Source organism: Galenea microaerophila (genome assembly GCF_054657255.1).
This window is the reverse complement of sequence record NZ_BAAHWZ010000002.1, coordinates 62,174-290,267: the sequence shown is the minus strand read 5'-3', so window position 1 is coordinate 290,267 and position 228,094 is coordinate 62,174. Positions and strand designations below refer to the sequence as shown.

Annotated in this window: 225 protein-coding genes, 4 tRNA genes and 1 pseudogene (2 of these 230 cut by a window edge); 148 read left to right on the top strand and 82 right to left on the bottom strand. The window is 45.8% G+C overall.

Features of this window, described 5'->3' with window-relative positions; genetic code table 11:
- Positions 1 to 1,262: the 3' portion of a sodium:proton antiporter NhaD gene (gene nhaD / locus ACYQ05_RS06715; protein WP_459820082.1), read on the top strand. 172 nt of this gene lie to the left of the window's left edge; the window shows 1,262 of its 1,434 coding nt (coding positions 173-1,434); its start codon lies beyond the left edge, outside the window; it ends in the stop codon at positions 1,260 to 1,262.
- Positions 1,263 to 1,265: 3 nt separating this feature from the next.
- The gene (locus ACYQ05_RS06710; protein ID WP_459819546.1) at positions 1,266 to 2,942 is read left to right on the top strand and encodes a Na/Pi cotransporter family protein; all 1,677 of its coding nucleotides are present in this window, start codon (positions 1,266 to 1,268) and stop codon (positions 2,940 to 2,942) included.
- On the opposite strand, the gene ACYQ05_RS06705 is transcribed toward ACYQ05_RS06710, so the two are convergent.
- Positions 2,943 to 3,362, bottom strand: coding sequence for a secondary thiamine-phosphate synthase enzyme YjbQ (locus ACYQ05_RS06705; protein WP_459819544.1), 420 nt, complete (start codon positions 3,360 to 3,362; stop codon positions 2,943 to 2,945).
- A 131-nt stretch (positions 3,363 to 3,493) separates the two neighbouring features.
- Between ACYQ05_RS06705 and ACYQ05_RS06700 the strand changes: the two genes are divergently transcribed.
- Both ACYQ05_RS06700 and ACYQ05_RS06695 read left to right on the top strand, forming a co-directional pair.
- A complete protein-coding gene (locus ACYQ05_RS06700; RefSeq protein ID WP_459819542.1) occupies positions 3,494 to 4,915 on the top strand; it encodes a cryptochrome/photolyase family protein in 1,422 nt (473 codons plus the stop codon).
- Positions 4,916 to 5,224: 309 nt separating this feature from the next.
- On the top strand, positions 5,225 to 7,267 hold the full coding sequence (locus ACYQ05_RS06695; RefSeq protein WP_459819540.1) for a M3 family metallopeptidase: 2,043 nt from the start codon (positions 5,225 to 5,227) through the stop codon (positions 7,265 to 7,267).
- Between the two features lie 55 nt (positions 7,268 to 7,322).
- On the opposite strand, the gene ACYQ05_RS06690 is transcribed toward ACYQ05_RS06695, so the two are convergent.
- The gene (locus tag ACYQ05_RS06690; RefSeq protein ID WP_459819538.1) at positions 7,323 to 8,354 is read right to left on the bottom strand and encodes a lipid A-modifier LpxR family protein; all 1,032 of its coding nucleotides are present in this window, start codon (positions 8,352 to 8,354) and stop codon (positions 7,323 to 7,325) included.
- A gap of 4 nt (positions 8,355 to 8,358) precedes the next feature.
- On the opposite strand from ACYQ05_RS06690, the gene ACYQ05_RS06685 reads away from it, so the two are divergent.
- Both ACYQ05_RS06685 and ACYQ05_RS06680 read left to right on the top strand, forming a co-directional pair.
- Positions 8,359 to 9,639 carry an MFS transporter gene (locus ACYQ05_RS06685; protein ID WP_459819536.1) on the top strand — a complete coding sequence of 427 codons (1,281 nt, stop codon included), beginning with the start codon at positions 8,359 to 8,361 and terminating at the stop codon, positions 9,637 to 9,639.
- 14 nt (positions 9,640 to 9,653) lie between these two features.
- Positions 9,654 to 11,810: an AMP-binding protein gene (locus tag ACYQ05_RS06680; protein WP_459819534.1), complete on the top strand. Its 2,157-nt coding sequence runs from the start codon at positions 9,654 to 9,656 to the stop codon at positions 11,808 to 11,810.
- On the opposite strand, the gene ACYQ05_RS06675 is transcribed toward ACYQ05_RS06680, so the two are convergent.
- The 8 genes from ACYQ05_RS06675 to ACYQ05_RS06640 all read right to left on the bottom strand — a co-directional run bounded on the left by ACYQ05_RS06675 (position 11,807) and on the right by ACYQ05_RS06640 (position 19,995).
- The gene (locus ACYQ05_RS06675) at positions 11,807 to 12,742 is read right to left on the bottom strand and encodes a chemotaxis protein (RefSeq protein ID WP_459819532.1); all 936 of its coding nucleotides are present in this window, start codon (positions 12,740 to 12,742) and stop codon (positions 11,807 to 11,809) included. The genes ACYQ05_RS06680 and ACYQ05_RS06675 overlap by 4 nt on opposite strands.
- 111 nt (positions 12,743 to 12,853) lie before the next feature.
- The gene (locus ACYQ05_RS06670) at positions 12,854 to 14,494 is read right to left on the bottom strand and encodes a BatD family protein (RefSeq protein WP_459819530.1); all 1,641 of its coding nucleotides are present in this window, start codon (positions 14,492 to 14,494) and stop codon (positions 12,854 to 12,856) included.
- An 87-nt stretch (positions 14,495 to 14,581) separates the two neighbouring features.
- The gene (locus ACYQ05_RS06665) at positions 14,582 to 15,529 is read right to left on the bottom strand and encodes a tetratricopeptide repeat protein (protein ID WP_459819528.1); all 948 of its coding nucleotides are present in this window, start codon (positions 15,527 to 15,529) and stop codon (positions 14,582 to 14,584) included.
- Positions 15,526 to 16,527 carry a VWA domain-containing protein gene (locus ACYQ05_RS06660; protein ID WP_459819526.1) on the bottom strand — a complete coding sequence of 334 codons (1,002 nt, stop codon included), beginning with the start codon at positions 16,525 to 16,527 and terminating at the stop codon, positions 15,526 to 15,528. The genes ACYQ05_RS06665 and ACYQ05_RS06660 overlap by 4 nt, the downstream gene beginning before the upstream one ends.
- A complete protein-coding gene (locus ACYQ05_RS06655; RefSeq protein ID WP_459819524.1) occupies positions 16,524 to 17,594 on the bottom strand; it encodes a VWA domain-containing protein in 1,071 nt (356 codons plus the stop codon). Before ACYQ05_RS06655 ends, ACYQ05_RS06660 begins: the two co-directional genes overlap by 4 nt.
- The gene (locus tag ACYQ05_RS06650; RefSeq protein ID WP_459819522.1) at positions 17,594 to 18,070 is read right to left on the bottom strand and encodes a DUF4381 domain-containing protein; all 477 of its coding nucleotides are present in this window, start codon (positions 18,068 to 18,070) and stop codon (positions 17,594 to 17,596) included. Before ACYQ05_RS06650 ends, ACYQ05_RS06655 begins: the two co-directional genes overlap by 1 nt.
- Positions 18,067 to 18,984, bottom strand: a complete 918-nt coding sequence (locus ACYQ05_RS06645) for a DUF58 domain-containing protein (RefSeq protein ID WP_459819520.1) — start codon at positions 18,982 to 18,984, stop codon at positions 18,067 to 18,069. The genes ACYQ05_RS06650 and ACYQ05_RS06645 overlap by 4 nt, the downstream gene beginning before the upstream one ends.
- 15 nt (positions 18,985 to 18,999) lie before the next feature.
- Entirely contained in the window at positions 19,000 to 19,995 is a 996-nt protein-coding gene (locus ACYQ05_RS06640; RefSeq protein ID WP_459819518.1) for an AAA family ATPase, read from the bottom strand.
- Positions 19,996 to 20,183: 188 nt separating this feature from the next.
- Here ACYQ05_RS06640 and ACYQ05_RS06635 point away from each other — a divergent pair, with 188 nt between their 5' ends.
- Entirely contained in the window at positions 20,184 to 21,944 is a 1,761-nt protein-coding gene (locus tag ACYQ05_RS06635; RefSeq protein ID WP_459819517.1) for a sensor domain-containing diguanylate cyclase, read from the top strand.
- Here ACYQ05_RS06635 and cmoB read toward each other — a convergent pair.
- The 4 genes from cmoB to ACYQ05_RS06615 are packed head-to-tail and all read right to left on the bottom strand — an operon-like array spanning position 21,941 to position 25,317.
- Positions 21,941 to 22,930 (bottom strand): tRNA 5-methoxyuridine(34)/uridine 5-oxyacetic acid(34) synthase CmoB, encoded by a 990-nt coding sequence (cmoB, locus tag ACYQ05_RS06630; protein WP_459819515.1) that lies wholly within the window; start codon positions 22,928 to 22,930, stop codon positions 21,941 to 21,943. The genes ACYQ05_RS06635 and cmoB overlap by 4 nt on opposite strands.
- Before the next feature lie 9 nt (positions 22,931 to 22,939).
- The gene (gene cmoA, locus ACYQ05_RS06625) at positions 22,940 to 23,674 is read right to left on the bottom strand and encodes a carboxy-S-adenosyl-L-methionine synthase CmoA (protein WP_459819513.1); all 735 of its coding nucleotides are present in this window, start codon (positions 23,672 to 23,674) and stop codon (positions 22,940 to 22,942) included.
- A 10-nt stretch (positions 23,675 to 23,684) separates the two neighbouring features.
- The gene (locus tag ACYQ05_RS06620; protein ID WP_459819511.1) at positions 23,685 to 24,530 is read right to left on the bottom strand and encodes a DNA/RNA non-specific endonuclease; all 846 of its coding nucleotides are present in this window, start codon (positions 24,528 to 24,530) and stop codon (positions 23,685 to 23,687) included.
- A complete protein-coding gene (locus ACYQ05_RS06615) occupies positions 24,523 to 25,317 on the bottom strand; it encodes a methyltransferase domain-containing protein (protein ID WP_459819509.1) in 795 nt (264 codons plus the stop codon). Before ACYQ05_RS06615 ends, ACYQ05_RS06620 begins: the two co-directional genes overlap by 8 nt.
- A gap of 93 nt (positions 25,318 to 25,410) precedes the next feature.
- On the opposite strand from ACYQ05_RS06615, the gene ACYQ05_RS06610 reads away from it, so the two are divergent.
- Positions 25,411 to 26,127 carry a metallophosphoesterase gene (locus ACYQ05_RS06610; protein ID WP_459819507.1) on the top strand — a complete coding sequence of 239 codons (717 nt, stop codon included), beginning with the start codon at positions 25,411 to 25,413 and terminating at the stop codon, positions 26,125 to 26,127.
- Here ACYQ05_RS06610 and ACYQ05_RS06605 read toward each other — a convergent pair whose 3' ends face one another.
- Positions 26,128 to 27,549, bottom strand: a complete 1,422-nt coding sequence (locus tag ACYQ05_RS06605) for a sensor domain-containing diguanylate cyclase (RefSeq protein WP_459819505.1) — start codon at positions 27,547 to 27,549, stop codon at positions 26,128 to 26,130.
- Between the two features lie 353 nt (positions 27,550 to 27,902).
- Here ACYQ05_RS06605 and ACYQ05_RS06600 point away from each other — a divergent pair, with 353 nt between their 5' ends.
- The 6 genes from ACYQ05_RS06600 to ACYQ05_RS06575 are packed head-to-tail and all read left to right on the top strand — an operon-like array spanning position 27,903 to position 34,962.
- A complete protein-coding gene (locus ACYQ05_RS06600; protein WP_459819503.1) occupies positions 27,903 to 28,871 on the top strand; it encodes an AAA family ATPase in 969 nt (322 codons plus the stop codon).
- A gap of 7 nt (positions 28,872 to 28,878) precedes the next feature.
- Entirely contained in the window at positions 28,879 to 29,853 is a 975-nt protein-coding gene (locus ACYQ05_RS06595) for a DUF58 domain-containing protein (RefSeq protein WP_459819501.1), read from the top strand.
- Positions 29,846 to 30,262 (top strand): hypothetical protein, encoded by a 417-nt coding sequence (locus ACYQ05_RS06590; RefSeq protein WP_459819499.1) that lies wholly within the window; start codon positions 29,846 to 29,848, stop codon positions 30,260 to 30,262. The genes ACYQ05_RS06595 and ACYQ05_RS06590 overlap by 8 nt, the downstream gene beginning before the upstream one ends.
- Positions 30,255 to 31,367: a vWA domain-containing protein gene (locus tag ACYQ05_RS06585; RefSeq protein ID WP_459819497.1), complete on the top strand. Its 1,113-nt coding sequence runs from the start codon at positions 30,255 to 30,257 to the stop codon at positions 31,365 to 31,367. Before ACYQ05_RS06590 ends, ACYQ05_RS06585 begins: the two co-directional genes overlap by 8 nt.
- Complete coding sequence (locus tag ACYQ05_RS06580) at positions 31,364 to 33,322, top strand: vWA domain-containing protein (protein WP_459819496.1); 1,959 nt, start codon at positions 31,364 to 31,366, stop codon at positions 33,320 to 33,322. The genes ACYQ05_RS06585 and ACYQ05_RS06580 overlap by 4 nt, the downstream gene beginning before the upstream one ends.
- 26 nt (positions 33,323 to 33,348) lie before the next feature.
- Positions 33,349 to 34,962, top strand: a complete 1,614-nt coding sequence (locus ACYQ05_RS06575; protein ID WP_459819494.1) for a hypothetical protein — start codon at positions 33,349 to 33,351, stop codon at positions 34,960 to 34,962.
- 7 nt (positions 34,963 to 34,969) lie between these two features.
- On the opposite strand, the gene ACYQ05_RS06570 is transcribed toward ACYQ05_RS06575, so the two are convergent.
- From ACYQ05_RS06570 to ACYQ05_RS06550, 5 genes are all read right to left on the bottom strand, one after another.
- A complete protein-coding gene (locus ACYQ05_RS06570; protein WP_459819492.1) occupies positions 34,970 to 35,209 on the bottom strand; it encodes a hypothetical protein in 240 nt (79 codons plus the stop codon).
- 164 nt (positions 35,210 to 35,373) lie between these two features.
- Entirely contained in the window at positions 35,374 to 35,796 is a 423-nt protein-coding gene (gene trxC, locus ACYQ05_RS06565) for a thioredoxin TrxC (protein ID WP_459819490.1), read from the bottom strand.
- A gap of 62 nt (positions 35,797 to 35,858) precedes the next feature.
- Entirely contained in the window at positions 35,859 to 36,311 is a 453-nt protein-coding gene (locus tag ACYQ05_RS06560) for a hypothetical protein (RefSeq protein ID WP_459819488.1), read from the bottom strand.
- Between the two features lie 148 nt (positions 36,312 to 36,459).
- Positions 36,460 to 36,750: a hypothetical protein gene (locus tag ACYQ05_RS06555; protein WP_459819486.1), complete on the bottom strand. Its 291-nt coding sequence runs from the start codon at positions 36,748 to 36,750 to the stop codon at positions 36,460 to 36,462.
- Positions 36,751 to 36,857: 107 nt separating this feature from the next.
- Positions 36,858 to 37,262 carry a hypothetical protein gene (locus tag ACYQ05_RS06550; protein ID WP_459819484.1) on the bottom strand — a complete coding sequence of 135 codons (405 nt, stop codon included), beginning with the start codon at positions 37,260 to 37,262 and terminating at the stop codon, positions 36,858 to 36,860.
- A 162-nt stretch (positions 37,263 to 37,424) separates the two neighbouring features.
- On the opposite strand from ACYQ05_RS06550, the gene ACYQ05_RS06545 reads away from it, so the two are divergent.
- Both ACYQ05_RS06545 and ACYQ05_RS06540 read left to right on the top strand, forming a co-directional pair.
- A complete protein-coding gene (locus ACYQ05_RS06545; RefSeq protein ID WP_459819482.1) occupies positions 37,425 to 37,952 on the top strand; it encodes an adenine phosphoribosyltransferase in 528 nt (175 codons plus the stop codon).
- Between the two features lie 4 nt (positions 37,953 to 37,956).
- Positions 37,957 to 39,351 carry a GGDEF domain-containing protein gene (locus tag ACYQ05_RS06540; RefSeq protein WP_459819480.1) on the top strand — a complete coding sequence of 465 codons (1,395 nt, stop codon included), beginning with the start codon at positions 37,957 to 37,959 and terminating at the stop codon, positions 39,349 to 39,351.
- A gap of 42 nt (positions 39,352 to 39,393) precedes the next feature.
- Here the strand turns inward: ACYQ05_RS06540 and argH are convergent, their stop codons facing one another.
- Complete coding sequence (gene argH / locus ACYQ05_RS06535) at positions 39,394 to 40,794, bottom strand: argininosuccinate lyase (protein ID WP_459819478.1); 1,401 nt, start codon at positions 40,792 to 40,794, stop codon at positions 39,394 to 39,396.
- 275 nt (positions 40,795 to 41,069) lie between these two features.
- On the opposite strand from argH, the gene hemC reads away from it, so the two are divergent.
- From hemC to ACYQ05_RS06500, 7 genes are read left to right on the top strand one after another with little or no spacing between them, the layout of a single operon-like run.
- Entirely contained in the window at positions 41,070 to 42,002 is a 933-nt protein-coding gene (hemC, locus tag ACYQ05_RS06530; RefSeq protein WP_459819476.1) for a hydroxymethylbilane synthase, read from the top strand.
- A 15-nt stretch (positions 42,003 to 42,017) separates the two neighbouring features.
- Positions 42,018 to 42,842, top strand: coding sequence for a uroporphyrinogen-III synthase (locus tag ACYQ05_RS06525; protein WP_459819474.1), 825 nt, complete (start codon positions 42,018 to 42,020; stop codon positions 42,840 to 42,842).
- Complete coding sequence (locus ACYQ05_RS06520) at positions 42,835 to 44,148, top strand: hypothetical protein (protein ID WP_459819472.1); 1,314 nt, start codon at positions 42,835 to 42,837, stop codon at positions 44,146 to 44,148. The genes ACYQ05_RS06525 and ACYQ05_RS06520 overlap by 8 nt, the downstream gene beginning before the upstream one ends.
- Entirely contained in the window at positions 44,145 to 45,335 is a 1,191-nt protein-coding gene (locus ACYQ05_RS06515; protein ID WP_459819471.1) for a heme biosynthesis HemY N-terminal domain-containing protein, read from the top strand. Before ACYQ05_RS06520 ends, ACYQ05_RS06515 begins: the two co-directional genes overlap by 4 nt.
- Positions 45,328 to 45,882, top strand: coding sequence for an L-threonylcarbamoyladenylate synthase type 1 TsaC (gene tsaC, locus ACYQ05_RS06510; protein WP_459819468.1), 555 nt, complete (start codon positions 45,328 to 45,330; stop codon positions 45,880 to 45,882). The genes ACYQ05_RS06515 and tsaC overlap by 8 nt, the downstream gene beginning before the upstream one ends.
- Positions 45,883 to 45,894: 12 nt before the next feature.
- Complete coding sequence (hemF, locus tag ACYQ05_RS06505) at positions 45,895 to 46,845, top strand: oxygen-dependent coproporphyrinogen oxidase (RefSeq protein WP_459819466.1); 951 nt, start codon at positions 45,895 to 45,897, stop codon at positions 46,843 to 46,845.
- A gap of 7 nt (positions 46,846 to 46,852) precedes the next feature.
- Complete coding sequence (locus ACYQ05_RS06500) at positions 46,853 to 47,224, top strand: RNA-binding S4 domain-containing protein (protein ID WP_459819464.1); 372 nt, start codon at positions 46,853 to 46,855, stop codon at positions 47,222 to 47,224.
- An 83-nt stretch (positions 47,225 to 47,307) separates the two neighbouring features.
- On the opposite strand, the gene ACYQ05_RS06495 is transcribed toward ACYQ05_RS06500, so the two are convergent.
- Entirely contained in the window at positions 47,308 to 48,255 is a 948-nt protein-coding gene (locus tag ACYQ05_RS06495; RefSeq protein ID WP_459819462.1) for a phosphoribulokinase, read from the bottom strand.
- Between the two features lie 155 nt (positions 48,256 to 48,410).
- Positions 48,411 to 50,861: a DNA topoisomerase (ATP-hydrolyzing) subunit B gene (gene gyrB / locus ACYQ05_RS06490; protein ID WP_459819460.1), complete on the bottom strand. Its 2,451-nt coding sequence runs from the start codon at positions 50,859 to 50,861 to the stop codon at positions 48,411 to 48,413.
- Positions 50,862 to 51,062: 201 nt separating this feature from the next.
- On the opposite strand from gyrB, the gene ACYQ05_RS06485 reads away from it, so the two are divergent.
- From ACYQ05_RS06485 to argB, 5 genes are all read left to right on the top strand, one after another.
- Entirely contained in the window at positions 51,063 to 52,052 is a 990-nt protein-coding gene (locus ACYQ05_RS06485; protein WP_459819459.1) for a YbgA family protein, read from the top strand.
- 80 nt (positions 52,053 to 52,132) lie between these two features.
- Positions 52,133 to 52,594 (top strand): dUTP diphosphatase, encoded by a 462-nt coding sequence (gene dut, locus ACYQ05_RS06480; RefSeq protein WP_459820080.1) that lies wholly within the window; start codon positions 52,133 to 52,135, stop codon positions 52,592 to 52,594.
- Positions 52,595 to 52,629: 35 nt separating this feature from the next.
- Positions 52,630 to 54,012, top strand: coding sequence for a phosphomannomutase/phosphoglucomutase (locus ACYQ05_RS06475; RefSeq protein ID WP_459819456.1), 1,383 nt, complete (start codon positions 52,630 to 52,632; stop codon positions 54,010 to 54,012).
- A 15-nt stretch (positions 54,013 to 54,027) separates the two neighbouring features.
- Positions 54,028 to 54,516 carry a YajQ family cyclic di-GMP-binding protein gene (locus tag ACYQ05_RS06470; protein WP_459819455.1) on the top strand — a complete coding sequence of 163 codons (489 nt, stop codon included), beginning with the start codon at positions 54,028 to 54,030 and terminating at the stop codon, positions 54,514 to 54,516.
- A 20-nt stretch (positions 54,517 to 54,536) separates the two neighbouring features.
- Positions 54,537 to 55,433, top strand: a complete 897-nt coding sequence (argB, locus tag ACYQ05_RS06465) for an acetylglutamate kinase (RefSeq protein ID WP_459819453.1) — start codon at positions 54,537 to 54,539, stop codon at positions 55,431 to 55,433.
- Between the two features lie 198 nt (positions 55,434 to 55,631).
- On the opposite strand, the gene mtnN is transcribed toward argB, so the two are convergent.
- Both mtnN and luxS read right to left on the bottom strand, forming a co-directional pair.
- Positions 55,632 to 56,333: a 5'-methylthioadenosine/S-adenosylhomocysteine nucleosidase gene (mtnN, locus tag ACYQ05_RS06460; protein ID WP_459819451.1), complete on the bottom strand. Its 702-nt coding sequence runs from the start codon at positions 56,331 to 56,333 to the stop codon at positions 55,632 to 55,634.
- A complete protein-coding gene (luxS, locus tag ACYQ05_RS06455) occupies positions 56,334 to 56,858 on the bottom strand; it encodes an S-ribosylhomocysteine lyase (protein ID WP_459819450.1) in 525 nt (174 codons plus the stop codon).
- A 74-nt stretch (positions 56,859 to 56,932) separates the two neighbouring features.
- Between luxS and ACYQ05_RS06450 the strand changes: the two genes are divergently transcribed.
- A complete protein-coding gene (locus ACYQ05_RS06450) occupies positions 56,933 to 57,388 on the top strand; it encodes a YaiI/YqxD family protein (RefSeq protein ID WP_459819448.1) in 456 nt (151 codons plus the stop codon).
- 58 nt (positions 57,389 to 57,446) lie between these two features.
- On the opposite strand, the gene aroE is transcribed toward ACYQ05_RS06450, so the two are convergent.
- Positions 57,447 to 58,292 carry a shikimate dehydrogenase gene (gene aroE / locus ACYQ05_RS06445; protein WP_459819446.1) on the bottom strand — a complete coding sequence of 282 codons (846 nt, stop codon included), beginning with the start codon at positions 58,290 to 58,292 and terminating at the stop codon, positions 57,447 to 57,449.
- A complete protein-coding gene (hemB, locus tag ACYQ05_RS06440; protein WP_459819444.1) occupies positions 58,292 to 59,302 on the bottom strand; it encodes a porphobilinogen synthase in 1,011 nt (336 codons plus the stop codon). The genes aroE and hemB overlap by 1 nt, the downstream gene beginning before the upstream one ends.
- Before the next feature lie 78 nt (positions 59,303 to 59,380).
- Here hemB and ACYQ05_RS06435 point away from each other — a divergent pair, with 78 nt between their 5' ends.
- The 10 genes from ACYQ05_RS06435 (at position 59,381) to ACYQ05_RS06390 (ending at position 67,599) form a co-directional block, all read left to right on the top strand.
- Positions 59,381 to 59,830, top strand: coding sequence for a hypothetical protein (locus tag ACYQ05_RS06435; protein WP_459819442.1), 450 nt, complete (start codon positions 59,381 to 59,383; stop codon positions 59,828 to 59,830).
- Between the two features lie 231 nt (positions 59,831 to 60,061).
- Complete coding sequence (gene soxC / locus ACYQ05_RS06430) at positions 60,062 to 61,423, top strand: sulfite dehydrogenase (RefSeq protein WP_459819440.1); 1,362 nt, start codon at positions 60,062 to 60,064, stop codon at positions 61,421 to 61,423.
- Positions 61,410 to 62,486, top strand: a complete 1,077-nt coding sequence (locus ACYQ05_RS06425; protein ID WP_459819438.1) for a c-type cytochrome — start codon at positions 61,410 to 61,412, stop codon at positions 62,484 to 62,486. Before soxC ends, ACYQ05_RS06425 begins: the two co-directional genes overlap by 14 nt.
- Positions 62,487 to 62,613: 127 nt before the next feature.
- Positions 62,614 to 63,612 (top strand): GTP 3',8-cyclase MoaA, encoded by a 999-nt coding sequence (moaA, locus tag ACYQ05_RS06420; RefSeq protein ID WP_459819436.1) that lies wholly within the window; start codon positions 62,614 to 62,616, stop codon positions 63,610 to 63,612.
- 11 nt (positions 63,613 to 63,623) lie between these two features.
- Complete coding sequence (gene moaD, locus ACYQ05_RS06415; RefSeq protein WP_459819434.1) at positions 63,624 to 63,872, top strand: molybdopterin converting factor subunit 1; 249 nt, start codon at positions 63,624 to 63,626, stop codon at positions 63,870 to 63,872.
- A 3-nt stretch (positions 63,873 to 63,875) separates the two neighbouring features.
- Positions 63,876 to 64,343 (top strand): molybdopterin synthase catalytic subunit MoaE, encoded by a 468-nt coding sequence (gene moaE, locus ACYQ05_RS06410; protein ID WP_459819432.1) that lies wholly within the window; start codon positions 63,876 to 63,878, stop codon positions 64,341 to 64,343.
- A gap of 16 nt (positions 64,344 to 64,359) precedes the next feature.
- A complete protein-coding gene (locus ACYQ05_RS06405) occupies positions 64,360 to 65,556 on the top strand; it encodes a molybdopterin molybdotransferase MoeA (RefSeq protein WP_459819430.1) in 1,197 nt (398 codons plus the stop codon).
- Positions 65,557 to 65,567: 11 nt separating this feature from the next.
- Positions 65,568 to 66,080, top strand: a complete 513-nt coding sequence (moaC, locus tag ACYQ05_RS06400) for a cyclic pyranopterin monophosphate synthase MoaC (protein ID WP_459819429.1) — start codon at positions 65,568 to 65,570, stop codon at positions 66,078 to 66,080.
- 42 nt (positions 66,081 to 66,122) lie between these two features.
- Positions 66,123 to 67,091: an SLAC1 anion channel family protein gene (locus ACYQ05_RS06395; protein WP_459819427.1), complete on the top strand. Its 969-nt coding sequence runs from the start codon at positions 66,123 to 66,125 to the stop codon at positions 67,089 to 67,091.
- A gap of 1 nt (position 67,092) precedes the next feature.
- Positions 67,093 to 67,599, top strand: a complete 507-nt coding sequence (locus ACYQ05_RS06390; protein ID WP_459819426.1) for a DUF302 domain-containing protein — start codon at positions 67,093 to 67,095, stop codon at positions 67,597 to 67,599.
- Between the two features lie 165 nt (positions 67,600 to 67,764).
- On the opposite strand, the gene ACYQ05_RS06385 is transcribed toward ACYQ05_RS06390, so the two are convergent.
- From ACYQ05_RS06385 to ACYQ05_RS06355, 7 genes are all read right to left on the bottom strand, one after another.
- Positions 67,765 to 68,352: a hypothetical protein gene (locus ACYQ05_RS06385; protein WP_459819424.1), complete on the bottom strand. Its 588-nt coding sequence runs from the start codon at positions 68,350 to 68,352 to the stop codon at positions 67,765 to 67,767.
- 53 nt (positions 68,353 to 68,405) lie between these two features.
- Positions 68,406 to 70,112, bottom strand: a complete 1,707-nt coding sequence (locus ACYQ05_RS06380; RefSeq protein WP_459819422.1) for a DEAD/DEAH box helicase — start codon at positions 70,110 to 70,112, stop codon at positions 68,406 to 68,408.
- A gap of 399 nt (positions 70,113 to 70,511) precedes the next feature.
- Positions 70,512 to 71,882: a TRAP transporter large permease gene (locus ACYQ05_RS06375; protein WP_459819420.1), complete on the bottom strand. Its 1,371-nt coding sequence runs from the start codon at positions 71,880 to 71,882 to the stop codon at positions 70,512 to 70,514.
- Positions 71,882 to 72,457, bottom strand: coding sequence for a TRAP transporter small permease subunit (locus ACYQ05_RS06370; RefSeq protein WP_459819419.1), 576 nt, complete (start codon positions 72,455 to 72,457; stop codon positions 71,882 to 71,884). The genes ACYQ05_RS06375 and ACYQ05_RS06370 overlap by 1 nt, the downstream gene beginning before the upstream one ends.
- Before the next feature lie 35 nt (positions 72,458 to 72,492).
- A complete protein-coding gene (locus tag ACYQ05_RS06365) occupies positions 72,493 to 72,702 on the bottom strand; it encodes a DUF2905 domain-containing protein (protein ID WP_459819418.1) in 210 nt (69 codons plus the stop codon).
- A gap of 23 nt (positions 72,703 to 72,725) precedes the next feature.
- Positions 72,726 to 72,971 (bottom strand): DUF2789 domain-containing protein, encoded by a 246-nt coding sequence (locus tag ACYQ05_RS06360; protein ID WP_459819417.1) that lies wholly within the window; start codon positions 72,969 to 72,971, stop codon positions 72,726 to 72,728.
- 144 nt (positions 72,972 to 73,115) lie between these two features.
- Positions 73,116 to 73,418, bottom strand: coding sequence for an H-NS histone family protein (locus ACYQ05_RS06355; RefSeq protein ID WP_459819415.1), 303 nt, complete (start codon positions 73,416 to 73,418; stop codon positions 73,116 to 73,118).
- Between the two features lie 261 nt (positions 73,419 to 73,679).
- Between ACYQ05_RS06355 and ACYQ05_RS06350 the strand changes: the two genes are divergently transcribed.
- Genes ACYQ05_RS06350 through ACYQ05_RS06340 form a run of 3 tightly spaced genes read left to right on the top strand, consistent with a single transcriptional unit; the run spans position 73,680 to position 78,372 of the window.
- Positions 73,680 to 75,917, top strand: a complete 2,238-nt coding sequence (locus ACYQ05_RS06350) for a primosomal protein N' (RefSeq protein WP_459819413.1) — start codon at positions 73,680 to 73,682, stop codon at positions 75,915 to 75,917.
- A gap of 8 nt (positions 75,918 to 75,925) precedes the next feature.
- Positions 75,926 to 76,432, top strand: a complete 507-nt coding sequence (locus tag ACYQ05_RS06345; RefSeq protein WP_459819411.1) for a TIGR03546 family protein — start codon at positions 75,926 to 75,928, stop codon at positions 76,430 to 76,432.
- A complete protein-coding gene (locus ACYQ05_RS06340) occupies positions 76,429 to 78,372 on the top strand; it encodes a TIGR03545 family protein (protein ID WP_459819409.1) in 1,944 nt (647 codons plus the stop codon). The genes ACYQ05_RS06345 and ACYQ05_RS06340 overlap by 4 nt, the downstream gene beginning before the upstream one ends.
- A gap of 43 nt (positions 78,373 to 78,415) precedes the next feature.
- Here ACYQ05_RS06340 and bioC read toward each other — a convergent pair whose 3' ends face one another.
- The 9 genes from bioC to ACYQ05_RS06295 form a co-directional block, all read right to left on the bottom strand.
- Positions 78,416 to 79,360 (bottom strand): malonyl-ACP O-methyltransferase BioC, encoded by a 945-nt coding sequence (gene bioC, locus ACYQ05_RS06335; RefSeq protein WP_459819407.1) that lies wholly within the window; start codon positions 79,358 to 79,360, stop codon positions 78,416 to 78,418.
- A 17-nt stretch (positions 79,361 to 79,377) separates the two neighbouring features.
- Complete coding sequence (locus tag ACYQ05_RS06330; protein ID WP_459819405.1) at positions 79,378 to 80,211, bottom strand: alpha/beta fold hydrolase; 834 nt, start codon at positions 80,209 to 80,211, stop codon at positions 79,378 to 79,380.
- A 98-nt stretch (positions 80,212 to 80,309) separates the two neighbouring features.
- The gene (bioF, locus tag ACYQ05_RS06325) at positions 80,310 to 81,497 is read right to left on the bottom strand and encodes an 8-amino-7-oxononanoate synthase (RefSeq protein WP_459819404.1); all 1,188 of its coding nucleotides are present in this window, start codon (positions 81,495 to 81,497) and stop codon (positions 80,310 to 80,312) included.
- Between the two features lie 6 nt (positions 81,498 to 81,503).
- A complete protein-coding gene (gene bioB / locus ACYQ05_RS06320) occupies positions 81,504 to 82,526 on the bottom strand; it encodes a biotin synthase BioB (RefSeq protein WP_459819402.1) in 1,023 nt (340 codons plus the stop codon).
- Between the two features lie 51 nt (positions 82,527 to 82,577).
- Positions 82,578 to 83,669 (bottom strand): DNA replication/repair protein RecF, encoded by a 1,092-nt coding sequence (gene recF / locus ACYQ05_RS06315; protein ID WP_459819400.1) that lies wholly within the window; start codon positions 83,667 to 83,669, stop codon positions 82,578 to 82,580.
- Positions 83,670 to 83,687: 18 nt separating this feature from the next.
- The gene (dnaN, locus tag ACYQ05_RS06310; protein WP_459819398.1) at positions 83,688 to 84,794 is read right to left on the bottom strand and encodes a DNA polymerase III subunit beta; all 1,107 of its coding nucleotides are present in this window, start codon (positions 84,792 to 84,794) and stop codon (positions 83,688 to 83,690) included.
- A 29-nt stretch (positions 84,795 to 84,823) separates the two neighbouring features.
- Entirely contained in the window at positions 84,824 to 86,182 is a 1,359-nt protein-coding gene (dnaA, locus tag ACYQ05_RS06305) for a chromosomal replication initiator protein DnaA (protein WP_459819396.1), read from the bottom strand.
- A 256-nt stretch (positions 86,183 to 86,438) separates the two neighbouring features.
- Positions 86,439 to 87,248: a sulfite exporter TauE/SafE family protein gene (locus tag ACYQ05_RS06300; RefSeq protein ID WP_459819394.1), complete on the bottom strand. Its 810-nt coding sequence runs from the start codon at positions 87,246 to 87,248 to the stop codon at positions 86,439 to 86,441.
- A 77-nt stretch (positions 87,249 to 87,325) separates the two neighbouring features.
- On the bottom strand, positions 87,326 to 88,714 hold the full coding sequence (locus ACYQ05_RS06295) for an APC family permease (protein ID WP_459819392.1): 1,389 nt from the start codon (positions 88,712 to 88,714) through the stop codon (positions 87,326 to 87,328).
- A gap of 106 nt (positions 88,715 to 88,820) precedes the next feature.
- Here ACYQ05_RS06295 and rpmH point away from each other — a divergent pair, with 106 nt between their 5' ends.
- The 22 genes from rpmH (at position 88,821) to glmU (ending at position 108,288) form a co-directional block, all read left to right on the top strand.
- Complete coding sequence (gene rpmH / locus ACYQ05_RS06290; protein WP_459819390.1) at positions 88,821 to 88,955, top strand: 50S ribosomal protein L34; 135 nt, start codon at positions 88,821 to 88,823, stop codon at positions 88,953 to 88,955.
- 23 nt (positions 88,956 to 88,978) lie between these two features.
- Positions 88,979 to 89,380, top strand: coding sequence for a ribonuclease P protein component (rnpA, locus tag ACYQ05_RS06285; protein ID WP_459819389.1), 402 nt, complete (start codon positions 88,979 to 88,981; stop codon positions 89,378 to 89,380).
- Position 89,381: 1 nt separating this feature from the next.
- Entirely contained in the window at positions 89,382 to 91,058 is a 1,677-nt protein-coding gene (gene yidC / locus ACYQ05_RS06280) for a membrane protein insertase YidC (RefSeq protein ID WP_459819387.1), read from the top strand.
- A gap of 14 nt (positions 91,059 to 91,072) precedes the next feature.
- Positions 91,073 to 91,396, top strand: coding sequence for a hypothetical protein (locus ACYQ05_RS06275; RefSeq protein ID WP_459819385.1), 324 nt, complete (start codon positions 91,073 to 91,075; stop codon positions 91,394 to 91,396).
- Between the two features lie 14 nt (positions 91,397 to 91,410).
- Entirely contained in the window at positions 91,411 to 92,760 is a 1,350-nt protein-coding gene (mnmE, locus tag ACYQ05_RS06270) for a tRNA uridine-5-carboxymethylaminomethyl(34) synthesis GTPase MnmE (protein ID WP_459819383.1), read from the top strand.
- Between the two features lie 97 nt (positions 92,761 to 92,857).
- Positions 92,858 to 94,105 (top strand): 23S rRNA (uracil(1939)-C(5))-methyltransferase RlmD, encoded by a 1,248-nt coding sequence (gene rlmD / locus ACYQ05_RS06265; protein ID WP_459819381.1) that lies wholly within the window; start codon positions 92,858 to 92,860, stop codon positions 94,103 to 94,105.
- Positions 94,106 to 94,190: 85 nt separating this feature from the next.
- On the top strand, positions 94,191 to 95,021 hold the full coding sequence (queF, locus tag ACYQ05_RS06260) for an NADPH-dependent 7-cyano-7-deazaguanine reductase QueF (RefSeq protein ID WP_459819379.1): 831 nt from the start codon (positions 94,191 to 94,193) through the stop codon (positions 95,019 to 95,021).
- Positions 95,022 to 95,066: 45 nt separating this feature from the next.
- A complete protein-coding gene (gene mnmG, locus ACYQ05_RS06255; RefSeq protein WP_459819377.1) occupies positions 95,067 to 96,971 on the top strand; it encodes a tRNA uridine-5-carboxymethylaminomethyl(34) synthesis enzyme MnmG in 1,905 nt (634 codons plus the stop codon).
- Between the two features lie 4 nt (positions 96,972 to 96,975).
- A complete protein-coding gene (rsmG, locus tag ACYQ05_RS06250; RefSeq protein ID WP_459819375.1) occupies positions 96,976 to 97,611 on the top strand; it encodes a 16S rRNA (guanine(527)-N(7))-methyltransferase RsmG in 636 nt (211 codons plus the stop codon).
- Positions 97,604 to 98,371: a ParA family protein gene (locus ACYQ05_RS06245; RefSeq protein ID WP_459819373.1), complete on the top strand. Its 768-nt coding sequence runs from the start codon at positions 97,604 to 97,606 to the stop codon at positions 98,369 to 98,371. Before rsmG ends, ACYQ05_RS06245 begins: the two co-directional genes overlap by 8 nt.
- Positions 98,372 to 98,381: 10 nt before the next feature.
- Positions 98,382 to 99,257 carry a ParB/RepB/Spo0J family partition protein gene (locus tag ACYQ05_RS06240; RefSeq protein ID WP_459819371.1) on the top strand — a complete coding sequence of 292 codons (876 nt, stop codon included), beginning with the start codon at positions 98,382 to 98,384 and terminating at the stop codon, positions 99,255 to 99,257.
- A gap of 197 nt (positions 99,258 to 99,454) precedes the next feature.
- A complete protein-coding gene (locus tag ACYQ05_RS06235) occupies positions 99,455 to 99,811 on the top strand; it encodes an AtpZ/AtpI family protein (RefSeq protein WP_459819369.1) in 357 nt (118 codons plus the stop codon).
- Positions 99,801 to 100,166, top strand: coding sequence for an ATP synthase subunit I (locus tag ACYQ05_RS06230; RefSeq protein WP_459819367.1), 366 nt, complete (start codon positions 99,801 to 99,803; stop codon positions 100,164 to 100,166). The genes ACYQ05_RS06235 and ACYQ05_RS06230 overlap by 11 nt, the downstream gene beginning before the upstream one ends.
- An 11-nt stretch (positions 100,167 to 100,177) precedes the next feature.
- A complete protein-coding gene (gene atpB, locus ACYQ05_RS06225; protein WP_459819365.1) occupies positions 100,178 to 101,005 on the top strand; it encodes a F0F1 ATP synthase subunit A in 828 nt (275 codons plus the stop codon).
- Positions 101,006 to 101,120: 115 nt separating this feature from the next.
- Positions 101,121 to 101,405: a F0F1 ATP synthase subunit C gene (atpE, locus tag ACYQ05_RS06220; RefSeq protein WP_038138456.1), complete on the top strand. Its 285-nt coding sequence runs from the start codon at positions 101,121 to 101,123 to the stop codon at positions 101,403 to 101,405.
- Between the two features lie 58 nt (positions 101,406 to 101,463).
- Positions 101,464 to 101,934 (top strand): F0F1 ATP synthase subunit B, encoded by a 471-nt coding sequence (locus tag ACYQ05_RS06215; RefSeq protein WP_459819363.1) that lies wholly within the window; start codon positions 101,464 to 101,466, stop codon positions 101,932 to 101,934.
- 9 nt (positions 101,935 to 101,943) lie between these two features.
- Positions 101,944 to 102,480, top strand: coding sequence for a F0F1 ATP synthase subunit delta (locus tag ACYQ05_RS06210; RefSeq protein ID WP_459819361.1), 537 nt, complete (start codon positions 101,944 to 101,946; stop codon positions 102,478 to 102,480).
- A gap of 17 nt (positions 102,481 to 102,497) precedes the next feature.
- A complete protein-coding gene (gene atpA, locus ACYQ05_RS06205; protein WP_459819359.1) occupies positions 102,498 to 104,039 on the top strand; it encodes a F0F1 ATP synthase subunit alpha in 1,542 nt (513 codons plus the stop codon).
- A gap of 12 nt (positions 104,040 to 104,051) precedes the next feature.
- Positions 104,052 to 104,921, top strand: a complete 870-nt coding sequence (gene atpG / locus ACYQ05_RS06200; RefSeq protein WP_459819357.1) for a F0F1 ATP synthase subunit gamma — start codon at positions 104,052 to 104,054, stop codon at positions 104,919 to 104,921.
- Between the two features lie 30 nt (positions 104,922 to 104,951).
- Positions 104,952 to 106,331, top strand: a complete 1,380-nt coding sequence (gene atpD / locus ACYQ05_RS06195) for a F0F1 ATP synthase subunit beta (RefSeq protein ID WP_459819355.1) — start codon at positions 104,952 to 104,954, stop codon at positions 106,329 to 106,331.
- A 6-nt stretch (positions 106,332 to 106,337) separates the two neighbouring features.
- Positions 106,338 to 106,775 (top strand): F0F1 ATP synthase subunit epsilon, encoded by a 438-nt coding sequence (locus tag ACYQ05_RS06190; RefSeq protein WP_459819353.1) that lies wholly within the window; start codon positions 106,338 to 106,340, stop codon positions 106,773 to 106,775.
- Between the two features lie 139 nt (positions 106,776 to 106,914).
- Positions 106,915 to 108,288: a bifunctional UDP-N-acetylglucosamine diphosphorylase/glucosamine-1-phosphate N-acetyltransferase GlmU gene (gene glmU, locus ACYQ05_RS06185; RefSeq protein ID WP_459819351.1), complete on the top strand. Its 1,374-nt coding sequence runs from the start codon at positions 106,915 to 106,917 to the stop codon at positions 108,286 to 108,288.
- A 50-nt stretch (positions 108,289 to 108,338) separates the two neighbouring features.
- Here glmU and ACYQ05_RS06180 read toward each other — a convergent pair whose 3' ends face one another.
- Positions 108,339 to 109,634 carry an Nramp family divalent metal transporter gene (locus tag ACYQ05_RS06180; RefSeq protein ID WP_459819350.1) on the bottom strand — a complete coding sequence of 432 codons (1,296 nt, stop codon included), beginning with the start codon at positions 109,632 to 109,634 and terminating at the stop codon, positions 108,339 to 108,341.
- 169 nt (positions 109,635 to 109,803) lie between these two features.
- Here ACYQ05_RS06180 and ubiA point away from each other — a divergent pair, with 169 nt between their 5' ends.
- Together ubiA and ACYQ05_RS06170 are read left to right on the top strand one after the other, a co-directional pair.
- Entirely contained in the window at positions 109,804 to 110,664 is an 861-nt protein-coding gene (ubiA, locus tag ACYQ05_RS06175) for a 4-hydroxybenzoate octaprenyltransferase (protein ID WP_459819348.1), read from the top strand.
- Positions 110,664 to 111,632, top strand: coding sequence for a hypothetical protein (locus ACYQ05_RS06170; RefSeq protein ID WP_459819346.1), 969 nt, complete (start codon positions 110,664 to 110,666; stop codon positions 111,630 to 111,632). The genes ubiA and ACYQ05_RS06170 overlap by 1 nt, the downstream gene beginning before the upstream one ends.
- Before the next feature lie 5 nt (positions 111,633 to 111,637).
- On the opposite strand, the gene polA is transcribed toward ACYQ05_RS06170, so the two are convergent.
- Positions 111,638 to 114,430 carry a DNA polymerase I gene (gene polA / locus ACYQ05_RS06165; protein WP_459819344.1) on the bottom strand — a complete coding sequence of 931 codons (2,793 nt, stop codon included), beginning with the start codon at positions 114,428 to 114,430 and terminating at the stop codon, positions 111,638 to 111,640.
- Positions 114,431 to 114,483: 53 nt separating this feature from the next.
- Between polA and ACYQ05_RS06160 the strand changes: the two genes are divergently transcribed.
- On the top strand, positions 114,484 to 115,425 hold the full coding sequence (locus tag ACYQ05_RS06160) for a homoserine kinase (protein WP_459819342.1): 942 nt from the start codon (positions 114,484 to 114,486) through the stop codon (positions 115,423 to 115,425).
- Here ACYQ05_RS06160 and ACYQ05_RS06155 read toward each other — a convergent pair.
- The 3 genes from ACYQ05_RS06155 to xthA form a co-directional block, all read right to left on the bottom strand.
- Positions 115,403 to 116,572: a 3-deoxy-D-manno-octulosonic acid transferase gene (locus ACYQ05_RS06155; RefSeq protein ID WP_459820078.1), complete on the bottom strand. Its 1,170-nt coding sequence runs from the start codon at positions 116,570 to 116,572 to the stop codon at positions 115,403 to 115,405. The genes ACYQ05_RS06160 and ACYQ05_RS06155 overlap by 23 nt on opposite strands.
- Before the next feature lie 130 nt (positions 116,573 to 116,702).
- Complete coding sequence (locus ACYQ05_RS06150) at positions 116,703 to 117,416, bottom strand: ferredoxin reductase domain-containing protein (RefSeq protein ID WP_459819340.1); 714 nt, start codon at positions 117,414 to 117,416, stop codon at positions 116,703 to 116,705.
- An 84-nt stretch (positions 117,417 to 117,500) separates the two neighbouring features.
- Positions 117,501 to 118,337 carry an exodeoxyribonuclease III gene (gene xthA / locus ACYQ05_RS06145; protein ID WP_459819338.1) on the bottom strand — a complete coding sequence of 279 codons (837 nt, stop codon included), beginning with the start codon at positions 118,335 to 118,337 and terminating at the stop codon, positions 117,501 to 117,503.
- A 228-nt stretch (positions 118,338 to 118,565) separates the two neighbouring features.
- Here xthA and ACYQ05_RS06140 point away from each other — a divergent pair, with 228 nt between their 5' ends.
- The 6 genes from ACYQ05_RS06140 to ACYQ05_RS06115 are packed head-to-tail and all read left to right on the top strand — an operon-like array spanning position 118,566 to position 125,255.
- A complete protein-coding gene (locus tag ACYQ05_RS06140) occupies positions 118,566 to 120,449 on the top strand; it encodes a proton-conducting transporter transmembrane domain-containing protein (protein WP_459819337.1) in 1,884 nt (627 codons plus the stop codon).
- A complete protein-coding gene (locus tag ACYQ05_RS06135) occupies positions 120,446 to 121,366 on the top strand; it encodes a respiratory chain complex I subunit 1 family protein (protein WP_459819335.1) in 921 nt (306 codons plus the stop codon). The genes ACYQ05_RS06140 and ACYQ05_RS06135 overlap by 4 nt, the downstream gene beginning before the upstream one ends.
- The gene (locus ACYQ05_RS06130) at positions 121,350 to 121,961 is read left to right on the top strand and encodes a hypothetical protein (RefSeq protein ID WP_459819333.1); all 612 of its coding nucleotides are present in this window, start codon (positions 121,350 to 121,352) and stop codon (positions 121,959 to 121,961) included. The genes ACYQ05_RS06135 and ACYQ05_RS06130 overlap by 17 nt, the downstream gene beginning before the upstream one ends.
- Positions 121,962 to 121,963: 2 nt before the next feature.
- Positions 121,964 to 123,379: a proton-conducting transporter transmembrane domain-containing protein gene (locus ACYQ05_RS06125; protein WP_459819331.1), complete on the top strand. Its 1,416-nt coding sequence runs from the start codon at positions 121,964 to 121,966 to the stop codon at positions 123,377 to 123,379.
- Positions 123,376 to 124,752: a hydrogenase large subunit gene (locus ACYQ05_RS06120; protein ID WP_459819329.1), complete on the top strand. Its 1,377-nt coding sequence runs from the start codon at positions 123,376 to 123,378 to the stop codon at positions 124,750 to 124,752. The genes ACYQ05_RS06125 and ACYQ05_RS06120 overlap by 4 nt, the downstream gene beginning before the upstream one ends.
- Positions 124,749 to 125,255 carry an NADH-quinone oxidoreductase subunit B family protein gene (locus ACYQ05_RS06115; RefSeq protein ID WP_459819327.1) on the top strand — a complete coding sequence of 169 codons (507 nt, stop codon included), beginning with the start codon at positions 124,749 to 124,751 and terminating at the stop codon, positions 125,253 to 125,255. The genes ACYQ05_RS06120 and ACYQ05_RS06115 overlap by 4 nt, the downstream gene beginning before the upstream one ends.
- Here the strand turns inward: ACYQ05_RS06115 and ACYQ05_RS06110 are convergent.
- A complete protein-coding gene (locus ACYQ05_RS06110) occupies positions 125,252 to 126,667 on the bottom strand; it encodes a Wzz/FepE/Etk N-terminal domain-containing protein (RefSeq protein WP_459819325.1) in 1,416 nt (471 codons plus the stop codon). The two genes, ACYQ05_RS06115 and ACYQ05_RS06110, sit on opposite strands and share 4 nt — an antisense overlap.
- Here ACYQ05_RS06110 and glmS point away from each other — a divergent pair.
- From glmS to ACYQ05_RS06095, 3 genes are all read left to right on the top strand, one after another.
- Positions 126,621 to 128,492 (top strand): glutamine--fructose-6-phosphate transaminase (isomerizing), encoded by a 1,872-nt coding sequence (glmS, locus tag ACYQ05_RS06105; protein WP_459819324.1) that lies wholly within the window; start codon positions 126,621 to 126,623, stop codon positions 128,490 to 128,492. The two genes, ACYQ05_RS06110 and glmS, sit on opposite strands and share 47 nt — an antisense overlap.
- Positions 128,493 to 128,529: 37 nt before the next feature.
- A complete protein-coding gene (locus ACYQ05_RS06100) occupies positions 128,530 to 128,796 on the top strand; it encodes a ComEA family DNA-binding protein (RefSeq protein WP_459819322.1) in 267 nt (88 codons plus the stop codon).
- Positions 128,797 to 129,150: 354 nt separating this feature from the next.
- Positions 129,151 to 129,273, top strand: coding sequence for a hypothetical protein (locus tag ACYQ05_RS06095; protein WP_459819321.1), 123 nt, complete (start codon positions 129,151 to 129,153; stop codon positions 129,271 to 129,273).
- A gap of 2 nt (positions 129,274 to 129,275) precedes the next feature.
- On the opposite strand, the gene ACYQ05_RS06090 is transcribed toward ACYQ05_RS06095, so the two are convergent.
- A complete protein-coding gene (locus tag ACYQ05_RS06090; protein WP_459819319.1) occupies positions 129,276 to 130,112 on the bottom strand; it encodes a UDP-2,3-diacylglucosamine diphosphatase in 837 nt (278 codons plus the stop codon).
- Between the two features lie 185 nt (positions 130,113 to 130,297).
- On the opposite strand from ACYQ05_RS06090, the gene ACYQ05_RS06085 reads away from it, so the two are divergent.
- Positions 130,298 to 131,320 (top strand): glycosyltransferase family 4 protein, encoded by a 1,023-nt coding sequence (locus ACYQ05_RS06085; RefSeq protein ID WP_459819317.1) that lies wholly within the window; start codon positions 130,298 to 130,300, stop codon positions 131,318 to 131,320.
- A gap of 8 nt (positions 131,321 to 131,328) precedes the next feature.
- Here the strand turns inward: ACYQ05_RS06085 and ACYQ05_RS06080 are convergent, their stop codons facing one another.
- The 13 genes from ACYQ05_RS06080 to metH form a co-directional block, all read right to left on the bottom strand.
- Entirely contained in the window at positions 131,329 to 131,898 is a 570-nt protein-coding gene (locus tag ACYQ05_RS06080) for a chorismate--pyruvate lyase family protein (RefSeq protein ID WP_459819315.1), read from the bottom strand.
- Entirely contained in the window at positions 131,891 to 133,978 is a 2,088-nt protein-coding gene (gene recG / locus ACYQ05_RS06075; RefSeq protein ID WP_459819314.1) for an ATP-dependent DNA helicase RecG, read from the bottom strand. The genes ACYQ05_RS06080 and recG overlap by 8 nt, the downstream gene beginning before the upstream one ends.
- A gap of 12 nt (positions 133,979 to 133,990) precedes the next feature.
- On the bottom strand, positions 133,991 to 134,377 hold the full coding sequence (locus ACYQ05_RS06070) for a RidA family protein (protein WP_459819312.1): 387 nt from the start codon (positions 134,375 to 134,377) through the stop codon (positions 133,991 to 133,993).
- Positions 134,378 to 134,385: 8 nt separating this feature from the next.
- Positions 134,386 to 136,524, bottom strand: a complete 2,139-nt coding sequence (locus tag ACYQ05_RS06065) for a RelA/SpoT family protein (RefSeq protein ID WP_459819310.1) — start codon at positions 136,522 to 136,524, stop codon at positions 134,386 to 134,388.
- A gap of 13 nt (positions 136,525 to 136,537) precedes the next feature.
- Positions 136,538 to 136,762 (bottom strand): DNA-directed RNA polymerase subunit omega, encoded by a 225-nt coding sequence (gene rpoZ, locus ACYQ05_RS06060; protein ID WP_459819308.1) that lies wholly within the window; start codon positions 136,760 to 136,762, stop codon positions 136,538 to 136,540.
- A 66-nt stretch (positions 136,763 to 136,828) separates the two neighbouring features.
- Positions 136,829 to 137,479, bottom strand: a complete 651-nt coding sequence (gene adk, locus ACYQ05_RS06055) for an adenylate kinase (protein WP_459819306.1) — start codon at positions 137,477 to 137,479, stop codon at positions 136,829 to 136,831.
- 111 nt (positions 137,480 to 137,590) lie between these two features.
- The gene (locus ACYQ05_RS06050; RefSeq protein ID WP_459819304.1) at positions 137,591 to 138,478 is read right to left on the bottom strand and encodes a fructosamine kinase family protein; all 888 of its coding nucleotides are present in this window, start codon (positions 138,476 to 138,478) and stop codon (positions 137,591 to 137,593) included.
- 5 nt (positions 138,479 to 138,483) lie between these two features.
- The gene (locus ACYQ05_RS06045; protein WP_459819302.1) at positions 138,484 to 141,507 is read right to left on the bottom strand and encodes an EAL domain-containing protein; all 3,024 of its coding nucleotides are present in this window, start codon (positions 141,505 to 141,507) and stop codon (positions 138,484 to 138,486) included.
- Positions 141,504 to 142,574, bottom strand: coding sequence for a cytochrome-c peroxidase (locus tag ACYQ05_RS06040; RefSeq protein ID WP_459819300.1), 1,071 nt, complete (start codon positions 142,572 to 142,574; stop codon positions 141,504 to 141,506). The genes ACYQ05_RS06045 and ACYQ05_RS06040 overlap by 4 nt, the downstream gene beginning before the upstream one ends.
- A 29-nt stretch (positions 142,575 to 142,603) precedes the next feature.
- The gene (locus ACYQ05_RS06035) at positions 142,604 to 143,683 is read right to left on the bottom strand and encodes a GGDEF domain-containing protein (RefSeq protein ID WP_459819298.1); all 1,080 of its coding nucleotides are present in this window, start codon (positions 143,681 to 143,683) and stop codon (positions 142,604 to 142,606) included.
- Positions 143,684 to 143,851: 168 nt separating this feature from the next.
- Positions 143,852 to 144,355, bottom strand: coding sequence for a YeeE/YedE thiosulfate transporter family protein (locus ACYQ05_RS06030; RefSeq protein WP_459819296.1), 504 nt, complete (start codon positions 144,353 to 144,355; stop codon positions 143,852 to 143,854).
- A gap of 11 nt (positions 144,356 to 144,366) precedes the next feature.
- The gene (locus ACYQ05_RS06025) at positions 144,367 to 144,855 is read right to left on the bottom strand and encodes a YeeE/YedE family protein (RefSeq protein ID WP_459819294.1); all 489 of its coding nucleotides are present in this window, start codon (positions 144,853 to 144,855) and stop codon (positions 144,367 to 144,369) included.
- Positions 144,856 to 145,071: 216 nt separating this feature from the next.
- Positions 145,072 to 148,821 carry a methionine synthase gene (gene metH / locus ACYQ05_RS06020; protein ID WP_459819292.1) on the bottom strand — a complete coding sequence of 1,250 codons (3,750 nt, stop codon included), beginning with the start codon at positions 148,819 to 148,821 and terminating at the stop codon, positions 145,072 to 145,074.
- Positions 148,822 to 149,085: 264 nt separating this feature from the next.
- On the opposite strand from metH, the gene trmA reads away from it, so the two are divergent.
- The 5 genes from trmA (at position 149,086) to ACYQ05_RS05995 (ending at position 153,303) form a co-directional block, all read left to right on the top strand.
- Positions 149,086 to 150,180, top strand: a complete 1,095-nt coding sequence (trmA, locus tag ACYQ05_RS06015; protein ID WP_459819290.1) for a tRNA (uridine(54)-C5)-methyltransferase TrmA — start codon at positions 149,086 to 149,088, stop codon at positions 150,178 to 150,180.
- 66 nt (positions 150,181 to 150,246) lie between these two features.
- Entirely contained in the window at positions 150,247 to 151,053 is an 807-nt protein-coding gene (locus tag ACYQ05_RS06010; protein ID WP_459819288.1) for a tRNA 2-thiocytidine biosynthesis TtcA family protein, read from the top strand.
- Complete coding sequence (locus tag ACYQ05_RS06005) at positions 151,050 to 151,961, top strand: lysophospholipid acyltransferase family protein (RefSeq protein WP_459819286.1); 912 nt, start codon at positions 151,050 to 151,052, stop codon at positions 151,959 to 151,961. The genes ACYQ05_RS06010 and ACYQ05_RS06005 overlap by 4 nt, the downstream gene beginning before the upstream one ends.
- A complete protein-coding gene (locus ACYQ05_RS06000; RefSeq protein ID WP_459819284.1) occupies positions 151,958 to 152,899 on the top strand; it encodes a PilZ domain-containing protein in 942 nt (313 codons plus the stop codon). Before ACYQ05_RS06005 ends, ACYQ05_RS06000 begins: the two co-directional genes overlap by 4 nt.
- Complete coding sequence (locus ACYQ05_RS05995; protein ID WP_459819282.1) at positions 152,896 to 153,303, top strand: hypothetical protein; 408 nt, start codon at positions 152,896 to 152,898, stop codon at positions 153,301 to 153,303. Before ACYQ05_RS06000 ends, ACYQ05_RS05995 begins: the two co-directional genes overlap by 4 nt.
- Before the next feature lie 3 nt (positions 153,304 to 153,306).
- Here ACYQ05_RS05995 and ACYQ05_RS05990 read toward each other — a convergent pair whose 3' ends face one another.
- The 9 genes from ACYQ05_RS05990 to def form a co-directional block, all read right to left on the bottom strand.
- Positions 153,307 to 153,888 (bottom strand): class I SAM-dependent methyltransferase, encoded by a 582-nt coding sequence (locus ACYQ05_RS05990; RefSeq protein WP_459819280.1) that lies wholly within the window; start codon positions 153,886 to 153,888, stop codon positions 153,307 to 153,309.
- Positions 153,889 to 155,340 carry a TrkH family potassium uptake protein gene (locus tag ACYQ05_RS05985; RefSeq protein WP_459820076.1) on the bottom strand — a complete coding sequence of 484 codons (1,452 nt, stop codon included), beginning with the start codon at positions 155,338 to 155,340 and terminating at the stop codon, positions 153,889 to 153,891.
- A 1-nt stretch (position 155,341) separates the two neighbouring features.
- Positions 155,342 to 156,754 carry a Trk system potassium transporter TrkA gene (gene trkA, locus ACYQ05_RS05980; protein WP_459819278.1) on the bottom strand — a complete coding sequence of 471 codons (1,413 nt, stop codon included), beginning with the start codon at positions 156,752 to 156,754 and terminating at the stop codon, positions 155,342 to 155,344.
- Between the two features lie 76 nt (positions 156,755 to 156,830).
- Entirely contained in the window at positions 156,831 to 158,141 is a 1,311-nt protein-coding gene (locus ACYQ05_RS05975) for a sigma-54-dependent transcriptional regulator (RefSeq protein ID WP_459819277.1), read from the bottom strand.
- A gap of 16 nt (positions 158,142 to 158,157) precedes the next feature.
- Positions 158,158 to 160,335 carry a sensor histidine kinase gene (locus tag ACYQ05_RS05970; protein ID WP_459819275.1) on the bottom strand — a complete coding sequence of 726 codons (2,178 nt, stop codon included), beginning with the start codon at positions 160,333 to 160,335 and terminating at the stop codon, positions 158,158 to 158,160.
- Entirely contained in the window at positions 160,332 to 160,985 is a 654-nt protein-coding gene (locus ACYQ05_RS05965) for a DUF4390 domain-containing protein (protein ID WP_459819274.1), read from the bottom strand. The genes ACYQ05_RS05970 and ACYQ05_RS05965 overlap by 4 nt, the downstream gene beginning before the upstream one ends.
- Complete coding sequence (rsmB, locus tag ACYQ05_RS05960) at positions 160,982 to 162,313, bottom strand: 16S rRNA (cytosine(967)-C(5))-methyltransferase RsmB (protein ID WP_459819273.1); 1,332 nt, start codon at positions 162,311 to 162,313, stop codon at positions 160,982 to 160,984. The genes ACYQ05_RS05965 and rsmB overlap by 4 nt, the downstream gene beginning before the upstream one ends.
- Positions 162,310 to 163,293: a methionyl-tRNA formyltransferase gene (fmt, locus tag ACYQ05_RS05955; protein WP_459819271.1), complete on the bottom strand. Its 984-nt coding sequence runs from the start codon at positions 163,291 to 163,293 to the stop codon at positions 162,310 to 162,312. The genes rsmB and fmt overlap by 4 nt, the downstream gene beginning before the upstream one ends.
- Positions 163,290 to 163,808, bottom strand: coding sequence for a peptide deformylase (gene def, locus ACYQ05_RS05950; protein ID WP_459819269.1), 519 nt, complete (start codon positions 163,806 to 163,808; stop codon positions 163,290 to 163,292). The genes fmt and def overlap by 4 nt, the downstream gene beginning before the upstream one ends.
- Positions 163,809 to 163,858: 50 nt before the next feature.
- Here def and dprA point away from each other — a divergent pair, with 50 nt between their 5' ends.
- From dprA to ACYQ05_RS05930, 4 genes are all read left to right on the top strand, one after another.
- Positions 163,859 to 165,004, top strand: a complete 1,146-nt coding sequence (gene dprA, locus ACYQ05_RS05945; RefSeq protein WP_459819267.1) for a DNA-processing protein DprA — start codon at positions 163,859 to 163,861, stop codon at positions 165,002 to 165,004.
- 76 nt (positions 165,005 to 165,080) lie between these two features.
- Positions 165,081 to 167,534, top strand: a complete 2,454-nt coding sequence (gene topA, locus ACYQ05_RS05940) for a type I DNA topoisomerase (RefSeq protein WP_459819265.1) — start codon at positions 165,081 to 165,083, stop codon at positions 167,532 to 167,534.
- Between the two features lie 75 nt (positions 167,535 to 167,609).
- A complete protein-coding gene (argS, locus tag ACYQ05_RS05935; protein ID WP_459819263.1) occupies positions 167,610 to 169,367 on the top strand; it encodes an arginine--tRNA ligase in 1,758 nt (585 codons plus the stop codon).
- Positions 169,368 to 170,060 (top strand): SPOR domain-containing protein, encoded by a 693-nt coding sequence (locus ACYQ05_RS05930; RefSeq protein ID WP_459819261.1) that lies wholly within the window; start codon positions 169,368 to 169,370, stop codon positions 170,058 to 170,060.
- A 55-nt stretch (positions 170,061 to 170,115) separates the two neighbouring features.
- Here ACYQ05_RS05930 and rep read toward each other — a convergent pair whose 3' ends face one another.
- Positions 170,116 to 172,152: a DNA helicase Rep gene (gene rep / locus ACYQ05_RS05925; RefSeq protein WP_459819259.1), complete on the bottom strand. Its 2,037-nt coding sequence runs from the start codon at positions 172,150 to 172,152 to the stop codon at positions 170,116 to 170,118.
- 307 nt (positions 172,153 to 172,459) lie between these two features.
- On the opposite strand from rep, the gene ACYQ05_RS05920 reads away from it, so the two are divergent.
- From ACYQ05_RS05920 to ACYQ05_RS05895, 6 genes and pseudogenes are all read left to right on the top strand, one after another.
- Entirely contained in the window at positions 172,460 to 173,047 is a 588-nt protein-coding gene (locus ACYQ05_RS05920) for a class I SAM-dependent methyltransferase (protein ID WP_459819256.1), read from the top strand.
- A gap of 177 nt (positions 173,048 to 173,224) precedes the next feature.
- Positions 173,225 to 173,317, top strand: a pseudogene (locus ACYQ05_RS05915) (IS3 family transposase); the annotation flags it as partial.
- 124 nt (positions 173,318 to 173,441) lie between these two features.
- Positions 173,442 to 174,452: a 5'-nucleotidase gene (locus ACYQ05_RS05910; protein WP_459819254.1), complete on the top strand. Its 1,011-nt coding sequence runs from the start codon at positions 173,442 to 173,444 to the stop codon at positions 174,450 to 174,452.
- Positions 174,453 to 174,620: 168 nt separating this feature from the next.
- On the top strand, positions 174,621 to 175,529 hold the full coding sequence (locus tag ACYQ05_RS05905) for a Tim44 domain-containing protein (protein WP_459819252.1): 909 nt from the start codon (positions 174,621 to 174,623) through the stop codon (positions 175,527 to 175,529).
- A 27-nt stretch (positions 175,530 to 175,556) separates the two neighbouring features.
- Positions 175,557 to 176,000 (top strand): hypothetical protein, encoded by a 444-nt coding sequence (locus ACYQ05_RS05900; protein WP_459819251.1) that lies wholly within the window; start codon positions 175,557 to 175,559, stop codon positions 175,998 to 176,000.
- Positions 176,001 to 176,014: 14 nt separating this feature from the next.
- Positions 176,015 to 177,340, top strand: coding sequence for an iron-containing alcohol dehydrogenase (locus tag ACYQ05_RS05895; RefSeq protein WP_459819249.1), 1,326 nt, complete (start codon positions 176,015 to 176,017; stop codon positions 177,338 to 177,340).
- A gap of 69 nt (positions 177,341 to 177,409) precedes the next feature.
- Here the strand turns inward: ACYQ05_RS05895 and ACYQ05_RS05890 are convergent, their stop codons facing one another.
- The 3 genes from ACYQ05_RS05890 to ACYQ05_RS05880 are packed head-to-tail and all read right to left on the bottom strand — an operon-like array spanning position 177,410 to position 179,974.
- Positions 177,410 to 178,126: a sulfite exporter TauE/SafE family protein gene (locus tag ACYQ05_RS05890; RefSeq protein WP_459819247.1), complete on the bottom strand. Its 717-nt coding sequence runs from the start codon at positions 178,124 to 178,126 to the stop codon at positions 177,410 to 177,412.
- Between the two features lie 25 nt (positions 178,127 to 178,151).
- Entirely contained in the window at positions 178,152 to 179,678 is a 1,527-nt protein-coding gene (locus ACYQ05_RS05885; RefSeq protein WP_459819245.1) for a YifB family Mg chelatase-like AAA ATPase, read from the bottom strand.
- 11 nt (positions 179,679 to 179,689) lie between these two features.
- Complete coding sequence (locus tag ACYQ05_RS05880) at positions 179,690 to 179,974, bottom strand: accessory factor UbiK family protein (RefSeq protein WP_459819243.1); 285 nt, start codon at positions 179,972 to 179,974, stop codon at positions 179,690 to 179,692.
- A gap of 116 nt (positions 179,975 to 180,090) precedes the next feature.
- Here ACYQ05_RS05880 and ACYQ05_RS05875 point away from each other — a divergent pair, with 116 nt between their 5' ends.
- The 4 genes from ACYQ05_RS05875 (at position 180,091) to ACYQ05_RS05860 (ending at position 186,409) form a co-directional block, all read left to right on the top strand.
- The gene (locus tag ACYQ05_RS05875; RefSeq protein WP_459819241.1) at positions 180,091 to 181,146 is read left to right on the top strand and encodes a GGDEF domain-containing protein; all 1,056 of its coding nucleotides are present in this window, start codon (positions 180,091 to 180,093) and stop codon (positions 181,144 to 181,146) included.
- On the top strand, positions 181,146 to 182,186 hold the full coding sequence (gene truD, locus ACYQ05_RS05870) for a tRNA pseudouridine(13) synthase TruD (RefSeq protein WP_459819239.1): 1,041 nt from the start codon (positions 181,146 to 181,148) through the stop codon (positions 182,184 to 182,186). The genes ACYQ05_RS05875 and truD overlap by 1 nt, the downstream gene beginning before the upstream one ends.
- Positions 182,187 to 182,247: 61 nt before the next feature.
- A complete protein-coding gene (locus ACYQ05_RS05865; protein ID WP_459819237.1) occupies positions 182,248 to 183,354 on the top strand; it encodes an efflux RND transporter periplasmic adaptor subunit in 1,107 nt (368 codons plus the stop codon).
- Positions 183,347 to 186,409 carry an efflux RND transporter permease subunit gene (locus ACYQ05_RS05860; protein WP_459819235.1) on the top strand — a complete coding sequence of 1,021 codons (3,063 nt, stop codon included), beginning with the start codon at positions 183,347 to 183,349 and terminating at the stop codon, positions 186,407 to 186,409. The genes ACYQ05_RS05865 and ACYQ05_RS05860 overlap by 8 nt, the downstream gene beginning before the upstream one ends.
- A gap of 117 nt (positions 186,410 to 186,526) precedes the next feature.
- On the opposite strand, the gene ACYQ05_RS05855 is transcribed toward ACYQ05_RS05860, so the two are convergent.
- Both ACYQ05_RS05855 and mutM read right to left on the bottom strand, forming a co-directional pair.
- On the bottom strand, positions 186,527 to 187,012 hold the full coding sequence (locus tag ACYQ05_RS05855) for a hypothetical protein (RefSeq protein ID WP_459819233.1): 486 nt from the start codon (positions 187,010 to 187,012) through the stop codon (positions 186,527 to 186,529).
- A 72-nt stretch (positions 187,013 to 187,084) separates the two neighbouring features.
- On the bottom strand, positions 187,085 to 187,924 hold the full coding sequence (gene mutM / locus ACYQ05_RS05850) for a bifunctional DNA-formamidopyrimidine glycosylase/DNA-(apurinic or apyrimidinic site) lyase (RefSeq protein ID WP_459819231.1): 840 nt from the start codon (positions 187,922 to 187,924) through the stop codon (positions 187,085 to 187,087).
- A gap of 89 nt (positions 187,925 to 188,013) precedes the next feature.
- Between mutM and ACYQ05_RS05845 the strand changes: the two genes are divergently transcribed.
- Entirely contained in the window at positions 188,014 to 188,211 is a 198-nt protein-coding gene (locus ACYQ05_RS05845) for a hypothetical protein (RefSeq protein ID WP_459819230.1), read from the top strand.
- A 52-nt stretch (positions 188,212 to 188,263) separates the two neighbouring features.
- Here the strand turns inward: ACYQ05_RS05845 and rpmG are convergent, their stop codons facing one another.
- The 3 genes from rpmG to radC form a co-directional block, all read right to left on the bottom strand.
- Positions 188,264 to 188,416: a 50S ribosomal protein L33 gene (rpmG, locus tag ACYQ05_RS05840; protein WP_459819228.1), complete on the bottom strand. Its 153-nt coding sequence runs from the start codon at positions 188,414 to 188,416 to the stop codon at positions 188,264 to 188,266.
- Positions 188,417 to 188,427: 11 nt separating this feature from the next.
- Positions 188,428 to 188,664 (bottom strand): 50S ribosomal protein L28, encoded by a 237-nt coding sequence (gene rpmB, locus ACYQ05_RS05835; protein ID WP_459819226.1) that lies wholly within the window; start codon positions 188,662 to 188,664, stop codon positions 188,428 to 188,430.
- Positions 188,665 to 189,042: 378 nt separating this feature from the next.
- Entirely contained in the window at positions 189,043 to 189,723 is a 681-nt protein-coding gene (gene radC, locus ACYQ05_RS05830) for a RadC family protein (protein WP_459819225.1), read from the bottom strand.
- Positions 189,724 to 189,790: 67 nt separating this feature from the next.
- Here radC and ACYQ05_RS05825 point away from each other — a divergent pair, with 67 nt between their 5' ends.
- Positions 189,791 to 190,201 carry an acyl-CoA thioesterase gene (locus ACYQ05_RS05825; protein WP_459819223.1) on the top strand — a complete coding sequence of 137 codons (411 nt, stop codon included), beginning with the start codon at positions 189,791 to 189,793 and terminating at the stop codon, positions 190,199 to 190,201.
- Positions 190,198 to 191,427 carry a bifunctional phosphopantothenoylcysteine decarboxylase/phosphopantothenate--cysteine ligase CoaBC gene (gene coaBC, locus ACYQ05_RS05820; RefSeq protein WP_459819222.1) on the top strand — a complete coding sequence of 410 codons (1,230 nt, stop codon included), beginning with the start codon at positions 190,198 to 190,200 and terminating at the stop codon, positions 191,425 to 191,427. The genes ACYQ05_RS05825 and coaBC overlap by 4 nt, the downstream gene beginning before the upstream one ends.
- Here the strand turns inward: coaBC and ACYQ05_RS05815 are convergent.
- The gene (locus tag ACYQ05_RS05815) at positions 191,405 to 192,727 is read right to left on the bottom strand and encodes an adenosylmethionine--8-amino-7-oxononanoate transaminase (RefSeq protein ID WP_459819220.1); all 1,323 of its coding nucleotides are present in this window, start codon (positions 192,725 to 192,727) and stop codon (positions 191,405 to 191,407) included. The genes coaBC and ACYQ05_RS05815 overlap by 23 nt on opposite strands.
- Positions 192,728 to 192,884: 157 nt before the next feature.
- On the opposite strand from ACYQ05_RS05815, the gene ACYQ05_RS05810 reads away from it, so the two are divergent.
- From ACYQ05_RS05810 to ACYQ05_RS05570, 49 genes are all read left to right on the top strand, one after another.
- Positions 192,885 to 192,969 (top strand) — tRNA-Tyr (locus tag ACYQ05_RS05810).
- A gap of 1 nt (position 192,970) precedes the next feature.
- Positions 192,971 to 193,045, top strand: a tRNA-Gly gene (locus ACYQ05_RS05805).
- Positions 193,046 to 193,100: 55 nt separating this feature from the next.
- Positions 193,101 to 193,176: transfer RNA gene (locus ACYQ05_RS05800), tRNA-Thr, on the top strand.
- 53 nt (positions 193,177 to 193,229) lie between these two features.
- Complete coding sequence (gene tuf / locus ACYQ05_RS05795) at positions 193,230 to 194,420, top strand: elongation factor Tu (protein ID WP_459819200.1); 1,191 nt, start codon at positions 193,230 to 193,232, stop codon at positions 194,418 to 194,420.
- Positions 194,421 to 194,501: 81 nt separating this feature from the next.
- Positions 194,502 to 194,578: transfer RNA gene (locus tag ACYQ05_RS05790), tRNA-Trp, on the top strand.
- Positions 194,579 to 194,634: 56 nt separating this feature from the next.
- Entirely contained in the window at positions 194,635 to 195,021 is a 387-nt protein-coding gene (gene secE / locus ACYQ05_RS05785) for a preprotein translocase subunit SecE (protein ID WP_459819218.1), read from the top strand.
- A 1-nt stretch (position 195,022) separates the two neighbouring features.
- Positions 195,023 to 195,556 (top strand): transcription termination/antitermination protein NusG, encoded by a 534-nt coding sequence (gene nusG / locus ACYQ05_RS05780; RefSeq protein WP_459819216.1) that lies wholly within the window; start codon positions 195,023 to 195,025, stop codon positions 195,554 to 195,556.
- A gap of 76 nt (positions 195,557 to 195,632) precedes the next feature.
- Complete coding sequence (gene rplK / locus ACYQ05_RS05775) at positions 195,633 to 196,061, top strand: 50S ribosomal protein L11 (protein ID WP_459819215.1); 429 nt, start codon at positions 195,633 to 195,635, stop codon at positions 196,059 to 196,061.
- Between the two features lie 3 nt (positions 196,062 to 196,064).
- On the top strand, positions 196,065 to 196,754 hold the full coding sequence (gene rplA / locus ACYQ05_RS05770) for a 50S ribosomal protein L1 (RefSeq protein ID WP_459819213.1): 690 nt from the start codon (positions 196,065 to 196,067) through the stop codon (positions 196,752 to 196,754).
- Between the two features lie 179 nt (positions 196,755 to 196,933).
- A complete protein-coding gene (gene rplJ / locus ACYQ05_RS05765; RefSeq protein ID WP_459819211.1) occupies positions 196,934 to 197,461 on the top strand; it encodes a 50S ribosomal protein L10 in 528 nt (175 codons plus the stop codon).
- 39 nt (positions 197,462 to 197,500) lie between these two features.
- Positions 197,501 to 197,878, top strand: a complete 378-nt coding sequence (gene rplL / locus ACYQ05_RS05760) for a 50S ribosomal protein L7/L12 (RefSeq protein WP_459819209.1) — start codon at positions 197,501 to 197,503, stop codon at positions 197,876 to 197,878.
- Positions 197,879 to 198,083: 205 nt separating this feature from the next.
- The gene (gene rpoB / locus ACYQ05_RS05755) at positions 198,084 to 202,142 is read left to right on the top strand and encodes a DNA-directed RNA polymerase subunit beta (protein ID WP_459819208.1); all 4,059 of its coding nucleotides are present in this window, start codon (positions 198,084 to 198,086) and stop codon (positions 202,140 to 202,142) included.
- The gene (gene rpoC, locus ACYQ05_RS05750; RefSeq protein WP_459819206.1) at positions 202,142 to 206,383 is read left to right on the top strand and encodes a DNA-directed RNA polymerase subunit beta'; all 4,242 of its coding nucleotides are present in this window, start codon (positions 202,142 to 202,144) and stop codon (positions 206,381 to 206,383) included. The genes rpoB and rpoC overlap by 1 nt, the downstream gene beginning before the upstream one ends.
- Before the next feature lie 216 nt (positions 206,384 to 206,599).
- Complete coding sequence (gene rpsL / locus ACYQ05_RS05745; protein WP_459819204.1) at positions 206,600 to 206,974, top strand: 30S ribosomal protein S12; 375 nt, start codon at positions 206,600 to 206,602, stop codon at positions 206,972 to 206,974.
- A gap of 68 nt (positions 206,975 to 207,042) precedes the next feature.
- Positions 207,043 to 207,516 carry a 30S ribosomal protein S7 gene (gene rpsG / locus ACYQ05_RS05740; protein ID WP_459819203.1) on the top strand — a complete coding sequence of 158 codons (474 nt, stop codon included), beginning with the start codon at positions 207,043 to 207,045 and terminating at the stop codon, positions 207,514 to 207,516.
- A 63-nt stretch (positions 207,517 to 207,579) separates the two neighbouring features.
- A complete protein-coding gene (gene fusA / locus ACYQ05_RS05735) occupies positions 207,580 to 209,682 on the top strand; it encodes an elongation factor G (protein WP_459819201.1) in 2,103 nt (700 codons plus the stop codon).
- 99 nt (positions 209,683 to 209,781) lie between these two features.
- Positions 209,782 to 210,972, top strand: coding sequence for an elongation factor Tu (tuf, locus tag ACYQ05_RS05730; protein ID WP_459819200.1), 1,191 nt, complete (start codon positions 209,782 to 209,784; stop codon positions 210,970 to 210,972).
- Positions 210,973 to 211,112: 140 nt separating this feature from the next.
- On the top strand, positions 211,113 to 211,424 hold the full coding sequence (rpsJ, locus tag ACYQ05_RS05725; RefSeq protein ID WP_459820074.1) for a 30S ribosomal protein S10: 312 nt from the start codon (positions 211,113 to 211,115) through the stop codon (positions 211,422 to 211,424).
- A 63-nt stretch (positions 211,425 to 211,487) separates the two neighbouring features.
- Positions 211,488 to 212,123 (top strand): 50S ribosomal protein L3, encoded by a 636-nt coding sequence (gene rplC, locus ACYQ05_RS05720; RefSeq protein ID WP_459819198.1) that lies wholly within the window; start codon positions 211,488 to 211,490, stop codon positions 212,121 to 212,123.
- A 10-nt stretch (positions 212,124 to 212,133) separates the two neighbouring features.
- On the top strand, positions 212,134 to 212,754 hold the full coding sequence (gene rplD / locus ACYQ05_RS05715) for a 50S ribosomal protein L4 (protein ID WP_459819196.1): 621 nt from the start codon (positions 212,134 to 212,136) through the stop codon (positions 212,752 to 212,754).
- Positions 212,751 to 213,044, top strand: coding sequence for a 50S ribosomal protein L23 (gene rplW, locus ACYQ05_RS05710; RefSeq protein ID WP_459819194.1), 294 nt, complete (start codon positions 212,751 to 212,753; stop codon positions 213,042 to 213,044). Before rplD ends, rplW begins: the two co-directional genes overlap by 4 nt.
- Positions 213,045 to 213,054: 10 nt before the next feature.
- Entirely contained in the window at positions 213,055 to 213,885 is an 831-nt protein-coding gene (gene rplB, locus ACYQ05_RS05705; protein ID WP_459819192.1) for a 50S ribosomal protein L2, read from the top strand.
- Positions 213,886 to 213,897: 12 nt separating this feature from the next.
- Entirely contained in the window at positions 213,898 to 214,173 is a 276-nt protein-coding gene (gene rpsS / locus ACYQ05_RS05700) for a 30S ribosomal protein S19 (RefSeq protein ID WP_459819190.1), read from the top strand.
- 12 nt (positions 214,174 to 214,185) lie between these two features.
- Complete coding sequence (gene rplV, locus ACYQ05_RS05695; RefSeq protein WP_459819188.1) at positions 214,186 to 214,518, top strand: 50S ribosomal protein L22; 333 nt, start codon at positions 214,186 to 214,188, stop codon at positions 214,516 to 214,518.
- A gap of 11 nt (positions 214,519 to 214,529) precedes the next feature.
- Entirely contained in the window at positions 214,530 to 215,216 is a 687-nt protein-coding gene (gene rpsC / locus ACYQ05_RS05690) for a 30S ribosomal protein S3 (RefSeq protein ID WP_459819186.1), read from the top strand.
- A gap of 14 nt (positions 215,217 to 215,230) precedes the next feature.
- Positions 215,231 to 215,644, top strand: a complete 414-nt coding sequence (gene rplP, locus ACYQ05_RS05685) for a 50S ribosomal protein L16 (protein ID WP_459819185.1) — start codon at positions 215,231 to 215,233, stop codon at positions 215,642 to 215,644.
- Position 215,645: 1 nt separating this feature from the next.
- On the top strand, positions 215,646 to 215,837 hold the full coding sequence (gene rpmC / locus ACYQ05_RS05680; RefSeq protein WP_459819183.1) for a 50S ribosomal protein L29: 192 nt from the start codon (positions 215,646 to 215,648) through the stop codon (positions 215,835 to 215,837).
- Positions 215,838 to 215,839: 2 nt separating this feature from the next.
- Complete coding sequence (gene rpsQ / locus ACYQ05_RS05675; protein WP_459819181.1) at positions 215,840 to 216,103, top strand: 30S ribosomal protein S17; 264 nt, start codon at positions 215,840 to 215,842, stop codon at positions 216,101 to 216,103.
- A gap of 142 nt (positions 216,104 to 216,245) precedes the next feature.
- On the top strand, positions 216,246 to 216,614 hold the full coding sequence (gene rplN / locus ACYQ05_RS05670) for a 50S ribosomal protein L14 (protein ID WP_459819179.1): 369 nt from the start codon (positions 216,246 to 216,248) through the stop codon (positions 216,612 to 216,614).
- Between the two features lie 9 nt (positions 216,615 to 216,623).
- Positions 216,624 to 216,938, top strand: coding sequence for a 50S ribosomal protein L24 (gene rplX, locus ACYQ05_RS05665; RefSeq protein WP_459819178.1), 315 nt, complete (start codon positions 216,624 to 216,626; stop codon positions 216,936 to 216,938).
- A 12-nt stretch (positions 216,939 to 216,950) separates the two neighbouring features.
- The gene (rplE, locus tag ACYQ05_RS05660; RefSeq protein ID WP_459819176.1) at positions 216,951 to 217,490 is read left to right on the top strand and encodes a 50S ribosomal protein L5; all 540 of its coding nucleotides are present in this window, start codon (positions 216,951 to 216,953) and stop codon (positions 217,488 to 217,490) included.
- 10 nt (positions 217,491 to 217,500) lie between these two features.
- On the top strand, positions 217,501 to 217,806 hold the full coding sequence (rpsN, locus tag ACYQ05_RS05655) for a 30S ribosomal protein S14 (protein ID WP_459819174.1): 306 nt from the start codon (positions 217,501 to 217,503) through the stop codon (positions 217,804 to 217,806).
- Positions 217,807 to 217,817: 11 nt separating this feature from the next.
- Positions 217,818 to 218,213 (top strand): 30S ribosomal protein S8, encoded by a 396-nt coding sequence (gene rpsH / locus ACYQ05_RS05650; RefSeq protein WP_459819171.1) that lies wholly within the window; start codon positions 217,818 to 217,820, stop codon positions 218,211 to 218,213.
- A 12-nt stretch (positions 218,214 to 218,225) separates the two neighbouring features.
- Complete coding sequence (gene rplF, locus ACYQ05_RS05645; protein ID WP_459819170.1) at positions 218,226 to 218,765, top strand: 50S ribosomal protein L6; 540 nt, start codon at positions 218,226 to 218,228, stop codon at positions 218,763 to 218,765.
- A gap of 15 nt (positions 218,766 to 218,780) precedes the next feature.
- Positions 218,781 to 219,134 (top strand): 50S ribosomal protein L18, encoded by a 354-nt coding sequence (rplR, locus tag ACYQ05_RS05640; RefSeq protein WP_459819168.1) that lies wholly within the window; start codon positions 218,781 to 218,783, stop codon positions 219,132 to 219,134.
- A gap of 16 nt (positions 219,135 to 219,150) precedes the next feature.
- Positions 219,151 to 219,660: a 30S ribosomal protein S5 gene (gene rpsE, locus ACYQ05_RS05635; protein ID WP_459819166.1), complete on the top strand. Its 510-nt coding sequence runs from the start codon at positions 219,151 to 219,153 to the stop codon at positions 219,658 to 219,660.
- 1 nt (position 219,661) lies between these two features.
- A complete protein-coding gene (gene rpmD / locus ACYQ05_RS05630) occupies positions 219,662 to 219,850 on the top strand; it encodes a 50S ribosomal protein L30 (protein WP_459819164.1) in 189 nt (62 codons plus the stop codon).
- 1 nt (position 219,851) lies between these two features.
- A complete protein-coding gene (rplO, locus tag ACYQ05_RS05625; protein ID WP_459819162.1) occupies positions 219,852 to 220,283 on the top strand; it encodes a 50S ribosomal protein L15 in 432 nt (143 codons plus the stop codon).
- A 2-nt stretch (positions 220,284 to 220,285) separates the two neighbouring features.
- Positions 220,286 to 221,596 carry a preprotein translocase subunit SecY gene (secY, locus tag ACYQ05_RS05620; protein WP_459819161.1) on the top strand — a complete coding sequence of 437 codons (1,311 nt, stop codon included), beginning with the start codon at positions 220,286 to 220,288 and terminating at the stop codon, positions 221,594 to 221,596.
- A gap of 87 nt (positions 221,597 to 221,683) precedes the next feature.
- Positions 221,684 to 222,040, top strand: a complete 357-nt coding sequence (rpsM, locus tag ACYQ05_RS05615) for a 30S ribosomal protein S13 (protein WP_459819159.1) — start codon at positions 221,684 to 221,686, stop codon at positions 222,038 to 222,040.
- A 21-nt stretch (positions 222,041 to 222,061) separates the two neighbouring features.
- A complete protein-coding gene (gene rpsK, locus ACYQ05_RS05610; protein ID WP_459819157.1) occupies positions 222,062 to 222,451 on the top strand; it encodes a 30S ribosomal protein S11 in 390 nt (129 codons plus the stop codon).
- A gap of 11 nt (positions 222,452 to 222,462) precedes the next feature.
- Positions 222,463 to 223,083 carry a 30S ribosomal protein S4 gene (rpsD, locus tag ACYQ05_RS05605; RefSeq protein WP_459819156.1) on the top strand — a complete coding sequence of 207 codons (621 nt, stop codon included), beginning with the start codon at positions 222,463 to 222,465 and terminating at the stop codon, positions 223,081 to 223,083.
- A gap of 32 nt (positions 223,084 to 223,115) precedes the next feature.
- Positions 223,116 to 224,096, top strand: coding sequence for a DNA-directed RNA polymerase subunit alpha (locus tag ACYQ05_RS05600; RefSeq protein WP_459819154.1), 981 nt, complete (start codon positions 223,116 to 223,118; stop codon positions 224,094 to 224,096).
- Positions 224,097 to 224,111: 15 nt separating this feature from the next.
- Positions 224,112 to 224,504, top strand: a complete 393-nt coding sequence (rplQ, locus tag ACYQ05_RS05595; RefSeq protein ID WP_459819152.1) for a 50S ribosomal protein L17 — start codon at positions 224,112 to 224,114, stop codon at positions 224,502 to 224,504.
- Between the two features lie 65 nt (positions 224,505 to 224,569).
- Positions 224,570 to 225,316: a TatD family hydrolase gene (locus ACYQ05_RS05590; RefSeq protein ID WP_459819150.1), complete on the top strand. Its 747-nt coding sequence runs from the start codon at positions 224,570 to 224,572 to the stop codon at positions 225,314 to 225,316.
- Complete coding sequence (locus ACYQ05_RS05585; protein WP_459819148.1) at positions 225,313 to 226,056, top strand: tRNA threonylcarbamoyladenosine dehydratase; 744 nt, start codon at positions 225,313 to 225,315, stop codon at positions 226,054 to 226,056. The genes ACYQ05_RS05590 and ACYQ05_RS05585 overlap by 4 nt, the downstream gene beginning before the upstream one ends.
- Before the next feature lie 93 nt (positions 226,057 to 226,149).
- The gene (locus ACYQ05_RS05580; protein ID WP_459819146.1) at positions 226,150 to 226,566 is read left to right on the top strand and encodes a hypothetical protein; all 417 of its coding nucleotides are present in this window, start codon (positions 226,150 to 226,152) and stop codon (positions 226,564 to 226,566) included.
- A gap of 153 nt (positions 226,567 to 226,719) precedes the next feature.
- Entirely contained in the window at positions 226,720 to 227,982 is a 1,263-nt protein-coding gene (locus ACYQ05_RS05575) for an efflux RND transporter periplasmic adaptor subunit (protein ID WP_459819144.1), read from the top strand.
- A 9-nt stretch (positions 227,983 to 227,991) separates the two neighbouring features.
- A protein-coding gene (locus ACYQ05_RS05570; protein ID WP_459819142.1) for an efflux RND transporter permease subunit crosses the window boundary here: on the top strand, positions 227,992 to 228,094 show its beginning. Its footprint extends 3,044 nt past the window's final position; the window shows 103 of its 3,147 coding nt (coding positions 1-103); its start codon is at positions 227,992 to 227,994; the stop codon falls past the right edge of the window.

The window sequence follows — 228,094 nt, the reverse complement described above, 5'->3', positions numbered from 1 at the left end:
GAAAATCAAAACCGGTGGTTTTAGCGGCTGGTTTGATTTGGATATTGATCGCCTACGCCTATCAACAAATGGGGCTTTCGCATGAAGCTGAAGCGGCGGTTAAACATAATATTTTAGAGTTTTCAGAGCTGTTTCTTTTCTTATTAGCAGCCATGACTTATATCAATGCTATGGAAGAACGGCAAGTATTTGCGACCTTGCGAGGCTGGTTGGTGCGTAAAGGGTTTACTTATCGCCAACTCTTTTGGATTACCGGATTTTTAGCCTTTTTTATCTCGCCTGTAGCTGATAACCTCACCACGGCTTTATTGATGGGGGCGGTGATTTTAGCGGTGGGCGTTGATCAACCCAAATTTGTGACCTTAGGTTTTATCAATGTGGTGGTGGCAGCCAATGCAGGGGGCGCTTTCAGTCCTTTTGGGGATATCACCACCTTAATGGTTTGGCAAAAAGGAGTGGTGTCATTTCAAGAGTTTTTTGATCTCTTTATTCCTTCTTTGGTCAATTTTTTGGTACCAGCAACAATAATGTTTTTTGCTTTGCCAAAAGGACAACCGACCCCTTTAGATGAACATATTCAGTTGAGAAGAGGGGCGATAGTCATTGTTGGGCTTTTCTTTATAACCATTGCCACAGCGGTTTTACTTCACTCTTATCTGAATCTTCCTCCAGTATTAGGCATGATGATGGGATTAGCCTATTTACAATTTTTTGCCTATTATTTAAAAATCACTGGAGAGGTCACAATTAAAAAAGTGGCTTGTTCAACCGAAGATGGCGCGATTAATACCATCTCAAAACCGATCGCCTTTGATATTTTTAATAAAATTGCCCGTGCTGAGTGGGATACGCTTCTGTTTTTCTTTGGGGTGATTGTTGCCGTAGGCGGTTTAGGGCAATTAGGCTATCTTGCTTATGTTTCCCAATTTATGTATCACGATCTAGGCCCGACCACCGCTAATATTCTGGTCGGTTTTCTCTCCTCCATTGTCGATAATATTCCTGTGATGTTTGCGGTTTTAACAATGAATCCACCTATGTCTCATGGGGAATGGTTATTGGTCACCATGACAGCTGGCGTAGGGGGATCACTGCTTTCAATTGGTTCAGCTGCTGGCGTCGCGCTGATGGGTCAATCTAAAGGGCTCTATACATTTGGCAGTCATTTGAAATGGATGCCTGCTATTTTATTAGGTTACTTTGCCAGTATTGGTGTGCATTTACTGATTAACGCCGATCTATTTCATCAAATGCCGAATTAAAAAATGCCTGAAAATAGCGTGATCTCCATTGATTGGTTCAACTTAATAGTTGGATTCAGTGGTGGCTTGGCGCTTTTTTTATATGGTATGCAGCAGTTGGTTAAAGCTTTAGTTTCTGTTGCAGGCAATCAGCTGAAATATTTTTTAGCGAAATTAACCACCAACCGCTTTACTGGAGCGATCTCAGGAGCGGTGGCCACAGCGATTATTCAATCCTCTTCCATTACGACGGTTTTAACGGTCAGCTTTGTCTCAGCAGGTTTAATGACGCTCTCCCAAGCGGCAGGGGTCATTATGGGGGCGAACTTAGGGACAACGGTAACCGCACAAATCCTCTCTTTTGAACTTGATCATTTAGCCTTTTTAATGATTGTATTCGGTGTTCTGTTTCAGTTTTTAGCCGAACGCAAACGATTGCAAGATATTGGCCTTATGTTACTCGGTTTGGGGTTAATTTTTTACGGGATGCAGGTGATGAGTGATGCCATGAGTCCCTTGCGCAACTATGCCCCCTTTATCGAAGCAATGAAGACCATTAGCCATCCGTTTTATGGAATTGTATTAGGGTTTATTTTTACCGCACTTGTTCAGTCCTCTTCAGCAGCGGTGGGGCTGGTTATCGTCTTAGCCAGTGATGGCTTTATCTCTTTACCAGCAGGGATTGCGCTTATTTTAGGAGCTAATTTAGGAACTACAGTGACGGCGCTTTTAGCCAGCATTGGCGCCAATCGTGATGCGGTTCGAGCCGCCTTGATCCATTTTGAATTCAATTTGTTTGGGGTTTTGATTTGGCTACCCTTTATTCCAGAGCTGGCACACTGGGCGCAATGGATGACTTTTGAAAACTTACAATCAATGACTCAGAGTACACCAAGAGAAATCGCGAATGCGCATACCCTTTTTAATTTTATTAATTTATTGGTTTTTCTACCATTGATTCCCATTTTTGTTAAATCTGTTTATCAAATGGTGCCTTTAAAACCTGAAGAAAAACGGCGAGAACCGATAAAACCCAAATATTTAGACGATTCTCTTCTCACTTCACCCACTTTGGCTTTAGAGGCAGTCCATCAGGAACTTGGACATTTTCAAGGGAAATTTTTGCTATTAATGCAGCATATCAATGATTTAATTTATGAAAATAGCATTCAAAAACTTTCAGAGCAAACCCTTTTATTGAACCAATTAGAAAATTATCAAACGGACATCGTAAGATTTTTGGGCAAAATCAGTCAAAGTGATCTCAAAGAAAGTGAACAGCAAACATTTATGCAGTTGATGCAAGCCTTAACCTATATTGATGCGATGCTGGAAACCCTCGATTCAGAGTTACTTAATGTGCTGAAAAACATGAGTGAATTAGAGATTCAACCCAGTGATACCATGAAAAAATGGCTGTCAGAGTTGGCCAATGAAACGCAAAAAGCATTAGATAAAGCTTTCTCGGCTGTGGTGGAAGGGGGCGAATCTGGAGAAGGAAAAGCGATGCAAGTACTGGCAGCCAAAGCAAATATTGATCATTTAATTCAAGAGGTCTTTAAGCATCAAGCTAAAAATCTTAAATCCAATGATGAGCGAATCACTATTTTTCGTCATGAAATGCAATTGATTAATGGGTTTAAACGGCTCTATACTTTGGCTAAAAGACTTGCGCGTTTGGCTTTAACAGAAAATCAATAACTATTCCCCTTGCAGGGTAATGACCAACTTTCTGTTAAAACGACCGGTTCGATGCTCATAAACAAAAAGCCCTTGCCAGGTGCCTAAATTTAATTGGCCTTGCGTGATGGGTAGGGTTTGGAAGTTTTGAGTGATCAAAGTACGGATATGTCCGGACATATCATCATCTCCCTCATCGTTATGGCGATAAGCGGGGTCTCCATCTTGAATGGTCTTTTGCATCCAATATTCGATATCTTCTCGCACCCTAGGATCCGCATTTTCGGTGATAATAAGACTGGCTGAAGTGTGTTGAATAAAAATATGACAGAGCCCAATTTGAATGCCACTTTGTTGGACAAGACGATTAATATCAGCCGTTACATTAAAAGTTCCACGATGCGCTGTCTCAATGCTTAAGGTGTATTGCTGGATTTGCATAGTTTTCCCCTTATCTGTTGTAAAACAGTTATAGGATATCAAGATGTACAACCCTTTTCATATGAAGGGTTACTCTATTATGCCCATAGTTGATAAAAAACAAAAAATCATACTCAAAGAGAATTACCCATATGACAAAAAAGATTGCAATCGTTTGGTTTCGTCAAGACCTAAGATTATCAGATAATCTAGCCTTAACAAAAGCAGCAACGCATGAGGCTGTTCTCCCTATCTATATTTTGGATGATGATCATGCAGGAAACCATGCCATGGGTGGAGCAAGTCGCTTTTGGCTTCATCATTCATTGCAGGCGTTAAATGCATCCATGGGCAAAAAATTGTCAGTTTACCGTGGGAACCCGCAAACAATTCTCGATGCTATTCTAAAGCGTTTTGATGTTGAAGCGGTGTATTGGAACAGATGTTATGAACCATGGCGCATATACCGTGATGCTATTATTAAGGATAATCTTAAGAAACGTGGGATAGAAGTTCATACATACAACGGCTCATTATTGTGGGAGCCTTGGAATATTAAAAAAGACGATGGCACACCCTATAAAGTTTTTACCCAATTTTACCGCAGAGGTTGCCTTAATGCTAAAGCGCCTAGAGCTCCGTTGCCAAAACCAGAGAATATTAACTATGTTAATGACTCTGGCCATGCTGGGATTGATGCGTTGAATCTTTTGCCCAAAATACCCTGGGATAAACAACTTGAACCCCATTGGGATATTGGCGAAGAAGGTGCCCGCAAGCGATTTGAGACTTTTGTTGAGGAAGGACTTTCTTTTTATAAAGATGGCCGAAATTTTCCTTCAAAGCCTTACGTATCGCGCTTGTCCCCCTATCTTCATTACGGGGAAATATCACCTAACCAGTTATGGTATGGGGTTAGGAGCATTGGTGACGATAAACACATTGAACATTTTTGTAGCGAGCTCGGCTGGCGTGAGTTTTCGTACAGTCAGCTTTATTACAACCCTGAATTACCGCATAAAAATCTGCAATCAAAGTTTGATGCTTTTCCATGGGTAGAAAATATGGATCACTTACATGCATGGCAAACAGGAAACACAGGAATACCGATGGTGGACGCTGGCATGCGTGAATTATGGCAGACAGGTTATATGCATAACCGGGTTCGGATGATTGTAGGCTCATTCCTGGTGAAAAATCTACGCTTACACTGGCATCATGGGGAGCACTGGTTCTGGGATACCCTTATGGATGCTGACCTTGCGAATAACAGCGCCAATTGGCAATGGATTGCCGGATGTGGCGCTGATGCTGCACCTTACTTTCGTATTTTTAATCCGGTAATACAAGGGCAGAAATTCGATCCCGATGGTGAATATATTCGTCAATATATTCCTGAAATTGCTCGCCTACCAAATAAGTATCTTTTTAATCCATGGGAAGCTCCAGAGCTTATTTTAAAAGAAGCGGGTATTGAGCTGGGATCAACCTATCCAAACCCTGTTGTTGACCTCAAACAATCACGTCAATTAGCGCTTCAGGCATTTCAATCCTTAAAGCAAGGAGAGCCATGAGTAGTATAAGAAATTAGTCGACCCTGAATAACCATAAAACCCTTATATAACAATGATTTAATATAAAACTTATCCATTAAAAATTTCAACTTTTGCTAAAATATACGTTCAATTTCCTGTAAATTCTAACACCAATTTATTGCTAAAAAATTATCTGTGTAGACAAAGGTTACAAAGGTCATCAAACTGAAAACAGAAGGGAGAGTGGATCGCCATGCCCTAAAATTCAGGATTTTTTGGCTTTCCCGATTTGTATAGTTTTCCCCTTATCTGTTGTAAAATAGCTTTAGTTTTTTATAGGACATCACGATGTACAACCCTTTTCATAATGTTCAAACCTTGCCTCAATTTTCAAAGTTCCATGTGGAACAGATTAAACCGGCTGTCGAAACCCTCATTGCGGAAAACTTGGAACAAATTAATCAGATCGTTTCCAATCCAGAGCCGGCCAGTTGGGAAAATTTAGTGGAACCTCTGGAGGTGTTGGACAATCGGTTTGAGCGCATTTGGGGGCCGATTAAGCATTTAGATGCAGTGAAATCCAGTGATGAGTGGCATCAAGCCTATACAGAGTGTCTGCCACTGGTTTCTGAATATAATACCTTAGTGGGTCAAAATCAGAAGCTGTTTCAAAAATTCAAACAATTGGCTGAATCTGAAACCTTTAACACCCTCAATTTTGCCCAGCAAAAAGTGATTGAAAATGCCTTAAGAAACTTTAGATTGTCTGGAATTGATTTGCCTGAAGCAAAACAACAGAGATTTAAGGCCATTTCCAAACAGCTTTCAGAGTTAAGCAGTCAGTTTGCCAACCATGTGCTTAAATCGACCCAAGCTTGGAGCAAGTTGATTAAAGATAAAAACGATTTAGCGGGTCTACCCGAGAGTGCTTTAGCGCTTTTGGCACACTATGCACAGCAAAAAGGGAAGCAAGGGTGGCTGATCACTTTAGATTTTCCGTCTTACCATGCAGTCATGACCTATGCGGAAGACAGAAGCTTACGTGAAGCGGTCTATCGAGCCTATAGTACACGTGCGTCCGATCAGTTTTTTGATCCACAATATGATAATTCAGAAATTATTGAACAAATTCTCGCCTTACGTCATGAAAAAGCGCAATTATTGGGCTTTGATAATTATGCCGAACTCTCGATTGAAACCAAAATGGTGGAGTCCACCGAGCAGGTAATGAATTTTTTGCAGGATTTGGCAGAAAAATCAAAGCCACAAGGTGAGCAAGAACGGCAAACTTTAGCCGAATATGCCAAACACCGTTTAGGGATTGAAGATTTACAAGCGTGGGATGTGACTTTTGCGGCTGAGAAATTAAAAGATGAAACGCTATCCATTTCTCAGGAAGCCTTGCGTCCCTATTTTCCCTTACAACAGGTGCTATCTGGTCTGTTTAAGCTGACGCAAACCCTTTTTGATGTGGAAATTGTCGAAAAGCAAGGTGTGGAGGTTTGGCATCCAGATGTGCGCTTTTTTGAGATAAAAACTCCTAAAGGTGAGGTGGTGGCCGCTTTTTACCTGGATCTATATGCACGAGAAAATAAGCGCGGTGGGGCGTGGATGGATTCTGCCATTAGCCGTTGGAAACATCCTGAAGGGCGCATTCAGTTGCCAGTGGCCTATTTGGTTTGCAATTTTGCCCCACCTGTTGAAGGTAAGCCGACCTGTTTAACCCATAATGAAGTGACTACGCTTTTCCATGAATTTGGGCATGGTTTACATCATATGCTTACAGAAATGGATATTTTTGATGTATCAGGCATTAATAGTGTGCCTTGGGATGCGGTTGAATTGCCTTCACAATTTATGGAAAACTTCTGCTGGCAAGCAGAGAGCTTGGCACTGATTTCCGCGCATGTAGAAACGGGCGATCCTTTGCCAGAGGAAATGTTAAGTGCTCTGCGGAAAAGTCGTACTTTTCAAAGCGCAATGATGATGCTTAGACAGCTAGAATTTGGCCTATTTGATTTTAAATTGCATCTGCAATATAACCCAGAATCCCCCCAGCCAGTCAATGAAGTGATTGAAGCTGTGCGTCAACAAGTTGCAGTGATTTATCCGCCAAAATATAACCGTTTTGCGCACAGTTTTACCCATATTTTCGCAGGTGGTTATGCCGCAGGCTATTTCAGCTATAAATGGGCTGAAGTGTTATCCGCGGATGCTTTTAGTCTGTTTGAAGAGCAAGGCATTTTAAATTCAGAAGTGGGGATGAAATTCCGCAATACCATTTTGGCTGCAGGGGGTTCAATTCATCCTATGAAACTGTTTGAACAGTTTAGAGGCCGTAAACCATCGATTCAACCGCTGTTAAAACAGTCGGGGATACAAGTCTCTTAAAGTATTTTCAACCGTTGGAAATGGCTGAAAGCAAGCAAGTTGTTTCACATGAAACTTAAAAAGCAAAATTATAGACCAAACTGGCGAAGTGAAAAGCCGTTTCAGGTTGTTTGGCATAAAATTGTTGCCAACGAGTAACGGTGAAACTGAGACTGTGGATACGATGCTGAATCCCCAACCCTACATGGCTTTCAAGTCGCCAAGGACTGAGTTCGGGAATAAGTGGAGGATCCTTGGTAAAAGGGCGTCCATCTCGCATGAGATTATAAAAATCATAAGATAAACTTATATTGGTAAACAGGAAGTAGCCCCAGCCAGAATCGTGTTCAATGAGACGGTTGGGGTAATTATGATAAAAAATGGGGTGCGCATTTTTTTGTAGATAGCCGCCTATACCAAGATAGAGATCTGTACGCGGAGAGCCGACTTCCCCCCAGCTGGTCCAGTAGGCATTTAAGGTTTTGTGAGGACTTTGGTAAAAAAGGCTTTGGCGTTCAAAACCGAGCTGAAAAGTGGGTTGGTCAAAGGGTTGTTTATCCCATCCTTTTTCGGATTTATTGCCAATCAAGTGATGAAATCCATTTTGAATCTGTTCCCCACCATTACTCGGTCCAATCCATCCTAGACGCATCCCCAAATGATAAAAGACGGGTAATGTATTTGCAGTATTGAATTGATAAAACCGTTTGAGACTGAGAGAAGACCAAGCGGTATTGGTGAGGGATTGAAGTGTTTTTCCATTCGATTTTTGACGAATGGTATAGATTTCCATACTGAATTCAAATTGATCTTGGCGTTGGGTAGAGGTGGCTAAAGATTTTGAAAAGTAGCTGCCTAGGAGAGACTTTATCGGGGTAATCAATTGATCATTGAGCTTAAGGTGCTCATCATTGTAATAGAGCTTTAGGCCACCGGTATATTCTCGATCTGTTCCGAATAGAATGTCATTGTCTATTTGAATGGTGAAATTTTTTTGCGTGTTTTTCTGATCAGCGCTCTGCGCGACAGTGGACAGCAGGAAACCGAGTATCAGAATGACCTGTTTTAGAATAAGGCGTGGATTCTTTTTTAGAAGCGAAAATGGCATATAGATGACCGTAAAGCAAAAAAATCATTTTATCTTTTCTAGAGCCTTTTTCCCATTTTTCTGGGTGCAGTTTTTGGGCGCATTAAATGACAATGTGTTTAAAAATGCCTTAGTGATGATGGTGATGTTTCAGTTGGGATTGACAGTTTCAGAGGCGACGCAATGGGTGACGGCCGCAGCTGGGATTTTTATTTTGCCATTTTTTCTGTTTTCTAATCAAGCAGGATATTGGGCGGACCACTGGGATAAAGTCAAAATGGTTCGTTGGATTAAATTGGCGGAAATAGGCATTATGCTGCTGGGAGCGGGTGCACTGTGGTCACAAAGTGTGCCATTAATGATGATTGTGTTGTTTTTAATGGGCACTCAATCGGCCTTTTTTGGGCCAATTAAATATGCGTTGCTCCCAGAATATTTGCCAGAGAAAGATTTGGATGCGGCCAATGCGATGTTTAGCGGTTCCACTTTTGTGGCTATTTTATTGGGTACAATCGCTGCCGGCATTTTGGTTGCTCAATCATCAAGCTTTCAACAGAGTCTTATTTGGGTTTCCACAACGACCCTTGGCTTAGCAGGACTGGGGTTTTTGGCGACTTTTTGGTTGCCAAAAGAACCTTTACACCCTTGCTTGCATAAAAAGGCGCAAAAACGCTCTTTGATCCAGTTAATACAACAAGCGCGTCAATTTAAGGCGGCTTTTAGAGCGGTCTGGGCCATCTCTTGGTTTTGGGTGATTGGTGCGGTTTTTTTAAGCCAAGTGCCGGTATTAGCCAAACAGTTACACGCCCAAACGCACCCACTTTGGTTGCAGGTTTCACCTGAGACCTTAACGACAGTCATGTTGAGCTGTTTTACTTTAGGAATTGGTTTGGGAGCTGCAGGGATCGTGAGACATCTTCAGAAACAGAATGGGCGTGTCTCTGTAGGCTGGATGGGGATCGGTTTGGCTTTGAGTATGGCACTTTTTGCAATCTGTTTGTATGGCTTATTACGCCCTTTAGAAGGTTTTTTACTGCTATTAATGATGATCGCAGGGTTTGGCGGCGCTTTTGTGGTGCCTTTTTATCGCATTATGCAGTGTGAGACGCCCGCACATTTCCGTGCGTCAATGGTTGCGACCAACAATATTGTGAATGCTGGTTTAATGGTCACCTCAGCGATTTTGGTGATGATCGCTTATACTATAGGGTTACAACTTACAGAAATCCTTTTGCTCCTTTCAGGAATGACTTTGCTGGTGGTTTGGCAGTTATTGAAAGGTGTGAATAAAATTAAAAATAAATAAAGAAAGGTCTTTTTATGCTAAGAGTTTTGCTCAAAATTTTAATTAAATGGTTCTACCGTGTTGAAGTCAAGGGGTTAGAAAATTATCAACTTGCGCTGGATTCAGGGCGGCCGATTTTATTGATTGCTAACCATGTTTCTTTATTGGATGGACTGTTAATTGGGCTATTTGTTCCTGGTGATACCTATTTTATGGTGCATAAATCTCATACCAAAAAATGGTATGAGCGTTTCTTTCTCAGCCATGTGAAATATTTTCCAGTGGACTTTTTCAGCCCCATGGCGACCAAACATTTGATCGAAGCGTTGAAAGCGGGTCATCAAAGTATGATTTTTCCCGAGGGACGCATTACCACCACCGGTTCCTTAATGAAGGTCTACGAAGGGACAGCTTTGGTGGCGGATAAGACCGATGCTCAAATCGTCCCCATTTTTATTAGAGGGGCAGAGTTGAGCAAATTTTCTTATTTAGATGGCAGTCGCTTTGCTTGGATTAAGCAGCAATGGTTTCCCAAAATTACGCTGAGCATTTTGAAGCCGACAGAAATTAAGGTGCCACAGGCGCTAAAAGGGCATGCACGCCACAAATACCTTAAAGAAAGCCTATTCCAAATTATGCGTGATAGCCGGTTTTATGGCGCTTATCAGCCTAAGACGCTGACACGGGCTTTGGTGGAGGCGCAGCAAACCTATGATGCCAAGATGGCCGTCTTAGAAGACATTAATGAGCAGACCTTAAGTCTTAAGAAATTAGCGCTTGCAGCGAAAATTTTAGGGAAAAAACTGCATCAACAGCTGCAAGATGAACCCCGTGTTGGCTTAATGTTGCCCAATGTCTCAGGGATTGCACCCACCTTTTTTGCCTTACAAGCTTATCGCCATACCCCCGCAATGATTAACTTTACTGCCGGTTTAGGCCCGATTCGTTCTGCTTGTGAAACAGCTGAATTGAAAACCATTATCACCTCACATAAATTTGTTGAGGCGTTTGCTTTAGAACCCGTAATCGAGGGGCTTTCGGATCAGGTGAAGTTTATCTACTTGGAAGAGGTGCGAGAAACGATCGGCTTAGGGGATAAATTAACAGGTTTGATCAAGAGTTTGAAAGCGACTCCCGGCTATGCTGCGGACCCAGAAGGTGAAGCGGTGGTGCTGTTTACCTCGGGTTCAGAAGGCGCACCTAAAGGGGTAGTGCTCAGCCATAATAATTTAAATGCCAATATTGAGCAAATCAGCGCCTTATTAACGCTGCTGCCTGGTGAGTTGGTGTTTAATGCATTGCCCACTTTCCACTCTTTTGGTTTAACCGCTGGCCTATTATGGCCGCTTCTAAAAGGGGCGAAAACCTATCTTTATCCTTCGCCGCTTCACTACTCGGTCATACCAGAAATGATTTATCAGAAGAACGCTAAAATTGTATTTGGAACCGATACTTTTTATACCGGTTATGCACGTAAAGCGGATCCTTATGATTTTTACAGTGTACGCGGCTTTATTGCAGGTGCCGAAAGATTACGTCCAGAGACCCGTGCACTTTACTATGAAAAATTCCATCAGCCGATTTTTGAAGGCTATGGAGTGACTGAGACTTCTCCGGTGTTGGCGGTCAATACCCCACTGCATTATAAGCATGGATCCGTCGGTCAGTTTATTCCAGCAATTGAATATCGTTTAGAACCGGTGCCTGGCATTGAAGAGGGCGGTCGACTCTATGTCAAAGGACCGAATGTCATGAAAGGGTACTTAATGCCAGATCAACCTGGGGTGTTGCAACCCCCTAAAGAGGGTTGGCATGATACCGGCGATATTGTGGATGTGGATGAAGATGGGTATGTCTGGATTAAAGGACGGGCGAAACGCTTTGCCAAAATTGGTGGCGAGATGGTTTCCTTATCCGCCGTAGAAGCCTATATTAATCAATTCTGTCCAGAAGGGCACCACTGTGTGGTATCAGTGCCGGATGCGCGTAAAGGTGAACAGCTGGTGTTGGTCACGGATGATGATAGTTTAAGTCGTAATACCATTAAACGAGCGGCTAAAGAAGCGAATGTGAGTGAACTTTACATTCCGAAAACAGTGATTTTGGTGGAAGCTGTCCCTGTTTTAGGGACAGGTAAAACCAACTATCCAGAAGTGCAAAAAATTGCCGAACGCCACTTTGGAGAAGCTTAAAATTTGAGCTGCGCGAGTTCGCGCAATTTTTCTAATAATTCATTTGCATCCCATTTGGTCAAAAAGGCAGCAGCGCCCACCTTTTTGGCCATACCTTCACCCACATGTTGGCTAATGGAAGAGTTTAAAATGACGGGGATGTTTTTAAATTCAGGCCGTTTTTTGAGTTCAGAGACTAAGGTATAGCCATCCATTTCAGGCATTTCAACATCGCTGATAATGGCTAAAATTTCATTACTGAGTCCTTTGCCTTCTGACTCAGCCTCTTTTTCTAAAGTTTCTAAGAGCTCAAGGGCTTCTTTACCATCTTTAACGATATGGTAATCCACTCCAAGTTTGTCAAAAATATTTTTTAGATGTGCTCTGGCAACGCGTGAGTCATCCACGCCAATTAAGGTTTTTCCTGAAAATAGCGCTTGATCGTCAAGATCGATGGCATGTATTTGGGTATCATCGCCCATAACATCCAAAAGTATTTTTTCAATATCAATGACTTGTACGATCTGATTTTCAAAAGTGGTGATGGCGGTAATATAGGGCGTATGAGAGAGAATATCCGGCGGTAAGCGCATATCATGCCAGTTAAAATAGACAATGCGTTCAACATCCTGAATCAAAAAACAGAGTGTTTGCCGGCTAAACTCCATGTAAAGCAGCGTGATATCGTCCTGTGAAAGGTCCTGTGGCGGCATATCTAACGCCAATGCAATATCTACCGCAGAAATAATTTGGCCTCGAACATCTAATAAGCCGACAATTCGGGGATCCGACTTAGGGACTTTTGAAATCGGTGGGGCAGGCATAATCTCTTTAATCTTAAAGACATTAACGCCATACAAGGTTTCACCATGCAAACGGAAGAGCAGTAACTCTATCTGACTAGAACTTTTTCCCGTACCGGTTTGCGCTTCAATCTTGGAAAGTAGGTCCATAGGGGGATCTCTTTAGGTTTTTATCATTAACCACTTTAAGCAAAAATCTAGCCAAGCTGGTGATTTAAGAAAGCCTAGGTGTTTCATGAAAACATTTATGCAAAGGACTTTTTATGGATAAAGTTTGTCTAAGTGTCGGTTGAGATCAACCGTTTTCTTTGTAAATTTTATATCATGTTTTTTTTGTAAAAAATGGCAGAGCGTTTGTAAAGCAGGTTGCACCTTTTCCAAAGGTTCTGGTTGAGCAAAGAGATGTCGGCTGAGTCGTTTAAAAGCCTGTTCAATTTCGACTTCAGTCTCTGTATTTGCACTGTTTTGCTCGGCAAGCTTCTGTTTCACTTGTTGATAAAGATCTATCCATTGTTGGCGGCTTGCATCAGATAAGGCAGCTAAATTTTCAATCTGTTGGCACAAATCGATGGAGGCTATTGAAGAGGGCTCAGAAGCGGGTGTGTTATTTTCGGTTTCGTTTTGTTGTTGAAGACGCAGCTGTTTTAACTGTTTTTGACTGCGCCACCAGAGTGCCAAGAGCACTATAGAGACGAACAGCAGTAACAGTATGATAACCCAAACAATAAGGGGAAGAGAGGACTGTTTAGAAGTGGATTGAACGGATTGGTTTAAGGTTTCATGTGAAACTTTTTGCTCTGTCTTTTGATGTTGAGGTGAAGGGGGTTGAGGGGTTAAATTGGCAGAGGGTTTGACAGTGATGACAATAGGTTGAGTTTTCGCAATTTTGACTTGATCCTCTTTTAAAGACCACCAAGGGAGTGAAATTACAGGCAAGCTGAGCTTACCGGCTTTAACAGGCACCAGGAGATAATGAAAGATCTTTTGGCTGACCATCTCTCCATTTTGCCATTGATCACGGCGCTCTATATGATCAAGATAATGTTTGTAGTTTGCAGACTGAGGAAAGTCTATTTTTGGTAGTTGCGCAGATAGCAGTCCTTGAGCGGTCAGGGTGAGGGTGAGCGCTACTGTGTCACCAGCAGTGGCTTGTTGAGGGGCGTTTAATGAAAGTGTCAGGTTGTGTGCGGGTAGCCAAGCGGCTTGAGCGGGATAGTTTTTAGGGTGCGGTTTTACTTTTAAAGTGATTGGATCAGATTGAAGATGCAGCATTTTTAAAAAACCTTGCCACTGGGCACGCCCCCTAAAAGAAGCTGGTGCAATCTTGAGCGTTCCACTCTGTTGGGGGTAGAGCACATAATCCCACTCATAGACTTGATAAGTTGTTCCATGCAACTGTTTAAGGTACATTTTTTGGTTGACCACCAGCTGATTAAGCGTGCCTTTAAATTGAGGCGCACGTAAATTACCATCAATCAGCTGACCTTGATAAAACAGGCGTAAACGATAATGGACGGCTTGTTGCACATAGGGATGCAATGGATCCGCTGTTGCTTGTAAAAAGAATGCCGCTTTTTGATCGCCTTGATTCCTCGACATCGGCTGCACATGGATCTTAATCGGCGTACTTTTCACGCCCTCGATTTCAAAAGGCGGAATCATCAAAACCCCCTCTTGTTTAGGCAAGAGCGTCAACTGCCATTGTGTTTGCATGCTGTATTGGCCCTTCACAAATTGCACATTCGAGCCGACTTGCTGACTTAAGAGCTCAAATTGATCCATAAGGCGATCAAAATGGGGAGAAGCGGTGGTCGGGAAATCTGCCGTGAGGGTTAAGGTGAGCACATCGCCCATTTCAATCTCGGTGCGATCCACTTGCGCTTTGAGCGTTTTAGCAAACACAGCCGAATGTATGAAACATAAGAGCGTAAACAGCCCAATGAGCAAAAAATGGGGAAGGGGGTATAATCGTTTATTCATGTTTATCGGTTACCAAATCTTTTTCGGTTCAGGACGCGGTTCCTGTTGCTGATATTGATATTCAAACTTGCGCTGGATAAAGCGTTGCGGTTCATCCGGAATTTGGTTTAACCAAGTCTGCTGTGCCTGTTTTTGTTCGCTATTTTTTTGCATTTTAGGGGGTGTCGCCAATGCCGCCTTCGTTTCACTTTGTTGAGCAGCTTGGTCACCTAGTTTTAAATTTTTTGCCGACTTTTCCCCCTGCTTTAAGGTTTTTTGGGTATCTCGCGCGACACTGCCTTGTGGCTGGGTTGTTTGAGCCGCTTGCTTCGGCTTTTGTTGAGTGGTGCTTGAGTCATTAGAGCCTTGGTTGTGCGCTTTTTGTTCACTCTGTGCCGATTGGGTTTGAGCGGGCTTTTCAGCTTTTTCAGTTTGTTTTTTCTCTTCTTGATGAGGTTTTGAAGTTTTAGGCGGCTTCTGAGGGGGTTGATTAGGCTTCGCTGCTGTGGGGGGTTTATCTTGAGGCGTTTGCTGCGATGGCGCATTTTGTGTGAGCAGTTTTTGCACTAGCTTAAGGTTATGTGTAATTTTTGATTTCAATTGAGGGTTGGGGTGCAGTTTCAGGGCGGCTTGATAGGCTTTTTCTGCCGCTTTAAATTGACCCAGTTGGGCATAACTATTGCCCAGATTATAAAGACTCAGCGGCGTTTTAACTTTTTTAAATGCTTTAATCGCTTCTTGATAACGTCCCAATTTATAGAGTGTCACCCCATGCCAAACGGGGTCTTCAAACAGATCTTCAGCCGCTTCATAATGTTTTTTCTTAAATTCCTCATAAGCCTGTTTATCCATCGTTTCCCAAAAACTGGGCAGCTCTAATGCCCAGGTGAGAGGGGCATAGGCAAAAAAACCGCTTCCGATCAGCAGCAGGACTGGGAAAATTGGCAAATTTTTTAACTTTTTGCTTCTTTTTGTCATCGACTGAGCCATCCTCTTCTAAACCCCATGGCTAAGAGGGGGATGAGTAGCCATAAAAGATAGGGGCCCATATTGAGCCATTGAGTGACCTCTTTGCTTTTTGCCTCTGGTTTCTGTTTTGTAAAGTTTAATCCTGAGGGGAGCAGCTGTTCTATATCGGAATTATCTAGCGTAATGGGTGTTAAGTGGGCATGCGTGGCTTGGGCAAAGGCTGTTATTCGTGCCACAGGGACTTTGGCGATAACGACTTGGCCTTTATCCTCTTTTAAAACACCCTGTTGCGGAATGGGGATGGGCGCCCCCGCTTGTGTTCCAACCCTTAGAATACTTAAAGATACTTGCGCATTTTGTAAAAGGTTTTGTAAGGCCTTGGCTTTCTCGGGCGCTAAATCATCCGTGACCCAAATGAGATGTCCTTGTTTAATATGCGCGCCTTTAAGTAGCTGCAGCGCTTTTTTAAATGCTGCTACAGGATCTGATCCATAGCGTGGCATAATTAAAGGACTTAAATGCGGTAGGAGCGCTTTAAGGGTGGCATTGTCTTTGGAAACTGGGACCAATGCATGCGCAGAGCCCGCATAGGCCACCAAACCCATGGGCACCTCGGGGTGTTGATTCAGTAAATCCAATAGGGTGAGTCGGGCTTGGGTTAAGCGATTGGGTTTGAGGTCTTGAGCCAGCATCGAAAGAGAAAGATCTAAAATGATAACACTGCCGGTTTCAGTCTCATTGGCTGGAATTTTGACCTGCTTCCAAGTAGGGCCTGCCAAAGCGGTAATCGCCAATAGCCAAATCAAGGCCAAACCTAAAAAAGGTAGGGCATTTTGTGATTGGGCTTGCGCTTCTTCCAGTAAAACCGGTTGGAACTCTGGATCAATCACTTGCGACCAGTTACCTTCTGAACGTTGCTGTTTCCACAAACCCCAGAGCAGCAAAACGGCAGGGATTAAGGCTAAAAACCAGATGGGCGTGAGAAAATGAAAATGACTCAAACTCATTGATCCCGCCTCTGTGGTGAAAAAGCCAGACGAGCGTGTTTAAACAGCCGCCAAAATGCCCAGCCAAAACTCATTAAGAGCGCTAAGCCTAAAGGCCAGGCATAGAGCTCGGTGCGAAGGCGATACTGATTGAGTTGATAAGGCGTTGCCTCTAGCTGATTGATCAATTGATACACTTTCTGTAGCTGCTGCACATCCGAAGCCAAGAAGAATTGCCCCCCAGTGATTTGGGCAATTTTTTGTAACGTCTTCACATCCATTTCACCGCTGGCCTGGATCAACCCGCCTAAAGCTGAATGACTCACTTGCCCAACGCCAATGGTATAGATTTTCAGTCCCATCTGTTTGGCTTTTTCTGCGGCTTCCAAAGGCGAAACCACACCAGCCGTATTCGAGCCATCTGTCAGTAGAATTAATACCGCACGGTTCTGCTGACCCCCTAATTGCGCCAAATGCTTGAGCGTTAGTCCAATCGCATCCCCAATGGCCGTATGATTGCCTGCCATGCCAATTTGGGTTTCATCTAGCAGCCGTGCCAAAGTCGAGAGATCATAAGTCAGTGGGCTTTGAATAAATGCTTGGGTGCCAAACACCACCAGTGCCATGCGATCCCCTTGGCGTTGGTGGATAAACTGTTTGACCACCGATTTAACCGCAGTGAGTCGGTCCACATGATGACCGCCTAAACGCATGTCTGGTTTTTCCATGGAGCCGGAGAGGTCCACGGCCAGAATGAGATTTTTGCCAGTCTGTTGAAAAGGGGTCGGACTCAGATACCAAATGGGACGCATGGCAGCGACAATCACCAGTAACCATAGCAATAGGGCAAACCATGGCATTTTATGCGTATGAGCTTCAGGTTGAATCAGGTTGGACTGTTTCAAGACCGGCATCAGCTGCTGCACCAAATGCGGCGCATACAACGGCACTTGCGTTTGTGGCGCGGGTTTTAGAATCAGGCGGATGATGAAAGGCAGAGGGAGAAACGTCATCATCCATGGCCAGATAAAATCCAAGTTCACCCAAGCGGTGTGTAGGGTTTGCCAAACATCCATAAATGACAACATTATTGATGGTGTCCTTTCAGCCATTTCTGTGCATAGTCACTCAAAATTTGCAGGTCGTCATCGGTGGCTTGTGCCGCATAGGCTTTTTGTAAAATGGCCAGCAATTGCTCTGGTTGTGGGATGGACACGCAGTAGGTTTTTAAAAATTCAACCCAAGCTTGTCCACTCAGCGCCGCGGTTTCTTGACGACCATAATAGGTGATCGCTGCTTGTTTTAACAGGGCATTGATGCGGAGAATTTTTTCACTGCTGGTCGCCTCGCTTTGTAAAATGGCTTTCAATTGCTGTTGCGCTTCTTTGCGATAATAGTGGCGGCGTTTTTTATCCATTTTATACCAGATAAAACCGGATAAAAAACCGCTGAAGCCCACAATTAAAACCCAAGCTAAATGAGAAAGTGGCCACCAGCCAATGGGATCGGGTAAGGCGATGTCTTGGAGTTGGCTTAACAACACTTGCTGCCCTGGGGTTATCATAAGATCACCCCTTTTTGTATGAGGGCTGTAATGGGTTCGACATCGGTGCGGAGTTCAAAAAAAGGCACTTTTTGCGTCATGAATTGGGTCTTAATGGCTTTGAGACGGTTTTCATACTGCGCTTGGTATAGTTGTCGCCACTTCGGCATCTCGCTGTCGAGTTGGATTTCTGCTTCGCCATCACTCAATTTTACGCTGCCGAGATGAGGCAGCTGTCGCTCTAAGCGATCATAAATATGGCAGGCGATAAGGTCATGCTGCCGTTTTAATTGCTGAATTTGGTTAAGCGCTGCCACATCCATCCCCAAAAAGTCGCCAATGAGAATCAGTTGTCCGCCCGGTTTAAGATGGCTTTTCATCTGTCTTAGATGGTTGGCCCACAGCGTGGGCTGGTAAGCTTGAGGACGCTTAAGTTGTTTTTGGAGATTGAGACCTTTTTGTAGCAAATTCATCACCGATGTTTGGTGGTGTTTGGGCGCGATCCAATGCCCCTGTTGGTGATTAAAAATATAGCTGCCAATGCGGTCATTTTGTTGCAAAGTGAGCCAAGAAAAAATGGCGGCGACCTGTAAAGCCTGCACACTTTTAAATCGAATACGGCTGCCAAAAAAGAGCTCAGGACTCAGTTGTAAGCAGATCACAACCGGCTGCTCCTGCTCCTCGGTATAGATTTTGGTATGGGGCTTTTGTGTGCGTGCGGTGACTCGCCAATCGATGGTGCGGACATCATCTCCCGGCTGATATTGACGCACTTCTGAAAACACCATGCCTCGCCCTTTTTGTAGCGCATGATGACTGCCACTGATTTGCGTCCACAGTTTTTGTTGGGATTTAAGACGTCGCGTGCGCACCCCTTGTCGCAGAGCGATTAAATCCTCTAAATTGGCATAGAGACCACGATTAAGCTGTGTCATAACGCATTAGAAGGCTTAGATGACCGGCACATGAGTCAAAATGAGATCTACAATGGCATCAGCAGAGATCTGTTCCGCTTCGGCTTCAAAGGAAAGCAAAAGACGGTGGCGCAACACATCGTGAATGACCGCTTGCACATCTTCAGGAGACACAAAACTTTCGCCTTGCAGCCAAGCATGGGCGCGTGCAGCACGAGAAAGTGCTAAAGTGGCTCGAGGACTGACGCCATATTGTAAATAGCGTTTTAAGGCTTCACTGTATTTTTCGGGCGTCCGCGTCGCCATAATGCAAGCGACGATATAGGTTTTCACATTGTCACTCATCGTCAGGTCTAAGATGGCTTTTCGCGCCGCAAAAATCTGCTGTTGCTGAATTTTAACGGATTGAGTCTGTGGCGTTTGCGAGGTGATCTCCATACGCGCTTCCTTTTCCACCAACTCTAGAATCTGCCGTTCGCTGTCAAAATCGGGATAATCGATCATCACCTGCAGCATAAAACGGTCTAACTGCGCTTCAGGCAAAGGGTAGGTGCCTTCCTGTTCAATAGGATTTTGCGTCGCCATCACCAAAAACAGCTCAGGCAAGGCCATTGAGTGTCCGCCCACACTGACTTGCCGTTCTGCCATCGCTTCTAAAAGTGCCGCTTGCACCTTGGCGGGCGCTCGGTTAATTTCATCCGCTAAAATCAAATTATGAAAAATAGGTCCCGGTTGAAACTCAAAGCTATGGGTTTCAGGGCGATAGATATCGGTGCCGGTAATGTCAGAAGGCAACAGGTCCGGCGTAAACTGGATGCGCTGAAAATCGGCTTCAATCAAGGAAGAGAGTGTTTGAATCGCTTTGGTTTTGGCCAGACCAGGGGGTCCTTCAACCAATAGATGCCCATCCGCTAACAGCGCAATCAATAGCCGCTCAATTAAATGTGGCTGACCAATAATGTGCGATTGCAGCTGCTGCTTCAACTCGCTAAAGGCTTCAAAAAGATCGGATTCGGTGAATGGTTGTGTCATAAAGGCAATGGTTCCTCTTTATTTGAAGGTGCTATTTTAGTCAAAATAAGCCCTAAAGATAAGCTTATCCATAAATTATTGAAAAATAATATAAAATATTAATGATTCGATAATGCTTATGGTTCTATAATTAACAACTTATGATAGAATTTTTATGCAAGTAAATAGTCTGGTTTAGAGAAAATGATATGCAAACGGTTTCAGCTCAGTGGTCAGATCTCTCTAGCTTAGAAAGTCTAAAATCGCAACTGCCAAAAACCTATCGCAGTTTGTTGGTCCAAGTGTTTTGGGGAAAAGAGAAGACCGAAGAGATTCCTATTTTGCAGCAGCAGTTAAAGCAAGTTTTTCCCCATGCTCAGGTGATGGGAACGCTCAGTGCGGGTGAAATTTTGCATGGCAAGGTGTTAGAACAGCAAGTCATTATTGTGGTTTCTGCTTTTACGCAGACAGAGGTTAAGACCTTTTTATTAGAGCGAGTGCATCAGACTGCAGGTTGTTCATCTCTTATTGAGCATCAACTCATGCCCATTGTTAAAAGCTGCGCTTCCCCCAAATTGTTGCTCTGTTTGCTTGATGGTGCCTGTGATGGAGATGCCTTTGTTCATGCCGTTGGACGTCTTAATCCAGATTTGCCCATTGCGGGAGGCTTAGGAAGAGGGCCTATCACGGCTGTTTTTGATGGTGAGCGAATGGTGCCCTATGGTGCAGTGATTGCTATTTTAAACAGTGAGGTTTTGCAAGTTCATCAACAGTTTAATTTTAACTGGAAACCGATCGGTCCTAAATTTAGGGTGACCAAAGCAGAAAAAAATATTATTTATGAGATTGAAGGACAAAAAGCGTTAGATTTTTATGCTAAGTATCTCGATAGAGAACTTGTTGAACAGTTTATGCCTTTAATTGCAGCGGAGTTTCCTTTGGTGTTTGAAAAAGGGGGGGTGCTGGTGGCTCGTGCCTGGTTACAGGTACTGGATGATGGCGCTTTACTCTATGCAGGAGACTTTGAGTCAGAACAGGTTGTACAGTTTGGAATGGGGGCTGGGGATCAAATTTTAGAAGACTCTCTTAAACAGAGTCAAAACTTATTGCGCTATCCAGTTGAAACGATTTATCTCTACTCTTGTGTTGCACGAAAATTGCTTTTAGGCGATGAAATTGAATATGAAACCGCGCCGTTAAATCAAATTGCACCGACCAATGGTTTTTTTACCTATGGGGAGTTGGGGCATCAGCATCATCAAAATATGCTGCTGAATCAAACGCTCACGATGGTGGCCCTTTCAGAAGGGAATGCGCCTGTTAAGAGGTCTTCGATTCAATGGGATACAAATTTCAAAAAAAATGTAGGGTCTTTGAAAGATGCAATGTTGAAGGCTATGGCACATTTATCGACCCAACTGGCTGAGGAACTCGAGCAAGCAAAAGAGGCCTATGCTCGGTTGGCTGAGCATGACCAACTGACGCAGTTATTTAATCGTTATGGGGGGGAACGCATTCTGGAAGCTGAGCTGGCGCGCGCCAGTCGTGAAAAAACGCCTTTAGCCATTGCGATTATCGATATTGATTTCTTTAAAAAGGTCAATGATACCTATGGTCATCAGGCGGGAGATGAAGTGCTGAAAAGATTGGCCACATTGATGCAAACCCATACACGAAAGTATGACAGTGTCATTCGTTGGGGAGGTGAAGAGTTTTTAATTGTTTTTCCCCATACGACAGCAGAGCAGGCAAAAGCAGTTTTAGACAAATTACGCAGCAGGTTTGCCAAAGAGCGGTTTGATTTTATGCCGGAGTCGGTGACTTTTAGTGGAGGTGTCAGTGAATGTCAACTGAAAAAAGAAGAGCGAACCGCGTTAAAAGAAGCAGATGACGCGCTTTATCAAGCCAAACAGGCGGGACGTAACCAAATTGTGATTGCTCAAAGTGATGCTTCAAGTGAACCTTCTTAGGGCGCCTCTGCTAAAACAACGGCTCTTAATGGAGCCGGGTAGCCTTCCACGGTTTGCGTTGGGTCATTAGGGTCTAAAAAGTCTTTTAAGGAGTTCCATTCCATCCATTCCGTTGACCGCTGTTCTTCGGTAGAGGTTTGGTCAAGATCTACACAGCGCACATTCTGATAGCCGCAGCGTGTCATCCAGTGCACTAATTCTGAAACCGAAGGCAGAAACCAAACATTTTTCATCTGTGCGTAGCGGTCTCGAGGGAGTAAGATTTGGCCATAGGCTTCAGGGATCACTAAGGTTTCCAGCACCAATTCTCCGCCAGATTTGAGATGGCGTTTTAAATCCAGTAGGTGGTCAATGGGCGAGCGGCGATGGTACAGCACCCCCATGGAAAACACCGTATCAAAATCACCCCCATAAGGCGTGGTTGGGAGTTGTTCTAGGGTCAGTGGTAAAAACCAAGCGGGTAGCGTATGACCGACAAAATGTTTGACCGCTAAAAACTGGGTCATAAACAGCAAACTTGGATCTACACCGACAGCAAAACGCGCCCCTTCTCCAAGCATACGCCACAGATGATAGCCGCTGCCGCAGCCGATATCCAATACCTTTTTTCCAGCTAAAGGGCTCAGATGCGGTAACACCCGATCCCATTTCCAATCAGAGCGCCATTCGGTATCAATATAGATGCCTTCTAAATCAAAGGGTCCTTTACGCCAAGGTTTTAACGCTTGCAATGCGCTTTTTAGCTGCGCTTGCTGTTCAAAATGTTTTGAGCGTGCTGTGATGGCTGAGGCGTTGAGTTGATGGGTTTCACTACTAGGCATCTGCATAATGTGCTCGATTGCAGGCAGCCAACGAGGGAGATTGCCATTGTTTTCAGGGCTTAAGGCTGTCTCTAACAGTGGGGGCAAACTCTGCTGCCAGCTTTCAAGACGGGTATTCTGTAGTTTTGGCCAAAAATTTTCGTAATGGGCAAAGTAGTGTTTCACATGGAACCTCTATGCTTTAATGGCTAAAAAAGAGGCGAAATTATAAGCTTGAAACCAGGTGGCTGCACTGTTAAAACCGACCTTTTTTAGACGATCGAGATGAACGGCTTCACTGTCGCTGATGAGGACATTTTCTAAAGAAGCGCGTTTTTGACTGATTTCCAGTTCAGAGTAGCCATTGGCGCGTTTAAATTGTAGGTGAAGGGCTTCAATGGCGTTTTGAATGGCTGGGTCTACAAAATGGATTTTTTCTGAGAGAATCAGAATGCCGCCAGGGTTTAACCCTTGATAGATCTTCTCCAAAATCTGTTGCCGCTTTTCGGGCGCGATAAATTGTAGGGTAAAATTCATCACCACTACTGAAGCATTTTCTATAGGCGTCTGAAGCATATCTTCACAGCGCAACTCGACTTCAATGTCTGAATGAAAAGCGGACACATAGCTTTGAGCACGTTCGATCATCGGTTGGGCATTATCGACAGCAATGATTTTACAGTGGGGGTGAGGCAGTTTGCGTCGCATGGTGAGCGTGACGGCGCCTAAAGAGCAGCCTAAGTCATACAGTTGACTATTGGGCTGAGCAAACTGTTGCGTCAGTTCACCAATGCCGGTCAAAATGGTTTGATAACCAGGTACTGAGCGTTGAATCATGTCCGGAAACACACTGGCGACGGATTCATCAAACTGGAAAGCCCCTAAGGCTTCATAGGGTTGGGCAAATAGGGTGTCTTTTTCAAATTGCATATTATCGTCCTTAGTAGCGCGCTTTTAATTTGGCGACGCGTTTTAAATGCCACTGTTCTGGATGGCTTTGCGCTTCAACTTGGTTTTCAATGGGATCAGGGAGTTCGGAATTAAAATCCAATCCGGTTGCCGCTTCTACGGTATCGACGGACACCACAAATTTCATTAAGCTGGCTTTCGCACTGGCCGTTTGCGGCATGATAAAGGCCAACATTTTGGGGGTGGGGTCTTCTGGGGTACCGGGGCGAATAAAAACTTTGTAAAACGCTTTAGGAATCGCAATGCGAGGATGCAGTTTAAACCGCGGTGGATCGGAGTCAAAAATGGGGCCAGTGATCACCCAAATTTCCGGATACCATTTAGAAAAATAGTCTGCGGCCACCTCTTCCAGTCTTTGCCAAGCTTTTTGATTGAGGTGACTTTTTTGCGGGGTAATATTGGTCATTAAAAAGGTCTCTTCCTGTGCGGCGCGTCCATAACGGCTGGCAATGAGATAGTTGGGCGCCATATGACCTCGATCATAGTGGCTATGGCGATAATCCTCTGGTTCGACGGGAAAAGGCGAGCGCCAGTCCGCCTTAAAAGGGGGGCGAGGACCGATATATGAGTACCGTTTAGGAATGATTTTATAGGTCACCCATAAAGGATTGCCGAGCCATTCAGAGTAACCGACGAGGTAGGCTCGGTTGCGTAAAATATGCACCAAGTTTTTTAAGTCGTGCTCCCCTTTAGGCATCCCCATATAGCTCATGGCGGGACGCGCTACCTTGACCTCATAAATCCACATGCTGCCTAAAATGGCAGTAATGAGAAGGGTGAGAAAGGTGATGTTTTTGAAAGAAAGTTGTTTACGCATCAGTCTGTTTCTTTTTGGCTAAAAGATGAATATAACGCCCCATGTGACGATAGGTTGGCCGTCGACAGTAACGATATTCCAACTGCAACAGCTCATCCAGCGAACTTTTTTCCAATACTTCATGGGTAAGATAATCATAAAACACGCGAATGCCGGTTTGCATCTCAATTTCAAACCCCATCGCTTCAAGCCAATCGATGACCACTTCAGGATATTGAGGGTTAGGAGGGGTCAGTTTTTTGCCCTTGCCAATATAAGCGTCTTGTAGAAGGTGTTGCCAACGCCATTCGCCTTTGAGCACATTGGTGTAGATTAATGCATTACGATTATAGAAGAGCAGAGATAAATAACCATTTGGCTGCACTTTTTGCGCCACGGTTTTCAGGGTTTTTTCAGGTTCAGCGAGCCACTCCAAAACCGCATGAAACAGCACCAACTCAAATTGTGGCAGTTTAGGAGCTAAGGTTTGGGCGCTGCCATGCAAAAAGGTGGCGGGCAATTCGGCCGCCTGAAATTTCTGTTGTGCCTTATAGAGCATCTGCTGCGAAAGGTCGCATAAAGTGAGACGATGACCCGCTTCTGCTAGCCACTGGCTGATCTGTCCCAAACCGCAGCCGGCATCCCAGACATTGAGCGGCGCTGGCTGATCGCGAAGGGCTTGTAAATCTTCTTTAAGGAGTTTTAGCCGCCATTCACCTTTAAGGGTGCCATACACTTTTTCTTCAAACTTTTCAGCCAAGCGGTCAAAATTACGGTCTTGTAAGGGTTTTTTGGGTGATTTTTCCATAAGGGATATTATATTCGAGCGGCTGATTGAAATTGATATAAAGCGTTCATGGTTTATAATTGGGTTTTAGTTTTAGCGTCTCAGAGGTTAAGTTTGCACGATTCAACGGTACAGATTTTAGCGCAAAACCCCTTAGGCAAAGATTTTGTGATCGGTGATATTCATGGTCATTATTCAGAATTGATGCAAACTTTAAACTCAGTGGCTTTTGATTTTGAACGAGATCGACTGATTTGTTGTGGGGATTTGGTCGATAAGGGACCCGAACCAGAAAAAGTAGTGGCGCTATTAAGTGAGCCCTGGTTTTTTTCGGTGCGCGGTAATCATGACCAGTTTATTGTGGATCAATTCCACGAGGCATTTCATCAAGAACGCGTTTTATTATGGGGTGGCTATGCGGAAATGACACCGCAGCAGGTGCATCAAAAATATGCGGGTACCTGGTTTGTCCAGCTTCCAGACGCTGTGCAGCAGTCGCTAGCAGCGACTTTAAATCAATTGCCCTATGCGTTAGAAGTGAAAACGAAACAGGGTAGGGTTGGGATTTGTCATGCAGGGGTCCCATTACAATTTAACGATTGGCAAGATTTTGTGCAGCAATTGCAGCGTCCAGAAGGAGAAGGGCGTAAAATTAAAGAGTTGGCCTTAAGACATCGCGATCCCGCTTTTCAAAACAACCGTTATATTCGAGGGATTGACCAAACTTACCACGGCCATACCGGCTTTAGACAAATCCATACCATTGGCAATAGTTGTTGGATTGATACTTTCGAAAAGCGTCAGCAATTTACTTTGATTGAGCTGACTTAACTAGTCAGTGACCACTTGGTTTTTACCCCCTTTTTTCGCACGATACATTGCAGCATCAAGCCGATTAAAAATTGAAGCTTGGGTTTCATTTTTGCGTAGGTTGGCGACACCGACGCTGACCGTGACCGGTTGATTGATTAAAGATTTGAGAATGGCATCCTGTTCTATTTTGTGGCGCAGAGCTTCAGCGATATCACTGGCTTGTTGTAAAGTCGTCTCTTTGAGCATAATAATAAACTCTTCACCGCCCCAGCGGGCAATGAGCGTATCGTTTTTAAAGTGATCAAGTAAAATTTGACTGACTCGGGTGAGGACTTTGTCACCAGTGGCATGCCCAAATTGATCATTAATCTGTTTAAAGTTATCAATATCAAAAAAAATGAAACTCAGTAAAGCAGGAGTGCTCTCTTTTAAATGTTCTGAAAACCATTGATCAAAACGGTCATTAAAAAATCGACGATTTTTTAATTTTGTGAGCGGATCATTATTGGCTAAGAAAATAAGACGCCGATTTTGTTGGCGGATAATGGCTAAAACCAGTATCGAAATGATGCTGGTGATCAGCAGTGAAATAAAGAGGTTGAGGTAAAAGGTTTGGTAAGCTTGGCGGGTAAAATCCTCCAGCTTGGCTTGAAGCATGAGGTAAGCATCGAGTTCTGGGATATATTTGCTGTTAATTAAAAACTCTTCACCTTGATGGGAAAATTCTAAGATTTGGTGATCACTTGAGAGGATTTGAGGTTTCAGTTGAGCCAATTCGGGGATCTCATTCAGGTTTGTAAATTGATCCTCGGTGTTTTCATGTAACAGCACTTGCCCCTGTCTATTTATAAAATAGACCTTAAACTGGTATTGAGTACGAAAGTGCTTTAAGATTTTTTGAATAGAAGACATTCTCATACCGACCCCCGTTGCCCCCAGCAACACGCCATCTTTCGAAAAAATTTTTTGATTGATAAACAGCAATAAGCCCTGATCCAGTTTGTCGTTGTAATCGATATTGAATTCCTGATTTTGAGCTGAGTTTTTAAACTTAAAGTACCATTGATTATCGGCAACCTGAGGATTGAGTTTTTCAATCAAACCATTTTGCGTGTAGTAGTGAAGGGTTTTATCTGAGACAAGGTGGGCCACAAACAAGTCATATCTGTTTGTGAGGGTCTCTAAGTAATTTTGAATTTTTGAGACATCGGATTCATTATTCTGTAGCCAATTGTGGACAAAAGTGTCATGTGCCATCACAGAAGCAATGAGATTTGGCTGAATAATGTTTTCTTGAATGCCGGTTGAAATCGCATCAATCGAAATGGGAAAAGAATGGGTTTTAAGCGCTTCTTTCTTGGCCTGCAGAGAAAAATGGAAATTAAGAAAGGAGATCAAAAGAGAAGATAAAATTAATAGAAAGATGATCAGAATACTCATCTTTGAATGATGAAGCTTCATGGCCTTGAACCCATAATGGTTTTGTAGCTTCAGTGTAACACTTTATAACTATAGGATTTATAAAGAATGATGATTCTATTATTCAGTAATTTGATTCGGTAAGCCCCTCCAAACGATATAATTTGATGACATCTACTGGATGAAGTGCCACTTTTAAGGCATACTGATAGATTTTAGAAAATTATTTGGCTTAAGATTCCTTGGGTTTGAGGTTAAGTCTAAGCTTAGGGATCAGCGCCACATTTTGCTATGAAAAACGCTTAAAAAATCTATACTCACAGAGACGGATAAAGGCCGTAGAAAAAGTGTCAAATACAGATTAAGGAATATTTATGCAAGCAGAATTTGTCAAACTTAAGCAGCATCTACAATCGGTCATTATTGGTCAAGAAACCTTATTAGAACGGATGATGATTGGGTTGCTGACAGGCGGGCATATCTTACTGGAAGGACCACCGGGTTTGGCAAAGACCACAGCGGTTAAGGCGTTATCGGAAGGGGTGCATGCCAGTTTTCAACGGATTCAGTTTACGCCGGATTTGATGCCGGGAGATGTGATGGGGTCGGATATTTTAGATCCGAAAACCGGGCAATTGGTCTTTGTCAAAGGGCCAATTTTTAATGAGATTGTGCTCGCGGATGAGATTAACCGTGCGCCACCCAAAGTGCAGTCTGCTCTGTTGGAAGCAATGGCGGAAAAACAGGTAACCGCAGGTGGGCAGACGCGCGCTTTACCTGAACTGTTTTTGGTATTGGCAACGCAAAATCCTTTAGAGCAGAGTGGGACCTATCCCTTACCTGAAGCACAATTAGATCGGTTTATGCTACATGTGATATTGGACTATCCTTCTGAAGAAGAGGAGCTGAAAATTTTACAGTTGGATCGGCAGCGGCATTTTGGTGAGGATCATGCCAAACCAGAGGCGTTTTTAACGCCAGAGATGGTTCTGCAAGCAAGAAAACAGGTGGCAGAGGTTTATATTTCACCCGCCGTGGAGCGATATATGGTCGCTTTGGTCAGTGCAACGCGTCATTTAGCGCAGCTTGACGAAGCCTTAGCGCATGTCGTCGAAATTGGGGCTTCACCGCGCGCATCGCTCTCTCTGCTGCATGCAGCCAGTGCCAAAGCGTGGTTGGCTAATCGAAATTTTGTGACGCCGGACGATGTTGCTGAGGTCTTACCGGATATTTTGCGTCACCGTTTGGCGATCAGTTTCAGTGGTCGAGCGCATCAGTGGACAGCTGATAAAGTGATTGCACGCATGTTGGAAAAAGTGCCCGTGCCGGCTGATGCAGAATAGGTTTCACATGAAACTTTTTTCCTTTCTGCGCGGTGTGACGCCGAGTGTTCAAAAAACGGTGGAAGAGCCTATTTTTTCTGAGTTTCAAATTCTGGAGCTGGCAGAAGAACTCTCTTTAATGCCACAGGTGATCAGTGAATTACATCGTTTAAGCACCGCTTTTAAAAAAGGGGAGCAGCCTAGCCCCTATCGTGGCAGTGGCTTTGAGTATGATGAGAGTCGCCTCTACCAAAGGGGAGATGAAGTGCGTCATCTGAATTGGCGGTTGATGGCGCGAACTGGGAAAGCTTATAGCAAGCTGTTTCAAGAAGAACGACAAGAGCGCTGGATGATTGTACTCGATATGCGTTCACCCATGCGATTGGGTACGCGTAAACGACTGAAAGTGACTCAAGGTATTCGCGTGGCCGGATATTACGCCTGGTTAGCGCAGCAATCAGGTTTTCCATTGACTGCAGTAGCGATGACTGAAGCGGTGGATGTGAGTCCCATTTTTGAGGGTAAAAACAGTTATGCAGAAGTGATGCACCATCTTTCTCGTCCATGCCCACTAATAGCTGAAGAAGAAATGCCCAATTTAGAAGGGGTCTTGCAAACGTTGCAATCCCACCTATCTCCAGGCATGCGTTTAATCCTGATCAGTGATTTTATTGACCTAAGCGAACAGAGCTTATGGTTGCTTTCAAGTTTACAGTCTTGTGTGCAATTAAAGATGGTGCAGATCGTCGATGTTGCAGAGTTAAATCTGCCACTCGCTTCCGGTATTCAGCTACAAGGCATTGACGGTCAACAGAAGGTGTTATCTGAAATTCGTGGCGCTTATGCTCAGTGGGCACACGATTATTTTGCGCAAAAGGTGAATGCCTATCAACAGGCGGATCTTTCCGTCAAATGGCTGAAAACAGATGATGAATTGGCACAATTGACGACTGAGGAAGATCAATTGCCAAACTGGCTAAAAGAGCGGCTAGATCATGGCTAAAGAAACGGCTTTACTCGATATTGAACCGCTTTTGCCGATAGGTGGGGACTGGGTGTATGTTTTGCAGTGGGTCATGGGTATTTTGCTAGCGGGTATTGTCCTCTGGGTAGGCTTCTTATTTTTGCGTCGCCATCTTCCGAGTCTACAGCAGCGTTGGTTAAAAAAGAAATGGTTGCGGCAACTGGAAAGTTTTACTGATGCGCAATGCGCCTCTAAGCGATTAAAAAAATGGCTATTACGGCGCTATGTACACCTTAAAAAATGGCCACTGAATGCAGAACAGCAACAACAACTCAATCTTTGGTTGTTTAGTTCAGCACCGGTTGACTGTCACGCTTTAAAAGTCTGGATAGAAACACTGCCAGTGGCAGATTGGCGCTCAAGCGTTAGGAGGCTGGCGGATGTTTGAGTGGCTATTTTCTGCTTTACAACAGCTCACAAGTGTGGATTGGCATCAAGTTCAATTCCGGCATTTTGAATGGTTTATTGGGGGTATGGTTGTCGTGATGGCGTTGCTTTTTCTGCATCTATGGCGACCGGCGTCGACCGATTTAGAACAGGGCGTAGCCAGCCGTTTTGTCCGTTTTCGCCATTCCTTAATTCATCTGTTTGTATCGAAGACGGCGGCAAATGCGTCAAATCAAGGCGGGCTGAAGTGGCTCCTGTATCCCTTAAGAGTGTTGGTGCTGCTGTTTGCGCTGCTGGCTTTGGCGCAACCGGAGTGGATAAAACCGCTCAAATCTCAAACCAGTACGCAATCATCGCGGGACATTCAATTTGTGGTCGAAAGTTCAGTCACCTTTGTCTTGCCAGACTACGAGCTAAATGGCAAACCGGTGGAGAGAATGCAGGTGGTGAAGGCGGTGTTAGAAGATTTTATGCAACAGCTAAAAGGCAATCGCTTTGGGCTCTCCATTTTTGCAGAACAGGCCTATATGCTGTTGCCGATGACCTCAGATGCCCGTGCGGCTCAATTGAGCCTACAGCGCCTGAAACCGTTTTTGGCCGGCCGAACAGATGAAGGCATGGGCGAAGCTTTGGGCTTAGCATTACAGCAGATTGACCAAGAAGGCACTTCACCTAACCGTATCCTTGTATTGATAAGTGATGGGTTAAGCCGTCCCAGTGCCATGCCTTTAAAATCTATTGTGCAGTATGCGCAAGCGATGAATGTGCCGATCTATACCATCGGCATCGGTGCGGGCAGTGGTCAAGCGGATAGACGTCAATATGCGGGGTTAAATTACGCCCCTCTGGATCCGACGATTTTAAAATGGTTGGCGCAGCAAACCGGAGGGGACTACTTCCGTGTCAGCAGTGGAGAAGCTCTGCAGCAGGTGTTGGCTGAGATTCGGGCATCTGCCGGTAAACCGGTGGTGTTACCCCCACCCCCACCACAGCACATTCCTCTCTATTTCTGGCCGTTAAAGGTCGCCGTCGCCTTATTATTGCTGTATGTTGCGCTGCTCTCTGTGCATGCAAATCGAATGGCACGGCAGGGAGGGCAGGCATGAATTGGGCGGCGTTACATTGGCGTGAACCTTTTTGGCTTCTTTTTACGGTGTTGCCATGGTTGCTTTGGTTGGGTCAACGATTGTGGCAAAGGCAGCAACAGAGTCAATATGCAGATCCCGCTCTGTGGCCTTGGGTGAAGGTGTCTAAGGCTGAGCATCCTGCTAAGAATTGGAAGCAACGCTTACTTTGGGGGATGAAAAAACTCAGCTCACCCCTCGCTTTTTTAACAGTGGCATGGCTGGCATGGATGATTGCATTAGCTGGACCGCGCACCTTACAGTCATCCATTCAACAGCAGCAGCGGAATGGGGTGGATATTCTGGTGGTAATGGATCTTTCTCGATCCATGGAGGCAAAAGATGTGCTGCCCAATCGTTTTGAATTTGCTAAAGCTTGGATCAGTGCGATTAACCAGCAACTTGCCCCGGCCGATCGTATTGGGTTGTTAGGCTATCAAGCCTACCCGCATCTTATTGTGCCACTCACTCAAGATAAGGGATTGTTTGCCCATTTTTTACAGCTGACTGAACCGGACATGATGCCGACACGGGGTAGCCGCTTAAAAACGGCATTGGTGGAAGCGCATCGGCTATTGAAACAGACAGCAGAACAGCCGACTTTATTGCTGGTATTCACTAATGGCCAACCCAATGCCTGGCACTTACAGCCGGATCCCGACGGCTATGCCAGATTGCAGCAAGATTCGATTGAAACCTATCTTTATGGTGTAGGCACGCCAAAACCGGTACCGCTAGAGCATGATGATCCAGCACAACCGAATGCTTATCTCCATGTGAATGGCCTACTGGTGAAAACTCGGCTGGAAGAGGCTTTTTTACGCAAAGTGGCTGAACAGGTAGGGGGATCCTATGAAAAACTGTCGGCCGACCATCGCCAAATTAACCAATTGCTCAAACGCATTGCCGTCAAAGCGAATCCTCAGACATTGAATGAGCAGACCACCCAGTGGCAGGATCACAGCTTACCTTTTATAGCGCTTGGGATTTTAGCGCTATTGTTGGCTTGGTTTCGGATTAAAATGCCATTAAAACTTCAGCATAAAAGCCCTCCACCGCTGGCAGGACTGGGGATTTTGACTTTTTTCACGCTTTTTTCTCTGAGTTTGATTTCTCAACCGGTGGCGGCCGCGCAACTGGATTGGCAACAGATGCGCAAAGCCAAATTGGCTTATGAAGCTTATCAAAATAAGGATTATGCATTGGCTACGCAGTATTTTGATGAGGTGGGTGGCTTTGTAGGCTGGTTTAATGCTGGCGATGCAGCTTATCGTAACCAAGATTGGGCGTCAGCCGTCTTCTATTTTCGCTACGCTTTTCAAGCGGCGAACAGTGATCATGAACGTGCGCAAGCCTTGTATAATCTTGGTAATACCTATTATCAAACGCGTCTCTATCAAAAAGCGATTGAGGCTTATCAAGGGGCTTTGCACTATCAAGCGTCTTATCCGAAAGCACAACACAACTTAAAGTTGGCAGAAAAGCAGTTGCAAAAAGCCCAGCGTAATCAACCAGGCAAGCAGAAAAAAGGTGTTGGAGGCGGTAACAATCCTCAGCAAGAGGGGGCTTTTTATGGTGGGCAGAAGCCTTCAGAAAAGCCAAAACCAGGTCAAGGGGGTGAAGACCAGATAGAAACTCAAGCCGGCCCGAAAGACAAATTTGTGTTACCGCAAATAGAGGCGCCTACTGAGTATGGGGTTCAACCGGGCATGTCTCAAACTCTAGAGATCGGCGCTGAGGGCAGTGGACTGAATCCGGAAGCGCAAGCCATCTTGCAGGATGAACAGCAGCAAAAGGTGATTTCCGATATTGAAGGGCGATTGCGTCAAGTGAAGGATAAACAAAGGGTGTTATTAAAACGCATTTTTGAACGGGAAGAAGGCTATATGGCTCCGCAAAAAGTGCCGCATCAGATGCCTGGGATTCAACCTTGGTAGTAAAAAGGTTTTAAAGGTTTTAGAGTATGCAAAGAAAGTATCAGAATGTGTGGTTGATTGTATGCATGAGCTGGGTGATCAGTGGATGGTTTACCTTGGCTTATGCAGAGACAAATGTAGAGGCGCATGCACAAGCCTTGGCGCCGGCAAAAGTGCATTTTTCGCGTACGCAACTCAAGATGGGCGAGTTTACCACACTCTATATTCGGGGCGCTCAGATTGAGCAAGCGTTTACCCCAGCCATCGTTAAACAGCTCAAGCAGTACTGGATGATTTTTAAAGTGGAGGGGGATGAGGACTTTGTGCGCGTCACCCTCTATCCGCAAAAGCCTGGACAGTTTACCTTTCCGGCCATTGATGCCGGCCGGATTCAACTGCCACCACAGGTTTTCCATATTGCGCCGAACCCTGAAGTGCAAGTGAGCTGGCAGCCAGACAGTACAAAGCTCTTTGCGCATCAAACGTTGAACTGGAAGGTGATGGTTCATCTATCGGATCCGGCTTATCGTGGCACTTTGCATCTGTTTGAAGCGCAAAAAATCGAGTCGTCACCTAACACTTATCAAGTCGATCATTCAGATTACCGTGCCTTAAGTCATGGCACCGCCATTGCCGAAAGAAAAACGAAAAATCAGGGAGTAGAGCAGCTGTTTATGGCGGCTTATACCTTTAAACAAGCAGGGGTGATTCGTGCAGTCAATCCTTATTTAGAGGTGCAAAATCGTTCTCAGCAACCCTGGCATTTTTTCCCCTATCCTGATCGCCATCACCTGTTTCATGTGAAACCTCTCCCAAGTTATTTGCCGTTTAATCTGCCTGTGGGTCGGTTAGCTTTAAAAGCCGAAGCGCTGCCATTGTGGATAGAATCCGGTGATCTGGTTAACTGGGCGATAACGCTTAAGGGGATTTCAGTGCCAGCTGATTCCTTGCCGAGTTTAGAGGATCAGTTGGTTGCGGATACTCAGGTACAGTGGCTGGCCAATCAAATTCAGAAATCCGAACAGCTGACAGCACAAGGACTGGTGAGCCAAGCGAAAATTGATCAACCGCTGCGTTTTTTAAGTTGGGGGCAGCATGTCTTGCCGGAACTACGTTTATTAAGTTTCAATCCAGCCACAGAAAAAGTGCAAACGACTGTTTTACCTGCTCAAACCGTTTGGGTGTGGCCAGCGGGGGCTAAGCTGATCATGCAACTGTTGATTTTTCTATTGGGCATCACCTTATTGAGTTTCAGTATTTGGGGGTTAACGCTGCAACAGCAATATAAACGCTGGCTGGCGCGTACACAGCGAGCTGAAACGCCAGAAGCGCTCTGGTGCGCACTGCAAAACTGTATGCACTGGATGCTGGATCAACCAGAAGTGGCATGTGACGGCGAGAAAAAACAGATTGGCGCTCCAGTTCAACAGACATTTGAAGCCTATATGTTTAAATTGGGGCGGAAAGGTGCGCTTCCGCTATGGGTAGAGACGCTAAATCAACAACTCTTTAGTGAGCAAGGTTCGCGCAATGAGGAGGATTTTCAGGTTTTGAAACAACAAGCTTTAAAATGGTGTCAGCAGCAAACAGTTTGGCAGAAAATTCGTTACCAACTGATGCAAACTTTGCCTAGGATCGCTTTATGGCGTAAGCGTGGTTAAGACGGTGCTAAAAGTCTTTAAAGATTGATTTAAATTTTTTCCAGGCAATATAGCTGGCATAAGCAAAAGAGAGGGCAATCACGGTTAAACCGATTTTTTCCATCAAAAGGGAAAAGCTATTTTCTCTAACCAAGCTGGGGATAATCAGTAGGATGCCAATGACAGCTCCTAAGGAGAAGGTCTTTAAAGCCGTTTTTAAAATAGTGTTGCGCAGTAATTGTTTGTGTTCTTTAGATCCAATTTCCATCTGTTTCTCCAAATAAAGAGACCTTTGCACGAGATGGTTCTACGGCTAAAAATGGCTTCATGCAAAGGTCTCATAAAAAACCTTTGCATGAAGCCATTGTAGTCATAAAAGGATTCCATGCAAAGGTTTGAAAGCCTAGCCAAATGAGCAGGGCAGTTAAATCATTACAGGTGCTGATTTACCCATTGGGTAAACTGTGGCAAACTCAGCGCGCCTGAAATACGATCCACTTCTTGACCATTTTTGAAGATGGCTAGGGTTGGGATTGAGCGAATACCAAATTGTGCGGCCACCTGTTGTTCGTTTTCCGTATTTATTTTGACAAAACGCGCACGGGGTTCAATTTGTGCCGCAGCTTGAGCAAAAGTTGGGGCAAACATTTTACAGGGCCCGCACCAAGGCGCCCAAAAATCGACCACTAAAGGTTGGTCGGTTTTTTGCAAGGCGCGTAAAAACTGTTGACCATTCATCTCGACGGGTTGTCCAGTAAACAGAGGTCGTTTACATTTACCACAGGTGGGTTGGCTATTGAGTTTTTCATCTGGCACACGGTTTAACGCGCCACAGTGTGGACACATAATAATCATTGTAAAGTCTCCTATTTAGTTCGTTATCAACTTAATAGGTGCGTCCAGCACTTTTTCAAGGTCTATTTAAGCCAATCGGGTACTGGACTTTCCCGTCTTCCTGCTTCAAAGCCTTCATTGACAAAACCGTGTAAGGTTTTATCATGAGCATAGATCAGCTCAACGAGTTTGGGGTCTTCAGCGGTTAATTTTGCTTCAACGCCATTTTCAATGGGATGATATTCCATTTTGATTTGATCACGATATTCAAACAGTGCGGCAAAAAGCGGGTCCCAAGAACGAACCGCGCGACCTTTACCAAACCGGCGTTTCATCCCTTCTACATGTTCAATCAGTACTTTTACCAGTTCTGGATTGTCACTGGTCGTGCGCACAGTAATCCCATTGGGCAGTTTTTCGGTTTCCCGTTTCAGCTCAGTATGGCGTTCCAGCAATTTGTGAAACAGTGCTTGGTCAGCTTTGTGTTCCGCGTCGGAACCGCGTCCGTGTCGATAGGCTCTATGATTTTCTGTCATAAGCATTCCTTTTTTTTAAAAAAAAAGCACGACCCTAATCGGTATCGTGCTTAATTCTGAGGAGCAAAATGGATAAAAGAAATATATCCATAGATTAATTATATTGATAGTTGATAAATGAAACTATGGAGTAATCATTGAGATGCAGTTATTTGGCTTGAGAACCGTAGCTTAAACCGGCCAAAGTTTCATTCTGTTCATGGGCGTCGCGTTGCTCCAAAGATTCTGAGTCTTTGATAAATTGATGAGTGGCTAAATCTTGTTCTGCACGACTTTTTTGTAAACCGGCTTCGGATAAAGTGACTGTGGTGTTGTCACTGGCGGATGTTTTAGGGGCTTCACGGTCAGAAACCTTCTCTTTTGCCTCTTCGTTAGGAAAGAGATGGTTGGCATAAGCGGTTTGCGCGACAGAAGTCAGTATGGGGTTAATGGTTGACATGGTTAAACCCTCCAAATGCATCCAAAATTTGAGTATAACGCTAAAAAGCTATGAATACAATAAAAATCAATGCGTTAAGGGCATTATGATGTATTTTGGGATAATCGTTAGAGTGAGAGATAGAGTTTTTCAAAAGTTAACAGCCATTGAGAAAAAACGGGCAGCGATGCTTGACTGCTAATAATAATTTCAGAAAGCGTGTAGTCTTTAAGTGAATAGCCTGCAACCGCACACGCTAAGGTGATGAGATAGTGACACTCAGCTTTTGTGAACTTGTGATTGGGTAAAAAATAGGTCGTTTTCGCTAAAAGGGTGGCGTATAGAATCTCAGGCGCCTGCTTTTCAGAAAGGTGGTGTTGTTTTAAATCTCTTTCATCAATCCCTTTTTCATAGAGTATTTCCAGCAGCTGTTGTAATGAGCGTGTGCTAAATAAGTCTTCTGCCAGATCTCTTGCATTGGGGGGCAGCTGTTGCATTAATGCCGTTTCGTACTTATTTTCGATTAAGTCCACAATGATGCCTTTTTAAATGATATGTGCGTTCATATTCATGATGAAATAAAGGAGAGGTCTAAGTGATACCCAAAAATTTTTTATGATTAAACCTTACTTAATTTAGTAGTATAATCAATCAATTATTTAAATTTTTTATTAAAAAAGCATGACTTACTCATAATGAAGAAGATTTCTCATCCTTTAGCGGCCTATTTAGATGCCGTGCCAGATTTTCCCAAACCGGGAATACTGTTTCAAGACATTTCACCCTTATTAAAATCTCATTTTACCGAAACCATTGATGCCATGAGTGCACTTTTTTCTGAAGAAGAGTGGCAGCAGGTGGATTATTTAGCGGGCATTGAATCTCGCGGTTTTATCTTTGCTTCTGCGCTCGCTTATAAACACAATAAAGGATTTATTAAAATTCGTAAACCAGGCAAGCTGCCCAATGTCGCCGCGTCTATCTGTTATGGGTTGGAATATGGCTCAGATGAGTTAGAGATGCAGCAAGGAGATGGCAAAAAAGTTTTTATTTTAGATGATCTAATTGCGACGGGTGGTTCTATGAAAGCCGCTGCACAACTGTGTGAGCAAGTGGGTTATGAGGTTGCCGGCATGGCCTGTCTCATTGAACTTACAGCGCTTAACCATTTTGATTACCACGGACAAAAAGTTCGCAGTGTCATTCAAATGGAGGATGAGTGAGTTTATGAAACTGCCTCGTTTAACCAAAAGTATCTTTTTAGATCAATTTTTGTTTATGCAGTTTGTGGGGGTGCTAATGGGTTTAGCCTTCCCGCATTTTTTGACATGGTATGGCTTTCCCGCTGAACAAGTGGAAACTTTTCAGTTTTATTTGATCTCTCTAGTGGCAGGTCAGGTGGTGGGACTGATCAGCTTTTTATTGATTTCGACGGTGATTCGTCCGCATTTAAAACTGCTGTCTCAGAGAATGGAAGAGATTGCCAATAATTTAAAAAATAAAGATTTTTTTCAGGAGGGTATCAAGTGTGCAGACGGTTTTTGTGATATTCATGTTGTCTCAAAAGATGAAATTGGGACCACTGCTCAAGCCTATAATGAAATGCTGCATGCACTGATTCAATCGCATGACATCGAGGTAGTTTATAACAAATTTACTAAAATTATCTCGGAAAATATGGCGCTTAAAAGTCTCTCAGAGAAGACGATAGAGCTCTTAATTGATTCCACGCGCATTAAAGCAGCGGCAGTGCTCGTGTTAAACAATGCTGATCTGAAATTGGCCGCTTCCATTGGTATTCTGCAGCCAGAGGGATTGCTCGAGCATGAAATGGTTGAAAATGCCATTGCGCATAAAAAAAGCTATCATATCTCTCTGCCAACCGATATAGAGCTTGACGGGGTGTTAACAAAATTTCGTCCAACAGAAGTTTTTGTCGAGCCTTTAGAGTATAAAGGCGTCGTTTCAGGCGTATTGGTCGCAGCCAAAGGGGGGCAACCTGCGGATGAGCGAACGCGCCAACTGCTTCAATTAATTAGACGCAGTATTGGTCTGGCGATTAATAATGTGTTGACGCATCAACGTTTTCAGAAATTGGCAGCTTATGATCCTTTAACCAATATTTATAATCGCCGTTTTGGTCTGGAGCGGTTAAAAGAGAGTTTTAACCATGCGGTCAGAGAACGCTCGTCTTTAAGCTGTGCAATGTTGGATATCGATCACTTTAAAGCCATTAATGATACCTATGGTCACTTGGTCGGCGATAAAGTCATTGTGATGGTGGCGCAAACGATTCAGAAAGTGTTGCGCGATGGAGATATGGTCATCCGCTATGGGGGTGAAGAGTTCTTGGTGGTCATGCAAGGCGCTTCAACCGAAGATGCGAGAACTGTGTGTGAACGGATTCGTCATCGCATCAAAGATACAGAAATTACAGAAGACAGTCAAAAATTCCATATTTCAGTAAGTTGTGGTATCGCTACTTATCCTAGGGTACCTGCGAATTCTGAAATGGAGTTAATTAATGCAGCGGATCAAGCGCTCTATTTGGCGAAAGAGCGTGGACGAGACCGCATTGTTATTTATAATGAGATAAAGAATGTAAAAGCTTGTGAAGTGTAACTTAGATACCAGCACTATTTCAGATAACGCTGGTATGATTCATTACAGCTGCTCTAAAAAGGTTTTGGCGCGCTGTATGGCGTGTTTGACCTGTTCCGGTGCGGTGCCGCCTAAGTGGTTACGAGCCGAAACGGAGCCTTCTAAAGTCAGTACTTGATAGACATCCTCATCAATCAAATCACTAAAGCCTTTTAACACTTCTAAAGGCATTTCAGATAAATCCATGCCCTGCTTAATGCCATAGGCAACCGCTAACCCCACCACTTCATGTGCATCTCGGAAGGGGAGGCCTTTATTGACCAGATAGTCTGCTAAGTCCGTGGCCGTAGAAAAGCCGCGTTTAGCCGCTTCATAGGTATTTTCGCGTTTAACAATGATCGCTGGGATCATATCGGCAAAGGCACGTAGACTGCCTTTTAAAGTATCAATGGTGTCAAAGAGGGGTTCTTTATCTTCTTGATTGTCTTTATTGTAGGCCAAAGGTTGAGACTTCATTAAAGTGAGCAGACTCATTAAATGACCATAGACGCGTCCAGTTTTGCCTCTCACCAGTTCGGGCACATCTGGATTTTTTTTCTGCGGCATAATGGAGGAGCCGGTGCAGAAGCGGTCAGGCAGATCAATAAACTGGAATTGAGCGGAAGACCATAGCACCAACTCTTCTGAAAAGCGTGACAGGTGCATCATCAGCACGCTGGCAAAGGCTTCAAACTCAATGGCAAAATCGCGATCAGAAACCCCATCCAGTGAGTTTTCTGAAATGCGCTCAAAACCAAGAAGTTCTGCGGTATAAGCTCGGTCAATCGGATAGGTGGTGCCGGCTAAAGCGGCAGAGCCGAGTGGCAAGGTATTGGTGCGTTTCCGACAATCTTGCAAGCGTTCAAAATCTCGCTTAATCATCTCAAACCACGCCATCATATGGTGACCAAAAGTGACTGGCTGCGCGGTTTGCAAGTGGGTAAAGCCAGGCATAATGGTCTCAGCCTCTTTTTCCGCCAAATGGACGATCCCTTCCATTAGACGTTTCAATTCAGGCAAAATCGTTTCATCCATCTCATCCCGTAAATAGAGGCGGATATCGGTCGCTACCTGGTCATTGCGTGAACGACCTGTATGAAGTTTTTTTCCGGTGATGCCAATGAGATCGGTTAAACGCGCTTCAATATTCATATGAATATCTTCTTGCGCAATTGACCATTCAAATTCGCCGCGTTCAATCTCTTGCTGAATTTGGGTTAAGCCGTCAATAATGGCTTGTAGCTCATCAGTGGTCAAAATGCCGACCTTGTTCAGCATCTTGGCATGAGCGATTGAACCCTGAATATCTTGACGATACATGCGTTGGTCAAATTGAATGGAGGCGGTAAAAGCTTCCACAAAAGCGTCTGTAGATTCGGAAAAACGTGCGCTGGACAGTTTGGCTTTATTGACTTTATTGTTCATAATCGGCTCTCAAAATAAAAAATCTATTATAAATCATTCAAACAAAGCCGGTTAAGTTCAGTAAAATGATAATTAATTAAAAGAGACCTTTGCACGAGATGGTTCTACGGCTAAAAATGGCTAAAATTTCCCCTATCGTTGTTGGAAAACTTGGCAATAGCTGGCTATTGCCTGCGTTTCCCGCCTAGATATGGAAAATTTTTTCTCATTTTTAGTTCGCATCCCACTCATGCAAAGGTCTCTATAAAATTAAATCTGAAATTAAGGATAAAGCCATGGCAAAAACGAAACTTCGTATCGCAACCCGTAAAAGTCCACTGGCCATGTGGCAGTCTGAATTTGTGAAGGCGCAACTGGAAGCCGCGCATCCGCAGCTTGAAGTCAAGTTGATTGGGATGACGACACAAGGGGATAAAATTTTGGATGTCCCTTTGGCAAAAATCGGTGGCAAAGGCTTATTTACCAAAGAGTTGGAAGAGCGGATCGCTGAAGGTGAAGCGGATATTGCTGTGCACTCCATGAAAGATGTGCCGATGGAGTTGCCAGAAGGCTTTATGCTGGGCGCCATTTTAGAGCGTCATGACCCAACGGATGCGTTTGTTTCCAATCGCTTTGAAAGTTTGGATGAGATGCCCGCCGGCAGCATTTTAGGGACCTCTAGCCTACGCCGTAAAGCGCAGTTACAAGCGCTCTATCCTGAGCTTGTGATTAAAGATTTGCGCGGTAATGTCGGGACACGTTTAAGTAAACTGGATGCGGGTGAATATGATGCCATTATTTTGGCAACTGCCGGTTTAGAGCGATTAGAGATGCCAGAGCGCATTAAGAGTAAAATTTCACCCGAAGTGTGCCTGCCCGCAGTGGCGCAAGGCGCGATTGGTGTTGAGTGTTTAATTGAGGATGAAGAGACACGTGCCCTCGTTGCCTGTTTAAATCATACTCCGACTGAAATTCGGGTGCGGGCTGAGCGGGCGATGAATCACCGTCTACAGGGGGGATGCCAGGTGCCCATTGGCGGTTATGCTGAAATTTTAGACAATGACACCCTAGAACTGAAAGGCTTGGTGGGGGCTTTGGATGGCTCTCAATTGATTTTACAAGCACTTGTGGGCAGTACGGAAGCGCCAGAACAGTTGGGGTATGATGTGGCTGAGGGCTTATTGGCCAAAGGAGCGGGTGAAATTTTGCAAGAGGTGTATCAACAGTAGGGTTAAGTCTTATCTATGCCCCGTTTTGCTTTATTGAACACACGTCCTGCGCATCAAGCGAGGGCGTTAAAGGATTTAGTGCAGCAAGCAGGTGGGCAAAGTTTTGCATGTCCGACCTTAAAAATTGAACCGATTGAATATGCTGAACCGGCTGTTTCAGCATGGCAGACCGCTTTAACCGAAGCGTCTTTATGGGCGGTGACCAGTGCTAATGCGGTGGCGCCTTTACAGCGTTTATTAACCCAGTGCGCCATTGAAAAGGGTGCTGTTCTCGCGATTGGTGAAGCGACTTATCAGGCATTACAAAATCAGCTCGCTGAGTTTTGGCAACGGCCAGGCGCTCAGTTGTTACCGCCACTACATTTGCAAGGGGGGCAAAAGCGGGCGGACAGTGAGGCTTTACTCACGCATCCAGTGCTGCAAAAATTGACACCGGGCCAATCTGTGGTGTTGATAAAAGGTGAGGGCGGACGAGACCATATGCAACGCGCTCTGGAGCAGAAGGGGGTGAATGTTATTGAGCTCCCACTTTATCGACGAGTGGCTGCCCCATTTTGTCCGGATCAATGGCAGGCCTTTATTCGAGCGCAAGCGCCTAAAATAATTTTAGCAACCAGTTTTGAAAGTTTGAAAGCGCTCTGGCAGGGCTGGGAAAATTGGCAAATTTCACAAAAATCGACTCATCTTTTGCCCAATTTGCCATTGCTGGTGTTTAGTGAGCGGATTGCCGATCTGGCTCAGCAAGCGGGTTGGCAAGGGCCGATAGTGGTTGCCCCTGAGACCTCAAATTCTGGCATTTTACAAGGGATAGAGACCCTAATAGGAGTGACATATGAGTGAACCTGTAACCCCAAAAGTGAAAAAACATATTATCGAGGGTGAATACGCAGATGCGTCGCAAACCGATGCCAAAAAAGCTTCGGTGGGTTCTGAGGGAAGCTCAAAAGAACAGGAGGCTTCTAAATCGGGAAGTGCCTGGTGGCGGCCAAAATCGTTTACGCAATGGTTACAGCTATTGCTGGCAATATTAATGAGTTTAATTTTATTCTATTTTGTTCAGCAGAGCCGCACACAAACGGAGCAAGTGGAAGCCATTAACCGACTTCAGTTAAAAACTTACGAGTTGAGCCAGTCGCTCTCGGAAATGTCCCAGCAGCAAAAAACGGCCTTAAAGTCACTGACTGACGAGCTCAGTGATCTGCAACAGCGGGTCGCGCAGCTGGAAGCGGAATTACACGCTCCTGAGCATCGGCCAGTGATTTCTCAAGCGGATGTGGACGCATTAAAGCAGCAGGTGCAAACGTTGCAACAAAAGTTGGCCGCCCTTTCGGAAAAAAGCTTTCAGGCGTTACAAGAGCAAGCAAAAGAGGGTGGGGCGGTGATTCAGAGTCCTGAGTTCCAGCAGCAACTAAATACCCTACAGCAGCAGATGCAACAAAAGCTTCAGGGATTGGGAGCACAGCTAAAAGGGCTATTAGAACAGGTACCTGAAGAGAAAAAGCAAGCACAAAATCAAGTGAGCTTAACGCCAATGGAAATTCAGCAATGGGCGGTTAAGATCAATACACAATGGCAGCTTACCGGCAATATAGATCAGACCTTAGCCCAACTTCGAGCGCTTGAGCAAGCCATTGCGGTCAGTGATTTGCCGAATAAGGCCAATTTATTAAAAGCGTTGGGTCAAGATGAAGAGATGCTCAAACAGCAAAGTGTTTCACATGAAACCTTGCCCAATACCCAAGCCTTGAGAGCGTGGTTAAAGCAAGTGATCGTTGAGTCTAACCCGACGCAATCGACTGAATCGTCTCAAGAGGGTGCGAATGCGTCAGCAGAACAGCGACTGATGCAGCGTTTTACACAACTTTTCTCTGTACATAAACAAACGGATCGTGCAGAGTTGACCGCTGCTGAAAAAGCCGCATTGCAGGATATTCTGTTACAGCGGGCGTTGTTTTTGGCAGATCAGTTGGATTGGGCAGTGGAAACACACAATCCACAAATGCTCCAGAAAACCTTGCAGCAACTGCGTGAATTTATCCAAAAATATTATCCGAAAAAACAAGCGGAGTTGGCACAACAGCTCAAACCGTTTGTAGCGCTTAAGTTTCCATCACGGCCCAATTTGCACATTCTGGAGGCGCTATGAAAAAGGTCGTGTTGTGGGGGATCGGTCTGTTGATTTCTGCAGGATTAGCGACGCTTGCCCTGTATGATAATGGCAAAATTTCCCTAATTTGGCAAGGTTGGGTTATAGAGACCAGTGTCAGTTTTGCCTTGGTGGCGCTGATTCTGCTGTTTGCCACCATATATCTAGCGGTTCGGCTGCTGCTTATATTATGGAAACTGCCTAAATGGTGGCGCAATCGCAAACGGATGAAAGCTTACTCTAAAGCGGAGTCCCACGCTTCAAAGGGATTGATCGCCTTGGAATATGGGGATTGGCAGACAGCAGAGAAACAGTTGCTTAAAAGTGCCAAATACAGTGATTCAGGATTGGTGCACTATTTGAGTGCTGCGAAGATGGCGCATAATCAAGGGGCTTATGATCGTCGAGATCAATATTTAGCCAAAGCCAAATCTCTCTATCCCGAAGACATTGTCACCATTGGTCTGGTAGAAGCGCGACTGGTAGCCGAGCAAAACCCACAAAAGGCGTTGGCTTTATTGAGAGCGCTGCATGAAGAAGCCCCACGTAATCGCGTTATTTTGGCAGAGTATGTGAAATTGCTGCAGCAACAAGGGGCTTGGCAGCAAGTCCAAGCGCTACTTCCCTTAGTCAAACGTATTAAAGCATTAGATAAGTCAGAGTTGGCACAGCTTGAGCGAGATTTGGTGATTAGTCAGTTGATGTCGGCGCCTGATCTGAAAAGCCTACAGCAGATTTGGCAAAATTTACCCAAAGCAATGCAATTAGACCCTAAAGTCTTGGCTGAATATATTGAGAAAAGTGCCGCCTGGGGTGAAGAGTCCAATTTGGCTCAATTAATTGAAAAAGCCCTAAAAAAACAGTGGGATGACCGCTTGGTTTATCAATATGGGCGCTTAAAAATGGCGCCTGCCTTCCAACGACTCAAAGTCGCGCAAAAATGGTTGAAGCAACAGCCAAATAACCCCGTTTTATTGCTTACTTTGGGGCGCCTGGCTTGTATGAGCCAACTCTGGGCACAAGGGCAAGATTATTTGAAGCAGAGTCTTAAGCTACGGCCTGAAGTGGAAACGTTTCATGCCTTAGCGAAGTGCTACGAGGCTGCGGGAGATCAAGAGGAAGCGGCACTGACTTATAAGGAGGCCATTTTGCAACTGGAAGACCAAGCTAAAAAGACCCATGAGTGAACAAGCGGCATTGATGCAAGCGGTTGAAGCGATAAAAAAAGGTGCGGTGATTGCTTATGCCACTGAGGGGGTCTATGGTTTAGGGTGTGACCCTTTTCAGCAGCAGGCGGTGTTGCGGTTATTGGCTCTGAAACAACGCCCCATTGAGATGGGGGTGATTCTCGTGGCAGCTCACTTAGCACAGGTGGAGCCCTTGATCGCCTGGGAGGCAATTCCTTTAGCGCAACAGCAAACCATTCAACAAAGTTGGCCGGGCGCGGTGACTTGGGTGGTCCCTGCGACCGATAAAGTGCCCAGTTGGATTACCGGCGGAAGAGAAACGGTGGCTGTCCGAGTTTCGGGACATCCCACTGTGCAACAGCTTTGCCAAGCCTTTGGCGGCCCCTTGGTTTCCACCAGCGCAAATCGCAATGGTGAAGCGCCAGCGCTCGATTGTCAGCAGGTACAGCAAACTTTTCCGAACATATTATGTGTACAGGGGGCGCTTACGACCCCCAATCAACCTTCAGCCATTTATGATGCCCCCAGTGGGCAGAAAATTAGATAGGAGCGTGTCAGTATGCCAGAATTAAATATTAAAGCGGTCAAGACTTACTTATTAGAACTTCAAGCCGATATTTGTCGTCAGCTGTCCGAGGTGGATGGCGAGGCTTTCATTGTGGATGAGTGGGAGCGTGAGCCAGACTCAGGCGAGATGGGGTTGACGGGGGGTGGAATTACGCGTGTTCTGGAAGGCGGAGCAGTGATTGAAAAAGGAGGCGTGAATTTTTCCCATGTGCGGGGGCAAAAATTGCCCGCTTCTGCCACGGCCCACCGTCCTGAATTGGCCGGACGTTCATTCCAAGCCTTAGGGGTCTCTTTAGTCATCCATCCCCGCAATCCCTATGCGCCCACTTCTCATGCCAATGTACGTCTCTTTATTGCTGAAAAAGCTGGCGAAGCGCCCGTTTGGTGGTTTGGTGGCGGCTATGATTTAACGCCCTATTACCCATTTGAAGAGGATGTGATTTTTTGGCATTTAGAAGCCAAAAAAGCGTGTGCGCCATTTGGTGATGAGATTTATCCGCAATATAAAAAATGGTGTGATGAGTATTTTTATCTTAAGCACCGCCAAGAAAACCGCGGGGTGGGGGGATTGTTTTTTGATGATTTGAATGAACAGACTCATGGTTGGGATTTTGAACGCTGTTTTGCTTTTACGCGAGCAGTGGGTGACAGCTATATCCAAGCCTATCGTCCGATTTTACAACGACGCAAAGACATTGACTATGGCCAGCGCCAACGTGACTTTCAACTCTATCGTCGCGGGCGTTATGCTGAATTCAATCTTGTCTATGATCGCGGGACGATTTTTGGTCTGCAAACTGGCGGACGCACGGAGTCCATTTTAATGTCCATGCCGCCACTCTGTAGCTGGAAATATAACTATCATCCTGAACCTGGTTCAGAAGAAGCGAAGTTGTATGAGTATTTAACCCCTCGAAATTGGTTAGCAGATCTTGAAGGTTAAGGCATAGATGGAAGGGGTGCGTTTAGATAAGTGGCTCTGGGCTGCGCGCTTTTTTAAAACGCGCGGCATCGCCACAGAAGCGATTAAAGGCGGTAAAGTGAGCCTGAATGGACTTAAGTCTAAGCCGTCAAAAACTCTAAAGGTTGGAGATTTTCTAGAGATTACACAACCACACCGAAAAGTTAAAATTACCGTACTGGCCTTAGCGGATAAACGCGGTAATGCTGAAACTGCGAGTGCCCTGTATCAGATTGATGAAGAGTACCTCAATCAAAGAAAGCCAAAAGCGGACATGGCACTGGTTGGTTATCGTGAAAAAGGCAAAGGGCGTCCCACAAAACGCGAGCGACGGCAGATTGAACATCTTTTAGAGTTCTAATTTACTTCTAACAAAGCTTAGCTGGTGCTAAAAAAGAAAAAACCGGCATAAAGCCGGTTTTTAGTCAGCAGATAGATTGAAAACTATCCGTTCGCTTTGGCTGCAAGCGCAGCACGTTTTTTCTCGATTAAATTATGGATGATTGGGCTCATCATCAAATCCATGGCCAGTACCATATGTTCACCGCCATAAACTAAGGTGCTTTCGTTTTGTAGCCAAGCGCCTGGGATCTGATCTTTAATCGCTTCTAAGTCTATGTCTTGATGGCGAACATGAGTGACCACCAAGGAATCTTCAGGTTTAGGACCCATTGGGGCAATTTCAGATTCCGTTGAGAATGGATCAGAGGTGTCGACTAAAGGAACACGATGGAAATTGATATGGGTACGGTGGAATTGAGGTACGATATATTCAATATAATCATCCATCCGTTCCATAATGGTTTCACGTACCTGCTCTACGCTATAAGGACGCTCAGTGGTATCACGGTAGATTTTTTGCATCCACTCAATATTCACAACAGGTGCCACACCTATCCCTAAATCGACATATTGTGCTACATCATATTTAGGCATATCCGGTTTTTCGTGCTTCACGCGACGCACCATTCCGTGTAACCCTTCATAGAAGAGAATATCGGTCCCTTCGGGTAGATCTTCCCAAGGGGTAAATTCACCAGACTTAAATTCTTGACCCAAACGCTTGCTGTGATATTCGGCTTCTTCATCTGAATGAATGTAATAACGGCGTTTACCGGTACCTGTTTCACGATATTGTTTAAATAACTCTTCTAACTTTTTGAATTCATTGGCATATTCAGAGAAGTGAGTCAAAACACGACCGCAATTCTTTTTACTCTCTGCCACTTTTTGTTTCATGGTTGCGCGATCATATTTGTGGAAGCTGTCGCCTTCGATGATGGCAGGATTAATATTTTCGCGATCAAAAATCTTTTCAATAGCGCGTTTTACAAAAGAAGTCCCCGCACCAGATGAACCAGTGACGGTGATAATAGGATGTTGAACTGACATAGTTTGTCTCCTTTCAAGGCGTTTTCAACCCCTTTAATTAGGGTAAAAAACGCTAAAATCCTGAATGGATAAACACTCAGGATTTAGGGGTTAAAATTAAAACTTCATAAAATTAAAACTATTTAAAACGATTCTTAACTTTTTTTCAATCACAGTTAGATGTCTAAATTTTCAACCTGCAACGCATTTTCTTCGATAAAGGCGCGTCGAGGTTCGACTTCATCCCCCATTAGGGTGGTAAACACAAGATCCGCTTGCACCGCATCGTCAATGGTCACTTGCAATAGACGGCGGGTTTCGGGGTTCATCGTGGTTTCCCAGAGCTGTTCGGGGTTCATCTCCCCAAGACCTTTGTAGCGCTGGATGGTTTGGCCACGTTTGGCTTCGTTCATTAACCAATCGAGCGCCGCTTTAAAACTGGCAACAGGTTGGGTTTTTTCACCACGTTGGATATAAGCACTTTCTGTGAGTAAACCGGTTAACTCATTGCTTAAGTCGGCAATTTTTTGATATTCAGCCGATTTGAAGAACTCTAAATCGTAAACTCGGCTATTGAGTGTGCCATGTTCACGTTGCATGAGGCGCAATTGATACTGTGCGCCTTCGGCTTCGCTGGGTTCAATGCTCAGTTCAAACTCGACCTTTTGCTGTTCTCCCAGTGCCTTTAGACGGACCAAAGCTTCGCTGCGCCAGATTTCTAGGGCGGCTGAGTCATTGAGCATTGTTTCAGTGACGACGGGTAAGTCTGTCATTAAATTAAGGAAAATTGTATTGTAACGACGGCTTAGACGCTGAATAATACGCTGAACTTGCAGGTAATCCTTGGCAAGTTTTTCCAGCGCGGCGCCTTTAATGGCAGGGCCATCCTGACTGACCCATAAAGCAGCGTTATCTAAAGCTGACTGCAGTAGATAATTTTCCAATTCGCCATCATCTTTTAAGTAGGCCTCTTGCTTACCTTTTTTCACCTTATATAGGGGAGGTTGTGCGATATAGACATAGCCACGTTCAATCAACTCGGGCATTTGACGATAGAAGAAGGTGAGCAGGAGCGTGCGAATATGAGAGCCATCGACATCCGCATCGGTCATCAGAATAATGCGGTGATAGCGCAACTTGTCTGGATTGTATTCTTCAGCGCCAATCCCGCAGCCGAGTGCGGTAATCAGTGTGCCCACTTCTGCTGAGCTGAGCATCTTATCAAAACGCGCTTTTTCCACATTTAAGATTTTCCCTTTTAGGGGCAAAATGGCTTGTGTGCGGCGATCTCGACCTTGTTTGGCAGACCCACCTGCAGAGTCTCCCTCCACCAGATAGAGTTCAGATAAGGCGGGATCTTTTTCTTGGCAATCGGCCAATTTACCCGGCAAGCCTGCAATATCTAAAGCCCCTTTGCGTCGGGTCATTTCGCGCGCTTTGCGGGCAGCTTCACGCGCCCGTGCGGCATCAATAATTTTGCTGAAAATGGCCTTGGCATCCGCAGGGTTTTCCAATAGGAACTCAGCCAATTTTTCATTCATCGTGGTTTCAACCGCCGATTTGACTTCGGAGGAGACCAACTTCTCTTTGGTTTGTGATGAGAACTTGGGATCGGGTACCTTGACTGAAATCACAGCTGCTAACCCTTCGCGGGCGTCATCCCCAGAGATATTCATCTTGTATTTTTTCGCCAGTCCTTCTTTTTCCGCATACTGGTTCAGGGTGCGTGTTAGGGCCGCTCTGAATCCCGATAGGTGTGTTCCACCATCTTTTTGCGGAATATTGTTGGTAAAGGCGTAAATGGCTTCTTGGTAAGCATCCGACCACTGCATGGCGATTTCTACCACAATGTCATCTTTGACGGTGCTGTAGTAGAAAATCTTTTGATGAATCGGATTTTTATTCTGATTGATATACTCAACAAAGGCTTTAATGCCGCCATCATATTCAAACACTTCGTGGCGATCATCTCGGCGATCTATCAATTCAATATGGATACCAGAGTTAAGGAAAGCCAGTTCGCGAATGCGTTTTAAAAGATGGTTGTAATCAAATTCGGTGATGGCAAAGATCTCTTTGCTCGGCCAGAAACGGATTTCTGTTCCGGTTTCATCGGTTTCCCCGACGGCTTTTAGCGGTGCTTCTGGAACGCCTAACCGGTAAGTCTGTTTCCAAATCTTGCCTTCACGGCGAATGGTGAGCTCCAACTTTTCGGAAAGGGCGTTGACTACGGAAACCCCCACGCCATGCAGCCCGCCCGAGACTTTATAGGAGTTGTCATCAAATTTCCCACCAGCATGCAGCACCGTTAAAATCACTTCGGCGGCTGACACCCCTTCTTCTTCCATAATGCCAACCGGGATACCGCGTCCATTATCTTTGATGGAGACGGAGCCATCGGTGTGAATGGTGACGATAATATTGTCACAATAACCGGCTAAGGCTTCATCAATGGCGTTATCCACCACCTCAAATACCATATGATGCAGACCGGAGCCATCATCGGTATCTCCAATATACATACCCGGGCGTTTACGAACGGCATCAAGTCCCTTTAGAACCTTAATAGATGAGGAGTCGTAGTTGTCTTGATTGTCAACAGAATTGGAAGGAGTTGCTTCGCTCATAGAAGTGCTTTGCTTTAGTTATAATTGATAAATTATATCATAAATAGTTCAATGCAAGAAATGCGCTTAATGGTGGTATGATTTAGATTAAGGGAGTCAAGAATTTATATATAAAGCATTATTTAATTACTAGAGACTTAGGGTGTGAGGTGAGCACTTTGCACAGGCTAAAGATGCGTTAAAAAATTAAGGTGAACTATTGTGAAAAATCAGATGAAATTTCCACGTTTAAAGATCGCGGTTTCAGATTGTTTAAGGGGGACGGAGTGTCGCTATAATGGGGGGCATGCTCAGGATGATTTTGTGAATCATGCACTGGCGAAGTATGCAGATTTTTATCCTTTTTGCCCCGAGGCAGCGGTTATCGGAACACCTCGAGAGACCATTCGTTTAGTTGGGAAGCCAGAAGGGGTTCGGGTCATAGGTCAGAGGTCAGGAACCGATTATACGGAAGGTTTACAGGCCTATGGTGATAAAATGATTCCTAAGTTGCTAGCGCAATCGGTGGATGCGGCGGTTGTGAAGTCTAAATCTCCCAGTTGTGGGTTGGAGCGGATTAAAGTTTATCAGCCTACGGGCGAGTGGCATGGCTCAAAAGATCCAATGACCTCTGGCCTGTTTACGGGCCAGTTACATCATCAAGCGCCCTATTTAGCCATCGAAGATGAAGGGCGACTCAGGGATGCTTGGCTTAGGGAAAACTTTATGCTGCATGCCTTTACAGCTGCGCGGTGGCGTGAGCTTTTGAGCCAATCCCCCAGCCTGGCAGATTTTCAGATTTTTCACCGTGATCATAAATATTTATTGATGTCGAAAAACGAAGCGCTTTATCGAGAAATGGGGCAGTTGGTTGCTCAGACAAGAAAAGAGAATTTGGATGAACAGATCATGGCTTATCAGCAAAAACTGTTCGCTTTGCTTGGTTTTCGAACCACTCGGGGACGCGTAAGAAATGTACTGGATCATGTGTATGGTTATTTTAAGCAGCAGCTGAGTGATGAAGAAAAAAACCATTATCAAACCACGGTTGCCGAGTTTATTGAAGGCACGGTCCCTTTGATTGCTGTCATCAAAGTATTGGAGCAGTTTCTTAATCACTATGGCTCGGATTACCTGTCGACGCAGGTATTTTTTCACCCTTATCCGGCAGATTTGGCTTTAAGGTCAGATATTAAGGCTTATAAGCCATAACGCTTTAGAAGAGAACAAAAATCAAATCCTCGGATATGAGGGCGGCAAGGTATAATTTGGAAAGGATAAAATTTGGGAGTATTGCATTGAAAGTTGAGATTAAGATTTTAGATCCACGTTTGGGTGATGAAATTCCGATGCCGCATTATGGGACACCCGGATCTGCTGGTTTGGATTTGCGCGCGTGTCTTGAGCAGGATGTAGTGTTGCAGCCTGGAGAGGCAGAGTTGATTCCAACGGGGATGGCGGTGCATATCGGGGATCCAAATTATGCAGCGATGCTGTTGCCACGCTCAGGATTGGGTCATAAATATGGCATTGTGTTAGGTAATTTGGTTGGATTAATTGACTCCGATTATCAAGGGCCCTTGATGGTTTCGCTATGGAACCGCGGCACTGAGCCGTTTACGGTGAGTGTAGGGGAACGTATTGCGCAGATGGTAATTGTGCCTGTGGTGCAGCCGGAGTTGGTTGTAGTAGAGGATTTTGTGCAGACGACTGAGCGTGGCGAAGGGGGCTTTGGTCACACCGGCCGCAAATAGTTCCACATGAAACATTTAGGGTTTAAGGAAAAGAGATGATTGAATCAGCGATTTTTAAAGCGTATGACATTCGCGGTATTGTGGATGAAACCTTAACGGAAGAAGCGGTCGAGCAGATTGGTCGTGCTTTGGGCTCTGCGGTGGTGGTGGCTGGAGAAGAAAAAATCGTGATTGGGCGAGATGGCCGTTTAAGCGGTCCCCGTTTTGCCGAAGCTTTGGCACGCGGGCTGACCGACTGCGGTTTGGAAGTGATCGATTTAGGTCAAGTTACTACGCCGATGGCCTATTTTGGTGCGGTGACTTTGCCAGGTGTGAACTCTTGTGCGGTGATCACCGGTTCACATAATCCACCGAATTATAATGGTATTAAAATGGTGGTGGCAGGTACCACCTTGTATGGGGAGATGATTCAAGATCTCTATCGTCGCATTGTGGAACAGGATTTTGTGGCCTTGGCGGAAGAGGGGAAAGTGACCCCTTATGCGATTGAAGCGGATTATCTGCAAGCGGTGACCGATTCTGTGCAGTTGGCAAGGCCTTTGAAAGTGGTGGTGGATGCTGGGAATGGCGTCGCTGGTGCCTATGCGCCAAATGTGCTGAAAGCCTTGGGCTGTGAAGTGACGGAGCTGTTTTGTGAAGTGGATGGCAATTTCCCCAATCACCACCCGGATCCCGCCAAACCTAAAAATTTGCAGGATTTGATTGCTGAAGTGAAGGCGCAACAAGCCGATATTGGTTTCGCTTTTGATGGCGATGGCGACCGTTGTGGAGTGGTCGATACGCAAGGCAATGTACTTTATGCCGACCGTCAGATGATGCTGTATGCGCGGCAGGTGTTAGAGCGTGAGCCAGGGGCAACCATTATTTTTGACATTAAATGTAGTTCATTGTTGGCGAAAGAGATCGAAAAAGCAGGTGGTCAACCACTGATGTGGAAGACCGGCCACTCTTTGATTAAGGCGAAAATGAAAGAGACGGGCGCAGCCTTAGCCGGTGAGATGAGTGGCCATGTCTTCTTTAAAGAGCATTGGTATGGCTTTGATGATGGTATTTATACTGCAGCACGTATGCTCGAAATTTTAGCAGCCCAGCCTTTAAGTAGCACGGAGTTATTCGCCAGTCTGCCGAATGCATACAATACACCAGAGATTGAAGTGGCCTTTGAGCAAGAAGGGGCACATTTTGCCTATATGGAAAAATTGAAAAAAGTGGCGGAGTTCCCTGGGGGTCAAGTGTTTGACCTAGATGGCATCCGCGTGGATTGGGAGGATGGTTGGGGGTTGGTGCGCCCGTCCAATACTACCCCGATTTTAGTGTTGCGTTTTGAAGGGACCACGCCAGAAGCTTTAGCGCGCATTCAGCACACCTTTAAGCAGCAGATGCTGAAAGTGGACCCTAATTTAAAATTACCCTTTTAATTTGGAGAAGTAAAAATGCCTTCATTTGATATCGTCTCAGAAATTGATAAACATGAGTTGATCAATGCCGTCGATCAAGCCAACCGTGAAGTGGATACACGTTATGATTTTCGCGGCACTGAGTCCAGTTTTGAGCTGGGCAATGACAACCAAATTACCATGAAAACGGAATCAGAATTTCAGTTGGAACAGATGTATCAGATTCTGATTCAAAAATTGAACCGCCGTGGCATTGATATCCGTGCCATCGAGCTGCAAGATCCAGATGTACAGGTGAAAACGGCGAAACAGGTGGTTAAGGTGCGTGAAGGATTGGAAGCAGCAGATGCGAAACAGATCATTAAAATGATTAAAGACAGCAAGTTGAAAGTACAGGCTGCGAATCAAGGTGACAGCATTCGTGTGACAGGTAAAAAGCGAGATGACCTTCAGCAAGTGATGCAGATGCTTAAAGAGAGTGAAGAGATTGGTCTTCCGTTACAGTTTAAGAATTTTAAAGATTAATGATGAGAATCCAGAAAAGTATGAATTTAAATAAAGATCAGGCACAACAGATCGCTTCAGTGCTCGCTGAAGCCCTGCCTTATATCCAACGATTTGCCGGCAAAACCATTGTGGTGAAATATGGCGGCAATGCGATGATTGATGACAAGCTCAAAGAGGGGTTTGCGCGAGATATTGTCTTAATGAAACTGGTCGGTATGAACCCAGTGGTGGTGCATGGCGGCGGCCCGCAGATTGCGGATTTGCTCAAGCGGATTGGTAAAGAGTCTGAGTTTATTCAAGGCATGCGCGTGACCGATTCCGAGACCATGGATATTGTGGAGATGGTCCTCGGCGGCTCCGTCAATAAAGAGATTGTGAACCTGATTCACCAGCATGGGGGGCGGGCAGTCGGGTTGACCGGTAAGGATGGCGATATGATTCGTGCCCGTAAAATGGAGATGACTGCGTTTAATGAAGCGTTAAATGCCTCTGAAATTATTGATTTGGGGCATGTGGGCGAAGTGGAACGCATAAACACCGAGGTGATTGATACGATGGTGAACAGTGGCTTTATTCCAGTGATTGCACCTGTGGGCGTCGGGCAAGATGGTCGCTCTTATAATATCAATGCCGATTTGGTTGCCGGAAAGGTAGCGGAAGCGTTGAAAGCTGAGAAACTGATGTTGCTGACCAATACGCCAGGTTTACTGGATAAAGCGGGTAACCTCTTGACAGGCCTGAACTCTGAAAAGGTGGCCGAGCTGATTCAGGATGGCACCATCTATGGCGGCATGCTGCCTAAGATCCGCTGTGCGTTGGAAGCGGTGCAAAAGGGGGTGCATTCTTCGCATATTATTGATGGGCGTGTTGAGCATGCCGTGATGCTAGAAGTCTTTACCGATGAAGGGGTGGGGACACTGATTACCAATCATTAACAAAAAAGCGCCTATTCTGGAAGGCGCTTTGATTAGAGACCTTTGCACGAGATGGTTCTACGGCTAAAAATGGCTAAAATTTCCCTTCTCGTTGTTGGAAAACTTGGCAATAGTTGGGCTATTGCCTGCGTTTCCCGCCTAGATATGGAAAATTTTTTCTCATTTTTAGCTCGCATCCCACTCATGCAAAGGTCTCGATTAAATTTTTTCAATCATTTTCAGAATCAGATTGGCTGAATGACGGGCAGCCGTTTCTAAGAATTGCTCAAAGGTCACCACATTCTCTTTGCCCGCAATATCTGATAGGGCGCGAATAATCACAAAGGGTACTTCAAAGGCGTGACAGACTTGTGCAATGGCGGCCGCTTCCATCTCTGCGGCAATCATTTCAGGAAAGCGTTGGCGAACTTGCTCAACATCTGCCGGGTCATACATAAAACGATCCCCCGTGGCAATGAGCCCAGTTTTGGCTTTAAGCTGAGGCAAGGTTTGCAGGGCTTCTTGGGCCACCTTGACCAACTCCGCATTGGGTAGAAAGCATTGTGGTTGCCCTGGAACTTGGCCATACGCATAGCCGAAAGGGGAGACATCCACATCATGATGACAGACGGCTTCGCTGATGACCACATCACCCACATCCAGAGAGGGATCGAAGCCCCCCGCGGAGCCGGTGTTGATCACGGCATCTGGTGTATAGAGTTGGCATAAGAGGGTGGCGCCAATGGCTGCATTGACTTTGCCAATGCCCGACTTGAGTAAGGCAATGTCATGACCCGCATACTCTCCGAGTGTATATTCAAACCCAGCATGGAATTCTGTCGTCGCATTGTGCAACTGGGCACGCAATAATGCGACCTCCTCTTCCATTGCGCCAATAATGCCTAGGCGTTTCGCATGCATTTAAGCGACCTCGTTGCCCAGTTCAGCTAACTTTTCTGCAGAGAGCGCAATGTCTTCATTTTTCATCACGCCAATGCCTTTATCCAAAACGCCTTGCGCGATTGCTTTTGCTTCGTCTAAGGAGTGCATTTTATAGCTGCCGCACTGGTAGATATTGAGCTCTGGAATGTGCTGCATATCGGGCACGGCCAACACATCTTTCATCGAAGCAGCCCAAGCCTCTGCCACCCGCTGCTCATCCGGCGCGCCGATCACGCTCATATAAAAGCCAGTACGGCACCCCATCGGTGAGATGTCGATCACTTCCACATCTTCACTGTTTAAGTGCTCACGCATAAAGCCTGCGAATAGGTGTTCTAGGGTATGAATGCCTTTTTCACTCATCATTTCCTCATTGGGCTTACAGAAGCGTAAATCAAATACGGTGATGGTGTCTCCGCAAGGGGTCTGCATCGTTTTTGCCACGCGAACGGCTGGAGCAGGCATAATGGTGTGATCAACGGTAAAACTATCGAGTAATGGCATTGGTTTTTTCCTTTTGATTAATAGATGGAATCATTATACTGAAATTTTAGAAACATGCGTTGAATAGGTGTATTGTGAAAATTTGGGTGGATGCGGATGCTTGTCCGGGCGTGATTAAAGAGATTTTGTTTAAGGCGGCAAATCGGGTAAAAATACCGATGACCTTAGTCGCCAATCATGGGATGTCTATTCCTCCCTCCCCTTATATCGACTTTATTCAGGTCAGGCAAGGGTTTGATGTGGCGGATAATGTGATTGTGCAACGCATGCAAGCGGGGGATTTAGTGGTGACGCAAGACATTCCGCTGGCAGCCGAAGTCATTGAAAAAGGCGGACTGGCTTTGAACCCACGAGGTGAACTTTATACCTTGGAGAATATCCGCCAGCGGCTCAATATGCGAGATTTTATGGAAAGCTTGCGCTCAAGTGGTGTGCAAACGGGAGGTCCTGCAGCTTTCAATCAAAATGCTCGCCAAATGTTTGCCAATCAACTCGACCGCTTGTTAAGGCAGTATTTAAAAGCGCCTTGAGATTGACCCTTCTAAGAGGCAGGACTGGGGATTTTGGCAAGCTTTTGACTTTTTGAGGTTAATTTGTAGTGAGCATTTCTCGAACGGTTTGTATGACTGGTTGGGTTTCCGGGCGGACACCGCGCCAGAGTGCAAACGCTTCTGCGGCTTGCTCGACCAGCATGCCTAAACCATCTGCGGTTTGGCAGTGGGGGTGATGTTGCTGCGCCCATTGCAAAAAGGGGGTCGGTTGAGCGCCATACATCATATCATAGACCAAACTGTTTTCTCCGAGTAGTTTGGGCGAAATGGGTAGAGGTTTTCCCGCTAAACTGGCGGCGGTGCCATTAATAATAAGGTCCCACTGTTGAAGCGGAATCGCTTCCCAACCGCTGGCTGAAATCGGACAGGTCGCATTGGGGAGAAAGCGTTGAGCCAATGATTCCGCGCGAGCTACAGTCCGATTGGCGATATGCACTTGTGCAGGCAGTTGCTCTAAAATAGGTTGTAATACCCCTTGCACGGCACCTCCGGCGCCCAAAATCAGTACCGACTGGTTTTGGATCGCTCTTTGGCAGTTGTTTTGAATATCATTCACTAAACCGACGCCGTCGGTATTTTCCCCCAAGGTGGTGCCATCTTCTTTAAACAGAAAGGTGTTGACCGCTTCCGCAGTTTGTGCTCTCGGTGTTATTTCATCCGCATATTCAAAGGCTTCAAGTTTATAGGGCACGGTAATGTTCAGCCCTCGGTAGCCTTTTTGTTTAAGACGATCTACTGCATAAGCAAAAGGGGTTTGCTCAATGAGAATCGCTTCATAGACTAAATTTTGTTGCGTCTGTTCTGCAAAAAGGCGATGGATTAAAGGCGATTTAGAGTGGGCAATGGGATTGCCCACTACGGCATATAAATCAGGCTGTTGCATTAATGATACCCTTGCTCATAGAGCCAAATCGCCGCCTCTTTGGCATAATAGGTCAGAATGCCATCCGCGCCAGCGCGTTTACAGCTCAGTAAACTTTCAAGCACCGCTGCCCTTTCATCCACCCAGCCATTAAGCGCAGCGGCTTTGAGCATCGCATATTCTCCGCTCACATGGTAAACAAAAGTGGGCGCTTTAAATTCATCTTTAATGCGGCGCACAATGTCTAAATAGGGCAGTCCAGGTTTTACCATGACCATATCCGCACCTTCATTTAAATCAAGAGCGACTTCGTGAAGGGCCTCATTGCTGTTGGCCGGATCCATTTGATAGGTGTATTTATTGCCGGCGCCTAAATTTGCAGCAGAGCCGACGGCATCGCGGAAGGGGCCATAAAATGAAGAGGCATACTTGGCTGAATAGGCCATAATGCGTGTATGAATTTGACCATTGTCCTCAAGATATTCCCTGAGCTCAATTATCCGACCATCCATCATATCTGAAGGGCCAATGACATCCGCACCCGCCTCTGCATGGCTAAGGGCCTGCTTTAATAAAACATCAATGGTTTCATCATTGAGCACATAACCGGTCTCATCAATAATGCCATCTTGACCATGAGTCGTGTAGGGGTCAAGGGCGACATCGGTCATTACGCCCATCTCTGGACAGGCTGCTTTGATAGCGCGGACCGCTCTTTGCACAAGCCCCTCCGGATTATAAGCCTCTTTGGCGGTTAAGCTTTTGGTGGTTGGATCGGGCACTGGGAACAGGGTGACCATCGGGATGCCAAGGTCAAAGAGTTCTTTCACCTCTTCGACCAACAGATCAATCGTATAGCGGACAATTCCGGGCATTGAAGGGACTTCTTGTGTCGTCTCTTCCCCCTCAATGACAAACATGGGATAAATTAAATCATTGGTTGTCAGTACGGTTTCTCGCATCAGGCGACGCGAAAAATCATCTTTGCGCATGCGGCGCATTCGGGTAATGGGAAATTGACGGTTCAGCATGATCAGTCCTTTTTAGCCTTGAGGTTGGGAGAGTTGAATGATACCGTATCTGTTTGAGAAAAAGAAGGAGGCGGACTCATGGAAAACATGGAGTATTTATTTTTTGATCGCACTTTAGCAGAAAAATTTATGGCCCAATGCCGACCGCATGCGGAATCGCTCTTTATTCAGACAGAAGAGACCCCTGCAGATGGGGAGGCTTATTCCGTGGTGCTAGAAGTGATAAAGGGAGAAGAGGCAGTTGAAACGGTTGAACAATATTATGATGAGCTGTTTTTTGGTGAACAGGCGGCATTAATCGAAGGGAATGGCAGCGAGGGGGCACTGGCGGATGCTTGCGGTGTGCAGATTAAACTCAGTAGCGGTGAATATACCACGGTAGAAGTCGATCCTGAGATTATGAATAAACTGCTTTCGGTGCTGACTGTCGATGAGCTTCAACAGTTTTTGGCGCAAGTGGCGGAGGATATTGAATTTCCTAAATCTGGGCCAATTTGTCAACGGCAGCAAAGGCAGCAGAAGGGATGATATAAAAAATTGTTATAGAAAATGCTAAATAAGTCATAAAAAATTTATATAAGTGTTTTCTAATTTTTCTTGATGTTTAACTTGCGATTAATTTAGATAAAACATATTATTTCCCAAAGCACTTTAAAAGGTGTTGCCGCAACAGTGCGGTAATTAAATCGCTGACAAAATACTAACCTCTTGAAGCTGAGGTCTTTTTGCCTAGCAAAAAGGTCAATCAAGGAGCATTAAATGACAGATAAAATTGTAGAAAAGGTTGCGCTACAGACAGAAGAAAGTCGCAGCCAAAGCCGTCGTGCCTTTTTAAAAGGTTCTGCGGCTGTCGCTGGGGGTGTTCTGTTCACAAAGGCAGCTTCCGCTGCAGACAGTGCACATTACGATCCTAAGAAAGCCGTTGCCCCTTATGCGGGTAAAGAAGAGATCACAACCGTATTGCAGGATGGTCCTGCACGTAAGTCACTGGGTTTCGGTGTACGTAAATATCCTTACGGCATGCCTTCTCCCTATGAAGCTGAAGTCCAGCGCCGTACACTGGAGTGGTTGACGCCTGACTCTATGGCTTCAATCACCATGACCCCAATTCAAAGCTTGCATGGTATTATTACCCCAAATGGTCTTCACTTTGAACGCTTTCACGGAGGGGTGCCAACCATTAACCCTGATGAGCACCGTTTAGTGATCCATGGTTTGGTTGAGCGTCCATTGATCTTTACGATGGATGACCTTAAACGTTTCCCATCCATTTCTCGTATTCACTTTATTGAATGTCCTGCAAACGGTGCGATGGAATGGAAGGGGGTTCAGTTGAACTCTGTTCAATGGACACACGGCATGATGTCTTGTGTGGAATACACTGGGGTTCGTCTTTCTGATCTATTGAAAGAAGCAGGGATCAAGCCAGAAGGAAAATGGATTATTCCTGAAGGTGCGGATGCATCCGGAATGTCTCGTTCGCTTCCAGTTGAATTAGCAATGGATGACTGTTTTGTCGCTTATGCCCAAAACGGTGAAGCCTTGCGTCGTGAACAAGGGTATCCAATTCGTTTAGTCGTGCCAGGTTGTGAAGCCAATATGTGGGTGAAATACCTACGTCGCATCTATGTCCATGATGTGCCACTTCAACACCGTGAAGAGACTTCTAAATATACAGAATTGATGCCTGATGGAACGGCACAGCGTTTCTCATGGTATATGGAGGCCAACTCTGTCATTACCTATCCATCACCAGATTTCAAGATGCAAGGTCCTGGTAAATACTATGTTCGTGGTTTGGCTTGGTCTGGACGCGGTAAAGTTTCACATGTGGATGTCTCCTTTGATGGTGGTAAGAACTGGCATGAAGCCCACTTTACGTCACCGGTGCTTGATAAAGCTTGGACGCGTTTTGAAATTGAGTGGGATTGGGATGGCTCCGAAGCTTTCCTTATGAGTCGTACAACGGATGAAACAGGTTATGTACAGCCTCCTATGCCACAAATGCGTGAAATCGAAGGAACCAATAACGTTTACCACCGTACGGCCATGGTAACTTGGCGTGTACATCCATGGGATAACGGTAAAAACGGAGGCATGATCGAAAATGTTCAATACTAAACAAACTTTAATTGCCGCTGCATTGACGGCAGCATTTGCAGGTTCGGCAATGGCGATGAGTGGTGAACACACCGGCTCAACTAAAGCCAGCGCTGAAAAAATTAATGGTAAATATGCTGCTAACTATAAAGAGATCATCAAAGAAAATGGTGGTAAGTATTTAGATCCTAAAGTGATTGAAGCCATCTTGGGCAAAGATGCGACCTATGGTCGTGCTGGTTTGGAAGGGAAACTAGATCCAGCAAACCCTTACTCTTTTGAAGTGGATGACAGCATTGATGGGGGGAATCACGGTAATGCACAATGTAAGATTCCTGCCGCATTTGTTGAAGTGCATGAGTCTGCGCGCAAGCATTATCAAGATGATGCTAAATTCGTTGCCAAGGGTTTTGGTACACCGATTGCTGAGTCTGCATTGAAAAAATGGAATATCTCTGTTGATGGAGATGGTAATGGTCTACCTGATCCTTCTGTAGGCATGACGGTTGAAAAAGGTGGGCAGATCTATGTTCAGTTCTGCGGTATGTGTCATGGTGAGTTCGGTGAAGGGGCTAAAGGCTATCTTCCCCTAGCGGGCGGAAGTGAAAGCTTAGTAACCAGTGATTTCACTGATCCAGCACCGATTAAAACCGTGGGTAACTACTGGCCTTATGCAACAACCTTCTTTGATTATGTGCGTCGTGCGATGCCTTACTGGTCGCCTAATTCACCCGCGATTGGTGATGCCGGTTACTTAGGGATGACAGGTTATATCCTTCAAGCGAACGAGATTCCAATCGATGAGAACGGCACTCAGCTTGAAGATGATACTTTCTTTAACTCTGAGTTGTTAATGAAAGCAAATAAGTTTATGCCAAACCAGGCAAACTTCTTCTGTGATCACCGTCCTGTTATTCATAACGAGCGTTGCATGAAAGATTGTCCTGACTATATGGTTGGGGATGGAAAAGGCAACATCCATAATTATCGTCAAGCACGTAAGCTGCCAAATGGTGAGCCACAGTACAATGTACCACAGCGTTTACACGAAGCACCTCCAGGGGTGGGTCACGCAGGTATGTAATCGGATTATTTAATCTGATAAATAGAAGCCCCGCCTTGGCGGGGTTTTTTTATGCCAGTATTAAATATTGATTGCAAAGTGAATGAAAACCGTTAAAATAGCGTTATTCTTTTAGGAAATAACGCTTATGCCAGAACTGATTGATCCTTTTAACCGTAAGATTGAGTATTTGCGGGTCTCTGTCACCGACAAATGCAACTATCGTTGCGGTTACTGCATGCCAGAACAAGGCGTGCATCCTGAAGGACGTCATACGGAATATTTGGACTATGATGAATTAGCCCGGATTATTCAGGCATTTGTGGAACTGGGTGTCGCAAAGGTGCGGATTACGGGAGGAGAGCCTTTGGTCCGTAAAAACCTACACCACCTAATTGAATCCATCAGTCCATTGGCTGGATTGCAAGAAATTGCGCTTTCCACCAATGCGCATCATCTAGCCCGCGAAGCGGCCAAGCTCAAGCAGGCTGGCGTTACCCGAGTGAATATCTCAATAGACTCCTTGAGACCTCAGCGATTTAAAAACATTACTCGGGGGGGCGATCTGCAAAAAGTGTTGGCTGGTGTGGATGCAGCTTTGGCGGTGGATATGCGGCCGGTAAAGTTTAATATGGTGGTCATGAAAGGCACGAATGACGATGAGATTGAAGCCATGGTCGAATATGGCATCGAGAAAGGCGTAGAAGTGCGTTTTATTGAAACCATGCCGATTGGGCCAGCCGGTGTCAGCATGATGGATCAGCACTATGCGGCGGATAAGATTCTTGCCAGGGTCAAAGCGCATGTGGGGTCGGATTTAATACCGGTGCAGAGTCGTAGCCATGATGGGCCCGCGCGTAATTATCAAATTGCAGGCACAGAAGCAAAAATCGGGGTGATTTCAGCGGTCTCCCAACACTTTTGTGAAACCTGTAATCGGGTGCGTCTGACAGCGAAAGGCATTTTGGCTCTCTGTTTAGGGCAGGAAGATTCGGTCGATCTGCGCACCCCCTTGCGCGAGGGGGTCAGTGATGCAGAGCTGAAACAGTTGATTGTGGATGCGATGCAGAAAAAACCAGAACGTCATTTCTTTAATGAGAATGTGCATAATATTGAATTTAGACAGATGGTCTCATTAGGAGGCTGAGGAGCAAAACGATGGTCAAGGTTTTATATTTTGCCAGTTTTCGAGAAGTCCTTGGTAAGCCGCAAGAGCAGTTACCGGCGGATATTCACTCCGTGGAAGAGCTGTTAAAGCGGCTTGCAGAGCGCGGTGAAGTTTGGCAACAGGCTCTATTGAACAATCCCAATCTGCAAATTGCAGTGAATCAGGATATGGCCGATCGTCAAACGCCTATTCGCTCTGGAGATGAAGTCGCCTTTTTCCCACCTGTAACAGGGGGTTGAGGGATGAATGAATATCCGCAGATTAAAATTCAACAGGCCGATTTTGATCTGACCACAGAGGTTCAGCAGTTGCGAGCCGGTCATAAAGACATCGGGGCAGTGGTGGCTTTTGTTGGAACGGTGCGTGATATTAATGAAGGGGATGAGGTGTCTATTCTGGAGCTGGAACATTATCCAGGGATGACCGAGCGGGCACTGGAAAAAATTCGTCAGCAAGCTCATCAACGTTGGTCGCTCGAAGCCAGTTTGATTATTCATCGTGTGGGTAAAATGTACCCCACTGATCAAATTGTCCTAGTTGCGGTGGCTTCTCGTCACCGAGAGAATGCCTTTGATGCGGCACATTTTATGATGGACTACTTGAAAACCAATGCCCCTTTCTGGAAAAAAGAGACCTTACCCAATGGCGAAACCCGTTGGGTCGATGCCCGTATCAGTGATAAAGAAGCCGAACAACGCTGGGCTGTTTAAAAGAGAGCTTAAGATTATGTCTATGAAAACCTTTGATGAAGCGCTCGCCTATTTACTTGAACAAGCCAGTCCTATAGGTGAAACGGAAACGCTGCCCTTGACTCAGTTACATGGTCGGATTTTGGCAGAAGACATCATCTCGCCGGTCAATGTGCCACCGATGCCAGTCGCCACCATGGACGGATATGCGGTGAGCGCTGAATCGGTTGCGCAAAATTCAACCCTCCCTATTACTCAACGCATTGCTGCAGGCGATCAGCCGGAAGCGCTACAAGCGGGCACTGCCGCCAGAATCTTTACCGGTGCGGCCATTCCCCAAGGTGCAGATGCAGTGGTGATGCAAGAAGAGACCACTTTTGATGAAACGCATCATCAAGTCACAATCAATGCGCCCGTACAAGCTGGGCAAAATATCCGTGCAACAGGCGCAAGTATTCAAAAAGGGGCTAAAGTTTTAACGGTGGGGCAAAAATTGCGCCCTCAAGAAGTTGGTTTAATGGCCTCCATGGGGATTGCGCAAGCGCAGGCCTATCGACGTTTAAAGGTGGCCACTTTTACCACAGGTGAAGAACTCCTCGAACCGGGGCAAGCCCCAGAAGCGGGGAAAATCTTTAATGCCAACCGTTATCTATTATCCGGCTTAATCTCTGAACTGGGCTTGGAGTTCATCGATCTGGGTCAAGTATCAGATACGCTTGAAGCCACACAAGACGCGCTTAAACAGGCTGCTTCCGTGGCCGATGTGGTCATGACCACTGGCGGCGTATCGGTGGGTGGTGAGGATCATGTGAAGCCGGCGGTTGAGTCTCTTGGCAGTTTGAATATGTGGAAGGTAAAAATGAAGCCGGGCAAACCTTTGGCCTATGGTACGGTGCTAGATAAACCCTTTATTGGGCTCCCCGGCAATCCAGTCTCTGCATTTGCCACCTTTAAGCTCTTTGCCCAACCCTTTCTGCGAAAAATGCAAGGCGAGCAGCAGGTCGTGCCTCAGCCGCTATTTGTGAAAGCGGACTTTGATTGGCGCAAGCCCGGTTTTCGTCGTGAATTTGCACGGGGACGTTTACGGCACCAGGGAACCGAAACTTGGGTAGAACTGTTTGCCAATCAAGATTCGGGTGTTTTGACCTCAACGGTTTGGGCTGAAGGCTTTGTGGTCATTCCTGAAGACAGTACCCTCGCAAAAGGGGACACTGTCGCCTTTTATCCCTTTTAAAGGAGGCCGTGATGAGCGAAAATCAAAGCTTAACCCATCTGGATGATAAAGGTCAGGCGCGGATGGTGGATGTGTCAGATAAAGCAACAACGGCTCGTGAAGCCACTGCAATGGCGGTCATTCATATGCAACCTGAAACCTTGGCGATGATTGTCGAAGGCCGGCATAAAAAAGGTGATGTGATGGCCACGGCTCGCATTGCGGGCATTATGGCTGCCAAACGTACGCCCGACCTTATCCCCATGTGTCATCCCCTTATGATCACTTCGGTTAAGGTCGAATTAACACCCAATGAAACTGATAGCACCGTCACCGTCTATGCGACCTGTAAAACGGTGGGACAGACTGGAATAGAGATTGAAGCCTTAACCGCTGCTTCGATTGCCGCCTTAACCCTTTATGATATGTGCAAAGCGGTCGATCGAGGTATGGTGATTGATCAAGTGCAGCTTTTAGAGAAAAAAGGCGGTAAAAGTGGCCATTGGCAGCGTACAGAAACGGATCTTTCTAAAAGGAGCTTATAGCATTTAAAAGTGAAATTACCATAGCCGTTTAAAGGAGGGTCTATGATTTTTAACAAAAGAGATTTGTCTCTGTTTCCCGTGCAATTTTTTGCAGTTTTGATGGGGATTTCAGGACTGAGTATCGTCTATGCAAAAGCTTCTCATGTCTTAGATTTTTCTTTAATTTGGTATTGGTCTCTTTTGGCCATCAATACCCTTTTGTTTTTTCTGATTTTCACGATTTATCTATTTAAGTGGGTAAAGTATCCGCATAAAGTAGAAGAGGAGCTTAATCATCCAATAAAAAGCTCATTTGTGCCTGCGATCTCTATCAGCATGCTGTTGCTTTCAATCGCCTATTATGACTATGCCCCTACGGTTTCGGTTACTTTTTGGTACATGGGGGCAGCATTGCATCTATTTTTTACACTTAGAACCATCAAATTTTGGATGATGCATGAAAAGCTCAATATCAACCATATAAATCCAGCTTGGTTTATACCGGTGGTCGGTAATCTGCTGGTTCCGATTGTCGGTGTTGATGTATTACCTGTAGCGATTTCAATCTTCTATTTTTCAATCGGTATTTTTTATTGGCTCACGCTGTTTATTATCGTTATGTACCGCATGATCTTTCATCACCCAATGCCATTAAAACTTGTTCCTACACTCTTTATTCTGATTGCGCCACCAGCGGTCGGATTTATCAGTTATTTTAGAATTACTTTTGGAAGCATTGATATGATGAGTCTGTTTTTGTACTCGATCGCACTGGTGATAACACTTTTGATGTTCGTAAAATTAAGAGTTTTTATCAGTTCAAAGTTTTTTATCTCTTGGTGGGCTTATACTTTCCCACTTGCTGCGGTTTCCATCGCATCCATTTTGATGTATATGACCTATCACAACGATTTTAATTACATTGTTTCACTATTTTTAACCAGTCTGACCACTTTGGTGGTGGCTTTAGTCTTTATCAAAACTGTGATAGCGATTAAAAATGAAGAAATTTGTTTAGCAGAGGAAGAGTAACATGAGTAAAAGAAGTCTTATCGCCGGTCTTATTTTAGGGATTGTCATCGCTATTTTTATCATACCGTTTGGTTATAAATTAGCCTTTAAAGAGATGCTGTTTAAAGAGGTTCCGAGCCCTTTTGGGTTGGAAAAAACGGTCTCTTTGCTAACAGATAGAATCAATCATAAAGATGGTTGGCATGTGACGGAAGTCATAGATCAAGAGCAAGAAATCCTTAAATATGGTGGGTCGGATGTTGGCAAAGTGAAAATCATAAAATTTTGCAATGCCAAACTCTCTTCTAAAATGTTAGCAGCAGATGATAGAAAATATATGTCGGTAAAAATGCCGCTCAGTATCTCCGTCTATGAAAAAAGCGATGGTAAAGTTTATATTGGACTGATGAATGGCTATCTGATGTCAAGGATGTTTAGTGGCACTGCAGAAGGTGAGGTGATGGAATCTGTCGTCAAAGATATGGAAGAGATCATGAGCTTTTTACATTTTAGATATACGATATTTTAGTCAAAAGGCAAACAACACGTTTGCTTATTAAACGATTTAACAGACCCGCTATGCCTATGACTTGTCCGCAAGTTACGCATAAATCGAGTGGGTTTTTTATTTTTAAGCCCATGAAAAAAAGGGCAAATTGCCCTTTTAAATTTTAAAACCGTCATAAGAAGAGGCTTATTTGAAAGTCTCTACAGATTGTTGAATGTTTTGCAGAATGGTGCTTTGGATCACTTGTTGTGAAGTCTCACTCTCTTGATCCAGCTCTCCAATCAAATCTTTTCGCATTTCAATGGTTAAATAGGCCATGCGGCAAGAGATGATATCGGATTCTTTATCTGTGAGCTTCTCATCTTTCATATAGCGTTTTATGTCTTGTAAAAAGTTGCCATAAGCTTTGAGAAAACTGGGTGAGGCGACAATGGCCACTTTGTGCGCTAAAAACTCTAACTGCATCATCTGCTCATCATCAAAAGAACGGTTCAACAAGAGTTCCTCGAGTTCCTTAATGACCTCTAAATAGACACTGGATTTTAGATCAAGGTATTTAACCGTTTTTTCTTTATCCAGTTCAACTTCAGATTGCTTCCTTAACAGTAAAGCGGTGATCAAAACAGTGGCAAGGGTGCCTAAAAAGATGAGGGCAATTTCCTGAGTAAAAGGAAATTGATCTGAAACCTCAAAAGCGTAACGCAAAAAGGCGTAGCCACTGATAAACATGATCGTCGTGGCGAGAATGGTGATAAGTTCACTGGGTTTTTTCATTATAAAATCCTCTGAGTCTTTTTTGACTAGAGCGCCCTCTAAGGGCGCTTGCATCAACGGCGCTTGTTTTTAAGGCTGTTTTTAAAAGATTTACGTGGACGAGCATTTTGGCCTTTTTCAGGCTGTAGATCTAAGCGTTGGCCACAGACCCAAGCATTGCGCAAAGTGTTGAGAATCTCTTTGGGCATCTGTTCAGGCAGATCGACGGTGCTATGGCTCTCATCAATATTTAATTTTTGGATAAATTCACTCTCAATGCCCGCTTCATTGGCAATGCAGCCGACAATATTACCAGGTTTAACGCCGTGCTGGCGGCCAACATTTAGACGGTATCGTTCCATGCCATCATTTGGTGCGCTGTTGCGTCGTGTACCTCGTGGCGCTTCGTCACGACGACTGTTTCGATCACGACGAGGGCGTTCATCGCGGTATTGGGGCTCAGGCTTATCTTCTAAGAAGAAGGGCACGTCTCCTTGCAGTAAACGTGCCGTGGCCGCAGCGATTTCAATTGCAGGTACATTTTGTTCGTTCTCAATCTGCTGCACAATATCTTGATAGAAATCGAGATCATCCATCTCTAAGGCTTCAATAATACGTGCTTTAAAGCGTTCGACGCGATTGTTATTAATTTCAACCGTACTGGGCAGGTGCATCTGCTCAATTTTTTTCTTGGTGGTGCGCTCAATCATGCTGAGCAAGCGACGCTCTCTTGGCGCCACAAACAGAATGGCTTTACCAGAGCGACCGGCACGACCTGTACGTCCAATACGGTGCACATAGGACTCCGCATCTTGTGGAATGTCATAGTTAATGACCAGGCTAATGCGTTCCACGTCCAAGCCGCGAGCAACGACATCGGTGGCAATTAAAATATCAATTTTGCCCTGTTTGAGTTGGTTCACAATGCGTTCACGGTGATTTTGCGCGACATCGCCATTGAGCGCTGCGGCGGAATAGCCTCTCGCTTCTAATTTTTCCGCCAAATCGACCGTTGCGGTTTTTGTGCGTACAAAGATAATGACGCCATCAAAGGGTTCGGCTTCCAACACGCGGGTCAAAGCATCCAGCTTATGCGGCCCACTGACCAAAAGATATTTTTGTTCAATGGTGACGGCAGTGCCCGTTTTCTGCTTGATAATCACTTCAGTTGGATTTTTTAGATATTGAGTGGCAATTTTGTGAATCTCTTTGGGCATGGTCGCAGAGAATAAGGCGATTTGACGATTCTCTGGTGTTTGATCCAACACCCAGCGCACATCATCAATAAAGCCCATGCGTAGCATCTCATCCGCTTCATCGAGGACGAGGAGTTTGAGATGATCCAGTTTTAAGGTACCTTTGCGCATATGGTCCATCACACGGCCAGGTGTGCCAACCACCACCTGGGCACCGCGTTTAAGGGCACGAATCTGTGTGCTATATTCGGCACCGCCATAGATGGGGAGTACATGCAGCCCTTTGGTGGCGCGCGCAAATGTTTGAAACGCTTCGGCCACTTGAATTGCCAGCTCACGTGTTGGAGCCAGTACCAGCACTTGCGTATTTTTGTCATTGACATCGACATTGGCGAGTGCAGGTAGGGCAAATGCGGCGGTTTTCCCGGTGCCTGTCTGCGCCTGTCCAAGAATGTCATTGCCGGCTAGTAGGGGCGGGATGGCTTCAGCCTGAATGGGAGAAGGCATCTCATAGCCAATTTCATCCAAGACTTTAAGAAGGTTTTCTGGGAGGCCGAGGTCGCTAAATTTAATTTCGGTATTCATATTGGGTTCCATTTTGATTGAAATAGACCCTGAATATTTTTTCAATGCGGCCGAATTTTTCGCTGAACACAGCACGGTCTGCCACAAGGCTTCTATGAATGGAGAAGTTCACCATCTATTCTGGGTCTGTAGTTAAAAAGAAGCGCTCATCATCTGATCGATGATTTTTGCACGAGACTTTTATTTACATACCAGCTGGAATAGCGGGAAAGTGATGGGATGGCTTGATTTTTTTAAGTGCCATCTGAAAAGATGCGTGCAATTCGCTTAAATCGGCAAGGATTATAAGTTGTTTTGATGGAAATAGCGAGGACTATTTAAAATTTTTATTATATTAAGTTTGTCAATTTTGATTCAAAATTCCCAGTCCTGCATGTGATAGAGAGGCCTAAAAAGTGTCTAGTTGTAAACTTGATGTGGCAACCAGGTGGCCAGCTCTGGCCAAAACCAGAGGATGAGAATAACAAACAGTTGAATTAGAATAAAAGGCACAACGCCACGGTAGATCTCACTGGTTTTCACCGATTGAGGGGCGACGCCTCTTAAATAGAAGAGGGCAAATCCAAAGGGTGGGGTGAGGAAAGCGGTTTGTAGGTTGATGGCAATCATAATGCCGAGCCAGATAGGATCCATGCCCCCCATTAGAAGAATGGGTGCCACCACTGGAAGGATCACATAGGTGATTTCAATAAAATCGAGGAAGAAGCCGAGGATAAATATGAGCAGCATTACAATCAGCATCGCAGTGAGCTGTCCGCCGGGCAGTTGCGTTAAAAAGTTTTCAATTAAATCATCTCCACCGAGCCCGCGAAAGACCAGAGAAAAGAACGCAGCCCCAACAAAGATAAAGAAGATCATGCTGGTTACGCTTAAGGTTTCTCGCATCACTGTCTGTAGATTTTTGAGCGTCAACTGTTTTTGGGCAGTCGCTAAGACAATAGCGCCCAAGGCGCCGAGAGAGGCGGACTCCGTGGGGGTGGCATAGCCGGCTAAAATAGAGCCTAATACCAGTAGAATCAGCAGCAGCGGCGGAATTAAGCTTTTGAGAATACGTCCACCAATACCCGGCATTAGGCTCGATCGGTCGGGTGTGGGCAGGCGCTCAGGTTGGCGAATGGCGGTAAAAAGAATATAAGCCATATACAGCACCACCAAAAGGATGCCTGGAATAATGGCGCCAACAAATAGATCGCCCACGGAAAGGGTTTCTGGCGAAAAAATGCCCTGTTTCAGTTGTGCCTGTTGATAGGCATTGGAGAGCACATCGCCTAATAAAATGAGCACAATAGAAGGTGGAATAATTTGACCCAACGTCCCCGAAGCACAAATGGTACCGGTCGCTACTTTGGGGTCATAGCCTTGTTTCAGCATGGTCGGCAGGGCGAGCAAGCCCATGGTGACCACCGTGGCGCCAACAATTCCGGTGCTGGCGGCTAAAAGCGCGCCCACCAAAATCACGGAAATCCCCAAGCCCCCTTTTAACCCATGCATGGCCTCATTCATGGTCACTAAGAGTTGCTCAGCAATTTTGGACTTTTCCAGCATAATGCCCATAAAGACAAACAGCGGCACAGCGACTAAGGTTTCATTGCCCATAATGCTGTAAATTCGATTAGGAATGCTATTGAGAAACGCCATATCGAAGGCGCCTAACTGGACGGCAATGGCTGCAAAAATTAATGAAACCCCCGACAGGGTCATTGCGACCGGAAAGCCAGTCATTAAGGCGGCTAAAACCACAGCAAATAGCACCAGTGCCAACCATTCCATTAGATGGTTGCCTCCTGTTCATTGATTTCGCTGGGGGCCGTCGCGGCTTTCAGTTGCGCTGCCATTTCTGGACGTAACAGCGCGAGGCCTTGATAGACGAGATGGCCTAAAATTTGCAGGATCATTAAGGTCGGCATGACTAAAATTAAAGTTTTTAATAGATAGACATAAGCAAGCCCTGAGGCTTCAGTGGAGCGTTCATGAATTGTCCAGCTGGCGGCGACATAATCCCATCCCACCCAGAGGATAAAACCCATAGTGGGGAGGGCAAAAAATAGATTGCCTAAAAAGTTTACCCACAGCTTTTTACGCTCGGCCATCTGATCATAAAACACATCCACGCGGACATGACGATCTTGATTGTAGGTGTAGCTGATGCCAAGCATAAAAACGGTGGCATGGATGTAAAGCATAGACTCTTGCAAAGCGATGGAGCCGGAATGAAAGCCATAACGCAGCACCACGATCCAGGCTGTCACCAGCACCAATAGGAGCGTCCCCCAGGCGACAAAATGGCCGACGCACCGCTGGAATCGGTGCTGCCAGAGATAAAAGTTGTTCAGAATTTGCATCATCTGTTTATTTTAACATTAATTTATTTTGCATTAATTTACAAACGATTAATGAGATGGATAATGAAGCTGAGCACAATCGAAATGACAATCATGGAAGTGATGGGGATAAAGATCACGCTGTGTTCATTTTTAATGAAAATATCGCCAGGCAATTTCCCAAACCAGCTAAAAAGCTGGGGGAAATAGTTTAAGAGTAATCCCGCTACAATCAGTCCGATGCCAATCCAGATGAGTATTTTGGCCATATTAAGCTCTAATATCAATCGTCTTAGGCTTGATAGGCTTCATGCAGTAAAGCATTGAGCTCATCTACCGGTTCTGCCCAGTCATCATCATTGGCAAGTGCTTCAGTTAAAAGCGCTTTTTGCGCGCAATTCCAAAAAGGGGCCTCTGTGATGTGGGTGTCTGCAGGCAGTGGGTGCTGCGCAATAAATTGTTCAATGGCTTCAGGCGTATTATCTAGACCTAATTGCGCAAATAGGGTTTCTAATGTGGGGGCGTGTGTTTCAAGCATAATGATCCTTTAAAAACATTTTATGGTAGATGGTTTCTATTTTATCGAGTTAGAGAGAGTTTTTTCAAGTGGATAATAAAAAGCGCTGGAATACAGCGCTTTTCAATAAAAATCCACTTTAAAAAATGAATAAATCATGAATCATTAAATTTTGACCCATTGTTCTGGATGTTCAATATAGCTAACGGGCTTGCGACCGCGGCCTGACCAAGTCTGACCCGTGACGGTATTGCGATATTTAGGGGCAACTGATCCAGAAGATTTACGACTTGAACCACAGAATTGATTTGGATCGATTTCAAACGTATTGATTAAACGCTTAATTACTTCAACCACTTTTGCCTGTTCTTCCGCTCTGGCCTGTTCAAGTTCTTGCTTAAGTTGTAAGTATTTTGAGTTGTTAATATACTCATCTTCAATGAGCTGGATGGCATCAATATTTGACATCTTATTTCCCTTTTTTGATGAAATTTATAAGCATACACTCATATTTTAATCGTTTACGAATGTATTTTATAAAAATATTATCTATTGAGTCAATAATTAAAATTAATTGATGATTAATTAGGGAAATAAATGCGTAGATTTGAGCGTGGAGGTGTGTTCATTTTATGTGGAAGAGCACAATCGAATAAGATAGGAATTCGAATTATTTGATGAGAGGTTCCCTTATAATAAGCGTATGAATCAACCACGCTTTTTATGTAAATGACGCTTAAAGCACTTCCTGTTTGTCAGGTGGCCGTACCAGGTCCTTTTTTGCAGCCACTGGACTATCTTGTGCCTGAAGGTCAGCCTCTACCTGTGGTGGGTGGGCGCGTTTGGGTCAAAGTGCGCAATCGCAAGGTGGTGGGGGTGGTGACCGGATTAGACGCCCCCAGTTATGAAGTCAGTAAGCTTAAGCCCATCGAAGAGGGGATTGATCAGGCCCCTATTTTTGATGAATCTCTATTTGAACTGCTCAAGTGGGCAGCGCACTATTATCATGAGCCTATTGGTTATGTGATGCAGACGGCTTTGCCGAAGCGTTTACGTCAGGGGGAAGCTGCAGAAGTCCCCGGCATCACCTCGTGGTCTCTTGCAGAGGATTGGCAAATTAAAGCAGAGGCAGTTTCAAAACGCGCCAAAGTGCAGTGGCAGTTGATTGAGGCCCTTAAACAGGGGGCGGCGCTCACCGCTGCTCAACTCAACCTGCAATTTAAAAATTGGCGTACACCTTTAAAGCGGTTGCAAGCGCTGGGCGTGGTGGAAGAAAGCGTCCAATCTTGCTTTCCAAATGCGTCTCTTTCTGGCAAGGCCTTCTCTTCTAAAAAACATGTGCTCAATGCGGAGCAGCAGCAAGCGGTCGAAACGGTGTTAGCCCGTCCAGGCTTTGCCGCCTATCTGTTAAAAGGGGTGACGGGAAGCGGTAAAACAGAAGCCTATTTAGGAATGATTGAACAGGTGTTGGCGCAAGGCCAGCAGGCATTGGTCTTAATTCCAGAAATTGGCCTGACGCCGCAGACAGTGGCTCGGTTTGAAGCATTTTTGCAGCAGCCGGTGGCGGTGATGCACTCGGGGTTGAGTGATAAAGAGCGCCATGCTGCTTGGCATCAAATTCGCACTGGACAAGTGAAGGTGCTGTTGGGTACGCGTTCAGCGCTGTTTACCCCCTTTCAAAATTTGGGGCTGTGTATTTTGGATGAAGAGCATGATCTCTCCTTTAAGCAGCAGGACGGTTTTCGTTATTCCGCGCGAGACTGTTTAGTCCGGCGTGCGCAATTGGCGCAGGTGCCAGTGGTGTTGGGCAGCGCGACCCCCTCTTTTGAAAGTCTATATAATGTCAAAATCGGTCGCTATCAGCTGCTCACGCTGTCGCAAAGAGCCGCCAATGCACAGATGCCGAGCATGAAATTACTAGATGTCCGTGGGGAACGCATTCATGAAGGGGTGTCGAATGCTTTAAAGCAGGCGATGCGTCAACATTTGGCAGCGGGTCAGCAAGTATTGCTGTTTCTCAATCGTCGGGGGTTTGCGCCGGTGTTGATGTGCGATGATTGTGGATGGCAAGCCAGCTGTCCCAATTGTCAGCACTATATGACTTTTCATCAAGCGGCAAATGAGTGTCGTTGTCATCACTGCGGACATCAGGTTAAGGCGCCCACCCATTGTCCGAGTTGTGACAGCACCGCTTTTGTACATATTGGGCAGGGCACTGAGCGGTTAGAGCATGCACTGCAAACTGAATTTCCAGACGCGCATATTTTGCGCATCGACCGGGATACCACGCGTCATAAAGGGCAGATGGCAGAAAAAACTGCGCTCGCCGTCAAAGGGGAAGCGGATATTTTGATTGGCACTCAGATGTTGGCTAAAGGTCACCATTTCCCCAAAGTGACTTTGGTGGGTATCTTAGACATTGATCAAGGCCTGTTCAGTGCCGATTTTCGTTCTGCAGAAAGAATGGGGCAGTTAATGATCCAGGTGGCGGGGCGTGCAGGGCGAGCGGCGCTACCCGGTGAAGTGTTGATTCAGAGCCGGCAGCCGGAAAATCCGTTATTGCGACAGCTGATTCAACACGGGTATGATGCTTTTGCGGAGACGGGTTTACAACAAAGGCAAGCAGCAGAGCTCCCGCCCTATGCCTATCAGATTTTATTGCGGGCTGAGTCGGTGCACCCGCAAGATGCCTTTAATTTTTTAAACTATGTGAAACAGCAGCTGAACCTTGTTAAAATGCCAGAACTGGCGGCAAAAGATTATGTGGAAGCCTTGGGACCGGTGACGGCGCCGATGGTGCGTCGTCAAGGGCGTTATCGCTATCAACTGCTGTTACAAGCCAGTCAGCGGCGTCTGTTACAAGGCTGGTTTAGCGCCATTGAACCTCTGCTTTACCAAAAGCCGGCTACAGAATTGAGCCGTAAGGTGCGTTGGAGTATTGATGTGGATCCATTAGAGATGTTTTAGGAGGTAGCATGCTGCACTTATTGGTCAAGTTATTTAAAGCCTTAAATGCTAATGCGGCACCCGGGCAGTTAGCCTTATCTTTTGTATTGGGCATGATTTTAGGGTTGACCCCTTTTTGGTCAGCGCAGACGCTGATTATTTTGGCATTGATTTTAGTCTTGCGCATCAATTTGACCGCGTTGTTGGTGGCATGGGGCTTTTTTACCGGTTTAGCCTATCTGTTGGATCCGCTGTTTGACCAAGTGGGCAATTGGGTGTTGCATCTTCCGCAGCTGCAGCCGCTGTTTACTGACTGGTATAACAACGCTTTCTGGCGACTGATGCATTTTAACTATACGATTGTGATGGGTAGCTGGGTGGTGTCCATTGCGTTAGCGCCTTTTGCTTTTATGCTGTTTTTAAAATTGATTCGTCTTTATCGACAGCGCTTTTTGACTTGGGTGAACAAATTTAAGGTGGTCAAAATGCTCAAAGCGGCAGATACGGTCAGCGAATTTGGAGGGCGCGCCTCATGAGTCAGTCAACAAACCCAACAAATCAACGGAAAATCGGTTGGATTCGCTGGTCTGGTGTGGGCATTCTCCTTGGCGTCAGCGTGGCTGTCTTTGCGTTAGGCTATTTTCAAGCGCAAAAATGGGTCAAACAGCAGATTGAGCAGCAGGCTTCTCAAGCTTGGGGCGCGAAAGTAGAGATTGGCAAGGTCAATTTAACGCTTGCGCCTTTAGGCATTGAACTGCAGCAGATTGCGCTAACAGATCCGGATAAACCGATGGAAAATTTATTGGTTTTGGACCGATTGAAGGGTGATTTAAGCTTTTATCATTGGGTCGCGGGTCGAACCGTGATTAATCATGCGCTTGCTCAAGGGCTTGCACTGCATCAACCGAGAAAGGTCAGTGGGGCCTTGCCTAAAAGTAAAACCGCGGTTTCACAGGCCGCAAGTAAGCAAGCTGCTCAATCCCACACAACCTCTAAACCGGAAGCGCTCAAGCATTTAAACGTTGCACTCCCTAAGCCTGAAGAATTACTCAAAAAAGAACCTTTGTTAACGGAGCAACGCGCACAGCAGGTGCAGCAAGATTTGGACACATTGCAGAAAAGCTGGCAGCAGCTGCAACAGACCTTACCGAATGAACAAACCCTAAAATCCTATCAACAGCAGTTTCAGGATTTAACTCAAAATATGCCGCAAGACCTAGTGGGCATTCAGCAACGCCAAATGCAGTTTGAGACTTTAAAAAAACGGGTAGAACAGGATAAGCAGCGGCTGCAACAGGGTAAACAGCAGCTTCAGCAGCAGTTGGCAAAGCTTAAACAAGATATTGCCTTACTTAAGCAGGCGCCAGCCGAAGATTTTCGGCGTTTGCAGGCCAAATACAGTTTGGATAACCAAGGCTTAGCCAACTTAACCGCCCTGTTGTTCGGACCCAAAGTGCAGAGCTGGTTACAAACGGCACAAGATGCCTATCAAAAAGCGCAACCGGTCATCGCTTACTTTAAAGCGAACGAGGCGAAAAAAGCGGAGGCGGAAAAGCAGCGTCAAAGAAGCTTAGGTCATCCTGTGCGTTTTACCGAATATGATCCAGAGCCGAGTTTTATCGTGCATAAGGCGTTGGTCTCTGCAGCTTTAGATCAGGCCAAGTGGATGTTAGAGCTGAAGGATCTGAATTTTGAACATGCCCTCTATGGTAAGCCGACAACGTTTAAAAGTTTTTATCAACCCGAACAGCAACCCACCCCCTTGGTCGCTGCCGGTATGGTGAATCATGTCATGCCGCAACAGCCTCTGGATAAGGTGAGTGCAGAATGGAAGCAATATCATGTACGCAATTGGGTGCTCCTAAAAGAGGACCATATGACGATTGCACTGCCTAAAGCAGAGGCCAGCTTTAATGGCGGTGGGCGGCTATTATTGGATGAAAAAACAGGACAACTCAATCAAGTGCAGGCGAAATTTTTTATAGATTATCGTCAAGTGCAGTTTGATTTAAGTGCGTCTAAAGCCAAAGAGGTCAAACAGTATCTTGCGCCCAGTTTTGCGCAGGTGAATCAATTTCAGGTGAAAGGTGCGGTCAAAGGCGACCTTTGGGCACCTAAAATTGAGATCAGTTCCGATTTAGACCGTCGGCTGTCTAAAGCCTTTAACCTAGCTTTACAAAAGCAGGTGCAAGTGGCGAAGGCGCAACTGAAAGCACAGCTGCAACAACGCGCTCAGGCGCAGCTTGAGCCGGTGAATGCGCAATTGAAAACCTATTTAGGGGCAGAACTCCAACTTGACCAAGAGATGAGCGCACTCCAAAAAATCTTGCAATCTAAATTTGAGCAACGCTTAGAACAAGAGAAACAAAAACTGATGAATCGCGCGAAACGCAAAGTCGAAAAAGCGGTGGATAAGGAAAAGAAAAAGTTGGAAGACCAACTTCAGCAAAACCTAAAAGGCATGTTTAAATTTTAGCCATTTTTAGCCGTAGAACCATCTCGTGCAAAGGTCTCTTCGCTCACTTTTTATGGGCTTGCTGCACAAATTCATCGAGCGTAATTTCATGCACACCGGATTTATTACGATGAGGCCCTTTGAAGGTCTCAGGAGCTGCCCAGGCGTGCCCATGCACCACTTCATAAGTGGCAGGCACGCGACCATCGGCTTGGGCAAACTGCTGATAAGCGGTCAGCATGCGTGTAAAGCGCTGTTTTCCCATTAACCCCTTTTCCCGTCCCCGATGGGCGCTGGTGGCACCAATCGCTTTTAAATCTTTCAGCACTTGAATCGGCTTCTCATAGGTCAGGGTAAAGTGCTCAACATCCATGACCGGCTGTCCAAACCCAGTTCGAATTAAAGCATCCCCAATATCGTGCATATCGATAAAAGTATTTATATGCAAGCTTGGGTCTTTGTCCGGATCCGCATGCTGCCAAGCGCTACGCAGCTCCTTGAGGGTATCGGGGCCAAAGGTGGTAAATAGAATTAGCCCTTCTGGACGCATAATACGGCGAAACTCCCGAAACACCGCATCCAAATCTTCACACCACTGCAGCATTAAATTGCTCACCAGTAGATCGACGCTGCCATCGGCAAAGGGCAGGGCATAAGCATCGGCATTGATCAAGTGGGCAGGGCATCGCGTCCAGTTCAGCGTTTCGCATAAGGCTTTGGGGAGCCAGTTCTGTTTGGGGCGCTGCAGATTTTGTTGCGCTCGCTGCAGCATCGGATAGGCCAAATCTACCGCATAGATTTTGGCTTTAGGATAACGCTGCAGTAATTTGGCGGTTAAAATTCCAGTGCCGGCGCCCATATCCACAATGCGTTGTGGTTGCAGGGTGACCAAATCTAACCGTTCATCCAAGTGTTCCGCGACCGCGCGTTGCAACACCGCCGCTTCATCATAGGCAGGCGCAGCAGCGGCAAAGTGTTGGCGGATATGTTGGCGATTCAAAGAGGTCATAGCAGCGTGCGGATTTATTAGGAGGCGCTTATTGTATAGGAATTCAGTAAAGTTCGCAGAGCCTTTTCCGTCTCTTGTGCGTGGGAAAAAAAGGGCATATGCGCGGCACCTCGAATCACTTCGATAGGCTGATTGGGAATGAAGTCTTCTGTTAATTGCAGCGGAATTAACGGGTCTTTTTCACCAAAAATCCAGCCAACAGGGGGCATTTGTGCCGGCAGGACTGGGGATTTTGGCAAGTTTTCGGATATTTTGAACAGGGCTCGATTGTCTAAATCTTTAAGAATATACAACCCCTGTAACAGACCGGTTAAGGTGGGCGGATTGCGGTGCTTTATTTGCGCTTGAAAGCTTTTCATCCATTTTCGCGCTTCATCTGAGCCTTGAAACTGCAAGCGCCAGAACTGTTTAAGTACGATCGCAGATTCGATGCCGACCGCTTGAATAAAATCTTTCATCAGACTGGGGCTGACAGCAAAGCGCCAATTTTCTGTCTGAACAAATTTCGGCGTGCTGGCCATATTGGTCAGGCTTAAAATGCGTTGTGGGACCTGCGCCGCAATCCGTTGAGAGATTAACCCGCCCAGTGACCAGCCGACCAGATGCGTCTGCTCAGGCAGTACGGGCAAAATCGCCTCTATCCACTGCTGAGCAATCTGCTCGCCATTTTTAGTGTCTAGAGACAAGGCGGGACTTTGACCAAATCCGGGTAAATCGAGTAAATGGACCTGATAGTCTGCACAAAAGGCTTCAGCAAAAGGCAACCAAACACTGCTCTCGGCAGCCCAGCCATGAATAAAAGTTAAAGCCGGTTGTGGCGACTCGGGATTGAGCACAGTGGTGTGAATCATCTGAATGGACCTTAGGGTTCTATATGTCTGCTTGATAGCATAAACTAAAAATCAAAGTTCATCCATTGTAAGCATCTCATTTTGCTGGATGACCGGTTTTAAGGGGCACCTGGCGCTTGTTTTAATTGCATTAAAGCGTCTAATAGGCGTTCGATCTGTTGAGCGGTATGGGCTGCTGACAGGGTGACTCTGAGGCGCGCAGTCCCTTGTGGCACGGTGGGTGGGCGGATGGCGGTGACCCAGAAGCCGGCTTGTTTGAGTTGGTCACTCCAATGGAGTGCGGTTTGACTGTCGCCAAGTAGGATAGGCTGAATCGCCGTTTCGCTGGGCAGCAGGTTGAGTTGCCGCTGTTGGCAGCCGGTTTTAAATTGTTGGATGTTTTGTTGCAGTTGTGCGCGTTCAGCATCTGCGGCTTTTACTAATTTTAAAGCGGTTCTTGCCGCCAGCGCCATCAAGGGACTCATTGCGGTGGTGTAGATATAAGGACGTGCAAATTGAATCAGGGTTTCAATCAGCACTTCGCTGCCGGCGACAAAGGCGCCAGAGACGCCAAAGGCTTTGCCAAGCGTGCCCATGAGGATTGTGTCGTCGTCGATAGGGACTCTAAAGTGGCTGAAACTCCCGCGTCCCTGTTCCCCTAACACCCCTAAACCATGCGCATCATCCACATAGAGCCAACTCTGACTCTGCCGCGCGAGAGCTTGCAGCTTGTCCAGTGGCGCAAGGTCTCCATCCATGCTAAACACGCCATCGGTCGCAATTAAGGTTTGCTGTTGCTCAGACGCTTGTGCGAGCCGTTTGGCCAGGGCGTTCATATCGTTGTGTGGATAGCGTTTAAGGGTTGCAGCGCTGTGCAGGGCGCCATCAATTAAAGAGGCGTGATTGAGTTTATCCGCCAGCAGCAGATCCCCTTTCTGCATCAATGTTTCTAAAACCGCAAGGTTGGCCATATAGCCAGTGGAAAAGAGCAGCACGCGCTCAACCCCCAGCCAGTCGGCAAGTTCATCCTCCAGTAAATGGTGATGTAGATGATGGCCGGTGACCAGATGGGCGGCGCCAGAGCCCACACTGATGGCATCTAAGTTTTCAGCCAGACGACGCTTAATTTCGGGGTGATTGGCCAGCCCAAGATAGTCATTGGACGAAAAATTGACCACCGGCAACCCATTGATTTGCATCGCGGGTTGCTGCGGTGAAAACACTAAGGGGCGGCGGCGATAGAGCGCTTCCTCTTGCCGCTGCTGTAGGCGTGGGGCAAAGCGTTGGGCAAGCGTCTGTTTACCCATATTGCCTTAAGCGGTCAGTTCGGTGATTTGCTCTGCCATCTGTTGGGATTGTCGCTTAGCTTCGGTATTTTCCTGCATGCGGATGCCTAACTTGGCAAACAGCTGTAAGTCGTGGTCCGATTCAGGGTTTTCGGTGGTCAGCAATTTATCGCCATAGAAGATGGAGTTAGCGCCGGCTAAGAAACAGAGCGCTTGCGCTTCATCGGAAAGTGTCATACGACCTGCCGATAAGCGGACATAAGACTTGGGCATGACAATGCGAGCGGTGGCAATGACGCGAATAAACTCAAATGCATCCGTTTTGCCTTTCATATGCGCCAGAGGCGTGCCTTCAATAGGCACCAGCAGATTAATGGGTACTGATTGTGGATGTACGTGCATATTGGCAAAAGTGCGCAGCAGTTCCGCGCGATCGGTATGCTGTTCACCCATGCCAATAATGCCGCCAGAGCAGACATTAATGCCCGCTTTTTGCACGCGATCAATGGTATCGAGTCGATCTTGGTAGTTGCGTGTGGTAATGATTTTAGGGTAGAAGGCTTCAGAAGTGTCGAGGTTGTGGTTGTAATAATCGAGACCCGCTTCTTTGAGTTGTGCGACCTGTTCATCGTCCAGCATGCCTAAGGTGAGGCAGGTTTCCAGTCCAAGCCCTTTCACTACCTTCACCATTTCCAATACTCGCGGGAAATCTTTTTTGGTGGGGTTGCGCCAAGCTGCGCCCATACAGAGACGGGTGGCGCCGCGCTCTTTGGCAGCCAGTGCTTGTTCGAGCACCTCTTGCACTTCCATTATGTGTTCTTTTTCTACATCTGCTTGATTGCGCGCGCTTTGAGAGCAGTAGGCACAGTCTTCAGCACAGCCGCCAGACTTAATGTTTACAAGGGTGCTGGTCTGCACCTCATTGGGGTCAAAATGCATGCGGTGGACCGTCTGTGCCTGAAAGATGAGATCATTAAAAGGCTGGTCCATAATGTCACGAATCTCTTCTACCGTCCAATCATGACGCACTGTACCCAAAGTTGTTTTCATCGTCTGCTCTCAAGTTTGAATTAAACGTTTATTATACCCGCAATGCGGGGATTACGAAATCACCTCTACTTGACCGTGTTGAATTTGCCAAGTCCGGCTGTTATTCGGCTGTAAATTGGGAATGAGGTCGGCATCGGTGGTGGTGATCAGGTGTTGAATCTTGAGTGCTTGTAGCAGTTGGAGCAGTTTTTGTCGATGGTTGGCATCCAGTTCGGCGGGAAGGTCGTCAATGAGCATAATGACACGATTGCCGGTTTGCTGTTGGTGTAGTTGCGCTTGCGCCAGCAGCAGGGCGCAGACAAACAGTTTTTGTTGACCACGTGATAGGGTCTGCATCGCCTCTAAGGGGCCAAAGCGAAAGCGAATATCGGCTCGATGGCTGCCGTATTGGGTGTGACCTTTTTGTTGGTCTTGTAGCAGGTGCTGTTGCATTAGTTGGCCAAGATCTTCAGTGTGTTGTGGCCAGCCAGCGCGATAACTAACGCTGACAGGGGTCTCGAGTTCAGGCATCAGCTGTTGGCAAAAGGTTTGTAAATGCGGGGTCAGCTGCTCTAAATAGATTTGACGCAGTTGGTCAATCTGTAAAGCCGTTTGCACCAAAGGGGCGTCCCACAACTGAATCTGCGCCGCTGGCAGCTGCTGTTTCAGCGCTCGATTGCGCTGTTTAAGAGTGCGTTGATAGCTGCGCCAAAGAGGGAGAAATTCAGCGGTTTGGTAAAAACAGCCCCAATCCATAAATTGGCGTCGCGCCTTAGGCCCTTCTTCGAGCAGGCGATGGCTTTCAGGAGTGAGCAGTTGCAGCGGCAGTTGTTGCGCCAGTTGGCTTTGACTTTGGCACTTCTCACCATTGAGTTTGAGCGTCACTTGCGTGGGGGTGCGTTGCATGCCCAGCTTTTGTAAAACCCCTGTCTGATGGTGGACTTCGCAAAAGAGGGTGAAATGGGGTTGTTGATATTGAATCAGCTGTTTGGGTTGTGAGGTACGAAAGGAGCGACCAGTGGCCAACAGCCACAGCGCCTCAATCAGCGCCGTTTTACCTGCCGCATTATCCCCCACGATGAGATTGAGTCCAGGCGCAAACTCAAGACTGGCTTGTGTGAGATTGCGAAAAGTTTGTAAGTGAAGACGCTGAAGCTGGGACAAGGGACGCTTTCGGGCGAATTACAGCCGCATGGGCATAATCACATGCTGACATTGACAGCACGCATCTTCACTCTCAATCAAGCAGCTGCTATTGGCATCTTTGAATTTCAACGCTACTTCCTCTTGCGGGAAGACATTGAGGACATCTAGCAGATAGTTGACATTAAAGCCAATTTCCATGGGCGCCCCTTGATAATCGACCACCATATCTTCATGCGACTCTTCTTGCTCAGTATTTTGCGCATGCACGGTGAGTAAATTTTCCGCCAACACTAATCGCACGCCCTTAAATTTATCATTGGAGAGAATGGCCGCGCGTTGTAATAGGCTTTTTAGCAGGTCGCGTTGAGTGACCAGCGTTTGGTCATTGTCTGCTGGAATCACGCGACGATAATCTGGGAAGCGTCCATCGACCAGTTTACAGGTAAAGGTGGTGTCTTCGAGTTGAACGGTTAAGTAATTTTGTGCCAGAGCCATTTCGACCAGGGTCTCTTCATCCTGCAACAGTTTTTGCAGTTCCAGTACGCCTTTACGGGGCATAATCGCTTGCGAAGCGGGCAGATCTTCCACCGCAAGTTGTGTGGCGCAGGTAGAGAGACGGTGGCCATCTGTTGCGACCACACGTAGTTGACTGCCTTGAATATCAAACAGCATGCCGTTGAGATAGAAGCGAACATCTTGTGCAGCCATTGCAAAAGCGGTTCGGTGGATCAGAGATTTGAGCTGGTGTTGTGAAAGCGCAAAAGAGAGCACCACTTGACTCAAATCAATCGTGGGGAAGTCTTCGGCAGGCAGGGTCGAAAGCTTAAAGCGTGAACGTCCTGCTGCGAGTTCGCATCGCCCCTCTTCAAATTGCATGACGACCGTTAAGCCTTCTGGTAAGGAACGAACAATGGTGAGTAATTTGATGGCCGGAAGTGTGGTGGCAAAGTCACCATCACTGCTTTCTAATTCGGTTTGCGCTCGAGTTTCAATTTCTAAATCTGAGGCAGTCAGAGTGAGGGTCTGATTGTGCACTTCAAGCAGCACATTTCCGAGAATGGGCATGGTTTGACGTTTTTCCACCACACCGCTCACTTTTTGCAGCGCTTTAAGCAGATTTTCACGAGAGAGGCTAATTTTCATGTCAAGTCCCTTTTGGCATATTGGCAAAGTTACGTAGTGATTATACGGATTAAACTGTTAAAGTCTTCATCAATCCGGTGATCTTCTTCCCGTAATTTATTAATTTGGCGCACCGCATGGAGGACGGTGGTGTGATCGCGACCCCCAAAAGCGTCGCCAATTTCAGGCAGACTGTGATTCGTCAGCTCTTTGGCGATCGCCATTGCCATCTGCCGTGGACGTGCCACATTGCGCGAACGGCGTTTGGACAAGATATCGGCGACGCGAATTTTGTAGTAATCGGCAACGGTTTTTTGGATATTTTCCAGCGTAATCATCTTTTGCTGTAAGGCTAGCAAATCTTTCAATGCCTCCTTGACCAATTCCACGCTTAAGGGTTTCTGTACAAATTGAGCGTAGGCGGAAACTCGACGTAGGGCGCCTTCAAGGTCACGGACATTGCCGCGCAGTCGCTTGGCAAGGAAAAAGGCGACCTCATCCGGCATCATTAAGCCAAATTCTGACGCTTTTTTCATTAAGATGGCAACGCGCATCTCAAACTCTGGCGGCTCTACTTGGATGGTGAGCCCCCAGCCAAAACGGGATTTTAAACGATCTTCTAAACCATCCACCTCTTTGGGGAAACGGTCACTGGTGAGAATCACCTGCTTATTGCCTTCTAACAAGGTATTAAAGGTATGGAAAAACTCTTCTTGTGATTGATCTTTATTAGCAAAGAATTGAATGTCATCAATGAGCAGCGCATCGAGTGAGCGATAGAAACGCTTAAATTCATCAATCTTATTGTGTCGTAATGCATTGACCATATCGGCCACAAAACGTTCAGAATGCAGATAAACGACGCGTGCATTGGGATTTTTCCGCAGCAGTTCATTGCCGATGGCTTGCATTAAGTGCGTTTTCCCCAAGCCGACGCCTCCGTAGATAAAGAAGGGATTGTAACTGCCGCCAGGGTTTTCAGAAACCTGACGTGCGGCGGCGGCGGCCAGTTGGTTGGCCTTCCCTTCCACAAAGGTATCAAAGGTGAAGTTGGGATTTAGGTTGTGTTTAATCTGTTTTTTGTTTTCTGCCTGTTGGGGTTTAGGCTGGGCGGTCTGTAACGGTTGGGGAACGGTCGGCTCGGGCTCTTCCACCAGATTCATAGCATAGTCGCCAATCTCAAATTTGATTTCAGGCGTATTCAGCGGAGCAGCTTCTTGCACCGCTTGTTGAATTTTATCGACGAGCTTTTTCTCTACCCAATCCAAAATAAAACTCGATGGCGCCAGCAGACGGATGGTGTTCTCTTCCTCAATGGCTTGTAGAGGACGAATCCAAGTATGAAACTGCTGATCATTCAGCTCACTTTCTAAATTTTGTAAGGCTTTTGGCCAAAGAGAGGCGGTCATAAACTGTCAATGTTTGCATGATTGTGGGAATGCCAACATTATACTCTGAAAGGCTGTGTATAACTTTGAAAAATAGCGAATGCCTGTGGATAACTTTTAGGATAACTCTGTGTGGAAGGCGGTTATTTGGTGTCTAAGATATTGATTTATAAGGCGATAAAAATAATTTCAAAAAGTGAATAAAATTAAGGACATGACTCACGCTTACCAGGGGGATCAAGTGAGTCAAATCCATAGAGACTGAAATGGTGTGGCCTTATTTGGAAAAAAAGAACATCTTAATGGCCAAAATAATCAGGAGTAGACCTAAGAGGCGTTTCAGTTGGTTGGCAGGGAGTTTATGCGCCAGCTTGGCTCCCAGTGGCGCAGTAAAATAGCTCATCACCACTATGCCAAAAAAGGCGGGGAGATAGATATAGCCCCAAGCGCCGGGCGGAAGGTCTTGGGCATGTAAGCCGGCCAGTATAAAACCAAAGGTTCCGGCAGCAGCGATAGGGAAACTGCAAGCCGCGGCAATGGCAATAGCATTGTGGGGTTTGATGTTATTCCAAATCAGATAGGGGGTGACAAGCGCGCCACCGCCAATCCCGACTAAAGAGGCCAGTGCACCAATCATAAAACCGGCGACTGTATTGCCTACAGGTCCAGGCAGCTCTCGGTGCGGACTGGGTTTAATATTGGCCAACATATAGAGCGCAATCAACAGTTCAAAGACGGCAAAGATTTTTCCTAAGGTAGCAGAATCAAAAAACTGTGAACCCCAACCGCCTAAAAAGCCGCCTGCAAACATGCCTACGGTTAGAAGTTTGACAATATCCCAATTCACCGCCCCCTGTTTGTGGTGAGCACGAACCGAAGCAAAGGAGGTGACGAGAATGGTGGCTAAAGAGGTCCCGATTGCAAGATGAACAATATCCTCAACCCCAACTAGGTAATGGGCAAAAACCATGGTGAGAATCGGCACAATAATTAAGCCGCCGCCAATCCCGAGCAGGCCCGCCAAAAAGCCAACGACGCCACCAGTAACCAGATAAATTAACAGTTCATTTATATCAATCATAGACATAGAAAAGAGGCTCATTCAAAATAGGCCTATTGTATGCGAAATGGCGTGGATAAAAAATGAAAGCAGTGTGACAGTTGTTATTGGGGTTCATTTGTCTCTGCTTTCTTTGTGAGTGTTTGTTGTAAGCGTAGGATCTCTTCACGTTTGAGGCGATGATCCAAAAATGGCTTAAGACGATAACGCTTATCCCGGAACAGAAAATGATAAAGCGTATAGCCCGCGGTCATGGCAATCACAATACTGCTGCTGATCAGTTCATGCGGATGATGAATGGCATTATATCCGACCAAAATAATGGTAGCGGATAGAGTGGTTACAAAACCCAGCCCAGCAATCCAACGACGGCTGTGCGTCTCTTTGGCCAAGCGATAATTGGCTAAATTGACTAAGGTAAAAATGATTAAAAAGCCCATGCTGCCCGCGATCGAAATATTGGCGACATTGAAACTGGTGGCAAAAAGTGCACTGATAACGCCCAAAATAATCATGCTCATAAAGCCATTTTTCACTTTTTGCTCAAAGATTTCCGGAATTTCACCCAGTCGAGCGACCAGTAAGGCCATTCGTCCGCCGCCATAGAGAGTGGCATTAATAGCAGAAGCGGTCGAGATTAACGCAGCAATCCCAATTAAAACAAAGCCGGTATGACCTAAAAAGGGTTCAGCTGCAATGGCTAATACATAGTCTTGGGCTTGTTTGGCCTGCTCAAAACTGACATTCCCCACGGTGACAATGGCGATGGTCACATAGAGCACAATGACAAAAATCACTGCGCTGTAATAGGCGCGAGGGAGGTTCTTTTGCGGCTCTTTGACATCACGTGCCGCATTGGCAATCAGCTCAAACCCTTCGTAGCCTAAAAAAATGATTAAGCCTCCCGTGAGGATATTCAGTAGCGGCGCCCATTTATCGGGGGTCATTTGCGCCCATTGTGTCGTGGAAAGGCCGAGCGCAATAAACAATAGCAGAATGGCCACCTTAGAAAACACCAAAATATCTTCGGCTTTACCGGTTAAAAAAGCGCCTAAAAGATTAATGAAAACAAAAACAGCGATGACACTGGCAGAGAGTATTTTGGGCACCCAAGGGTCATTTTCGTAACCATAAAGTGCCGCACCATAGCTGCCAAAGGCAAAGGCATATAGGGACAACATAATGATATAACTCATCACCAGAAGGCTATTCACAAAAGTGCTAAATGAACCATTGCCAAAAGCGCGCACGATAAATTCTGTGGTCCCCCCTTCAGAAGGATAGCGCAAAGAGAGTTTGACATAGGAGTAGGTGGTGATCAAGGCGATGAGGCCTGCGAAGGCGAATGCCAAGGGGGCTCCGCCTTTGGCCAAGTCAATACTGAGCCCCAATACGGCAAAAATGCCCCCTCCCACCATGCCACCGACACCGATGCTGAAAGCTTCAATCAAACCAATTTTTCTGGCCATTTTTCCCCCTAAATTTTTTGACATTTATTATAATCCCTTAAGTGTAGATAAGGGTTGTTTTTTTAGTAGTTTATCTATATAATGCCGGATTCGATTTTGAATAGAACTCCCAAATTTAAGGACTCAAATCATGAAGCGTACATTTCAACCCAGTACTCTAAAACGTGCTCGTACGCACGGTTTCCGTGCTCGTATGGCGACTAAAAACGGTCGTAAAGTGATTGCGGCTCGTCGTGCAAAAGGACGCAAGCGTCTAACCCCTTAGTCTTCGGCATTGTTTTTAACACAATGGCGATCAATGCGTCCCCTTCTGAACAGCAGGCAGAGTCTATCTGCCTGGACTGTCCGGATTTCCCCAAGGCCAATCGGCTACTCTCTCCTAAAGAATTTCAACAGGTTTTTGCAAAAGCAAAAAAGTATGCCAATCGGCATTGGACCTTTATTGTGCGTCCAAATGAACTGTCTTATCCTCGATTGGGTTTGGCAATCGCCAAAAAACAGTTGCCGAAAGCGGTGTGGCGTAATCGGATAAAAAGAATTGCTAGAGAGACATTTCGTCAACATAAAGTCGAGCTGGCAGGGTATGATATTGTGGTTTTGACGCGGCGCGGTATGGAACAGGTGGACAGTGACACGCTGGTGCGCAGCTTTTTACATTTAATTCGAAAAATTGCTAAGGAATCAGAATAGCATGAATATGAGATCATTTTGGTGGTTGGCTTTGGGCTTTACCCTTTTATGGATTTGGATGGAATGGAGCCAGTTTTCGGCACAAAAAAGTCTGGAAGCCCAAAAAATGCAGGCGCAAACGACAGAGGTGCCGGCTGCGCAGTCAGCTCCGCAAAGTCAAACCCAAGCGGATGTGCCAATGGCGGCCAATTCTGATAAGCCCTCGGTGCAGAGCGTTCCGAGTACGCAACCAACGGCGCCTTCTAAACAGCGTATTCATGTCAAAACCGATGTATTAGCCGTCGAGATTGACACTTATGGTGGGGATATTCGTAAGGTTGATCTGCTTAAGTATGGGGCTTCTAATGATCGCAATCAACCGTTCCAATTGATGGGTGATCAAGGACAGATGTATTATGTTGCCCAAAACGGGATTGCTAAGCTGCCAGATGCCAAGCTGCCTGCGCCGACCCATAAAGATGTCTATAAAGCTCAAAAAGTGAACTATACATTGCATGGCAACACCTTAACTGTGCCTTTAGTGTGGGAAAAAGCGGGAGTCAAAGTGACCAAAACCTACACCTTCACTCAGGGTGAATATACGGTTAAACTGGACTATAAAGTCGAAAATAATAGCGATAAACCTTGGTCAGGAAGTCTTTACTCGCAACTGGTGCGTAACCGTTATGACCCTGATCATAATAGTTTTATGTATACCTATACCGGCCCTGTTATTTATGACCCGCTTGCCGAAGACAAATATGTCAAACACCCTTTCGATGAATTAGATAAGCAGCCAGTGTCGGTGAATACCCAAGGGGGTTGGGTGGCGATGATCCAGCACTACTTTATCTCTGCGGCGATTCCTCATCAAGATCAGAAAAACATGCTCTATGCCAAAGCGCTGGGCGAAGGAAAATATGCGGCAGGGGTGGTGCAACCTGTGGTGACCATTCCGCCTCAACAGTCAGCTGACTTAAATTCTGAACTCTATCTTGGACCGATTATTCAGGACAAGCTTGCTCAAATTGCCCCGGGGCTAGAACGAACCGTTGATTATGGTGTTTTGACCTTTATTGCGGAACCCATTTTCTGGCTGTTGGAAAAAATTCATAATGTGGTCGGCAACTGGGGATGGTCGATTATTCTGTTGACGATTTTGATCAAGCTTTTGTTCTATAAGCTTTCAGAGGCGAGCTATCGCTCTATGGCGAAAATGAAAAAATTCTCGCCGAAATTGAAACAGCTGAAAGAGAACTATGGCGACAATAAAGAGCTGTTCCAGAAGAAAATGATGGAGCTGTATAGAGAGGAAAAGATCAATCCTCTCGGGGGTTGTTTGCCAATTCTGGTGCAGATGCCCGTCTTTATTGCGCTCTACTGGGTGCTGCTCTATTCAGCTGAAATGCGTCAAGCGCCTTGGATTGGGTGGATTCAGGATCTCTCAAGTCCGGATCCTTACTATATCCTGCCGGTGATTATGGGTGTGACCATGTATATCCAGCAGAAGCTAAACCCATCCGATATGATGGATGAGATGCAGCAGAAAGTTATGCGCCTGTTGCCGTTTATCTTTACCATTTTCTTTGCCTTCTTCCCAGCTGGATTGGTGTTGTACTGGGTGGTGAACAATATCCTTTCCGTGGCGCAGCAGTGGTATATTACGCGTAAAATTGAGAAAGGCGAAGCCGCCAAATAGAGGAGCGAACTTAAATGCAAATCAGTTATCAAAAGCCCGGTAAAGACCATCCGATGTATGGCAAAGTGGACTTTATTGTGGCCGATGGCACTCAGCCTTTATGTTACAAAACGGAAAATGGCTATCTGCCGCTGGAAAACGCAGGCGCAGCCGCTATCCAAGCAGCAGAGCCTAAGGTCGAAACGAAGCCCTTGTATGTTTTGTCTTTTAAAATCAATGATGAACCTGAAGAGATGACCTTCACGTCTAAGAAGAAGCATGACAAGGCCAAGGCGGCTTTGGAAGCTAAAGGCTATGTGACCGATTTGAAGACCACCACCTATCAGGTATTGGTCTAAGCACTGATTTAACAATGACTTCAGAGACAATTGCCGCCATTGCGACACCGCCCGGACGCGGCGGCGTCGGGGTTGTGCGGGTGTCAGGTCCCGAAGTGCCTCGCATCGCTCAGGCACTCTTACACACTTTGCCTCAACCGCGCTATGCCCATTATGGCCCTTTTTATGGGACAGAAGATCAAATCCTTGATCAAGGCATTGCCCTCTATTTTGCCGCCCCGCACTCATTTACCGGCGAACATGTGTTAGAGCTGCAGGCGCATGGTGGTCCCATTGTCCTGCAATGGTTACTTGAGGCGGTTGTGGCGCAAGGTGCACGACTGGCTGAGCCAGGTGAGTTTTCTAAACAAGCTTTTCTTAATGACAAGCTCGATTTAGCGCAAGCGGAAGCGATTGCAGACTTAATTGATGCCAGCTCTGAACAGGCGGCGCGCTCAGCCTTACGCTCCTTGCAAGGCGATTTTTCGACTCAAATTAATGCTTTAGTTGAAGATTTAATCGCTCTGCGTACTTATGTGGAGGCGGCCATCGACTTTCCTGAAGAGGAGATTGATTTTCTGTCGGACGGTAAGGTGGCGGGTCAATTGCAGGAGATTCTTGATCAATTGCGCCAAATAATGAAAACCGCACAGCAAGGGGTGCTGCTGCGAGAAGGCATGTCTGTGGTGATTCTCGGTCGTCCCAATGCGGGGAAATCCAGTCTGCTCAATGCACTCTCTGGCCGGGAAACGGCGATTGTTACAGATGTTGCCGGCACGACGCGTGATATTGTTAAAGAAGAGATTCAAATTGATGGCATGCCCCTGCATATTTTAGATACTGCGGGGCTGCGCGAAGCGACTGATGCCGTAGAACAGATTGGTATAGCGCGCGCTTGGCAAGCTCTGGAGCAAGCGGATCGCGTTTTAGTGGTCTTGCAAGCCGGTGAAGCCATTCATCCTGAGGACCAAGCGATTTTAGATCAGCTGCCGGATGAACTACCGGTCACCTTGATTCGCAATAAGATTGATTTAATAGAGATGTCGCCTAAAATCGAAACCGATGCGCAAGGACGAACCATCATTTGGCTCTCCGCTAAGCACCGCCAAGGGTTGGATCTACTCAAACAGCACCTGAAGCGTGAGATGGGGTATGCCCAAACCACCGAAGGGGTTTTTATGGCCCGCAAACGTCATTTAGAAGCACTACAAACTGCTTTACACTTCATTGAAACAGGCCAACAGCAGCTTGAAGCCTATGCGGCAGGCGAATTGCTAGCGGAAGACCTACGACAAGCGCAGCATGCGCTCTCTGAAATTACCGGCCGCTTCACTTCTGATGACCTGCTCGGCAAAATCTTTACCTCCTTTTGTATTGGAAAGTAAAATTCTGATCTATCCTTGTTCAATGCTTTAAGAATTCCGTTAAGTGAAGGATTGTTCTGTCTAAATTTTAGGCAGGACTGGGGAAATTGGAAAAAAATTGGAAAATCGTGTGAAAATTGAAATTGAATTGACAGGTTTGACTCATGATGGACGTGGCGTTGGCGTTTTGTCAGGTAAAAAAGTCTTTGTTGCTGGAGGATTGCCTAAAGAGCGGGTGCTGGCCCAGATTGTCAACCGAGAGGCGAGCTTCGATGAGGCTGAGCTGATTGAGGTTTTGCACCCTTCGCCAGAGCGCGTCTCTCCTCAATGTGCTTTGTATGGCGTTTGTGGTGGCTGTCAATTGCAGCATCTTTCGCCAGAAGGACAGCGCGAATGGAAAATGCGCAACTTTATCCAACCGTTATTGAGTGCCGTTCAACCCAAACAATGTGAAGTGGTGCCGCCTTTGGTGGGCGAAGCTTATGGCTATCGTCGGCGAGCCAAGTGGGTGTTGGCGCGAGATGCAGTAGATAAAGCGCAAAAGTTGGGCTTTCGCCGTTTACACAGCACTCGGTTGGTGGATGTGCCCAGCTGCCCAGTGTTGACAGAATCTATGAACAGCGTCTTGGCAGAGGTACGTCCCAACTTAATCCCACTTGCCAGTCGTAAAGAGCGTACCTGTGTGGAAGTGGCCGCTGACAATGGCGTATTCTGGCAGGGAGAGGAGGAACTGCCTCTTACGCAAATGGACGCGCAGCCTTATTATCGGCTACAAGATTTGCAGCTGTTTTTTCAACCCAGTGAATTTGTTCAGGTGAATGCGCTGGTCAATCAGAAGATGGTGGTTCAAGCTTTAGAGTGGTTGCAACTTAAAAAGTCAGATAAGGTGTTGGATCTGTTTTGTGGGATTGGTAACTTTACATTGCCGCTGGCTAAAGATGCTGGCACAGTGGTAGGAGTGGAAGGGCTGGCCGATTTGGTGACGCAAGCGCACAAGAATGCCCAAATCAATCAATTGCATGAGGTGGCGTTTTATCAAGCAGATTTGTTTGCTGAGGATTTTCAATACGCGCCGTGGTTTAAAGCACAACAATATGACGCCATCTTGCTCGATCCCGGCCGTCCAGGTGCTAAACAGGTGTGTGAAGTGTTGGGACAGCTACAAGCGCAGCGCATTGTCTATGTCTCCTGTCATGTGGCGACTTTGATTCGCGATGTAAAAATTTTAGCGCAACAAGGGTATGAATTGGTGAAGGCGGGGATGGTGGATATGTTCCCGCAAACCTATCACACGGAGGCTATGGTCTTATTGCAAAAACGCAAAGCGAAAAAACCTCGACCCAATAAACGCATTTTTAGAATGTAAGCAGGGCTTTGAACGAGGTGACGCCACAGCTAAAAATGGCTACAATTGCCCGAGTCGTCGTTGGAAAATATTCAAAGGTTATATCATGGAAAATCGTCCTGAACAGAGTCTGCTCGGTAAAGAGAGCCCTTATTGTCATCAGTATGATCCCAGTCTACTGTTTCCGATTCCTCGACAGCAGAAGCGGACAGAATTAGGCATTGCAGAAAATGAATTGCCTTTTCATGGGGTGGATGTGTGGACGGCCTATGAGCTCTCTTGGCTGAATGAACAAGGTAAGCCGGAAGCGCGCATGGCGCAGTTTACTTTTGCAGCGGATTCCCCCAATTTGATAGAGTCTAAATCGTTTAAACTCTATCTGAATAGTCTGAATGGCACGCACTTTGGCAGTGAAAATGATGTCATCCGCCATTTAGAGTTAGATTTAACGCAAGCCTGTGGCGCACCGGTGCGTGTAGAAATGATTTCACTGGAGACGCCACAAACCTTGATTGCGCATCCGCCGCATGCCAAGTGTTTGGACGATTTGCCGATTGAGGTCTCTCATTATCAGGTCAAACCCGACTTGCTTCAGGCGCAACCGCATCTACCGAAAGTGGGTGAGCGGCTCTATTCACACCTGCTCAAATCTAACTGTTTGGTAACCGGCCAGCCTGATTGGGGGACAGTGGTGATTGAGTATGAAGGCGCGCCCATTCGACATGATCATCTACTGGCCTATATTGTCTCATTCCGAGAGCATAATGAATTTCATGAGCAGTGTGTAGAGCGTATTTTTACCGATATCTTAACGATTTGTCAGCCAGAAAAACTATTGGTGTATGCGCGCTATGTTCGTCGGGGCGGGTTGGATATTAACCCCTATCGAGCCAACTTTGAGGTGACATTTGATTTAAGCCGATTGGTGCGCCAATAGCGCCATGCTATAATAAATTCTTTTAATTTGGATTTGGTATATAAAGTGGACGGAAGTTTTTTGCGTTATGATGTGATTGTAGTCGGTGGCGGTCATGCGGGGACCGAGGCGGCGTTAGCGGCTGCACGCATGGGGGCAAAAACACTTTTGTTGACCCATAATATCGATACGCTTGGCCAGATGTCTTGCAATCCCGCCATTGGTGGCATTGGTAAAGGCCATTTGGTTAGAGAGGTGGATGCCTTAGGCGGAGCGATGGCGTTGGCGATTGATGAGGCTGGGATTCAGTTTCGCACCTTAAATGCTTCCAAAGGCCCTGCTGTCCGTGCCACTCGGGCACAAGCGGATCGTCTGCTTTATCGCCAAGCGATCCGTACCCGATTAGAAAACCAAGTCAACCTCTCGCTCTTTCAGCAGGCGGTAGAAGATGTCCTTTTGGAAGGGGATGAGGTAGCAGGCGTGGTCACCAAAATGGGCTTGAAATTCTATGCCCGTCAAGTCATTTTATCCGCCGGCACTTTTTTAGCGGGTCGGATTCATATTGGTATGCAAAACTACGAAGGCGGGCGTGCGGGCGATGAGCCGGCAAATCGTTTGGCTGCCCGTTTGCGTGAGCTGGATTTACCGGTTGGACGATTGAAAACCGGGACGCCACCGCGGATAGATGCACGGACCGTCGATTTTGAGGCGATGCAAATTCAGCCGGGAGACGACCCAGAACCGGTGTTCTCTTTTATGGGACGTCGTTCCATGCACCCCAAACAGATTCCTTGTTATATCACTCATACGAATGAGCAAACGCGTGAAGCGATTATGAGCTCGTTGGATAAGTCCCCGCTGTTTACAGGGGTGATCGATGGAGTCGGTCCACGCTATTGTCCATCGATTGAAGACAAGATGGTGCGTTTTGCCGATAAGCCGTCTCATCAGGTGTTTATTGAGCCGGAAGGTCTGACCACCACTGAGCTCTATCCCAATGGGATTTCAACGAGCCTGCCTTTTGAAACTCAGGTGCAGATTGTGCATTCGTTGAAAGGGATGGAACATGCACGGATTCTGCGTCCAGGTTATGCGATTGAATATGATTATTTTGATCCAAGAGGGCTCAAACCGACGCTGGAGACCCAGATTCACGGTCTCTATTTTGCTGGCCAAATCAATGGTACCACCGGTTATGAAGAGGCGGCGGCACAAGGCTTATTGGCCGGCATTAATGCCGCTCGACGGGCGCAGTTAAAGTCTCCTTGGTATCCACGACGAGATGAGGCCTATATTGGGGTCTTGGTGGATGATTTGATTACTTTGGGCACCAATGAGCCTTATCGCATGTTTACTTCACGCGCTGAATACCGATTAATGCTGCGGGAAGACAATGCGGATCAGCGGCTAACACCGATTGGACGAGAGCTTGGGCTGGTGGACGATGCTCGCTGGTTGGCGTTTGAAAGCAAAATGGAAGCGTTTGAGCGTGAGAAGCAGCGTTTAATGGACACTTGGATCTATCCGCAACACGAGGAAGCGAAAAAAGCGGAAGCTTTAATGGAGCTGCCACTTAGCAAAGAGCAGACGCTGTTTGATTTGCTGAAACGCCCCAAGGTCACCTATCAAGCGTTGTCGGAGTTGGAACTGTTTCAGCAAGAGCTGGATGAAACGCTGGATGAGAAGGTGATTGAGCAGTTGGAGATTGAGGCGAAATATGCCGGTTATATTACCCGCCAGCTGCAAGAGATTGAAAAATTAAAGCGTTCAGAAGCGGTCAAAATTCCGGAGGATTTTGATTTAGACCAGGTGAGTGGTTTGTCTAATGAGGTTAAACAGAAGATTCGTGATCATAAACCCGCAACGCTTGGGCAGGCGTCTCGCATTTCTGGTGTGACTCCAGCAGCCATTTCGCTGTTATTGATCTATTTGAAGAAGCACCGTTCAATGGCTGCCAAAGAGGGAGCGTAACCGCGTGCAGCAGCTTTTTTCCGACAAACTTGAACAAGCCAGTGAACAGTTAGGGATTGCGCTCTCTCCCCAGCAACAGGCGCAGCTGTTACAGTATTTAGCACTCTTGCAAAAATGGAATCAAACCTATAATCTGACTGCGATTCGAGAGCCAGAAGAGATGTTGGTCAAGCATATTATTGATAGCTTGACGGTGGTGCCGCATCTGCAGTTTGAGCGCATGATTGATGTCGGAACAGGCGGCGGACTGCCAGGGGTGGTTTTGGCGATTATGTTCCCAGAAAAGCAGGTGGATATGCTGGACAGTAATCATAAAAAAACCCGTTTTTTGGTGCAGGCAAAAGGGGTGTTAGGATTGCAAAATAGTCAAATTCACCATTGTCGTGTCGAAACCTATCAACCTGAAATACTTTATGACGGCATTATTTCGCGCGCCTTTGCACGTATTGAGGAGATGGTGCACTGGACACAGCACCTGCTGGCTAAAGAGGGATTTTGGTGGGCGATGAAAGGTCAAAAAGAGACCGAAGATTTAACGCAATTAGAGGGTGTAGAAGTGGTGCAAGTGATCCCTTTAAAGGTGCCATTTTTATCCGCAGAGCGAACATTAATTCAGCTAAAAGAGAAGACGCATGGGTAGAGTCATTGCTGTGGCAAACCAAAAAGGCGGTGTCGGCAAAACCACCACCGCCGTGAACTTGGCAGCGTCTTTTGCACGCCTTGGGAAAAAGACCTTGTTAATTGATTTGGACCCACAAGGCAATGCCACCGTGGCGTTGGGATTAGAAAAAGATGCGTTAGAACAAACCATCTATGATGTGCTGCTGGGTGAGTGTAAAATGGCGCAAGCCATCGTGTTGGATGAGGTTTCGGGGGTTGCCATTGTGGGCGCTAATGGGGACTTGACAGCGGCTGAAGTCACCTTAACTGAGGATGAGAATGGTACCGGTCGTCTGCGGAAAGCGCTGAAAAAAATCCGTAAAAAATATGATGCGGTTTTAATCGATTGTCCCCCCACACTGAATATGCTGACGCTGAACGCCTTAACCGCTGCGGATGGATTATTGGTGCCGGTGCAGTGTGAATATTTTGCGTTAGAGGGCGTTTCGGCATTGATGGATACTGTGGAAGTGGTGCAAGAAAACCTGAACCCTGATCTGTTTATGGATGGTCTGTTGCGAACCATGCATGACCGCCGTAATAATTTGGCGAATGATGTGTCGAACGAGTTGGTGGCGCACTTTGGGATGAAGGTATTACAAACCATTATTCCGCGAAATGTGCGTTTGGCTGAAGCACCCAGTTATGGGGAATCGATTCTGGAATATGATGCCAAATCCAATGGGGCAACGGCCTATTTAGCGCTGGCCAATGAGCTGATTCGTAAGCACAAAATTTAAAGGATAAACCATGGCAAAAAAACGAAGTGGGATGGGTAAACGCGGCTTAAGTGCACTGATTGAAGGTAAGCAGAAAGCTGAAAAGCAAATCCATGAGGCGCGCGTCGAAAAACTACCGATTACGGCCATTCAACCGGGGATTTACCAGCCTCGTCAGCAGTTTGAAGAAACGGCTTTACAGGACCTGGCGGAATCCATTAAGCAGCAAGGATTGGTGCAGCCGATAGTGGTTAAGCCAATGGCTAATGAACAGTATGAAATTATTGCAGGTGAGCGGCGCTGGCGTGCTGCGAAAATGGCCGGCTTGGAAACGGTGCCTGTTATTATTCGCCAAGCGGATAATCAAGAAACCATTGCCATGGCGTTGATAGAGAATATCCAACGAGAAGATCTAAATCCCATTGAAACTGCGATGGGATTGAAGCGCTTTATGCAAGAGTTTGAGCTGACGCAAAAAGAGGTGGCAGAAGCGGTTGGTCGTTCGCGAACAGGCGTGACCAATCTCTTGCGACTGTTAAAGTTGCCACAATCGATTCAAGATGCACTGCATCACGGTGAACTCACTATGGGGCATGCGCGTGCCATTATCACTTTACCTGAAAATTTGCAGCTAGAAATTGTGGAGAAGATTCTTCAGCGTGGCTGGTCGGTGCGAGAAACTGAGGCTTATGTACAAAATTTATTGGTGCCGACAAAAGGCAAAGTGAAAAAGGCTAATAAGCCTCAACTGCCTGATCATTTGCAACAGCAACAGCAACGATTAAGTGAACAGTTGGGCCATCCCATCAAAATTAATCATCGTCCAACAGGAAAAGGTAAAATTGAAATTGCTTACGATTCGGAAGAATCTTTACAAACACTCTTGAAATCGCTCGTTGAAAAATAAAATTCAAACTTTCATTAACAGCATATTGTGGTATTGACATTGAGCGGCAACAAGATGTGGGTAAGATTGCATAAAACAACGAAGTCGTGCCTAAAAAGGCCGGTAAAAGGGTGGTAATTTACAGGATTAACCGGTATCATTATTGACCGTTTAACCTATTCAGTTTGCAATTTTTTGTAAACGGCGAGAGAGAAAACTTGAGTAAAGAACCGAAAAGAGTAGAGGTGGATGCATCCGGTCGAAGATTGGATGATGTGGAACAGAAAAAAAAGCCTCTATTGAATTTTATCCTAATGGGGGCAGGTTCGGTTTTTACCTCCATGATTGTGGCCGGGTTTATTCTCGGGTATCTATTGGATACTTTGTTTGAAACCCAACCCATTTTTATTCTCTCTTGTGGGGTATTGGGATTTATTGGCGGGATTCTTAAGGTCCACGAGTTATTGAATAAAATGGATCTCGTCGAGACAGAAAAGAAAGCCCTGAAAACCATAGAAAGTGGCCGGGTGCCGCTCACAGAAATGCAGCAGAAGACAGCAAAAAATGAAAAGTAATTTGGCACAAAAGCCACTGAAGATTCAGCTGTTTCTAGGATTGGTAATGGTGGCGATATTCGCCACACAACAGCTCTGGTTAGATGCCTTATATGGGGTTTTTTTGGGGCTGGCAAATGTTGGCATGTTGGCATTGACCTTTAAGGCGGCCAACCATAAAGCGAAAACAGATGCTAAACAGGGCGTCATGATTTTATATTTGAGTGCAGTAATCAGATTTATTCTGCTTGCTGTGTTATTTGTTATTGGGCTGGCGTGGTTGAAGATGAACCCGATGGCTGTGGTGCTCACTTTTGTCGTGATGCAGCTCGGCCAGATGGCGAATCTTCATGGAAAGCGTCGTTTGACTGATTAAGGAGTAGGACCTTGAGTACAGAAAAGATGGGGACTGTCGAATATATCCAGCACCACTTGCAAAATGCAACGGTCGGAGAAGGATTTTGGACGTTCAATGTAGATACAATTTTCTTTAGTGCCTTTTTGGCAGTTTTAATGGTTTGGTTTAGTGCAAGGGTCGTTAAAAATGCCACAACAGGTGTTCCTGGCCAAACGCAAAACTTTTTAGAAAGTATATTAGAGTTTGTTCAAGCCAATATTCGAGACGCCTTCCCAGGTCATAATCCGATTATTGGTCCTCTAGCCTTAACTATCTTTATTTGGGTCTGGTTGATGAACTTTATGGATTTAATCCCTGTTGATCTATTGCCTTATCTTTGGCAGGTGATTACTGGAAATCCTGAAGCGCATCTAAAAGTGGTGCCAACCACAGATTTGAATACCACCTTAGCTTTGGCTTTTACGGTTTTCGCTTTAGTTATTTTCTATAACATTAAAGTCAAGGGCGTGATGGGTTACCTTAAAGTTTTCCTATTCCATCCTTTTGGTAAGTTTTTTATCCCTGTCAACATTGTGATGACTGCGATTGAAGAGATTGCAAAACCGCTCTCTCTTGCACTGCGTCTATTTGGTAATATGTTTGCAGGGGAGCTCGTATTCCTACTGATCGCTTTGATCGGTGGAACTTTGGCAGTGGGTGCCGCTGCTCTATTCTGGGCACCATTACAAGCGGTGTTGGATCTTGGTTGGTTGATTTTCCACTTGTTGGTGATCACGCTTCAAGCCTTCATCTTTATGGTGTTGACAATTGTGTATTTAGGCATGGCACATGATCACGAAGGTGATGGCCACGTTTAATGCGCAACTAGAAAGGAATCTTTTGATTCAAAAGGTTTAAGCGCACCTACTCAAGTTTTTGGGTAAAAAGCTTTTTTAACTTTAACTTTTAACTTTAACTTAAGGAGTACTTTGAATGGAAGCTCAATTTATTGCGGATATCTATTCTGCTACAGCAATTGGTGTGGGTGTGATCTTGGCAGCTGCAGGTCTAGGCTCAGCAATTGGCTGGGGTCTAATTTGTTCTAAAACTTTGGAAGGGATTGCGCGTCAGCCTGAAATGCGTCCAGCATTGATGACAAACATGTTTATCTTCGCTGGTTTGATGGAATCTTTCCCATTCATTATTTTGGCATTTGCAATGTGGTTCTTGTTTGCTAATCCATTCGTTGGTGCGATGAAAGCTGCGCTAGGTGCGTAATTCACGAATAAAGCATTATTGAAATTTTTTTTAAACAACGAATGACGAGGTAACCACCGTGAGTATTAATGCAACCCTACTCATCCAGATAATCGCTTTCTTGCTATTGATCTGGTTTGTGAATAAGGTGCTGTGGGGGCCGCTGTCAAAGCTAATGGAAGAGCGTCAAAAGCGTATTGCTGACGGTCTTTCTGCCGCTGAGAAGGGTAAACATGAGTTAGAAGTGGCGGAAAAGCGCGCAAAAGAAGTGCTTAAAGATGCCAAAACTCAAGCTCAAGCTATTTTGAGTCAAGCTGAAAAACGTGGCACTGAAATCGTAGAAGATGCGAAAGTCAAAGCCAACGAGGAAGCTGACCGAATAAAAGCGTCTGCCCAGGCCGAACTAGAGCAAGAAATTAGTCGTGCAAGAGAAGAGCTTCGTAAAGAAGTAGCCAATCTTGTGATTGAAGGCGCAGAGAAAATTTTGCGTAAAGAGATTGATGCGACTGTACATAAAGAAATGCTTGATTCCTTAGTCAAATCAATCTAAGGAGTGATTATGGCAGAACTAACCACGATTGCTCGACCTTACGCTGAAGCGGTGTTTGAGCTTGCAAAAGCATCAAATACCCTCAATGAATGGTCTGATATATTGCAAAACCTAGCAACAATTACGGCAACAGAAGAGATGCAAGGTTTGTTACAGAACCCAAATATCTCTGAAGCCGATAAAGTGCAGGTTTATGTCGATATTTTAGGGGAAGCTCTAAATGATCAGGCGAAGAACCTTTTACAGGTTTTGGCAGAAAATCACCGTTTAATCCTCTTGCCTTTTATTGCTGAAATTTATGAAGCTTTAAAAGCGGAAGAAGAAAAACGGGTGAAAGCCAATGTATTGACAGCGTTTGAACTCACTAAAGAGCAAGAAGACCAATTAAAAACTGCGTTAAATAAGAAGTATGATGCCAATGTAGAGATCAATTATGAAGTTGACCCTTCATTGATTGGTGGCATCAAAATTAAAGTGGGTGACTGGGTGATAGATGGCTCAGTAGCAACACAATTGAAAGAACTTGGCGCAGCCATTACTCATTAATATAGAGGAAACCACACATGCAATTGAATCCCTCTGAAATCAGTAACCTTATTAAAGACCGAATTGCCGGTTTTGAAGGCACTGCAGAGTCTGGAAGTGAAGGTACGGTTATCAGCATCGCTGATGGAATCGCACTGATTCACGGCGTAGCAGACGTAATGTATGGTGAGATGATTCAGTTCGACGAGAACACCTTTGGTATGGCGCTTAACCTTGAGCGTGATTCTGTTGGGGTGGTCGTTCTTGGCGAATTTGAACACATCTCAGAAGGTGACAAAGTCACCTGTACTGGACGTATTCTAGAAGTCCCAGTTGGACCAGAGCTTTTAGGTCGTGTTGTTGATGCTCTAGGGCGTCCTATCGACGGTAAAGGGCCTGCTGACACAAAATTAACTTCACCTGTTGAGCGTATTGCGCCAGGTGTTATTGACCGTCAATCGGTTGATCAGCCATTGATGACTGGGATCAAATCTATTGATTCCATGATTCCAATTGGTCGTGGTCAGCGTGAGTTGATTATCGGTGACCGTCAAACAGGTAAAACCGCCATCGCGATTGATACCATTATCAGCCAGAAAAATACGGGTGTGAAATGTATTTATGTTGCGATGGGACAAAAAGCGTCTACAGTTAACAACATTGTGCGTAAGCTTGAAGAGTATGGCGCAATGGATAACACCACCATTGTTGCTGCAAATGCTTCTGATCCTGCTGCATTGCAGTATCTAGCTGCTTATGCAGGTTGTGCGATGGGTGAATATTATCGTGACCGCGGTGAAGATGCTTTGATTATTTATGATGATTTGACCAAACAAGCGCAAGCTTATCGTCAGGTTTCATTGTTGCTACGTCGTCCACCAGGGCGTGAAGCTTATCCTGGAGACATCTTCTACTTACACTCAAGACTGCTTGAGCGTGCTGCGCGTGTGAATGCAGACTATGTAGAAAACTTTACCAATGGTGAAGTGAAAGGTAAAACCGGTTCATTAACCGCGCTACCGATTATTGAAACACAAGCGGGTGATGTGTCAGCCTTCGTTCCTACGAATGTTATCTCCATTACAGATGGTCAGATTTTCTTAGAAACTGCTTTGTTCCAGAAAGGGATCCGCCCAGCTGTGAATGCGGGTCTATCGGTTTCTCGTGTTGGGGGTGCTGCACAAACTAAAGCGATCAAGAAGTTAGGGGGCGGTATCCGTCTTGACTTGGCGCAATACCGTGAGTTGGCTGCTTTTGCGCAGTTTGCTTCAGACTTAGATGCGGCCACTAAAGCACAGCTTGAACGTGGTAAGCGTGTCACCGAATTGATGAAGCAAAAACAATATTCACCTCTAACCATTGCTGAGATGGCGGCATCGCTTTTCGCTGCGAATGAAGGTTATCTAGATGATGTAGAAGTGGAAAAAGTCAGTGACTTTGAAGCTGCACTTCATGCTTATCTAAACAGCGCTCATGCTGATTTAATGGCTAAGATTAATGAGAAGGGTGACTGGAATGATGAGATCGCCAGTGAACTTCGTTCAGCGATCGAAGCGTTTAAAGCTAACGGCGTATACTAAGAGGATTGAACCATGGCAGGCGGTAGTAAAGAAATACGTTCCAAAATTGGTTCGGTAAAAAATACCCAAAAAATCACTAAAGCCATGGAGATGGTGGCTGCTTCCAAAATGCGTAAAGCGCAAGCTCGCATGGAAGCCACCCGCCCTTATGTTGAAAAGTTGCAACGTGTGATTCAGCACGTTGCAGGTGCTCATCCTGAATATAAACACCCCTTTACCCAACCTCACCCAAAAGTGACAACGGTAGGGGTGATTGTGATTTCATCTGACCGCGGGCTATGCGGCGGATTGAATACCAATCTGTTCAGGAGACTGATCAAACGAATTGAGCAGTGGCAAGCGCAAAATATCAATATTGAACTTGCGTTGGTCGGTAAAAAAGCACAAAGTTACTTTAAACATGTGGGTGGTAATGTGGTGGCCACAGTTTCCGACTTAGGGGATACACCGCATGTAGAAGATTTAGTCGGAACCATCAAGGTGATGCTGGATAAGTTCGAGGCGAATGAAGTTGATGAAGTCTATTTGGCTTCGAATGAGTTCGTCAATGCGATGACACAAAATCCAACCATTCACCAACTGGTTCCACTTTCAGCGGAAGCCAATGATGCAAAACAGGTTCATTGGGATTATCTCTATGAACCTGATGCAAAAGAAGCTTTGGATCTTCTCATGCAGCGTTACATCGAAGGTACAGTCTTTGGTGCTGTGGTTGAAAATGCAGCATGTGAGCAGAGTGCTCGGATGTTGGCAATGAGAAACGCTTCTGATAATGCAGGTGAAATGATCAATGAGTTGACATTGGCTTACAACAAAGCTCGTCAAGCAGCGATTACGCAAGAGCTATCAGAAATCGTTGCGGGTGCCTCTGCTGTTTCCTAACGAAGTGTTTTCAATAAAAGGTTTATAACAATGAATGGAAAAATAGTACAAATTAAAGGCGCGGTTATCGACGTCGAATTTAAAGGTGCTGATTTACCCAAGATTTACGATGCTTTGATCGTAGAAGAAACCGGTTTGACCATTGAGGTTCAACAGCAAGTGGGAGACCATGTTGTTCGTGGGATCGCCATGGGGGCTTCTGATGGTCTTAAACGTGGTATGGCAGTGCGTAATACCGGATCTGGTATTAAGGTACCTGTGGGTAAAGCGACCTTGGGACGTATTTTTGATGTCTTAGGTAACCCAATTGACCATGCAGGTCCCGTTGAAACGGAAGAACGCATGGAAATTCACCGCCCAGCGCCTGCTTTTGATGAGCTTGCCGCTTCTCAAGAGCTGCTGGAAACCGGTGTTAAAGTGATCGATTTGATCTGTCCTTTTGCAAAAGGAGGGAAAGTCGGTCTATTCGGGGGTGCAGGTGTTGGTAAAACCGTAAATATGATGGAGTTGATCCGTAATATTGCGATCGAGCACTCTGGTTACTCAGTATTTGCCGGTGTCGGTGAGCGTACCCGTGAAGGGAACGACTTCTACCATGAAATGGAAGAGTCTAACGTATTAGACAAAGTGGCACTGGTTTATGGTCAGATGAATGAGCCACCAGGTAACCGTCTTCGTGTTGCCATGACCGGTTTGACCATGGCGGAATATTTCCGTGATGAAGGGCGTGACGTATTGATGTTTATCGATAACATCTACCGTTATACCTTGGCGGGGACAGAAGTATCTGCCTTGCTTGGTCGTATGCCTTCTGCGGTAGGTTATCAACCTACTTTGGCTGAAGAGATGGGGCAATTGCAAGAGCGTATTACCTCAACAAAAACAGGTTCCATCACTTCTGTACAAGCGGTTTATGTCCCTGCGGATGACTTAACGGATCCTTCCCCAGCTACCACCTTTGCGCATTTGGATGCAACAGTGGTCTTGAACCGTGCCATTGCGGAAATGGGGATTTACCCTGCGATCGATCCTCTGGATTCGACTTCTCGTCAGTTAGATCCTTTAGTGGTTGGTCAAGAGCACTATGATACTGCTCGTGGTGTGCAGAAGACTTTGCAACGCTATAAAGAGTTGAAAGACATCATCGCCATTTTGGGGATGGATGAACTTTCTGAAGAAGATCGTCAGTTGGTGGCACGTGCGCGTAAGATTCAGCGTTTCTTGTCTCAGCCTTACTTCGTTGCACAAGTCTTCACAGGTGAGCCTGGTCGTTATGTGCCACTGAAAGAAACCATTCGTGGTTTCCAAATGATCTTGAATGGTGAATTAGATGATTTACCAGAGCAAGCATTCATGTACTGTGGTACGATTGATGAAGCGATCGAAAACGGTCAAAAACTAAAAGGTTAATCTATTATGGCAGTCTCTATGCAAGTTGACATTGTAAGTGCAGAAGGTTCGCTCTACACTGGTAAGGCCGAACGTGTATTTGCACAGGCTGCCAATGGTGAAGTAGGAATCCTACCCCATCATACCCAGTTTTTGAGCCAATTAAAGCCTGGTTTGGTCCGTGTGATCAGCGGTGATGAAGAAGAAACCTTCTTTGTGAACGGTGGTATTCTGGAAGTGCAGCCCGATGTGGTCACTGTGCTTGCAGATTCTGCACAACGTGCGGCTGATCTGGACGAAGCTGCTGCTTTGGAAGCGAAGCAGCGGGCTGAAGAGGCCATGCAAAACGCGAAAACAGAGATTGATGTTACTCGCGCTAAGGCTGAATTGGCTGAAGCGATTGCACAAATTAATGCCATTTCGCATCTTAAAGATCGCTTACATAAACAGGGTTTGGCTAAATAAGCCAGGCAGAGTCTTCTCTCCCCTTTAGGGGTCATTTGAAAAAGCACACGCCTTCTCGGGTGTGTGCTTTTTTATTATCTAAACCCCCCATTTCTTTTACAATAACTTTATGCTTAATTCTGACATGAATGGAGTGGATATGTCTTTAGTTGTCACGATTCTGGCTGCCGGTAAAGGTACGCGGATGAAATCCAAATTGCCCAAGGTGTTACAACCATTGGCAAAAAAACCTTTATTGAAGCACGTGATAGAAACAGCGCAGCAATTAAATGCGCATAAAATTTTGCCTGTCATTGGTCATGGCGCTGAACTTGTGCAGCAGTCCCTGCAGGATGATTCTCTACACTGGGTGATGCAAACTGAGCAACTTGGAACCGGTCATGCGGTACAGCAGGTCGTGCCTTATCTAGAAGCGGACGATCAGGTGTTAATTCTGTATGGAGATGTGCCTTTAATCCAGCCAGAAACTTTGCAAGATCTGCTGTCTTTGTTAGATGAACAGCACCCCCTCGCTTTATTAACGGTCTCACTTGATCAGCCTAAAGGTTATGGCCGCATTCTGCGTGATGCACATATGAATGTCACCGCTATTGTCGAAGAGAAGGATGCTTCACTCGAACAAAAACAGGTGCAAGAAGTAAATACAGGCATTATGGCTGTAAATGCCACGGCACTCAAAAAGTGGCTCGCCGCGTTAAATAACAAAAATGCACAAGGGGAATACTATTTAACGGATATTATTGCCATGGCGGTTGCAGACGGTTACCACATTCGTACCACTCAACCGCAAGATGAGCGGGAAGTTTTGGGGGTGAATGACAAACTTCAGCTGCAAAAATTAGAACGTATCTATCAAAGTCTGCAAGCAGAAAAGTTAATGCAAGCTGGGGTGACCCTACTGGATGCGAATCGCCTTGATATTCGTGGAAACGTCCAAGTCGGACAGGATGTGGAAATTGAGGTCAATGTGGTGTTAGAAGGGGAGATACAGTTAGGAGACAATGTTAAGATTGGAGCCAACTGTATCCTTAGAAATTGCCAAATCGAAGCCAATACCGTGATTGAACCCTTTAGTCATCTCGAAGAGGCTAAGGTTGGACGCAATTGCACCATCGGGCCTTACGCACGCTTACGTCCGGGAACAGTGTTGTCAGACAATGTAAAAATTGGCAATTTTGTGGAAACGAAAAAAGCGCACATTGGGTCGGGCTCAAAAGTGAATCACCTCTCCTATATAGGCGATACCCAAATGGGCGGAGGGTGCAATATTGGGGCGGGCACTATAACTTGTAATTATGACGGCGTTAATAAACATCAAACGCTGATTGGTGAAGGGGTTTTTGTGGGATCAGATACGCAGTTGATCGCTCCGGTTGAAGTTGGAGATCATGCGACAATTGGCGCAGGCTCTACCATTGCGAAGGATGTTCCGCCTCATCAATTGACCCTCAGTCGATCCAAACAGGTGACCATTACAGGCTGGCAAAAGCCGTCTAAAAAAGAGTCTAAATAACCTTAAGGCCTCCCCAGTTGATGAAGGACTGGGGATTTTGACCCAACTTTTTAATGCGAAACGCTAAAACTATCTGCGGTTAAGGTTTGCCAGAGTAAAAAAGCATTTAAGGCGAGAATCACGGTGACAATCACAGTGCCCGCTTTGATGGTTAACGGGTGGTTGACCAAACTGCCCACATACTTCTTATTGTTGGTAAATTGCAAGAGTGGGATCAACGCTAAGGCAATACCGAAACTCAGCACCACCTGACTGGCGACCAATACGGCGGTTGGATCCATGCCGAGCATAATGACCACTAAGGCGGGCGTCATGGTGATGACTCGGCGTAACCACATTGGAATACTGAAATTGACAAACCCCTGCATGACCACCTGTCCAGACATTGCACCGACGACCGAGGAGGCAATGCCACTGATGAGCAGGGTGATGGCAAAAACGGTGGAAGCCATATCACCCAATAATGGGGTTAAGGTCTGATAGGCCGTTTCGATACTGGCTACCTCTTGATGCCCCGTTTCATAAAAGGTGGCGGCGGCCATAATCAGCATTGCCATATTAACAAAACCGGCAAAAATCATCCCAATGACCACATCCTTTAAGGTATAGCGGTAGAGGGCATGTTTCTTCTCTTCACTGTCCACTGGAATGCGATTTTGTGTCAGCGCACTGTGCAGGTAAATCACATGCGGCATCACCGTCGCCCCCAAAATCCCAGCCGCCAAATAGAGGCTGTTGGTATCACTAAATTGTGGAATCAGTAAGCCTTTGGTGATGCTGATGGGGTCTGGCTTCGCCAGAAAAATTTCTACCACATAGCCTAAAGCCACCGCTAATACCAAAGCCGCAATCACCGCTTCTAGCATTCTAAAGCCAAAGCGTTCAAAACTCAGAATGGCAAAGGTGACCACGGCAGTGAGGACAGCAGCCCAAATCAAGGGGATGTCAAAGAGTAGATAAAAGCCTAAGGCTGCGCCTAAAAATTCGGCCAGCTCGGTGGCCATGGCAATAAGTTCCGCTTGAATCCAATAGAACCAAACCACGGGACGAGGATAGTGTTCACGAATCATTTCCGGCAGATTTTTACCGGTGGCAATTCCGAGTTTGGCTGAGAGCGATTGAATCAACATGGCCATTAAATTGGCCCATAAAATCACCCAAAGTAGCATATAGCCGTATTCGGCCCCGCCTTGAATATTGGTGGCAAAGTTGCCTGGATCAATATAGGCCACCGCTGCAATCATGGCTGGGCCTAAAAAGGGCAAACTGCGAAAAAATCGCCTTTGTGGTCGCCCTTCCAGTTCCGCATGAGCTTGGGCATGAATCTTTTGATCGAGCGTTTTCATCTACGCGATACCTTCTGTTTTAAATAGGCATGATTAAAAAGTTAATTGTGCTTAATTTTATTGTGAAGGGTACTGAAAGTCAATTGAAGGAGGCGGATAGGGATGAACAGACAGGAAAAGAGCGTGGGTTTTGGTAAAATGATAGTCATTTAAAACACGCAATCCATTTATGAATCTACAGAAGCTCACCCCCTATCTCCAACTGATGCGACTGGATCGACCCGTCGGCATCTATTTAGTCCTCTGGCCGGCTTTGTGGGCCTTGTGGTTGGCTGCTGATGGATTTCCCCCGTGGCATATTTTGCTGATCTTTATTTTAGGAGCCATTTTGATGCGCTCTGCCGGCTGTGTGATCAATGATTATGCGGATCGCAATTTTGATGGTCATGTCGCTCGCACTTGTCAACGGCCCTTAGCGACAGGCGCAATTCAACCAAAACAGGCCCTAAAACTGTTTCTGCTGCTCTGTTTAATCAGTTTTGCTTTGGTGCTATTGCTCAACCGATTAACGGTTCTTATGTCCTTTGTTGCCCTAGGGTTAGCGGCACTTTATCCCTTTACCAAGCGGCTTACCTACTGGCCACAAGCCTTTTTGGGCGCAGCCTTTGCTTGGGCGGTGCCCATGGCGTTTACCGCAGTGCAGAATCAACTACCATGGCAAGTTTGGCCGTTGTTTGCCGCGACCTTAGTATGGGCCCTGATTTATGACACCGCTTATGCGTTAGTGGATAAAGCAGATGATTTAAAAATTGGCATTAAATCGACCGCCATCGGTTTTGGGCGCCATGTCAATTTAATGATCGGTCTGTTTCAATTGTTGATGTTGGGGCTTTTAATTTGGGTGGGGCGATTGTTTGATTTGCATTGGCCTTATGCGCTGGCTTTAGTCTTAGTCTCTTTAGGCTTTCTCTATCACCAATATCTGCTCAGTCAAAACCAACCCCAACTCGCTTTTAAGGTTTTTCTGCAAAATCACTGGCTAGGCGCTATGATTTGGCTGGGTATTGTGGTCGATAAGATGCTTTATTGATGAAAATTAAATTCTACGGCTTTCTTTTCTGTTTTATTGTCTCTTTAGCAAACGCTCAAGAAAAAGCAGATCCGACCACACCGAGCTCATTGATGGACGCTTCTTTATCTGAACTCTCTTATTTTCAAGCATGGTTAGGCGACTATGTGGGTCTACTAGGAAGAGAATTAGACGGTTTAATCAGTAATGAAGCGGATTTGGATGAGGTGAATGGGTCTAAGGTGATTTTGGTATTGCCCTATACAGTGCATGGCGACGGACAGCAGGACTTTTCGCCAAAAGTGCGCGGGAAAATTGATCTACCACATACCCATAAAAAGTGGAAACTGTTTGTTAGCTCGCTCAATGAAGAGCAAACGACAAAACGTATTTCAGCTCAGGTGGGCAATGAAGGAGAACAGACTCAGGTAGGGGCTCAATTTCAGCTCAAAAAGACTTTGGATTTATTGAACTTATTGGACTTCGGTTTTAATGCAAAGGGACTTGGGTTACCCGCTGTCTATGTCCGTTATAAGAGTATTTACTATCAAAAGTTGGGGAATGAATGGCGTCGTCGTTGGTTTGGTAAGCTATTTTGGGAGAGTGATTTAGGCGTGGGTTTACAACTGAATGTGCGCCATGATCACGCTGTGTTTAAAAAGGTCTTATTTCGTGCGGACAGCCAGGCGAACTGGTGGGATGAAGGTCAGTATTGGGATCTTTATCATGATTTTATTCTATTGCACAGCATTTCCGATGATCGTTCAGCGGCCTATTTTTTAGGCTGGAATTGGAATACGCAAAATCAAGGTTTGCATTTAAGTCGATTCAGTGTGGGCAGTCAGCTGCGTCAGCGACTTTATCAAAAATGGCTCTATTTTGAAATAAAGCCCTTGGTGACGTGGCGCGAAGAGACCCATTTTAATGAGGCCGACCCAAGTATTACGTTGCAATTAGAGATGCAGTTTTATCAATCGCCTAAAAAATGATCCCGTCAGTGCGCTTCGTCCCAATTTTTTCCTACGCCGATATCCACAATTAAAGGCACTTTTAGCGTTAAAGCGCCTTCCATAATGCGTTGAATGGTCGGTTTGACCGCTTCAACCTCATTTTGCGCAACTTCAAATACCAGTTCATCATGGACTTGCATCAGCATTTTCAGTTTAGGCGCATCGGTTTCAATCCAGTGTTGCATTTGAATCATCGCTGTTTTAATAATGTCCGCTGCGGTGCCTTGCATGGGGGCATTAATGGCCGTGCGTTCCGCATAAGCACGGCGTTGTGCATTTTTAGAATGAATGTCCGGTAGATAGAGGCGACGCCCCATTAGGGTTTCCACATAGCCTTGTTCACGCGCCTTTTGTTTGGTGTTTTTCATATACTCCAAGACTTTTGGGTAGCGTGAAAAGTAGAGGTCAATATAGCTTTGGGCTTCTTGACGAGAGATGTCCAGTTGTTTGGCTAGGCCGAAAGCGGACATGCCATAAATTAAGCCAAAATTGACAGTCTTGGCACTGCGTCGCATTTGGGGAGTGACCGCCTCTAAGTCCACACCAAAAATTTCAGCAGCGGTGGCTTTATGAATATCCTTGCCCTCTTTAAAGGCTTGAATTAAGCGTTCATCACCAGATAGATGCGCCATAATCCGCAGTTCAATTTGAGAGTAGTCGGCTGCAATCAAACAGTGCGCTTGCGGTGCAATAAAGGCTTGACGAATGCGGCGGCCTTCAGGGGTACGTACCGGGATATTTTGCAAATTGGGATCGGTGGAGGAGAGGCGTCCGGTAGAGGCGACTGCTTGCTGGTAGTGCGTATGCACGCGTCCAGTTTTGGGATTGACTTGCTTGGGCAGTGTATCTGTGTAAGTGGATTTCAGTTTGGCCAGACTGCGGTATTGCAAAATAATTTTCGGCAGTTCATAGCCCTGCTCCGCCAGTTCAGTGAGCACCGGTTCAGCCGTAGAGGGTTGTCCTTTCGGGGTTTTTTTAATCACCGGCAGTTGTAACTGCTCAAACAGAATCTCTTGTAATTGCTTAGAAGAGTTTAAATTAAACGGTTTGCCGGCAATTAGATGGGCTTGCTGTTCTAAAGCTTTCATTTTAGTGGCCAGCTCTTCACTCTGCTTGGCCAATAGTTCGCAATCAATCAGTACCCCATTGCGTTCCATTTTCCCTAATACGGGCATCAGTGGCATTTCAATGGTTTCAAATACTTTCAGCAGTTTTGGTTCCGCTTGCAGTTTGGGGTACAGAGTTTGGTGCAATTGTAGGGTAATATCGGCATCTTCAGCTGCATAGGGTGTTGCGACTTCAATTTCAATTTGATTAAAGGTTTTTTGCTTTTTGCCTTTGCCGGCAACCGTTTCAAAATGCGTCGTAGTGTGATTGAGATAGTATTTGGCTAAATCATCCATATTGTGCCGGCTGGCAGTACTGTTGAGGCAATAGGACTCCAGCATGGTGTCATAGTCCATGCCTTGAAGGTCGATATGGTGGTTTTGGAAAATATGCCAATCATATTTCAGGTTTTGTCCCACCTTGCTACATTTAGGATCTTCCAGCAAGGGGCGCAGGGTTTCCAGGGTTTCGGTAAAAGGTAATTGTTGCGGTACCCCCTCATAGTCATGTCTCAAGGGCAGATAAGCGGCTTTATTGCCCGTCTCATGGGGGATGGCAAAACTGATGCCCACCAGCTCCGCTTGCATCTCGTCCAAAGCGGTCGTTTCGGTATCAATGGCAAAAAAGTCGGCAGTTTTGAGTTTTTCCAGCCATTGAGAAAGCTGAGCGTTCGTTAACAGGGTTTCATAGTCACCATCTGCCGTGGTGGTGGCCGGGCGATCCATATGCAATTGGGCAATTTGAGTTTCAGTGTGTGCTTTGCGACCGGTCTTTTGACTAAAGGGAATTTCGCCTTTTAATAGATGACCAAGCCAAGTTTTAAATTCATAGGTTGCAAACAGCGTTTTCAATTTTTCCAGATTGGGCATCTGGCGTTTAAGCTCATAAATGGAGAGGGGTAAATCGCAATCAGTACGAATTCGCGCCAGTTCTCTTGAGAGTTTTAGCTGTTCAATATTTTCGCGTAGATATTCACCCACTTTGCCTTTAATTTCATCAGCATGGGCAATGAGATTATCAATATTGCCATATTTTTGCAGCCATTTCGCGGCCGTCTTGGGTCCCACCTTCGGAATGCCGGGAATATTGTCGGAACTGTCGCCCACCAGTGCGAGGTAGTCGACAATCTGATCCGGACGTACGCCAAACTTTTTCACCACATCTTCTGGCCGCATCATCGTATCGGTCATGGTATTAATCAGGGTAATATGTTCATTGACCAGCTGTGCCATGTCCTTATCGCCGGTTGAAATAAGCGTATCTTGCCCCGCTTCGGTGGCTTGATGGGCTAAGGTGCCGATGACATCATCCGCTTCAATGCCTGGAATCACCAAAAGCGGCAATCCAAGTGCTTCGACGATTTCATGCAAGGGTTCGATCTGCATCGCCAAATCCTCTGGCATGGGGGGGCGATTGGCTTTATAGTCGGCATAGAGTTCATGTCGAAAATTTTTTCCCCGCGCATCAAAGACGACACCAATGCGTTCGGGCTGATACTGTTCCAGCAGTTTGCCAATCATATTGATCACGCCATACATCGCGCCAGTGGGGAAGCCTTTTGAAGTGGTTAAGGGCGGTAGCGCATGATAAGCGCGATAAAGATAAGAAGAGCCGTCTACTAAAATCAGTGGTGCATCCGGATTGAAGGGTAAGTCGGTGTTTTCTGTCATGGGAAATGGTAAAATTTGTTGATGTCTGTTTATTCTAACCGAGAAATATAAAAATGTCCGTCTATACTGTGATTGAACGTCCTGAATTAGAATCCTTTTTAACCGATTATGCGGTGGGAACCTTAGAAAGCTTTGAGGGCATCAGTGCCGGTATTGAAAATACCAACTATTTCGTCAATACCACAGACGGACAGTTTGTGTTAACCATCTTTGAACATCACACTTTTGAAGAGTTGCCCTATTTTCTGAATATTATGGCCTTTATGGCGGAGCATCAGATTCCGACGGCGCATCCGGTGCAAACCTTATCCAATGGTTATTTAAAAGCGATTCAGGGCAAGCCGGCTGCGTTGGTGCAGCGTCTTCAAGGCAAGAGTGTTGAGCACCCCACGCTCACGCAATGTGCGGTGATGGGGGAGCAGATGGCGCGCTTTCACCTTGCCGGTCAAGATTACGACCAATATCGAGCCAATGACCGTGACTTAGATTGGATGCAGGCCACCTTTTCCCTGTTACAACCACAGCTGGATCCAGAGGATGCACAAACCATCTCTGAAGAGCTGGCATTTCAGCAGAAAATCGACTGGCAAGCTTTGCCGCAAGGGGTGATTCATGCCGATCTATTTTGTGACAATGCGCTGTTTGAAGGCGATCAACTGAGCGGCATTATTGATCTCTACTATGCCTGCAACGCTGCCTGGCTCTATGATTTAGCGGTGATGGTCAATGATTGGTGTCGCCATGAAGATTTAAGCTTTGATCAAGCTAAAATCAACGCGATGGTCTCCGCCTATCAACAGCAGCGCCCTTTAACGGAAGCGGAAAAATCGGCTTGGCCGGCGGCTTTAAGACTGGCGGCTTTACGCTTCTGGTTGTCGCGTTTAAAAGACAAAATTCTCCCGCGTGAAGGCGAGATAACACAAATTAAAGACCCCAATGTATTTAAGCAGGTGCTGCGTTATCACCAGCAGTTTACGCAATCTTTAACGCCTTAAGATAAGCCATCAGCGTTTTCTGCTGCATCTGTTGCATCGTTTTTTGCGCATGGTGGCCTAACCTTTCTAATTGGTCAGGGTTTTCTAAACTGTCTGTGATTGCAGTGATTAATTGCTTATAATCCTCGACTTGAAGGATCCCCTTTTCAGCTTTAAGCAGAGCGGTTTCGCTCTCAAAATCCGACATATCCGGACCGGTGATAATCGGTTTGCCTCTGGCGGCGGGCTCTAAAAGATTATGCCCCCCTTTGGGGACAAAACTACCGCCCATAATCACCAATTTGGCACAGGCAAATAGCGCCTCTAAGGTGTGCATCTTGTCTACGATTAAAATTTGGGTCTCAGGCGTGATTGTGCTGTTTTCGGAGAGGAGCGCTAATTGTTGTGGGGATTTGAGTAAGGCTCTGAGCTGTTTCGCCACTTTTCGCCCTCGCTGCGGATGACGAGGCACAACTACCAAAAGCTCCGGGCGTTTTAGCGGCAGCCATCGCTGCACAATTTGTTTCTCTTCATCTTCATGGCTGGAGGCGAGCAACACAAACGCCCAGTTTTTCGGTAAAAAAGCGGGGCAGGACTGGGGATTTTGGCTTTTTTCGTTCAATTTTGCAGTGTTGGCCAAATGGGCAAATTTTAAATTGGGTAAAATTTGGATGTTATCGTGGCCGAGCGCTGCAAAGCGCTGTGCTTCTTTAGTGTCTCTGACCAGCACTTGATCTACTTGTTTAAGGGTTTCACGGTAGGTTTGTTGCAACCAATGCGGTGCGTTCAGCGTTTTTGCTGAAAGACGTCCATTGAGAAGGGTGATGGGAATTGAGTGTTGATGGGCAATGCGAAAAAGGTTGGGCCAGAGTTCAGTTTCCACCACCCAAAGCGCTTTCGGTTTAGGGTCAAGGTGTTTTAAAAAACGGCGAATGGCGCTGGGCCAATCAAAGGGCAGATAGCATTGATTTAACTGAGGAAACCGCTGTGCGATCCCGTGAGCGGCTGTGGGCGTGTTGGTGGTGATCAGCAGGGGTTGCTGCTGGTCGTGTAAATAGGCAATCAGAGGTTCTACCGCTTTAAATTCGCCTACTGAGGCGCAGTGAATCCAGATAGGGGGATGATTTGCCTGCATAGTGGGGTATCCATACCCCAGTCGCTGCTGCATATAGCGCCAAAATTCGCGAGCGTTGGCGGCTCGTTTTCTACCGTCAAGGATAAGTAGTAACACAATCAGCGGCGAAAGCAGACGGATAAGGAGTTGATAAAGACGCATAAGCGATTGTCAGTAGGCCATCTTAATTGAAATCAGACTCTGCCAGTCCCGCCTGTAAAAATTCGTTTTTCGCCGCTTCTTGCATCGCCCAAGGACCGCAGAGATAGACTTTTTTACCGCTTAAATTCGGAAAATCTTGCAGCACGACTTTGTGGACTAGCCCATGCGCATAGCCAGGTTTTTGCTCGTTAGAGAGGACGGGATGATAGGTGAGATTGGCCTGTTGAGCGGCTTGATCGGAGATCCAGTCATTGAGATAGAGCTCGTCCGCCGTTTTGGCGCCCCAATAAAAATCAATGGGTTGTGTATATCCTTGTTTGATGAGTTGCTCCAGCAAGGCTTTCATTGGCGAAAACCCAGTACCGCCGGCGATCAAAATTACAGGCTGTTTTAGGTCTGGCGGTAAATGATATTGTGCAAAAGGCCCGTCAATCCATACGCGATCTCCAGGTTGCAGTTGAGCCATTTTGTCCATCCAGGCCTGATCCGTATCTTGGTTTTTATTTAGACGAACATGCAGTTCAAGCGGCTGTTTTTGCTGGGTTGTATCTGGCGCATTGGCAATCGATAAGGGCTTAAAACGGTGAAAGTCTTTTGCCGCTTTTTCATCTCCAGCTTCAAAACCGAGGGTCAAATAATCTCCTGCGTTGAAAGGAAATTCGGCTTCAGGTTGAAGCCATAATTGATGTATCTCGGGCGTCAGGGGGGTGTGACGGATAACTTCTGCGGGTATCATGGTTGCTCTCTTTCAGTCATTATGTGTCGCTGTGAATCTTGGGAACCTCTAAAATGCAAGGGTCTCTTAATTTTAATCGGGTGCTTATAATTTAAATTCAGTCCAGACAGGCGCATGGTCGGAGGGTTTTTCCATGGCACGGATATCATAGCAGATGCCGCTGTCAACCACCTTCTCATTCAGAGGTTGCGTTGCGAGCAGTGTATCGATACGTAGACCACGTTTGGGTTCACGCTCAAAACCACGTGAGCGGTAATCGAACCAGCTAAAACAGTCATCCACATCGGGATGCGCGGTGCGGAAGGTGTCAAACAAGCCCCAGTTTAACAGTTGCTGCCACCACTCACGTTCTTCGGGTAAAAAGCTAGTTTTGCCTTCACGCAACCAGCGTTTGCGATTTTGCTCTCCAATGCCGATGTCTTTGTCTTCGGGGGAAATATTAAAATCGCCCATCACGATTAAATTTTGCTGCGGGTCGCATTCGGTTTGCAGATAGTGCAGTAGGTCCGCATAAAATTGCCGTTTAGCCGGGAATTTGATTGGATGATCCCGATTTTCACCTTGTGGAAAGTAGCCATTAATAACGCGTAGGTCTTCACCCGAAGCGGTTTCAAAGTCGCAAATAATGAGACGTTTTTGCGCTTCAGGATCGGGGCGATGAGGCCAATTAGTATGGCTTTGGATCAATTTTACTGCGTCTGTATAGAGGGTGGCGACACCGTAATGCGTTTTTTGGCCAGTAAAGACTGCATCATACCCCATGTTTTTTAAAGGTTCCACGGGGAACTCATGATCTTGCACTTTGGTTTCTTGCAAACCGATAATGGTGGGGTGCAATTTGTCCGTGAGCGCTTGAAGTTGATGCAGGCGCAAGCGTACGCTGTTGACATTAAAAGAGACAATTTTCATAAGGTGACTCATGCATGATTCATTTTGTGAATAGGGGGCTATTATAGCGGTTTTTTATCGGGATTTGGGGCGCCTCAATCTGGACTTTATGATCGGTTTTTGCTAAAATTTAACTTCCTTAAAATTTAGTCATTTTGCTTTTCAATTCTGCATCGAAATCTTCTTTCTTTCCCATATCTTGACTAAATTTCGATTTTTCAATGAATTTTTTGCGTCACGGTGAATGTGATGGGTGGTGATATGTTTCAGTTTGATACGCTTTCTGTGGTTTTTCTGGCGCTGATCGCTTTAGGAGCAGTCCCCAATCTGGTGTATTCCACGGGCTATCTACCGCACATTCAAAGAAAAGGGCATTACCTGCTTCACTATTTCGCATTTATTTTAGCGATGATGGGGGTGGTGGCTGCGGCCAATGCAATGTCGTTTCTATTATTTTGGGAGTTGATGAGTCTTGCCAGTTGGCAGCTGATTCTCACGGAAGTGAAGGGAAAAAGTACCCTTCGTGCTGCCCGTTTTTACTTCTTTATGACCCACTTCGGTTTTATCTTTTTACTACTCTTTTTCTTAATCGTGACGAATGGCGATTTGACGCTAGGTTTTGAGCAGATGCAAGCGATTGCTGCAGATTTTCCCTATCCCACGCTCTTATTTTTTCTATTGGTTTTTGGCTTTTTAAGTAAAGCCGGTGTTGTTCCACTGCATGTTTGGCTTCCTTATGCGCATCCAGAAGCGCCTTCGCCGGTGTCGGCACTGATGAGTGGCGTGATGCTTAAGGTGGCGATTTATGGCTTTTTCCGTTTTATGTTTGATGTGCTTGAAACCTGGCCGCTCGAATGGGGGGTGGTGGTATTATTGCTGGGGGCGCTCTCTTCACTGATTGGAGTGCTCTATGCCTTAAGTGAACATGATATAAAAGCGTTGCTAGCCAATAGCTCAATTGAAAATATTGGCATTATTCTGATTGGCTTTGGCATGGGGATGATTTTTGGCAGCCTTGATCTCAAGGTGCTGAGCAGTTTTGCGTTTATCGCGGCGTTGTTTCATGCCTTTAACCATATGAGTTTTAAATCGCTGCTATTTATGGGGGCTGGCAGTGTGCTGCATCAGACGCATACGAAAAATATTGAAAAATATGGTGGTTTAATTAAGAACATGCCGATCACCGCCTTTACCTTTCTGTTGGCCGCAATGTCGATTTCTGCCTTGCCGCCCACCAATGGCTTTTTAAGTGAATGGATGATTTTTCAATCCATGTTGAGCTCCAGTCACCTGGACAATATGATCTTGAAATTGGCGATTCCCTTTGCCATCTTCGCCTTGGCGATGACCGGGGGATTAGCCATTGCCTGTTTTGTCAAAGCCTATGGAATTACCTTTTTAGGATTGCATCGCAGTATCAATGCTAAGCATGCGCAAGAGGTCAATGGCTTAATGACTTTTGGCATGATTCTGATGGCGCTGGTGGTGGTTTCACTGATGGTGTTTGCCCCTTTTTATATTCACGGCTTTGATCAAGCACTTCACTCGCTGGGACAGGTTTCTGTCTATCAGCAAATTTTCTCAACCGGCATTTGGAATATGCATTCGGTGGGGATGAATGGTGGTGTCGTCTCTCCATTGGTGCTGCTCGGTGCTTTGATTGGCATTACCGCCTTATTGATGTTTGCTTATAAGGTGATGAATGTCAAGGAGCGTGTGCATCATGCGTGGGCATGCGGTAATCAAACTTCTGCAGAAACACAATATACGGCTACCGGTTTTGCGGGCGCCATTCGACGCTTTTTTAACTGGCTCTATCGGCCGAATGAACATGTGGTAAAACAGACGATTGCGGGTCATCAAACCAAGTTTAGCGATGCCAACTATGAAGTGCATGTGGAACCGCTTTTTGAACGTTCGCTCTATAAAGGCATCATTAGGTGGGTCAACCATGTCAGCTACTGGGTTTATCGTTTAGCCCACTTTGAGCAGACGCGTTATGCAGCGACGATTTTTAATTTAATGTTGATGGTGTTGTTCAGTTACCGCATATTTTTGCATCAATTTAGTTGGGCCACCTTTGTGTTGTTATCGATTGTGATGTTGACCTCAATTAAAATTTTGCTGATCGGAGATAGAAAATGACGGCCTATCTTCTTACCCTTTTATTGATGATTTTGCTGGCGCCGATATTGCTCTCTTTTATGAAGGCGTTAAAAATGTGGTTACTTTTTAAACGCCCTATTTCCCTCCTACAGGGGTATCGTAATTTTGCAAAACTGATGCAAAAAGAGACGATTATCTCCAGTGAAGCCAGCTCTGTGACCCGGTTCGCACCTTTCTTGGTGCTGTCGCCGCTGTTATTGCTGCTGTTTTTCTTACCGCCAGTGGTGGCAGGGGCCTATTATGTCAGTTTTGTCGATGCCTTTACCATTACCGGGTTGCTTGCCTTATCCACATTTTTCTTAATGCTGTTGGGTTTGGACAGCGCCAGTGCTTTTGGTGGCATAGGTGCCAGTCGTGAAGCATTTATTTCCGCATTGGTGGAACCGGCAATGGTGTTAACGCTGTTTAGTGTGTCGTTGATGGCAGACAACTTGGGCTTAGCGCAAGCGGGTGTGAATCTGGCGACCCATTTTCCACAAGCGCATATGGCGAGCTATCTGTTTGCTGGCATCAGTTTTTTTATTTTACTGATCGCAGAAAATGGACGCATTCCTGTGGATAACCCAGAAACGCATCTGGAGCTGACGATGGTTCATGAAGCGATGATTTTGGATCTTACCGGTGTTTATCTGGCTATGATTGAAACTGCCGCTTCGATTAAGTTTGTCATTTTCGCTTCACTATTTGCGGCGCTGTTTATGCCATTTGGCCTGCATTTGAGCTTTATCCCCGCGCTATTGCTGTTTGTTTTAAAGCTATTTGTCATTGCAGCAGCAGTTGCGCTGATTGAGGTCAGTATGGCGAAATTGCGGTTATTTAAGGTTCCCAATTTATTGGGGATTGCGATGGTATTTGCCTTCTTATCTTTAGTCACTTTTTATGTTTTGGGAGCTTAGCACGGCGATGGTGGATTTTTTAATTGGACTGTTTTTAGCCACCTTAATTATGGCACTGTTTGCCACGCGTGTGGATCGCTTGTTTGCCGCTTATGCCTTCAATTCATTGATGTTGGGAGGGCTCGCTTTAGTGATTGGCAGCCAGCTGAATGACCTAGCGATGCTGGTGACTGGGGGGCTTACCCTTGTGATGAAAGCCATCGCCATTCCCTATTTGCTGCGCTATCTCACGCAAAAATTTGGGTATGAAAGACAGATTGTCTCAGACATTAAGGTGCAATATACCATTATGCTGATTCCTGCGATTTTGGTGTTCACCTTCTATTTGGCAGAACCGATTACGCATATGATTGCCGGTAATGCGAACTATGTGGCGATCAGTATTTCTGCACTGTTTTTATCTTTGGTGTTGATGATGGCGTCTCGGAATGTGATTCCCAAGATTGTGGGGTTTTTAATGATTGAAAATTCGCTGTTTTTATTGGGAATCAGTGCCACAGATGGAATGCCGATGTTGGTAGAGCTAGGGATTTTCTTTGATCTGTTAATGGCCGTGGTGGTCATTAACTTGCTATTTGAAAAAGAAGGGGCCTAATCATGATGTTGACGCTTTTATTGGCACCAGCACTGATTATGTTCTTGGTCAGCCTCTCTAAAAATGACAATGTGCAAAAGATTCTACCGCTAACCGTGTTTTTAATTTTATTGCCCATTGGCGAGTTAATGATCCTCCCTAAACCCTTTCCCATCTTAGGGGAGTATTTAGTGGCGGATAAATTAAGTACTTATGTGTTACTGATCTCTTCCATTGTCGCCATAGGGGTGACTTTGGCGCTGATGACTTTAAAGCAACGCGTTACCATTGCTCGCTCCGCCTATCGCCGTTTCTATCGCTTTTTTGCTCTTTTTTGGGTGGGGTTGATTCTATCGATTTTGGCCAATCATATGGGGCTTTATTGGATCGGGCTTGAAATGGCGACCCTTTCAACCGTCTATATGATTAAGACCCATCAGACGGACTACGCGCATAAACAGGCTTGGAACTATATGATTGTGGGGGCAATTGCCATCTCATTAGTTCTGTTTGGAATTATTCTTATCTATGCCAGTGCAAAACCTATTTTGGGCGAGGAAGCGATGCAGTTTGACCTCTTATTGCAGCATGCAAACGAGATTCAATCCCCCTTTATGTTTGAACTCGGGTTTGCGATTGTGACCGTTGGCATGTTTGTCAAAATGGGCTTTTTCCCAATGAATCTCTGGCTGCCAAATATTGAAAGGGCGGCTTTTTATCCAGTGGCAGCGCTGTTTAGTGGGATTTTAGAAAGTGCCATTTTGATTGGCTTTTTCCGCTTTAGCCATATTGCGATGGCCGTAGATTACTCGCATCTATTTGTTTTTGTGTTTGTTTATGTGATGTTGACCATTTTCATTGTGGCCTTCTTAATCTATCGTGCGAAAGATTTTGTCCGTCTGTTTTCGCTTTCAGGCATAGAACATACGGCTTTAATTGTTTTGTTCTGGATCAGCGGCGGCCCTTTTGCAGCTTTACTGCATTTGGGGGCGCACGCCTTTCTGAAACCGGCCTTGTTCTTATCCACGGGGGTTTTAGAGTCTCATGGTAAATATCAAATGGCCGGCACCTTAAAAGGCTTTGTGGGCAAAAAGGGGTGGGTATTTAGCTGGTTGGTGGTCCTTTTTATGTTGGCCATTATCTCCTTACCCCCGAGTCCGATGTTTTTCAGTGAACTCTATGGTTTTTCCGCCATGATTGAGTTGGCTAAACAGAGTCACTTTATGTTGGGTATGATCGGCGCAGTGCTAGTGCTGCTGATTCTGTTATCGATTATTTTTTATCGTTTTGTTGAGATTTATCAATCGATGCGCCATGAAGGGACGGGCCATCGAAAAGAGGTTTATCTGAACGAAGTCTTGGCAATGGTGCTTTTTGGTTTATCCCTTATGACCTTGTTATTGCCCTCAACTCTTGAATTTATAAGGAGTATCGCATGAGGCTGATTGCACGCTATGCCAAAGACTTAGGCGAACAGTTTGAAATTGTCACCGTATTTGATGAAAAGGTGCAAAAGGATCTGCTGACAAAATCGAATCCACAGATGATGAGTTTGGCTAAAAGCCACCCTGCCGCGATTTGGTTTGAGCGGAAAATACAGGATGATTTTGGCATCCAGTTCCAAGACAGTTTTGACCAACGGCCTTTGCTGAATCATGGGCGCTATGCTGAAGATGTGTATCCCATGTGTAAGTCCTTTCAGGCGACTGAAGTCCCAGAAAAGGAAGCTCAACCTTATCCTTATGAAGTGGTACAAGGAGAAGGGGTGTTTCAAGTGTCCGTTGGGCCGATTCATGCTGGCATTATCGAGCCTGGGCATTTCCATTTCTCACAAGCGGGTGAAGAGATATTGCATTTAGAAGTGCGTCATTTTTATAAATATCGCGCCATTGAAAAGATGCTCGAAGGGAAAACACTCTGGGAAGCGCGTCCCATTATTGAAAGAATCAGTGGTAATGAAAGCATCGCTTACCAAATCGCTTGGCGAGACTGTGTGCTTGCAGCGCATGCGGTCGAACTGCCATTGGCACTGCGTCAACAACATGCACTGCTGCTGGAGTTAGAACGATTGATTCATCATCTGAACGATATCGGTTTTATCCCCAATGATACAGGATTTGCTGCGGCTTTGGCCTATGGTTCAAAGTTGGTGGAAGAGGCGCGGCGGATGATGAAAACCTTGACGGGGCACCGATTTGGATTTGGCGCCATTCAATTTACCCTCTTAGCGTTAGATGACAAAGTGCTTGTCGATTGGTTAGCCGATCTCGAAATGCAGTTACAAGCGTTTGAAAAATGGATTGATGGCATACCGTCTTTATGGGATCGCATGGATACCACCGGGATTTTAAGCCCACAAAAGGCTCAAAAATATGATGTGGTTGGCGTGGTTGCGAGAGCTTCAGGACAACGACTGGATCGGCGGCAAAATCCTTTCTATTTTAATCACGGTTTTAAACTGGTCACTCAAGATAGAGGCGATGTTGCAGCCCGTTTTAAACTTCGGCTGGCAGAGATGAAGGTTTCCATTCAGATGATGCGCGCATTTCTTAACAACAAATCGCAAGAGAGCGAGGCTGTGGTTTTAGCGCAGCCTAAAGATGGCGCCTATATGAGCTTTAGTGAAAGTGCGATTGGCGAGCTATTTTTAGCGATCGATATTCAAGATGGCGTGATTGAACGCTTCTATGCAAGGGATCCTAGCTTTATTAACTGGCAAGCTCTGCATTTAATGATGCCGAATGATATTATTGCTGACTTTCCATTGATCAATAAAAGCTGTGATTTAAGCTATGCAGGAAACGACCTATGATGCGATTTTGGAAAAAACGTTTGCAAACGGGTATTTTGACTGAGAATCCAGAGCTGGATAGAGAGTTGGCAACGATTCGGGCAGAGATTAAAGATCACGTCCATCAAAAATTTGCCGGCAGTCTTGCCATTCGTATGGTCGATAGTGGTAGTTGCAATGCGTGTGAAGCGGAGTGTAATGCGCTCTCGAATCCCTATTATGATCTTGAACGTCTGGGTATCTACTTTGTGGCCAGCCCGCGCCATGCTGATGTGATGTTGCTCAGCGGAGTGGTCACCTTGAATATGGCGCCACATGTGATAGATGCCTATCAGCAGATGGCCGCGCCTAAATGGGTGATTGCCATCGGTGACTGTCCATTAGGCGGTGCGGTTTTTGAAAAGACATTTGCCATTAAAGGGGCTAAGGGCATTGAAATTCCAATTAGCCACCATATTCCAGGCTGCCCACCAGACCCTAAAACGCTGATGCAGGGCTTCTTAGCGTTTCTGCAGAAACTCTAAGCCGCGCTTGCAGAGGCCTCTTCTTCACGTCGACGCTTATAAGCAGCACGGATTAGAGCGATAAAGATCCCCAAAATCAATCCAGTAACGCCCGCCACCGCTAGGATGAGTGCTTTTTTAGGTTTGATCGGCTGTGTGGCAGGCGCAGCGGGTGAATCAATGCGCACCACATCAAAGGTAGTTTTATCAATTTTTAGTGATTGTAATTGGTTTAATTTTATTTCATTTTCTCTGAGTTTTGCTCTCAAAGAATCGTCAAGTTTAGCTATGAATAGGGCATCATCTGTACGACTTTCTAAAGCTTGCTTTTCAGCTTCTAAAAATTTATAGCCATAAAAATACAAAGGCATTTTTTTAATATAGATATTGACCGTATGGGATTGTCCTATAAATTTGGGGGAGGAAATATTTAATTTCTTGGCGATGGCAATGGCTTCATTCAGTCTATCTATTTGGTCGGAGCGAATATTTTTAGCCGTTTTTTTAATGGCATTTATATCGTTTGTCACTTTATTTAAAAGAAGCGTGTAATCTGTCATAATGTCATTATATATTTGATTTATCGTTATTAATCGTGATCTTTGTATCGCTTCATTGACAATTTTGGCAACAATGTTGGGTTGTGCTTTAAGGGTTAGCTTAAGTGCGAACACCGCATTGTCACTCTTTCTTTTAGGCTTCTCGATTTGAAAATCTTTGTTGAACTGTTCTAAAGCACCGGCTAATGCAGCAGCTTTTTTATTTTCGGGTAAATTTTTTATATTAGGCGCATAGATCGTTGTTAAATCATATTTTTCAAACAAGGTTTTTTTTAATTCGCGAGAAGATAAATTGATTAAGAATTGCTCAAATACGAATATTTGCTGAGGTGTGTAGGATAGAGAGTATGGGGATGCTTGTTGAGATCTGTCTGACTGTGTATCTTTCTGTTGAGGCATGCTCGGTTGGTTATCGAACAAAATATGAAGCGCATTCATGGGTTTAACTTTTTCGGCTTCTGGGGGAAGGATATAGGCAGTGGATTGGTAACTGGGTGTTGCCTTTAATACATAACCCAAAGCCATGGAGATAATAATGCCTGTGGTTAATGCAATGGTTTTCCATTCGCTGACTAAGTTTTGCCAAAGCTCAAATAGATCAATTTCATCTTCTGTTGCGCAGTAGGATTCGGTTGTTTGCAGGGAAGGCTGCTTTTCCATATTGACCTCAGTTTTTAGATGCAAAATAATGAGCTTAATATAGAGATAAAAATATGAAAAATCAACTGACAGGAGCTTAATTCGATAAAAATACTTTTCACTGTCGGTGCGCTTTGGTAGTATCTTAACCCTAGATTTGTTGAGTAAGGCTGAAAGGTGGTTGACTGTGTGTGGAATTGTTGGTGGTATTGCCGAAAGAAATATTGTGCCCATCCTATTAGAGGGCTTAAAAAGACTTGAGTATCGGGGATATGACTCTTCTGGCATGGCTTTGCTAAAAACTGCATCGCAAGCTGATGCGGATGCATTTTCTATCCAACGTTTGCGCGCAGTTGGGAAAATCAAAAACCTGGAAGCTAAAATTCAAGCGCAGGCAGATTTTGCGGGCCATGTGGGGATTGCCCATACCCGCTGGGCGACGCATGGGATTCCTTCCGAAAATAATGCCCATCCTCATATCTGTAATAACGAGGTGGCCATCGTTCATAATGGCATTATTGAAAATTATCATGCATTAAAGGCAGAACAAGAAGCGCAAGGTTATCGCTTTACCTCTGAGACAGATACCGAAGTGGTGGCACATGCCATTCATCACAGCTTGAAGTCCGCTTCCTCGCTTTTATCTGCCGTACAGAGTGTCGTGGCACAGCTTGAGGGGGCCTATGCTTTAGGGGTGATTAGCTCGCAATTTCCAGATCGATTGGTCGCTGCTAGAAAAGGTAGCCCCTTGGTGATTGGGGTCGGCATAGGTGAGTATTTTATCGCTTCTGATGTTTCTGCTTTGCTGCCCGTCACCCAAAACTTTATCTTTCTGGAAGAGGGCGATATGGCAGAACTCACCTTGCAAGGAATTAAAATTTTTAACCAACAAGGTGAGCCGGTAGAGAGAGAAATTAAACAATCTTCTGTCAATATCAGTGCTGTCGAGCTAGGTAAACATCGCCACTATATGCATAAGGAGATTTTTGAACAGCCGCAAGCGGTGATTGACACCTTAGAAGGGCGCATTTCTCAAACACACGTTTTCTCTTCTGCGTTTGGACACAATGCGGATGAGATTTTTAAATCGGTTAAACAAGTCCAGATTATTGCCTGTGGCACCAGCTATCATGCGGGGATGGTGGCGAAATATTGGTTTGAAGATATCGCCCGTATTCCTTGTTCCGTAGAAGTGGCCAGTGAGTATCGATATCGCAATCCGGTGATTATCGACCAGACTTTATTTGTGACCATTAGTCAATCGGGAGAAACGGCGGATACGCTGGCAGCTTTACAACAAGTTAAGCAAGTGGCACAAAATCAGAAGATCACGACCTTAACGATTTGCAATGTTCCCGAGTCCAGTTTGACCAGACTGTCTGATCTCACTTTTTTAACCCATGCCGGTCCAGAAATCGGTGTGGCTTCCACCAAAGCCTTTACCACGCAATTGGTTGCACTGGCTTTATTGGTAACCGTCATGGGGAAATTGCAGCAGACCATTTCGGAAACACAAGAAACCAAAATCGTGCAAGGGTTACAGAAATTGCCTGTCTTAATTCAACACGCTTTAAAGCATGAAGCGACCATTGAAGCGATAGCGCAAAGTTTTGCGGATAAAGAGCATGCGCTCTTTTTAGGGAGAGGCACCCTATATCCCATTGCAATGGAGGGTGCCCTTAAACTTAAAGAGATCAGCTATATTCACGCAGAAGCCTACCCAGCTGGAGAACTCAAACATGGGCCTTTGGCGTTGATCGATGAAAAAATGCCGGTTATTGCCATCGCTCCACATAATGAGCTGTTGGAGAAACTCAAATCCAATCTGCAAGAAGTGAAAGCCAGAGGCGGCAGTATGATTGTATTTGAAGATGAGCAGTCAGACATCACTTCAGAAGAGAGCGTTCAGGTCATTAAAACCACCTCAAATGTGGGCAGGATTACCGCTCCGATTACCTTTAATATCCCTTTACAGCTATTGGCGTATCATGTGGCCTTAATAAAAGGGACGGATGTGGATCAGCCACGAAATTTAGCCAAATCGGTAACGGTAGAGTAGAGATTATTGTAGATTAATAAGCTTATGAGGAAAAATTATGAAAATATTTGTCTTGATTTTAGGTGTGTGCTTTCCTTCTTGGGTATTTGCCTCGCCGGTAAATATTAACAGTGCTTTTGCTGAGCAACTAGCGTCTAGTTTGTCGGGTATTGGGCCAAAGAAAGCAGAGGCGATTGTGGCTTACCGAAAAGCGCATGGTCCTTTTAAAAGCGCTGATGATTTAAGTCAGGTTAAAGGGATTGGTAGTAAAACGATTGCTAAAAATGCGCAGGACATTTTGTTGAAGGATTCTGAAACAAAATAGTCTGTTGGTGCTGGATGTCAATGGCAATTTAAAAAGTGATTGCTTTGAAGCAAGATAAGTCCTCCTGAGCGTTTTGAAAAACTGATATACAAAACTTTTAAATTTTGACTTAATAATCTAGATTCTCTCCAAGTACAAAATATGGCTGAAATTGCCAGTGCAAATCGGTTTGTTTGAAGCCCTCTCTATCCTTCCAGAACGGTGGTTGGCTTTGACGCTGGTCACTTTGATACTTTTTGCTCCATTTAATTATTCATAAAAACAGGCAGAAAAATTCTAACTAATTTATAAATAAGGAATTTTGACAGTTCTGTTTTACCTGGTAAACTATTCAATCTTTGTTCGGTGTTGAAGATGTCAAGTCATTTAGAAACCATCCAGCAAGCACTCAAGTATGAGAACCTGAGTTCGTCCGCCATAGCAAAAGTCACCGGTTTGAGTCAGCCCACGGTGAGCTGTGCTTTGAAAGCACGCTAAGGTTAAGAGGTGTGATCAATCTCCACCCAGCGTAACAGCTTCATCTTCCCTTCAGTAGTTTCGACAATCGCCGTGCAGCTTTCCACCCAATCACCACAGTTGTAGTAATCAATCCCTTCGATATCACGAATTTCGGGATGGTGAATATGACCGCAAACCACTCCTTGGTAGCCGTTCAATTGACAATCTTTCACGACCGCTTCTTCATAAGCTGTAATGAAGGAGACGGCAGATTTCACTCTCTGCTTGACATAGGCAGATAACGACCAATAGCGCATCCCAAACAACTGCCGGATCTTGTTAAAGTGGGTATTGAAACGAACCAAGGTTTCATACCCCCAATCGCCAAGTACTGCCAACCATTTACGGGTTTGTACGACACTGTCATATTTGTCACCGTGTACGACCAGTAAACGATCCCCATTGAGGCAGAGATGTTCTGTTTGGTCAGTCAAAAAAATATTACCGAAATCGATACCGGAATAGCGACGTAAAAACTCATCATGGTTGCCGGTAACGAAAATCACTTTGGTGCCACGCTTGGCTTTGGTCAAAATACGTCGGATGACATTGGTGTGTTCTTGAGGCCAGTAGATGCGTTTCTTCAGACGCCAACCGTCGATGATGTCACCAACTAGGTAGAGTGTCTCGCAGTGGTTATATTTGAGGAAGTCGGCTAAAAACTCAGCTTTTGCCCCTTTGGAACCCAGATGGACATCTGAGATGAATATGGTTTTATAATGCTGATGTTGATGTGTGTTTTCTGCGACAATCAAATCGTCTTTTGCAATAGAGGCCATCCAGTCGGGCATTTGATTCAGTTTTTGCAGGTCTTGCATTTTCCGTACTTCCTCAAGGCTTTTGGTTTAGTCTAACCCTTAAAAGTTGCACTTTTATCACAGTTAAATGTCGGTTAAATGACAAGCACAAAATTGTTGCCATTAATTTCATAAATGATTCATTTCTAGACGCATTTTTTTGTTTACCTTACTCATTTAATGTGAACTTGAGAAAAAATCATAAGATGTGTGCGGAAACTGCTATTCGAAAATTGGCTTTAATCACAGATGCTTGGACACCACAAGTCAACGGTGTCGTGACCACGCTGACGCAGATGGTCAGAGAGTTGGAGCATAAAGGGGTGATCGTTGAGGTCTTTCAGCCCAATGATTACAAATGCTTCCCCATGCCGACCTATCCTGAAATCCCAATTGTCTGGTCGGCCAAGGACCTTGAAAGACGCATACTGGATTTTGCACCTGATGCCATTCATATCGCGACTGAAGGGGGATTGGGGTGGCGTGCGCGTCGCATCTGTTTGAAGCACAAATTGCCCTTTACCACAGGCTATCACACCAAATATCCTGAGTATATTCGTAAGCGTTTTCCGGTGCCCGAGCGTTGGATTTATGCCTTATTAAGACGCTTCCACAACAAAGGGGAGATGACGTATGTGCCTTCAGAATCGACGCTGAAAGAGCTGAAAGAACAGGGCTTTAATGCCTTAACTGTGGTGACCCGTGGCGTCGATACCGACACCTTTAACCCCAGCCGACGGGTAGAAATGGATTTTCCTAAACCGATCTATCTATCGGTTGGACGCATTGCACCGGAAAAAAATCTGGAAGCTTTTTTGGATTTAGATTTACCTGGGACTAAGGTAGTTGTCGGCCGAGGCCCTTCACTGGAAGCCTTGCAAACGCGCTATCCGGATGCGGTTTTTGTCGGTGCTAAATTTGGAGAAGCGTTGGCAACCTACTATGCGAGCGCAGATGTTTTTGTTTTCCCTTCGCTGACGGATACTTATGGGGTGGTGAATATTGAAGCCATTGCCTGTGGTTTACCGGTGGCCGCCTTCCCGGTATCAGGTCCCAAAGACATTATTACGCAAGGGGTGAATGGCTGGATGGATAAGGATCTTAAAATCGCCATTGAGCGCTGTTTAACTCTGGATCGTAGCCAGATTGCAGACTCCATCGGCGGGTTAACCTGGGATCAAGCGACCGAACAATTTCTCAGTCATCTTAGTTATATTGATTGGAAATGATTTTATCGTCAGTGATCAAGCTCTGGTTTTAAAAAGACTTCTGTTAACAGAAGCGGGGCTTGATTTTGTTGAAATAGACAGCGGCGGGCGTAGGTGGATTGGCTTTCGATGGGTGTGGGCAGATATGGCCATCGGAGTTGGGTTTGAGCGAATTCAAAAGGGCTGCGTTTGAGGTTGGGCAGCTGAAAAAGCCATTCGCCTAGCGGGCGATTGCCAAGGTGCTGCAGATTGAGCCAGGGATTACCGGCGGAAAAATGAGGAATCAGGGTGCGGGCATAGACGATGGGTTGCTGGTTACAAAGTAAGAGTACACAGCGTGTCCACACTTGTTGTCCGTCTGTTAGCTTGAGCTTTTGTTGTTCACTGGGAAGCGGCGTATCCCAGCCTTCAAACAGTCTCTGTACGTGAAAGGAGGCACATTGCTGTTTGAGTTTAGCAGTCAGTGAGCTGCGGTCGCTGAGCCAAGGGCGGATGGAAATGGGAAAACGGCCGTGCAGTGAGGCGGGTTTCCAGTGTAACCGGACATTTTTGCCTGGCAGGACTGGGGATTTTGGCTTTTTTTCGAATTTTTCAAGCATTTTTGTATTCTGAACGTTGACCAATCCAGCGTTTTTGGAGCTCGGCGACGCTTTCTGGGTGGGTTTGAATCAGTTTTTGCGCCCATTGTTGAGCGCTGGCAATCCATTTTTGGTCTCTTTGCAGATCGGCAATGCGAAATTGTAGGCCGCCGGTTTGACGCGTACCGAGAATCTCGCCGGGCCCCCTTAGTTTTAAATCTTCTTGGGCAATTTTAAAGCCATCGGTGGTTTCACGCATAATTTGCAGTCTTTTTTTACCCACTTCTGATAAAGGCGCCTGATAGAGCAGCACGCAGTGGCTCTGCTTCTGGCCGCGTCCAACACGGCCGCGCAGCTGATGGAGTTGGGCCAATCCAAGACGTTCGGCATTCTCAATCACCATCAGCGAGGCGTTCGGCACATTGACGCCGACTTCAATCACCGTGGTGGCGACCAGTAGGTCTAATTGATGGGCATGGAAGGCTTGCATCACTTGTGCTTTCTCTACCGCTTTCATCCGTCCATGGACCAGTCCGACGCGTAACTCTGGCCATTGCGTTTGAAACTGTTGTGCCGTGACTTCTGCCGCCTGCGCCCGCACCACTTCAGATTCTTCAATCAGCGGGCAGACCCAGTAGGCTTGCACGCCTTGACGGCACTGTTGCACCAAATGTGCCATCACCTCTTCGCGCCGGCTTTGATTGAGCACCGCCGTTTCTATCGGCTGTCGGCCAGGCGGCAGGGTGTCAATAATGGAGATGTCTAAATCGCCATAGGCGGTCATCGCCAATGTTCGTGGGATGGGGGTGGCGGTCATGACCAGCTGATGAACACCTTGCGTCGCATTTTGTTTGCCTTTATTTTGTAGGGCCAATCTTTGGTGGACGCCAAATCGGTGCTGCTCATCAATAATCACTAAGCCCAATTGATGAAACTGTACCGTCTCTTGGAAGAGAGCGTGGGTGCCGACAACGACTTTGGCCTCACCCGATTGAATTTTTTCCAGCATTTGTTTGCGTTCGGCCGTTTTCATGCGCCCATTGAGCCAAGCCATTTCGATGCCGACACAGTCTAACCACTCGGCAAAATGGTTGCGGTGCTGTTCTGCTAGAATTTCAGTCGGTGCCATAATGGCCACTTGATGGCCGGCTTCAGCCGCTTGGATGGCGGCGAGCGCTGCAACTATGGTTTTTCCGGAGCCGACATCGCCCTGGACCAGCCGCTGCATGGGCGTGCCTTGATGCAGGTCTTGTTGGATTTCACGCCAGACGCGTTGTTGAGCCGCCGTGAGCTCAAAGGGTAGGCTGGCAAGCAGTTGGTTACAGAGGTGGCTTTGTGGAAAAATAGGGGCGGTTTTTTGACGGCTGTTTTGACGCAGGGCTTGCATTGCCAGCTGATGGGTCAGCAGCTCTTCAAAGATGAGCCGCTGTTGCGCTGGATGGGTAAAGTTTTGCATGGCCAAAAGATCATCTGCCGGTTGCGGTTGATGCAGTGTCACCAGTGCTTGATTAATGGGCGGCAGATGCAGGGCGGATAAAATCTCATCTGGTAGGGCTTCTGTTAAAGGATATTGCTGATGCAGTGTGAACGCCTGTTTAATCAGTTTTCGCAGCGTCGCTTGGCCAATGCCCTCAGTGGTGGGATAGGTGGGGGTGAGTGTGGTTTCCAGAGGGGGCGATTGATCGGCCGCAAAAATTTGATAGTGCGGATGCACCATTTCTAAGCCGTTGGGCCCTTGACGCATTTCGCCAAATGCGCGGACTTTGAGTCCTCTGCGGAATTGTTGGGCTTGTTGACGATAGAAGTGGAAAAAGCGCAGAGTGATGGGGTGTGTCTGTCCTTCCCTATGGCTATCGACCAGTTTGACTAATAGGCTGGCATTGCGGGATTGGGTCATATGCTGGCCGAGGATTTCCCCCTCTATCTGCACCTCTTGACCCAGTAACTGGGGAGAAACGGGCCAAAGCCGAGTGCGATCTTGATAACGACTGGGCAGGTGAAATAGCAGATCCTGCAGGGTCAAAATGCCCAATTTTTGCAGCTTTTCAGCCTGTTTCTGCCCAACGCCTTTCAGCTGGGTAATGGCTTGCTGTGCCAGCATGACAGGGGTCGTTTAGTAGCTGCTGAGCACCATCACCCCGTCCATCTCCACATCGGTTCCCTTGGGAAGTTCTTTGACGCCTACAGCCGCGCGTGCAGGATAGGGTTGTTCAAAATATTGCGCCATAATTTCATTGACAGTGGCAAAGTGACTCAGGTCAGTGAGATAAATATTCAGTTTTACAATATCTTGCAAACGACCGCCAGCTGCTTCACAGACGGCATTTAGGTTTTGAAACACTTGATGAATGCGTTCGCTGATATCGCCTTCCCGTAGCGTCATGCTCTCTGGAATTAAGGCGATCTGACCAGAAAGATAAACGGTATTGCCGACTTTAACGGCTTGAGAATAGGTGCCAATGGCTTGAGGGGCTTTGTCTGTGCTGATAATTTCTTTCATAATGACTCCTAACAACTTTGTCGACTGATTTTTTCCACAATGGGTAACTGTTTTAAGCGGCGCATGACATCGGCTAAGTGTTTGCGATCTTGTACCTTGACCACAAAATGCATTACGCTGTAGGTTTCATCCTTGTCTTCAGAGCGCACGCTTTCAATATCGGTTTGCGCGTCTGCAATGCGATTGGTGACCATAGCGAGTGCGCCGCGTTTGTTTTGCACCTCCACCTCAATCTCGGTGGCAAAGGTTTGCTGAATCTGCGCTTCCCATTGGACATCCAGCCATTTATCCGGCTGTTTTTGATAGTTCTTCACATTGGTGCAGCAGGCGCGATGAATGACCAAGCCTTTTTCAGAGCTGATAAAGCCCATAATCTCATCGCCAGGGATGGGGCGGCAGCATTGGGCGAATTTCACCGCAACGCCTTCGGTGCCGGTAATGGCTAAGGGCGTGCTCTCTGGTGGGTAAGCGGCTAATGACTGTTGATCACTCCCCAGCACCAGATCATGAATCTGTTTGGCAACCAAAGAGGGGATGCGCTTGCCCATGCCGATCTCTTGCATCAGACCAGACCAGGACTCAAGGTTCAGAATTTCTAAAATGCTCTCTTGCAGAACCTCATCCAAACTTTCGTAGGACATATTGTATTGCCGCAATGCTTTGCTGAGTAAGCGGACACCTAGGGCTTCTGCCGACCCTTTTTCTTGATGTTTGAGGAAATGGCGAATTTGCGAGCGCGCCTTGGCTGTGGTGACAAAGTTCAACCAATTGGGGTTGGGCTGGGGCTCTTTTCCTTTAATGATTTCAACGGTTTGCCCACTTTCCAAAACGGTTCTTAGGGGCACCAGTTTTTTATCAATGCGGCAACCGATGGTCGCATGCCCTAAATTGGAGTGCACCGCATAGGCAAAATCGATCACTGTCGCGCCTTTGGGTAGGGTGATAATGTCTCCTTTAGGGGTAAAGACATAGATCACATCTGGGAAAAGATCAATTTTGACATTCTCTAAAAAGTCGAGTGAATTCCCTGCGCTTTGCTGAATCTCCAGCAGGTTTTTGACCCACTCTTGCGCTTTGATCTCGACAGGAGAAGGCGGTTCATTTTTGCCTTCTTTATAATGCCAATGGGCGGCAATGCCATGTTCGGAAACTTCATGCATGGTATGGGTCCGAATTTGAACTTCGACATGCACCCCAAAAGGGCCAAATACGACGGTATGCAGAGATTGATAGCCATTGGGTTTAGGGATGGCAATATAGTCTTTGATCCGGCCAGGTAGAGGTTTGTAGAGCGAGTGGACGGAGCCTAGGGTACGGTAGCACTCATCGACGCTATTGACGATAATACGAAAGGCAAAGATATCGAGAATGTCATTAAAGTGCAGCCCTTTATTTTTCATCTTTTTGTAAAGGCTGTAGAGATGTTTTTCACGACCAATGACTTGGGCAGGCATGCCATCCGCTTTAAGACGGTTTTGTAGGGTTTCGGTTATCTGCTCTACAATGGCTTTACGGTTACCGCGCGCTTTTTTCACTGCATTTTGCAACACGGCAAAGCGATAGGGGTGCATCGCTTTAAAGCCTAAGTCTTCCAATTCAATCCGAATGGCATTGATCCCAAGACGGGCGGCGATGGGGGCATAGATGTCTAAGGTCTCTTTGGCAATACGACGCTGTTTGTCTGGACGCATCACCCCTAAGGTGCGCATATTGTGTAGGCGGTCGGCCAGCTTAATGAGAATGACACGAATATCCCGACTCATCGCCAGAATCATTTTGCGGAAGTTTTCAGCTTGTGCTTCTTGAGGGTTGTTAAATTGCAGCTTCCCAAGTTTGGTGACGCCATCGACAATTTCCGCCACACTGTCGCCAAAGCGTTGGGCAATGTCCTCTTTTGTGTAGGGGGTGTCTTCTACCACATCATGCAGGAGGGCAGCGACTAAGCTTTCGGTATCCAGTTGAATATCTGCTAGGATTTCGGCCACTGCAACTGGATGCCAAACATAATCGCCGCCCGCTTTGCGTTTTTGCCCTTGGTGCGCCTGTTTAGCAAAGGCAAAAGCCGCCTCTACCTGTGCGACCTGTTCAGGTTGGAGGTATTGGCGGCTCTTTTGTAATAGACCATCAATAGAAGTGGGCGTGGGCATGAAACGCTAAGGCTTAACCGAAATAGGGCGGTGTGTCAGGGTCCGCCATCACGGTCTCTTTATCAATGGTGCCGGCAGCCAATTCACGCAAGGCAATAACGGTTGGTTTATCTTTATCTGGATCAACAGTGGGTTCTGCGCCATTTGCAATTTGACGGGCGCGTTTGGCTGCCAATAAAACCAGCTCAAAACGGTTCTCAACTTGATCTAAACAATCTTCGACAGTGACTCTCGCCATAGAAAATACCTCATAAAAAATTAGGGGAAAGAGTTATTTTACAATATTTCACCCACTTTCTGGGAATTACTGTTTAAGCTGTTGCAAAATCTGTTGCTGCACCGCTTCAATCGATTGGGTGCCGTCCACATGAATGTATTTAAGGTGTGGATTTTGCTCAGCCTCTTTGCGGTAATAGTCGATTAAGGGTTGGGTTTGTTCATGGTAGACTTTCAATCGATCGAGCACAACTTCAGGTTGATCATCTTCGCGCTGAATCAGTGGCTCACCGGTGATATCGTCTTTGCCCTCCTCTTTAGGGGGATTATAGATCACATGATAGGTGCGGCCAGAAGCGGGATGCACGCGACGTCCGCTCATGCGCTTCACAATCTCTTCATCGGGCACATCAATTTCAATCACTGCATCAATATCGACGCCGGCGGCTTTCAAGGCATCCGCTTGCGCAAGGGTGCGCGGAAAACCATCTAATAAAAAGCCATTTTGGCAATCGGGTTGCGCAATGCGCGCTTTGACGAGATCAATAATGACATCATCTGGCACCAATTGACCCGCATCCATATAGGCTTTGGCTTTTTTTCCTAAATCAGTGCCCTCTTTAATGGCTACTCGCAGCATATCGCCGGTTGAGATTTGTGGAATACTGAAAGTTTTTGTCAAAAATTGGGCTTGAGTGCCTTTGCCTGCACCGGGGGGGCCTAAAAGAATGATACGCATCCATTGTCTCCTTTAAAGTCGTGATGAGGGTATTTTAGCAAAGATCGGTAAGGGGGATTTAAAAACAGAGAATCGCTTCGATCAATTTGCACTGTATGCAGGCAGTAACGGTTATGCGATTAATGTTTGCATCATGCGTAGGCATTGTTGAGCGTAGTGGCCGCCGAAGAGGTTGTAGTGGTTGAGCAGGTGGTAGAGTTGATAGAGAGGCCGTCGTTGTGGATAGCCGTCATCGATCGGAAAAACTTGATGATACCCTTCATAGAAAGCGGGAGAGAAACCGCCAAAAAGTTCTGTCATGGCGAGGTCGGTTTCACGGTCACCATAGTAGCAAGCTGGGTCAAAGATAACCGGTTCGCCATCGATGAGGAAGGCACTGTTGCCGCTCCAGAGGTCGCCGTGGAGAAGAGACGGGCTAGGTGAGTAATGTGTAAAAAATTTGGGTAAGCAAGCCAGCAGCTGTTCACCAAGGGTTAATAGTTGGTTTGGAGCGCCTTTTTGTTTGGCCAGTTCCAGTTGCGGCTTAAGCCGCTGTTCGCCATAGAAACGGATCCAATCTTCATGCCAATCGTTGTATTGTGGGGTGTGGCCGATAAAGTTGTCTTGGTGCCAGCCAAAGCGTTGCTCAGGATTTAAAGTGTGGTGCAGCATGGCAATGGCTTGGCCGCGTTGAAAGTCCTCCCCATGAGTGGATAAGGGGAGGTAGGTCATCAGAAGCCAGGCGTGTTCTGTGGCAGTCGAACAGCCAAATCCTAAGGGCTTGGGACAGACAAGGGTTTGGCTCTGTTCGATGGCGCTTAAACTGTCAGCTTCTGCCTTAAATAGAGGCAAAGCGCTCGCTTTATTCAGTTTTAGAAAATAGTCACCCTCTGGCATGTGCAGATGGTAGGCTTGATGAATATCGCCACCGTGAACAGATTTCAAGGCAGTGGTATGGCTGACGGCTATACCAGTCGTTGCTTGAATCTCTGAGAGAAGGGGTGGCCAGTCCATCATCATCACGGTTAATGTAGCTGGTTGCGTTGTTTTACAAAATAGATAAACTCTTCCAATGGCAAAGGCTTGCTGTAATAGTAGCCTTGCACTTCATCACAATTGAGCATTTTCAGATGTTCAATCTGTGCTTCGGTTTCGACCCCTTCTGCAATGGCAATGGAGCCTAAAGCGTGCGCCATTTCTGCCATGGCACGAACCAGAGCGGCATCTTTCGGTTGCTGAATGTGGTCAATAAAGCTTTTATCGATTTTGAGTTTATTGACAGAGAACTGCTTGAGATAGTTAAAAGAGGAGTAGCCGGTACCAAAATCATCAATGGCCACTTTGCAACCGTGATTTTGTAAAGTTTTTAAGGTGTTTTGAACACTATAGAGGTTTTCCATTAAGACACTTTCGGTCACCTCAAGTTCGAGATATTCTGGTGAGTAGTGATAGGTCTCTAAGGTGTCTAAGATGTAGTCGTTTAGCTGCTCATCGTTAAATTGAATCCCTGAAAGGTTAATGGCCACTCGGAGAGGATGATCTAATTGTTTGAGTGCTTGACTGAAGGACTGAATCACATGACGGATGATCCAACGACCCACGGGGATCATTAGATCGCTGGACTCTAAAATGGAGATAAATTTGAATGGAGGAACCAGCTCGCCATCAGACTTTTGCCAGCGAATCAAACTTTCAGCGCCAACTACTCGACCTGTCGTTAGATCGATTTGAGGCTGATAGTACATGACAAACTCTTCATTGTGTAAAGCGTCAGCGAGTTGTCGCTCAGTTTGATGGCGTTTGGCCACTTCATCTTGCATGCGTGATTCATAAAAGACCACATTCTCTTTTGTATTTTTCTTGGCTTGGTGCAGCGCAATATCGGCTTGGCGCAGCCATTGCGTCGCCGACTCATGCGAATTAGCAGATAATAGAGTGATGCCCATATTGTAATTGAGCGTAAGTTTTTCTTGATGAATGAATAGGGGGCGCTTAAAGAGTTGTTTAATGCTTTCTTGGAGTTTAAAAATCGCCTGCTCTCTTTCGGCTTCGCTGGCAAATGCCACAAAGAGAGCAAATTCATCGGAACTGATGCGGCTCACCAAAGAGAGTGGTGCCATAGTTCTTTTCTCTAAGGCACTTAAGCGAAGTGCAATTTGTTTAAGAATTTCATCCCCTGCTTCAGTGCCTAAAGCTTCATTGAAGCGTTTAAAGCCAGCAATATTGATTAAAAAAAGTGCACCCAAAAGGGAGGTTTGTTTAAATTTCCCGAGTAGGGTTTTGAGATGATCTCGATTAGGTAGGTGGGTCAGCGGATCATAGAGTTTTAAATGTTCGATCTGATTTTGGGCTTCCATTTCAAAGCTGCGGTCAATAATATGCCCAATATAATGAGTGATGTCTCCTTGCTCATTTAAGACGGCGCTTATAGTGATTTTACAAAACAGGGGATGTTTGTCTTTGCGGCAAGTCCAAACATCGCCTTCCCAAACATCCGACTGCTTCAGTTGCTGCATCGCTTTATCAAAGCGTTGTGCACAGTTATCCCGTTTAGCAAGGAGTATCCGAGGGGTTTTTCCAATCAGCTCTGCCTGTTTAAAGCCAAAAAGTTTTTCCGCAGCATGATTGATGCGCATAATTTTTTGCTGACCATCGGTAATCATAATCGCTTCTTGGGATTCAAAAGTGATGGCGGCTATTTTGAGCTCTCGTTGTAATGCCTCTTGTTTCTGTTCCAACAGCATTTTATGCAGCGCTAATTCAATATCTTCAACCAGCTCTTGGATGAGTTTATCCGTTTCTGGATCAAAAAATGCAAGTTCGGTACTGAAAAGAAACAGCATGGCAAACTGTTTACCTTCTAGATGGATCGGATAGATCGCCATTGAACGAATGCCCCATTGGCGGATAACTTGATAGTAGGGAGAATTTCGCTTCTGATGGATATAATCTTGTATTAAAACGCGTTCATCTTTCTGGTAAACCAAGTCTGCAAGAATATGGCTTTGTTTATAGTTGCCAGTGAGTTGTATTTTTTGCTGTAAAATGGTTGTTCTTCCGATGCCTGAAATCGCCACAGGTTTAAGAGCACCCTTGGCATCCATTTCACCAATCCAGCAGGAATCGGTTTTAACAAAGTGATGTAAATTATCCGTCACTTTCTGAAATAGAGCATGGGGGTCTGTGATTTGAGTAATGGCTTGATTGGTCTCACTGAGTGCGTGATAGAGACGGGTGCGCTTCTCTAAGGCGTTTAAAGAGTGAGATAGTTCCAAGTTCGTTTTTCGAATACGAATGAGGAAAAGCCAAATGAGATAGAGCAGCAGTGCACCGAGGGTAAAGAAAAAGTAGGTGATCCATTGATTACGCTTCAACAGGGTTAAAATTTGTTGAGCGTAGTCTTTATACAGTTGCTGAATTTGCTGGTTGAGATGGAGCTGTGATAATAACGTTTCTGACTGTTGAAAGGTCGTAGAAGATTGATTGAGGATTTTGAGATGTTGAACGAGTAAGGGGCAATGCTGGGCAATGGGACTTTTTGCGGCTTGTTGATAAAGGGGTTTAAGCGCCGCACCTACGGCTAACTGTGAAAGGAGGTTATCCAGCTCAGATGCAGAGACGCCGGTTTGCTGACGACATTCGGCTATGATTTGCGGTAGTGCTTGAAAAGAGTTGGTATAGGTTGCTGAGGCAGCAATTAAATGATGTAAGAGAGAGTCTTGGGTCTGCAGAGCCTTTTCAAAGGTTTGAATCTTTCCGTTTAAGGCAGGAAAACCCGATAATTCACGCTTTAATTGCGCGACCTCTGTGTGTAGCTGTGCTTGGTGAAGGCGAATGGTGTCATAATTAAAGTCTTGTTGCTTAAAGAGGCGGAGCTCTGCCTGTTTAAGGTGTGCATTTTCTTCGAATAGATTAAAAAAGGTTTGATGCACTTGAATTTGTTTTTCTAGCTGTTGTGTTTGCCGATCAAAATAGAGAATGACGGCCATTAAAAAAGCGCTTAAAAGTAAAAGAAGCCATTTTAATAAACGTGTGCGTTTCGTTATCATTTGAGTGGCCTTCCCTGATACTGACCCGTTAAAGTATTTAGAAAGGCTTCAATTTGGCTAACTGCTTGATCAGTGATCTGAATCCCCAACTGGCGTTCAGCCATTAACTGGATGGCTTTCTTTAAAGTTGGAACGGAACCATCATGAAAGTAGGGCGCGGTGAGCACCACATTACGTAGGCTGGGAACCTTTAAAAATCCTTTATCCATTGGATTATGGGTGACAGCGTATCGTCCATCCCATCTGTTTAAAGCACCATCAGCTTTGCCAAGCGGTTTAAAGACGCCAGCCTTTTGGAATAGATTGCCGCCAATATTAATGCCATTGTGACAAGCGATACAGCCATAAGATTGAAACAGGTGATAGCCTTGCTTCGCTTGCTTAGAAATGGCCTTTTCATTCCCTTTTAAATAACGATCAAAAGGACTATTCGGCGTCAGCAGTGTGCGCTCATATTGGGCGATGGCATAGGTAATGGTGGCTTTGGTCATCCCTTGTTGCGGAAAGACCTGTTGAAATGCACTTTGATAATCCGGCAATTGTTTGAGTTTGTTAATGAGAGAGGGCCAATTTGGATTGCCCATTTCAACAGGGTTAAGGAGAGAACCTTCAGCTTGTTGTGCTAAATCTTCGGCCCGACCATCCCAAAACTGCGCGATATTAAATACTGCATTAAACACCGGCAGCGAATTGAACATGTTTTTTTGCCCATTCTCCCCAATAGAAACCGGTTTATTGTCAGTACCACCATAAGCGAAAATGTGACAGCTCACGCAGGCAATGCGATTGGTCGTAGAGAGTCTAGGATCAAAAAATAATTTTTTGCCGAGTTGGCTCTGTTGAGGATCAACAGGTAAAGCGTCAGGAATGGGAATAATGGTTTGTGATTGGCGGTCAACCCCGGCTTTTTGGTAGGCTTGTATAAGTAATGCTTCATCACTGATATAGTGCGGAAGTTGCTCAATCGCTATCTCTTCATTTTTTTGTGTTAATTGACAGCCGCTTAGACTCAAAATGAGGACTAGGCTGATGAGATTAACCAAAAATTTGAAGTGATTGAGTTTCATATATACATGATCCTCTTTTAGTGCGTGAATTACAAGTCCGTTTCTCCCTTGACTCGGTTCCGTCCGTCTTTTTTGGCCAAATATAGGGCTTTATCTACTCTTTCAAATAGCGTTTCTTCCGTTTCCCCCATTCGATAGATGGCGATGCCAATTGAGACAGTCAGGCGAAGTCGTTGATTTTGACTTATGACTTTTAAGGCACTCTGTTCAATTTTTTTGCGAATGGTATTGGCCACCTTAAGCGCTGCACTATAGCCGGTGTTAGGTAATATGACGATAAACTCTTCCCCTCCAATGCGTGCAATATAATCGCGTCCTTTTGTCTCTCGATAAAGCACTTTGGCCAGATAGCGTAAAACGCCATCCCCCACTCGGTGGCCATAGGTGTCATTAATCTGTTTAAAATGATCAATATCTATGAGTAATAAAGCAAAAGTTTGTCCTTGTTGATTGGCATACTCAATCGCATTTTCAATCATTCGGCGGTAGCCTCGAAGATTGGGGATATTGGTCAGTTCATCGGTGCTGGCTAGGGTATTGGCATTGATTAGCTCGTTTTTTAATGATTGAATTTTATCGCGAGAATTTTCAATATTCTGCTGGAGTTGGCGTGTCTCCGCTTTTATGGCTGAAACGCCCTGCTCGATTATTGCTAGTTGTTTAGCCAGGTGAGGATCTAGGGGGTGCTGACGCGTTTTTTCTAAAGATCGATCAATTTTTTGTTGGTGTTGTTCGACATGTTCGAACCAAAGATCGATATCTTGCAGAATGGTATTAAGCTGCCCTTCGATTGTTTGCGTGGGCAGTAGTTTTTTTATTAATTTCAACCACAGCTCAGTAAAGAGCTTAAAGGCGATCTCATCATTATAGAGGTGCTGTTCGATGGCGTTTTCAATCTCTTTGGAGAAGTTTGGATCTATTTGGGCAATTTTTTCAAAAAATAGAGTGTAATGAATGGGGTTTGCATTGAGGTCGAGCTCTTGAATCTCAGCCAATGTTTGTTGCGCAATTTTCAAGGTTTCATAATTGGCTAAGTGATAACGGCTTACAGGCGAGGTGATCGGTTGTTTTTCTATTGCTGAGGCCCTGTCTTCAGTATTTTGACTCATAATGGTTAACTTGGTTGTTTTAAATTCAAATTAAGTTGTATTTGGATTTTAACATATCTAGATGGCCATTAAGTTTACTTATGAAGTTTTTTGGCTGAATGTCTTAATTAGGGGGGCTATTGAGTTAAGCCCACCAGCAGGACTGGGAATTTTAGAATTGAAAGGGGGTTAATCTTGAAAACGATTTTGCATCATATAGGATTTAAGAATGCCATAGGCGAGGGTGCCGAGCACTAAACCGACAAAGGCAAAAAAGGCGCCTAATTTTCCTTCCCCCATCATTGCCGGAATGGTCCCGGGGCAGGAAGCGGTCATGGCCCAGCCAATGCCAAATAAAAAAGCACCGGTAATCAGTCCTTTCTGATAAGGCTTTTTCACAAAATCGACCGCTTCTCCCGTGGCGACCGCATTGACCTTAAACACTTTCAAGAGGGTGACGCCAATCATGGCGGTGATCACGGCGGTTATAATCACAATCATCAGTTGAAAGTCCTGTAATAGAAACATTTTGGCATGAAAGTCATAGGTGGTCGCCCCCGCTTTACTCATCAAAAAGCCAAACAGAATACCGAATAGCCAGCCGAAGAGGTTATTGCGGTGGGCATGGATAAAGTTATAAAGGGTGAGCCAAAGCGATTTGAGCGCACCATATTGAGTTGAATGGGTTTTCATAAGAGCCTTGTCTAAGTGTTAAAGAGGAGTTGTGTGGTGATAAAGGCGCTCATAAAGAAGACAGCGCCTGCAAGCAGACTGGGAGGGTTGAGCATTGCACCACCGACCAAGGCGTGTCCAGTGGTACAAGCACCAGCTAAGCGCGCCCCAAAACCGAGTAAAAATCCCCCAAAGATAAGCCAAAGTGCCAGACCTGCGAGGGTTTGAGGGAAAATGGTTTTATACATGCCATAGTCAAAAGTCCAGTGCCATTCACCAGGTGAGGTCATGGCGCTTAAAAAGCCGCCAATCGGGATGCCGAGCAAGAACCAAAGACGGGGATTAAATAAATTCTGGTATTCTCCCGTATGGAAGTATTGAATGCGTCTGCTAATCAGGCCGCAAAAATTGCCATAACCTGTTGAGCAACCGGCCGGTTTACCAATTAACCAGAAGTGCAAAATGACAAATAGGCCAATGGCAAAGCCAGCAAGATAAGGAGACCAGACTTCAATGGTCATGAGACGTTACCTGTTAGATAAATTCGATAGTCACTATTTTCGGTACGCACTGAATTGAAGTCAAAAAGAAACTTTTTCTATATCGATAAGCTTTATTTATGTGTCATTCGTTTTTTTAATGGTGATTAAGGCGCGCCCATTGTGCGCCCCATCAGTAAACATTTAAGCCTTTTTTAGCCGTAGAACCATCTCGTGCAAAGGTCTCTTTTACACTTTTTAAGTGGCAAAATCTTCTGGATCATAGCCTAAGTTAGGTGCAAGCCATTTCTCAGCTTCAGCGATGCTCCAACCTTTACGTCGTGCATAATCTTCGACTTGGTCACGACCAATTGAGCCCACGCCAAAATAGCGAGATTTAGGATGGGAGAAATAGGTGCCGGAAACGGCTGCAGTGGGGGTCATCGCATAGCTGGAGGTGAGCGCTAATCCAATGCGCGTATCGGGTTTGAGGATTTCCCATATAATGCCCTTTTCCGTATGGTCTGGGCAGGCGGGATAGCCGGCGGCAGGGCGGATGCCTTGATAGCGTTCTTTGATGAGGTCCTCATTGTCTAACTGTTCATCCGGTGCATAGCCCCAATCTTCCGTGCGCACTTTTTTATGTAAGACTTCAGCAAAAGCTTCAGCAAAGCGATCGGCCAAAGCTTTTAGCATAATCGCATTGTAGTCGTCGTGTTGCGCTTCAAAGCGTGCAATGTGTTCTTCAATACCAATGCCCGCGGTACAGGCAAAGAGGCCAACATAGTCGGCAATGCCTGTCTCTTTTGGCGCGATAAAGTCTGACAAGCAGTTATTGGCACCACCGCGTTTTTTCTCTGATTGCTGTCGTAGATGGTGGAGCACATGAAAGACTTCGGTGCGGCTTTCATCCGTATAAAGCTCAATATCATCCACCACTCGGTTGGCGGGATAGAAGCCATAGACCGCTTTGGCGGTGAGCCATTTTTCATTGATAATCTGTTCGGCCATTTTTTGGGCGTCGGCAAACAGTTTACGTGCCTCGTCGCCAACGACTTTGTCATCTAAAATGCGTGGATAGAGTCCGTGTAGCTCCCATGCTTGAAAGAAGGGGGACCAGTCGAAGTGTTGATAGAGCGCTTCCAGCGGAAAATCTTCCAACACCCGTTCGCCTAAAAATTGAGGTTTGACCGGTTGATAGTCTTGCCACGCTTCTAAAGGGAGGGCTGGGTTTTCTCGCGCTTTATTAATGGGGATCCGTTTCACTTGTGAGGCACGCGCCTTACGCTCTTCCCGCAATTGCGCATATTCCGCTTTGACTTGCGCAGCAAAGTTCGCTTTTAAGTCATTGGAGATGAGGCTTTGAGCAACGCCTACGGCGCGCGAAGCGTCTTTGACATAGACGACAGGATGCTCATATTGCGGTTCAATTTTGACTGCTGTATGCGCTTTAGAAGTGGTTGCGCCGCCAATCAATAACGGCAAGGTCATTCCTCGGCGCTGCATCTCTTTGGCGACATTGACCATTTCATCTAAAGAGGGGGTGATCAGTCCAGAGAGCCCGATCACATTGGCCTTCTCTTTAATCGCGGTATCGATAATGGTTTCGGCTGGCACCATGACACCGAGATCAATAACTTCAAAATTGTTGCATTGCAGGACAATGCCTACAATGTTTTTGCCAATATCATGCACATCGCCTTTCACGGTGGCGAGTACAATTTTGCCTTGCTCCTGCCCTTCCACCTTCTCAGCCAGCAGATAGGGTTCTAAATAGGCAACGGCGCGTTTCATTACGCGGGCGGATTTGACCACTTGCGGCAGAAACATTTTGCCGGAACCAAACAGATCACCGACCACATTCATGCCTTCCATCAGCGGCCCTTCAATCACCGCAACGGGACTGCCCAATTTTTGATAGGCCTCTTCAGTGTCTTCCTCGATAAAATCAGCAATCCCTTTAACCAGTGCGTGTTCAATGCGTTTTTCAACCGGTTGATCTCGCCATTCGGTATCCGCTTCTTTGCCCGCGGCTGAGCCATCGCCTCGATATTTTTCTGCAATTTCTAAGAGACGTTCACCCGCTTCCGGATCGGTATTGAGAATCACATCCTCAACCGCCTTGCGCAGTTCTTCGGGGAGGTCGTCATAAATGGCCATCTGTCCGGCATTGACAATCCCCATGTCCATGCCGGCTTGAATGGCATGATAAAGAAAAACTGAATGAATCGCTTCTCGTACGACATTATTGCCGCGGAAAGAGAAGGAGACATTGGAGACGCCACCGGAGACTTTGGCGCCTGGCAGGTTTTGTTTAATCCAGCGTGTGGCGTTGATAAAGTCCATTGCATAGTTGTTGTGTTCTTCAATCCCAGTCGCTACAGCAAAAATATTGGGGTCAAAGATAATGTCATTGGGATCAAAACCGACTTGATCTACCAAAATCCGGTAGGAGCGTTCGCAGATCTCAATTTTGCGTTCGTAGGTGTCCGCCTGCCCAACTTCATCAAACGCCATCACCACCGCCGCTGCGCCATAGGCTTTGACCTTTTTTGCGTACTCGATAAAGGGCGCTTCCCCCTCTTTGAGGGAGATGGAGTTGACAATGCCTTTGCCCTGAATGCATTTCAATCCGGCTTCAATCACCTCCCATTTGGAGGAATCAATCATAATGGGCGCGCGTGCGGCTTCCGGTTCTGCTGCCAAGAGGTTGAGGAATTTGACCATGCACGCTTTGCTGTCGAGCATGCCTTCATCCATATTGACATCGATCAATTGCGCGCCATCTTGCACCTGCTTGACGGCAATCTCAATCGCTTCGTCAAAGTTGTCTTCAATAATTAAGCGCTTAAATTTAGCCGAGCCGGTCACATTGTTGCGTTCACCCACATTGACAAATAGGCTCTGGTCATCAATATTGAGTGGTTCCAGTCCTGATAAGCGACAGGCAGGAGGGATGTCGGGCAGAGGTCTAGGGGGGTGAGCCAAACAGACATCCGCCATTGCTTTCACGTGCTCGGGGGTGGTGCCGCAACAGCCGCCAATCATATTCACCCAACCGTTTTCCGCCCACAGTTGCACTTCGGAGGCCATCTGTTCGGGCGTTTCGTCGTACTCGCCAAACTCATTGGGCAAGCCAGCATTGGGGTGCACGGAGATATAGGTTTCACAAATTTGACTGAGCGTTTGCACATAGGGACGTAACTCTTCAGGGCCTAAAGCGCAGTTCAAACCGACGGTGAGCGGTTGTGCATGGCGAATGGCGTTATAAAACGCTTCGGTGGTTTGGCCGGAAAGGGTGCGTCCGGAAGCATCTGTAATGGTGCCAGATATTTGGATGGGCACTTCAATGCCCAGTTCTTTTTCTACAGACTGTACTGCATAAATAGCGGCTTTGGCATTGAGGGTATCAAAAATGGTTTCAATGAGAATGGTGTCTGCACCGCCCTCCAATAGGGCACGTGTCGCTTGTTGATAAGCCGTCACCAGATCATCAAAGGTGATATTACGAAACCCTGGATCATTGACATCTGGAGACATGGAGCAGGTGCGGTTGGTGGGTCCCAGCACGCCAGTGACAAAACGCGGTTTGCCATCTTCTTGAGCCGCTTGGTCGGCAGCTTGTCGAGCCACGCGCGCCGCTTCAAAATTGATTTCGGAGACCAAGTCCTCCATTTCGTAATCGGCTTGCGCAATGGTGGTGGCATTGAAAGAGTTGGTCTCAATGACATCGACGCCTTGGCGCAAGAAGCTAAGATGAATGTTTTTAATTAGATCGGGTTGGGTGATGACCAATAGATCATTATTTCCCTTAATATCCACCGGCCAATTAGCAAAGCGCTCGCCGCGAAAATCTTCTTCGCTGAGTTTGAGGTTTTGAATCATTGTCCCCATGGCGCCATCTAGCACCACCACACGTTCGGCAAAGAGGGCTTTCAGTTGTTGCAGACGCTGTTGGCGTTCAGGGGTTTGATAGGCAAGGGAGGATGAAGGGGTTGTTTGTGTCATAGTTTCCGGCATCATTAAGTTTTAAAGCGCTATTTTACTCGATTCTTGGTAATAAGACATGAGGGGTTATAATAGAGACCTTTGCACGAGATGGTTCTACGGCTAAAAATGGCTAAAATTTCCCCTATCGTTGTTGGAAAACTTGGCAATAGAGTTGGCTATTCCCTGCGTTTACCGCCTAGATAGGGAAAATTTTTGCTCATTTTTAGCTCGCATCCCACTCATGCAAAGGTCTCAGGGATTTTTTGAAAAAGGACTTTTTTCGTGTTGTGTCAGGTTTTTCCAGAGCAGTATCAAGCACAGCTTGAACAGAAACAGCAGCGGTTGCAGCGTTTACTTGGCGAGTTGCCCCAATTTTCCTGTTTTCCTTCCTCGCCTGAACATTATCGGCAGCGTGCTGAATTTCGTGTTTGGCATGAAGGGGACGCCCTGGATTATATTATGTTTGATCCAGAGAGTAAGCAGCGGGTAAAGATTGTAGATTGCCCGATGGCGGATCGTAAAATCAGTCAACTGATGCCACAGCTGTTGAATGCGATTAAAGCCGTGCCTGTTTTGAGAGAAAAACTGTTTCAAATCGATTTTTTAACGACTTTAAGTGGTGAAATGTTGGTGACGCTGATCTATAAAAAGCCGATTGCCGAAAATGAAGCATGGCAAGCGGCGGCGAATGGGTTGCGAGAGCGTTTGCCGATCACTCATATTATCGGTCGGGCGCGCAAGCAGAAAGTGGTGCTAGACCATGATTATGTGATTGAACAGCTGCAAGTAGATGGTCAGACCTTTATTTATCAACAGGTGGAGAACAGCTTTACCCAGCCGAATGCGGTGATGGCGCAAAATATGTTGCATTGGGCGCGTAAGGTGACACGCGACAGTGCGGGAGATTTGATTGAGCTCTATTGCGGGAATGGTCACTTTTCGATTGCCCTGGCGGAAAACTTTCAGCGAGTGTTGGCAACGGAGATTTCTAAAACTTCGGTGCATTCGGCGCAGTTTAATTTGCAAGCCAACCAAGTGGAGAATGTCACCATTATAAAGATGGCGGCTGAAGAGGTGTCTCAAGCGTTGCAGGGCAAACCCTTTAAGCGTTTGCAACAGCAAGGTATCCAGCTTGCCGATTATGATTTTTCGACCATTTTGGTCGATCCACCGCGTGCAGGGTTGGATGCGTTAACTCGGCAGATGGCGGCAGAATTTGCGCAGATTGTTTATATCTCTTGCAATCCAGAGACTTTGCAGCGCGATTTGCAAGTTTTGACCCAAACGCATAAAGTGGTGGAAACGGCGCTATTTGATCAATTCCCCTATACGCATCACATAGAATCGGGTGTGTTTTTACAGCGGAAAAGCGCATGAGCCGTGTACAATCGGTCTGCAAGGGGGGTAGGCGATGGTGCAGCCGTTGAGGCAAAGAGAGAGAGCATGAGTGAATCTATATTGACAAAAAAAGAGAAACGAAAAAATTGGATTCAGCCCCCGAAGGCGATTTTAAAGCCAGTCGGGAGGGCGATTGCACAATTTCAGATGATTCAACCCGGCGATCGCATTTTATTGGGTTTGTCGGGCGGCAAGGACTCTTTAACACTTTTAGTCGTGTTGAAGCATCTACAGCGCCACAGTCCGGTTAAATTTGACCTCGCCGCCTGTACCATTGATCCAGAAATTCCCGGCTTTGATCCTTCTCCCTTAAAAGCTTGGGTGGAGAAGCTGGAGATTCCCTATTTTTATGAGTCGGAAGATTTGGTTGCTTTGGCAGATAAGCATATGAAAGGAAATTCTTTTTGCAGTTTTTGTGCGCGGCAAAAGCGCGGTAAACTGTATACAGTCTGTCGTCGAGAAGGTTACAATGTGTTGGCCTTGGCACAGCATTTGGATGATTTGGCAGAGAGTTTTTTAATGAGTGCTTTTCATGCAGGCGAGCTACGCACGATGAAAGCGCACTATCTAAATAATGAGGGGGATATTCGCATTATTCGGCCACTGGTGCGCGTGCGGGAGAATCAAACACGGGATTTTGCGCAAGCGGCGGAGCTGCCGGTGATTCCGGATAACTGTCCCGCCTGCTATGAAAAACCGCAGGCGCGTGCGCATATGAAACAGCTATTATTGACGGAAGAGCAGCGTAATTCGCATCTTTATGCCAATTTGTGGCACGCCATGCAGCCTTTGATTGCGGATGACAATCATCAAGGCGCGTTTTTAGATGTGGGAGCCAAGCCAGAAAAATGAGCGTGCAAGCGAAGCTGCTGATCGGTTTTTTTAAAGGCTTAAGCAAGCTGAGTTTACGGCAAGCGCATACCGTTGGAGCGGTTATCGGTGGGGGGCTGGCTTTGCTACCAGAAGCGTGGTGTAGCCCGAAAAGAGTGACCCGCATTAACTTAGAGGTCGCTTTTCCAGAGCTCACTCAGCAAGAGAGAAGACAGCTGGTGCGACAAAGTCTAATCGAGCTAGGGAAAACCGCGGCGGAGTTGGGGCCGGTGTGGCTAAAACCATTAGAGACGGTGCAAAGCTGGATTCATCCGCCGCAAAATGAGGCCTTATTTGAAGCGGCACGGCAAAAAGGGAAAGGGGTGATTGTGTTGATGCCGCATTTAGGGTGTTGGGAAGCGATAGCGGCCTATTTGGCACCGATTGAGAAGATCACTTATCTTTATCGTCCCCCTGACTTAGCGGAGATAGAGGATTTTATGGTAAGGGTGCGTTCCCGCGCAGGTGCGAATTTGGTACCAACCAATGTCAAGGGGGTGATGGCTCTGACGCGCGCTTTGAAACGGGGCGAATTTGTAGGGATTTTACCCGACCAGGATCCCGGCGAAGTCGGCAGTGTCTATGCGCCTTTTTTTGGGCATCCTGCACGTACCATGACACTGGTTTCTAAATTGATACAAAAAACGGACTGTGAAGTGCTGTTTTTAAGTCTAAAGCGTTTGCGCAAAGGGCAAGGGTTTCAACCAGTTTGGCAAGCGGCGCCAGAAGGTCTGGCTGATCGGGATGAAATCAAAGCGGCAAGTGCGCTAAACTTGGGGGTCGCGCAGTTGGTGCGACAATTTCCAGCGCAATATCAGTGGGAATATAAACGCTTTCGCCACCCACCTATGGGAGTGGCCGATATTTACCGAAAAGAGAGGGGCAAATGAGCGTCTGGTATCAACAAGGCAATCGACGGCGTTTTCACCGTATAGATATGCCAATCAAGCTGTTGGTTTTGCCTAAAGAACGACCGCAAGGAAAGCCGATTTTTCATTGGGGAATCGATTATTTTCCGCCCTCTGTTGAGGTGGAGATGCGAAATTGTCGTCAGTTACTCAAAGAGCATATCGACCAGATTCAAGCGCATCAAGATTTAATGCAGGCGCTTTTTTTTGAAGCGATGGCGCAAATTGAATTTTTTGGTGAATTAACACGCTTGATCGCCTTAGGCGAGCATCCCCTTTGCCAAGCGCAAAATCTTCATAAATTTAAAAGTTTCTTTCAAGGATTTGACCGTCTACAAACGATTTTTGAACTCGCACCGCGAACCTACGAACTGTTCAAACAGATTGAAGATAAAAATAAACAGATGCTACAAGCGGTCTACCGCGTTTTACATAAAGCCTCTTCGAGTAAAATAACAGCCTGTTTACCCAGCGATTTTAAGATCGATCAGAGTATGGCGTCTTTACATTCTAATAACTCTAATAGCGCTCAGTATACCCCGCTTAAAGAGGCTTTAATTAAGCTAGTCGATTATCAGAACTTATATTATCGGGCTTGGCGGGAGATGATGTTGGATCTGCAATGGGAACGACCACCTAAGAAGTGGCAGGAACAGATGGTGAATATCAGTACTGGGGGCATGGCATTGATGATGCCAAAGCGTTTTCCGCCACTTTCTCATGTGAATCTAAAGCTCTATTTTCCCAGAATAGGAGTGTTGGAATTTGAAGGCAGAGTGGTAATGCAGAAGTCAATGCCTAAAGAAGGGAAAGAGCGAATCGCGGTCAATTTTGAGTTTCCAACACAAGCGCAACAGATCGCGTTGCGTACAGAGATGGAGCTGTTTGAGTTGCAATCTGCAGTGGAGGTGTTTGCTTGATTGGTGTTGAAGAGATAGGGGAAGTGGGGTTTATGAATGCCTTGCCGCACAAAGATCGTCCGGCGGCAGCCTATTTGATCAACCAGTTTGAGCTGGTGGATTTAGTGGATATTTTTTTTAATGGACCGACTTTGCAATTACAGCAGTCGTATTCTCTGCCCGCAGACCATTGGCAGCAGGTGATTCATTCGGTTTTGCTAACGCGCTTAACAATGTTTCATCCTAATCGGCAATACCCTAAACAGTACCAAAAATTTATACTGAATTTGGCTTTTAAAGCTTACAGCCGCCTTTATCCAGAAGCAGAGCTCAAAATGGGAGAGATCGCGGCGCATGCTGAAAGAGAAACGCCCTTTTTTAGTCAGTGGTTTAAACAGTTACTGGCCTTATATCAACAACAATAGCCGCTACTTTTTGCCTACCCACCAGGCATAGCGGTGGGCGAGAGCGTCTTCATCTATCAGCCAACCTTCGCCATACACTTGAGTGGTCAGTTTTGCAAAAGCTTGGGGCAGTTCGCCGCTTTGTAGATAAAAGTCCGGGTTTTGCGGCGCATTGGGCTGCACTGGCGCTAAAAAAGTCTGGTAAAAGAGCACCCCATTAGGCTTGAGGGCTTGCTCTATTTGTGGAAAAAGTGCTCGATGCAGATAGCGGCTGACCACAATGACATCAAATTGTTGAAAAGGGAAGAGCATCTGTTCAAAATCGGTAATCACCGCTTTAATGGGGAGTTTTTGTACAGCGGCGATATTATTCAGATGGGTTAGCGCAACTTCTGAAATATCCCATGCTTCGACCTTTAAACCACAACGCGCCATAAACAGTGCATTGCCGCCTAAGCCACAGGCCAAGTCCAACCCTTTCCCCTTTAAGGGTAAAAATTCCGCATGCTGCTTGAGCACCCAGGCAGGACTGGGGATTTTGGCATTTGGATCGTTTTTTTCCAGTTGCGTTTGATATTTGCGATCCCATTTATGTGCAGTTGGCATTTAGCGTCTCCAGAAAGCGGGGGCAAAGAGCACCAATAGTGTAAAGATTTCAAGTCGACCCAGCAACATGGTAAAGGTCAGAACCCATTTGACAGGATCACTGACTTGTTGGAAATTGGCAGCCACTTGACCTAAACCAGGCCCTAGGTTATTGAGCATCGCGGCGACAGCCGAAAAGGCGGTGACTTGATCCAATCCCAAGGCCATTAAAATAAGGGTGAGGGTGCCAACGCTGATCACATAAAGAGAGAAGAAGCCCCAAACGGCATTAATAACTCGAGGGGGCACAGCTTTTCCATTGAGACGCACTGTGAGAATGGCATTTGGATGCAGCAGTTGACTAATTTCACGCACCCCTTGTTTCCAAATGAGCAAGGCACGAATCACCTTCATCCCCCCACCGGTTGACCCTGCACTGGCACCGATAAAACTGAGCATAATTAAAAACATGGGCACAAAAGCGGGCCAATGCGCAAAATCTGCGGTGGCAAAACCGGTGGTGGTGGCGATGGAGACCGTTTGAAAGGCGCCGTATCGCAAGGCTTCACCCCAGGTGGGATAAACTTGGTTAAAGTAGAGGTAGGCGGTTACCACGAAGGTCGCTCCGAGTAATAACAAACTATAGGTGCGCGCTTCGGGGTCTAGGCGGTAAGGAGAAAAACTCAAATGTCGCCAGGCGGTGAAATGGAGCGCAAAGTTAATCCCCGCCAGATACATAAAGAGAATGGCAATCGCATCAACTTGGGGATTATTGAAATAGCCGAGGCTGGCATCATGAGTGGAGAAGCCACCAATCGCGACGGTGGAAAAGCTGTGCGCCAAGGCATCAAACCAAGGCATGCCGGCCCAGCGATAGCCCAAGGCGCAGGCCAAGGTGAGGCCGAGATAGATATACCATAAGGCTTTGGCAGTTTCAGAGATACGAGGGGCCAGTTTGGCATCTTTGACCGGACCGGGCGTTTCCGCTTTATAGAGCTGCATGCCGCCGATGCCCAGCATGGGGAGGATGGCAACCGCTAAGACGATAATCCCCAACCCCCCCATCCATTGGAGCTGTTGACGATACCAGAGAAAGCTATGAGGCAGATTGTCTAAGCCAGTGAGGACCGTGGCGCCGGTGGTGGTCAGGCCAGAAAAAGATTCAAAAATGGCATCGGTGGGTGAAATCACAATACTGGGGTCAAGATAAAAGGGAATGGCCCCCATAAAGCCCAAAACGGTCCAGAACATGACGACAATAAAGAAACCGTCGCGTACCTTTAATTCTTGGACATAGTTATGCACTGGATACCAGAGTAGCAACCCTAAGCTAAAAAGCACCATCATGACGGTGATAAAAGCGGTTAGTCCGCCATTATGGTAAATGTATGCGACAATAACGGGCGGAAGCAAGGTGATGCTGAACAGCATCAGCAGCAGTCCTAAAATTTTTTGAATCAGTTTAAGGTGCATCTTATTTAAACCACTGTGTCCATTTGGGTTTGGCGTGTTCTGGGTCGAATAGTTCGGTGACCTCATCCGCGCTTTTACGATCGGTCAGGAAGAGAATGAGGTGGTCTCCCGCTTCAATCACCGTGTCACGATGTGCCATCATCACCTCGTCGTCTCGAATAATGCACCCAACCGTGATATTGTTTGGCCAGGGAATGTCACCAATGCGTTTGCCGATGACTCGAGAGGTGTTTTCACTGCCGTGAGCAATAATCTCAATCGCTTCAGCCGCACCGCGGCGCAAAGTAAAGGCTTTGACGGTATCTCCCTCATGTAGATAGTGCAGCAGGTGACTGGTGGTGATTTGGTCTGCGGAGATGGCGACATCAATGCTGTTTAATTGGGTCAGCTCTACATAGTTCTGGTTATTCACCAGCGAGATCACACGGGTGGCGCCGAGTTTTTTCGCCATCATACTGGAGATAATATTGGTTTCATCCTTATTGGTCACCGCAATATAGAGATCGGCCTCGTCCATATTCTCTTCAATTAACAGGCTTTTGTCTGAGACATCCCCTTGCACGACAATGGAATTTTCTAAAGATTCGGCAATCACGCGTGCACGTTGGATATTGTGTTCAATCACTTTGACATTGTGATCGGCTTCCAGCTCTTTCGCGAGACTGAAGCCGATATTGCCCCCGCCGGCAATAATAATGTGACGAGAGGGTTTGGTTTTTTTATGGCGTAGCTCTTCAATAATGATGGGAATATGTTCAGGTTTGGCTAAAAAGAAAACTTCATCGCCCGCTTTAATGGTGACATCTCCCGTGGGCATGACCACACTATCACGGCGGTAGATAGCGACGATACGGGTTTCCACCCCTTTGGGCAGATAGTGTTTAATCTCTTTAATCTGTTTGCCAACGAGTACGCCCCCAGCGTAAGCACGAAAAGCGACCAGCCGCACTTTTCCATCGGCGAAGTCCACGACTTGCAGAGAGCCAGGATAAGCAATGAGCTGTAGAATATAGTTTTTCATCAACACTTCTGGGCTGATCAAGACATCAATCGGTATGGCATCTAAATTGAGCTCTCGGTTAAACAGTTCAGGCCGTTCGAGATAGGCGGGGCTGCGGACGCGTGCAATTTTGGTCTCTGTTTTATAAAGCACATGGGCAAATTGGCAGGCGATAATATTGGTCTCATCATTTTGCGTGGCGGCAATCAGCATATCGGCTTCTTCTAAGCCGGATTGCGCCAAGATATCGGGATGAGACGCATGGCCTTGAACGGTGCGAATGTCTAATCGGTCTTGGAGTCGCTGCAGTTGCGCGCCATCAAGATCTACGACGGTGACATCGTTATTATTGACAGAGAGTAGTTCTGCAAGAGAGGTGCCGACCTGTCCGGCACCTAAGATGACAATATTCATGGAGGCTTGTCTCAAATACTTATTTTGGGTTTAATTGGATCATTCTACGCCTATTTTTTTCCGGAAAAAAGAGATTTCATTGAAGATTTTTGGGGTCAATATTTAAGCTTTTAAATTTTCGATAAAGATTGGTTCGATCCATACCGGAGCGCTTGGCGGTTTCAGTAATATTCCCCCCTGTTTCTCTGAGCAGTTGCAGCAAGTAGGCGCACTCAAATTGTTCTCTGCCTTTTTTCAAAGTAACGGAAGTGTCCACCACCCCCAAATCTGGCATTTCCGGTGCCAATAGCGGGATGACTTCCGCTTCAGTGATGGCTTCTTGATCGCCTAAAATGAGCAGTCGTTGAATGACATTTTGCATTTCACGTAAGTTGCCTGGCCAAGCATATTGACGCATGCGGTTTTGCGCACTGAGATCAAACGCTCGATAATTTAAGCCCTCTTTGGTGACAAAGTAGTCAACAAAATGATTGATCAGCTCTGGAATATCTTCAGTATGGGTGCGTAAGGGTGGAATATGAATCGGCATAACACTTAGCCGTTTTTGCCATTCACTGCGTATGCCGGGATTTTGATTAAAGGCATCAATGGGTTGATGGCTTAAGGCAATTAAGCGCACATCGAGTGGCTGTTCAGCAGCAAAGAGCAGCGGTTCTAAAGCTTTTTGTATCTCTGGGCGTAAGGTTTCAATCTCTGAAATGACCAGCGTGCCTTGATTTAAGTTGGTCACCCGCTCTAAAAGCGAAGATTCAAGGTTTGCAGATTCAGACAGGGCATTGAGATCTTCAGCGCTGATAAAACGAAGACGATGTGTGGAGGCGTGACCGCTGAGATGAATGGCCTCTGCTAAGTGGTGTTTACCGACGCCGTGCTCGCCATAAATATAGAGCGGCATACGGTATTGTGCAACGCGTTGAATGGTCTCTCTGAGCGATTGCATTGCTTTGCTGTGGCCAATGGGAAGAAATTGCGGCGGCGCTTTCTGTTTAAGTTGGCTATTCTCTTCATGCAGTTGTTGATGCTCTAAAGCGCGTTCAGCGGTGACCAGCAACTTGGCTAATGACAGCGGTTTTTCCAAAAAATCATAAGCCCCATGGCGTGTGGCTTCAATAGCGGTTTCAATCGTGCCATGCCCTGACATCATAATCACTTCGCTTTGCTGGGTGCCCGCTTGTACCTTCATCTGTTTCAACAGGGTCACGCCATCCATATCTGGCATCCAGACATCTAAAAAGACCAGATTGGGTAATACCTTTTCCCAGAGTTTGATGCCTTGAGCGCCATTGGCGGCTGTATGGATCTCATAACCCTCTTCATTGAAAATCTCTTCCATCAGGGAACGAATGTCTTTTTCATCGTCAATGATCAAGATCTTAGGTTTTTGCATAGTGATAATACTCTTATTAGGATTCGCTTACACTGGGAAAGATGAGCACAAAGCACACGCCTTGGTCTTCAGGCGTTTCAATGGAAATGTTTCCATGATGCTCTTCCACCACTTTTTTGACAACGGCTAATCCGAGACCGGTGCCTTTGGGTTTATCGGTTGCATAGGGTTCAAAAATCCAGTTAATGGCCTCTTCTGCAATGCCTGGACCATTATCGCAAAAAGTGATGCGCACTGAATCGCCTTCCAAGGAGGTGGTGAGGGTGATTTGTGGATCGGGTTGGTCTTTAAGTGCCTCTAGTGCATTTTTAAACAGGTTGTGAAAGAGCTGACGCAGTCGGTGGGGATCGGCTTGAATGGTAAGCGGCGTGTCTGCAAAGTGGGTCACAATGGTCCAGGGGGTTTTATTGGAAGTGTACATTTCAACAATACTGTTTAAGGTTTTATGTACAGAAAGGGGTTGCAGTTGCAGAGCGGGGGTATTGGCGTATTCGGTAAAGGCTTGTACCAGATCCTGCATGGCATGCACCTGTTCGATAATGGTGTGTGTCAAGCGATGAAGGAGCTGTGCATCCGCTTCTGAAAGCTTATTGGCCAGTTTATAGTCTAAGCGTTCGGCCGAGAGCTGGATGGGGGTGAGCGGATTTTTGATTTCATGGGCAAGGCGTCGAGCGACGTCACTCCATGCGGCATGCCGTTGCGCTTGCACCAATTCGGTGACATCATCAATCACCACCACATAGCCCCCTGTGGCTTGATCTAAGCTGGGGAGCGTAGAGCCGTGCAGTAACAGCGTTTTTTCTCCTTTCTTACAGTTAAATTGCAGCTGTTTATGCCATGTCCCCTGCTGTTGAAAAAGCGTTTCAATCTCTTGGATAAGAGGAGTTAAATGCGTACTATTTGCATCTTGTAGAAGCATTTCAAGGGGTTTCCCCAGATGGCGTGTGCTGTCAAAGTTTAAGATTTCATCCAGTTTTTGGTTGGTGGTTCTCAAATTTCGATGTGCATCAAGCGTCAGTACGCCACTGCTGAGGTTTTTGATAATGGCTTGTAGGTAGAGTTTTTGTACTTCCGTCTGCTGGTGACTGAATTTGAGTTCATTTCGGGCACGGTTAATTTTTTGAATCATCTCATTAAAAGAGTGGATCAGTTGACCCAGTTCATCATCGCGATCACTGGGCATTTTTAGGCTGTAATCACCTTTGGCGACTGAACGGGTTCCGCGCGCTAAGGTACGAATCGGGCGGGTAAAGTTTTGCACCGCTTGTAAGGTGAGCAAGATAGAAGTGACCAGCGCCAACAGTACCAATAGTGAAAGCACCAGGGTAAAACTGTTTTTTAATGGGGCTTGTAGATAGGAGAGTTCATTATATTGTGAGGCCGCGCGCTGAACGGTATTGGCCAGTTGTGTGAGCGTATCAGGAATAGAAAAGATCGCATGCAGTGCATACTGTGTTTGCGGGGTTTCGCCTTTCAGTGGAATGAGAACTTCAATCACCGATTGGGCATTGGTGCCGCCAGGAATGGTTTTGATATTGGCATAGGCGTGTCCGTTTCGAGCTTGCTGAAAGGCGCTCTCTTCTGGTTTGGGGGGCAGAATCGGGGCGCTGGCCTGACTGGCTTGGCTGCTGAAGGCGACCAGTTGACCACTCGATTTGTAGAGCGCGATACTTTGTGCATTTAAACTATTTAAGAGACTATTGAGCGTGTCTGCGGGCAGCTGAAGCAGTGACTGGCGTTTTTCTTCTGCAAGTGTCTCAGTTTGATAGAGTTTATCGCGCATTTTATCGGCCAGGTTCGCCTGTACCAGTTTGACGGCTTCATTAAGCGCTTTTTCGGTTTTGACATCAAACCATTGATCAATGCCTTGCTGGATAAAATTCAGGGCAAAGAAATAGATAATCAGAATCGGGATCCCGACCAGTAGCGTGACATAACCGGTGAGGCGTAGTGTTAATTTAATACCGACCGAACGGTTGCGGTAGTGACGATAGAGCGAATAGAGGGTGCGCACGAGCAAGGCAACTAAGATTAAGATGCCGACGAGGGTGAACCCCAGCAGAGGCAGATACATCTGCGCAAATTGAGAAGCATTCTGCAGGATTTGGCTCATAAAGATCAAGGCCATCACCAACAGAGCGGACAGTAAGATCAACCAGCCATATTGTTTAATAAATGGAGAGCGAAAGTTCATAAGCCTTCGAGGGGTAAGTCAATTGAACGGCTCACCCACCCGCTGTCAAGCGACCAATCACTCAGGTAGAGGGCTTCTAGGGCAAGCGGGGCGGGCAGCTGCCAGCGATCAAGGTAAATGCGCAGTCGAACTTCTGTCGGTTGCGTTGTCGTGAATTGATCCATCGGCATCACCGCAAAGTGTTCAAAGGTGCCGAGTGTTTCTAAGGCCTGTTGCAGGGAGTCAAACAGTTTGACCTTTTTATTGCGCTGATTGAGCAAAATAAACTTTTGGTTAAAGTTGTAGTAGCTCAGTGTGGTCTGATACTGCAGTTGATAAAGGGTGTCGCTAAAGTCCAGGCCAAGCAAGCTTTTGCGTGAACGCACCTCTAATTGAATGACAAAATTCAGCGGGATTTCATGCAGCACTGCTTGTTCAACGCGTTGGGGGAGTTTAAAGTGGGTTTGCGCATTCAGGTAGAGAGTGTCTTGTTCAATGATGGGTTGTAGACGGTAGATAGAGATAGATGGAGCGTTAAGATCGTGAGAAGGGGATTGTGCCAAGCTTGGCGCACTGAAACAGGCAAAAATCAACCCAAGCAGCCACCTATGCAGCCACATAATCGGCCAGAAGGCAGGGTCGTAGGGGGAGGCTTGTACCGTGCGCATCATGGGGTTGCCCTCTTTTGCAGCAGACAGTAGTAAAACCCATCCATTTCCGCTTCTCCAGGCAAAATTTGCTTGCCAGGTAAATTAAAGTCTTGTCCCCAAGGGGTTTGGAGCGGTACGCATTCTGCATCTTCAGTTTCCGTTAAAAACTGAGCGAACTGTTGGCCATTTTCTTCTGGGAGGATGGAGCAGGTGGCATATAGGAGCTGCCCGCCCGGTTTAAGGAGTGACCATTGCGTCTTGAGAATTTCGGCTTGTAATTGGGTTAAGTGATCAATATCTTCAGCGGTGCGGTGGTGTTTAATGTCGGGATGGCGACGAATAATCCCAGTGGCAGAACAGGGGGCGTCTAGTAGGATTTTGTCAAAACATTGGCCATCCCACCAGGATTCAGGGTGTGCCGCATCGCCTTGTTTCACTGTAGCCTCTAAGCCGAGGCGATACAGATTCTCACTTAAGCGTTCGAGTCGTTCTGGAGCGACCTCTAGGGCGGTCAGTTCGGCTTGGTTTTGCGCCAACTCTTGCAGATGGGTGGTTTTGCCGCCCGGCGCAGCGCAGGCGTCTAAAATGCGTTCGCCAGGCTGTGGATTAAGCAGCAAAGCCGCTTGTTGGGCAGCTACATCTTGCACACTAAACCCGCCGCTCTCATAGGTTGGCAGCTGGGTAATGTCTCGCCCTTGTTGGAGCTTGACGGCTTGCGGACTATAGGGATGAGGTTCAGCGGCTATCCCTTCTGCTTGCAGCTTATGTAAAAAGTCTGCGCGACTCTGTACCAATGGATTGACACGCAAAAACAGAGGCGGCTCTTGGTTATTGGCCTGCAGGATCTCTGTCCAATGCTCAGGATAGGCTTTACGCAGTTTTTTAAATAGCCATTGCGGATGCGCATATTTTTGTGCCGGTTTCAGATCCACTTCCGCCAAAATCGTGTCCTGGTTGCGAATAAAGTTGCGTAGGATGCCATTCACCACCCCTTTTGCCCAACCTTTTCGCAACTTTGAGGTTAAGGCTACTGTTTCGCCTACTGCGGCATGTTCAGGCACCTTAAGGTAAAGAATTTGATATAGCCCTAATTGAATTAAGCGTGCAATATCTTGATCTTTGGCTTTAAACGGCTTTTTGACCAATTGGTTCACAATCGCTTGCAGCCGAATTTGCCAGCGCAGGGTGCCAATCACCAAGTTTTGTGCAAAAGCACGCTCTCTCGCGTCTTGAAATTGCGCTAAACCTTCGGGGAGGGCTTGGCTCAATGAGCGTCCATTGTCCAATACCGCTTGTAGAATACGCAGGGCGACAAAGCGGGTGTTTGGGGCTTGAGTGGCTGAACTCATTTGTTTGGATCTTCGTGTGGATCTTTGGGGTTTTGTCCCAACTGCACCCCTTCTAAAGCGCGTGCTTGGGCAAAATCATAAGCGGACATCGCCTTTTTCCCACTGGGTTGTACTTGCAAAAGACGCAATACCCCTGCGCCGGTTTGCACATCAATACCGGTTTTTGACACCCTTAAGAGCGTTCCAGGAGGCAGGACTGGGGATTCTGGCACATTTTCGTCCCTTTTTTCAGCCTCTGCAATTTGTGCCTGCCAAATGCGTAATGGTTTGTCTTCAAGGTGGGTAAAGGCGACCGGCCAAGGATTAAAGGCTTGTATTTTGCGTTGCAAGATTTGCGCGGGTAACGTCCAGTCCAGTTCGGCTTCGGCTTTATGCAATTTGTGTGCATAGGTAGCGAGCGACTCATCTTGTGGCGCTGGGGGAAAGGCGTCTAAATCCTTGAGCACGGTGACAATCGCTTCGGCACCCAGTTGGCTTAAGCGATCATGCAGGGTTTGTGCCGTGTCTGTGGGGTGAATGGGGGTCGATACCTGGTAACGCATATCTCCCGTGTCCAAGCCCTCTGCCATCTGCATAATGGTCACGCCAGTTTCGGCATCACCGGCTTCAATTGCACGTTGAATGGGCGCTGCGCCGCGCCAGCGTGGCAGCAGTGAGGCGTGAATATTGAGGCAGCCATAGGTGGGAGTTTCTAAAATGGCTTTGGGCAAGATTAATCCATAGGCGACGACCACCATGATGTCCGCTTGATGCGCTTTGAGTGTGTGAATGGCGTCATCGCTTTTAAAGTTTTCTGGTTGAAAAACCGGCAGTTGATGCGCCAAGGCCGCTTGTTTGACAGGGCTCGGTGTGAGCTTACGCCCACGACCGGCGGGTCGATCCGGTTGGGTATAAACGGCCACGATTTCATGACCGGCAGCAATCAGGGCTTCCAGTGGCGCGACCGAAAAGTCGGGGGTGCCGGCAAATATAATTCTCATCGAGATGCTTCCACCTCTTTTTCCGCGAGATGTTTTTTAAACTGCTGAATGGCACGTCGGCGCTTAAGGCCGGAGAGATGGTCAATAAAGAGCTTGCCATTGAGGTGGTCAATTTCATGCTGAATGCAGACGGCGAGTAGGTCTTGCGCTTCAAACTCCACTGTTTTGCCATCGCGATCCATGCCGCGAACCAAAATCTCACTGGGGCGCTTTACCTTGCCATAAGCACCAGGAATGGATAAACAGCCCTCTTCCCATTCAATTTCCCCTTTGCTGTCAACCACGACTGGGTTTAATAAAGCGATCGGTTGGTCTTTGCTTTCAGACACATCCACCACAATCAATCGCTGTTGTACGGCCACTTGAGGGGCTGCTAAACCGATGCCGGGGGCGTCATACATGGTGTAAAACATCTCATCTATCAGTTTATCTAATTCATCGGTCATTTCAGGGACGGGGGCGCAGACTTGGCGCAACCCCTCTTCAGGGTAAAGAACAATATCGAGTTTTTCCATAATTCCGTTATACTTTTAATATATTTATGTTTTTATTATAGCGAACCTCCATGCAAAAATCTGAACCGTTGTCATCTGAAGCGCAAAATTTGGAAATTTGGCTCCCTTATCATCTCGCCTATGTCTCTGCAGAGCAGTTGTTGAAAATTCAAAATCACTTTGGCAGCTTGCAAGCCGGGCTGCAAGCGACTGAAAATGAGTGGGCGCAAGCGCATATTTTACGTCCTAAACAGATGGAAATGCTTTTTGCCAAGACGGTGACGGAAAAAGTGCAACAGATTTTGGCCTGGCAGCAGGCAGATCTTCAACATATTGTGACGCTGGCGGATGCTCACTATCCACCCTTATTAAGAGAAATCGACGATGCACCGATTCTGCTCTATGTCAAAGGTCAGGTCGCTTTATTGTCAGATCCGCAGCTGGCAATTGTAGGTTCACGACATGCCTCAAAATTGGGGATGCAAGTGGCAGAGGATTTTTCCAGCCACCTTTCACAACAAGGGCTGACCATTACCAGTGGCTTAGCCAGTGGCATTGATACGGCAGCCCATCGCGGGGCGTTACAAGGTATTGGCAGCACCCTTGCGGTGATGGGAACAGGCATTGACCGTATTTACCCTGCATCCAATCGCGCCTTGGCGCACCAAATTGCGGAGCAAGGCGCATTGGTGACGGAATTTCCACTGGGCGCGCGTCCAGACGCCTTTCACTTCCCACGCCGCAACCGCATTATTAGTGGTTTAAGCGTGGGTACGCTGGTGGTAGAAGCGACCCTTAAAAGCGGCTCTTTAATTACCGCGAAAACAGCGATGGAGCAAGGGCGAGAGGTGTTTGCGGTGCCCGGTTCGATTAATAATCCACAAGCGAAAGGTTGCCATCAGCTGATTAAGCAAGGCGCCAAATTGGTGGAGACCGGACAGGAGGTGTTAGAGGAGTTGACTGCGCTTATTGAGCTGAGCTTACAGCCCGCTTTAAATCAGGAGAGCAATCCCGCGCAAACCACACTCTTTGACGCCTCTGCCAATGAAGCCGGTGCAAAACTGATGAGATATATTGAGTATGAACCGATCAGTTTAGATGAACTGGTGGTTTTGAGTAAAATGCCAGCTTCTGAGATTCAGGCGCAATTGATGTTGTTAGAACTAGAAGGCGTGATTGAATCGCTCTCTGGGGGGCGATGGCGGCGATTGAAATAAAACTTGCAATCTGCTGAAAAATTCCCCATTCTTATAAAAGAGCCCAAATAAAATTTATGGAGATAAAGAGTCGTTTATGACAAATTTAGTGATTGTGGAGTCCCCTGCCAAGGCGAAGACGATAGAGAAATTTTTAGGGAAGGATTTTACCGTTCGTTCCAGCTACGGCCACATTCGAGACATTGTGAAAAAAGGGATGGGGATTGATATTGAGCACGGTTTTCAGCCGCATTATGAGATTTCGCCCGATAAGAAAAAAGTGGTGGCAGAGCTGCGTAAATTGGCGAAAACTGCACAATCCGTTTGGCTGGCGACGGATGAGGACCGCGAAGGGGAAGCCATCGCTTGGCACCTAGCGGAAGCCTTAAAACTCGATATTCAGACCACCAAACGCATTGTATTTCATGAAATTACCCAACCGGCGATTGAGAAAGCAGTCGCCGAGCCACGCACTGTAGATATGGATTTGGTGGATGCTCAGCAGGCGCGACGCATTTTAGACCGCATTGTCGGTTTTGAATTGTCGCCGATTTTATGGAAAAAGATTCGCACCGGTTTATCAGCTGGACGGGTGCAGTCGGTGGCGGTGCGTCTGATTGTGGAGCGTGAACGAGAAATTGAAGCCTTTGAAGCGGATTCGGTTTACCGCTTGCAAGGCAGCCTCGATCTGTTGGATGCTTCGGGTGAAGTGGTGGATGCGGTTGAGGTAAAACGCACGGCGGCGTTTAAAACAGAAGCTGAAGCGCAAGCCTTTTTAGAAGCCGCCGCTACGGCTGAATTACAGGTCGCCAGTTTAGAAGAGAAACCGGCCAAACGCAGTCCTAAGCCGCCTTTTACCACCTCCACTTTGCAGCAGGAAGCCGCTTCCAAACTTGGCTTTTCGGTGAAACAGACGATGATGATTGCGCAGCGCCTTTATGAGTCAGGGAAAATTACCTATATGCGTACCGACTCAGTCAACCTGTCTGAACAGGCGATTGCGCAAGCCGAACAGGTGGTCAAAAGCAATTATGGGGCAAAATTCAGTCAGACGCGACGTTTTAAAACCAAAAATGCGGGCGCGCAAGAGGCGCATGAGGCGATTCGCCCTACTGATTTCTCGGTAGAGTCGGTCAGTGGCGAGCGCAATGAACAGCGTTTGTATCAGCTGATTTGGCGACGCGCCATTGCTTCACAAATGGCAGATGCGCAACTGAAACGCACCACCGCTGAAATTCAATTAAGTACTTTGCCCGATGAGAAGTTGACCGCCAAAGGGGAAGTGGTGACTTTTGAAGGGTTTTTAAAAGTATACAATCTGGATAAGAAAGAGGATGACAGCCTATTACCGCCAATGCAGGTTGGGCAGGCGTTGAAGTTGGGAGAGTTGACGGTGCGTCAAAGCTTCTCACGGGCACCTGCACGTTACAATGAGGCCAGCTTGGTGCGCACTTTGGAAGAGATGGGCATCGGTCGTCCTTCGACCTATGCACCGACGATTGACACCATTCAGCAGCGTGGTTATGTGGTCAAAGAGGACCGTGAAGGGCAGCCTCGAGCTTATCGTCAATTGCAATTGAACGCCGACGGCACGATTCAAGCAGAGACTCTTGAAGAAATGGCGGGCAGTGAAAAAAATAAACTGTTCCCCACAGAGATAGCCGGTATTGTGACCGATTTTTTGGTGAAACATTTTGGAGACATTTTAGATTATCAATTTACCGCACATGTGGAAGAAGAGTTTGACCTGATTGCCCAAGGCCAAGAGTCATGGCAAGAGATGTTGCAAGCCTTCTATCAGCAATTCCACCCTAAAGTAGAAGCCGCCGAAAATGTGTCGCGAGAAGAAGCTGGACAATCGCGCGCTTTGGGCAATGACCCAAAAACCGGCAAACCGATGTTTGTCAAAATTGGTCGTTTTGGCCCCTATGTGCAGCTGGGGGATGGTGAAAATGAGGAAAAACCGACCTTTGCCAGTCTAAAACCGGGTCAAAAGATGGATACCTTAACCCTCGAGGATGCGTTGGAGCTGTTTAAGTTGCCACGTGAAGTGGGCGAAATGCCAGAGGATTTTTCGGCGACGGCAGTAGATGGCACCGAGTTTAAGGTGGAAAAAGGGCAAAAGTTGATCGCCAAGCAAGGGCCTTTTGGACCCTATTTGGAGTATGGTTCGAAAAAATATGCGCCGATTAAAGGTTATGACCCTTTGAGCATTACGCTGGATGAAGCGGTGGATGTGGTCAAAACTAAGATTCAAGCAGAAGCGGATAAGATCATTAAAACTTTCCCGGGCACAGAGGTCAAAATCCTCAAGGGGCGTTGGGGACCTTATATTACCGATACCAGTACGAAAAAGAACGCTAAAATTGCCAAAGATGAAGATCCGTTGCAATTCACGTTAGAAGCGTGTCAAAAACGGTTGGAAGAGGCCCCCGAACCCAAACGCAGAGGTCGTGGGGCGAAAAAAACGACCACAAAAAAAGCCGCACCTAAAAAACGATCAACCAAAAAGACGACAACGACAAAAAGGACGGCAAAAAAAGAGTCCTGAAGCGGGATTTTTGATTAATTTTTTGCGCGAGCGTTTAAAATATCGACTTTTGAGCACGGAAAGAAAGAGAGCCCAATGAAAGAGCAGATACAGCAGATTTTGACCGAAGTGGTGGTGCAGTTAAAAGCCGAGGCAGTGATTCCAGAGACGGCGCAGCCTCGAATTGTTGTCGAAAATACCCGTGATAAAAGTCATGGAGATTTTGCCACCAATTTAGCAATGATGCTATCGAAGGCGGCTGGGATGCCCCCGCGTGCGCTAGCCGAAAAAATAGTGCCGCTGATCCCACTGGAAGGGGGCATTAAAAAAGTAGACATTGCCGGTCCGGGTTTTATTAACTTCTTTGTACAGGAAGATGCCAAGTTTGCAGTCGTGCCCCAAATCTTGGAACAAAAATCGGACTTTGGTCGCTGTAATGTGGGTCAAGGACGCTCGGTGCTGGTTGAGTTTGTGTCCGCAAATCCCACCGGTCCGCTCCATGTGGGACATGGACGCGGTGCAGCCTATGGTGACAGTTTGAGTCATCTCCTTTCAATCGCAGGTTATGAAGTGGAACGTGAATATTATGTTAATGATGCGGGACGGCAGATGGATATTTTGGCTGTCTCCGTTTGGTTGCGTTATCTCGAACTGTGTGGCGAAGAGATTGTTTTCCCTGCTAATGGCTATCAAGGCGACTATGTGTTTGAGATTGCCGAGCAGGTGAAGCAAGCAGAAGGCGTGCAGCTGCAAAAACCGGCAATAGAAGTGTTTGCCGGTTTGCCGGAAGATGCGCCGCAAGGGGATAAAGAGGTTTATATCGATGCGGTGATTGAGAAGGCCAAACATCTGCTCACGCCGGAACAGTATCGTTTGGTATTCGATACGGCTTTAAATGCAATTTTGGGCGACATTCGCGAAGATTTGGCGGCATTTGGCGTGCGCTTTGACACCTGGTTCTCAGAGCGTTCGCTCATGGACAGTGGCGTCATCGATGCGGCGATTGAAAAGTTGCAACAGGCTGGAAAAATTTATGAACAAAATGGTGCCCTATGGTTCCGCTCTACCGATTATGGCGATGAAAAAGACCGCGTGGTGGTACGAGACAATGGAGTGAAGACCTATTTTGCTTCGGATATCGCCTATCATCTGAATAAGTTGATGCGCGGCCATGAAATTTTGATTGATGTCTGGGGCTCTGATCACCATGGTTATGTCCCACGCGTCAAAGCGGCGATGGCTGCGATGGATGCCAATCCTGATGCTTTAGAAGTGCTTCTGGTACAGTTTGCTGTGCTGTATCGTGGCGGTGAGAAGTTGGCCATGTCCACCCGTTCAGGGCAGTTTGTCACCTTAAGAGAGTTGCGAGAAGAGGTGGGGACGGATGCGGCACGTTTCTTCTATGTGCAGCGTAAATCAGAACAACATATGGATTTTGACCTCGATTTAGCGAAATCGAAGTCAAATGAAAACCCCGTTTACTATATTCAATATGCCCATGCACGGATAAGCCGCGTCATGGAGCAGGCAAAAGAGCGTGGCATGAGTGTTGATTTGACACAAGGCTTGCAACATTTGCATGTGCTTGAAGAAGCGGCTGAAGCCGAGATTGCAACGCTGTTAAGTCGTTATCCAGAAATTGTGGCACGAGCCGCCAAAGCGCGCGAGCCGCATCAGATTGCTTACTATCTGAAAGAATTGGCCCACGCTTTGCACAGTTATTACAATTCGAGCCAGTTCTTAGTGGAAGAAGAGACTTTGCGCCAAGCACGTTTGACGTTGATTACAGCGGTGCAGCAAGTGTTGAAAAATGGATTGGCGATTATTGGCGTTTCAGCACCGGAGAAGATGTAATTGGCGCGTGATTATCGCTATGGCGTTGGCAAAAAACCGACCTTTCAGCGCCAGTCGCAGCAGCGAGCGCAACAGTCGGAAGGGTTAAGCAGTCGTCAGTTGCTATTGGCGATGGTGGTTATGGGATTGCTGCTGTTTGCGGGTTATTTGATTGTCTCGCATTTCGTGCATGCCGGTGTCCGTGGTGAGAAAGTGAAGGGCGCGGAAAAGGATGTAGAAAAATCCACCGAATCCTCCGTTAAAACATCAATTATCTCAGTGCCCAGCAATGAGCCAACACAATCTGCCGCTTCAGTGATTCAGGCGGTGCCCGTTCCAAAACCGGAAAAAACGCAAAAGGTGGATTACACTTTTTATCAGGGGTTGGCCAAGACAGAAGTGGTGGTGGAGGCGGAACCCTTGCCGGTGAAGCTGCCACAACCTTACTATATTCAAGCAGGCTCTTTTGCTGCACTGGAATTGGCGCAAAAAGAGCAGGCGCGTTTAAAGAGGTTGGGGTTTGAAACGCAACTTTCCAGTCTGCAGGGCAAAACACGTACTTACTACCGATTACGATTAGGCCCTTTTTTTGATCGCTTGCAGTTGAATAAGGTGCGTAATCAGCTGCGGGATGTTGGGGTGGATACATTGTTGATTCGTGCCCCGAAAATGCTTAAACCGAAGGTTGAAGCTTCAGAGAATGCATCCGATTAAATAGGGGCTTTAAAAGGGTAGAGACCTTTGTGGGCGCCTCTCGGGAAAAGGTCTCTTAATCGCCTTTGGCAAGCATGGCTTTAAGATTGGCAAGATGAGCATTCCCCACCTCTTTCTGCTCTTCTACGGACAGCTCAACACCAGGCTTACCTTCCCATTGAATTACCTCTTCTGGTAGCTCTTCTAAAAAACGGCTTGGCTCACAGGGAGTATCTTCGCCATATTTCCGGCGTTTTTTCGCATAGGTGAGGGTGAGGGATTTTTGCGCGCGGGTAATGCCCACATAGGCAAGGCGGCGCTCTTCTTCCAGGCCTGGGGATTCCAGATTCTGTTTATGCGGTAGCAGCTCTTCCTCCATGCCAATTAAAAAAACATGAGGAAACTCCAGCCCTTTTGAGGCATGTAGGGTCATTAGGCTGACTTGGTTATGGGCTTTTTCCGATTCATTGCGCTCTAGAATGTCCATTAAGGTCATATGAGAGACAATTTTATCCAGTTTAAGGGCTTCGCCATCTTCTTCTTGTGCCTTTTGCAGAATGCGTTCTATCCATAGTAACAGGTCGCGCACATTTTCAATGCGTCGCTCTGCGGTTTTTGCATTGCTGGCGGTCTCATGCAGCCAATTGTCATACTCAATGGTTTCCAACAGTTGACGGATAAAGTGGATAACCTCTTCACCCTCCAGGGTGTCTGCTGTTTTGACCCAGTCTAGCAGCACCTCCCCAAAACGCTGTACGCGCCTAAGGGCTTTCTCATCCAAGACATTCATGAGACTAAATTGTTGGGTGGCGGCAAATAGGCTGATACCGCGTTCAGTGGCAAAACCGGCAAGCTTTTCTAAAGTGGCAGCGCCGATTTCACGTCTAGGCGTGTTCACAATGCGTAAAAAAGCGGCATCATCATCAGGATTAACAATTAATTTGAGATAGCTCAGCACATCTTTAACTTCTGCATAGTCAAAAAAGCTCTGGCCGCCAGAGATCGTATAGGGAATATTCTGCTCTCGTAGGGCGCGTTCAATCAGGCGGGATTGATGATTGCCACGGTAGAGAATGGCATAGTCTCGGAACTGATTTTGATATTTAAATTTGCTAACGATCAATTCAGAGACAACGCGTTCGGCCTCCTGTTGCTCATCTTCACAGGCTAAAATACGAATTGGTTCGCCCATGCCCATTTCAGACCATAGTTTTTTCTCAAATACATGGGGATTGTGTGCAATTAAGGCATTGGCTGCAGAGAGGATGCGATTACTTGAACGGTAATTCTGCTCCAGTTTAATCACTTCTAAATTTGGAAAATCCTGTTTTAATAAGGCTAAGTTCTCCGGCTGCGCTCCGCGCCAAGCATAGATTGATTGGTCATCATCCCCCACCACGGTAAAGCGCGCCTCTTTACCGACCAGCTGTTTAACCAGCTGATATTGAGCCGCATTGGTATCTTGGTACTCATCCACCAGCAGATAGCGCACCCGGTTTTTCCATTTATGTAAAATCTCGGGCTGCTCATGAAACAGGCGCACCGGCAGGCCGATTAAGTCATCGAAATCGACCGCATTATAGGCATGGAGCTGTTTTTGATAATAACCATAAAGCACTGCATGGGCGCGTTGCAGCGCATCTTCTGCTGTTTCGATCGCGACTTCGGGCGAGATGTGTTGGTTTTTCCAAGCTGAAATCTCCCACTGCACCCCTTCCAGTTCATCCGGATCCAGCTGATTCTTTTTCATCAGCTCTTTTAAGATCTGCGCCGTATCTTGCACATCCATAATAGAGAAGTTGGCTTTATAGCCCAAGGCTTTGTATTCTTGACGGATAATATTGAGGCCAAGGGTGTGAAAAGTGGAGACATTAAGCCCTTTAGAAGGATCATCCTTTAAGAGTTTGCTGACCCGCTCTTTCATCTCTTTGGCGGATTTATTGGTAAAGGTGACCGCATAGATATTGCGCGCTGGAATGTGTTGGTGACGAATCAGGTAGGCAATCTTTTCGGTGATCACGCGCGTTTTGCCTGAGCCGGCGCCTGCTAAGACCAAGCAAGGGCTATGCACATGTTTGACTGCTTGAAGTTGGCGTTTATTTAGGGTATGCATGAACAATCGTTTAAGGTTGGAACGAGAGGGAATTATACTGAAAGAGACCTTTGCATGAGATGGTTCTACGGCTAAAAATGGCTAAAATTTCCCAAATCGTTGTTGGAAAACTTGGCAATAGCTGGCTATTGCCTGCGTTTCCCGCCTAGATATGGAAAATTTTCTCTCATTTTTAGCTCGCATCCCACTCATGCAAAGGTCTCTTAAATTTAACTGAACCCGCGGAGATTGCGTTTTTGAAAGCAAAAAACTGAGGTTGTATGTCATTTACAGTAAAATGGCGGTCTCGAAAAAAGGTAAGCATTTTATGTCATCCATAGAACAGTTAAAACAGGATATTGTGTTCCAAGAGACATTGATGGGGCATCCACTCACATTTCATACCACTTGGGGATTGTTTAGTCCGCGTAATATTGATGCAGGGACGCATTTATTGCTGAAGCATCTACAGATTCAGCCGGATGAAGTGGCGTTGGATATTGGTTGTGGCTATGGGCCTATCGGTTTAACGATTGCCGCCAATGCTCCAGAAGGCAAGGTGCATATGGTGGATAAGGATTTTGTCGCCGTGGATTATGCCAATAAAAATGCGCAGATCAATGGGCTGTCAAATGCTCAAGCCTATCTGTCCAACGGGTTAAGTCGCGTGCCCACAGACCAGAAATTTACCACCGTGGTATCCAATATTCCCGCTAAGGTGGGGAAAGAGATGTTGAGTATTTTGTTGCACGACGTCCACAATCAGCTTCAGCCTGGAGGACAGTTTGTGGTGGTCACCATTAATGGCTTGCGTCAATATATGAAACGCAATTTTATGGAAGTGTTTGGCAACTATGAAAAAGTTAAGCAGGGGAAGGATTACACCATATCTAGAACCATTAAGGAGCATTGTTAAAAAGTATTGTGGTTCAATATTTCGGACGCTCTTGTAAGATAATGTTTATCAAATACAGGAGTGAAGCCGTACAGCTTCAAAAGTGTTTCGAAAATTGCATAGAAGATACGGCCTTCAAAGTCCAATAAGCAGCAAAGGTGCCTGTTGGAATAACGCCGTGGTCGAACGTTTTTCGGCAGTTTGAAACATGAATGCTTGAATAACGTGAGTCACCTTGAACGACAAGGAATGAAGTCAGACGTTGATGGTTATATCCGTTATTACAACTAACGAAGAATACATTCCATACTAGGTGATATGAGCTCAGAGGTGGCGTTGCTAAAGATAATTTAACGAGTAAAGTGTTCGATTTTGGTTGACTAGAACATAAAACTAAAACATTAGGAAAATAAAAATGCCTTTAGATTTATCTGATACGTTAGTGATTGGTATCTCTTCAACAGCTTTATTTGATTTAAGTGAAGCAGATGCTTTTTTTAGAGCTCAGTTAGAAGAAAATAGAGATACGGCTATCAAAAAGTATCGTGAATTTATGCTAGAACGTGAAAATCAACCTCTTAAAGATGGTACTGGAATGCCTTTGGTTAAGGCATTATTGGAATTGAATGAATATAAAGGAGGGGACAAGAGTAGTCCGCTTGTTGAAGTGGTCGTAATGTCCCGTAATAGTCCAGAAACAGGCATTCAGGTTTTGAATAATATTCGTTCCCGTGAACTCCCTATTACTAGACATGCATTTACGGGTGGAGAATCAGTTACACAGTATTTGGAAGCATTTGATGTCGACTTATTCTTGACCACTTCAGAATCCGATGCACAAAAGGTAATTGATTCAAAAGTCTGTGCAGCCGCACTAGTTAAAGAACCGCCAAAAGAAATTGAAAAAATTCCTGAAGGACAAGTCCGCATCGCATTTGATGGTGATGCAGTAGTGTTCGATGATAGTAGTGAATTTATCTATAAATCGGAAGGTATAGATGGTTTTTATGATCATGAAGATTCACAACAGGATGTGCCAATGCCAGAAGGGCCTTATGCAACATTACTAAGAAAATTAGCTCGTTTGCAAGAACGTTTACCTTTCAGTATTGAATACTCTCCAGTCAGGATTGCGATTGTCACTGCACGAAATGCTCCAGCGGAGATGAGGGTTATTAAAACCTTGCGTGAATGGGGTGTTTATGTAGATGAAGTATTCTTTTTGGGAGGTCTGGAAAAGTCGAAAATATTACGAGCTTTCAAGGCACATATTTTCTTTGACGACCAAGACACTCACTTAGAAACAACCTCAAAGCACATAGCATCTGCAAAAGTACCTTACGCTTCAAATTCAAAGCTCAGATCTTTACCACCGAAATCAACAGAAGTGAAATTTGTCGAGAAAAATGCAGAGAAGGAAGGTTAAAAAATGTCTGTTTATAAAATTTTCTGTGACGAAAGCTACCATTGTAATTCCCCCATTTTTAAGATCGGTTAAAGTGGAGGGTTACAAATTAGAGGTTTTTTCATGGCCTTAGCCTGGTGAATGTGTAAAATGGTTACCAGAGAGCAAACAAATCAGAAAGGATGGATTATGAAAAAATTTTTAACCTATTTAATGCTCAGTGTGATGACTTTGGGTTTGACAATCCAGACTGCAGAAGCTAAACGATTCGGAATGGGTAAAAGTTATGGCTATAACAAGCAAGTCGCGCCTAAGCGTTATGGGACAGCGCCAAAATCTAACACGACGCCACAAGCGACAAAGCCTGCTGCTCAAGGTGGAAAAACCGCTGGACAGCCTTCGGGGGCTTCACGCTGGTTGGGCCCTTTAGCCGGTTTAGTGGCCGGTGGTTTATTGGCTTCTATGTTATTTGGAGATGGCTTCCAAGGCATTCAGTTTATGGATATCTTAATTTTTGGTTTAATCGCCTTTTTGTTATTTAAATTGTTTGCCAGTCGTCGTCGCCTTGCGACAGAGACCGGTCAAGCGGACTCCATGGCGCCGACCTCACAACCCGCAGCGGCGAAACCCCAATCTTTTCAAGCGCAAATACCTGAACAGAATCGTCATACGGCTGGTGCCGAAGGGGGAAGTATCATTGGATCAGCGCTTTCAGACAATACGGAACCTGTCTCCGTGGCGCCAAGCTGGTTTGATGAAAAAAGCTTCTTAGAAGCAGCGAAGCACAATTTTGTAGAGGTACAAAAAGCGTGGGATCAAGGAGACTTGGCGGAAATTGAGTCTTACTGTTCACCAGAATTGTTTGCTGAGCTCAAAAGTCATGTGCAGCCAGGGGTCAATCATACTGAAGTGGATACATTGGATGCAGAAATTGCGGACATGGCGGTTGAAGGCGATGACTTTATTGTCAGTGTACGTTTTAGTGGCTTTATTAAGGAAGATGGCAAGCTTCATGCTTTTAATGAAATCTGGCATTTGCGTCGACCTGTGGATGGGTCGGGTAATTGGGAAATTATTGGGATTCAGCCGGGCCATTGAAGCGAGGCTTTCCCTAAGGAGAAGACAATGAAACGTACAGCTCTCGTTTGGTTATTCATCTTGCCTTTTATCATGTTAAGCAGTGGGTGCTCCAAAGAGAAGGTACAGATCACTTCTGCAGCGATTGTGAATCAAGATAGAGGCTCGGGCAATTTTGACCGGGTGTTGGAAATCTGTTTTGAAAAGCCGTTGAGCGCCACCTATTATCATAAAGTTTTTATTGTGACCTATGAAGATGTCAAGATCCGTGGGGAAGGGCGTTTGACGCCCTTGGCGTCAGATCCGGACAATAAATGTATCTATAAAAACTTGTATTTTTATATTAATCGTAACTCACCAGTTGGCATGCGGCAGATGATTCATGACTATGTGAGACCGGGTAATATTCGTCTGTTAAAAATCCAAGTGTTTGCGGATAAACCGGAAGGTAAAGCGCAGCCCATGGATGAAAAAACTTTTCGTGATTTATAGGAATAATAAGGTCATTGCTTAGTAAAATATTTTCCAATCGGCAACTATTTTCGTGTTGCTTGCAGAGTGATCCACAATTTTTAGGCGTGCCAGCGTTTAATATGGCGCGTCTGCCAGAAATGCATTTTGGCTGGGGAATACGCTTTCAACTGTTAGATGCGTTACTTAACCAATATCATGACGCCAAACTGGTTGTGGTTACCGGTCAGTTTTTAAGTCAGGACGGGGAATTTGGCCATTTTCTGGTTAAGAAACTGGCAGAAAACCACAATCAGGTGCTGCACTTTGTGGTCTCAGGAGAGCCTTCACCCGATCTGGTGGATGAACTGGTGCAACAGTGTGATAGACAGACCGATGCGGTGATTGGTTTGGGCGGTGGCAGTGTGTTGGATACCGCCAAAGCGATCGCGGGTTTGATTCCTTCGCAAACTTCAGTGATGGACTATCTAGAAGGTGTGGGCAAAGGGCAACCTTTTCAGGGAGAAACGGTGCCTTTTATTGCGGTGCCCACCACGGCGGGTACAGGCAGTGAAACTACTAAAAATGCGGTCTTGTCGCGTTTGGGTCAATTTAAAAAATCTTTTCGACATGAAAAGTTGTTGGCGCAGAGTGTATGGTTAGATCCAGCCTTTTTACCTTCCGTTCCGCCTAAAACGCTTTATGCCACCGCAATGGATGCTTTTACACAACTCTTAGAGTCTTATACGACGCGGGAGGCCAATCCAATCACTGACGCACTGGCTTGGCAGGGGTTGACCCTATTTAAGGGCAGTTTGGAGATTTTACAGAATTCGGAGGATGACCAGAAACTACAAGCTGCCTATGAGCATCTCATGTTAGCGGCCAGTTTGTCAGGGATTACCTTAGCCAATGCGGGATTGGGTGCCGTACATGGTTTAGCGGGACCGGTTGGGGCTTTTTTTGTAGCGCCGCATGGGGAAGTGTGTGCGAGACTGTTGGCACCGATTACGCAAGCCAATATTGAAGCCTTGCAGCAAGCTTTGCAAACAGGGAAGCACCCAGCTGTTCCGTCTGCTGAACAAGGAGCCCCTTTAAAGGCGATGGATCGACAAAGATTGCAATTGATCCTGGAAAAATATGCACAAATTGGCTGTCTTTTAGCTGGAGAAGATTTACCGCAAGCGCAGGCATTAAAGCAACTGGTTGAGCAATTGCAGAAACTGACCGTGCAGTTTGTACCAGAAGGATTGCAGCAATATGGTTTAACTGCGGAGAATTTAACGCCTATACTAGAGAATTGCCGCAGCGGAAGTATGCTGGGAAATCCTTTGCCATTGTCAGATGAAGCTCTTAAACAAGCCTTATTGCAGGCACTTTAAAACAGCCTAGTCATTTTAAAGGTGCGCATTGCACAAATAAAAATGTGAAAATTCTTTTTTATCACGCTTTTACTGAATATGAACATGCGTGGCTAAATAGATTTGCCACAGCCCTAATAGGATGACACTGGCGCCCGCCAGGCGTCGAACCCACAGTTTTCGTGACCACTTGGTAAGCAAAAAAGCAAAGGTGCCCATTAGGAGAAGATTGGGCAGCGTGCCTAAACCAAATGCCCCCATTACCAGTGCTCCCTTAAAGGCGGAGCCAGCTGAAAGCGCCATAATCAGCATGCTGTAAACCAATCCACAAGGCAACCAACCCCAGAGCATTCCATAGAGATAAGCTTGTGGCAAGGTTTCGATGCGGTTAAATCTTTGGGTCAGCGGCTGTAACTTTTGCCATATTTGCGCGCCCACTTTTTCAATGGCGACTACGCCATACCACCAGCCGCCTAAATAGAGGCCGAGTGCAATCATAAAAAGTCCCGCCAGCCATTGTAGAAGTTGTTGCGCAGGGAGAAATGCGGCCAGATTGGTTAAAGAGGCTCCGAGCAGTCCAAAAACCGCCCCTAACACCATATAGCTGGAGATGCGCCCCAAGTTATAAGCCAGTTGATAGGGAAACATGCGGGCAAAATGGGTTTGCACGGAAGGTTTGAGACTGAAAGTCAAACTCCCTACGACCCCCCCACACATGCCTAAGCAGTGGACACCGCCAAGCAAACCCACCAAGAATGCTGTGAGATAAAGTGAGTGGCTACCTAATACATTTAACCAGTGATTCAAGATTTCCATTGCTTTTACTCAGGTTTTAGGTGGGGTGTCGGAGACGATCTAGGGTTCGATAGCCAATGGCTTCTGCTAGGTGGGCTTCATTTGGCGCTGTTAGCTGCATGTCCGCCAAAGTGAGAGTCATGCGTAAGATGGCATGGTAGGCTCTGGCTGAAAGGCCAAGGCGCTCAATTGCCCGTTGCAGCAACTGTTGCATGCGTTCGTTCGGTTGGATGTATTGAGGCAGCTGTTTGACAGTGAGTAAGCCATTTAAGCAGCCTTGACGTGCCAGTTGACGTTGACGACACTGAATGATACGTTCCCGTACCTGGGCACTGCTCTCTGCGGTGGGATCGGTTTCGGTGGCCTGTAAATCAGCGATCTCGACAGGCGGGACTTCAATCTGCAAGTCAATTCGATCTAATAAAGGGCCGGAGATTTTTTTCAGATAGCGTTGAATCTGCTCAGGGGTGTCATGACAGCGGCCATGAGGATCATCGGGAAAAAAACCGCTGGGACTGGGATTGAGTGCGCAGACCAGTAGCGGATGTGCCGGATAGGTGATGTGGCCATTGACACGCGAGATTTGAATGTGATGATTTTCTAAAGGTTCCCGCAGCGCTTCCAGAGCGGATCGACTAAATTCGGGGAGCTCATCTAAAAACAGTAACCCATGGTGCGCGAGACTAATAGCGCCTGGTTTAGGAAAGGGGGTGCCACCACCGACTAAGGCAGGAAGGGTAATGGAGTGATGTGGCATGGCAATTGGCGGTGCAAACGGTGTTGCTCGATGCTGAGAAGTGAGAGAGTAGATAGAGGCGACTTCCAATGCTTGCGCACGTGTTAATGGGGGGAGAAGACCGGCTAAGGCTTTGGCCAGCATGCTTTTACCTGAACCGGGAGGGCCGACCATAATCAGTGGGTGGTGTCCACTGGCTGCGATTTCCAGCGCACGTTTCGCTTGATGCTGACCCCGAATATCTCTCAAATCAATATGCGCTTGTTCAGAAGGTGAGGTGTCGCTAGGTGCTAATGGATGGGGCGATTTTAACGGGTTGTCGCCCATTAAAAATTCGCAGACTTGTAAAAGGTGATCCGCTCCCATCACCTTGGGATTTTCGAGTAAGGCGGCTTCTTCTAGGTTGGCCGTTGGAATGATGGCCGTTCTATTGGCTTGGTTGCTGGCGATAATACTGGGCAGAATGCCGGAAACAGGGCGTAGCTGTCCATCGAGTCCCAGCTCACCAAAAAACTCAAAATCGTCCGTTTCTGCAATCAGCTGTTCAGTGGCTTTTAATAGGCCAATGGCAATCGGAAGATCATAACGACTGCCGGTTTTAGGAAGATCCGCAGGCGCCAGATTGAGAGTGATGCGTTGTGGGGGGAGTTGAAAATGACTGTTGATCAAAGCGCTGCGCACCCGATCTTTACTCTCACGCACACTGGCTTCCGGTAAACCCACAATATTCAAAGTGGGTAAGCCGTTACTGGTATGGACTTCAACAATCACCTCTGGGGCTTCTAGTCCCAGTACGGCCCGAGTATAGATAGCCGCCAGATTGCGCATTATTTTTTCACCTAGGTTAGATCATCCTGCTTTTGTGGATCTTCTGTCGGCGGAAGATGTAGGGCTTCAAGTTTTGCTACGCGAGCTTCTAAGGCTTCGACTTTCTCACGTGTTTTTTGTAACACCGCTTTTTGCACGTCAAACTCTTCTCGAGTGACCAAGTCCATCTTGGAAAATGCAGCACTGAGGCTGGCTTTAATATTTTGTTGGACCTGATCTGGGAGTTTACCTAAACCCGGTGGGAGTGCGTCCATAATAGATTTGACGAGCTCTTCAAGTTGTTTGGGATTGAGCATATTGAACCTCAAAATTGGTTGGAAGGGAGCTTCTATTTTACAAGAAGTTTTATGCCGGTTAGAAAAAGTTCGTGATAGAATTTATATATTAAACTATCTAAAACACAGGTAAGGTTATGTCTGATCTCTATTCTCATGATTCCGAAGAGACTGCTAAACGTCTATTTGACAAAATTACGCAGATTTTTGAAGAGGATAAGATTAATCCAACGCCGATGAATTATTTAGTGTGGTATGCCTATCTAAAAGGCGATCATCCCCAGTTTCGCAAAAAGATGGATGAGGTTTTATCAGATCCTTTTGGCTATCATGATCGAATAGGTCGTCAGCTTTTTGAAGAGTATTTCGATTCGTGTGATAGCTCTGAATCATCCATTGATTTAGCATTTCGTCGTTTACTGAATGCGATGGTGAAAAGGCTTAATCGGTGGAGTCAAAAAATAGAATCAGAGTCTCAACAGCTAGAGCAGTGTTCCCATACTTTAAATAACCCTGATTTAAGTGTCGATCAAGTGCGTGAAATTACTAAAATTGTGTTGGAAACGGCTGATTCTATGAAAAAAGATAGTGACGCCATGAAAGAGGATGTGGTCAGTACGGTGGATGAGGTCAAACAGTTGCGCGAGGAGTTGATTCAGGCGCGAGCACAAGTATTGACCGATGAGCTGACAGAGGTGGGCAATCGAAAGGCCTTTAATGAAGCCATTGCGGAAATGACGACACAAATAGAAGAGGGGGAATTAGAGGCATTGTGTCTGATTATGACTGATATTGACCGATTTAAACGCTTTAATGATGAGTTTGGGCATCTGGTTGGCGACAGTGTTTTGCGCTATTTTGCCAGCTTAATGAAGCGACTTTCTCGAGAAAATGAAACTTTGTGTCGCTATGGAGGCGAAGAGTTTGCCATTTTGGTCAGCAATGAGTCGTTAGAGGGCACTGTGAAAATTGCCGAAGAGATTCGTTCTACGCTGGAGCATGCGCGGTTAAAGCGTAAAGGCAGTGAGCGCGAAATTGGCCAGATTACAGCTTCTTTTGGTGTGGCGTGTTATCGCCCAGGAGAAAGTATAGAGGACTTTATTGCGCGGGCGGATGCTGCCCTTTATCGCGCTAAAGAAACGGGGCGTAATCGTGTCGTTTCTGAATTGGAACTTACAGCACAAGCGGATTAATGCAGTCCAGGCAGACAGAACAGGCCGCTTTAAGTTTTGAGCAATTTGAACGTGCCTATGGTGCACCGATTGCACAAGCCGTCTTAAAAGCCAGCCCTCAAGATTTTGTAGTAGAAGAGCAGCTTGGGTTTGAATTGACGGATGAAGGCGAGCACCTCTGGCTTTGGATTGAGAAAGTTGGCCAAAATACCGATTGGTTAGTCAAGCAGCTTGCTAAAAGCTTACATCTTTCTCCAGCCGCCATCGGCTATGCGGGCAAAAAAGATCGTCAAGCGGTCACTCGTCAGTGGCTCAGTGTGCAACTGCCGGTTTCAAAAGAGCCTGAACTCATGGCTCGACTCCGTAGTTTGCCCGGCATCCAGTGCTTAAAGCATCAGCGACATGCAAAAAAGTGTCATATAGGCGATCATCAGGCCAACCACTTCCTATTGCGATTGCAGTTTCCGATAGCTGTGTCGAGTGAAGCAAAAGCACAGCTTGAGCAACGACTGCAACAGATCGCAGAAAAGGGGTTTCCCAACTATTTTGGAGAGCAGCGTTTTGGTCACCAGATGCAAAATCTGCTCAAAGGCGAACAGTGGTTACAAAATCCACGCCGCAAAGTCCCGCGTCATCTAAAAGGGCTGTACCTTTCTGCCCTGCGCAGTGCTTTGTTTAATACTGTACTGAGTCAGCGGGTGCATTTGCATAATTGGCAAACGCCTTTGGCCGGAGAAGTCTTTTGCGAGGCTGAACCCCATCCCAATCCGGCTTTAGCATTGACAGGACCGCTACCGGGGGATGGCGCTTTAGGCAGCCAAGAAGCTGTATTGGCCATAGAAGAACAAGCGATAGAGCCATTTGAGTCTTGGTGGAACGGGCTTAAACAAGCTCGATTGCGACCTGAACGTCGAGCCTTGACGTGTTTGCCGCAAGCTTTACAATGGCAGTGGGCTTCAGAAAAAACAGTGACTTTAGCCTTTACTTTGCCTAAAGGCAGTTATGCAACCATGTTGGTGCGTGAATTGGTGCAAACCGTAGTGCCACCCTCCAGCGATTGATTTATCTGTTTATTCATATATACTTGTTTAATTAATAGTAATTTTAAGAGGATTTTACGCTATGACGCGCTTAACCATCTTTTCCAGAAAGCTGCCCTTGACTATTGGAGGGGTGATTCTTGCCGTGATATCTTTATCGGCTTGTCAAAAAGGCGAGGAGACGGCACAAACCGCTAAAGAATCTGTGCCGCCTTTGGTCAAAACGACACATCCGGTATTGATCCGAGGTTCACAATCAGAGGCGTTAGTGGGGCAGGTAGTGCCTCAGGTGGAGTCGGCAGTCGGTTTTCGGGTGGCGGGTCTGATCAAGAAGCGTCAGGTCAAGTTGGGAGAGAGCGTTGAAAAAGGACAGACGCTGTTCCAATTAGATGCCACGGACTATGCTCTGAAGGTGAAGTCGGTCGAAGCGCAAATCCGTTCTACAGAATCCGATCTGATAACGGCGAAACGCGACTTAGCGCGATTGAGCGATTTACGGGCGCGTAAGTTGGTGTCACAACAGCAGGTGGATAATGCACAAAATGCAGTCACCAAATTAACAGCAGCTTTGGCCGCACTGCAACCGCAACTACAATTGGCTAAAAATCAATTAGCCTATACTCAGCTTAAAGCGCCTATGGAGGGTGTGGTGACCGCTATTTTGGCAGATGAAGGTCAAGTGGTGAGTGCAGGAAAACCAGTGATTCAAGTGGCGCAGGTAAGCGGTAAACTCGCTCAATTTGATTTACCTGAATCCTTAAAGCAGCAACTGCATTCGTTGCCTCAAACACTAGGGGTAAAGGTGAATGGGCAAACCTTACACGCGCAGCTTTATCATCAAGCACCGGCAGCAAACCCAATCAGTCGGACGTGGCAGGTGGCCTATCAATTGCCAGATTCAGTCAGCCAAACACTCGCTTTTGGTCAGACTGTCACTGCCGATTTTATCGCCTCTGCCCAGCAGAAATATTGGCAGGTTCCCAATACGGCGATTTTGATGGAACATCACCAAGCCTATCTTTATACGGTGGAAAAAGGCCAGCTCAGACGGAAACCGATCCAAGTGGTCAAGATGTTAGATCAGTCCGCATGGATCAGAGGAGAATTAACGAATCAGGATGTGATTGTGAGCATGGGTGTGCACACGCTGCATCCTGAAGAAACGGTTAGGGTGAGCAAAGATGGGTAAGTTTAATCTTTCAGCTTGGGCGATTAAGGAGCAGTCTCTAACGCTCTATTTGATTTTGATGACTTTGATTGTGGGCATTGCGGCGTTTATTTTAAATGGGCGTGCCGAAGATCCACAATTTAGCGTTAATACCATGGTGGTGACTGCCTCTTGGCCAGGGGCAAGCGTGAAGCAGATGGAAGAGCAGGTGGCGGATCCATTGGCCAAACGCTTAGAGGAAATTGATTGGTTTGATCGTGTGGAAACCAAAATTCGTCCTGGTCAAGTCGAGATGTTAGTTAACTTTGCCGATAATACACCGCATGGTATCAGTGAACAGCTATTTTATCAGGTGCGCAAACGGCTGGGAGATACGGCTAAAACCTTGCCAAAAGGGGTGGTCGGTCCTTTTTTTCAGGATGATTTTAAAGATGTCTACTTTACCCTTTACTCTTTGACGGCTTCAGAGCCGAGCTTGCCACAGACAGAACTCGTCAAGGTGGCGGAAACGATGAAAAAAGCGCTGCGGCGTGTGGAAGGTGTGAAAAAGGTCATTTTAATAGGGGAGCAGAAACCGCAAATTTTTGTCGACTTTGATCTGAGCAAACTCTTTAACTTAGGGATTTCTATTGAACAAATTAAACAGCAGATCGGCTCACAATTGTCAGTCATTAATGCGGGGTTTATAGAAACGCAAGGACCTCGTCTGCAGATTCGTCCTCATCAAGGTGCCAAGGATACGTTGCAAGCTTTAAAACAGTTGCCTATTCAAATTGATCATAAGGTCTGGCAACTGGGCGCGCTCGCGGATATTCATCCAGGTTTTGAAACACCGCCTAATTTTTTAGTGCGTGACCGAGGGCATAAAGCCATTGTGCTGGGTGTGGTGATGAAAGAGAATACCGACGGCTTAAAATTGGAAAAAGCACTCAAGCAGTTTGAAGCCAACTATACGCCTCAGTTACCCGTCGGGGTAAAGTTGGATCAGATCACCAATCAGGCCGATGCGATCCATTTGGCACTGGATACTTTCCAGTTAAAATTTGTGGCGGTACTGCTGGTAGTGATGATTGTCAGCTTTATTGCGCTGGGCTTCCGAGCAGGGATCATTGTGGCGCTGGCGGTCCCATTAACCTTGTCGCTAGCCTTCGTCTTTATGAAAGTGACCGGTATCGATTTTAACCGTATCTCATTAGGCGCTTTGATTATTGCATTGGGTCTATTGGTGGATGATGCCATTATCTCCATTGAAATGATGATTATGAAAATGGAACAAGGCATAGAGAAGGTGAAATCTGCTGCCTATGCGTGGACCTTGACCGCTGCGCCGATGCTAGTGGGTACACTGGTCACGGTGATGGGCTTTTTGCCGATTGGAACTGCACAGTCTCGCGTAGGGGAGTATGCAGGGGGGATATTTTGGGTTACTGGCATTGCCTTGATCTCCTCCTGGCTAGTGGCCGTTTGGTTTACCCCCTATTTAGGCGTCAAGTTACTCCCTAACACCTTTAAGTCTAAAGTGGAAACGGATCCTTTTGATCGTCCTTTCTATCGCGGCTTAAGAAAAGGCATCACTTTTTGTGTGCGCCGAAAATGGTTGATTGTTTTTATGACCGTGATCGTTTTTGTGGCTTCTGTTATGGGGTTAAAAAAGAAAGTGGAAAAACAGTTTTTCCCCAGCTCGGATCGCCCTGAACTGATAATTGATGTCAACTTACCCGAAGGGAGCAGTTTTGAAACGACCAACCGCATTATGAAGCGTATTGAAAAGCAGCTGCAAAGTCGTGAAGAAGTGCGTTCAGTTTCCAGTTATGTGGGTCGGGGATCTCCCAGGTTTTTCCTCGCTTTAAACCCTGAGCTGCCTAACCCAGCTTATGGAAATATCGTTGTCGTAACGAAGGATATGCACGCTAGGGAGCATCTGCAAGCCGCGTTACAAAAGCAGATTGATAACGGCGTGTTTGCAGAAGCGCGTGTGCGCGTCCATCCTTTGCTGTTTGGTCCGCCGGTCGCTTGGCCAGTCACTTTCCGGGTGGTGGGTGAAAATTATGAAACCATAATCAATATTGCCAATCAAATCCGGCAAAAAATGGCGCAATATCCGTTCTTAATTGACCCTCATCTCTCTTGGGAGACGCAGGTGCCCAATCTTCAGTTGAAGTGGAATTTGCAGCGTTTGGCGCAGTTGGGGATGACGCCTGCTCAAGTGGCGACGCAATTGAATGCGTATGAACAGGGGGTCGTCGCAGCACAAGTCTTAAGAGGTATTCGCACGACTGAAGTGCGGTTGAGAGGTCAACCGGATCAAGTGACACCGGCCAAATTGAGCGCTGTGCCGATCACTCTGCCGAGTGGTAAAACCGTGCCACTGTCTCAAGTGGCAGAAGTCACCATTGGACAAGAGTATGCCTTGGTCGAGCGTCGTAATCGTGAGCCGACTGTGAGCGTCTATGCTGAAGTGCGTCCTGGCATTCAACCCCCAGATGCGACAGCTAAGGTTTGGCAAGGATTGCAATCTATTGTCACGCATTTGCCACCGGGCTACCGCGTTGAAATTGGGGGTTCTGTAGAGGAGTCTTCAAAAGCGCAAAACTCCATTAAGGTGCAAATGCCGTTAATGATTTTGGCTGTGACCTTCTTAATTATGCTCTATGTGCGCAGCTTCACCAGTCTGTTTATGGTGTTGGTGACCGCGCCTCTGGGGGTGATTGGCGCAGTTGCGGCCATGCTACTGTTTCACCAGCCGTTAGGCTTTGTGGCCAATTTAGGGATTATTGCCTTAGGGGGTATCTTAATGCGTAATACGCTCATTTTGATTGCGCAGATTAAAGAGGATTATGAGGTAGAAAAAATGCCTATATCGCAAGCGGTAATTGAGGCAACAGTTAAACGCTCTCGACCGGTGATCCTGACAGCATTGGCGGCAGTATTTGCATTTATGCCATTGACCGAATCGGTCTTCTGGGGTCCCATGGCCTATGTGCTGATTGGGGGTATTTTTATGGGTACCTTTATTACCATTTTCTTCTTACCAGCCCTGTATGCAGTTTGGTATCGAATTAAATTGAATGGATAGATAATCGCAATCGTTCTTTAAGATGTTAGCCCCCAATCCTTCAGGACTGGGGGTTTTTTATTTGTCATAATCTAATTTAGTGATGTGATGGCTGAATAAAGGGGGTTTGATAAGTGTTTAACGGCTATGGGTCTCAAGATAAAAAGGGACAAGCATTTGATGTGTTTTTCCTTGATCGATAATGAGGGTAACATACCACTCCATTTTGTCACGCGTACAAAAAGCCAACATGGTGGTTCCTTGCCAGTGATGGGCATCGACAGGTTTTAAGGGCACTCGGTTATAGCCCATATACATGTTATGACCGCTGATATCAATTTGCACCGATTTTGCGCTCAAGGACCCTAAGTCCACCTTAACCGTTAAGGGTTTGGCTACAGGAATAGGCTTGGGGGAAATATCTAAAGTGATGCGCTGTCCATGAAATTCAGCTGTGCAAGCTTGCTGATGCAGGTTGCACTGCTTCACCAAAGGCCAGGTCTCCTGTTTAGATGGGGACGAGGTTTGTTCACAGCCCGCCAAAGGAAGCAGCATCAGTAGGGAAAGCATCACACGTTTCATAGGATCAATTGTAGTGGATTGCAGCGGAGAAGGTAAGGTCAAACCCTTTTCAAACCATGGAGAGAGGCTTTAAATCAAAAAAGATTTTGGCTGGAAACGCTTAAGTTTTCGAGCTCAAGCGGTCGGTTCAGGTTGACAATGAGGACAGAAATAGGCGCTTCTTTGGTTGAGTTGTATTTTTTCTATAGGAGTTTGACATTTTAAGCACGGTTGGTCAGCACGCCCATAAACATAGAGCTGTTGCTCAAAATAGCCGGGCTTGCCATCGGGGTTGAGAAAATCTTTAAGGGTCGTGCCACCCTGTTCAATGGCAGCGGCTAGGACGTGTTTGATCTGCTCCACCAGCAATTGAATCTGTTCCAAAGAGAGTTGGGTGGGGAGTGTTTGCGGATGGATGCCGCTTAAAAAGAGGGATTCATTGGCATAAATATTTCCCACGCCTACGACAATTGCACTGTTCATAATTAAACTTTTAATGGGGGACTTTCGATGCTGGATGCGTTGGTGGAGGTAGTGAGCGTTAAAGGCTTCAGATAGCGGTTCCGGTCCCAGTTTGGCAATCAGCGGATGCTGAGCATAGCCCCCTTCCTTTTGATCTGCCCATAACCAAGCGCCAAAGCGACGTGGATCGTGATAGCGCAACATGTAACCATTGTTTAACATTAAATCGATATGATCATGTTTTTGAGCAGGTGTGTCTTGAGGCAAAATGCATAAATTGCCAGACATGCCGAGGTGAATTAAAATATCGCCTTTTTCGGTTTGCAGCAGCACATATTTTCCGCGCCGCAAAATGTTCAAAATCCCCAGTCCTGCTAGGTTAGAAGTTTGTAAAAAGGGAGAAACCGGCCAACGGAGTTTTGTCTGACGAATCTCAAGGGTTTGAATGGTTTGACCTTCTGTTTTAGGCGCGATTCCACGACATGTGGTTTCAACTTCTGGCAATTCCGGCATGGTTTAAGCTTGTTTATGGTTGAAGAGCCTCTATTTTAGGGGGTTAAGGTTGATAAAGTAAATGAAAAGGGCATTAGAGGGAGATTAAAATGCAATCGGAACACTATTTTGTTGAGTATGGCGATGAATGCTATTATGTGGTGGGGCCGCAAGGACAGGTGGCTGCCTATTTAGATTTTGAAAAAGCGGTGGTGGCAGCAAGAGAGTTTGCGCAGAAGTGTTTTCCAGAACATTGGGATAAGACACCGCCAGCCATGCGTGCGGCTAAACAGAAATATCACACATAAAAAACCCAGCAGATGCTGGGTTTTTTAATCACTGGCATTGAGTAGACAATGCTTATTTGATTTTGGCTTCTTTAAAAAGTACATGTTTACGAACAACAGGATCGTACTTTTTAATTTCAAACTTACCGGCCATATTACGCTTATTTTTAGTGGTGGTATAAAAATAAGGGCTTTCGGTAGATTGTAGTTTAATTTTATCGCGCATCAGCTGTCTCCTTAGACCTTCTCACCTCGTGCACGCATTTCCGCTAGCACAGACTCAATGCCGTTTTTGTCAATGATACGCATGCCTGCAGTTGAGACGCGCAATTTAACAAAACGGTTTTCACTTTCAACCCAAAAACGGTGTGTTTGTAGGTTGGGTAGAAAGCGACGACGAGTTTTACGATGAGAGTGAGAAACATTGTTACCGACAGCAGGTCTTTTTCCTGTGATTTGGCAAACTTTAGCCATGGTTAATTCCTCTCAAAATTAATAAATCCGACCGTTTTCAGTACGGATTTTGCAAAATGAAGCTGATGTGGCTTCATTTCGGCTGATTAAAAATATTCGAATATTTCTAAGACCATGAGTTTTCACTCATAGAATGAAGAAGCGGAATTATCCACAGTTTTATATCAGAATGCAAGTTTAAGTATGAAATTTTTTAGAGACCTTTGCATGAGTGGGATGCGGGCTAAAAATGAGAAAAAATTTTCCATATCTAGGCGGGAAACGCAGGGAATAGCCAGCTATTGCCAAGTTTTCCAACAACGATAGGGGGAATTTTAGCTATTTTTAGTCGTAGCACCATCTCGTGTACAGTTCTCTTCTAATGTAAATCTGCTAAAACTAGAACGGATGGTGTTGTGCTAAAGCATACCAACGGCCTGCATTGCCTAAGATAATATGGTCCAAAAGAGAGATATCAACGAGTGCTAAGGCAGACTTTAGATGTTTGGTTAATTCGATGTCGGCTTGGCTAGGTGAAGGATCGCCGCTCGGATGGTTGTGAGCAATAATCACCGCGGCGGCATTGTGAATGAGTGCGTGTTTCACCACTTCTCGAGTATGCACACTGGCTTGATTGAGGGTGCCTTCAAATAAAATGTCAAACCGAATTAGTTGATGCTTTTGATTGAGCAGCAGTATGCCAAAGCGTTCCCGTGCATCGTCCACAGGAAAGCTGTGATGGAGAAAATGTGCCACCGCTTCCGGTTTCTGAAAGCTGTCCCCTTGCTTTAAACCCGATTCAAAATGGCGTCGCGCCATTTCGAGTACCGCTTTAAGCTGGACAAATTTTGCCGTTCCCAAGCCTTTTCCTTGACAGAATGCGCGTTGATCGGCTGCGAGGAGGGCGTGCAGTGAACCGAATTGATTGAGTAGATCTTGCGCCAGCGCTACGGCACTTTTACCTTTAACGCCCACACGTAGAAAAATGGCGAGGAGTTCCGCATCGGTGAGCTGTTCAGCCCCAAATTTCAGCAGTTTTTCACGGGGGCGATCGTTTTCGTGCCAGTCAGAAATGGCCATGGTGCAAAGCACTCGTTGAATTTGTTAAGATAGCGTCCATCATAGCCAAAAATGGGGTGAGAGACAAATGGTGTTTAAAGTGGCCATGCAGGTGCGCGACTATGAATGCGACTTGCAAGGGGTGGTGAATAATGCGGTTTATCAACATTACTTAGAGCATGCGCGTCACCTGTTCTTGCGCGAGCAGGGTTTAGATTTTGCCCAGATCACTGCACAAGGGGTGCATTTAATGCTGACCTCGATTGCATTGCAGTTTAAAGCGCCTTTGCGTCCTCATGACCTTTTTGAAGTGACGGTTCAGTTAAAGAAAAAGGGACGGATTCAATATCTATTTGAGCAATCTATCTATAAAGCGGAAGGACCATTGATGTTGCAGGCGGAGGCAGTGGGGGTTGCCGTTTCTGAAGCAACGGGACGCCCTATGGTTTTTGCGCCTTTAGAGGCGCTGGCGAATGCTTTAAAGGCGGAAACAAAATGAAAATTTTACTGGGCGTGACCGGCGGCATTGCCGCCTATAAAAGTTTGCAGTTGGTACGGTTATGGGTGAAGGCTGGGCATGAGGTGCAAGTGGTAATGACCGAGGGCGCAAAGGCCTTTATCCAACCGCTCTCCTTTCAAACCCTGACCGGTCAGCCGGTGAGAGATGCCCTGTTCGATGAAACGCAAGAGGCGGGCATGAGTCATATTGCTTTGGCGCGTTGGGCGGATGTGATGGTCATTGCGCCAGCGACAGCGAATACGATCGCTAAAGTCAGCTTGGGACTGGCGGATGACCTGTTGTCAACACTGGTATTAGCTTCTGAACGCCCGCTGTTTTTAGCGCCGGCGATGAACCGCTTAATGTGGCAACATCCAGCGACACAAGAAAATATTCAGCGATTGAAACAGCGAGGCGTGCAGATTATTCCGCCAGCCTCAGGTGAGCAGGCGTGTGGTGAAGTAGGGGAAGGGCGCATGGCTGAACCCGAAGAGGTTGTGCGGGCAGTGATAACGCAGGCAGATAAACCCGCAGCCGCTCACGAGGTGCCGAAGACTTTTTGGCATCAAGTTCCGGTATTGGTGACCGCAGGGCCGACGCATGAGCCCATAGATCCCGTTCGTTTTATCGGGAATCGCAGCTCCGGTAAAATGGGGTATGCCATTGCAAAGGTCTTGGCAGAGCGGGGCGCGGATGTGATTTTAATTTCAGGCCCTACCGGTTTAGAGACGCCGCCAGGGGTGAAAACTGTTTCTGTGAAAACGGCGCAAGAGATGTTTAGCGCGGTGCAAGCGTTTTATGCGGACGCAGAAGTTTTTATCAGTGCGGCCGCGGTCGCGGATTATCGCGTGGCTGAGCCGGCTTCACACAAATTAAAAAAGCAGCCGGGTCAAGAGTCGATGGCCTTACAGTTGGTCAAAAATCCAGATATTGTGGCTTGGGTCGCTCAACAGCCCGATAAACCTTATACCGTCGGTTTTGCAGCGGAAACGGAAGATGTTTTGGGGCATGCAGAGAAAAAATTACAGCAGAAAAATCTAGATATGATTTGCGCCAATCAAGTCGGTGAGCACTTGGGGTTTGAGCAGGATGAGAATGCTTTATGGGTACTGACGCCTGATCAACAGTACACCATTGCTCAAGCGCCTAAAGAGCAGGTTGCGCAACAGTTGGTTGAGGTGATTGAAAAGACGCTCCAACAGTCTAAGGCATTAAGACGGTCTTAATGGCTGCGGCCATGCCTTGCGTCAATTGTTCAAGTTCTGAGTCAGGAATATTGAACGCAGGCATGGTATAAACCAGTCTGCCAAAGGGGCGCAGCCAGACACCTTGCTTTAAAGCTTCTGCTTGGATGGCGGGGCCTAAGTCATCCCGATCAAGTTCTACCACGCCAATGGCGCCTAGACAGCGAACGTCCTTGACACCCTCAATCTCACCTAAGGGAGAAAGCTGTTGTTGCAGCGTTTGCTCAATCGTGTGCACCTGTTGTTGCCAAGGTGAGTCGAGGAGTAGGTCAATACTGGCGTTGGCAGCGCTACAGGCAAGTGGATTGGCCATAAAGGTGGGGCCGTGCATTAAGAGGCCTGGATTGCCCTGACTAATGGTGTCACTAATGGTTTCCGTGCAGAGCATGGCGGCTAGGGTTAAGGTGCCGCCAGTGAGGGCTTTGCCGACACACATAATATCAGGCGCGATCTCTGCCCATTCACTGGCAAACAATCGACCAGTGCGTCCAAATCCTGTGGCAATTTCATCGACAATCATCAGGAGATCATATTGGTCACATAGCTGTCGAACCGCTTTTAAATAGCTGGGTCGATAGAATCGCATTCCGCCTGCGCCTTGAACAATGGGCTCTAAAACAATAGCCGCCAGTTCGTGATGGTGTTTTTCTACCAATGTTTTTAGGGCGGTAATATCTGAAAGCGGTTGAGGTTCAGATAGGTTAAAGCCGGCCAAGGGGGCGGGGGCAAAAATATGTTGGGTCAGTAGTTCCGTAAAGAGATGGTGCATGCCGTTTTCAGGATCACTGATAGACATTGCTGCAAAAGTATCCCCATGATAGCCGTGACGGACAGTGAGTAAGCGATGTTTTTGTGGTTGCTGGCGACTGATCCAATATTGAAGCGCCACCTTGATCGCCACTTCGATAGAGACAGAGCCAGAATCGGCAAAAAAAACCTTATCGAGTCCAGCTGGCGTTAAGCGGATAAGTTTTTCAGCTAATTCAATGGCAGGTGGGTGAGTAAGCCCGCCAAACATAATATGTGGCAAGGTATGCAGTTGCTGTTGCATCCGTTCAATAATAAAAGGATGGTTGTAGCCATGAATGGCCGCCCACCAACTGGACATGCCGTCGATGACGGTTCGCCCATTTGCTAAGGTGATTAAACTGCCTTTAGTGGATTGCACGCCGATCACCGGTTGGTCAGGGGGGAGTTTGGCATAAGGATGCCAGATGTGATGTTGGTCAAAGCTTAAAGCCTCTGGCCAATTAAATGGGTTTGCTGTATATGAGGAAGACATAAGAGCGTATTTTAGCGATTTTTAGAGTCGGCGTCACGATTCGTGTCTTTATCGTTTATATTAAAAAAGAATATAAAAAGCACTAAAAATTTCAAAAAAGTCTTAAGAATTTATTGACACCCTAAAATTTAACTGTAAAATACGCACTCACAATTTAGGAGGGTTTCCCGAGCGGCCAAAGGGGGCAGACTGTAAATCTGCTGGCTATGCCTTCGGTGGTTCGAATCCACCACCCTCCACCATGCGGGTATCGTATATTGGCTATTACCTCGGCCTTCCAAGCCGATGAGAGGGGTTCGATTCCCCTTACCCGCTCCAAATTCCAGTCCTCTCTACTCAGCATTTATGATGATAGAGGGGGCTTTTTGTATTTGCTTCCATAGCTCAGTCGGTAGAGCGCATCCATGGTAAGGATGAGGTCATCGGTTCGATTCCGATTGGAAGCTCCATTTTAAATTGTCGCTGTTTTGACAGCGAACACACTTTAACAGGAGTTTGCGTCATGGCAAAGGAAAAGTTTGAAAGAACGAAACCCCATGTAAACGTAGGAACGATTGGCCACGTTGACCATGGAAAGACCACCCTAACAGCGGCACTAACCATTGTGCAAGGAAAGAAATTTGGCGGAGAAGTGAAAGACTACTCAGCCATCGATAATGCGCCAGAAGAAAGAGAGCGTGGGATCACAATTTCAACTGCACACGTAGAATACGAATCAGAAACACGTCACTACGCACACGTAGACTGCCCAGGTCACGCCGACTATGTTAAAAACATGATCACAGGTGCAGCACAAATGGACGGCGCGATTCTTGTTTGTTCAGCAGCAGATGGCCCAATGCCACAAACGCGTGAGCACATCCTTCTATCTCGTCAAGTAGGCGTACCTTACATTGTTGTTTACCTAAACAAAGCCGACATGGTAGACGACGAAGAATTGATCGAATTGGTAGAAATGGAAGTACGTGAGCTTCTAGATCAATACGAATTCCCAGGTGACGATACCCCTGTGATTATCGGTTCAGCCCTTAAAGCGATCGAAGGCGATCAATCAGAAATTGGTGAACCTTCAATTGGTCGTCTAGTGGCAGCGATGGACGAATACATCCCAACACCAGAGCGTGACACAGACAAGCCATTCCTAATGCCTGTAGAAGACATCTTCTCAATCCAAGGACGTGGAACTGTTGCAACAGGTCGTATTGAAACAGGTGTGATCAAAGTTGGTGAAGAAATCGAAATCGTAGGTATTCGCCCAACACAAAAAACCACTGTTACCGGTGTAGAAATGTTCCGTAAACTGCTTGACCAAGGTGAAGCAGGGGACAACGTAGGTATCCTATTACGTGGAACCAAGCGTGAAGACATCGAACGTGGACAAGTATTGGCACACCCAGGTACCATTAACCCACACACCAAGTTTGAAGCAGAAGTGTACGTATTGTCAAAAGATGAAGGTGGACGTCACACCCCATTCTTCAACGGCTACCGTCCACAATTCTACTTCCGTACCACAGACGTTACAGGCGAGTGTCAACTACCAGAAGGTGTTGAAATGGTTATGCCAGGTGACAACGTTCAGATGACAGTTGAATTGATCAACCCAATCGCTATGGACGAAGGTCTACGCTTCGCGATTCGTGAAGGTGGTCGTACTGTAGGTGCCGGTGTGGTCTCTTCTATCATCGAGTAATCGTAGAGAATTGCTAATTCAGTTAGTAAATTGCTTGAAATTAAAGAAGGGGATGTTTATAATCCCCTTTTTTGAACCTACAGGGGTATAGCTCCAATTGGTAGAGCACCGGATTCCAAATCCGGGTGTTGGGAGTTCGAGTCTCTCTACCCCTGCCATATTTCATGACGACCTGAACGTGTTCAGGTCGTTTTAGCTTTCAGAATAGAGTTTTATGTCGAAGAAAATTAAAAATCAAACGGTGACTGGTTCGCCTCAAGATAAGCTCCTGTTTACTTTGGCGCTGCTACTGATGGCCGCTTCTATAGTGGGATATTATGTCTATTCTGAAGCGCACGCTGTTGTTCGCGTTTTAGGGATGTTGGCTGGGGTTGGTGTTTCCATCTTTATGCTGTCTAAAACGGAAAAAGGGCGTGAGTGGATCCATTTTTTTGTTCTCGTAAAAAAAGAAGTGCAAACCGTTGTCTGGCCATCTCGTCAGGAAACACTACAAATGACATTAATTGTGTTAGTAGTTGTGACGATCATGGGGATTTTCCTTTGGTTGGTAGATATGTTCTTCTTATGGTTGGTACAGCTTCTAACTGGACAAGGTGGATAAAATGGCTAAACGTTGGTATGTAGTACACGCTTATTCAGGTTATGAGAATAAGGTGAAAAAAGCACTTCAAGAATATGTAGAACGGGAAGGTATGCAGGATAAGTTCGGTGAAATGCTGGTGCCTTCTGAAGAAGTGGTCGAAGTCCGAGATGGAAAAAAATACACCAGTGAAAGGAAATTCTTTCCTGGTTATGTATTGGTACAGATGGACATGGATGAAGATGCTTGGCATCTTGTTAAGAGTGTTCCTCAGGTTCTTGGATTTATTGGGGGAACCAGTGATCGTCCAGCCCCCATTTCTCAAAAAGAAGTGGATCGTATTCTAGAGAGAATGCAAGAAGGGGCTGAGAAGCCACGTCCAAAAGTGATGTATGAACCGGGTGAAATGGTTCGAGTGATTGATGGACCCTTTAAGGACTTTGAAGCTGTGGTGGAAGAAGTTGACTATAGCAAAAATAAACTGCAAGTTTCAGTGCTCATTTTTGGTCGCTCAACCCCAGTTGAATTAGAGTTTACGCAAGTAGAAAAAAGTTAAAAATTTTTTTAGGAACGCGGGAGACCGCATTGTTTAATCGGGGAGCCGAAAGGCGTTTGACCCAAAAGGAGTAAGTATGGCTAAGAAGATTGAAGCCTATATTAAATTGCAAGTCCCAGCGGGCGGTGCAAATCCAAGTCCACCAGTTGGTCCAGCTTTGGGTCAACATGGTGTTAATATCATGGAGTTCTGTAAAGCTTTCAATGCTCAGACTCAAAATGTAGAAAAAGGCTTACCGATCCCTGTTGTTATTACCGTATACAACGATCGTAGCTTTACCTTTGTTACCAAAACTCCTCCAGCTTCAGTATTGCTATTAAAAGCAATTGGTGCAAAAAGCGGAAGTCCAGTGCCCAATTTGAAAAAAATTGGCACCATTACGCGTGCGCAGCTGGAAGAAATTGCAAAAACAAAAATGCCCGATTTAAATGCTAACGACCTAGATGCCGCAGTCAAAATTATTGCAGGTACCGCTCGTAGCATGGGCATCGTGGAAGAGGGGTAAGGTATGGCTAAGCTATCTAAGAAACAAAAAATGATCCAAGAGCGTGTTGATTCAACAAAACAATACGACTTGAATGAAGCGGTTGAAATTTTAAAAGAATTTGCCAGCCCTAACTTCGTTGAGTCAGTGGATGTTGCAGTTCGTCTTGGTATTGACCCTCGTAAGTCTGATCAAGCAGTACGTGGTGCGACGGTTCTACCAAAAGGGACCGGGAAAGAGGTGAAAGTGGCGGTCTTTACTAACGAAGCCAATGCAGAAGCGGCAAAAGCTGCCGGCGCTGATTATGTGGGTATGGACGATTTGGCGGCCGAAATCAAAGGGGGCATGATGGACTTTGATGTCGTAATTGCCAGTCCTGATGCGATGCGTGTTGTTGGTCAGTTGGGTCAATTACTGGGTCCACGTGGCTTAATGCCGAACCCTAAAACCGGGACAGTCACCCCTAATGTCGCTGAAGCCGTGAAAAATGCAAAAGCGGGTCAAGTACGCTACCGTGCGGATAAAGGTGGGATTGTACATGCCCCTATTGGTCGTGTGACGTTTACGGCTGAAGACATTAAAGAAAACTTAAATGCATTGATTGATGATTTAACTAAACTTAGACCTGCAAGTGCTAAGGGTGTGTACATCCGTAAGGTTGCGATCTCCAGCACAATGGGTCCAGGTGTCACCATCGATCAAGCCAGTTTATAAGATTTTGAAACCTTCTCCTTTGTGTTAAGGTTTCATATGCGAATTGGGTCTCCTTAAACAGTTTAGTTAGGTGAGTCCCATCGCAGACCGTAGGCGTATATCGAAGGATATGCTTAATAGTTTTAAGCCTGCGTAGATGGAAGCGTAAAACATATGGTTTTACGAGTTTTGGAGGTCATATGGCACTTAAACTTGACGATAAAAAACGCATTATTGAAGAAGTGTCTGCTATTGCAGCAGATGCTTACTCAATTGTTGCGGCAGAATATCGTGGGTTGACAGTGGAGGAAATGACTAACCTTCGTCGCCAAGCAAGAGAAGCGAATGTGCAGGTGCGTGTGATTAAAAACACCCTTGCGCGTCGTGCGCTTAAAGGTACGCAGTTTGAAGATATTGGATCAGAGTTGGTGGGACCTTTGGTCTATGCTTTCTCTATGGAAGATCCAGGTTCAGCGGCACGTATCTATAAGAATTTTGCTAAAGAGCATGATGAGTTAGTTGTGAAGGTATTGACAATTGGTAATGGTCCTATGGGGCCAGAGCAGTTGGATTCTGTTGCCTCTCTACCAACTTACGACGAAGCAATCAGCAAACTGATGTTTGTAATGAAAGCGCCTGTGGAAAAACTTGCGAAGACACTCAACGAGGTTCCTGGCAAGTTGGTACGCACAGTGGCAGCGATCAAAGATGCCAAAGAAGCGGCATAAATTACTCACTTATTTTAATTTGTTTTAGGAGAACGAAAAATGTCATTATCAAAAGACGAAATTTTAGAAGCCATTGCGAATATGTCCGTAATGGAAGTTGTTGAGCTTGTAGAAGCTATGGAAGAAAAATTCGGTGTTTCTGCTGCCGCTGCTGCTGTTTCGGTAGCTGCCCCTGCGGGTGGTGAAGAAGGTGGTGCAGCTGAAAAAACTGAATTTGATGTTGTATTGACTGGTGCGGGTGCTAACAAAGTTGCTGCGATTAAAGCAGTACGTGCTATTACTGGCCTAGGTCTTAAAGAAGCTAAAGAAGCAGTTGAATCTGCACCTACAGTGCTTAAAGAAGGTGTTTCTAAAGAAGAAGCTGAAGAGCTTGTTAATCAGCTTAAAGAAGCAGGTGCTGAAGCTGAAATTAAATAATCCTGATTATTTAACGGCTTTAGTCACAGAATTGGCTGGTGGATTTTCCACCGGCCTTTTCTCGTTTTATGAAAGTTGTCTAAAATAGAGATAATTTTTATTTGAAGTGTCTAAAAGTGTGATCAATCAGATAATTTTGGTTATCAAAGTTTTAGGTACTGTCCCAGTCGCAAGACTTAATAACATATGAATGTCGAGGCAATCAATGGCTTATTCTTTAATTGAAAAGAAACGAATCCGTAAAGATTTTTCAACTAACCCCTCCATCTTAGAAGTCCCCTATCTACTCTCTTTGCAAAAAGGTTCATTTCATGAGTTCCTGCAAAAAGATAAAAAACCGGTAGAGCGGGAGAATGTGGGATTACATGCAGCCTTTAAGTCGGTATTTCCGATTAAAGGAGTCGCGGGTACGGCTGATTTAGAGTATGTCAGCTATCAACTCGGCCAGTCTGAATTTGATGTTAAAGAGTGTAAACAACGTGGTGTGACTTATGCAGCGCCTCTACGCGTTAAAATGCGTTTGGTGATTTATGATAAGGATGCACCTGCAGGGAATCGTCCCGTTAAGGATATTAAAGAACAAGAAGTATATTTGGGTGATATGCCCTTGATGACCGATAATGGGACTTTTGTCATCAATGGAACCGAGCGTGTCATTGTCACCCAGCTTCACCGTTCTCCAGGGGTCATTTTTGATAGCGATAAAGGGAAATCCCACAGCTCAGGTAAGGTGCTGTTTAATGCGCGTATTATTCCTTACCGTGGCTCTTGGTTAGATTTCGAGTTTGATCATAATGATTGTGTTTACGCGCGAATTGATCGTCGTCGTAAACTCCCAGTCTCTGTTCTTCTTCGTGCCATGGGCTATAACAACGAAGAAATTCTTCGTATGTTCTATGACACCATGAAGCTGACAGTTAAGAAAGGGAAGGTGTTCTTAGAGGTTGATATAGAGCAGCTTAAAGGCCAAACTGCGCCTGTTGATGTTGTCGTCGACGGCAAAACACTGGTTAAAGCCGGTAAGAAGATCACCGCGCGTACCATTAAGCAACTTAAGGAAGCAAATCTAAAGGCCTTAGAAGTGCCTGCAGAATTTCTATTAGGCAAAGTATTGGTCTCAGGACTGGTGGACAAAGAGTCAGGTGAATTGATTGCCGCGGCTAACTCTGTGATTACGACTGAAGTCATCGAACGTATCATGGAGCTTGGAAAAGTTGATCTAGAAGTTTTGTATATTGATGAAAATAATAATGGTCCTTACATTACCGATACCATTAATTTAGATACCACTTCATCACAGCTCGAGGCACAAATCGAAATTTATCGAATGATGAGACCCGGTGAGCCACCTACGCCTGAGTCCTCTGAAGCGCTTTTTAATAGCTTATTCTTTGATGAGTCACGTTACGATCTCTCCAAAGTTGGCCGGATGAAGTTAAATCGTCGATTAGGGCGTGAATCCAATGAAGGCTCATTAGTGCTTGAAAAAGAAGACATTATTAATGTTGTGCGTGAGTTGATCAACATTCGTAATGGTAACAGCTCAGTGGATGATATTGATACATTGGGTAATCGTCGCATTCGTGCTGTAGGAGAAATGGCGGAAAATGCCTTCCGCGTTGGATTGGTACGTGTTGAAAGAGCAGTTAAAGAGCGCTTGAATCACGCCGAAAGTGAAGGCTTGATGCCGCAAGATTTAATCAATGCCAAGCCCGTTTCTGCCGCCATTAAAGAGTTCTTTGGTTCCAGCCAACTTTCTCAATTTATGGATCAGGTGAATCCGCTTTCAGAAGTGACGCACAAACGTCGTGTCTCTGCATTGGGGCCAGGCGGGTTGACGCGTGAACGTGCTGGATTTGAAGTGCGAGATGTGCATCCAACGCATTATGGTCGAGTTTGTCCAATTGAAACCCCTGAAGGGCCAAATATCGGTTTGATTAATACCTTGGCCATTTATGCGCGTACCAATGAATACGGTTTCTTAGAAACGCCTTATCGTAAGGTGGTCAATGGTCGAGTGACAGATGAAATTGAGTATGTTTCTGCCATTGATGAAGAAAAGTATGTCATTGCTCAGGCCAATATTAAGCTAAATGAGAACAATGAGATTGTAGATGAGCTCGTTTCAGCGCGCTATAAAAATGAATTTACCTTAGCCTCTTCTAAGGATGTGAATTATATGGATGTGTCGCCTAAACAGATTGTTTCGGTTGCGGCGTCCTTAATTCCTTTCCTAGAGCATGATGATGCTAACCGTGCCTTGATGGGTTCAAACATGCAGCGTCAGGCTGTTCCAACCTTGCGTGCAGAAAAACCTTTGGTTGGTACCGGGATTGAAAAGACCGTTGCTATTGACTCTGGCGTAACCGTTGTGGCAAAACGCGGAGGAGAGGTCATCTCCTCAGACGCTTCTCGTATTGTGGTGCGTGTCAATACAGATGAGATTCAAGATGGAGAATCAGGTGTTGATATCTATAACCTAGTTAAATTCCAGCGTTCTAACCAAAACACTTGTATTAACCAAAAACCGATTGTACAAGTGGGAGAAAAGGTTGTACGTGGAGATGTGTTGGCAGATGGTCCTTCTACAGATCTAGGTGAGTTGGCGCTCGGTCAGAATATGCGTATCGCCTTTATGCCATGGAATGGGTATAACTTTGAGGATTCGATTTTGATTTCTGAGCGTGTGGTGCAAGAAGATCGATACACCACCATTCACATTGAAGAGTTGACCTGTATGGCGCGTGATACCAAATTGGGGCCAGAAGAGATTACGGCGGATATTCCTAATGTCGGTGAAGCGGCGCTTTCTCGCTTAGATGAGCGTGGTATTGTCTATGTCGGAGCGGAAGTGAAGCAAGGCGATATTTTGGTTGGAAAGGTGACACCAAAAGGTGAAACCCAGTTGACGCCAGAAGAGAAGCTGCTGCGTGCCATCTTTGGTGAAAAGGCTTCGGATGTGAAGGATACCTCTTTGCGTGTACAGAAAGGGATCGAAGGGACCGTTATAGATGTACAAGTCTTTACCCGAGAAGGGGTGAAGAAGGATGCACGAGCGCTTGAAATTCAGGAAGCTGAATTGAAGAAGGTGAAAAAGGATTTTGACGAGCAATATAACATCCTGCTAGAAGATACCATTGCCCGTGCTAAGCAGATGGTTGAAGGCAAGGAGTTGGTCGATGGCACAATTATTGATCAGGCCATGCTTAATCAGCTGAATGATGAGCAAATTTTTGAGCTGAACGTGGTTGAGGATGAGCTCGCTAAGCAGTTAGAGTCGCTGCAAGCTTATCTTAAGACTAAACGTAAGGAGCTGGATAAAGCTTATGAAGAGAAGCGTAAGAAATTGACGCAAGGGGATGAGCTTCAGCCGGGTGTTTCTAAAATGGTGAAAGTCTATGTGGCAGTCAAACGTCGCATTCAACCTGGAGATAAGATGGCGGGTCGCCACGGAAATAAAGGGGTGATTTCTCGCATCTGTCCGATCGAAGACATGCCTTATGATGAAACCGGTCGTCCTGTGGATATCTGTCTAAACCCTCTGGGGGTTCCATCACGGATGAATGTGGGGCAGATCTTGGAGGTTCACCTAGGTTTAGCAGCATGGGGTCTGGGTGAAAAGATTAACCAGATGCTGGAAGCGCAAGAAGAGGTCAAAAATATTCGAGCCTTCCTAGACAAAATTTACAATGAAACGCAAGGTCAAGGCGTAGACTTTAGCCAATGGACCGATGAAGAGATTATCGAGCTAGCTAAAAACCTTCGCAAAGGGGTCCCAGTCGCATCGCCCGTATTTGATGGTTGTTCAGAAGAACAGATCAAGGCGTTGTTGCGTTTAGCCGATCAGCCTGAAAGTGGACAAATGACCCTTTATGATGGGATTACGGGTGAAGCCTTTGATCGTCCAGTCACAGTGGGTTATATGCACTACCTGAAACTGAATCACTTGGTGGATGATAAGATGCATGCGCGCTCCACTGGGCCTTATAGCTTGGTCACCCAACAACCCTTGGGTGGTAAGGCACAATTTGGTGGTCAGCGTTTTGGTGAGATGGAGGTTTGGGCACTGGAAGCTTATGGTGCGGCCTTTACGCTACAAGAGATGCTGACAGTGAAGTCGGATGATTTAACTGGACGGACCCGCATGTATAAAAACATTGTAGATGGCAATGAATATATGGAGCCAGGCATGCCTGAGTCCTTTAGTGTGTTACGGAAAGAGATCCGTGCACTTGGTATTGATATTGAGTTGGAGCAAGACTAATGAAAGATTTACTTGGTTTTTTGAAAAAACAGAATGTCTCAACAGATTTTGATGAGATTAAAGTCTCCCTTGCTTCACCCGAAAAGATTCGTTCTTGGTCATATGGCGAAGTTAAAAAACCCGAGACAATTAATTATCGTACGTTTAAGCCAGAGCGTGATGGACTTTTCTGTGCCAAAATTTTTGGCCCCATCCGGGATTATGAGTGTTTATGTGGAAAATATAAGCGCTTAAAGCACCGCGGTGTGATTTGTGAAAAATGCGGTGTAGAAGTGACTCAGGCTAAGGTGCGTCGTGAGCGCATGGGTCATATTGATTTGGCGACCCCTGTGAGCCATATCTGGTTCTTAAAGTCTCTTCCCTCTCGTATTGGCTTAATGCTGGATATGACTTTAAAAGAAATTGAGGCGGTCCTCTATTTTGAAGCCTTTATGGTCGTGGATCCTGGCTTAACGCCACTTGAGCCTTGGCAGTTGCTTTCAGAAGAAGAATATCTGAATGCACTGGATGAGTATGGCGATGAGTTTGAAGCGCAAATGGGGGCTGAGGCCATCAAAAAAATGTTGCAATCGATCGACCTGCAAGCAGAAGCGGATCGTTTGCGTGAAGAGATGGAAGCGACCAACTCTGAAACCAAGCAGAAGAAAATCACTAAACGCTTGAAGTTGATTGATGCTTTCTTGCAGTCTGGCAATAAGCCTGAATGGATGATTTTGGATGTTCTACCTGTTTTACCCCCAGAATTGCGTCCTTTGGTGCCTTTAGATGGGGGTCGGTTTGCAACCTCAGATTTGAACGATCTTTATCGTCGTGTGATTAACCGTAATAACCGTCTAAAACGTCTGTTAGATCTTATGGCGCCAGATATTATTGTGCGCAACGAGAAGCGGATGCTACAAGAATCTGTGGATTCTCTGTTGGATAATGGCCGTCGCGGTCGTGCGGTGACCGGCTCTAATAAGCGCCAGTTAAAGTCCCTGGCTGATATGATTAAAGGGAAACAAGGGCGTTTCCGTCAAAACTTACTCGGTAAGCGTGTAGACTACTCTGGTCGTTCCGTGATTGTGGTCGGGCCGAACTTGCGTTTACACCAGTGTGGCTTGCCGAAGAAAATGGCGCTTGAACTGTTTAAGCCTTTTATTTTTAGTAAACTACAGAAACGTGGCTTAGCGGCGACGATTAAAGCCGCCAAAAAGATGGTTGAGCAAAATTTGCCGGAAGTTTGGGATGTACTCGATGAAGTCATCCGGGAACATCCAGTGTTGCTAAACCGTGCGCCAACCCTTCACCGTCTCGGGATTCAAGCTTTTGAACCGGTACTGATTGAAGGTAAGGCAATCAACTTGCACCCACTGGTCTGTTCAGCCTTTAATGCTGACTTTGATGGGGACCAGATGGCGGTGCATGTCCCGCTCTCATTAGAAGCACAGGCAGAAGCGCGCACCTTAATGATGTCGACCAATAACCTATTGTCGCCTGCGAATGGGGATCCGATTATTGTGCCTTCACAGGATGTGGTACTTGGTCTCTATTACATCACAAGAGAACGCATCAATGCTAAAGGTGAAGATCGAGTCTTCTCTAACTGGCAAGAAGTTGAGCGCGCACTCGATGCAAAAGAGGTGGACATTCATGCACGCATTAAATTGCGTATTAATGAGGTCACTCGGGATGAAGCCGGTAAAGAGCACGCGAATAGTCGAATTGTAGATACTACCGTCGGTCGTGCCATTTTAAAACGTATTTTGCCTCAGGGCTTAAGTTTTGATTTGCTCAATACGCACTTGACTAAAAAGAATATCAGTAAGGTATTAAATGCGTGTTACCGGATTTTGGGACCAAAAGAGACGGTCGTGTTTGCGGATCAGCTCATGTATGCTGGTTTCAAATGGTCAACTTTAGGCGGGCTCTCTTTCTGTTCGGATGATATGTTGATTCCAAAAGAAAAAGAGGAAATCATCAAGCGTGCAGAAGAACAGGTGGCAAAAATTCAGCACCAATATGCACAAGGCTTGGTGACTGAAGGTGAGCGCTACAATAAGGTCATTGATATTTGGTCCCATGCGAACGAACTCGTCACCCAAGCGATGATGGATGAATTGCAATATGAAACGGTAATCGATAAAGAGGGTAATGAGGTGAAGCAGCTCTCATTTAATTCCATCTTTATGATGGCCGATTCAGGGGCTCGAGGATCTGTGGCGCAGATGCGTCAGTTAGGTGGGATGCGTGGTTTGATGGCCAAACCTGATGGTTCGATCATTGAGACGCCGATTACCGCGAACTTCCGTGAAGGTTTGAATGTACTGCAGTACTTCATCTCAACGCACGGAGCACGTAAAGGTCTGGCGGATACGGCACTGAAAACCGCAAACTCTGGATATCTAACGCGTCGTTTAGTTGATGTAGCACAAGATGTCGTGGTGACAGAGCATGATTGTGGAACCTCAGAAGGGATTACGATTTCTGCCTTGATTGAAGGTGGAGATGTGGTTGAAGAGTTGAAAGATCGTATCTTGGGCCGTGTTCTCAGTGAGGATGTGGTTGCATCTAACGGTGAAGTCATTTATCCAGCAGGCACTTTGTTGGATGAAGCCGCTGTGAAAGAAATTGATCGCCATGGGATTGATTCGGTAAAAGTTCGCTCTGCAATCACTTGTGAAACCAAGTTTGGGGTCTGTCAGCAGTGTTATGGCCGTGATCTGGCTCGTGGACAGCGCGTCAATTTGGGTGAGGCTGTCGGTGTCATGGCTGCACAGTCCATTGGTGAACCTGGAACTCAGTTAACGATGCGGACCTTCCATATTGGGGGGACGGCTTCAGCTTCAGCGGCACAAAGCCAAATTGAAGTGAAGCATGGTGGTACCGTTAAGTTCATTAACTTGAAAACCGTTAAGAACTCAGAAGGCAATAACATTCTTATTTCACGTTCAGGTGAAATTTCCATTTCAGATGAAAATGGGCGTGAGAAAGAACGTTATAAAGTGACTTATGGTTCCATCATTACTGTTGATGATGGGGATACCGTCGAATCTGGTCAGATTATTGCCAAGTGGGATGCGCATACACACCCAGTGATCACAGAAGCAGAAGGCCGGGTGGTCTTTGGTAACTTTGAAGACAATGTTGAAGAGCATGTGGATGAATTGACAGGCTTAGCGACCTATATTGTCAAAAGTGCCAAAGATCGTAATTCGATGAATAAAGAGGCGCGGCCTTATATTCAATTAGTTGATGAAAATGGTGAGAGTGTTTGCTTCCCAGGGACGCAAACCCCTGCCATTTACTTTTTGCCCGAGCATGCGATTGTTGTCGTGCAAGAAGGCGATAAAGTGGGTCCTGGAGATATCATTGCAAAAATGCCATTGGAATCTTCAAAAACCAAAGATATTACTGGGGGTCTTCCTCGAGTGGCGGATCTGTTTGAAGCGCGCGTACCAAAAGAGCCAGCTATTATGGCTGAAGTCTCTGGTGTGGTGAGTTTCGGGAAAGAAACCAAAGGTAAACAGCGTTTAGTCATCACTCAGGATAATGGTGAACAATATGAAGCCTTGATTCCTAAGTGGCGGAATATGACAGTATTCGAAGGTGAACGTGTGGAGAAAGGGGATATTGTGGTAGATGGTAATCCAAATCCTCATGATATTCTGCGTTTACTCGGTGTGGCAAAATTGACCGAATACATTGTCGATGAAGTGCAAGAGGTTTACCGCCTTCAAGGGGTAAAAATCAATGACAAGCATATTGAAACCATCGTTCGCCAAATGCTGCGTAAGGTATTAATTAAAGAACCAGGCGATACCGGCTTGATTAAAGGTGAGCAAATTGAGTATGCGCGTGTTCTTGAGTTGAATGCTAAAATGCGGGAAGAAGGTAAGCAAGAAGCGTCCTATGAACGTGTTTTACTGGGGATTACCAAAGCCTCGTTGGCGACAGAGTCCTTTATCTCTGCAGCTTCCTTCCAAGAAACGACACGTGTGCTGACAGAAGCAGCCGTTAGTGGTAAGCGTGATCAATTGGTAGGACTCAAAGAGAATGTGATCGTCGGCCGACTCATACCTGCAGGAACCGGGTTTGCTTATCATCAAGCGCGTAAAAAAGCACAGGAAAAGATGGATGCTGAATTGAAAGCTTTTGTCGATTCTGAGCAAGCGACCTCTGATGATGAGCAAGAGGATTTAGCAGAGATAGATGCCCAAGCTTTCTTCAGTGAAGGAAATGCTGAAAGCATTGAAGAGTAAAAAGGTGGGCCAGGAGATTAAAATCCCCAGTCCTGCCTGAAGATACTTTCGTACATTTGTACGAGATGGTCTATAAATTTAAAATTCAATAAGTTATTACTTGACTTATTGAAGTTAGGTAACTAAAATTCTTTAACCTTATTTGGCAGGCCATAGGTCTGCCGTTTATTTTTTGGGTTATTGAGTGAATAAATCTCATAATGGAGTAAGAAATTAATGGCTACTATCAACCAGTTGGTGCGTAAGCCGCGTAAAGACAAGCCTAAAAAGTCTAACGTCCCTGCGCTCGAGGCGTGCCCTCAGCGTCGTGGTGTTTGTACGCGTGTTTATACCACTACCCCTAAAAAGCCTAACTCGGCCCTACGTAAAGTTGCACGTGTACGTCTCACAAATGGTTATGAAGTGACTTCATACATTGGTGGGGAAGGTCATAACCTTCAAGAACATAGTGTTGTCCTTATTCGTGGCGGTCGTGTAAAAGATTTGCCTGGTGTGCGTTATCATACAGTTCGTGGTGCATTAGATTGCGCAGGTGTGAAAGATCGTAGACAAGGTCGTTCTAAGTACGGTGCTAAGCGTCCAAAGAGTTAATAAATAATTATTAGCTGTTTGACATACGTTTAGCAATTTTATTTTGCTTTTAAACCGGAAGAGTCAGAATGGCAAGAAGAAGAGAAATACCAAAGAGACAGGTGTTACCTGATCCTAAGTTTGGTGATGTTGTTATCACAAAATTTATCAACATGTTAATGGTCAGCGGTAAAAAGTCAGTGGCTGAAAAAATCGTTTATGGTGCATTAGATGTTGTTGTAGAACGTAAAAAGGGTGGCGATCACGCTGCGCTTTTGAAAGAAGCCCTTGATAATGTTGGGCCTGTTGTTGAAGTAAAATCTCGCCGTGTAGGTGGGGCAACCTATCAGGTTCCTGTTGAGGTGCGACCAGCACGTAAAATGGCATTAGCCATGCGTTGGTTGGTAGAAGCTGCTCGTAAACGCAATGAAAAGGGGATGATGCTTCGCCTAGCAGGTGAACTGTCTGATGCCTTGGAAAATCGCGGCGCAGCGATCAAAAAGAAAGAAGATACTCACAGGATGGCAGAAGCCAACAAGGCTTTCTCTCATTTTCGTTGGTAAAATTAAAAGGCTCTTTTCTAAGGGCCTTTATTTATTTAAGCAGTTTAATAAAGGTTAATAAAAGTGGCACGTACGACTCCAATTGAAAGATATCGTAACATCGGTATCATGGCGCATATTGATGCGGGGAAAACAACTACCACCGAGCGTATTCTGTACTATACAGGTGTCTCACATAAAATTGGTGAGGTGCATGATGGTGCGGCAACAATGGACTGGATGGAGCAGGAACAGGAGCGTGGGATTACCATTACTTCTGCTGCGACAACTTGTTTCTGGAGCGGCATGGCAAGACAGTATCCAGAACACCGTATCAATATTATCGATACTCCGGGTCACGTTGACTTTACCATTGAGGTAGAACGTTCTTTGCGTGTGCTTGATGGTGCGGTGACCGCCTTCTGTTCTGTAGGTGGGGTAGAACCTCAGTCTGAAACCGTTTGGCGACAAGCGGATAAATATGAAGTTCCTCGTATGGGCTTTGTGAACAAAATGGACCGTGCGGGCGCTAACTTCTTTAATGTGGTTGAGCAGGTAAATACCCGTTTAGGCGCAAACCCTGTTGTCATGCAATTGCCCATTGGTGCAGAAGAAAATTTTGAAGGGGTCATTGATCTGGTTAAGATGCAAGCTGTTTACTGGGAAGATGAAAATATGGGAATGCAATATTTCTATAAAGATATCCCAGAAGCGTATGTTGACCAAGCAAATGAGTACCGTGAGTTACTTGTTGAAGCAGCTTCAGAAGCCAATGAAGAGCTGATGGATAAGTATCTTGAAGGTGAAGAGCTTTCAGAAGAAGAAATTAAAGCGGGTATTCGTCAGCGTTGTATTAACAATGAAATCGTCCCTATGTTCTGTGGTTCAGCCTTTAAGAATAAAGGGGTTCAAGCCTTATTGGATGCGGTCATTGACTATATGCCGTCTCCAGTCGATATTCCACCGATTGAAGGTGAACTTGAAGATGGCACCAAAGCGGTTCGTCATGCTGATGATAATGAGCCTTTTGCCGCGCTTGCCTTTAAGATTATGACAGACCCTTATGTGGGTACACTGACTTTCTTCCGTGTTTACTCAGGTCATTTAGAGGCAGGAAGTCCAGTTTACAACTCTGTAAAACAGAAGCGTGAACGTGTCGGTCGTCTCTTACAGATGCACTCTAATTCTCGTGAAGAGATCAAAGAAGTGTATGCTGGGGATATCGCTTGTGCCGTCGGTCTTAAAGATGTGACGACTGGGGATACGCTATGTGATCTTGACAATAAGATCGTTCTTGAGCGTATGGAGTTCCCTGAGCCGGTTATCTCTATTGCGATTGAACCGAAAACAAAAGCTGACCAAGAAAAAATGGGGATTGCTTTGCAGAAATTGGCTGCAGAAGATCCTTCTTTCCGCGTCAAAACAGATGAGGAAACAGGTCAAACCATTATTTCAGGTATGGGTGAACTTCACCTAGATATCATCGTCGATCGTATGAAACGTGAATTTGGGGTTGAAGCCAATGTCGGTGCACCTCAAGTCTCTTACCGTGAAGCCATTCGTCAACCGGTTGAAGCTGAAGGGAAGTTTGTCCGTCAGTCTGGTGGTCGTGGTCAATATGGACATGTGGTGGTTAAGTTTGAACCACTTCCTGCAGGATCTGGATTTGAATTCGAAAACGCCATCGTGGGTGGGGTTGTTCCTCGTGAATACATTCCAGCAGTGGAGAAAGGGATTCAGGATCAATTGGAGAACGGTGTTATCGCTGGTTACCCAATTGTTGATGTTAAGGCAACCCTTTTCGACGGTTCATACCATGATGTTGACTCGAATGAAACCGCATTTAGAGTGGCGGCAGGTATGGCCGTTAAAAACGGTGTTCAAAATGCAAACCCTGCCATTCTAGAGCCAATTATGGCTGTAGAAGTCACCACCCCTGAAGAATATATGGGTGATGTGATGGGTGACCTGAATCGCCGTCGTGGTTTGGTCCAAAGTATGGATGATATCCCAACTGGTAAGAAAATTAAGGCTGAAGTGCCGCTTTCTGAAATGTTTGGATATGCGACCCAGTTGCGTTCATTGACTCAAGGGCGTGCAAGTTATAGTATGGTCTTTGAGAAATATAGTGAAGCACCGACCAATATCCAGGAAGAAATTATTGCAGCCTCTAAAAAAGGTGAGTAATTTTTAACTGAAGTTTTAAATGTCGTTATAAGGCAGTCATGTCTTATAGCGGCTTTTGTGTTTAATTTTGTGATTAATATTGAATAGAAGGAAACTAAAATGGCAAAGGAAAAGTTTGAAAGAACGAAACCCCATGTAAACGTAGGAACGATTGGCCACGTTGACCATGGAAAGACCACCCTAACAGCGGCACTCACCATTGTGCAAGGAAAGAAATTTGGCGGAGAAGTGAAAGACTACTCAGCCATCGATAATGCGCCAGAAGAAAGAGAGCGTGGGATCACAATTTCAACTGCACACGTAGAATACGAATCAGAAACACGTCACTACGCACACGTAGACTGCCCAGGTCACGCCGACTATGTTAAAAACATGATCACAGGTGCAGCACAAATGGACGGCGCGATTCTTGTTTGTTCAGCAGCAGATGGCCCAATGCCACAGACTCGTGAACACATCCTTCTATCTCGTCAAGTAGGTGTACCTTACATTGTTGTTTACCTAAACAAAGCCGACATGGTTGACGACGAAGAATTGATCGAATTGGTAGAAATGGAAGTACGTGAACTTCTAGACCAATACGAATTCCCAGGTGACGATACTCCTGTGATTATCGGTTCAGCCCTTAAAGCGATCGAAGGCGATCAATCAGAAATTGGTGAACCTTCAATTGGCCGTCTAGTGGCAGCGATGGACGAATACATCCCAACACCAGAGCGTGACACAGACAAGCCATTCCTAATGCCTGTAGAAGACATCTTCTCAATCCAAGGACGTGGAACTGTTGCAACAGGTCGTATTGAAACAGGTGTGATCAAAGTTGGTGAAGAAATCGAAATCGTAGGTATTCGCCCAACACAAAAAACCACTGTGACCGGTGTAGAAATGTTCCGTAAGCTGCTTGATCAAGGTGAAGCAGGGGACAACGTAGGTATCCTATTACGTGGAACCAAGCGTGAAGACATCGAACGTGGACAAGTATTGGCACACCCAGGTACCATTAACCCACACACCAAGTTTGAAGCAGAAGTGTACGTATTGTCAAAAGATGAAGGTGGACGTCACACCCCATTCTTCAACGGCTACCGTCCACAATTCTACTTCCGTACCACAGACGTTACAGGCGAGTGTCAACTACCAGAAGGTGTTGAAATGGTTATGCCAGGTGACAACGTTCAGATGACAGTTGAATTGATCAACCCAATCGCTATGGACGAAGGTCTACGCTTCGCGATTCGTGAAGGTGGTCGTACTGTAGGTGCCGGTGTGGTCTCTTCTATCATTGAATAAGAAACCTTATTTAAGGTGTCTAAGATGGATGTAAATAAAGTCTTGTAATTTCAATTGATTTTATTTATAATCCGTCGTCTAAATGTAGCAGCGCTCATTCAGCGCTGCTTTTCTTTTTCTAAAAAAGCGAGAATTTGTCTATGGCAACTCAAAATATTCGTATTCGTTTGAAGGCGTTTGATCATCGATTGATCGATCAGTCAGCAAAAGAAATTACGGAAACAGCAAAGAGAACAGGTGCGCAAGTGCGTGGACCTATTCCTGTGCCAACTCGTAAAGAACGCTACACTGTTTTGATTTCTCCGCATGTTAATAAAGACGCGCGTGATCAATATGAAATTCGAACTCATAAGCGTTTGTTAGATATCATTGATCCAACAGACAAAACTGTTGATGCGTTGATGAAGTTAGACTTGGCTGCAGGTGTGGATGTTCAGTTAGAATTGCGTTAATTCTAAATTTGATTGTTTAGCTGTCAATCGTAATGGCTAAATTTAATAATAATGAGGTAAAAGATGAGTATTGGAATCATTGGAAAGAAAGTCGGAATGACTCGTGTCTTTACTGAAGACGGTGTTTCGATTCCAGTTACTGTTGTGAAAGTTGATGCAAATCGCATTACTCAGTTAAAAACTGAGGAGAATGATGGGTATTCAGCGGTACAAGTCACAGCAGGTTCTGTTCACGCTGGCCGTGTCAATAAACCTTCAGCGGGCCACTTTGCAAAAGCGGGTGTCGAAGCTGGCGAAGGTTTATGGGAGTTTAGAGTTTCAGCAGATGAATTGGCAAACTACGAAGTGGGAGCTGAAGTTTCTGTAGAAGTTTTAGACGGTGTTGAAAAAGTGGATGTGACAGGTACCACCAAAGGTAAAGGATTTGCCGGTGCTGTAAAACGACACAACTTTGCAACACAAGATTTTTCCCATGGTAACTCTGTATCGCACAGAGCACCTGGTTCAATAGGACAAAACCAAACCCCTGGCCGTGTTTTTAAAGGTAAAAAGATGGCAGGTCATATGGGGAATGTTCGTCAAACCACGCTCAATTTAGACTTGGTTAAAGTTGATCCAGAAAAAGGACTTCTCCTGATTAAAGGTGCCGTCCCTGGTGCTAAAGAAAGTGTTGTAATGGTTACTAAGGCGGTTAAGTAAGGTGAGCACTATGGATCTAAAATTAATGAAATCAGATGGTACAGAAGCGGGACAAACGCTGTCTGTTGCCGATTCAGTTTTCGGTGTTGAGTTTAATGAACCTTTGGTTCATCAGGTTGTCAATGCTTATTTGGCTGGAAGTCGAGCAGGGACTAAAGCACAGAAAAATCGTTCTGAAGTGAGCGGCGGTGGCGCGAAGCCATGGCGTCAAAAAGGAACAGGTCGTGCACGTGCTGGGACAATCCGCAGCCCAATTTGGGTAGGTGGTGGTCGTGCCTTCCCTGGACACAATCGCGATTATTCACAAAAAGTGAATCGTAAAATGTACCGCGCAGCGATCAGATCAATTCTGTCTGAATTGAATCGCAAGGGTCGTTTAGTGGTGGTAGATGATTTTAAAGTCGATGCACCCAAGACTAAATTGTTTAAAGAAAAGTTAGATCAAATGAGTCTTAAGGATGCTTTGGTTGTGACAGAAGCATTTGATGAGAATCTTTATCTTTCTTCACGTAATTTATATGCTGCCGATGTCTGTGATGTTAAGTCAATCGATCCTGTGAGTCTAGTTGGCTATGAGACGATTGTGATGACTCAGGGTGCAGTGAAGCAACTTGAGGAGGCTTTGGCATGAATCAAGAAAGATTGTTAAAAGTTTTGTTGGCACCACATGTGTCTGAAAAATCCGCTTTGATGGCAGATGCTGCAGATCAATATGTGTTTAAAGTTGCCGCAGATGCGACTAAGCCAGAAGTAAAGGCTGCAGTTGAGTCTTTGTTTGATGTTAAGGTGAAATCAGTCAATATGATTAATCTTAAAGGAAAGACAAAGATGTTTAAAGGCCGTGCAGGTAAGCGTAATGATACGCGTAAGGCCATTGTACGCCTGATGCCAGGTCAAGAAATTGACTTTGTTGGGGAATAGGAGAATATAGATGGCTATTATTAAAAAATCAAAACCTACCTCACCAGGTCGTCGCTTTGTTGTCAGTGTTGTTGAGCCTGACCTGTATAAAGGTAAACCTTATGCCCCGTTGCTTGCAAAGAAAAGCAAAAAGGGCGGTCGAAATAACAATGGTCGCATCACGGTTCGTCATCAAGGTGGTGGTCATAAACAGCATTATCGCATGATTGATTTTAAACGGACTAAAGATGGTGTGCCTGCAGTTGTAGAGCGCTTAGAATATGATCCAAATCGTTCAGCACACATTTTATTATTAAAATATGCTGATGGTGAAAGAGCTTATATTCTTGCGCCTAAAAATGTGAAGCAAGGGGATACTATCGAATCCGGTGAATCGGTTGCGATTAAAGCAGGTAATGCGATGCCCTTGCGTAATATTCCAGTGGGGACTGTTGTGCATGCGATTGAGATGCGTCCAGGTAAAGGCGCTCAAATTGCACGTAGCGCAGGCACCTCTGCACAGATTGCCGGTAAGGAAGGTGGGTATGTTCTTTTACGCTTACGTTCTGGTGAAATGCGCAAAATTCATGCAAATTGCCGAGCCACCATTGGTGAAGTTGGGAACTCAGAGCATAACCTACGTAAATTAGGTAAAGCAGGCGCTAAGCGCTGGAGAGGCGTTCGTCCTACCGTGCGTGGTGTGGCGATGAACCCAGTTGATCACCCACATGGTGGTGGTGAAGGTCGTACCTCTGGCGGTCGTAACCCTGTAACCCCTTGGGGCGTACCAACTAAAGGTAAGAAAACTCGTAAAAATAAACGTACAGACAATATGATTGTCCGTCGTCGTCATAAGAAATAAGGAAGGACACTGATGCCACGTTCAGTTAAAAAAGGACCTTTTGTAGATCACCACTTATGGAAAAAAGTGGTCGAGGCACAAGAATCTGGTAATAAGCGTCCAATCAAAACCTGGTCAAGAAGATCGATGATCTTACCTGAAATGATTGGATTAACCATCGCAGTACATAACGGTAGAGAGCACGTGCCCGTTTTCATTTCTGAAAACATGGTTGGGCATAAGCTTGGAGAATTCTCCATGACACGCACATTCCGTGGTCATGCTGCAGATAAGAAAGCTAAGAAGTAAGAGGTAACGATTATGCAAGTCAGTGCGACACATAAATTTGCCCGTATCTCTCCGCAAAAAGCTCGTCTTGTTGCAGATATGATTAGAGGTAAAGATGTAGAGTCAGCGGTGAACATTCTAGAGTTCACTAATAAGAAAGCGGCCGACTTAATGAAAAAAGTCCTGAATTCAGCGATTGCAAATGCTGAAAATAATGAAGGTGCAGATATTGATGAATTGAAAGTCACTGCCGCTTATGTTAATGAAGGACCAACTATGAAAAGAATGCGTGCGCGTGCGAAAGGCCGTGGTACACGTATTCTTAAGCGTACAAGTCATATCACTGTCACCGTTGGTGACGAATAAGGAGAGCCAGAATGGGTCAAAAAGTACATCCTATTGGAATTCGTCTTGGAATTACCAAAGATTGGAATGCTCGCTGGTATGCAGATAGTCATGACTATTCTGACTTCCTTATCAGTGACTTTGAAATTCGTAAAGAATTAAATGAAAAACTTAGCCATGCATCGGTCAGTAAGATCAATATTGAGCGGGTAGCTAATGGTATTCGTGTCACCATTCATACTGCACGCCCTGGTGTTGTTATTGGTAAGAAAGGTGAGGATATTGAAAAACTTAAGCAGTCTTTAATTAAGAAGACTGGCATGCCGGTTACCATCAATATTGAAGAGATCAAGAAGCCTGAGCTGGATGCGAAGTTGGTTGCAGAAAGTATTGCTCAACAGCTAGAAAAACGTATTCAATTCCGTCGCGCAATGAAGCGCGCAGTTGGTAATGCAATGCGTTTAGGGGCTGAAGGGATTAAGATCAATGTTTCAGGCCGTTTAAATGGCGCTGAAATTGCCCGTGCTGAATGGTATCGCGAAGGTCGTGTGCCTTTACATACTTTCCGTGCAGATATTGATTATGCAACTTTCGAGGCGAAAACCACTTACGGCATTATTGGTATTAAAGTTTGGATCTTTAAAGGTGAAAAACTGGGTAAATTATCATTAACTAATGATAATGATTCGAATAAAAAAGGCAAAAAAGGCCGTAAATAAGAGGATAGCTGATTATGTTAATGCCTAAGCGTACCAAATTCAGAAAAGTTCAGAAAGGACGCAACCGAGGATTGGCAAACGTTGGTAATAAGGTTAGCTTCGGTGATTACGGTCTTAAAGCCTTAGAGAGAGGGCGTATGACCTCTCGTCAAATCGAAGCTGGTCGTCGTGTGATGACACGACATGTAAAACGTGGTGCCAAAATTTGGATCCGTGTTTTCCCTGATAAACCCATTACCAAAAAGCCTTTGGAAGTTCGTATGGGTAAAGGTAAAGGGAGTGTTGAATATTGGGTTGCTCAAATTCAACCTGGCCGCGTGCTTTATGAAATTCAAGGCGTAGAAGAGTCGATTGCTCATGAAGCATTTGAATTGGCAGCAGCCAAACTTCCATTTAAAACCAAAATTGTTAAAAGAACGGTGATGTAAAATGTCTGCAGAATCTTTACAAGAAAAAACCCTTCCAGAATTGGAACAAACTTTGGTTGAACTGCTAAAGGAACAGTTCAACTTGAGAATGCAGCATTCTACAGGTCAGCTGAAGAATACTGCACGTATTAAGACTGTCCGACGTTCAATTGCACGCATTAAAACCTTCATTAATATGAAGGGAGGTAAATAAGAATGTCTGAACAAGAAAAGAAATCTCGTACCTTACAAGGTGTTGTTGTCAGTAACAAAATGGATAAATCTATTGTTGTTTCTGTTGAACGTTTTGTTAAACACCCGAAGTACAAGAAGTTTATTCGTAAATCTACTAAGATCATGGCACATGATGCGGACAATTCTTGCAATATTGGTGATACAGTCACCATTAAAGAAGTTAATCCGTTATCAAAAAACAAAGCTTGGTCTTTAGTCAGTGTGGATACTAAGGCTGCTCTGTAAGCTTTAAATGAGTTAACAATTAAATAAAATTAATTGTTACCGCTTTTATAACCAAGCCAATTTGAAATTGGGACTAGTTATATTAGCGGTTTTCGTGTATAATCCGCTTTTTTAAAAAATATTGTATGGATGGAGTCCCACCATGATTCAAATGCAAACCGTACTCAATGTGGCTGATAACAGTGGCGCGCGTAGAGTTCAGTGTATCAAAGTGCTTGGCGGCTCAAAGCGTCGTTATGCCAGTGTCGGGGATGTGATTAAGGTTTCTGTTAAAGAAGCGAATCCTCGCGGAAAAGTTAAAAAAGGTGATGTGATGAATGCAGTTGTTGTAAGAACTGCACAAGGCGTTCGTCGTGCTGATGGTTCAAAAATTAAGTTTGATGATAACGCTGCTGTTATCTTGAATTCTAAATTAGAGCCAATTGGTACACGTGTTTTTGGTCCTGTCACCCGTGAGCTTCGGAACGAAAAGTTTATGAAAATCGTTTCACTTGCACCAGAAGTTTTATAAGGATTGAAAATGAATCGTTTAATTAAAGGTGATTTGGTGGTTGTCATTGCCGGTAAAGATAAAGGCAAGCAAGGCACTATCGCAAAAGTTTTAAAGAATGGTAAAGTGGTTGTCGATGGCATTAATCTCGCAAAAAAACACGTTAAAGCCAATCCAATGACTGGAGAAGCGGGTGGTATTGTTGAGAAGGAAATGCCCATTGATGCATCAAATGTTGCACTGTTAAATCCTGAAACCAAAAAAGCTGAAAAAGTGAGCTTTAAAGAAGTGGATGGCAAAAAAGTGCGCGTTTTTCGTAAGTCTGGTAAGCCAGTTAGCGCTTGATAGGGAATTAAAATGGCAAGATTAAAAGAGTTGTATAAAGACCAAATCGTACCTCAATTGATTGAGAAATTTGGTTATAAATCTCCTATGCAAGCGCCCAAGTTAACTAAAATTACTATTAACATGGGTGTTGGTGAGGCTTTAGGAGACAAGAAGACATTGGATAATGCAATGTCAGATTTAGCATTGATCGCTGGGCAAAAGCCAATTAAGACAATTGCTCGTAAATCAGTGGCAAGTTTTAAAGTTCGTGAAGGGTATCCTATTGGTTGTAAAGTCACCTTACGCGGTGAGAGAATGTATGAGTTCTTAGACCGTCTAATCAATATTGCACTCCCTCGAGTGAGAGATTTTCGTGGTGTGAGTGCAAATGCATTTGATGGTCGAGGTAACTACAACATGGGCCTTAAAGAGCAAATTATCTTTCCAGAAATCGATTTTGAAAAAGTCGACAAGGTTCGTGGTATGGATATTAACTTCACGACCACAGCACAGACTAATGATGAAGCTAAAGCGCTTTTAGAAAGCTTTAACTTCCCATTTAAAAAATAAGAGGTTTATTGTGGCTAAGAAATCAATGATCGCGCGTGAAGTGAAGCGTGCCAAAATGGTCGAAAAGTATGCGGCTAAACGCTTAGCACTTAAGAAGGCATCTGTTGACCCTTCTTTAAGTATTGAGGAGCGTATGGAAGCAATGGAAAAATTGAATAAGCTTCCTAGAAATGCGTGTCCTGTTCGTCGTCAGCGTCGCTGCCGTATTACAGGTCGTCCGCATGCAGTCTATAGAAAATTTGGTCTATCCCGAAATATGCTTCGCCAATTAGCGATGCAAGGTGATGTTCCTGGTTTAAGAAAAGCAAGTTGGTAAGGATTAAGATTATGAGTATGTCTGACCCAATAGCAGATATGTTAACACGCGTTCGTAACGCGCAGATGGCTGAGCACAGTAATGTTAAGGTGCCTGCCTCTAAATTAAAAACTGCTATCGCAAAAGTTTTGGCTGATGAAGGCTATATCTCTTCATATAAGATTGAAGAAAATAATGGTAAGCCTGAGTTAAATATGGAACTGAAATATTTCCAAGGGAAGCCTGTTATCGAAATGATTAAGCGCGTGAGCCGTCCAGGATTGCGCGTATATAAAAATAAAGATGAGCTTCCAAAAGTTATCGGTGGTCTTGGGATCGCTGTTGTATCAACATCAAAAGGCATTATGACTGACCGAGCTGCACGTGATGCAGGCATTGGTGGTGAAGTCATTTGCTATGTTGCTTAAAGGAGATTAGAAATGTCTAGAATTGCAAAGTCTCCCGTTAGCATCCCAGCTGGCGTTGAAGTTAGCATCTCAGATGATAACGTCGTTACAGTTAAGGGGCCTAAAGCAACTTTAACTAAGAAATTCAATCCAGTCGTAATCATCACGATTAACGAGGGAACCGTAACCTTTGCTCCTAATGAGGTTGCTGGTCCGACTGGCTGGGCACAAGCTGGTACCGTTCGCTCCATAGTGAACAATATGGTTCAAGGTGTTACTCAAGGATTTGAAAAGAAATTGCAACTCGTGGGTGTTGGGTATCGTGCCCAGGTTCAAGGGAACAAAATTAACCTCACACTTGGTTTTTCTCATCCGGTTGTACATCAATTACCTGAAGGGATTTCTGCTGAAACACCCTCACAAACAGAAATTGTGATTAAAGGTGCTGACAAACAAGTAGTGGGTCAAGTGGCAGCTGAAATTCGTGCGTATCGTCCACCAGAGCCTTATAAAGGTAAAGGTGTTCGCTATGCTGATGAGTATATTTTACGTAAAGAAGCTAAGAAGAAATAAGGCTGGGAATTCGAAATGGATAAGAAGAGTACCCGCATTCGTAGAGCTAAAAAGACACGTGCAAAAATCGCTGATTCAAATAAAGTTCGTTTATGTGTTCACAGAACACCTAAGCATATTTATGCGCAGCTCATTTCAGCGGATGGTGCACAAGTCCTTGCTGCGTGCTCTACAGTACAAGCGGAAATTAAAAAAGAATTAAATTACACTGGAAATAAAAACGCAGCGCAAGTTGTCGGTAAAGCAATTGCAGAAAAAGCTAAAACAGCTGGCATTGAAGAAGTTGCTTTTGACCGTTCAGGTTTCCAGTATCACGGTCGTGTTCGTGAGCTTGCTGATGCCGCTCGTGAAAATGGTCTTAATTTCTAAGTTAAAGGATTAAATTATGTCTTCACATGAAATGAGAGATGACCAGGACGGCTTGATTGAGAAGTTGGTTTCTGTTCGCCGTGTGGCAAAAGTTGTTAAAGGGGGCCGTGTCTTTGGCTTCTCAGCTCTCGCCGTAGTAGGTGATGGAGAAGGTAAAGTTGGCTATGGAAGTGGTAAAGCCAGTGAAGTGCCTGTAGCCATTAAGAAAGCAATGGAAAAAGCACGCCGTAACATGCGTGATGTCCACCTAAATAATGGGACGATTCAATACCCAATTAACTTCAAACAAGGGGCTGCAAACATTGTTTTGTTGCCTGCTTCTGAAGGGACAGGGGTTATTGCTGGAGGTGCAATGCGTGCAGTATTAGAAGCTGCAGGTGTTAAGGATGTACTTTCCAAATGTATTGGTACCACGCGTCCGGTTAATGTTGTCCGTAGTACGGTGAACGCCTTAACTTCTATGAACAGTCCTGAACTGATTGCAGCGAAACGCGGCAAAACGGTTAAAGAAATTCTAGGTGAGTAAGATGTCAGAACAAAAGAAGATTAATGTAACACTGGTTAAAAGTTTGATTGGTCGTTTACCAGCCCATAAAGCCTGTGCGAATGGACTTGGTTTACGCAAAATGCATCAAACGGTTAGCGTGATTGATACACCTGAAAATAGAGGGATGATTAATAAAATCGCCTATCTATTAAAAGTTGAGGAAGCGTAAAATGTATCTGAATACTTTAAAGCCTGCTGAAGGTGCCACTAAGGCAAAAAAACGCGTTGGTCGTGGTCAAGGGTCTGGAAATGGAAAGATGGCTGGCCGCGGACATAAAGGGCAAAAGTCTCGTAGTGGTGGATTTCATAAGGTTGGATTTGAAGGTGGACAAATGCCCCTTCAACGCCGTTTGCCAAAAGTGGGATTTACCTCTAGAAAATCTAGCATCACTGCAGAAATTCGTTTAGATGAGTTGGCTAAAGTGGATTGTGAAGTGATTGATATCGCAGCACTTAAAGCAGCGAATTTAATTTCTGGAAAAATCCAATTTGTTAAAGTGATTAACTCTGGTAAATTGGACAAAGCAGTGAAATTAAATGGTATTCGTACCACTGCGGGTGCGAAAGCAGCGATTGAAGCTGCAGGTGGTAGTGTCGCCTAATCATGAATAACGCTAAGCTTTCTTCAGGAATGGGTGAATTAAAACAGCGTATCTGGTTTGTACTAGGTGCGTTGATAGTTTATCGATTGGGAACTCACATTCCGGTTCCGTTAATCGATCCCGTTGCTCTTGCTGCGATGTTTGAACAGCAAAAGGGTACCATTTTAGACATGTTTAACATGTTCTCTGGAGGGGCTCTACAACGTCTCTCTATTTTTGCTCTGGGTATTATGCCGTATATTTCTGCTTCTATTATTATGCAGTTATTAACCGTTGTCTCTCCTACTCTAGAGCAATTGAAGAAAGAAGGTGAAGCGGGTCGTCGTAAAATAACCCAGTACACGCGCTTAGGGACGGTTGTGTTAGCGACTTTCCAAGGACTGGGTGTTGCGGTGGCCTTAGAAGCGCAAAACATTAATGGAATGCCTGTGGTGATAGACCCTGGTTTCTTGTTTAAAGTTATCGCCGTGACCACATTAGTCAGTGGCACAGTGTTTTTAATGTGGTTAGGTGAGCAAATTACCGAAAAAGGGATAGGGAATGGTATTTCTCTCATCATTTTTGCAGGGATTGTGGCTGGCTTACCTTCTGCATTAGCAGGAACTTTTGAACAAGTGAATACTGGGGCGCTTCATCCCATTTCTGTTTTTGTTTTATTGGCTCTGATTGTTGCAGTTATAGCTTTTGTTGTATTTGTAGAACGAGGCCAAAAGCGAATTCCAATCCACTATGCACAGAGAATGCGGGGTAGAAAACTTTATGGGGGTCAAGAAAGTTTCTTGCCACTTAAGTTAAATATGGCTGGGGTGATACCGCCTATTTTTGCATCAAGCATTATCTTATTCCCTGCTACTTTGGGTGGATGGTTCGGTTCTGCCGAGAATATGGGATGGTTAAAGGACTTAGCAGCAACGCTTTCTCCTGGCCAACCTTTATACATTATGCTCTATGCTGCAGCCATTATTTTCTTCTGCTTTTTCTATACTGCGATTGTTTTCAATCCACATGAGATAGCAGATAATCTAAGAAAATCAGGCGCGATTATTTTAGGTCGACGACCTGGTGATCAGACCGCTAGATATATTGACAGTGTGATGAGTCGTTTAACCTTTGCTGGTGCAATCTACATCACCTTAGTTTGCCTTCTACCGGAGTTTTTGATTCTATACTGGAATGTTCCTTTCTATTTTGGTGGGACTTCTCTACTGATTATTGTTGTGGTTGTCATGGATTTTATGACTCAAGTTCAAGCGCACTTACAATCAGGACAGTATGAAAATATGATGAGTAAGGCAAACTTAAAAGGAAAATAGAGAGAATAGCTTTATTTTCTAGATATTTAAATGGAAGGCTGATATAATCAGCCGTTTTTTGAAGATGGATTTAGAGGAGCGTCACAGATGGCTCGTATTGCCGGCGTAAACATTCCACTTAACAAGCATATTGTTATTGGTTTAACCTCAATTTTTGGTGTTGGTTTAACCACTTCTAAGAAGGTTCTTGAGAAGACTGGTATTGACCCAACAACCAAGGTTAGAGAGTTAACAGAAGATCAACTTGAAGCGATTCGTCAAGAACTTTCAAATTATAAAATTGAAGGTGACTTGCGTCGTGAAATTTCAATGAACATTAAGCGTCTTATGGATATGGGTTGCTACCGCGGTATTCGTCACCGTCGTAGTCTACCCGTTCGTGGTCAACGTACAAAAACGAATGCACGGACCCGTAAGGGACCTAAGCGTCCGATTAAACGATAAGCATAAGTTGCGAGAAGAATTATGGCAAAAGCAAAAAATCGTGTAAAAAAGAAAGTCAAACAAGTGGTAACCGATGCGGTTGCTCACGTACATGCGACTTTTAACAATACCATTATTACCATTACTGACCGTCAAGGAAATGCCTTATGTTGGGCAACTTCAGGTGGGAGTGGCTTCCGTGGTTCACGTAAAAGTACGCCCTTTGCTGCCCAAGTCGCTGCTGAAAAAGCGGGTCAATTGGCAACAGAATATGGCGTTAAAAACATGGAAGTAATGGTGAAGGGACCAGGACCTGGTCGTGATTCTGCAGTGCGTGGATTGCACTCTGTAGGATTTAAAATTACTGCAATTTCAGATGTGACGCCTATCCCACACAATGGATGTCGTCCACCTAAGAAACGTCGTGTATAGGATTATTTCAAATGGCTAGATATATTGGACCAAAGTGTAAACTTGCTCGTCGTGAAGGCACAGACTTATTCCTAAAAAGTGGAATTCGTAGTATTGAATCAAAATGTAAAATTGATCAAATTCCTGGCCAGCACGGTGGTCGTAGAGCAAAAGTAACTGAATATGGTCTTCAGTTGCGTGAAAAACAAAAAGTACGTCGTATTTATGGCGTTTTAGAAAAGAAATTCCGCTTGTATTATAAAGAAGCTGATCGTCGTAAAGGCTCTACAGGTGTTAACCTGCTTCAGATTCTTGAGAGTCGCTTAGATAACGTGGTTTATCGTATGGGATTTGCTGCAACGCGTGCCGAAGCACGTCAGTTGGTTTCTCATAAAGCCATCGCAGTGAATGGACAAACCGTAAATATTCCTTCTTATGAAGTGAAGCCTGGCGATGTTGTCTCAGTTCGTGAAAAAGCGAAAAATCAACAGCGTATTAAGAGTGCAATGGACCTAAGAACACAAATGGGTCATGTTGGATGGATCGAAGTTGATGCAGACAAATTGGAAGGAACTTTCAAAAACCTACCTGATCGTTCTGACTTATCTGCGGATATCGCTGAAAACTTAATTGTAGAGCTTTACTCTAAGTAAAACAGTTTGAACACAAACGGAGACAGCGTCTGATGCAAGAGATGTTAGAACAACTATTAACACCGAGTCTAGTGGACATTCAATCAAAAGATGAATTTCACAGCAAGGTGACGCTTGAACCATTAGAACGTGGTTTTGGTCATACACTTGGAAATGCATTAAGAAGAATTTTACTGTCTTCTATGCCAGGTGCGGCAATCACTGAAGTTCAGATTGATGGTGTCCTTCACGAATACTCTGCAATTGAAGGGGTACGTGAAGATGTTTTAGAGATCCTATTAAACCTGAAGGAAGTAGCGGTTAAACTTCACGAAGGATCCGAAGCTGAACTCACTTTGAATGTGGTTGGACCGGCTGTGGTCACAGCGGGTGATATTAGCGAAACGCATTCTGTGGAGATTGCCAATAAAGATTTAGTGATCGCGCATTTAGGCGAAGGCGCTGCATTGAATATGAAGCTTAAAGTTGAAAAAGGCATGGGGTATCGACCTGCCAGTCAATCAGAAGATAATACGATTGGCATATTGAAACTTGATGCCAGCTTTAGCCCTGTTCATATGGTCAGTTATGAAGTTCAAAATGCACGTGTTGAGCAGAGAACGGATTTAGATAAACTGATCATTGATATTACAACCGATGGCACATTAAAGCCTGAGGATGCGATTAAGCAAGCAGCCACTGTTCTTCATCATCAGCTCATTGCTTTTGTGGATTTAAAACACAAAGAAATTGCTGAACCTGAAGAAGAAGAGAGCGAGTTTGATCCAATCTATCTACAACCTGTGGATGATTTAGAACTCACAGTTCGTTCTGCAAACTGCTTAAAAGCCGAACAAATTTATTATATTGGTGATTTGGTACAGCGTGCTGAATCAAATTTATTGAAAACCCCTAACTTAGGTAAGAAGTCGCTACAAGAGATTAAAGATGTCTTAGCACAACGTGGACTTTCTTTAGGCACTAAGTTAGAAAATTGGCCACCAGCCAGTCTGGTGAGCAAAGAAACTGCATAATTAAAGGAAGCTATCATGCGTCATCGTAAGAGTGGTCGTAAATTAAATCGTAATAGCGCGCATCGTAAAGCGATGTTCCGCAATATGTCGGCATCTCTCATTGAACATGAGGTGATTCGTACCACTGTCGCTAAAGCTAAAGAATTGCGTTCTGTTGCAGAACCGTTGATTACTTTGGCGAAGAACGACTCAGTACACAACCGTCGTATTGCGTTTTCTCGCTTACGCGATAAAGCCGCTGTAGGAAAACTCTTTTCTGAAATCGGTCCTCGTTATACCGAACGCCCAGGTGGATATATCCGCATTCTAAAATGCGGCTATCGCCCTGGTGATAATGCGCCTATGGCCATTGTCGAGCTTGTGGATCGTCCAGCTCCACAAGAAGAAGCGGATTCAGAAGAAGCTTAATCTTAAAAGGCCGTTTTTTTAACGGCCTTTTTTCTATCTAATCTCACCTCACCTTCTAAACTTTCATGATTGACACCCACTGTCATCTCACTCAAATCCCCTCATCACAATTGACCTCTATATTGGACACTTTAGATGCCTTAAAGTTATTGGCAGTTTCAACGACTTTAGAAGATTCTAAAAACACCCTTGGTTTGGTAAAATCCCATCCGATCTATCCAGCTGTAGGTTTACATCCGTGGTTTCTACCTGATGCTGAAGAAGCCATAAATAAGGCGTTAAACCAGTTAGAAAGGATGATTGCCGAGAATTTGAATTCAATAAAAGCGATCGGAGAGATTGGATTAGACTATTCCCCCAAAGTACAAGTCAGACAGACACTGCAACGAGAGACTTTTGCCTTTCAGCTTAGGCTGGCACAGCAATTTGCATTACCGGTTTCCATTCATGGGGTGAAAAGTCATCCTGATTTGCAGCAACTGTTAAAAACTTACTCGACTGTCAAAGGCGCACTTCATGGATTTTATGGCAGTCCTGAGCTCGCTCAGTCTTATCTTAAACTCGGATTTAAAATTGGGATTGGACCGATGGTTTTGCGTCAGGGACCCAATAAATTGTATCAAGTGATAAAAGAGGTGCCCATTGAAGGAATGGTGCTTGAAACCGATTTCCCAAATACACGGCAGTATGGTATAAGCCACCCAAAGGATATTCACAAAGTAACAGCAAAAGTCGCAGAGATTAAACAAATGCCTGTCGCCCTTGTACAATCTATCTGTGATCAAACGGCAAAGGAACTGTTTTTATTATGAGTCAACCCTTTTTAGAATCCGCAATTTTTGAACGCAGTCGGCTTGTTTTCAGTGATCAAGGCATTGAAAATTTAATTCGCAGTCATGTTTTTTTAGCTGGGGTCGGCGGCGTAGGGGGATTTGTCGCCGAAGCCTTGGCAAGGGCTGGTATTGGTCAAATCACCTTAGTGGATCAAGATGTGGTTGGGGAATCGAATTTAAATCGTCAAATCGTTGCATTACACAGTACCTTAGGTCGTCCCAAAGTCGAAGTGATGGCAGAACGCATCCTAGACATTAATCCACACTGTCAAGTGAATTGCCAACAACGGTTTTTAGCGCCTGAAGATATGCAAGAGACCTTATCCGCAGCTCCTTATGATTTTGTGATTGATGCCATTGATAGTTTAAATTGTAAAGTCGCTTTGGTTGCGACCGCTTATCAATTGAAGATGCCAGTGGTTTCCTCTATGGGAGCGGGTCGACGAATTGATCCCACCAAGATTCATGTAGCCGATCTCATGAAAACGCACGGATGTGCATTAGCGCGTAATATGCGACAACGCTTGAGAAAACAGGGCATTGGCAAAGGCATTTTAACTGTGTTTTCCTCAGAGACGCCACTGCCGCCAGGTCCAATGGAAGCCATCGATGGGGCTCGGGGACGCGTGGTGAATGGGACAGCCAGTTATATGCCCGGTATTTTTGGTTTGACCTTGGCCGGCGTAGTCATTCAAAAACTTGCGGAGAAATCTCATTGAAATGGGCGCTGAAAATCATTTAATGAAATAAAATGAGGGTATGACGGTCTTTATGTGAGTAAGTTTAAATCCTAAACGGCACTTTTTATCCCTATGCAGAATAAACGCGCTGACCATTTAATGATTAAAAATGCTTGGCCACCAAGTATAGTGAGGACTTTTGCCGTTCTGTTCTTTCTACTTGGTCTGTTTCTAATTTTATCTTTTCTAGGACAAAAGTCTGTTGAGCAATTGACTGCGCATCATGAGCAAGCGATGCCTTGTTGCCAGCAGATGGCAGAGACAGATTGCCACTGCTGTCAACATTCATCGGCAGATCAATCCTGCTCAATCACTTGCAGTAGCAGTTGTGCAATGGGGCATGCTATCAGCCCATTTATGCCATTGCTATTGGATTTCTCTGACTTATATGCACCCAATTTATACTTGCGTTTAGCCGCTTTGACCTTTCTTTTTCTACCCAATCCTGAACTGGACAGTCTATTTCGTCCTCCTCGCCATCTATCGTGACTTTGTTCGGGGAAGCGCCCTGAGAAACACCTCTATTACGCATCATCTGTTTTACACCGATGCTTGATGTTTAGCCTTTCTCTTCTCCATTACAGAGTCTGTTTAAAAAATATCCCTGCTTTAGCCATTTTAATACCAGACGAGGAGCATCAGATGTCCACAAAAACGACACGTCGTCAATTACTGAAACAGATAACCGGATGGGGGCTTTTGGCCTTTTCATCTATCCCTAAAACCGTTTGGGCTGACAGCTATAAATATGTCTGCCCCATGCATCCCCAAATTGTCCGTGACCACCCGGGCACTTGCCCGATCTGTGGGATGATGCTGGTCAAGCAAAGAATTGAAGATTCAACCGCTAAGCTACCTGCAGTGACCGTGCCCACCGTTAAAGGGCAAGCGAATGAGGGCGGTCAGCAGACGCTTGCCATCCAAACAGCCAAAGTGATTCGCGATACACTCTGGAAATATATTCGCACTTATGGGGAAGTCAAGGCGAATGAGCAGCGTCGAATCCATGTGCACCCTTTTGCTTCAGGATGGATCAGTGAATTAACGGTACGAGAAGAGGGGGTAGAAGTTAAAAAAGGACAGCTATTGTACCGTTTCTATTCGCCAGAAATTGTCTCTGCGGAACAAGACTTGTTATTGGCGTTGCAAAATGTAAAACAGCTAGGAAAGCATTCGCAACCACTGTTAGAGTCAGCACGCACACGTTTACAGCTGTTGGGTTTGGATAAACGAACCATTCATCGCATTGAGAAGCGTCAAAAAGTGATCCATAAGGTGCCTGTATATGCGCCGCAATCGGGAATCGTCAGTCAACTTAAAGTTCAGCCGGGCATGTTTGTTCAACCCAGTTTGGAACTGATGTCAATTACAGACCTTTCTCAAGTTTGGGTGGAAGCCCAGGTCTTGCCCTATCAACAAAGTTGGGTTGCGATCCATAAAACCACCGAAGTCACTCTGCCGAGCAAACCGCAAATCAAGCAAGAAAGTCGTATTGATTACATTTATCCAGAGGTGAATCCGAAAACCAAAACCTTACGCGTCAGAATGACGCTGCAAAACAGAGAAAGGCAATTCCCTCTGGGCGCACCGGTGGATGTCACCATTTACGGCGGACCAAAACGCAATATTTTGATTGTGCCACAATCCGCCATTATTGATGATGGCGTAAAAAAACGGGTGGTGAAAACACTCGCCAATGGTCGTTATCAACCGGTTGAAGTGGAGACCGGTATGCAATCAGGAGACTATGTGGAAATTGTTCAAGGGCTGCAGGAAGGGGATGACATTGTGATCAGTGGCCAATTCCTTATTGATTCGGAAAGTCAGATTCAAGCCAATCTGCGTCGATTAGCCCAACCGAAAAAGGCGCAGAAGTCTGAACCTTTTAAAGCGATCAAACAATAGGAGGCGGCCATGATTAACCGAATTATTTCCATCAGTCTTGCCAGCCGTTCACTGATCCTGTTATTTAGCATTGTCTTGGCATTCTGGGGATGGCAAGCGGTAAAGCAGACGC

What these genes read in the sequence shown, in the direction of transcription:
- ACYQ05_RS06125 (WP_459819331.1), top strand. Translation starts at nt 121,964, where the DNA reads ATGATGTTGACGCTTTTATTGGCACCAGCACTGATTATGTTCTTGGTC.
- cmoA (WP_459819513.1), bottom strand. Translation starts at nt 23,674, where the DNA reads ATGCAATTTGAAAAAGACACCCTATTTGCCCAACCCTATGAAGCCTTA.
- ACYQ05_RS06005 (WP_459819286.1), top strand. Translation starts at nt 151,050, where the DNA reads ATGAGCGTGCAAGCGAAGCTGCTGATCGGTTTTTTTAAAGGCTTAAGC.
- ACYQ05_RS06615 (WP_459819509.1), bottom strand. Translation starts at nt 25,317, where the DNA reads ATGGAAAAATCACCCAAAAAACCCTTACAAGACCGTAATTTTGACCGC.
- rpmC (WP_459819183.1), top strand. Translation starts at nt 215,646, where the DNA reads ATGTCTGCAGAATCTTTACAAGAAAAAACCCTTCCAGAATTGGAACAA.
- rplO (WP_459819162.1), top strand. Translation starts at nt 219,852, where the DNA reads ATGTATCTGAATACTTTAAAGCCTGCTGAAGGTGCCACTAAGGCAAAA.
- ACYQ05_RS06035 (WP_459819298.1), bottom strand. Translation starts at nt 143,683, where the DNA reads ATGAGTCAAAATACTGAAGACAGGGCCTCAGCAATAGAAAAACAACCG.
- moaA (WP_459819436.1), top strand. Translation starts at nt 62,614, where the DNA reads ATGCCAGAACTGATTGATCCTTTTAACCGTAAGATTGAGTATTTGCGG.
- ACYQ05_RS05965 (WP_459819274.1), bottom strand. Translation starts at nt 160,985, where the DNA reads ATGATGCGCACGGTACAAGCCTCCCCCTACGACCCTGCCTTCTGGCCG.
- rpsH (WP_459819171.1), top strand. Translation starts at nt 217,818, where the DNA reads ATGAGTATGTCTGACCCAATAGCAGATATGTTAACACGCGTTCGTAAC.
- mnmE (WP_459819383.1), top strand. Translation starts at nt 91,411, where the DNA reads ATGACTTCAGAGACAATTGCCGCCATTGCGACACCGCCCGGACGCGGC.
- rpmG (WP_459819228.1), bottom strand. Translation starts at nt 188,416, where the DNA reads ATGCGCGATAAAATTAAACTACAATCTACCGAAAGCCCTTATTTTTAT.
- ACYQ05_RS06660 (WP_459819526.1), bottom strand. Translation starts at nt 16,527, where the DNA reads ATGAGTTTGAGTCATTTTCATTTTCTCACGCCCATCTGGTTTTTAGCC.
- bioC (WP_459819407.1), bottom strand. Translation starts at nt 79,360, where the DNA reads ATGACCTCTTTGAATCGCCAACATATCCGCCAACACTTTGCCGCTGCT.
- ACYQ05_RS06130 (WP_459819333.1), top strand. Translation starts at nt 121,350, where the DNA reads ATGTTTTGGGAGCTTAGCACGGCGATGGTGGATTTTTTAATTGGACTG.
- truD (WP_459819239.1), top strand. Translation starts at nt 181,146, where the DNA reads ATGCAGTCCAGGCAGACAGAACAGGCCGCTTTAAGTTTTGAGCAATTT.
- ACYQ05_RS05590 (WP_459819150.1), top strand. Translation starts at nt 224,570, where the DNA reads ATGATTGACACCCACTGTCATCTCACTCAAATCCCCTCATCACAATTG.
- ACYQ05_RS06390 (WP_459819426.1), top strand. Translation starts at nt 67,093, where the DNA reads ATGAGTAAAAGAAGTCTTATCGCCGGTCTTATTTTAGGGATTGTCATC.
- ACYQ05_RS06655 (WP_459819524.1), bottom strand. Translation starts at nt 17,594, where the DNA reads ATGTTGTCATTTATGGATGTTTGGCAAACCCTACACACCGCTTGGGTG.
- trkA (WP_459819278.1), bottom strand. Translation starts at nt 156,754, where the DNA reads ATGAATATTGTCATCTTAGGTGCCGGACAGGTCGGCACCTCTCTTGCA.
- rplF (WP_459819170.1), top strand. Translation starts at nt 218,226, where the DNA reads ATGTCTAGAATTGCAAAGTCTCCCGTTAGCATCCCAGCTGGCGTTGAA.
- rpsE (WP_459819166.1), top strand. Translation starts at nt 219,151, where the DNA reads ATGTCTTCACATGAAATGAGAGATGACCAGGACGGCTTGATTGAGAAG.
- ACYQ05_RS06100 (WP_459819322.1), top strand. Translation starts at nt 128,530, where the DNA reads ATGAAAATATTTGTCTTGATTTTAGGTGTGTGCTTTCCTTCTTGGGTA.
- ACYQ05_RS06385 (WP_459819424.1), bottom strand. Translation starts at nt 68,352, where the DNA reads ATGAAAAAACCCAGTGAACTTATCACCATTCTCGCCACGACGATCATG.
- ACYQ05_RS06560 (WP_459819488.1), bottom strand. Translation starts at nt 36,311, where the DNA reads ATGACAGAAAATCATAGAGCCTATCGACACGGACGCGGTTCCGACGCG.
- argB (WP_459819453.1), top strand. Translation starts at nt 54,537, where the DNA reads ATGAATTTAAATAAAGATCAGGCACAACAGATCGCTTCAGTGCTCGCT.
- tuf (WP_459819200.1), top strand. Translation starts at nt 193,230, where the DNA reads ATGGCAAAGGAAAAGTTTGAAAGAACGAAACCCCATGTAAACGTAGGA.
- nusG (WP_459819216.1), top strand. Translation starts at nt 195,023, where the DNA reads ATGGCTAAACGTTGGTATGTAGTACACGCTTATTCAGGTTATGAGAAT.
- atpA (WP_459819359.1), top strand. Translation starts at nt 102,498, where the DNA reads ATGCAATTGAATCCCTCTGAAATCAGTAACCTTATTAAAGACCGAATT.
- atpE (WP_038138456.1), top strand. Translation starts at nt 101,121, where the DNA reads ATGGAAGCTCAATTTATTGCGGATATCTATTCTGCTACAGCAATTGGT.
- ACYQ05_RS06590 (WP_459819499.1), top strand. Translation starts at nt 29,846, where the DNA reads ATGGCTAAAGAAACGGCTTTACTCGATATTGAACCGCTTTTGCCGATA.
- ACYQ05_RS06065 (WP_459819310.1), bottom strand. Translation starts at nt 136,524, where the DNA reads ATGCCCACGCCCACTTCTATTGATGGTCTATTACAAAAGAGCCGCCAA.
- moaE (WP_459819432.1), top strand. Translation starts at nt 63,876, where the DNA reads ATGAATGAATATCCGCAGATTAAAATTCAACAGGCCGATTTTGATCTG.
- ACYQ05_RS06375 (WP_459819420.1), bottom strand. Translation starts at nt 71,882, where the DNA reads ATGGAATGGTTGGCACTGGTGCTATTTGCTGTGGTTTTAGCCGCCTTA.
- ACYQ05_RS06070 (WP_459819312.1), bottom strand. Translation starts at nt 134,377, where the DNA reads ATGAAAGAAATTATCAGCACAGACAAAGCCCCTCAAGCCATTGGCACC.
- rplA (WP_459819213.1), top strand. Translation starts at nt 196,065, where the DNA reads ATGGCTAAGCTATCTAAGAAACAAAAAATGATCCAAGAGCGTGTTGAT.
- ACYQ05_RS06140 (WP_459819337.1), top strand. Translation starts at nt 118,566, where the DNA reads ATGTTTCAGTTTGATACGCTTTCTGTGGTTTTTCTGGCGCTGATCGCT.
- radC (WP_459819225.1), bottom strand. Translation starts at nt 189,723, where the DNA reads ATGGCCATTTCTGACTGGCACGAAAACGATCGCCCCCGTGAAAAACTG.
- topA (WP_459819265.1), top strand. Translation starts at nt 165,081, where the DNA reads ATGACAAATTTAGTGATTGTGGAGTCCCCTGCCAAGGCGAAGACGATA.
- rplD (WP_459819196.1), top strand. Translation starts at nt 212,134, where the DNA reads ATGGATCTAAAATTAATGAAATCAGATGGTACAGAAGCGGGACAAACG.
- ACYQ05_RS06135 (WP_459819335.1), top strand. Translation starts at nt 120,446, where the DNA reads ATGACGGCCTATCTTCTTACCCTTTTATTGATGATTTTGCTGGCGCCG.
- rpoB (WP_459819208.1), top strand. Translation starts at nt 198,084, where the DNA reads ATGGCTTATTCTTTAATTGAAAAGAAACGAATCCGTAAAGATTTTTCA.
- ACYQ05_RS06675 (WP_459819532.1), bottom strand. Translation starts at nt 12,742, where the DNA reads ATGGACCTACTTTCCAAGATTGAAGCGCAAACCGGTACGGGAAAAAGT.
- ACYQ05_RS06665 (WP_459819528.1), bottom strand. Translation starts at nt 15,529, where the DNA reads ATGACAAAAAGAAGCAAAAAGTTAAAAAATTTGCCAATTTTCCCAGTC.
- ACYQ05_RS06435 (WP_459819442.1), top strand. Translation starts at nt 59,381, where the DNA reads ATGGAAAACATGGAGTATTTATTTTTTGATCGCACTTTAGCAGAAAAA.
- ACYQ05_RS05905 (WP_459819252.1), top strand. Translation starts at nt 174,621, where the DNA reads ATGAAAAAATTTTTAACCTATTTAATGCTCAGTGTGATGACTTTGGGT.
- dprA (WP_459819267.1), top strand. Translation starts at nt 163,859, where the DNA reads ATGCAAAAATCTGAACCGTTGTCATCTGAAGCGCAAAATTTGGAAATT.
- ACYQ05_RS06295 (WP_459819392.1), bottom strand. Translation starts at nt 88,714, where the DNA reads ATGTCAAAAAATTTAGGGGGAAAAATGGCCAGAAAAATTGGTTTGATT.
- rnpA (WP_459819389.1), top strand. Translation starts at nt 88,979, where the DNA reads ATGGCGATCAATGCGTCCCCTTCTGAACAGCAGGCAGAGTCTATCTGC.
- ACYQ05_RS06500 (WP_459819464.1), top strand. Translation starts at nt 46,853, where the DNA reads ATGGAAGGGGTGCGTTTAGATAAGTGGCTCTGGGCTGCGCGCTTTTTT.
- ACYQ05_RS06425 (WP_459819438.1), top strand. Translation starts at nt 61,410, where the DNA reads ATGTTCAATACTAAACAAACTTTAATTGCCGCTGCATTGACGGCAGCA.
- dnaN (WP_459819398.1), bottom strand. Translation starts at nt 84,794, where the DNA reads ATGAAAATTAGCCTCTCTCGTGAAAATCTGCTTAAAGCGCTGCAAAAA.
- rplJ (WP_459819211.1), top strand. Translation starts at nt 196,934, where the DNA reads ATGGCACTTAAACTTGACGATAAAAAACGCATTATTGAAGAAGTGTCT.
- adk (WP_459819306.1), bottom strand. Translation starts at nt 137,479, where the DNA reads ATGCGTATCATTCTTTTAGGCCCCCCCGGTGCAGGCAAAGGCACTCAA.
- queF (WP_459819379.1), top strand. Translation starts at nt 94,191, where the DNA reads ATGGAAAATCGTCCTGAACAGAGTCTGCTCGGTAAAGAGAGCCCTTAT.
- ACYQ05_RS06540 (WP_459819480.1), top strand. Translation starts at nt 37,957, where the DNA reads ATGAAACTGCCTCGTTTAACCAAAAGTATCTTTTTAGATCAATTTTTG.
- ACYQ05_RS06695 (WP_459819540.1), top strand. Translation starts at nt 5,225, where the DNA reads ATGTACAACCCTTTTCATAATGTTCAAACCTTGCCTCAATTTTCAAAG.
- ACYQ05_RS06300 (WP_459819394.1), bottom strand. Translation starts at nt 87,248, where the DNA reads ATGTCTATGATTGATATAAATGAACTGTTAATTTATCTGGTTACTGGT.
- rplW (WP_459819194.1), top strand. Translation starts at nt 212,751, where the DNA reads ATGAATCAAGAAAGATTGTTAAAAGTTTTGTTGGCACCACATGTGTCT.
- rpsL (WP_459819204.1), top strand. Translation starts at nt 206,600, where the DNA reads ATGGCTACTATCAACCAGTTGGTGCGTAAGCCGCGTAAAGACAAGCCT.
- ACYQ05_RS05575 (WP_459819144.1), top strand. Translation starts at nt 226,720, where the DNA reads ATGTCCACAAAAACGACACGTCGTCAATTACTGAAACAGATAACCGGA.
- rsmB (WP_459819273.1), bottom strand. Translation starts at nt 162,313, where the DNA reads ATGAGTTCAGCCACTCAAGCCCCAAACACCCGCTTTGTCGCCCTGCGT.
- hemC (WP_459819476.1), top strand. Translation starts at nt 41,070, where the DNA reads ATGGCAAAAACGAAACTTCGTATCGCAACCCGTAAAAGTCCACTGGCC.
- ACYQ05_RS05985 (WP_459820076.1), bottom strand. Translation starts at nt 155,340, where the DNA reads ATGCACCTTAAACTGATTCAAAAAATTTTAGGACTGCTGCTGATGCTG.
- rpmB (WP_459819226.1), bottom strand. Translation starts at nt 188,664, where the DNA reads ATGGCTAAAGTTTGCCAAATCACAGGAAAAAGACCTGCTGTCGGTAAC.
- rpoZ (WP_459819308.1), bottom strand. Translation starts at nt 136,762, where the DNA reads ATGGCGAGAGTCACTGTCGAAGATTGTTTAGATCAAGTTGAGAACCGT.
- ACYQ05_RS06360 (WP_459819417.1), bottom strand. Translation starts at nt 72,971, where the DNA reads ATGCTTGAAACACACGCCCCCACATTAGAAACCCTATTTGCGCAATTA.
- ACYQ05_RS06635 (WP_459819517.1), top strand. Translation starts at nt 20,184, where the DNA reads ATGCAAACGGTTTCAGCTCAGTGGTCAGATCTCTCTAGCTTAGAAAGT.
- ACYQ05_RS06240 (WP_459819371.1), top strand. Translation starts at nt 98,382, where the DNA reads ATGGCAAAAAAACGAAGTGGGATGGGTAAACGCGGCTTAAGTGCACTG.
- ACYQ05_RS06330 (WP_459819405.1), bottom strand. Translation starts at nt 80,211, where the DNA reads ATGATTCACACCACTGTGCTCAATCCCGAGTCGCCACAACCGGCTTTA.
- tsaC (WP_459819468.1), top strand. Translation starts at nt 45,328, where the DNA reads ATGAGTGAACAAGCGGCATTGATGCAAGCGGTTGAAGCGATAAAAAAA.
- ACYQ05_RS06010 (WP_459819288.1), top strand. Translation starts at nt 150,247, where the DNA reads ATGAGTGAATCTATATTGACAAAAAAAGAGAAACGAAAAAATTGGATT.
- ACYQ05_RS06520 (WP_459819472.1), top strand. Translation starts at nt 42,835, where the DNA reads ATGAGTGAACCTGTAACCCCAAAAGTGAAAAAACATATTATCGAGGGT.
- ACYQ05_RS05970 (WP_459819275.1), bottom strand. Translation starts at nt 160,335, where the DNA reads ATGAACTTTCGCTCTCCATTTATTAAACAATATGGCTGGTTGATCTTA.
- rpsK (WP_459819157.1), top strand. Translation starts at nt 222,062, where the DNA reads ATGGCAAAAGCAAAAAATCGTGTAAAAAAGAAAGTCAAACAAGTGGTA.
- ACYQ05_RS05845 (WP_459819230.1), top strand. Translation starts at nt 188,014, where the DNA reads ATGCAATCGGAACACTATTTTGTTGAGTATGGCGATGAATGCTATTAT.
- mutM (WP_459819231.1), bottom strand. Translation starts at nt 187,924, where the DNA reads ATGCCGGAATTGCCAGAAGTTGAAACCACATGTCGTGGAATCGCGCCT.
- ACYQ05_RS05815 (WP_459819220.1), bottom strand. Translation starts at nt 192,727, where the DNA reads ATGTCTTCCTCATATACAGCAAACCCATTTAATTGGCCAGAGGCTTTA.
- rpmH (WP_459819390.1), top strand. Translation starts at nt 88,821, where the DNA reads ATGAAGCGTACATTTCAACCCAGTACTCTAAAACGTGCTCGTACGCAC.
- ACYQ05_RS06350 (WP_459819413.1), top strand. Translation starts at nt 73,680, where the DNA reads ATGACGCTTAAAGCACTTCCTGTTTGTCAGGTGGCCGTACCAGGTCCT.
- bioB (WP_459819402.1), bottom strand. Translation starts at nt 82,526, where the DNA reads ATGAAAACAACTTTGGGTACAGTGCGTCATGATTGGACGGTAGAAGAG.
- ACYQ05_RS06095 (WP_459819321.1), top strand. Translation starts at nt 129,151, where the DNA reads ATGTCAAGTCATTTAGAAACCATCCAGCAAGCACTCAAGTATGAGAAC.
- ACYQ05_RS05975 (WP_459819277.1), bottom strand. Translation starts at nt 158,141, where the DNA reads ATGCAAAAACCTAAGATCTTGATCATTGACGATGAAAAAGACATTCGT.
- argS (WP_459819263.1), top strand. Translation starts at nt 167,610, where the DNA reads ATGAAAGAGCAGATACAGCAGATTTTGACCGAAGTGGTGGTGCAGTTA.
- ACYQ05_RS06160 (WP_459819342.1), top strand. Translation starts at nt 114,484, where the DNA reads ATGTCCGTCTATACTGTGATTGAACGTCCTGAATTAGAATCCTTTTTA.
- ACYQ05_RS06495 (WP_459819462.1), bottom strand. Translation starts at nt 48,255, where the DNA reads ATGTCAGTTCAACATCCTATTATCACCGTCACTGGTTCATCTGGTGCG.
- rpsJ (WP_459820074.1), top strand. Translation starts at nt 211,113, where the DNA reads ATGGCAACTCAAAATATTCGTATTCGTTTGAAGGCGTTTGATCATCGA.
- hemB (WP_459819444.1), bottom strand. Translation starts at nt 59,302, where the DNA reads ATGCTGAACCGTCAATTTCCCATTACCCGAATGCGCCGCATGCGCAAA.
- moaD (WP_459819434.1), top strand. Translation starts at nt 63,624, where the DNA reads ATGGTCAAGGTTTTATATTTTGCCAGTTTTCGAGAAGTCCTTGGTAAG.
- ACYQ05_RS06025 (WP_459819294.1), bottom strand. Translation starts at nt 144,855, where the DNA reads ATGACCATTGAAGTCTGGTCTCCTTATCTTGCTGGCTTTGCCATTGGC.
- argH (WP_459819478.1), bottom strand. Translation starts at nt 40,794, where the DNA reads ATGAACAATAAAGTCAATAAAGCCAAACTGTCCAGCGCACGTTTTTCC.
- ACYQ05_RS05990 (WP_459819280.1), bottom strand. Translation starts at nt 153,888, where the DNA reads ATGCCAACTGCACATAAATGGGATCGCAAATATCAAACGCAACTGGAA.
- ACYQ05_RS06090 (WP_459819319.1), bottom strand. Translation starts at nt 130,112, where the DNA reads ATGCAAGACCTGCAAAAACTGAATCAAATGCCCGACTGGATGGCCTCT.
- ACYQ05_RS05825 (WP_459819223.1), top strand. Translation starts at nt 189,791, where the DNA reads ATGGTGTTTAAAGTGGCCATGCAGGTGCGCGACTATGAATGCGACTTG.
- ACYQ05_RS06470 (WP_459819455.1), top strand. Translation starts at nt 54,028, where the DNA reads ATGCCTTCATTTGATATCGTCTCAGAAATTGATAAACATGAGTTGATC.
- tuf (WP_459819200.1), top strand. Translation starts at nt 209,782, where the DNA reads ATGGCAAAGGAAAAGTTTGAAAGAACGAAACCCCATGTAAACGTAGGA.
- hemF (WP_459819466.1), top strand. Translation starts at nt 45,895, where the DNA reads ATGCCAGAATTAAATATTAAAGCGGTCAAGACTTACTTATTAGAACTT.
- moaC (WP_459819429.1), top strand. Translation starts at nt 65,568, where the DNA reads ATGAGCGAAAATCAAAGCTTAACCCATCTGGATGATAAAGGTCAGGCG.
- ACYQ05_RS06680 (WP_459819534.1), top strand. Translation starts at nt 9,654, where the DNA reads ATGCTAAGAGTTTTGCTCAAAATTTTAATTAAATGGTTCTACCGTGTT.
- ACYQ05_RS05600 (WP_459819154.1), top strand. Translation starts at nt 223,116, where the DNA reads ATGCAAGAGATGTTAGAACAACTATTAACACCGAGTCTAGTGGACATT.
- atpD (WP_459819355.1), top strand. Translation starts at nt 104,952, where the DNA reads ATGAATGGAAAAATAGTACAAATTAAAGGCGCGGTTATCGACGTCGAA.
- secY (WP_459819161.1), top strand. Translation starts at nt 220,286, where the DNA reads ATGAATAACGCTAAGCTTTCTTCAGGAATGGGTGAATTAAAACAGCGT.
- rpsQ (WP_459819181.1), top strand. Translation starts at nt 215,840, where the DNA reads ATGTCTGAACAAGAAAAGAAATCTCGTACCTTACAAGGTGTTGTTGTC.
- ACYQ05_RS06595 (WP_459819501.1), top strand. Translation starts at nt 28,879, where the DNA reads ATGAAACTTTTTTCCTTTCTGCGCGGTGTGACGCCGAGTGTTCAAAAA.
- ACYQ05_RS06600 (WP_459819503.1), top strand. Translation starts at nt 27,903, where the DNA reads ATGCAAGCAGAATTTGTCAAACTTAAGCAGCATCTACAATCGGTCATT.
- ACYQ05_RS06580 (WP_459819496.1), top strand. Translation starts at nt 31,364, where the DNA reads ATGAATTGGGCGGCGTTACATTGGCGTGAACCTTTTTGGCTTCTTTTT.
- ACYQ05_RS06475 (WP_459819456.1), top strand. Translation starts at nt 52,630, where the DNA reads ATGATTGAATCAGCGATTTTTAAAGCGTATGACATTCGCGGTATTGTG.
- ACYQ05_RS06275 (WP_459819385.1), top strand. Translation starts at nt 91,073, where the DNA reads ATGCAAATCAGTTATCAAAAGCCCGGTAAAGACCATCCGATGTATGGC.
- ACYQ05_RS05910 (WP_459819254.1), top strand. Translation starts at nt 173,442, where the DNA reads ATGCCTTTAGATTTATCTGATACGTTAGTGATTGGTATCTCTTCAACA.
- trxC (WP_459819490.1), bottom strand. Translation starts at nt 35,796, where the DNA reads ATGATTATTATGTGTCCACACTGTGGCGCGTTAAACCGTGTGCCAGAT.
- rpsS (WP_459819190.1), top strand. Translation starts at nt 213,898, where the DNA reads ATGCCACGTTCAGTTAAAAAAGGACCTTTTGTAGATCACCACTTATGG.
- ACYQ05_RS06355 (WP_459819415.1), bottom strand. Translation starts at nt 73,418, where the DNA reads ATGTCAAATATTGATGCCATCCAGCTCATTGAAGATGAGTATATTAAC.
- glmU (WP_459819351.1), top strand. Translation starts at nt 106,915, where the DNA reads ATGTCTTTAGTTGTCACGATTCTGGCTGCCGGTAAAGGTACGCGGATG.
- ACYQ05_RS06705 (WP_459819544.1), bottom strand. Translation starts at nt 3,362, where the DNA reads ATGCAAATCCAGCAATACACCTTAAGCATTGAGACAGCGCATCGTGGA.
- ACYQ05_RS06180 (WP_459819350.1), bottom strand. Translation starts at nt 109,634, where the DNA reads ATGAAAACGCTCGATCAAAAGATTCATGCCCAAGCTCATGCGGAACTG.
- luxS (WP_459819450.1), bottom strand. Translation starts at nt 56,858, where the DNA reads ATGCCATTACTCGATAGTTTTACCGTTGATCACACCATTATGCCTGCT.
- ACYQ05_RS06555 (WP_459819486.1), bottom strand. Translation starts at nt 36,750, where the DNA reads ATGTCAACCATTAACCCCATACTGACTTCTGTCGCGCAAACCGCTTAT.
- mtnN (WP_459819451.1), bottom strand. Translation starts at nt 56,333, where the DNA reads ATGCATGCGAAACGCCTAGGCATTATTGGCGCAATGGAAGAGGAGGTC.
- recG (WP_459819314.1), bottom strand. Translation starts at nt 133,978, where the DNA reads ATGCTGGCACAGCAAGCCATTACCCAGCTGAAAGGCGTTGGGCAGAAA.
- ACYQ05_RS05880 (WP_459819243.1), bottom strand. Translation starts at nt 179,974, where the DNA reads ATGCTCAATCCCAAACAACTTGAAGAGCTCGTCAAATCTATTATGGAC.
- rplK (WP_459819215.1), top strand. Translation starts at nt 195,633, where the DNA reads ATGGCTAAGAAGATTGAAGCCTATATTAAATTGCAAGTCCCAGCGGGC.
- ACYQ05_RS06085 (WP_459819317.1), top strand. Translation starts at nt 130,298, where the DNA reads ATGTGTGCGGAAACTGCTATTCGAAAATTGGCTTTAATCACAGATGCT.
- ACYQ05_RS05875 (WP_459819241.1), top strand. Translation starts at nt 180,091, where the DNA reads ATGTCTGATCTCTATTCTCATGATTCCGAAGAGACTGCTAAACGTCTA.
- ACYQ05_RS06645 (WP_459819520.1), bottom strand. Translation starts at nt 18,984, where the DNA reads ATGACACAGCTTAATCGTGGTCTCTATGCCAATTTAGAGGATTTAATC.
- ACYQ05_RS05580 (WP_459819146.1), top strand. Translation starts at nt 226,150, where the DNA reads ATGCAGAATAAACGCGCTGACCATTTAATGATTAAAAATGCTTGGCCA.
- rep (WP_459819259.1), bottom strand. Translation starts at nt 172,152, where the DNA reads ATGCATACCCTAAATAAACGCCAACTTCAAGCAGTCAAACATGTGCAT.
- ACYQ05_RS06525 (WP_459819474.1), top strand. Translation starts at nt 42,018, where the DNA reads ATGCCCCGTTTTGCTTTATTGAACACACGTCCTGCGCATCAAGCGAGG.
- fmt (WP_459819271.1), bottom strand. Translation starts at nt 163,293, where the DNA reads ATGAGAATTATATTTGCCGGCACCCCCGACTTTTCGGTCGCGCCACTG.
- rpoC (WP_459819206.1), top strand. Translation starts at nt 202,142, where the DNA reads ATGAAAGATTTACTTGGTTTTTTGAAAAAACAGAATGTCTCAACAGAT.
- rplR (WP_459819168.1), top strand. Translation starts at nt 218,781, where the DNA reads ATGGATAAGAAGAGTACCCGCATTCGTAGAGCTAAAAAGACACGTGCA.
- ACYQ05_RS06370 (WP_459819419.1), bottom strand. Translation starts at nt 72,457, where the DNA reads ATGATGCAAATTCTGAACAACTTTTATCTCTGGCAGCACCGATTCCAG.
- ACYQ05_RS06045 (WP_459819302.1), bottom strand. Translation starts at nt 141,507, where the DNA reads ATGATAACGAAACGCACACGTTTATTAAAATGGCTTCTTTTACTTTTA.
- rplL (WP_459819209.1), top strand. Translation starts at nt 197,501, where the DNA reads ATGTCATTATCAAAAGACGAAATTTTAGAAGCCATTGCGAATATGTCC.
- ACYQ05_RS06110 (WP_459819325.1), bottom strand. Translation starts at nt 126,667, where the DNA reads ATGGGCACAATATTTCTTTCGGCAATACCACCAACAATTCCACACACA.
- metH (WP_459819292.1), bottom strand. Translation starts at nt 148,821, where the DNA reads ATGACACAAACAACCCCTTCATCCTCCCTTGCCTATCAAACCCCTGAA.
- ACYQ05_RS05865 (WP_459819237.1), top strand. Translation starts at nt 182,248, where the DNA reads ATGACGCGCTTAACCATCTTTTCCAGAAAGCTGCCCTTGACTATTGGA.
- ACYQ05_RS06365 (WP_459819418.1), bottom strand. Translation starts at nt 72,702, where the DNA reads ATGGCCAAAATACTCATCTGGATTGGCATCGGACTGATTGTAGCGGGA.
- soxC (WP_459819440.1), top strand. Translation starts at nt 60,062, where the DNA reads ATGACAGATAAAATTGTAGAAAAGGTTGCGCTACAGACAGAAGAAAGT.
- ACYQ05_RS06650 (WP_459819522.1), bottom strand. Translation starts at nt 18,070, where the DNA reads ATGATAACCCCAGGGCAGCAAGTGTTGTTAAGCCAACTCCAAGACATC.
- ACYQ05_RS05860 (WP_459819235.1), top strand. Translation starts at nt 183,347, where the DNA reads ATGGGTAAGTTTAATCTTTCAGCTTGGGCGATTAAGGAGCAGTCTCTA.
- ACYQ05_RS06575 (WP_459819494.1), top strand. Translation starts at nt 33,349, where the DNA reads ATGCAAAGAAAGTATCAGAATGTGTGGTTGATTGTATGCATGAGCTGG.
- rpmD (WP_459819164.1), top strand. Translation starts at nt 219,662, where the DNA reads ATGTCAGAACAAAAGAAGATTAATGTAACACTGGTTAAAAGTTTGATT.
- gyrB (WP_459819460.1), bottom strand. Translation starts at nt 50,861, where the DNA reads ATGAGCGAAGCAACTCCTTCCAATTCTGTTGACAATCAAGACAACTAC.
- ACYQ05_RS05900 (WP_459819251.1), top strand. Translation starts at nt 175,557, where the DNA reads ATGAAACGTACAGCTCTCGTTTGGTTATTCATCTTGCCTTTTATCATG.
- ACYQ05_RS06515 (WP_459819471.1), top strand. Translation starts at nt 44,145, where the DNA reads ATGAAAAAGGTCGTGTTGTGGGGGATCGGTCTGTTGATTTCTGCAGGA.
- ACYQ05_RS06405 (WP_459819430.1), top strand. Translation starts at nt 64,360, where the DNA reads ATGTCTATGAAAACCTTTGATGAAGCGCTCGCCTATTTACTTGAACAA.
- ACYQ05_RS06395 (WP_459819427.1), top strand. Translation starts at nt 66,123, where the DNA reads ATGATTTTTAACAAAAGAGATTTGTCTCTGTTTCCCGTGCAATTTTTT.
- secE (WP_459819218.1), top strand. Translation starts at nt 194,635, where the DNA reads ATGTCGAAGAAAATTAAAAATCAAACGGTGACTGGTTCGCCTCAAGAT.
- ACYQ05_RS06380 (WP_459819422.1), bottom strand. Translation starts at nt 70,112, where the DNA reads ATGAATACCGAAATTAAATTTAGCGACCTCGGCCTCCCAGAAAACCTT.
- ACYQ05_RS06245 (WP_459819373.1), top strand. Translation starts at nt 97,604, where the DNA reads ATGGGTAGAGTCATTGCTGTGGCAAACCAAAAAGGCGGTGTCGGCAAA.
- ACYQ05_RS06115 (WP_459819327.1), top strand. Translation starts at nt 124,749, where the DNA reads ATGATGCGATTTTGGAAAAAACGTTTGCAAACGGGTATTTTGACTGAG.
- bioF (WP_459819404.1), bottom strand. Translation starts at nt 81,497, where the DNA reads ATGGGTAAACAGACGCTTGCCCAACGCTTTGCCCCACGCCTACAGCAG.
- ACYQ05_RS06050 (WP_459819304.1), bottom strand. Translation starts at nt 138,478, where the DNA reads ATGATGATGGACTGGCCACCCCTTCTCTCAGAGATTCAAGCAACGACT.
- rplX (WP_459819178.1), top strand. Translation starts at nt 216,624, where the DNA reads ATGAATCGTTTAATTAAAGGTGATTTGGTGGTTGTCATTGCCGGTAAA.
- ACYQ05_RS06230 (WP_459819367.1), top strand. Translation starts at nt 99,801, where the DNA reads ATGAAAAGTAATTTGGCACAAAAGCCACTGAAGATTCAGCTGTTTCTA.
- ACYQ05_RS06545 (WP_459819482.1), top strand. Translation starts at nt 37,425, where the DNA reads ATGAAGAAGATTTCTCATCCTTTAGCGGCCTATTTAGATGCCGTGCCA.
- ACYQ05_RS06640 (WP_459819518.1), bottom strand. Translation starts at nt 19,995, where the DNA reads ATGACACAACCATTCACCGAATCCGATCTTTTTGAAGCCTTTAGCGAG.
- ubiA (WP_459819348.1), top strand. Translation starts at nt 109,804, where the DNA reads ATGAATCTACAGAAGCTCACCCCCTATCTCCAACTGATGCGACTGGAT.
- ACYQ05_RS06155 (WP_459820078.1), bottom strand. Translation starts at nt 116,572, where the DNA reads ATGCAGCAGCGACTGGGGTATGGATACCCCACTATGCAGGCAAATCAT.
- atpG (WP_459819357.1), top strand. Translation starts at nt 104,052, where the DNA reads ATGGCAGGCGGTAGTAAAGAAATACGTTCCAAAATTGGTTCGGTAAAA.
- ACYQ05_RS06605 (WP_459819505.1), bottom strand. Translation starts at nt 27,549, where the DNA reads ATGAGTATTCTGATCATCTTTCTATTAATTTTATCTTCTCTTTTGATC.
- ACYQ05_RS06700 (WP_459819542.1), top strand. Translation starts at nt 3,494, where the DNA reads ATGACAAAAAAGATTGCAATCGTTTGGTTTCGTCAAGACCTAAGATTA.
- ACYQ05_RS06345 (WP_459819411.1), top strand. Translation starts at nt 75,926, where the DNA reads ATGCTGCACTTATTGGTCAAGTTATTTAAAGCCTTAAATGCTAATGCG.
- rplN (WP_459819179.1), top strand. Translation starts at nt 216,246, where the DNA reads ATGATTCAAATGCAAACCGTACTCAATGTGGCTGATAACAGTGGCGCG.
- ACYQ05_RS06210 (WP_459819361.1), top strand. Translation starts at nt 101,944, where the DNA reads ATGGCAGAACTAACCACGATTGCTCGACCTTACGCTGAAGCGGTGTTT.
- rplQ (WP_459819152.1), top strand. Translation starts at nt 224,112, where the DNA reads ATGCGTCATCGTAAGAGTGGTCGTAAATTAAATCGTAATAGCGCGCAT.
- rplV (WP_459819188.1), top strand. Translation starts at nt 214,186, where the DNA reads ATGCAAGTCAGTGCGACACATAAATTTGCCCGTATCTCTCCGCAAAAA.
- ACYQ05_RS06190 (WP_459819353.1), top strand. Translation starts at nt 106,338, where the DNA reads ATGGCAGTCTCTATGCAAGTTGACATTGTAAGTGCAGAAGGTTCGCTC.
- ACYQ05_RS06570 (WP_459819492.1), bottom strand. Translation starts at nt 35,209, where the DNA reads ATGGAAATTGGATCTAAAGAACACAAACAATTACTGCGCAACACTATT.
- ACYQ05_RS05585 (WP_459819148.1), top strand. Translation starts at nt 225,313, where the DNA reads ATGAGTCAACCCTTTTTAGAATCCGCAATTTTTGAACGCAGTCGGCTT.
- rplP (WP_459819185.1), top strand. Translation starts at nt 215,231, where the DNA reads ATGTTAATGCCTAAGCGTACCAAATTCAGAAAAGTTCAGAAAGGACGC.
- ACYQ05_RS06000 (WP_459819284.1), top strand. Translation starts at nt 151,958, where the DNA reads ATGAGCGTCTGGTATCAACAAGGCAATCGACGGCGTTTTCACCGTATA.
- aroE (WP_459819446.1), bottom strand. Translation starts at nt 58,292, where the DNA reads ATGCAACAGCCTGATTTATATGCCGTAGTGGGCAATCCCATTGCCCAC.
- polA (WP_459819344.1), bottom strand. Translation starts at nt 114,430, where the DNA reads ATGACAGAAAACACCGACTTACCCTTCAATCCGGATGCACCACTGATT.
- rplE (WP_459819176.1), top strand. Translation starts at nt 216,951, where the DNA reads ATGGCAAGATTAAAAGAGTTGTATAAAGACCAAATCGTACCTCAATTG.
- coaBC (WP_459819222.1), top strand. Translation starts at nt 190,198, where the DNA reads ATGAAAATTTTACTGGGCGTGACCGGCGGCATTGCCGCCTATAAAAGT.
- yidC (WP_459819387.1), top strand. Translation starts at nt 89,382, where the DNA reads ATGAATATGAGATCATTTTGGTGGTTGGCTTTGGGCTTTACCCTTTTA.
- rpsM (WP_459819159.1), top strand. Translation starts at nt 221,684, where the DNA reads ATGGCTCGTATTGCCGGCGTAAACATTCCACTTAACAAGCATATTGTT.
- xthA (WP_459819338.1), bottom strand. Translation starts at nt 118,337, where the DNA reads ATGAGTCACCTTATGAAAATTGTCTCTTTTAATGTCAACAGCGTACGC.
- rplB (WP_459819192.1), top strand. Translation starts at nt 213,055, where the DNA reads ATGGCTATTATTAAAAAATCAAAACCTACCTCACCAGGTCGTCGCTTT.
- rplC (WP_459819198.1), top strand. Translation starts at nt 211,488, where the DNA reads ATGAGTATTGGAATCATTGGAAAGAAAGTCGGAATGACTCGTGTCTTT.
- ACYQ05_RS06120 (WP_459819329.1), top strand. Translation starts at nt 123,376, where the DNA reads ATGAGGCTGATTGCACGCTATGCCAAAGACTTAGGCGAACAGTTTGAA.
- ACYQ05_RS06170 (WP_459819346.1), top strand. Translation starts at nt 110,664, where the DNA reads ATGAAAATTAAATTCTACGGCTTTCTTTTCTGTTTTATTGTCTCTTTA.
- ACYQ05_RS06620 (WP_459819511.1), bottom strand. Translation starts at nt 24,530, where the DNA reads ATGCGTAAACAACTTTCTTTCAAAAACATCACCTTTCTCACCCTTCTC.
- rpsG (WP_459819203.1), top strand. Translation starts at nt 207,043, where the DNA reads ATGGCAAGAAGAAGAGAAATACCAAAGAGACAGGTGTTACCTGATCCT.
- ACYQ05_RS06340 (WP_459819409.1), top strand. Translation starts at nt 76,429, where the DNA reads ATGAGTCAGTCAACAAACCCAACAAATCAACGGAAAATCGGTTGGATT.
- ACYQ05_RS06080 (WP_459819315.1), bottom strand. Translation starts at nt 131,898, where the DNA reads ATGCTTGAAAAATTCGAAAAAAAGCCAAAATCCCCAGTCCTGCCAGGC.
- ACYQ05_RS06585 (WP_459819497.1), top strand. Translation starts at nt 30,255, where the DNA reads ATGTTTGAGTGGCTATTTTCTGCTTTACAACAGCTCACAAGTGTGGAT.
- dnaA (WP_459819396.1), bottom strand. Translation starts at nt 86,182, where the DNA reads ATGACCGCCTCTCTTTGGCCAAAAGCCTTACAAAATTTAGAAAGTGAG.
- ACYQ05_RS06690 (WP_459819538.1), bottom strand. Translation starts at nt 8,354, where the DNA reads ATGCCATTTTCGCTTCTAAAAAAGAATCCACGCCTTATTCTAAAACAG.
- ACYQ05_RS05920 (WP_459819256.1), top strand. Translation starts at nt 172,460, where the DNA reads ATGTCATCCATAGAACAGTTAAAACAGGATATTGTGTTCCAAGAGACA.
- ACYQ05_RS06150 (WP_459819340.1), bottom strand. Translation starts at nt 117,416, where the DNA reads ATGATACCCGCAGAAGTTATCCGTCACACCCCCCTGACGCCCGAGATA.
- rpsD (WP_459819156.1), top strand. Translation starts at nt 222,463, where the DNA reads ATGGCTAGATATATTGGACCAAAGTGTAAACTTGCTCGTCGTGAAGGC.
- ACYQ05_RS06710 (WP_459819546.1), top strand. Translation starts at nt 1,266, where the DNA reads ATGCCTGAAAATAGCGTGATCTCCATTGATTGGTTCAACTTAATAGTT.
- ACYQ05_RS06040 (WP_459819300.1), bottom strand. Translation starts at nt 142,574, where the DNA reads ATGAAACTCAATCACTTCAAATTTTTGGTTAATCTCATCAGCCTAGTC.
- ACYQ05_RS06030 (WP_459819296.1), bottom strand. Translation starts at nt 144,355, where the DNA reads ATGAAAACCCATTCAACTCAATATGGTGCGCTCAAATCGCTTTGGCTC.
- ACYQ05_RS05885 (WP_459819245.1), bottom strand. Translation starts at nt 179,678, where the DNA reads ATGCGCAATCTGGCGGCTATCTATACTCGGGCCGTACTGGGACTAGAA.
- def (WP_459819269.1), bottom strand. Translation starts at nt 163,808, where the DNA reads ATGGAAAAACTCGATATTGTTCTTTACCCTGAAGAGGGGTTGCGCCAA.
- ACYQ05_RS06685 (WP_459819536.1), top strand. Translation starts at nt 8,359, where the DNA reads ATGACCGTAAAGCAAAAAAATCATTTTATCTTTTCTAGAGCCTTTTTC.
- rpsC (WP_459819186.1), top strand. Translation starts at nt 214,530, where the DNA reads ATGGGTCAAAAAGTACATCCTATTGGAATTCGTCTTGGAATTACCAAA.